The sequence below is a fragment of the Alteromonas australica genome (assembly GCF_000730385.1).
Lineage (GTDB): Bacteria > Pseudomonadota > Gammaproteobacteria > Enterobacterales > Alteromonadaceae > Alteromonas > Alteromonas australica.
On the sequence record NZ_CP008849.1, the window covers coordinates 403700 to 634385 of the forward strand.

The 230686-nt window shown below is 45.6% G+C and carries 208 protein-coding genes, 3 tRNA genes, 3 rRNA genes and 1 pseudogene (2 of these 215 cut by a window edge); 119 read left to right on the forward strand and 96 right to left on the reverse strand.

Annotated elements, in window-relative coordinates:
- Together EP13_RS01715 and EP13_RS01720 are read left to right on the forward strand one after the other, a co-directional pair.
- Positions 1 to 636: the end of a TonB-dependent receptor domain-containing protein gene (locus EP13_RS01715; RefSeq protein WP_044055692.1), read on the forward strand. It extends 1404 nt beyond the left edge of the window; only the last 636 of its 2040 coding nucleotides appear in the window; its start codon lies off the left edge, out of view; its stop codon occupies positions 634 to 636.
- 8 nt (positions 637 to 644) lie between these two features.
- Positions 645 to 1769 (forward strand): PepSY-associated TM helix domain-containing protein, encoded by a 1125-nt coding sequence (locus tag EP13_RS01720; RefSeq protein ID WP_044055693.1) that lies wholly within the window; start codon positions 645 to 647, stop codon positions 1767 to 1769.
- 18 nt (positions 1770 to 1787) lie between these two features.
- Here the strand turns inward: EP13_RS01720 and EP13_RS01725 are convergent, their stop codons facing one another.
- The 3 genes from EP13_RS01725 to EP13_RS01735 form a co-directional block, all read right to left on the reverse strand.
- Entirely contained in the window at positions 1788 to 3203 is a 1416-nt protein-coding gene (locus EP13_RS01725; RefSeq protein ID WP_044055694.1) for a sensor histidine kinase, read from the reverse strand.
- On the reverse strand, positions 3200 to 3889 hold the full coding sequence (locus EP13_RS01730) for a response regulator transcription factor (RefSeq protein ID WP_044055695.1): 690 nt from the start codon (positions 3887 to 3889) through the stop codon (positions 3200 to 3202). Before EP13_RS01730 ends, EP13_RS01725 begins: the two co-directional genes overlap by 4 nt.
- Before the next feature lie 138 nt (positions 3890 to 4027).
- Positions 4028 to 4933 (reverse strand): LysR family transcriptional regulator, encoded by a 906-nt coding sequence (locus EP13_RS01735; RefSeq protein ID WP_197035943.1) that lies wholly within the window; start codon positions 4931 to 4933, stop codon positions 4028 to 4030.
- Between the two features lie 128 nt (positions 4934 to 5061).
- On the opposite strand from EP13_RS01735, the gene EP13_RS01740 reads away from it, so the two are divergent.
- From EP13_RS01740 to EP13_RS01785, 10 genes are all read left to right on the forward strand, one after another.
- On the forward strand, positions 5062 to 6234 hold the full coding sequence (locus tag EP13_RS01740) for an MFS transporter (RefSeq protein WP_044058667.1): 1173 nt from the start codon (positions 5062 to 5064) through the stop codon (positions 6232 to 6234).
- A 229-nt stretch (positions 6235 to 6463) separates the two neighbouring features.
- Complete coding sequence (locus EP13_RS01745; RefSeq protein ID WP_044055696.1) at positions 6464 to 7648, forward strand: methyl-accepting chemotaxis protein; 1185 nt, start codon at positions 6464 to 6466, stop codon at positions 7646 to 7648.
- Between the two features lie 61 nt (positions 7649 to 7709).
- Positions 7710 to 8075 carry a response regulator gene (locus EP13_RS01750; protein ID WP_044055697.1) on the forward strand — a complete coding sequence of 122 codons (366 nt, stop codon included), beginning with the start codon at positions 7710 to 7712 and terminating at the stop codon, positions 8073 to 8075.
- A 28-nt stretch (positions 8076 to 8103) separates the two neighbouring features.
- Positions 8104 to 10116: a chemotaxis protein CheA gene (locus EP13_RS01755; RefSeq protein WP_044055698.1), complete on the forward strand. Its 2013-nt coding sequence runs from the start codon at positions 8104 to 8106 to the stop codon at positions 10114 to 10116.
- A complete protein-coding gene (locus tag EP13_RS01760) occupies positions 10113 to 10616 on the forward strand; it encodes a chemotaxis protein CheW (protein WP_044055699.1) in 504 nt (167 codons plus the stop codon). Before EP13_RS01755 ends, EP13_RS01760 begins: the two co-directional genes overlap by 4 nt.
- A gap of 48 nt (positions 10617 to 10664) precedes the next feature.
- Complete coding sequence (locus tag EP13_RS01765; protein WP_044055700.1) at positions 10665 to 12830, forward strand: methyl-accepting chemotaxis protein; 2166 nt, start codon at positions 10665 to 10667, stop codon at positions 12828 to 12830.
- A gap of 3 nt (positions 12831 to 12833) precedes the next feature.
- Positions 12834 to 13667, forward strand: coding sequence for a CheR family methyltransferase (locus EP13_RS01770; protein WP_044055701.1), 834 nt, complete (start codon positions 12834 to 12836; stop codon positions 13665 to 13667).
- A gap of 14 nt (positions 13668 to 13681) precedes the next feature.
- Positions 13682 to 14311: a chemoreceptor glutamine deamidase CheD gene (gene cheD / locus EP13_RS01775; protein WP_044055702.1), complete on the forward strand. Its 630-nt coding sequence runs from the start codon at positions 13682 to 13684 to the stop codon at positions 14309 to 14311.
- A complete protein-coding gene (locus tag EP13_RS01780; RefSeq protein ID WP_044055703.1) occupies positions 14286 to 15332 on the forward strand; it encodes a protein-glutamate methylesterase/protein-glutamine glutaminase in 1047 nt (348 codons plus the stop codon). The genes cheD and EP13_RS01780 overlap by 26 nt, the downstream gene beginning before the upstream one ends.
- Before the next feature lie 432 nt (positions 15333 to 15764).
- Positions 15765 to 16004, forward strand: a complete 240-nt coding sequence (locus EP13_RS01785; protein ID WP_044055704.1) for a hypothetical protein — start codon at positions 15765 to 15767, stop codon at positions 16002 to 16004.
- Here EP13_RS01785 and EP13_RS01790 read toward each other — a convergent pair.
- The 3 genes from EP13_RS01790 to EP13_RS01800 all read right to left on the reverse strand — a co-directional run bounded on the left by EP13_RS01790 (position 15991) and on the right by EP13_RS01800 (position 18124).
- Positions 15991 to 16671: a haloacid dehalogenase type II gene (locus EP13_RS01790; RefSeq protein WP_081869414.1), complete on the reverse strand. Its 681-nt coding sequence runs from the start codon at positions 16669 to 16671 to the stop codon at positions 15991 to 15993. The two genes, EP13_RS01785 and EP13_RS01790, sit on opposite strands and share 14 nt — an antisense overlap.
- A 137-nt stretch (positions 16672 to 16808) precedes the next feature.
- The gene (locus EP13_RS01795; protein WP_044055706.1) at positions 16809 to 17693 is read right to left on the reverse strand and encodes a DMT family transporter; all 885 of its coding nucleotides are present in this window, start codon (positions 17691 to 17693) and stop codon (positions 16809 to 16811) included.
- 233 nt (positions 17694 to 17926) lie between these two features.
- Complete coding sequence (locus tag EP13_RS01800) at positions 17927 to 18124, reverse strand: hypothetical protein (RefSeq protein ID WP_044055707.1); 198 nt, start codon at positions 18122 to 18124, stop codon at positions 17927 to 17929.
- 181 nt (positions 18125 to 18305) lie between these two features.
- On the opposite strand from EP13_RS01800, the gene EP13_RS01805 reads away from it, so the two are divergent.
- Positions 18306 to 22091, forward strand: coding sequence for an ATP-binding protein (locus tag EP13_RS01805; protein WP_197035944.1), 3786 nt, complete (start codon positions 18306 to 18308; stop codon positions 22089 to 22091).
- Positions 22092 to 22426: 335 nt separating this feature from the next.
- The gene (locus EP13_RS01810; protein ID WP_044055708.1) at positions 22427 to 22693 is read left to right on the forward strand and encodes a DksA/TraR family C4-type zinc finger protein; all 267 of its coding nucleotides are present in this window, start codon (positions 22427 to 22429) and stop codon (positions 22691 to 22693) included.
- A gap of 124 nt (positions 22694 to 22817) precedes the next feature.
- Here the strand turns inward: EP13_RS01810 and EP13_RS01815 are convergent, their stop codons facing one another.
- The 3 genes from EP13_RS01815 to EP13_RS01825 form a co-directional block, all read right to left on the reverse strand.
- Positions 22818 to 23141 (reverse strand): DUF3392 family protein, encoded by a 324-nt coding sequence (locus EP13_RS01815; RefSeq protein ID WP_044055709.1) that lies wholly within the window; start codon positions 23139 to 23141, stop codon positions 22818 to 22820.
- 105 nt (positions 23142 to 23246) lie between these two features.
- Positions 23247 to 24152 carry a sugar phosphate isomerase/epimerase family protein gene (locus EP13_RS01820; protein ID WP_044055710.1) on the reverse strand — a complete coding sequence of 302 codons (906 nt, stop codon included), beginning with the start codon at positions 24150 to 24152 and terminating at the stop codon, positions 23247 to 23249.
- Between the two features lie 10 nt (positions 24153 to 24162).
- A complete protein-coding gene (locus EP13_RS01825; RefSeq protein WP_044055712.1) occupies positions 24163 to 25176 on the reverse strand; it encodes a LacI family DNA-binding transcriptional regulator in 1014 nt (337 codons plus the stop codon).
- A 433-nt stretch (positions 25177 to 25609) separates the two neighbouring features.
- Here EP13_RS01825 and EP13_RS01830 point away from each other — a divergent pair, with 433 nt between their 5' ends.
- The 12 genes and pseudogenes from EP13_RS01830 to EP13_RS01885 all read left to right on the forward strand — a co-directional run bounded on the left by EP13_RS01830 (position 25610) and on the right by EP13_RS01885 (position 39480).
- On the forward strand, positions 25610 to 26764 hold the full coding sequence (locus EP13_RS01830; protein WP_081869548.1) for a Gfo/Idh/MocA family protein: 1155 nt from the start codon (positions 25610 to 25612) through the stop codon (positions 26762 to 26764).
- Positions 26765 to 26818: 54 nt separating this feature from the next.
- The gene (locus EP13_RS01835) at positions 26819 to 27901 is read left to right on the forward strand and encodes a sugar phosphate isomerase/epimerase family protein (protein WP_044446017.1); all 1083 of its coding nucleotides are present in this window, start codon (positions 26819 to 26821) and stop codon (positions 27899 to 27901) included.
- 29 nt (positions 27902 to 27930) lie between these two features.
- Positions 27931 to 29148 carry a nucleoside permease gene (locus tag EP13_RS01840; protein WP_044055715.1) on the forward strand — a complete coding sequence of 406 codons (1218 nt, stop codon included), beginning with the start codon at positions 27931 to 27933 and terminating at the stop codon, positions 29146 to 29148.
- Positions 29141 to 30049, forward strand: coding sequence for a hydroxypyruvate isomerase family protein (locus tag EP13_RS01845; RefSeq protein WP_044055716.1), 909 nt, complete (start codon positions 29141 to 29143; stop codon positions 30047 to 30049). Before EP13_RS01840 ends, EP13_RS01845 begins: the two co-directional genes overlap by 8 nt.
- Positions 30050 to 30099: 50 nt before the next feature.
- Positions 30100 to 31785, forward strand: a complete 1686-nt coding sequence (locus tag EP13_RS01850; protein WP_044055717.1) for a GMC oxidoreductase — start codon at positions 30100 to 30102, stop codon at positions 31783 to 31785.
- Positions 31785 to 32402: a gluconate 2-dehydrogenase subunit 3 family protein gene (locus EP13_RS01855; protein WP_044055719.1), complete on the forward strand. Its 618-nt coding sequence runs from the start codon at positions 31785 to 31787 to the stop codon at positions 32400 to 32402. The genes EP13_RS01850 and EP13_RS01855 overlap by 1 nt, the downstream gene beginning before the upstream one ends.
- Positions 32403 to 32471: 69 nt before the next feature.
- Positions 32472 to 33227, forward strand: coding sequence for a 3-keto-disaccharide hydrolase (locus tag EP13_RS01860; protein WP_044055720.1), 756 nt, complete (start codon positions 32472 to 32474; stop codon positions 33225 to 33227).
- A 16-nt stretch (positions 33228 to 33243) separates the two neighbouring features.
- A pseudogene (locus EP13_RS01865) lies at positions 33244 to 33867 on the forward strand (GTP-binding protein); the annotation flags it as partial.
- A gap of 150 nt (positions 33868 to 34017) precedes the next feature.
- Positions 34018 to 35549 (forward strand): 16S ribosomal RNA (locus tag EP13_RS01870).
- Positions 35550 to 35782: 233 nt separating this feature from the next.
- A 23S ribosomal RNA gene (locus EP13_RS01875) occupies positions 35783 to 38658 on the forward strand.
- 40 nt (positions 38659 to 38698) lie between these two features.
- Positions 38699 to 38814 (forward strand): 5S ribosomal RNA (rrf, locus tag EP13_RS01880).
- The 16S, 23S and 5S rRNA genes sit together here, the layout of an rRNA operon.
- A gap of 126 nt (positions 38815 to 38940) precedes the next feature.
- Positions 38941 to 39480 carry a PH domain-containing protein gene (locus tag EP13_RS01885; protein ID WP_044055721.1) on the forward strand — a complete coding sequence of 180 codons (540 nt, stop codon included), beginning with the start codon at positions 38941 to 38943 and terminating at the stop codon, positions 39478 to 39480.
- Between the two features lie 138 nt (positions 39481 to 39618).
- On the opposite strand, the gene gpmA is transcribed toward EP13_RS01885, so the two are convergent.
- Positions 39619 to 40365 (reverse strand): 2,3-diphosphoglycerate-dependent phosphoglycerate mutase, encoded by a 747-nt coding sequence (gene gpmA, locus EP13_RS01890; RefSeq protein ID WP_044055722.1) that lies wholly within the window; start codon positions 40363 to 40365, stop codon positions 39619 to 39621.
- A 313-nt stretch (positions 40366 to 40678) separates the two neighbouring features.
- Here gpmA and acnA point away from each other — a divergent pair, with 313 nt between their 5' ends.
- Complete coding sequence (acnA, locus tag EP13_RS01895) at positions 40679 to 43393, forward strand: aconitate hydratase AcnA (RefSeq protein ID WP_044055723.1); 2715 nt, start codon at positions 40679 to 40681, stop codon at positions 43391 to 43393.
- A gap of 39 nt (positions 43394 to 43432) precedes the next feature.
- Here acnA and EP13_RS01900 read toward each other — a convergent pair whose 3' ends face one another.
- Positions 43433 to 45649 (reverse strand): GspE/PulE family protein, encoded by a 2217-nt coding sequence (locus EP13_RS01900; RefSeq protein WP_081869416.1) that lies wholly within the window; start codon positions 45647 to 45649, stop codon positions 43433 to 43435.
- 440 nt (positions 45650 to 46089) lie between these two features.
- Between EP13_RS01900 and rpsJ the strand changes: the two genes are divergently transcribed.
- From rpsJ to rpsQ, 11 genes are read left to right on the forward strand one after another with little or no spacing between them, the layout of a single operon-like run.
- A complete protein-coding gene (rpsJ, locus tag EP13_RS01905) occupies positions 46090 to 46401 on the forward strand; it encodes a 30S ribosomal protein S10 (protein WP_006012796.1) in 312 nt (103 codons plus the stop codon).
- An 18-nt stretch (positions 46402 to 46419) separates the two neighbouring features.
- On the forward strand, positions 46420 to 47058 hold the full coding sequence (gene rplC, locus EP13_RS01910; RefSeq protein WP_044055725.1) for a 50S ribosomal protein L3: 639 nt from the start codon (positions 46420 to 46422) through the stop codon (positions 47056 to 47058).
- 18 nt (positions 47059 to 47076) lie between these two features.
- The gene (gene rplD, locus EP13_RS01915; RefSeq protein ID WP_044055726.1) at positions 47077 to 47682 is read left to right on the forward strand and encodes a 50S ribosomal protein L4; all 606 of its coding nucleotides are present in this window, start codon (positions 47077 to 47079) and stop codon (positions 47680 to 47682) included.
- Entirely contained in the window at positions 47679 to 47978 is a 300-nt protein-coding gene (rplW, locus tag EP13_RS01920) for a 50S ribosomal protein L23 (protein ID WP_012516959.1), read from the forward strand. The genes rplD and rplW overlap by 4 nt, the downstream gene beginning before the upstream one ends.
- Positions 47979 to 47992: 14 nt before the next feature.
- A complete protein-coding gene (gene rplB / locus EP13_RS01925) occupies positions 47993 to 48817 on the forward strand; it encodes a 50S ribosomal protein L2 (RefSeq protein WP_044055727.1) in 825 nt (274 codons plus the stop codon).
- A 15-nt stretch (positions 48818 to 48832) separates the two neighbouring features.
- Positions 48833 to 49108 carry a 30S ribosomal protein S19 gene (rpsS, locus tag EP13_RS01930; RefSeq protein WP_012516961.1) on the forward strand — a complete coding sequence of 92 codons (276 nt, stop codon included), beginning with the start codon at positions 48833 to 48835 and terminating at the stop codon, positions 49106 to 49108.
- Positions 49109 to 49119: 11 nt separating this feature from the next.
- The gene (rplV, locus tag EP13_RS01935; protein ID WP_012516962.1) at positions 49120 to 49452 is read left to right on the forward strand and encodes a 50S ribosomal protein L22; all 333 of its coding nucleotides are present in this window, start codon (positions 49120 to 49122) and stop codon (positions 49450 to 49452) included.
- Between the two features lie 9 nt (positions 49453 to 49461).
- Entirely contained in the window at positions 49462 to 50166 is a 705-nt protein-coding gene (rpsC, locus tag EP13_RS01940; protein ID WP_044055729.1) for a 30S ribosomal protein S3, read from the forward strand.
- 2 nt (positions 50167 to 50168) lie between these two features.
- Complete coding sequence (gene rplP / locus EP13_RS01945; protein ID WP_044055730.1) at positions 50169 to 50579, forward strand: 50S ribosomal protein L16; 411 nt, start codon at positions 50169 to 50171, stop codon at positions 50577 to 50579.
- Entirely contained in the window at positions 50579 to 50770 is a 192-nt protein-coding gene (gene rpmC / locus EP13_RS01950) for a 50S ribosomal protein L29 (RefSeq protein WP_012516965.1), read from the forward strand. The genes rplP and rpmC overlap by 1 nt, the downstream gene beginning before the upstream one ends.
- Positions 50770 to 51027, forward strand: coding sequence for a 30S ribosomal protein S17 (gene rpsQ / locus EP13_RS01955; RefSeq protein WP_044055731.1), 258 nt, complete (start codon positions 50770 to 50772; stop codon positions 51025 to 51027). Before rpmC ends, rpsQ begins: the two co-directional genes overlap by 1 nt.
- Before the next feature lie 51 nt (positions 51028 to 51078).
- Here the strand turns inward: rpsQ and EP13_RS01960 are convergent, their stop codons facing one another.
- Together EP13_RS01960 and EP13_RS01965 are read right to left on the reverse strand one after the other, a co-directional pair.
- Positions 51079 to 52173, reverse strand: coding sequence for a glycosyltransferase family 4 protein (locus EP13_RS01960; RefSeq protein WP_044055732.1), 1095 nt, complete (start codon positions 52171 to 52173; stop codon positions 51079 to 51081).
- Entirely contained in the window at positions 52170 to 53138 is a 969-nt protein-coding gene (locus EP13_RS01965; RefSeq protein ID WP_231497910.1) for a glycosyltransferase family 9 protein, read from the reverse strand. The genes EP13_RS01960 and EP13_RS01965 overlap by 4 nt, the downstream gene beginning before the upstream one ends.
- A 213-nt stretch (positions 53139 to 53351) precedes the next feature.
- Here EP13_RS01965 and EP13_RS01970 point away from each other — a divergent pair, with 213 nt between their 5' ends.
- Positions 53352 to 54665, forward strand: a complete 1314-nt coding sequence (locus EP13_RS01970; RefSeq protein WP_044055734.1) for a 3-deoxy-D-manno-octulosonic acid transferase — start codon at positions 53352 to 53354, stop codon at positions 54663 to 54665.
- 295 nt (positions 54666 to 54960) lie between these two features.
- Here the strand turns inward: EP13_RS01970 and EP13_RS01975 are convergent, their stop codons facing one another.
- Entirely contained in the window at positions 54961 to 56757 is a 1797-nt protein-coding gene (locus EP13_RS01975) for a cation:proton antiporter (protein WP_044055735.1), read from the reverse strand.
- A gap of 225 nt (positions 56758 to 56982) precedes the next feature.
- On the opposite strand from EP13_RS01975, the gene EP13_RS01980 reads away from it, so the two are divergent.
- Positions 56983 to 57828 carry a hypothetical protein gene (locus EP13_RS01980; protein ID WP_231497911.1) on the forward strand — a complete coding sequence of 282 codons (846 nt, stop codon included), beginning with the start codon at positions 56983 to 56985 and terminating at the stop codon, positions 57826 to 57828.
- Between the two features lie 73 nt (positions 57829 to 57901).
- Here EP13_RS01980 and EP13_RS01985 read toward each other — a convergent pair whose 3' ends face one another.
- Both EP13_RS01985 and EP13_RS01990 read right to left on the reverse strand, forming a co-directional pair.
- Positions 57902 to 59812, reverse strand: coding sequence for a methyl-accepting chemotaxis protein (locus EP13_RS01985; protein WP_044055736.1), 1911 nt, complete (start codon positions 59810 to 59812; stop codon positions 57902 to 57904).
- Positions 59813 to 60116: 304 nt separating this feature from the next.
- Positions 60117 to 62303, reverse strand: a complete 2187-nt coding sequence (locus EP13_RS01990; RefSeq protein ID WP_044055737.1) for a M3 family metallopeptidase — start codon at positions 62301 to 62303, stop codon at positions 60117 to 60119.
- 354 nt (positions 62304 to 62657) lie between these two features.
- On the opposite strand from EP13_RS01990, the gene EP13_RS01995 reads away from it, so the two are divergent.
- Both EP13_RS01995 and EP13_RS02000 read left to right on the forward strand, forming a co-directional pair.
- The gene (locus EP13_RS01995; RefSeq protein ID WP_044055738.1) at positions 62658 to 63176 is read left to right on the forward strand and encodes a YgjV family protein; all 519 of its coding nucleotides are present in this window, start codon (positions 62658 to 62660) and stop codon (positions 63174 to 63176) included.
- A 90-nt stretch (positions 63177 to 63266) separates the two neighbouring features.
- Positions 63267 to 63716, forward strand: coding sequence for a hypothetical protein (locus EP13_RS02000; RefSeq protein WP_044055739.1), 450 nt, complete (start codon positions 63267 to 63269; stop codon positions 63714 to 63716).
- A gap of 110 nt (positions 63717 to 63826) precedes the next feature.
- On the opposite strand, the gene purU is transcribed toward EP13_RS02000, so the two are convergent.
- Complete coding sequence (purU, locus tag EP13_RS02005) at positions 63827 to 64681, reverse strand: formyltetrahydrofolate deformylase (RefSeq protein ID WP_044058673.1); 855 nt, start codon at positions 64679 to 64681, stop codon at positions 63827 to 63829.
- A 150-nt stretch (positions 64682 to 64831) separates the two neighbouring features.
- Complete coding sequence (thpR, locus tag EP13_RS02010; RefSeq protein WP_044055740.1) at positions 64832 to 65500, reverse strand: RNA 2',3'-cyclic phosphodiesterase; 669 nt, start codon at positions 65498 to 65500, stop codon at positions 64832 to 64834.
- Between the two features lie 231 nt (positions 65501 to 65731).
- Between thpR and EP13_RS02015 the strand changes: the two genes are divergently transcribed.
- Positions 65732 to 66949 (forward strand): hypothetical protein, encoded by a 1218-nt coding sequence (locus EP13_RS02015; RefSeq protein ID WP_156026717.1) that lies wholly within the window; start codon positions 65732 to 65734, stop codon positions 66947 to 66949.
- Positions 66950 to 67062: 113 nt separating this feature from the next.
- On the forward strand, positions 67063 to 69624 hold the full coding sequence (hrpB, locus tag EP13_RS02020) for an ATP-dependent helicase HrpB (protein WP_044055743.1): 2562 nt from the start codon (positions 67063 to 67065) through the stop codon (positions 69622 to 69624).
- A gap of 67 nt (positions 69625 to 69691) precedes the next feature.
- Here hrpB and EP13_RS02025 read toward each other — a convergent pair whose 3' ends face one another.
- Together EP13_RS02025 and EP13_RS02030 are read right to left on the reverse strand one after the other, a co-directional pair.
- Positions 69692 to 70903: a lytic murein transglycosylase gene (locus tag EP13_RS02025; protein WP_044055744.1), complete on the reverse strand. Its 1212-nt coding sequence runs from the start codon at positions 70901 to 70903 to the stop codon at positions 69692 to 69694.
- 74 nt (positions 70904 to 70977) lie between these two features.
- Positions 70978 to 71181: a hypothetical protein gene (locus EP13_RS02030; RefSeq protein WP_044055745.1), complete on the reverse strand. Its 204-nt coding sequence runs from the start codon at positions 71179 to 71181 to the stop codon at positions 70978 to 70980.
- A 196-nt stretch (positions 71182 to 71377) separates the two neighbouring features.
- Between EP13_RS02030 and mrcB the strand changes: the two genes are divergently transcribed.
- Entirely contained in the window at positions 71378 to 73699 is a 2322-nt protein-coding gene (gene mrcB, locus EP13_RS02035) for a penicillin-binding protein 1B (RefSeq protein WP_081869549.1), read from the forward strand.
- A 207-nt stretch (positions 73700 to 73906) separates the two neighbouring features.
- On the opposite strand, the gene EP13_RS02040 is transcribed toward mrcB, so the two are convergent.
- Complete coding sequence (locus EP13_RS02040; RefSeq protein ID WP_044446035.1) at positions 73907 to 74206, reverse strand: hypothetical protein; 300 nt, start codon at positions 74204 to 74206, stop codon at positions 73907 to 73909.
- A gap of 414 nt (positions 74207 to 74620) precedes the next feature.
- The gene (locus tag EP13_RS02045; protein ID WP_044055748.1) at positions 74621 to 75535 is read right to left on the reverse strand and encodes a DUF808 domain-containing protein; all 915 of its coding nucleotides are present in this window, start codon (positions 75533 to 75535) and stop codon (positions 74621 to 74623) included.
- 152 nt (positions 75536 to 75687) lie between these two features.
- Here EP13_RS02045 and EP13_RS02050 point away from each other — a divergent pair, with 152 nt between their 5' ends.
- Positions 75688 to 76404: an AraC family transcriptional regulator gene (locus tag EP13_RS02050; protein ID WP_044055749.1), complete on the forward strand. Its 717-nt coding sequence runs from the start codon at positions 75688 to 75690 to the stop codon at positions 76402 to 76404.
- Between the two features lie 109 nt (positions 76405 to 76513).
- Entirely contained in the window at positions 76514 to 77389 is an 876-nt protein-coding gene (locus tag EP13_RS02055) for a DMT family transporter (protein ID WP_044055750.1), read from the forward strand.
- 65 nt (positions 77390 to 77454) lie between these two features.
- On the opposite strand, the gene EP13_RS02060 is transcribed toward EP13_RS02055, so the two are convergent.
- Complete coding sequence (locus tag EP13_RS02060; protein ID WP_044055751.1) at positions 77455 to 78264, reverse strand: hypothetical protein; 810 nt, start codon at positions 78262 to 78264, stop codon at positions 77455 to 77457.
- 262 nt (positions 78265 to 78526) lie between these two features.
- On the opposite strand from EP13_RS02060, the gene glnK reads away from it, so the two are divergent.
- The 4 genes from glnK (at position 78527) to EP13_RS02080 (ending at position 83065) form a co-directional block, all read left to right on the forward strand.
- A complete protein-coding gene (glnK, locus tag EP13_RS02065) occupies positions 78527 to 78865 on the forward strand; it encodes a P-II family nitrogen regulator (RefSeq protein ID WP_012516988.1) in 339 nt (112 codons plus the stop codon).
- Positions 78866 to 78897: 32 nt separating this feature from the next.
- Positions 78898 to 80136, forward strand: a complete 1239-nt coding sequence (locus EP13_RS02070; protein ID WP_044055752.1) for an ammonium transporter — start codon at positions 78898 to 78900, stop codon at positions 80134 to 80136.
- Between the two features lie 257 nt (positions 80137 to 80393).
- Complete coding sequence (gene ggt, locus EP13_RS02075; RefSeq protein WP_044055753.1) at positions 80394 to 82088, forward strand: gamma-glutamyltransferase; 1695 nt, start codon at positions 80394 to 80396, stop codon at positions 82086 to 82088.
- A 53-nt stretch (positions 82089 to 82141) separates the two neighbouring features.
- A complete protein-coding gene (locus EP13_RS02080; protein WP_044055754.1) occupies positions 82142 to 83065 on the forward strand; it encodes a Dyp-type peroxidase in 924 nt (307 codons plus the stop codon).
- A 37-nt stretch (positions 83066 to 83102) separates the two neighbouring features.
- On the opposite strand, the gene hemL is transcribed toward EP13_RS02080, so the two are convergent.
- The 3 genes from hemL to EP13_RS02095 form a co-directional block, all read right to left on the reverse strand.
- Entirely contained in the window at positions 83103 to 84383 is a 1281-nt protein-coding gene (gene hemL, locus EP13_RS02085; RefSeq protein WP_044055755.1) for a glutamate-1-semialdehyde 2,1-aminomutase, read from the reverse strand.
- Positions 84370 to 85401, reverse strand: a complete 1032-nt coding sequence (locus EP13_RS02090; protein WP_044055756.1) for an aspartate carbamoyltransferase — start codon at positions 85399 to 85401, stop codon at positions 84370 to 84372. Before EP13_RS02090 ends, hemL begins: the two co-directional genes overlap by 14 nt.
- 120 nt (positions 85402 to 85521) lie before the next feature.
- Positions 85522 to 86160, reverse strand: a complete 639-nt coding sequence (locus EP13_RS02095; RefSeq protein WP_156026718.1) for a TetR/AcrR family transcriptional regulator — start codon at positions 86158 to 86160, stop codon at positions 85522 to 85524.
- A 119-nt stretch (positions 86161 to 86279) separates the two neighbouring features.
- On the opposite strand from EP13_RS02095, the gene EP13_RS02100 reads away from it, so the two are divergent.
- The 3 genes from EP13_RS02100 to EP13_RS02110 all read left to right on the forward strand — a co-directional run bounded on the left by EP13_RS02100 (position 86280) and on the right by EP13_RS02110 (position 91442).
- Entirely contained in the window at positions 86280 to 87425 is a 1146-nt protein-coding gene (locus tag EP13_RS02100; protein WP_044055759.1) for an efflux RND transporter periplasmic adaptor subunit, read from the forward strand.
- On the forward strand, positions 87422 to 90550 hold the full coding sequence (locus tag EP13_RS02105; RefSeq protein ID WP_044055760.1) for an efflux RND transporter permease subunit: 3129 nt from the start codon (positions 87422 to 87424) through the stop codon (positions 90548 to 90550). The genes EP13_RS02100 and EP13_RS02105 overlap by 4 nt, the downstream gene beginning before the upstream one ends.
- Before the next feature lie 175 nt (positions 90551 to 90725).
- Entirely contained in the window at positions 90726 to 91442 is a 717-nt protein-coding gene (locus EP13_RS02110; RefSeq protein ID WP_044055761.1) for a DUF2982 domain-containing protein, read from the forward strand.
- On the opposite strand, the gene EP13_RS02115 is transcribed toward EP13_RS02110, so the two are convergent.
- The gene (locus tag EP13_RS02115; RefSeq protein WP_044055762.1) at positions 91432 to 94554 is read right to left on the reverse strand and encodes a hybrid sensor histidine kinase/response regulator; all 3123 of its coding nucleotides are present in this window, start codon (positions 94552 to 94554) and stop codon (positions 91432 to 91434) included. The two genes, EP13_RS02110 and EP13_RS02115, sit on opposite strands and share 11 nt — an antisense overlap.
- Before the next feature lie 257 nt (positions 94555 to 94811).
- Between EP13_RS02115 and parC the strand changes: the two genes are divergently transcribed.
- The 3 genes from parC (at position 94812) to EP13_RS02130 (ending at position 99890) form a co-directional block, all read left to right on the forward strand.
- Positions 94812 to 97097 (forward strand): DNA topoisomerase IV subunit A, encoded by a 2286-nt coding sequence (gene parC / locus EP13_RS02120; RefSeq protein WP_044055763.1) that lies wholly within the window; start codon positions 94812 to 94814, stop codon positions 97095 to 97097.
- A 92-nt stretch (positions 97098 to 97189) separates the two neighbouring features.
- Entirely contained in the window at positions 97190 to 97729 is a 540-nt protein-coding gene (locus EP13_RS02125) for a heme NO-binding domain-containing protein (RefSeq protein ID WP_044055765.1), read from the forward strand.
- Between the two features lie 7 nt (positions 97730 to 97736).
- Positions 97737 to 99890 carry a putative bifunctional diguanylate cyclase/phosphodiesterase gene (locus tag EP13_RS02130; protein ID WP_044055766.1) on the forward strand — a complete coding sequence of 718 codons (2154 nt, stop codon included), beginning with the start codon at positions 97737 to 97739 and terminating at the stop codon, positions 99888 to 99890.
- Between the two features lie 69 nt (positions 99891 to 99959).
- On the opposite strand, the gene EP13_RS02135 is transcribed toward EP13_RS02130, so the two are convergent.
- The 8 genes from EP13_RS02135 to rpe form a co-directional block, all read right to left on the reverse strand.
- Positions 99960 to 100766 carry a DUF1338 domain-containing protein gene (locus EP13_RS02135; RefSeq protein ID WP_044055767.1) on the reverse strand — a complete coding sequence of 269 codons (807 nt, stop codon included), beginning with the start codon at positions 100764 to 100766 and terminating at the stop codon, positions 99960 to 99962.
- A gap of 20 nt (positions 100767 to 100786) precedes the next feature.
- Complete coding sequence (astD, locus tag EP13_RS02140; protein ID WP_044055768.1) at positions 100787 to 102256, reverse strand: succinylglutamate-semialdehyde dehydrogenase; 1470 nt, start codon at positions 102254 to 102256, stop codon at positions 100787 to 100789.
- Positions 102257 to 102271: 15 nt separating this feature from the next.
- Positions 102272 to 103309 (reverse strand): arginine N-succinyltransferase, encoded by a 1038-nt coding sequence (gene astA, locus EP13_RS02145; protein WP_044055769.1) that lies wholly within the window; start codon positions 103307 to 103309, stop codon positions 102272 to 102274.
- A 25-nt stretch (positions 103310 to 103334) separates the two neighbouring features.
- On the reverse strand, positions 103335 to 104543 hold the full coding sequence (locus EP13_RS02150; RefSeq protein ID WP_044055770.1) for an aspartate aminotransferase family protein: 1209 nt from the start codon (positions 104541 to 104543) through the stop codon (positions 103335 to 103337).
- Positions 104544 to 104865: 322 nt separating this feature from the next.
- The gene (locus EP13_RS02155) at positions 104866 to 106029 is read right to left on the reverse strand and encodes an HDOD domain-containing protein (RefSeq protein ID WP_044055771.1); all 1164 of its coding nucleotides are present in this window, start codon (positions 106027 to 106029) and stop codon (positions 104866 to 104868) included.
- A gap of 266 nt (positions 106030 to 106295) precedes the next feature.
- Positions 106296 to 106874, reverse strand: coding sequence for an anthranilate synthase component II (locus EP13_RS02160; RefSeq protein ID WP_044055772.1), 579 nt, complete (start codon positions 106872 to 106874; stop codon positions 106296 to 106298).
- 38 nt (positions 106875 to 106912) lie between these two features.
- Positions 106913 to 107920, reverse strand: a complete 1008-nt coding sequence (gene trpS / locus EP13_RS02165) for a tryptophan--tRNA ligase (RefSeq protein WP_044055773.1) — start codon at positions 107918 to 107920, stop codon at positions 106913 to 106915.
- Between the two features lie 19 nt (positions 107921 to 107939).
- Positions 107940 to 108617: a ribulose-phosphate 3-epimerase gene (rpe, locus tag EP13_RS02170; protein WP_044055774.1), complete on the reverse strand. Its 678-nt coding sequence runs from the start codon at positions 108615 to 108617 to the stop codon at positions 107940 to 107942.
- 407 nt (positions 108618 to 109024) lie between these two features.
- On the opposite strand from rpe, the gene EP13_RS02175 reads away from it, so the two are divergent.
- The 3 genes from EP13_RS02175 (at position 109025) to EP13_RS02185 (ending at position 110398) form a co-directional block, all read left to right on the forward strand.
- Entirely contained in the window at positions 109025 to 109747 is a 723-nt protein-coding gene (locus tag EP13_RS02175; protein WP_044055775.1) for a TorF family putative porin, read from the forward strand.
- Positions 109748 to 109882: 135 nt separating this feature from the next.
- The gene (locus EP13_RS02180; protein WP_044055776.1) at positions 109883 to 110191 is read left to right on the forward strand and encodes a hypothetical protein; all 309 of its coding nucleotides are present in this window, start codon (positions 109883 to 109885) and stop codon (positions 110189 to 110191) included.
- Entirely contained in the window at positions 110192 to 110398 is a 207-nt protein-coding gene (locus EP13_RS02185; protein WP_044055777.1) for a DUF2970 domain-containing protein, read from the forward strand. It abuts the gene before it with no gap.
- A gap of 59 nt (positions 110399 to 110457) precedes the next feature.
- Here the strand turns inward: EP13_RS02185 and EP13_RS02190 are convergent, their stop codons facing one another.
- From EP13_RS02190 to pilM, 9 genes are all read right to left on the reverse strand, one after another.
- Positions 110458 to 111378 (reverse strand): Dam family site-specific DNA-(adenine-N6)-methyltransferase, encoded by a 921-nt coding sequence (locus tag EP13_RS02190; protein WP_081869417.1) that lies wholly within the window; start codon positions 111376 to 111378, stop codon positions 110458 to 110460.
- Positions 111379 to 111591: 213 nt separating this feature from the next.
- Positions 111592 to 112983, reverse strand: coding sequence for an SPOR domain-containing protein (locus tag EP13_RS02195; protein WP_044055778.1), 1392 nt, complete (start codon positions 112981 to 112983; stop codon positions 111592 to 111594).
- A 75-nt stretch (positions 112984 to 113058) separates the two neighbouring features.
- On the reverse strand, positions 113059 to 114123 hold the full coding sequence (gene aroB, locus EP13_RS02200) for a 3-dehydroquinate synthase (protein WP_044055779.1): 1065 nt from the start codon (positions 114121 to 114123) through the stop codon (positions 113059 to 113061).
- 37 nt (positions 114124 to 114160) lie between these two features.
- The gene (gene aroK / locus EP13_RS02205) at positions 114161 to 114676 is read right to left on the reverse strand and encodes a shikimate kinase AroK (protein ID WP_044055780.1); all 516 of its coding nucleotides are present in this window, start codon (positions 114674 to 114676) and stop codon (positions 114161 to 114163) included.
- 273 nt (positions 114677 to 114949) lie between these two features.
- Positions 114950 to 116719: a type IV pilus secretin PilQ gene (locus EP13_RS02210; RefSeq protein ID WP_044055781.1), complete on the reverse strand. Its 1770-nt coding sequence runs from the start codon at positions 116717 to 116719 to the stop codon at positions 114950 to 114952.
- Entirely contained in the window at positions 116719 to 117249 is a 531-nt protein-coding gene (locus tag EP13_RS02215) for a pilus assembly protein PilP (RefSeq protein WP_044055784.1), read from the reverse strand. The genes EP13_RS02210 and EP13_RS02215 overlap by 1 nt, the downstream gene beginning before the upstream one ends.
- Positions 117246 to 117857, reverse strand: a complete 612-nt coding sequence (locus EP13_RS02220; protein WP_044055785.1) for a type IV pilus inner membrane component PilO — start codon at positions 117855 to 117857, stop codon at positions 117246 to 117248. Before EP13_RS02220 ends, EP13_RS02215 begins: the two co-directional genes overlap by 4 nt.
- A complete protein-coding gene (locus EP13_RS02225; protein ID WP_044055786.1) occupies positions 117857 to 118438 on the reverse strand; it encodes a PilN domain-containing protein in 582 nt (193 codons plus the stop codon). Before EP13_RS02225 ends, EP13_RS02220 begins: the two co-directional genes overlap by 1 nt.
- Complete coding sequence (gene pilM, locus EP13_RS02230) at positions 118426 to 119493, reverse strand: type IV pilus assembly protein PilM (protein ID WP_044055788.1); 1068 nt, start codon at positions 119491 to 119493, stop codon at positions 118426 to 118428. The genes EP13_RS02225 and pilM overlap by 13 nt, the downstream gene beginning before the upstream one ends.
- Before the next feature lie 139 nt (positions 119494 to 119632).
- Here pilM and EP13_RS02235 point away from each other — a divergent pair, with 139 nt between their 5' ends.
- The 7 genes from EP13_RS02235 (at position 119633) to EP13_RS02260 (ending at position 131458) form a co-directional block, all read left to right on the forward strand.
- Positions 119633 to 122290 carry a penicillin-binding protein 1A gene (locus tag EP13_RS02235; protein WP_044055789.1) on the forward strand — a complete coding sequence of 886 codons (2658 nt, stop codon included), beginning with the start codon at positions 119633 to 119635 and terminating at the stop codon, positions 122288 to 122290.
- Between the two features lie 69 nt (positions 122291 to 122359).
- On the forward strand, positions 122360 to 124051 hold the full coding sequence (locus EP13_RS02240) for an NAD-dependent malic enzyme (RefSeq protein ID WP_044055790.1): 1692 nt from the start codon (positions 122360 to 122362) through the stop codon (positions 124049 to 124051).
- A 295-nt stretch (positions 124052 to 124346) separates the two neighbouring features.
- Positions 124347 to 124472, forward strand: a complete 126-nt coding sequence (locus EP13_RS19355; protein ID WP_269746480.1) for a hypothetical protein — start codon at positions 124347 to 124349, stop codon at positions 124470 to 124472.
- A gap of 223 nt (positions 124473 to 124695) precedes the next feature.
- The gene (gene yghU / locus EP13_RS02245; protein WP_044055791.1) at positions 124696 to 125556 is read left to right on the forward strand and encodes a glutathione-dependent disulfide-bond oxidoreductase; all 861 of its coding nucleotides are present in this window, start codon (positions 124696 to 124698) and stop codon (positions 125554 to 125556) included.
- Positions 125557 to 125879: 323 nt separating this feature from the next.
- Positions 125880 to 127355: a catalase gene (locus tag EP13_RS02250; protein ID WP_044055792.1), complete on the forward strand. Its 1476-nt coding sequence runs from the start codon at positions 125880 to 125882 to the stop codon at positions 127353 to 127355.
- Positions 127356 to 127672: 317 nt separating this feature from the next.
- The gene (locus EP13_RS02255) at positions 127673 to 128629 is read left to right on the forward strand and encodes a choice-of-anchor A family protein (protein WP_156026719.1); all 957 of its coding nucleotides are present in this window, start codon (positions 127673 to 127675) and stop codon (positions 128627 to 128629) included.
- Positions 128630 to 128632: 3 nt separating this feature from the next.
- Positions 128633 to 131458, forward strand: coding sequence for a tetratricopeptide repeat protein (locus tag EP13_RS02260; RefSeq protein ID WP_044055795.1), 2826 nt, complete (start codon positions 128633 to 128635; stop codon positions 131456 to 131458).
- On the opposite strand, the gene EP13_RS02265 is transcribed toward EP13_RS02260, so the two are convergent.
- The 8 genes from EP13_RS02265 to argC form a co-directional block, all read right to left on the reverse strand.
- A complete protein-coding gene (locus tag EP13_RS02265) occupies positions 131455 to 132315 on the reverse strand; it encodes an alpha/beta hydrolase family protein (protein ID WP_044055796.1) in 861 nt (286 codons plus the stop codon). The two genes, EP13_RS02260 and EP13_RS02265, sit on opposite strands and share 4 nt — an antisense overlap.
- 89 nt (positions 132316 to 132404) lie before the next feature.
- Positions 132405 to 134687 (reverse strand): GGDEF domain-containing phosphodiesterase, encoded by a 2283-nt coding sequence (locus EP13_RS02270; RefSeq protein WP_052364246.1) that lies wholly within the window; start codon positions 134685 to 134687, stop codon positions 132405 to 132407.
- A 93-nt stretch (positions 134688 to 134780) separates the two neighbouring features.
- A complete protein-coding gene (gene argA, locus EP13_RS02275) occupies positions 134781 to 136091 on the reverse strand; it encodes an amino-acid N-acetyltransferase (protein ID WP_044055798.1) in 1311 nt (436 codons plus the stop codon).
- A gap of 15 nt (positions 136092 to 136106) precedes the next feature.
- On the reverse strand, positions 136107 to 137489 hold the full coding sequence (gene argH, locus EP13_RS02280; RefSeq protein ID WP_044055801.1) for an argininosuccinate lyase: 1383 nt from the start codon (positions 137487 to 137489) through the stop codon (positions 136107 to 136109).
- 64 nt (positions 137490 to 137553) lie between these two features.
- Positions 137554 to 138759 (reverse strand): argininosuccinate synthase, encoded by a 1206-nt coding sequence (locus tag EP13_RS02285; RefSeq protein WP_044055802.1) that lies wholly within the window; start codon positions 138757 to 138759, stop codon positions 137554 to 137556.
- 37 nt (positions 138760 to 138796) lie between these two features.
- Positions 138797 to 139708 carry an ornithine carbamoyltransferase gene (locus tag EP13_RS02290; RefSeq protein WP_044055803.1) on the reverse strand — a complete coding sequence of 304 codons (912 nt, stop codon included), beginning with the start codon at positions 139706 to 139708 and terminating at the stop codon, positions 138797 to 138799.
- The gene (argB, locus tag EP13_RS02295; RefSeq protein WP_044055804.1) at positions 139705 to 140511 is read right to left on the reverse strand and encodes an acetylglutamate kinase; all 807 of its coding nucleotides are present in this window, start codon (positions 140509 to 140511) and stop codon (positions 139705 to 139707) included. Before argB ends, EP13_RS02290 begins: the two co-directional genes overlap by 4 nt.
- Positions 140508 to 141521, reverse strand: a complete 1014-nt coding sequence (gene argC, locus EP13_RS02300) for an N-acetyl-gamma-glutamyl-phosphate reductase (protein ID WP_044055806.1) — start codon at positions 141519 to 141521, stop codon at positions 140508 to 140510. Before argC ends, argB begins: the two co-directional genes overlap by 4 nt.
- A gap of 508 nt (positions 141522 to 142029) precedes the next feature.
- On the opposite strand from argC, the gene EP13_RS02305 reads away from it, so the two are divergent.
- A complete protein-coding gene (locus EP13_RS02305; protein WP_044055807.1) occupies positions 142030 to 142440 on the forward strand; it encodes a methylglyoxal synthase in 411 nt (136 codons plus the stop codon).
- A 75-nt stretch (positions 142441 to 142515) separates the two neighbouring features.
- Here the strand turns inward: EP13_RS02305 and EP13_RS02310 are convergent, their stop codons facing one another.
- Entirely contained in the window at positions 142516 to 143322 is an 807-nt protein-coding gene (locus tag EP13_RS02310) for a hypothetical protein (RefSeq protein ID WP_052364247.1), read from the reverse strand.
- Positions 143323 to 143483: 161 nt separating this feature from the next.
- Between EP13_RS02310 and EP13_RS02315 the strand changes: the two genes are divergently transcribed.
- Complete coding sequence (locus tag EP13_RS02315; RefSeq protein WP_044058678.1) at positions 143484 to 144233, forward strand: flagellar basal body L-ring protein FlgH; 750 nt, start codon at positions 143484 to 143486, stop codon at positions 144231 to 144233.
- 6 nt (positions 144234 to 144239) lie between these two features.
- Positions 144240 to 145439 (forward strand): flagellar assembly protein T N-terminal domain-containing protein, encoded by a 1200-nt coding sequence (locus tag EP13_RS02320; RefSeq protein ID WP_044055808.1) that lies wholly within the window; start codon positions 144240 to 144242, stop codon positions 145437 to 145439.
- 29 nt (positions 145440 to 145468) lie between these two features.
- On the opposite strand, the gene EP13_RS02325 is transcribed toward EP13_RS02320, so the two are convergent.
- A complete protein-coding gene (locus EP13_RS02325; protein ID WP_044055809.1) occupies positions 145469 to 146266 on the reverse strand; it encodes a Spy/CpxP family protein refolding chaperone in 798 nt (265 codons plus the stop codon).
- Positions 146267 to 146554: 288 nt separating this feature from the next.
- Between EP13_RS02325 and EP13_RS02330 the strand changes: the two genes are divergently transcribed.
- The 5 genes from EP13_RS02330 (at position 146555) to EP13_RS02350 (ending at position 150791) form a co-directional block, all read left to right on the forward strand.
- On the forward strand, positions 146555 to 147292 hold the full coding sequence (locus tag EP13_RS02330) for a response regulator transcription factor (RefSeq protein ID WP_044446062.1): 738 nt from the start codon (positions 146555 to 146557) through the stop codon (positions 147290 to 147292).
- Complete coding sequence (locus EP13_RS02335; RefSeq protein WP_044055811.1) at positions 147292 to 148656, forward strand: ATP-binding protein; 1365 nt, start codon at positions 147292 to 147294, stop codon at positions 148654 to 148656. Before EP13_RS02330 ends, EP13_RS02335 begins: the two co-directional genes overlap by 1 nt.
- Positions 148657 to 148707: 51 nt before the next feature.
- Positions 148708 to 149676, forward strand: a complete 969-nt coding sequence (locus EP13_RS02340) for an alpha/beta fold hydrolase (RefSeq protein WP_044055812.1) — start codon at positions 148708 to 148710, stop codon at positions 149674 to 149676.
- Between the two features lie 109 nt (positions 149677 to 149785).
- The gene (gene trmL / locus EP13_RS02345; protein WP_044055813.1) at positions 149786 to 150250 is read left to right on the forward strand and encodes a tRNA (uridine(34)/cytosine(34)/5-carboxymethylaminomethyluridine(34)-2'-O)-methyltransferase TrmL; all 465 of its coding nucleotides are present in this window, start codon (positions 149786 to 149788) and stop codon (positions 150248 to 150250) included.
- Positions 150251 to 150431: 181 nt separating this feature from the next.
- A complete protein-coding gene (locus EP13_RS02350) occupies positions 150432 to 150791 on the forward strand; it encodes a DUF6515 family protein (protein WP_044055814.1) in 360 nt (119 codons plus the stop codon).
- Between the two features lie 47 nt (positions 150792 to 150838).
- Here the strand turns inward: EP13_RS02350 and gpsA are convergent, their stop codons facing one another.
- The 4 genes from gpsA to EP13_RS02370 form a co-directional block, all read right to left on the reverse strand.
- Positions 150839 to 151843, reverse strand: coding sequence for an NAD(P)H-dependent glycerol-3-phosphate dehydrogenase (gpsA, locus tag EP13_RS02355; protein WP_044055815.1), 1005 nt, complete (start codon positions 151841 to 151843; stop codon positions 150839 to 150841).
- Between the two features lie 25 nt (positions 151844 to 151868).
- A complete protein-coding gene (gene secB / locus EP13_RS02360) occupies positions 151869 to 152375 on the reverse strand; it encodes a protein-export chaperone SecB (RefSeq protein WP_044055816.1) in 507 nt (168 codons plus the stop codon).
- 61 nt (positions 152376 to 152436) lie between these two features.
- Positions 152437 to 152697, reverse strand: a complete 261-nt coding sequence (gene grxC, locus EP13_RS02365; protein WP_044055817.1) for a glutaredoxin 3 — start codon at positions 152695 to 152697, stop codon at positions 152437 to 152439.
- A 12-nt stretch (positions 152698 to 152709) separates the two neighbouring features.
- Positions 152710 to 153135 carry a rhodanese-like domain-containing protein gene (locus tag EP13_RS02370; RefSeq protein ID WP_044055818.1) on the reverse strand — a complete coding sequence of 142 codons (426 nt, stop codon included), beginning with the start codon at positions 153133 to 153135 and terminating at the stop codon, positions 152710 to 152712.
- Positions 153136 to 153351: 216 nt separating this feature from the next.
- Here EP13_RS02370 and EP13_RS02375 point away from each other — a divergent pair, with 216 nt between their 5' ends.
- Positions 153352 to 154506, forward strand: a complete 1155-nt coding sequence (locus EP13_RS02375; protein ID WP_081869418.1) for a murein hydrolase activator EnvC family protein — start codon at positions 153352 to 153354, stop codon at positions 154504 to 154506.
- 18 nt (positions 154507 to 154524) lie between these two features.
- Here the strand turns inward: EP13_RS02375 and EP13_RS02380 are convergent, their stop codons facing one another.
- Positions 154525 to 154860, reverse strand: coding sequence for a hypothetical protein (locus EP13_RS02380; protein ID WP_052364248.1), 336 nt, complete (start codon positions 154858 to 154860; stop codon positions 154525 to 154527).
- A gap of 313 nt (positions 154861 to 155173) precedes the next feature.
- Here EP13_RS02380 and EP13_RS02385 point away from each other — a divergent pair, with 313 nt between their 5' ends.
- Positions 155174 to 155947 (forward strand): divergent polysaccharide deacetylase family protein, encoded by a 774-nt coding sequence (locus EP13_RS02385; RefSeq protein ID WP_052364249.1) that lies wholly within the window; start codon positions 155174 to 155176, stop codon positions 155945 to 155947.
- A 142-nt stretch (positions 155948 to 156089) separates the two neighbouring features.
- Complete coding sequence (locus EP13_RS02390) at positions 156090 to 156524, forward strand: MerC domain-containing protein (protein ID WP_044055819.1); 435 nt, start codon at positions 156090 to 156092, stop codon at positions 156522 to 156524.
- Between the two features lie 86 nt (positions 156525 to 156610).
- Here EP13_RS02390 and EP13_RS02395 read toward each other — a convergent pair whose 3' ends face one another.
- The 4 genes from EP13_RS02395 to rsgA all read right to left on the reverse strand — a co-directional run bounded on the left by EP13_RS02395 (position 156611) and on the right by rsgA (position 160316).
- Positions 156611 to 157309 carry a glycerophosphodiester phosphodiesterase gene (locus tag EP13_RS02395; protein ID WP_044055820.1) on the reverse strand — a complete coding sequence of 233 codons (699 nt, stop codon included), beginning with the start codon at positions 157307 to 157309 and terminating at the stop codon, positions 156611 to 156613.
- A complete protein-coding gene (locus EP13_RS02400; RefSeq protein WP_044055821.1) occupies positions 157310 to 158197 on the reverse strand; it encodes a DMT family transporter in 888 nt (295 codons plus the stop codon).
- A 3-nt stretch (positions 158198 to 158200) separates the two neighbouring features.
- Entirely contained in the window at positions 158201 to 159079 is an 879-nt protein-coding gene (gene asd, locus EP13_RS02405; RefSeq protein WP_044055822.1) for an archaetidylserine decarboxylase, read from the reverse strand.
- Positions 159080 to 159263: 184 nt separating this feature from the next.
- Positions 159264 to 160316 carry a small ribosomal subunit biogenesis GTPase RsgA gene (gene rsgA / locus EP13_RS02410; RefSeq protein WP_044055823.1) on the reverse strand — a complete coding sequence of 351 codons (1053 nt, stop codon included), beginning with the start codon at positions 160314 to 160316 and terminating at the stop codon, positions 159264 to 159266.
- A gap of 86 nt (positions 160317 to 160402) precedes the next feature.
- Between rsgA and orn the strand changes: the two genes are divergently transcribed.
- From orn to ilvN, 8 genes are all read left to right on the forward strand, one after another.
- Complete coding sequence (gene orn / locus EP13_RS02415) at positions 160403 to 160948, forward strand: oligoribonuclease (RefSeq protein ID WP_044055824.1); 546 nt, start codon at positions 160403 to 160405, stop codon at positions 160946 to 160948.
- Between the two features lie 101 nt (positions 160949 to 161049).
- Positions 161050 to 161125: transfer RNA gene (locus EP13_RS02420), tRNA-Gly, on the forward strand.
- 163 nt (positions 161126 to 161288) lie between these two features.
- Positions 161289 to 161364, forward strand: a tRNA-Gly gene (locus EP13_RS02425).
- An 822-nt stretch (positions 161365 to 162186) separates the two neighbouring features.
- On the forward strand, positions 162187 to 165558 hold the full coding sequence (locus EP13_RS02430) for a TonB-dependent receptor domain-containing protein (protein WP_044055826.1): 3372 nt from the start codon (positions 162187 to 162189) through the stop codon (positions 165556 to 165558).
- Between the two features lie 138 nt (positions 165559 to 165696).
- Positions 165697 to 166194 (forward strand): DUF4442 domain-containing protein, encoded by a 498-nt coding sequence (locus EP13_RS02435; RefSeq protein ID WP_044055827.1) that lies wholly within the window; start codon positions 165697 to 165699, stop codon positions 166192 to 166194.
- A 237-nt stretch (positions 166195 to 166431) separates the two neighbouring features.
- The gene (maoP, locus tag EP13_RS02440) at positions 166432 to 166812 is read left to right on the forward strand and encodes a DUF413 domain-containing protein (protein WP_044055828.1); all 381 of its coding nucleotides are present in this window, start codon (positions 166432 to 166434) and stop codon (positions 166810 to 166812) included.
- 203 nt (positions 166813 to 167015) lie between these two features.
- Positions 167016 to 168734 (forward strand): acetolactate synthase 3 large subunit, encoded by a 1719-nt coding sequence (locus EP13_RS02445; protein WP_044055829.1) that lies wholly within the window; start codon positions 167016 to 167018, stop codon positions 168732 to 168734.
- Complete coding sequence (gene ilvN / locus EP13_RS02450) at positions 168734 to 169231, forward strand: acetolactate synthase small subunit (RefSeq protein ID WP_044055830.1); 498 nt, start codon at positions 168734 to 168736, stop codon at positions 169229 to 169231. Before EP13_RS02445 ends, ilvN begins: the two co-directional genes overlap by 1 nt.
- 51 nt (positions 169232 to 169282) lie before the next feature.
- On the opposite strand, the gene EP13_RS02455 is transcribed toward ilvN, so the two are convergent.
- Positions 169283 to 170239, reverse strand: a complete 957-nt coding sequence (locus EP13_RS02455) for a hypothetical protein (protein WP_044055831.1) — start codon at positions 170237 to 170239, stop codon at positions 169283 to 169285.
- A 179-nt stretch (positions 170240 to 170418) separates the two neighbouring features.
- Between EP13_RS02455 and tatA the strand changes: the two genes are divergently transcribed.
- Genes tatA through hemB form a run of 7 tightly spaced genes read left to right on the forward strand, consistent with a single transcriptional unit; the run spans position 170419 to position 176013 of the window.
- A complete protein-coding gene (tatA, locus tag EP13_RS02460) occupies positions 170419 to 170658 on the forward strand; it encodes a Sec-independent protein translocase subunit TatA (protein WP_044055832.1) in 240 nt (79 codons plus the stop codon).
- Positions 170658 to 170957, forward strand: coding sequence for a Sec-independent protein translocase protein TatB (gene tatB, locus EP13_RS02465; protein ID WP_044055834.1), 300 nt, complete (start codon positions 170658 to 170660; stop codon positions 170955 to 170957). Before tatA ends, tatB begins: the two co-directional genes overlap by 1 nt.
- Positions 170958 to 171713 carry a twin-arginine translocase subunit TatC gene (gene tatC / locus EP13_RS02470; protein WP_044055836.1) on the forward strand — a complete coding sequence of 252 codons (756 nt, stop codon included), beginning with the start codon at positions 170958 to 170960 and terminating at the stop codon, positions 171711 to 171713.
- A gap of 22 nt (positions 171714 to 171735) precedes the next feature.
- Positions 171736 to 172314, forward strand: a complete 579-nt coding sequence (locus EP13_RS02475) for a hypothetical protein (protein ID WP_044058682.1) — start codon at positions 171736 to 171738, stop codon at positions 172312 to 172314.
- A 1-nt stretch (position 172315) separates the two neighbouring features.
- A complete protein-coding gene (locus EP13_RS02480) occupies positions 172316 to 173095 on the forward strand; it encodes a TatD family hydrolase (protein WP_044055837.1) in 780 nt (259 codons plus the stop codon).
- 7 nt (positions 173096 to 173102) lie between these two features.
- Entirely contained in the window at positions 173103 to 174995 is a 1893-nt protein-coding gene (locus tag EP13_RS02485) for a sensor domain-containing diguanylate cyclase (RefSeq protein WP_044055838.1), read from the forward strand.
- Between the two features lie 19 nt (positions 174996 to 175014).
- Entirely contained in the window at positions 175015 to 176013 is a 999-nt protein-coding gene (gene hemB / locus EP13_RS02490; RefSeq protein WP_044055840.1) for a porphobilinogen synthase, read from the forward strand.
- A 41-nt stretch (positions 176014 to 176054) separates the two neighbouring features.
- Here the strand turns inward: hemB and EP13_RS02495 are convergent, their stop codons facing one another.
- Positions 176055 to 177566, reverse strand: a complete 1512-nt coding sequence (locus EP13_RS02495; RefSeq protein ID WP_052364251.1) for a Ppx/GppA phosphatase family protein — start codon at positions 177564 to 177566, stop codon at positions 176055 to 176057.
- A 15-nt stretch (positions 177567 to 177581) separates the two neighbouring features.
- A complete protein-coding gene (gene rhlB, locus EP13_RS02500) occupies positions 177582 to 178889 on the reverse strand; it encodes an ATP-dependent RNA helicase RhlB (protein ID WP_044055841.1) in 1308 nt (435 codons plus the stop codon).
- A gap of 100 nt (positions 178890 to 178989) precedes the next feature.
- On the opposite strand from rhlB, the gene trxA (EP13_RS02505) reads away from it, so the two are divergent.
- The 4 genes from trxA (EP13_RS02505) to EP13_RS02520 all read left to right on the forward strand — a co-directional run bounded on the left by trxA (EP13_RS02505) (position 178990) and on the right by EP13_RS02520 (position 185185).
- Positions 178990 to 179316, forward strand: coding sequence for a thioredoxin TrxA (trxA, locus tag EP13_RS02505; RefSeq protein WP_044055842.1), 327 nt, complete (start codon positions 178990 to 178992; stop codon positions 179314 to 179316).
- Between the two features lie 265 nt (positions 179317 to 179581).
- Positions 179582 to 180847, forward strand: a complete 1266-nt coding sequence (gene rho / locus EP13_RS02510; protein WP_044055843.1) for a transcription termination factor Rho — start codon at positions 179582 to 179584, stop codon at positions 180845 to 180847.
- A gap of 213 nt (positions 180848 to 181060) precedes the next feature.
- Complete coding sequence (locus EP13_RS02515) at positions 181061 to 182350, forward strand: M20 metallopeptidase family protein (RefSeq protein ID WP_044055845.1); 1290 nt, start codon at positions 181061 to 181063, stop codon at positions 182348 to 182350.
- A 3-nt stretch (positions 182351 to 182353) separates the two neighbouring features.
- Entirely contained in the window at positions 182354 to 185185 is a 2832-nt protein-coding gene (locus EP13_RS02520) for an ATP-binding protein (RefSeq protein WP_081869419.1), read from the forward strand.
- Here EP13_RS02520 and nhaA read toward each other — a convergent pair.
- Entirely contained in the window at positions 185147 to 186424 is a 1278-nt protein-coding gene (nhaA, locus tag EP13_RS02525) for a Na+/H+ antiporter NhaA (protein WP_044055846.1), read from the reverse strand. The two genes, EP13_RS02520 and nhaA, sit on opposite strands and share 39 nt — an antisense overlap.
- 229 nt (positions 186425 to 186653) lie before the next feature.
- Here nhaA and purE point away from each other — a divergent pair, with 229 nt between their 5' ends.
- The 6 genes from purE to EP13_RS02555 all read left to right on the forward strand — a co-directional run bounded on the left by purE (position 186654) and on the right by EP13_RS02555 (position 190823).
- Positions 186654 to 187148, forward strand: a complete 495-nt coding sequence (purE, locus tag EP13_RS02530; protein WP_044055847.1) for a 5-(carboxyamino)imidazole ribonucleotide mutase — start codon at positions 186654 to 186656, stop codon at positions 187146 to 187148.
- The gene (locus tag EP13_RS02535; RefSeq protein ID WP_044055849.1) at positions 187145 to 188281 is read left to right on the forward strand and encodes a 5-(carboxyamino)imidazole ribonucleotide synthase; all 1137 of its coding nucleotides are present in this window, start codon (positions 187145 to 187147) and stop codon (positions 188279 to 188281) included. Before purE ends, EP13_RS02535 begins: the two co-directional genes overlap by 4 nt.
- Positions 188282 to 188344: 63 nt before the next feature.
- A tRNA-Thr gene (locus EP13_RS02540) sits at positions 188345 to 188420 on the forward strand.
- Between the two features lie 64 nt (positions 188421 to 188484).
- The gene (locus EP13_RS02545; protein WP_052364252.1) at positions 188485 to 188967 is read left to right on the forward strand and encodes a copper chaperone PCu(A)C; all 483 of its coding nucleotides are present in this window, start codon (positions 188485 to 188487) and stop codon (positions 188965 to 188967) included.
- 167 nt (positions 188968 to 189134) lie between these two features.
- Positions 189135 to 189608, forward strand: coding sequence for a Dps family protein (locus EP13_RS02550; protein ID WP_044055850.1), 474 nt, complete (start codon positions 189135 to 189137; stop codon positions 189606 to 189608).
- Between the two features lie 93 nt (positions 189609 to 189701).
- Positions 189702 to 190823, forward strand: coding sequence for a PQQ-dependent sugar dehydrogenase (locus EP13_RS02555; RefSeq protein WP_044055851.1), 1122 nt, complete (start codon positions 189702 to 189704; stop codon positions 190821 to 190823).
- Between the two features lie 138 nt (positions 190824 to 190961).
- On the opposite strand, the gene EP13_RS02560 is transcribed toward EP13_RS02555, so the two are convergent.
- Both EP13_RS02560 and EP13_RS02565 read right to left on the reverse strand, forming a co-directional pair.
- Positions 190962 to 192986 carry a S9 family peptidase gene (locus EP13_RS02560; protein WP_231497949.1) on the reverse strand — a complete coding sequence of 675 codons (2025 nt, stop codon included), beginning with the start codon at positions 192984 to 192986 and terminating at the stop codon, positions 190962 to 190964.
- A 114-nt stretch (positions 192987 to 193100) separates the two neighbouring features.
- Positions 193101 to 193436 carry a DUF962 domain-containing protein gene (locus EP13_RS02565; protein ID WP_044055855.1) on the reverse strand — a complete coding sequence of 112 codons (336 nt, stop codon included), beginning with the start codon at positions 193434 to 193436 and terminating at the stop codon, positions 193101 to 193103.
- Positions 193437 to 193581: 145 nt separating this feature from the next.
- Between EP13_RS02565 and trxA (EP13_RS02570) the strand changes: the two genes are divergently transcribed.
- From trxA (EP13_RS02570) to EP13_RS02580, 3 genes are all read left to right on the forward strand, one after another.
- On the forward strand, positions 193582 to 194451 hold the full coding sequence (trxA, locus tag EP13_RS02570; RefSeq protein ID WP_044055856.1) for a thioredoxin: 870 nt from the start codon (positions 193582 to 193584) through the stop codon (positions 194449 to 194451).
- Positions 194452 to 194676: 225 nt separating this feature from the next.
- The gene (locus EP13_RS02575) at positions 194677 to 195975 is read left to right on the forward strand and encodes an adenylosuccinate synthase (RefSeq protein WP_044055857.1); all 1299 of its coding nucleotides are present in this window, start codon (positions 194677 to 194679) and stop codon (positions 195973 to 195975) included.
- 200 nt (positions 195976 to 196175) lie between these two features.
- On the forward strand, positions 196176 to 197582 hold the full coding sequence (locus EP13_RS02580) for an aldehyde dehydrogenase family protein (RefSeq protein ID WP_044055858.1): 1407 nt from the start codon (positions 196176 to 196178) through the stop codon (positions 197580 to 197582).
- Positions 197583 to 197631: 49 nt separating this feature from the next.
- Here the strand turns inward: EP13_RS02580 and ggt (EP13_RS02585) are convergent, their stop codons facing one another.
- Complete coding sequence (ggt, locus tag EP13_RS02585; RefSeq protein ID WP_044055859.1) at positions 197632 to 199305, reverse strand: gamma-glutamyltransferase; 1674 nt, start codon at positions 199303 to 199305, stop codon at positions 197632 to 197634.
- Positions 199306 to 199333: 28 nt separating this feature from the next.
- A complete protein-coding gene (locus EP13_RS02590) occupies positions 199334 to 200710 on the reverse strand; it encodes a Na+/H+ antiporter NhaC family protein (protein ID WP_044055860.1) in 1377 nt (458 codons plus the stop codon).
- A 321-nt stretch (positions 200711 to 201031) separates the two neighbouring features.
- On the opposite strand from EP13_RS02590, the gene EP13_RS02595 reads away from it, so the two are divergent.
- Complete coding sequence (locus tag EP13_RS02595) at positions 201032 to 202852, forward strand: glycoside hydrolase family 3 N-terminal domain-containing protein (protein ID WP_081869420.1); 1821 nt, start codon at positions 201032 to 201034, stop codon at positions 202850 to 202852.
- Between the two features lie 63 nt (positions 202853 to 202915).
- Complete coding sequence (locus EP13_RS02600) at positions 202916 to 203953, forward strand: mechanosensitive ion channel domain-containing protein (protein ID WP_081869551.1); 1038 nt, start codon at positions 202916 to 202918, stop codon at positions 203951 to 203953.
- Between the two features lie 12 nt (positions 203954 to 203965).
- Here EP13_RS02600 and EP13_RS02605 read toward each other — a convergent pair whose 3' ends face one another.
- Together EP13_RS02605 and murQ are read right to left on the reverse strand one after the other, a co-directional pair.
- Complete coding sequence (locus EP13_RS02605) at positions 203966 to 205180, reverse strand: exo-beta-N-acetylmuramidase NamZ family protein (protein ID WP_231497912.1); 1215 nt, start codon at positions 205178 to 205180, stop codon at positions 203966 to 203968.
- Complete coding sequence (gene murQ, locus EP13_RS02610) at positions 205177 to 206130, reverse strand: N-acetylmuramic acid 6-phosphate etherase (RefSeq protein WP_052364253.1); 954 nt, start codon at positions 206128 to 206130, stop codon at positions 205177 to 205179. Before murQ ends, EP13_RS02605 begins: the two co-directional genes overlap by 4 nt.
- A 173-nt stretch (positions 206131 to 206303) precedes the next feature.
- Here murQ and alr point away from each other — a divergent pair, with 173 nt between their 5' ends.
- Positions 206304 to 207371 (forward strand): alanine racemase, encoded by a 1068-nt coding sequence (alr, locus tag EP13_RS02615; RefSeq protein WP_044055863.1) that lies wholly within the window; start codon positions 206304 to 206306, stop codon positions 207369 to 207371.
- 348 nt (positions 207372 to 207719) lie between these two features.
- Here alr and EP13_RS02620 read toward each other — a convergent pair whose 3' ends face one another.
- From EP13_RS02620 to EP13_RS02630, 3 genes are all read right to left on the reverse strand, one after another.
- Complete coding sequence (locus tag EP13_RS02620; RefSeq protein WP_044055864.1) at positions 207720 to 208409, reverse strand: YitT family protein; 690 nt, start codon at positions 208407 to 208409, stop codon at positions 207720 to 207722.
- Positions 208410 to 208654: 245 nt separating this feature from the next.
- Positions 208655 to 208957, reverse strand: coding sequence for a hypothetical protein (locus EP13_RS02625; RefSeq protein WP_231401185.1), 303 nt, complete (start codon positions 208955 to 208957; stop codon positions 208655 to 208657).
- A 58-nt stretch (positions 208958 to 209015) separates the two neighbouring features.
- The gene (locus EP13_RS02630) at positions 209016 to 209405 is read right to left on the reverse strand and encodes a VOC family protein (protein WP_044055866.1); all 390 of its coding nucleotides are present in this window, start codon (positions 209403 to 209405) and stop codon (positions 209016 to 209018) included.
- Between the two features lie 265 nt (positions 209406 to 209670).
- Between EP13_RS02630 and EP13_RS02635 the strand changes: the two genes are divergently transcribed.
- From EP13_RS02635 to EP13_RS02655, 5 genes are all read left to right on the forward strand, one after another.
- Positions 209671 to 210789 carry a porin family protein gene (locus EP13_RS02635; protein WP_044055867.1) on the forward strand — a complete coding sequence of 373 codons (1119 nt, stop codon included), beginning with the start codon at positions 209671 to 209673 and terminating at the stop codon, positions 210787 to 210789.
- 23 nt (positions 210790 to 210812) lie between these two features.
- Complete coding sequence (locus tag EP13_RS02640; RefSeq protein WP_044055868.1) at positions 210813 to 211610, forward strand: substrate-binding periplasmic protein; 798 nt, start codon at positions 210813 to 210815, stop codon at positions 211608 to 211610.
- 178 nt (positions 211611 to 211788) lie between these two features.
- Positions 211789 to 213105, forward strand: a complete 1317-nt coding sequence (locus EP13_RS02645) for an alginate export family protein (protein ID WP_052364254.1) — start codon at positions 211789 to 211791, stop codon at positions 213103 to 213105.
- Between the two features lie 115 nt (positions 213106 to 213220).
- Positions 213221 to 214486, forward strand: a complete 1266-nt coding sequence (locus EP13_RS02650) for an NRAMP family divalent metal transporter (protein WP_044055870.1) — start codon at positions 213221 to 213223, stop codon at positions 214484 to 214486.
- A 134-nt stretch (positions 214487 to 214620) separates the two neighbouring features.
- Complete coding sequence (locus tag EP13_RS02655; RefSeq protein ID WP_081869421.1) at positions 214621 to 215022, forward strand: hypothetical protein; 402 nt, start codon at positions 214621 to 214623, stop codon at positions 215020 to 215022.
- 26 nt (positions 215023 to 215048) lie between these two features.
- Here the strand turns inward: EP13_RS02655 and EP13_RS02660 are convergent, their stop codons facing one another.
- The 16 genes from EP13_RS02660 to EP13_RS02735 all read right to left on the reverse strand — a co-directional run bounded on the left by EP13_RS02660 (position 215049) and on the right by EP13_RS02735 (position 224991).
- Complete coding sequence (locus EP13_RS02660) at positions 215049 to 216098, reverse strand: M28 family metallopeptidase (RefSeq protein ID WP_044055872.1); 1050 nt, start codon at positions 216096 to 216098, stop codon at positions 215049 to 215051.
- Positions 216099 to 216176: 78 nt separating this feature from the next.
- A complete protein-coding gene (locus EP13_RS02665) occupies positions 216177 to 217328 on the reverse strand; it encodes a YHYH protein (protein ID WP_231497913.1) in 1152 nt (383 codons plus the stop codon).
- 115 nt (positions 217329 to 217443) lie between these two features.
- Positions 217444 to 218103, reverse strand: coding sequence for an NADPH-dependent FMN reductase (locus EP13_RS02670; protein ID WP_044055873.1), 660 nt, complete (start codon positions 218101 to 218103; stop codon positions 217444 to 217446).
- Between the two features lie 142 nt (positions 218104 to 218245).
- Positions 218246 to 218776: a GNAT family N-acetyltransferase gene (locus EP13_RS02675; protein WP_044055874.1), complete on the reverse strand. Its 531-nt coding sequence runs from the start codon at positions 218774 to 218776 to the stop codon at positions 218246 to 218248.
- A 42-nt stretch (positions 218777 to 218818) separates the two neighbouring features.
- A complete protein-coding gene (locus EP13_RS02680; protein WP_156026720.1) occupies positions 218819 to 219055 on the reverse strand; it encodes a hypothetical protein in 237 nt (78 codons plus the stop codon).
- 38 nt (positions 219056 to 219093) lie between these two features.
- On the reverse strand, positions 219094 to 219606 hold the full coding sequence (locus EP13_RS02685; protein WP_044055878.1) for a YybH family protein: 513 nt from the start codon (positions 219604 to 219606) through the stop codon (positions 219094 to 219096).
- A gap of 27 nt (positions 219607 to 219633) precedes the next feature.
- Entirely contained in the window at positions 219634 to 219816 is a 183-nt protein-coding gene (locus EP13_RS19205; protein ID WP_156026721.1) for a hypothetical protein, read from the reverse strand.
- A gap of 74 nt (positions 219817 to 219890) precedes the next feature.
- Positions 219891 to 220385, reverse strand: coding sequence for an arsinothricin resistance N-acetyltransferase ArsN1 family B (locus tag EP13_RS02695; protein WP_332309684.1), 495 nt, complete (start codon positions 220383 to 220385; stop codon positions 219891 to 219893).
- A 78-nt stretch (positions 220386 to 220463) separates the two neighbouring features.
- Entirely contained in the window at positions 220464 to 220982 is a 519-nt protein-coding gene (locus tag EP13_RS02700; protein ID WP_231497914.1) for a hypothetical protein, read from the reverse strand.
- 309 nt (positions 220983 to 221291) lie between these two features.
- On the reverse strand, positions 221292 to 221537 hold the full coding sequence (locus EP13_RS02705; protein ID WP_044055881.1) for a DUF2164 domain-containing protein: 246 nt from the start codon (positions 221535 to 221537) through the stop codon (positions 221292 to 221294).
- Positions 221538 to 221675: 138 nt separating this feature from the next.
- Positions 221676 to 222089: a GFA family protein gene (locus EP13_RS02710; RefSeq protein WP_197035956.1), complete on the reverse strand. Its 414-nt coding sequence runs from the start codon at positions 222087 to 222089 to the stop codon at positions 221676 to 221678.
- Between the two features lie 136 nt (positions 222090 to 222225).
- Positions 222226 to 222663: a GNAT family N-acetyltransferase gene (locus tag EP13_RS02715; protein ID WP_044055883.1), complete on the reverse strand. Its 438-nt coding sequence runs from the start codon at positions 222661 to 222663 to the stop codon at positions 222226 to 222228.
- Between the two features lie 289 nt (positions 222664 to 222952).
- Entirely contained in the window at positions 222953 to 223147 is a 195-nt protein-coding gene (locus tag EP13_RS02720; protein ID WP_044055885.1) for a hypothetical protein, read from the reverse strand.
- Between the two features lie 159 nt (positions 223148 to 223306).
- A complete protein-coding gene (locus tag EP13_RS02725; protein WP_044055887.1) occupies positions 223307 to 223606 on the reverse strand; it encodes a hypothetical protein in 300 nt (99 codons plus the stop codon).
- 119 nt (positions 223607 to 223725) lie between these two features.
- Positions 223726 to 224448: an SIMPL domain-containing protein gene (locus EP13_RS02730; protein ID WP_081869422.1), complete on the reverse strand. Its 723-nt coding sequence runs from the start codon at positions 224446 to 224448 to the stop codon at positions 223726 to 223728.
- Positions 224449 to 224577: 129 nt separating this feature from the next.
- A complete protein-coding gene (locus EP13_RS02735; RefSeq protein ID WP_044055888.1) occupies positions 224578 to 224991 on the reverse strand; it encodes a helix-turn-helix domain-containing protein in 414 nt (137 codons plus the stop codon).
- 243 nt (positions 224992 to 225234) lie between these two features.
- Here EP13_RS02735 and EP13_RS02740 point away from each other — a divergent pair, with 243 nt between their 5' ends.
- Both EP13_RS02740 and EP13_RS02745 read left to right on the forward strand, forming a co-directional pair.
- A complete protein-coding gene (locus tag EP13_RS02740; protein ID WP_044055889.1) occupies positions 225235 to 225477 on the forward strand; it encodes a type II toxin-antitoxin system ParD family antitoxin in 243 nt (80 codons plus the stop codon).
- On the forward strand, positions 225474 to 225776 hold the full coding sequence (locus tag EP13_RS02745) for a type II toxin-antitoxin system RelE/ParE family toxin (protein WP_044055890.1): 303 nt from the start codon (positions 225474 to 225476) through the stop codon (positions 225774 to 225776). Before EP13_RS02740 ends, EP13_RS02745 begins: the two co-directional genes overlap by 4 nt.
- A gap of 8 nt (positions 225777 to 225784) precedes the next feature.
- Here EP13_RS02745 and EP13_RS02750 read toward each other — a convergent pair whose 3' ends face one another.
- Positions 225785 to 227266: an amidohydrolase family protein gene (locus EP13_RS02750; RefSeq protein ID WP_044055892.1), complete on the reverse strand. Its 1482-nt coding sequence runs from the start codon at positions 227264 to 227266 to the stop codon at positions 225785 to 225787.
- Between the two features lie 162 nt (positions 227267 to 227428).
- Between EP13_RS02750 and EP13_RS02755 the strand changes: the two genes are divergently transcribed.
- Both EP13_RS02755 and EP13_RS02760 read left to right on the forward strand, forming a co-directional pair.
- Positions 227429 to 227650, forward strand: a complete 222-nt coding sequence (locus tag EP13_RS02755) for a TA system antitoxin ParD family protein (protein WP_012518669.1) — start codon at positions 227429 to 227431, stop codon at positions 227648 to 227650.
- Positions 227643 to 227933, forward strand: coding sequence for a type II toxin-antitoxin system RelE/ParE family toxin (locus tag EP13_RS02760; protein ID WP_044055894.1), 291 nt, complete (start codon positions 227643 to 227645; stop codon positions 227931 to 227933). The genes EP13_RS02755 and EP13_RS02760 overlap by 8 nt, the downstream gene beginning before the upstream one ends.
- Before the next feature lie 284 nt (positions 227934 to 228217).
- Here the strand turns inward: EP13_RS02760 and EP13_RS02770 are convergent, their stop codons facing one another.
- Positions 228218 to 228436, reverse strand: coding sequence for an Imm27 family immunity protein (locus EP13_RS02770; protein WP_044055896.1), 219 nt, complete (start codon positions 228434 to 228436; stop codon positions 228218 to 228220).
- 125 nt (positions 228437 to 228561) lie between these two features.
- On the reverse strand, positions 228562 to 228945 hold the full coding sequence (locus EP13_RS02775) for a hypothetical protein (RefSeq protein ID WP_044055897.1): 384 nt from the start codon (positions 228943 to 228945) through the stop codon (positions 228562 to 228564).
- 245 nt (positions 228946 to 229190) lie between these two features.
- Between EP13_RS02775 and EP13_RS02780 the strand changes: the two genes are divergently transcribed.
- Positions 229191 to 230159: an integron integrase gene (locus EP13_RS02780; RefSeq protein WP_044055898.1), complete on the forward strand. Its 969-nt coding sequence runs from the start codon at positions 229191 to 229193 to the stop codon at positions 230157 to 230159.
- A 106-nt stretch (positions 230160 to 230265) separates the two neighbouring features.
- On the opposite strand, the gene fadA is transcribed toward EP13_RS02780, so the two are convergent.
- Positions 230266 to 230686: the end of an acetyl-CoA C-acyltransferase FadA gene (fadA, locus tag EP13_RS02785; RefSeq protein WP_044055899.1), read on the reverse strand. Its footprint extends 743 nt past the window's final position; the window shows 421 of its 1164 coding nt (coding positions 744–1164); its start codon lies off the right edge, out of view — the gene reads right to left on this strand; its stop codon occupies positions 230266 to 230268.

The window sequence follows — 230686 nt, forward strand, 5'->3', positions numbered from 1 at the left end:
GAATATCAAGCTGATGACTTGCACGCGAGATTCACGGTATTTGAAAGCACAATCGATGATGTGATTTTTAGCGGCTTTGAAGGCGACTCGGTTTACAATAATATCGGCGACCTAGAATCAAGTGGTTTTGAATTTGATATTGCCTACGCATTGGGTGATGCAAACATATTCTTTGGTTACTCTAGCGTGGATACTGAGCTATCACCACGCGCTGATTTGTACAATGTTGAATACGATACCATCGACCTTAACGGCTATGAATTTGTTGGCCTAGGGAATAGTCGCGGCGATACATGGGTGTTGGGTGTTGACTATGATATTAACACCGACCTCAACGTAGGTATCAATATTACACGGGTCAATTCACTTACCATAGAAACCCTGCATCAGGCTTTGCAGAACGGTTGGACCGATTCTTTGTACGACCTAAATAAACCTAGCTACACCACGGTTGATGTGTATGGGCAATGGTTTGTCAGTAACAACTTCAAGGTCAACCTCGCGGTGACGAATCTGTTTGATGAAGCCTATATCGATCATTCAAGTGTCGGTGATTACAGTGAGGTGTTCGGGAGCGTCATTGGGCCAAAAGAAGCGGGTAGAGATATTCGAGTATCAGTAAGCTACGACTTCTAAACACTCTTATGGCAATAGCAAAAACAGTGAAAAGGTGGGTCTTCTGGACTCACCTTATTTTGGGTTTAGTGGCGGGGATTTTTATATTTCTTATGTCACTAACTGGGTTTCTATTAACTTACGAACGTCAGTTTATCGAACTTGACGAAATGCGATACCGTGTGGATGTACCCCAGAACCAGCAAAGGCTCTCCACCGATGATATTGTCGATAAGCTTCAAGCACTACACCCTGAAACCCCCCATATTTACGTACGTTGGGTAAACAGGGAAGGTGCGGCCGTGCCTGCCTGGGCAGGGCGTGACAGCTACTTATTCCACCCCTATACCGGTGAGATTTTAAGAGAAGGGGAGGGCAATGTGGCGCTGGTGTTTCATTGGCTTACTAACCTTCATCGATACTTACTGTTAGAAGGCGAGCTTAAAGGCATAGGGAAAACGGTGAATGGCTACGCTAATTTAGTGTTTATTTTCCTTATTGTCAGTGGAGCGTATCTTTGGTTGCCCAATAAATTGCGCCTTGCATCATTTAAGCAGCATCTTTGGTTTCGTCACCATTACACCAATCGCCATCATCGCCGCCGACAGTGGCATTTGGTGCTGGGCGTGTGGAGCATTCCTGTTCTTTTCATTATTGCCATTACCGCCACTTTGTTTCATTTCTCTTGGGCAAATACCGCGTTATATGGTTTCTTTGGTGAGCAGGTGCCGCCACGTGAACAGCATGAAGAAGTAACCTCGTTGTCCTTAGATGTGGTTGACTACGAAACTCTTTTTCTTGCCGCTCAAAATCATGCAAACAGCAACGATTACGACGATTGGTATTCAATGTGGATGGAAATAGGAGAGCACGAATACGAAGCACGCTTTTTTATTGATAAAAGCATAGGACATAGGCAGTCAATGTCGTACTCGCTTTACTTCGATACCCGCAGCCCCGAGGTCACAAAGGTGTTAAGGAAAGAAGATTGGAGCCGAGGTGGGCAAGCATGGGGCACGGCGCGTTTTCTGCATACCGGAGAACATTTTGGTTTCATTGGTCAAACTATCGCAGGGTTGTTTTCATTGCTGGCGTGTTACCTTGTGTACACCGGCTTTATGTTAGGCGTTAAACGCCTGAAAGCCTCTAAGTAGAGGCCATTAAACAGCCCGTTATACTGACGCTAGTGTAGTTGACGTAGCGTTGATAGGAAGGGCAATGGCTATGGTAAGGCCGGCGGTGTCATCGATACGATTATGCGCACTAATTTCCCCGCCAACGGCATGCACCTGACGTTGTGCGAGTGCTAGCCCCATACCATGGCCGTGGTTCTTCTGCGAATGTGCCGCCGCCTCACCTTCGCCTCGCATTTTGGTGGCTGTTCTAGACTTTTCAACACGGAAGAAAGGTTTGAATATATCGTCGCATAAGGCATCTGGCACGCCTGGCCCGTTATCAGAGATGGTTAACGTATAGGTGTTGTGCAATTTCTTCAGATGCACACTCACTGCTTTTTCCGGTGGTGTATAGCGAAGGGCGTTGCGAATAACGTTTTCTATAGCTTGGCCTAACGCTACTTGGCTACTGTTTTCTATCATGGCCTGCTCGGGCAATTCACAATGCAGCATATTGTGAGGGTATTCAAATTTTGCGTCGTCGCAAATAACATTGATAAGCTCGACTAAATCGAAGGTCTCGGTGTTAAGGCTAGGAAGCTCCGTTGACAGCCACGAAAAAGTTAAGGTGTCTTCTACTAAACTTCGCATAGTACTGGCTTCATAACGCAGCCGTTCCAGTGCTTGGGCCTGATTAAGGTTTTGCTCTACAAAGTCTACCGCCATATCAATTCGCGCCAAGGGGGTGCGTAATTCGTGGGAAAGGTCGGCTAAAAGTTGACGTTGATTTTGAATCAGGTTGCTGGTGCGATCAGCCATTTTATCAAAGGTAGCGGCGATATCCGTGAGTTCATCATGACGTTTAGGTAAGAGCGGTGTCACCCTAGCATCCAACTTCCCATCGCTGAATTCCTGTGTCGCTTTTTCAAGCCGTTTCAGGGGGCGCATCACATGTTGATACACCACATACGTAAGCAAACAAAGAAGAATAAGTGGCAGGGCTATTTGCAGTAACAGCCGAAACATCATTAAAAAGGCACCAGGGCGCATACGCTGGGGAAGCTGTATCAACAAGTGGGTGGCATCATCCACAAAGGGCACTTCCATAATGGGATTTTGGGCAAAATAGAGGTGAATTTTCCATTCCACCCCACGGCCTAATTGAAAGTAATCAGTGAACAAGGGCACTAATTCACTGTCAGCAAAAGGGGTTATCTTAGAGGTGACTACGCCAGCCCACGTCTGTTCCTGTAGTTGGATGTGCTTGATATATTCGGCTAAGGCGTCTTCACCTTGGGTAAGGTAAATATGCTCAGCCTGTTTGCCATAATTAAGCAGTGTTTGCTGGTGGTTATCGGCAATAAAGCTCATGCTGGTTTCGGTATGGTTTGTTAACCAATCTATGGCTAAAAACAGCACTACTGTGCCCAACCCAATGATGGCCCATAACCGCCATAAGAGTTTGTTTTTCATGAAAATCGATAACCTTTTCCGTGTACCGTCGCTAAACAATCGCAGGGCATACCGGCTTCTATCAGTTTTTTCCGCACACGGCTAAGGTGCATATCTAGGCTTCGGTCATATCGACTGAAAGGCCGGTCTAACACACATTGATAGAGAAACGCTTTGCTAAGGATCTCGCCTTGGTTTTCCGCAAGTGTCCATAGTAGCTTAAACTGTATTGGCGTGAGTTCGAGGGTGAGTTGCCCAATGTTCACGCCTTGATTTACTCTATTTAGCCGTAAATCACCAATCTGTAATTGACTGGGCTGTGAATGCGCCGCCACGTCTCGGCTGCTACGGCGCAATAATGCCTCTATGCGAAGCAACATTTCAGTGAAATTGAACGGTTTAGGAAGGTAGTCGTCTGCCCCTGTTCGATAGCCTTCTATCCTCTCTTGCTCGGCCCCTGAAGCAGTAATCATCATAACCGGGGTTTGCTTTGTCTTTCTGAGTTGATTAAGCACCGATAAGCCATCTAATGAGGGAATAAGAATATCGAGCAAAATGAGATCGAAACTTTGCTGCAGCGCGGCAAATAATCCCTTTTGTCCATCCTGACATTGACGGGTGGTAAAACCGCTATCTTCTAGCAAATGAGCAATCTGGTCACTCAAAGTAACGTCATCTTCTATGATCAGTATTCGTGCGGCTGACATGTGAGGGTCATAAATGAAAGAGATATAACACCAATGTTATTGATAATCATTCCTATTTTCAAGGTTAAATGTGAAATAGCGTTCCAGTTAATGCTAATGCTTGGGAAGGCAAGGTGCAATTAGCTCAACAATGGGGGGTTAACGAGAATAATGATCAATAATGTCCTGCCCGTATGCATCATACCAATTTAGCCAAGTAAGGGTGGTGGCATTGGGTTTCGCTTGCCACAACATCTTTAGTTCTGCATGCATGGGCGCTTGTAGAGGCACAAACGTACAACCTTTAGTATGCAGGTTTTGAATACATGCGGGCACCAATGCCACGCACTGAGAGCTGGCTATTTCCGTTAAGAGGGCTTGCATCGACTTAGGTTCACTCACCACATTCGGTTTCAATTGCTGATAGTGAAACGCCGTCATCAGGTTGTCGAATAAACTTGGCGCATGCGCACGTGCAAATAGAATGAGGGGATGCTTAGCAATATTGGCAAGTGATAACACGGTTTTTGTTGCAAGTGGGTGATCACTGGCCACAACCGCCACTATTGGGTCATCAAACAGGTGTTTTTCTTTTAATAAGCCTTCATGTGTTTTTTCTATAGGGCGAGAAAAACCAATATCTATAGCGCTCTCAGTAAAGGCTTGTAGCTGCTGCGATACTGTCATTTCATCAAGTTTCACGGTTACCCCACTATTCAAGGTAGAGAAGTTGCGTAATAAGTGAGGAAGAAAATGCACGCAGGCTGAACTTAAGTAACCTATGCGTAAAAGACCTTTTTCGCCGCGCTGTACTAACTGGGCATCCTCTTTCGCTAACCTACAATGCTTCAAAATAGCATCGGCGTGCTGTAAAAAGCGCTCACCCGCAGGCGTTAATTCTACCATTCGGGTATTTCTCTCGAATAAGGTGACGTGTATATCTCGCTCTAAAGCCGTGATATGTCGGCTTATTGCACTTTGCACCGTGTGCAATCGTGTGGCGGCATTTGAAAAACTTTTGCAATGTGCAACCTCAACAAAGGTCCGTAAATGTTTAAAATTCATGGTTATGCCAAAATAAGATAAATAGACCATATTTATATCATTTAATAAGTAAGGTAAATAGCGATACAGTTAAGCTTTCCCAAAAGCCAATGCTTTTCAATACAGGCAAGCTTGAATTCGAGGTTTTTATGACAGCGACTAATAACAAATCTTTTACCCTTACTCGTTATGGAGAATACTCACTCCTTATTTCCGCCATGTTAACCATTATGGTAGGTGCGGCCATTGCGCCTGGATTAACCACCATTTCTCAACAGCTAGGCGTTCAAGAATATGCGCCTTTGCTGATTACCCTGCCAGCATTAGGGGCCATTTTATTTGCCCCGGTCTTCGGCACACTTATTGACAAAATAGGCGCTCGGAAAACACTGTTAATCAGCTTGTGGGGATACTTTATTTTTGGCTGTGCTGGCGCATTCTTAGAAGGGCCCTTCCCGTTGGCGATAGACCGTATATTATTGGGGGCTTTCACCGCTGGGCAAATGGCGGCGGGCACTGCGGTGATTTCTTATTGGTTTCAAGGAGAAAAACGTCTTTCGATGATGGCTAAGCAAGGCATGGCCATAGAGCTGGGGGGCGTGATATTTTTATTCTTTGGTGGGCTATTAACTGAGCTTCATTGGCAAGCGCCGTTTATTATCTACGCGCTGGCGTTAGTTTGTGCGCTATTGGTTTCGGCTTTCGTTCCAAAACCTCGCACGTTATCGCAAGCAGAAGCCAAGGATGAAACATTACCAAATTTGGCTTGGCAGGCCACTCCACAAGACGAATCGGTTAAGCCTATTATTTTGTTAGCCGTTATGGCAATGAGCTTATTTTTCAGTATGTTCATTATGTTGCCTACACATTTAGCTGGCCTCGGTTTTGGTGAAGCAGAAACAGGGTACTTGTTGTCGTTTACTTCTTTTGTTGCTGTGTTATCAGCCATGTTAATGCCAAAAATTGTAAAGCAAGTTGGCAATAAAATGACACTTGTCATCGCCTTTGTAACCTACGGTTTAGCGCACAGTTTATTCGCTACTACCAGCACTTTAGCTTGGCTCATTGGTGCCGCTGTGGCGGCCGGTGTTGGGTTTGGTTTTTCTATCCCACTGCTAAACCATAGAACCGTAGAAGTCAGTAGTGAGGAAAAGCGCGGTAAACATTTATCGTATTTTGCTATGGCTGTGTTTTTGGGGCAGTTTCTAACCTCGGCGCTGGAGTTCATACCCGTTGCCCATTGGCAGCTATTCTTGGTGTGTTGTGTCCTCGCATTTACGTGCGCAATCGCGACTAAATTAAGTAGCTTCGGCACAAATTAGCGTTAAAAAGAGTTTTTTTTAAAAAAATCGTTGCGCTTCTTGCCTACTTTTGAAATTGGGTACTACGCTTACTCTCATATATTCACAGATGAACTTATCGCTTTACTACTTCGCTTTAAGTTGTGACTTTGGGCGGAATTGGTTCAACTAATACCTTCAATGTGGTTGCAGACTAACCGTGTTTTACCTTTCGGTTACCTAAAAAAGTAGTAAAGCTTGGGAGCGCGTTTTGCAACGGAGCAATGAGGTATTTTCCACGGGGGCGAGTTCGAAGGCTGGCCTCCTCATCACAGTTGTGGTTCTAGGGTTAGTTGCTGCTTGGGCAGTGTACTTTTTGGCTCAGCCAGTCATTGCCATGGCGGTGTTATCCTTGGCACTCATTGGTGTATGCGCAGTGTCGTTAAAGGCAGCCGTCATACCTGTTGAGGAAGCCTCTGTCGATATTACGGAAAACCTGTCTGCGTCTCGTGAAGATGTTGTTATGACAGGAAATAAAGTGGCTGATTCTCTGTTAGTGTGTGATGAAAACTTATCTTCCATCCGTTCTACGCAAGACGATGCGGTATCTACGCTCAGTGATGCATTTACCCATTTAACTCAACTGGTTAACCAACAAATAGCGTGTATTGGTTCATTGTTAACCGTAGGCGAAACGGAAAATATCTCCTATCCAGAAAAAATGCGTACCTTTGCAAAAGACACTGATAATACGCTAACGAGTTTTATCAGTTCCACCGAGCAAATGTCGTCATCAACCCAGCACTTAATGGAACAAGTGCAAACCATACAGCAAGCCATGCCTACTGTTATAGATGCCCTTAGCGGTATTGATGATATTTCTGCGCAAACAAATTTATTAGCATTGAATGCTGCCATAGAAGCGGCGAGAGCCGGAGAGGCAGGCCGAGGCTTTGCGGTGGTGGCAGACGAAGTTAGAGCACTCTCTACTCGCTCAACACAGTTTAGCGACGTGATTAAAAAGCAAGTGGAAAACATACGAAGCTTGGTGGATAAATTAACTGAAACCGCTGAATTTGTGGCATCGCAAGATATTTCTCACGTGGTAGAAGCAAAAGCGCATATTAGCGAGCAACTGGCATTTATCATTCAAAAAGCAGAGTCGGACGATTCAACCACTAAGCAAATAGAGGAAATTGGACAGTCACTTGATGTTGCCATAAGCACGGCCATTCGCGGAATGCAATTTGGTGATATTAACGGGCAACACCTTGCCTACACCCAAGACATTGTTCGCTTTATTATTGAGCAATTACAGCAGCTTAACGCCGACAATTTAGAACAATTTGTCGCAGACCTAGACGCCTATCAACAAGCACTAGCACAACGAGGTAAAACCGATCACAACCCTGTGTCTGCAACATCTATGAGCGCAGGTGACGTAGAGCTGTTTTAGCATCGTCTAAATGGAAAACGGAATTAAATAGTATCAACACACTATTGAGGAAATGTGAATCATGAGTAAGCAAGTTTTAGTGGTAGACGACTCTGTCTCTATCCGTCAAATGGTTGAAATGACGTTGAAAGGGGCGGGTTATGGCGTGACCACGGCACAAGATGGCCAAGATGCGCTAGATAAATGCAAATCGTCGAGCTTCGATTTTGTGTTAACCGACCAAAATATGCCTCGCATGGACGGGCTAACATTAATTGCCAAATTGCGAGGGCTGGGCAGTTATTCACGAACCCCTATTGTTATGTTAACTACCGAAGCGGGTGGAGACATGAAGGCGAAAGGGAAAGCGGCGGGCGCCACCGGTTGGATGGTTAAACCCTTTGACCCCAATAAGCTGCTTGATGTGACTAAGCGCGTTCTAGGTTAACCTGCCAACCGGTCTGGATGGATTCAGCATGAGCATTGATATAGAGCAGTTCCATGGGGTGTTTTTCGATGAAAGTGATGAACACCTTGATGCGATGGAACAATTACTTATGGCGTTGGACGTGGACGCTCCCGATGCTGAAGAGCTCAACAGTATATTTCGTGCTGCTCATTCTATAAAAGGGGGCAGTGGGATATTTGGGTTTGATGCGCTTATGAATCTTACCCATGTGATGGAAAACCTGCTAGACAAAGCACGTAACCACGAGTTGGTCGTGACTACGCGCATTGTGAATGTTCTGCTTGAAACCCTCGATGTGTTAAAAGCCACCCTCTATGCGTATCGCAATGACACCCCCGTACCCGAACAAGACATTTCCACCCGTATTGCACTGCTTAACGGCGTCATTAACGGTAAGTCAGCTCAACCGCAAGCCCTAAAGAGCCCTACTGACACGCAGATAGATGACGGTTTTGGCTTCTTTGACGATGACATCCTCTCGCCAGGTGAGGCCAATGCTGAGGATACTACCGATGAGGCATTCGGCTTTTTTGATGATGAGCCCAGTGATCTCACTACGGATGAGGAGGACCAAGGTTTTGGCTTTTTTGATGATTCGCCAGCCTCCTCAGCGCCTACTGACGAACATGATGATTTCGGTTTTTTTGAAGATATAGCGGCCCCTAAGCCGACAGCGCCTCTTCATACTGAGACGCTGAGTGCAGAAAGTGATCTTGCCGAAATAGCTAAGCTGTCTGGAGTGGGTCAAAGGCCGAAGGTCGACAGTCAACACAACGCCACCAGTGCAGCACCTAAAAAAGCAGCGAAAAAACAGGCGAAAAAGAGCAACTTGAAAGAGGCTTCTTCTATACGAGTAGATACCACCAAAATTGATTCTATGGTGAATTTAGTTGGGGAGTTGGTGATTACACAGTCGATGCTATCAATGATAGGACAAGAGGTAGAAGGGCAAGTCGGTGAACGCTTGCAATTGGCTATTGATGAACTTCAGCGCAATACCCGTGAAATTCAAGAGTCTGTGATGTCTATGCGCATGCTTCCCCTCACGGCGACCTTTAACCGCTTTCCACGGCTAGTGCGAGATCTCGCTGGCAAGCTGGGTAAAAAAGTAGAGTTAGTTCTACAAGGTGGCACTACAGAAATAGATAAAAGCCTAATTGAAAAAATCGTCGACCCTTTAACCCATTTAGTTCGAAACAGCATTGACCATGGCATTGAACTCCCCGAGAAACGTGTTGCCGCAGGCAAGCCAGAACAGGGCACGGTGATCCTAAGCGCCGAGCAAAAAGGCGGCAGTATCATTATTAGTATTATTGATGATGGCGGCGGTTTACACCGCGACAAAATAATGGAAAAAGCACGTTCAAATGGGTGGGTGGTTACCGATGACATGCCCGATGCACAAGTCTGGCAGTTAATTTTTCAAGCTGGCTTTTCTACCGCCGAGGCTATTACCGATGTGTCTGGCCGTGGTGTTGGCATGGATGTGGTTCGCCGAAATATTGAATCTATTGGTGGCCGAATTGACATAGAGTCTAGTGCGGGAGAAGGCTCAGGGTTCTTTATCCATTTACCCCTAACGTTAGCCATTGTTGACGGCATGTGTGTGTCGGTAGGCAATCAAATTTTTGTTATCCCCTTACTCAATATTATTGAATCCTTTCAACCGACAAAACAACAGTTAAAAACCTTAGGAAATGACACGGTTCTATATATTCGCGACCAGTATTGGCCCTTAGTTCCACTGTGCAACTTCATGGATGTTGAAAGTGGCACAAGCAACCCAACGGAGGGCGTAGTGGTACTTTTAGAAAGCAGTAAAAAGCGATTCGGCATCTTGGTAGACGCCTTAGTAGGGCAACAACAAGTGGTGATTAAAAGCCTTGAGGAACACTACCGAAAAGTCGCGGGAATTGCCGGGGCAACCATAATGGGCGATGGAAGAGTGGCACTCATTATTGATGCCGATTCTATCGCGACAACTTATACCTCAAGCCAATTAGAGGAATTGCTCTCATGACAGAGACAGCCTTACATCAAACGGTTGCAGGGGGCGATGGCCACGAATACCTCAGCTTTGTCTTAGGTGATGAGCACTACGCATTAGACATCACTATGGTGAAAGAAATTCGTGGTTACGAACCTGTGACCAAGATAGCGAACGCACCTAGCTTTATAAAAGGCGTGATCAATTTACGCGGCGACATTGTCCCCATTGTTGATTTAAGAATTAAATTTAACGTGGGGGAGGCAACTTACAACGACTTTACCATTGTGATTATGCTGAATATTCAATCGCGCATTGTTGGCATCGTTGTGGATGGCGTATCGGATGTTATTCGTTTATCTGATGACCAAATTTTATCACCGCCAGAGTTTGGCGTTGCTTTTGATAGCCGGTATTTACAGGGGCTCGCTGACGTTGACGACAACATGGTGATTCTTGTCAATATTGAAAGTTTAATGACTAGCGAAGAGCTAGGTTTAGTTGCACCTGAAAGCGTTGGAGATGACGCGTAGTTTTGCGGGCTACTGCTAAATGGAACACTTTACTTAGGATAAAGAGTTATGGGCGTATTTAATTTTTTAAGCGGCGATGAACTCAAAGCTGCAAAACAAGATGCGAGTTTTAAGGACGGCATTCTTAGTGCGTGTACTTCAAATATTGCGGTGGTCGACAGTGGGGGAGAAATCCACTACCACACTCCGGCTTTTCTCAACATGATTCAACAATATGATGATGACTTTCATTGCCATTTGATGGGAAGCTCATTGGTTGGGCAACGCATAGACAGTTTGGTTAAAACCCGTGATGGCAGCGCCTTTTCACTGGTTCCTGCTCAACCTAGCCAAGAAGTGATCACAAAAGGGCATACCTTTAAAGTGTTGTGTTCTCCATGCGCGAATACCACTCATGCTCTCTACGTGACGGAATGGCAGGACTACACGAAAGTGGTGAAACATGAAGGTATGGCAAATGCCATCATGCGTAGTCAGGCCGTTATCTCCTTCACCACTGACGGCGAAATACTCGAGGCAAATGATAACTTTCTATCTGCAATGGGGTATCAAGCCAGCGAAGTAGTAGGGAAGCACCACAGGATATTTGTAGACAGTGAATATGCGTCTAGCGACGAATATGTTCAGTTTTGGCAAAAGCTAAAAAGTGGAGACGTTCACAGCGGTGAATTCAGGCGCATCAGTAAAGAAGGGAAAGAAGTTTGGATACAAGCTAGCTATAACCCAGTATTTGATGCACAAGGAAAGGTGAAGTACATCATTAAGTTTGCATCAGATATTACGGCGCAAAAACAAAAAAATGCAGATTACGAAAGCCAAATTACCGCCATCAACAAGTCTCAAGCTGTTATCGAATTTGATCTTAAAGGCACGATACTCAATGCAAATAAAAACTTTTTAACCACCATGGGATACACCCTTGATGAGGTAAAAGGTCACCATCACAGCATGTTTGTTGAACCCAGCTTTAAATTAAGCCCAGACTATTCAGCATTTTGGCAACAGCTTCGCTCCGGGGAGCATAGTGAAGGCGAGTTTAAGCGTATTGGTAAGGAGGGAAAAGAAGTATGGATACGAGCGTCGTATAACCCCATTATGGACAGTACAGGTAAGCCCTTTAAAGTGGTTAAATATGCAACGGATGTTACGGGGCGAACATTGGCGATTGAACGTATTAAAAACGTGATTGCCAAGCTAACCGAAGGGGATTTATTACATACCATCGACGAACCTTTAGATGGTGATTTTCAGGTGCTAGGCGATTCTATTAATCACTTTATTGAAGAGCTTAAAGATACCATAGTGAAAATTCACACCGCCGTGGAAACGATTGATACGGCATCGAATGAAATTGCCACCGGTAATGCCGACCTTTCCAGTAGAACTGAACAGCAAGCCTCAAGTTTAGAAGAAACGGCGTCGGCCATGGAAGAACTAACCGGCACAGTTAAATTGAATGCAGAAAACGCCGAGCAGGCGAAAGGCTTAGCAAGCCAGGCTTCCGATGTTGCCTCTGAAGGCGGCAAAGTGATTGAGCAGGTGGTGCATACCATGGGTGAAATAAATGATTCAGCCCAGCGTATCTCAGACATTATTGGCGTTATTGATGGTATTGCATTTCAAACAAATATTCTTGCTCTCAACGCGGCGGTTGAAGCTGCGCGAGCCGGTGAACAAGGGCGCGGTTTTGCCGTTGTCGCGTCGGAAGTTAGAACACTCGCACAGCGTTCTGCAGAGGCCGCCAAAGACATAAAGGCATTAATTTCAGCGTCGGTGGATAAAATAGGCAATGGTAATTTACTTGCCAATAAGTCTGGCGAAACCATGGCCAATATAGTGACGGCAATTAAGCGAGTGAATGACATTATGTCTGAAATTGCCGCGGCGTCCTCTGAGCAGGCGACAGGTATTCAGGAAGTCAGTAATGCGGTAGTGCAAATGGATGAAATGACACAGCAAAATGCCGCCTTGGTAGAAGAAGCCGCCGCTGCATCTGACAGTATGCGTCAGCAGTCAGGTCAGTTAGCGCAACGGGTTTCGGTATTTAAAGTGGGAAATCAACAAGTCGGCAACGGTAGCCGTTCACCCCAATCGTCGATGCCGTTGGTATCCCCAAATGATGGAAAGCTACCAAAAGACAGAGACGCGCCCTCGCAATACACAAAGGCGTTAAGCCCTGCCGCGCCCGACGATTCTGAGTGGGAGGCGTTCTAATTCATGACGGCAGTCTTGCAAGCTTCACCGGTTCAACGCGAGTTTGCCTATAGTCGGCGGGATTTTGAACGTGTTAAAAAGCTTCTGTTTTCCCAGGCGGGAATAAACCTTGCTGATTCCAAAGATGCCATGGTTTACAGCCGTTTGGCGCGTCGCCTAAGGGTATTGAACATTTCAAGCTTCAAGGCGTATTTAACATTCGTGGCACAGAACGAAGAGGAAATGGAGCATTTTATTAATGCGCTCACCACGAATCTAACGGCGTTTTTCCGAGAGCCACATCATTTTGATGCGCTTTCAACCTATTTGAAGGCGAATCCGAACGTGAAGCGCATTTGGTGCGCGGCAAGCAGTACCGGTGAAGAACCCTATAGTATTGCAATGACAGTCGCATCCGTATTCGGTAGTTTTTCACCAAAGATCTCTATATTAGCCACAGATATCGACAGCAAAGTGCTTCATATTGCAAGGGAGGGGGTGTATTCCCAGTCGAGTATTGCGCAGCTTTCTTTGCAACATCGTCAGCAATTTTTCTACAAAGGAAAGGGCAAGTATAGAGGCAAAGTGAAAATTGCTAACGAGCTTAGGCAAATGGTTCGCTTTGAACCTTTAAACCTTATGTCACCAAGTTGGTGTGTTGAAGGGCCAGTCGATATCATATTTTGCCGCAATGTGATGATTTACTTTGACCGACAGACCCAACAAAAAATTCTCTCACGTATGGTGACATTAATGGCGCCCAACGGCATGTATGTCGCAGGGCACTCAGAAAACTTCACCATGTATCCAAATCTTGTGACGCCTATGGGTAAAACCATTTACCGACCAGTGACCTAATTGGAATTCGCCGTATGAGTCAGGATGACAAGCCCATTAGCTATTTTGATAATCGCTTACAAAAAGAGGCGGTAAAACTATTGCCCGGTCAATATTATGCCACCTCCAATGATAAAGCATTGGTGACGATTCTGGGCTCATGTGTGGCAGCTTGTGTTTATGATGAAGAGATGAAAATAGGTGGTATGAACCACTTTATGTTGCCCGACATTCATTTAACGAGTGAGTCTGAACATTGTTTGGCCACTAAGTACGGCGTACATGCCATGGACACGCTTATTCAAAAGTTAGTAAGTAAAGGGGCAAGACAAAGTAAATTGGTGGCAAAGGCTTTCGGCGGTGGAAAAGTACTTCCAGGATTTGTACAACAAGACATTGGAAGAATTAACGCCGAATTTGTTATTGAATATTTAAACAACGCTAATATCCCGCTTATTAATAGCGACCTCATGTCTACGTATGCGCGCAAAATTTACTTTTTTCCTCATGAAGGAAAGGTCTATATGAAGCGTATTCGCGACTTTAATAATGCGACCCTCTATGAGCGCGAGTCTACGCACCGTATATTGTTAGCACAACAAGCGAAAGAGGGTGTTACTTCATTTGCGGAACATATTCATGCCTATAAAAGTTCTCGTAGTTGATGATTCAGCTTTAATAAGAAAGGTACTTTCTGAGATTATCCAAAGCGACAGTAGTCTGCTGTTAGTGGGAGCTGCACCGGATGCTTACGTCGCCAAACGCATGGTGCAGGAATTCAGACCAGACGTGATTACGTTAGATATTGAAATGCCAAAAGTCGATGGTTTACGCTTTTTGGAAGTCATGATGAAGGCCGTTCCAACACCGGTAGTGATGATTTCAACGTTAACGGAAAGCGGCGCAAATGCGACCTTGAGAGCTTTGGAACTTGGCGCCGTAGATTTTATGGCGAAGCCGAAATTGGGGGTTGCCCAAGGCATGAACGACTATGCTCATACCATTATTCAGAAAGTCAAAGCCGCCGCCAAATCGAAATTGAGCCACCCTACTGAAACGCGCTGTTCAAAACATGCCGCCATGCGTTATACCGGTACAGAGAAGCTTATTGGTATTGGGGCTTCAACGGGGGGAACCGAAGCCATTAAAGACGTCATTATGCATTTTCCAAAAAACGCGCCTGCTACCGTTATTTCGCAGCATATGCCACCAGGTTTTACGACGACTTACGCTAAACGTCTCGATAGTTTGTGTGAAGTCACCGTTAGAGAAGCGAAAGGGGGAGAGCGGCTACTACCAGGTTATGCCTACTTAGCGCCCGGCCATCGGCATTTAAAAGTTGAACGCAGTGGCGCGGACTATAGGCTTGCCTTAGACGATGGGCCTAAAGTGTCGGGTCATAAGCCTTCGGTCGATGTTATGTTTAATTCGCTAGCAGAGCACGCGGGCGAAAATGCCGTAGGCGTGTTGCTAACAGGAATGGGAAGAGATGGCGCGATGGGTTTAAAAGCGATGAAAGAGAAAGGTGCCATAACCTTTTGCCAAGACGAAGAGAGTTGCCTTATATACGGCATGCCCAAGGCCGCTGTGGAAATAGACGCCGCCAGCTATGTATTATCACTGGCCGATATCTCGGATGCCATTTTAGATACGTTAGAGCGATTGGGGGCGGGAAGCCGCCTATAGCGATGATTTTCAAAAGGGGGTAGTGGTTTGAGCTTATTCTACTTTTGGGTATTTATAGCCCGTTTCCTTGAGCGGCGAATTATTAAGTGTTTTAATACCCGCGGTTAAGAAAGTATGTTGTTGCAGAAAGCTGTTACTGCAACCAATACGAAGGATAGATGCTTTTGAAACCCCCCATTGTTATAAATGGGAATACGCGATAACTATAAAGCATGTTGGTGACACTTTCCGTAGATGAAAGGTTACACAAGCGCCGTAGGCCAATGTAGTCAAATAATTAAGAATGCACTAAAGCATCACTACGTATAATTTTTGCTACCTGATAACAATAATTTAATTGCTATAGTTCTCGTACTGACTGAAGGCTCGCAGAAGCCCTAATCTTTAATCAGAATAAAAACGCTGTGTATGACACAGTCGTTGGGGACCACCATGAAACAGCAATTATTGTTAGCCGTATCGGCCGTCTTTTTTTCATCCTCTGCCTTTGCTAACGGAGGCTTTGAACCTAACCCTAAAGCCTGCGTCAACGTAGGAAAAGAAATTAACCGAGTCAGCACCGAAATGAAGGTGGCAAAATCGGGCATTCAAAAGTCGTGGTTAAAACGCCAGCTTGGTGCGTTAGAATCAAAACGTTCTCACTGTTCAACCAAAGGTTTTAGCACTCGCTAGTGAGTGTATTGGCTAATTCGGTTAGCGTACTTAACACGTAGTCGGGTGTCAGCCCTAATGGGTACATGGTTTTACCTGGACGCTCGATAAACGTCGTTTGCAAACCTGCCGCCTTCGCGCCGCTCACATCCCACCCGTGGGCGGCGACCATCATCACCTCGCTTGGCAATGCACTAACCTGGTTACATGCCCAATGATATACGCTGGCATGGGGCTTATAGGTATGAATAGTCTCGGTGCTAAGTATGTGATCAAAACAATCTTTAATGTTGGCAAAACGTAGCTGCTCAGCTAATCCATTAATTGACGAATTAGACAAAGCCACTAGCGTAAAGCCCTTGTCTTTTAGGGCGTTGAGTGCCGGCTTAACGTCGGCATGGGGCGGTAATGCAGTGATATATTTTTTAATGGTTTGTTTTGCGTCTGACTGGCTAATCTCAATGTCTTTACTGTGCGCCACCATGACCAAAGCGGCCGCACCTATATCGATAAAGTCATGAAACTGACCCGATGCAATGTCCACGAGAGAATGATGAAGTAAAGTGGCAAACCATAAATCAACTAAGGTTTCATCACCGTTTAACACCGGGGCTAGCCCCTGCTTCATTTCATCCATATCAAGTAATGTTTCGTTAATATCGAAAATAAGTACTTTGGGTAACGTCATATACCGCTCCATGTTTTTATCGGCCAGCTTAAGAGGTTAATACTTCTACCTTATCAATTTAGATGATTTAACATAACCATTAACACCTAAGTGTAGCCACAGTGCCATGAAACTTTCTTAGGGAGGAAGGCGCCAGCCTAGTGGCCTGCTGGGGCGCCAAAACTGACCAAAACCGCCACACCAATCAATGCCACAATAGACCACAAAATCGTGGCTTTAGTCGCTTTTTCTCCGAGTACCCAGGCCACACCCAATGACATAAGTGCGCTAGTGGCAATGAGTGTTTGTACTACGGCTGCCTTGGCATACGCAAAGGCAAACATTTGCAAATAAATGGCGGCGGTGGTGCCTAATAACGTGGCAAGGATGAATGCAGGCCAAATTCTCTGACCTTTGGATATTGCAGGGAGCCAACGAGTTTTACCGCAGGCAATTAAGGGGACAACAAAGAACATGCCGCCGATAAGTCGCAGAAACGCAGCGCTTGCTGCATCGACGTCACCACTACCGAGAATGTCTCGACTAACCACGGCGCCTACTGCTTGGCAAAGCGCCGCCGCAACGCCATATAAGTAGCCACTGGTGGCAAAGACATGCGTGGTACTTCGCTTTCTGGCTTTTATAACCATGTCGACAGAGAGCAACACAATGGCCACGCCCACCCATTGCTGCCAGGTTATCCATTCACCAATAAAGGCCATGGCAAATAAAGCGGTAAATAAAGGCGCGAGTGTCTCTGCCACCAACACGGCTTGGCTATCGCCAATACTTTTTAGCGCTTTAAAAAAACAGGTGTCACCAATGCCGATACCAATAAAGCCACTAATTAGTAGCCAACATATAATGGAAACGTTCAGGCCCATAGGCGGCACAAAAAGTAATACTAGGCCAAGCAAAAGAATGGAAATAAGGCCTTTCCAAAAATTCATCGTGAGGGGTGAAAAGGCATTGCCTGTGCCACTAAATAACCTAGCAGCAATAGCCCAACACAATGCTGTACCTAAGGCAGCAAATACGCCCATGAACTTCTACACTCCAGAAAACACCAAAAAATAAGCGGCTATGCTAATGCAAAAAGAGGGAGGTGTAACTAATAAAGCATGATCGCAAAATAAGAAATGTAGCGTTGTTGCATTCCAAGCTTTTTATAACGGCAACGGGAATATTAGAACTGGCATAACCCCGGTTAACGATAAAGGACAGTTGACGGCTTACGCCGCAAGAGCCGCCACTGTTTCTTTGCCCGCAATGTAGGCTATTTGCCAAAGGTATTAGACAAGGTTGGGTTTAGATCAGAAAAGCTGTAGTGAGGCCCATCGGGTAACGTTGGACTCTCAGGGTTAATCTTATAAATTCGCTTTTCAAATAAAAGTGATGAGCCTGTTCCTGCATATACTTTCGTATAATCTTCAGGCTTTAGTTCTTGCATGTTCGATTTATGTTCGATATTCATGGTTTTACTCCTTTAATTAGTTTTTTTAAGTTGTGCTTTCTAGAACGCTTAATAAATAAAACCTTTTGGCGAAAATATGGATATCAAAGGAAGGACAATCAGCGGAAATAGGACAATTTATTCCTCTTTTGTCTCAATTTTTGTGTTTTTGTTATCGATTTATCAGCATCAAGCATATGCCTTGGGCGTCACTTTAGAAGGAAAAAATAGGTTTGATGGTATTCCTTCCGGAGTCATCAGAGATATTGAGGCAGTAGGGAACGCAGTCTATATTGCTTCAGAAAATGGTGTTTTCGAATTAATTGGGGGAAAAGCGGAAAAACTAAATTTCAACGACGATCAACTAAATACTGGAATCATTTCAGACATCGAGTATGACAACGAAGGGAATTTGTGGATTGTTGAATATGGTGTTGGTGTTTTTAAGTTAAATATAGCTACCAGGGCTGTTGAGGAATTTGTTAAAAGTGAAGGTTGGAAAAGGTTCGCATGGTCACTGAGTATTAGTGAAAGCCACGTTGCCGTGTCCATTATATCCGGTGTTTATTTAGTTGATAAAGATACAGGCAAAACTGAAGACTGGGCGGGCGAACTAGAGTTAGGGAAAATTGATAAAGCGTATTCAATGACCTATGGCGAATCTCAGTTTTATGTGGCGGTAAATGACGAACTTATAATATTGGAGGTGGATAAAAGGCGAATTCAAAGATTACCTCTTCAGGAAAACTTTAAATTATTATCTTCATTGCATCATGTAACCAAAACTAGCGATACATTGTATTTAGGTGGAAAAGAGGGGATATACGCAGTAACTGATGACAAGCATGCGTTTATCCCATTTGATGTTGAAATCGCGAAAAACATCAATCGCGTATCCGACATTTATGTATCTGCGGGCAATGAAGTTTGGGTGGCGGCAGGTGGCATGTTTCAGGTCTATGGAGATAGACTTCAGAGCCCGAGTTTCATGAATCCTATTCTCAATTCAGATAGTATTCGAAGCATTACAAAAATCTCAGAATCAACAACGGGAGATTTATTGTTTGCCTCTTCTCAGCTCGGTTTGGTGACGTTATCAAATATTCATCGTGGCATTAATCTTCTTCATCATAACGGGCAAGTACTACGAAGTAACGTTTCTGATTCTGGAATCGACTTATCTGGTGAAGCGCTACTGCAAGTAGGATCAAACAATTACGTACTAAATACGGGTAATGGCGCAATAGAAGAAAGAGAAGCTGGAAATGCCTCAGCCTGTTTGGACAATGCTGCGCTGATTTTTGAAAAGGTAATGCGCCGCAGTGAGCCAACGTTTGAGTATTGTAAGAGCCATTCCTTTCACACCTTTTATTCACCGGCAGGTATTTTGTATGCGTACTTATGGAATGGGGACGACGCAAGTTACTTTTTGATTGATAACGATAGAGTTGTAGATCAAATAGAAGCGCCTTCTCACCTAGTTTTTGCGACACTTTCAAATGCAGGTGAAATTATTGCGTATGACTCTAAAGGGAATGTTCATATTCAACTTTCAAAAGTGAATTGGAAAATTGTTAACTTTAAAGGTGGGGATTGGTCGCACATCACATGTTTAGTCGAGCTGTCAGATTCATTCCTAGTGTGTACTTCTGGAATGGGTCTTAAGCAAATAAGCAAAACTACAGGTGAGGTGAGCTCTAGCCTCTTTATGTTGGATGAGCAACTACGATTTATTAGAGGAGGTATTATTAGTAGCAATGGACAGCTATGGATTGCGTCGAATATGGGGTTGTTTGTTCACGATATTGAACAAAAGTCGACTAACTTTCTTGGGAAACAAAATGGGATTTTAGATACAGATTTTGAATATGGAAGCCTCATTCAGTTTGGTAGCAAAATAGTGGTTTTAGGCGACCGATATTCTTATTTAATTGATGAAAAGAAAGTATTGGCCGCGCTTGAAAACGACCCAGAAAATAAACCTCAAGCTGTTTTTACAAAGCTTTCGTGGGATCGAAGTGATAGTGTAAACGTCTATTACATGCCTCCAAATAGCTCTGGTACCTATGACATTTATGACGGATACAGTGATATTTCTATTCACATAGGAACGAACAGCTTTCGTTCTTACGCCGACCAAAATATCGAGTTTCGTATAAAAGGAGTTTTTGATGAGTGGGTTCTTCATCACGACTCATATATGCTGCTTAAAATGTCGGATTTAGGGGCTGGTCAATATGAATTGGAAGCGAGAATACGAGGGAAGTACTCAAAAGGCGAAATATCTCGCTTAAACCTCACTATCCATCCTCCTTTTTACGCGTCGAATATGGCCTTTTCTTTTTATGCCATTGCGCTTGTTTTGTTATTTACGGTAGCCAAATTGGGGTATTTAAAACCAGCTGTTTCTTTCGTTAGAGACACACGAATTTATCAGTTTCTTACGCGCTATGAGTTAACCGACGGCCAGTCAAAATTTGAGAAGATGCTAAGAGCAAAAGAGCAGCATATCGGCGATATAGCCCATGAATTGAAAACGCCTTTGCAACTCATGTTCAATACTATCGAGAATAAAAAAGGGGTAAATGGGCTAGAGGATGCCACGCTGACCGCTATGCATGAGAATGCTAAACGCATTCAAAACCTAGTGGAACAAATTAGCTCTACTGCGCCATCTATATCTAGCGGCGTCGCCATTTATAAACTTTATGATGTTGAAAAGGTAAAGTATGTAGTAACCAGCTTAGCGCCTTTGGCGGATGTTAAAAAGCAACAGTTAGACGTAACTGTAAAAGGAAGTTCGGGAATATCACTTATCAACGATAGCCTAGAAAAAATTGTCACCAATTTAGTGGAAAATGCTATCAAATATACCCCTGAACGCGGTCATATAAAGGTGTCGGCGGTGCTTAACCAAGATAGTTTACGCATTGTTGTGAGTGATAATGGCGAGGGTATTGCCGAAAATGATCACGCTAAAGTGTTGAACCGATTTGCCAGAGCGCATAAGGGGAAAGAAAAGGGCGAGGGTGTTGGCTTGGCATTGGTGAACGATTTAGTGAAGCTTAACCAAGGCACGATGGTTTTAGACAGTGCGTTAAGTAAAGGAACAAAGTGGATAATTACGCTTCCCCTCGATGATGTTGATTTCATCAATGAAGAACAATCTAACGGGGCGAAAAGCAAAGCGTGGGGGGAGCGGAAAACTCTACTCTTGATTGATGATAACCGCGTGTTTAGAACCTATCTGTTTAATTATTTTTCAGATACCTACCGTTGCCTAATTGCTAAGAACGGTAAGCAAGCGTTAAGTATTCTGAAAAACTACCCTGTGGATCTTATTATTTCAGACCTGTTGATGGCGCCTACAAATGGTATCGAGTTCATCCAGAAATTGAGGCACAAGCCAGAATTAGCTAGCGTCCCTGTTATCATTCTTACGGCAAATACCGATGAAGATGCAAAGCGCAAAGCGCTTGAGGCAAAAGTCGACCACTACTTAACTAAGCCGGTCGATAACGACGAACTAAGATTACATGTAGAAAGGCTATTGTCCTTAAGGTCGATACCTCATATGCAGGGTAGAAAGTTACCTCAACTCGGAGAGTCACTGGATATTCCAGAGTTAACGTCAGAAAAGGACATGAACTTTTATTTAAACTTCATCGAAGTTTTAGAAAAAAACTATAAAAATGAATATTTCAGTCGAGATATGGCAGCTAGCATGCTTACCATGAGTTCACGTAGCTTAAATCGGCGTTTATCGGAGCTGTTTGAGTATAACTTCAGTGAATTCCTTACGCGTTTTAGGGTGGATAAGTCTATACCTCTCTTACTTAACGGCACCACAGTAATCGATGCCTGCATGGAAGTAGGTTTTGGTACGCCATCGTACTTTTCAACCAGCTTTAAGCGGGTAAAGGGCTTACCTCCACGTAAATTTGTAGATACGAAAAAGGTAGGGGAAAACGCGCCAAGCGCTTCTTAGCTCTTAAATTTTCACGTCAAGATTAGGCGGTCTTAGTTTTCTTGGACAACGGTGAAAGGGCTAAGCCATTACCTATCGATCCAAACGACTTATCATCCCTGGGTTCATTTCTGAACTTATAAGCACGTTTATTAAACTACAGGGCAAACCACTGCAATAGTTTCTTCGTTGTAAGTAAATCATGCAACAAAATGGCCACTCAACGCTGAGTCTAGCCACAGTAAATAACATAACCCCTTGTATTCATTATTAAACCCACTTTGCTAATACCTCCCGGCATTGCGTTTGCTTTACTTACTACCTTAATTGCTTAAGACGACGTTTTGGGAGGACACATGGCGGGTGGTTGGGCAAAAGATGGGGCGGTACAGGATCAAATAGACGCAAGTGTTGAAGATGCAGTTGCGCGGGCAAAGAGCAACATGTACCAAGGTGACAGTGCTGAGTTCTGTGTAGAGTGTGACGTGCGTATTCCCGAGCGTAGACGCGTGGCAGTGCCTGGCGTGCAACTATGCATAAACTGCCAAGCCGAGCTAGAAAAAGACGCGAAGGTCGAATCCTCGTTTAACCGCCGAGGTAGTAAAGACAGTCAATTACGGTAATCGCGATGCATTAACTATCGTTTTTAAGCGGTTTAATGAAGTGTGAAAAGCCAGGCAACATTTTGTAGGTTATTGGCCGCTTACCTAAAATAGGTCCGGCCATTCCACATTAAGCATACTCGCGCTAAATATATCGTCGCCTTTCAGCTAAAAAGCCAAGTAACAGAAATGACGCTACAAACCCCACGCCTTGATATTGCCAAGGCAAATAGGCAATCACATGGTTTAAGAAAGGGGCACCGTATAAGGTCAGTGCACCATAGCCAAAAGCGCACAACACCACGAAAAGACTCACCCGGATAACAAAATGATAAGGGGCTAAAAGCCGTTTAACATGGCCGTTGATAATGTCGCCGTACACCACCAATATAGTGGCCATCAGCATAATACTCATTTCTGTATAGTAGGGGCTAAGCGCGCGTGAAACGGCGCTAAATAATTCTGTCATTGTGTTTTTTCTAGTGGGTAAGTCAAAACCTACAACTTAACGGTGCCCTACAGTTTACCGGTTTGTAACCACTTGCAGAAGTGTTTTACTACACTATATCTTCGCTTAGCCTAGGGTGTGATTAAGTGCAGTCACCGCTTTATACCCTTGTTCAATGGTGGCTATTCTGTCATTGGTTTGGTCCCGCTCTACAAATTTATGCTCTATTCCAGCTAGCTTTCCGTGAGCGAAAATGTTTTCAAAATCTATTACCCCTGTGCCTACATCGGCAAAGCTACCATCTTTTGCCATATCTTTAACGTGCCATAACTTAAACCGGCCAGGGTAATTTTTGAAGTAGGCAATAGGGTCTTTATTGGCTTTAACAGCCCAATACAAATCTAATTCAATGGCGAGATTATTTGGGTCGGTGTTTTCGATAAGTACATCTAAAGGAATTTTCCCTTCGCGGTTTTCAAACTCAAAGTCATGGTTGTGATACGCAAGTGTAATCCCTTCTTTTTGGCATGCTTCACCTAGGGTGTTTAGTTTTTCAGCAAGCTTTTGGTAGGGAGATATACCCGTGCCACGTTGTGCTTCACTCAGCCAGGGCACGACCAAATATTTATGGCCAACAGTCTGAGCATCATCAAGAATTTTTGTCAGTTGGGTATCAAAATCGGTAAGCTGAATATGAGCAGAAGGCGCGGTTAATCCCTCTTCGTCTAGCATGCGCCTAATGTCTTTAGCGCGGTGCCCAAAGTAGCCCGCAAATTCCATCTCTTTGTAACCAATAGAAGAAACAAGTTTAAGCGTTGCCGGTACACTCACCTTCATAATGTCACGTAATGTATATAGCTGTAGGCCTATCGGTGCATCTTTCATTGTGTGTGGCTTATGGTTATGCCCCAACACCTGAGACGCAAAGGTTAACCCTGCTGCCGAAGATGCAAGCTTTATAAAATGCCGTCTGCTACATGCTCTGCTATTGAGCTTTAGATCTCGCTTAAAATGTGATGATGTGGGCAACATAGTTTATCCTTTACATTGTTTTTACGGGGCCTGTGCTTTGTCGAGTAATTAACTCAAAAGGCATAATAACTTTGGGTGCTTTGCGCGTTTTACCATTTAATACATCAACCAAAAGGGTGACTGCCGTTCGGCCAAATTCCTCTGCGGGTTGGGCGATAGTCGTAAGCGGTGGGTCGCAAAAAGCAGAGAAGGCAATATCGTCGAAGCCAGCAACTGAAATATCATCGGGTACACGCATGCCTACTTGTTTGAAGGCTTGTATGGTTCCTATGGCGGTTTCGTCATTTTCACAAAATACTGCGGTAGGGCGCAGCTTTTCATCAATTTTTGCAATGTCCGCACCAGCCTTATAGCCCGCTTGTAGTGTAAAGTCACCGGGGAACAACAAGTTCTCATTAAAAGGCAGGTTAGCTTCGCGTAAGGCATCTTTGTATCCAAGCAACCTGTCTTGCGTTAGCGGGCTAGAATCGGGGCCTTTGATCATGGCAATACGGGTGTGACCAAATTCTATCAAGTGGCGTGTCATTGCTTTTGCGGCTGCGCGATTATCCAGTGTCACAACGGGGTATTTACCGCAATCAATCACTTCACAGGCGTTTACCATTGGCAAAAGCCCGTTGTCATTCATCAAGCTGTCATCGAGCGGTATTTGCGCCCGTAACTGAATAAGACCATCAGCTTGAGAGGTACTTACCATTTTTGCGTATTGGGCTTCAGTGTCTGGATTGCCTAGCGTGTTGGCGAGTAAAATGGAATAGCCTAACTCTGCTGCCGCTTCTTGCATGCCGCTAATTACCCGGGCAAAAAACACGTTGGCCACAGTGGGTACAAGCACCACTAAATTGTGAGTTTTTCCAGAGCGAAATTTCACCGCCATTAAATTTGGCTTGTATCCTACCGCGTCTACCGCAGCCATAACTCTATTTCGGGTTTTCAAAGAAACCCGTTCAGGTTGTTGCAATGTGCGTGAAACCGTTGCAACCGACACGCCAGCGCTGTCAGCCACATCTCTTATATTCGCCATATTCCGCTAAATTTCCAGTGTGATACTTATTTGATCTTTATGATTTTCATGGGTTACGAAACAGAAATGTTTAAAAATGTAACCGTTATCATTTTTATAAGAGGATACGATTGTTTTAGAGAAAATCCAATAAATATTGTTGATCAAATGTAAATTATCGCATTAATTACGCTCAGCAATCCTGCTTTTGCTCAATTACCCCCCTCTAAAAGCGCGAATTTTTACTACGAATCAAACTTTAGTTTAATGATAATCGCCAAAATACATTGACATCGTAAAATGTAATCCGTTACATTTTAACGAAAGTTACAATTAAATAACATTGCGTAGCTGTTTGTGTGTGATACTGGCGCCGTTTTTCGGCGCGCCGTAAGCAAATGGGTATTCAACAAACAGCGAATTCAAGTGAAGGCGGGAGTTAAATATGGCGCAGATGCAACCCATTCGTATGGGAATGATTGGTGGTGGGGAAGGTGCGTTCATCGGGGCTGTGCATCGCCATGCGGCGGGATTAGATGGTCACTACACACTCGTGTGTGGTGCGTTTAGCCGCAACGAAGAAAACAACCTTCGCACCGCTGAAGCCTTAAATGTTGCCAAAGCCCGTACTTACGATAATTGGCAGTTTATGTTGGAAGAAGAGTCTCGTCTTCCTGAAGATGAACGTATGCAAGTGGTGGTTATCGTTACTCCTAATCATTTGCATGTGCCTATATCTATTGCCGCCATTAAGGCCGGTTTTCATGTGTTTTGTGAAAAGCCAGCTGGTGTGAATCTCCATGAAGTTATTACGCTACAAGATACGCTCAATGCGTCTCATTCCTTGTATGGACTGGCGCATACCTATCTAGGCTACCCCATGGTTTGGCAAGCAAAGCATATGGTGGAAAGTGGGCAGCTTGGCACAATCAGAAAAGTATTTGTGGAATACCCTCAAGGGTGGCTTTCAGCGAATGAAGAAAGTCATAACAAGCAAGCTGCATGGCGGACAGACCCAGAGCTCGCAGGGGGCAGCGGCTGTATGGGCGATATAGGCACACATGCTTTCGGCTTAGTTGAATTTGTTTTAAACGATTACGTGAACGCACTGAGTGGCGAATTATATACCCATGTTGAGGGTCGTCGCCTAGATGACGATGGTGCTGCGCTTATTAAAACGAAAAAGGGAGCAACAGGTGTGCTGATTGCTAGCCAGGTCTGTGCGGGAGAGGAAAATGCACTCAAAATTCGCGTTTATGGCGAGAAGGGCGGAATTGAGTGGAAGCAAATGGAGCCCAATTCTCTCGTGTATCGTCCTACTGATGCACCCTATCAAGTGCTACGCGCTGGCCTAGGTCAAGCCGGCTTGTGCGATCAAGCAATCAGCCGGTGCCGTATTCCAGGTGGTCACCCAGAAGGGTATTTAGAGGCCATGGCAAATCTATACACGGGTTTCGCCAACGCCATTAGAGAAGGCCAAACCGGGCAAGCTGATGGGGTGCCTGGTGTGAAGTCTGGTTTGCGAGGCATGGTCTTTATTGATGCCATGTTGGCCAGTGCCCAGAGCGAGCAAAAATGGCAAACCGTCAGCGACGTAGGCACGCAATAAAAAGCCTTTATGGGCTTTAATTCACAATTAATCACCGAATAAAGGTAACTTCCTATGGCGAGCGAAAGCACAACATCTTCTCTTGGCACAATAAAGGGGCCTGCAATCTTCTTAGCCCAATTTATGGGTCAAGAGGCACCTTTCGATACATTAGAAAATATGGCGAAGTGGGCTGCGTCTCAAGGGTATAAGGGTATCCAAGTACCTACCGACCCTAAATTGTTTGATTTAGAAAAAGCGGCAGAGAGCCAACAGTACTGCGACGACATTGCACAGGTGTGTCGTCAGGCCGGGGTAGAGATCACCGAGTTATCAACACATTTGCAAGGGCAGTTGGTGGCCGTTCATCCAGCCTACGACGAGCTATTTGATAACTTTGCGCCACCCCATCTGCATGGAAAACCAAAAGCAAGAACAGAATGGGCCGTCAATCAATTGAAGTGCGCAGCTATCGCCAGCCAGCGTTTAGGGCTTAAGGCACATGCCACTTTTTCTGGCGCGTTAATGTGGCATTTAGTGTATCCATGGCCGCAGCGCCCAGCAGGGCTAGTAGCGCAAGGCTTTGCTGAATTAGCAAAACGGTGGCTACCTATTCTAGATGCGTTTGATGCGGCAGGTGTAGATGTTTGTTACGAAATTCACCCCGGCGAAGATCTGCATGACGGCGCCTCCTTCGAGCAATTTTTAGCTGCGGTTAACGACCACCCCCGTGCGAATATTTTGTTCGACCCAAGCCACTTTGTGCTACAGCAATTGGATTATCTCGATTTCATCGACCGTTACCACGCTCGCATAAAAATGTTTCATGTGAAAGATGCAGAGTTTAACCCCAATGGGCGTAGCGGGGTGTACGGAGGGTATCAAGACTGGCAATCCCGCCCAGGGCGTTTTCGTTCCCTTGGCGATGGTCAAGTCGACTTCAAAGGCATTTTTAGCAAGCTCACGCAATATGGGTTTAACGGCTGGGCAGTACTGGAATGGGAATGCTGTCTGAAGGATTCAGCGCAAGGCGCTGCTGAAGGCGCGCCTTTTATTGCTCAACACATCATTCAGCCTACAGGGTATGCCTTTGATGACTTCGCCGGCGGGGAAGTCAGCACCGAAAAAAATAACCGCATTCTTGGTATTAACGACTAGCTGGCCACTGACAAAGGATAACAATAATCATGATAAACCTACGTCTGAGCATAATGATGTTTTTGCAGTTCTTTATTTGGGGTGGCTGGTTTGTCACTTTAGGGACTTACTTAGCCAATACGCTAGCCGCTAGCGGTGGGCAAATAGGCATGGCATTTTCGACCCAAAGCTGGGGCGCAATTATTGCCCCGTTTGTGGTAGGGCTAATTGCAGATAGGTTCTTTAACGCAGAACGTATTTTGGGTGTGCTTCATATTGTAGGCGCAATACTGATGTACTTTATGTATCAAGCCGACAATTTTGTTGCCTTTTACCCGTATGTGCTGGGCTACATGGTGGTGTATATGCCTACTCTGGCATTGGTGAATGCGGTGGCATTCGGCCAAATGCAAGACCCGTCGAAAGAGTTCGGCAAGGTACGGGTTTGGGGAACCATAGGCTGGATTGTGGCGGGGCTAATGATTAGCTACGTATTTTCCTGGGACTCAGCGGTAGCTATTGCTGATGGGCAACTGCGCTATACCTTCTTATTGTGTGCTGTCGCCTCATTATTACTAGGGGTGTTTAGTTTCAGCCTGCCAAACACGCCGCCCAAAGCCGTAGGGCAAAAAACAGGTATTCGCGAGCTACTCGGGTTAGATGCGCTGGTTTTGCTAAAAGATAAAAACTTCTTAGTGTTTTTTCTCTCCTCGGTTCTTATTTGTATTCCACTGGCCTTTTATTACCAGAACGCTAACCCATTTTTAACGGAAATTGGTGTTGAGAATGCCACTGGGAAAATGACGTTGGGGCAAGTCTCTGAAGTGCTTTTCATGCTTGCCTTGCCTATTTTTCTTAATCGGTTCGGCCTTAAAGTTACCCTGCTGATTGGCATGGCGGCATGGGTTCTCAGGTACGTGCTGTTTGCCTACGGGAACGCCGATGAAACCTTGTACATGCTGATCGTGGGTATAGCTCTTCACGGTATTTGTTACGATTTCTTTTTTGTGTCAGGGCAAATCTATACAGACGCCAAGGCAGGAGAATCTGCAAAAAGTGCAGCTCAAGGGCTTATCACCTTGGCTACCTATGGCGTAGGCATGCTGGTGGGGTTTGCAGTAGCAGGCATGATCACAGATCGCTACACCACGGAAGCCTCAGTTCACGAATGGCAACAAATTTGGCTATTCCCCGCTGCATTTGCTGCGGTGGTCTTCCTTATTTTTCTTTTCATGTTCAAAAGCGAGAAGGAAAAAATCAATGCTTAATCACAGCAGAAGGCACCTCATTAAAGCCATGACATACACAGGTGCGGGGATACTGGCAGGTTCTTCAGTACTCGCCCATGGGCAACCGCTAAATACCCAAAACGCGGAAGGAACAGGCATGCCAAAGTTAAAGGGAAATATAAATCATTCGGTGAGTCGATGGACGTACGGTAGCCTCACTATTGAAGAGTTATGCCAAACAGTGAAATCCCTCGGCTTTAACGCCATTGATTTAGTCGGGCCAGAAGATTGGCCCGTGCTCAAACAATATGGCATTGATTCGTCAATGTGTAATGGTGCGGAAATTGGGCTAGAAGATGGTTTTATCCACCCTCAGCATCACGATGAATTAGTGGAACGGTACTTAGCACATATCGACTTAGTCGCGGATGCCGGCTATCGCAACCTCATTTGTTTTAGCGGTAACGCTCGAGGAATGGGTCGGCAGGAAGGGCTCGAAAATGCAGTCAAAGGGCTGCAACGCATATTGCCTCACGCAGAAAAGCGAGGGGTGACTATTTTTATGGAATTGTTTAATAGTAAAGTCGATCACCCCGACTACATGGCCGACAATTCGGCCTGGGGAATTGAGTTATGCCAAGCGCTCAATAGCCCTCATTTTTCTCTGCTATATGACATTTACCATATGCAAATTAATGAAGGCGACATTATTCATACCATTCAACAGTATCACCACTATTTCGGCCACTATCACACCGCCGGTGTACCAGGGCGTCACGAAATAGATCACACCCAGGAATTAAATTATGCAGCCATAGCTCGGGCCATTAGAGAAACCGGGTTTGATGGCTATTTAGCACAGGAATTTATTCCAACACCGAAGAGTAGAGCAGGCAAGATAGCGTCGCTTCGCCAAGCGATTGAAATCTGCGATATATGATTTTTAATGCACAGCCGCAAGGGTCGGCAACAGTGCAAAAGGGGTAGGAAATGGCAAATAACGACTATGATGCAATTGTGGTTGGCTCAGGTATTAGTGGCGGATGGGCAGCAAAAGAGTTGTCTGAGAAAGGCCTAAAGGTATTAATGCTAGAGCGCGGAAAAAATATAGAGCACATAAAAGACTATAAAAATGCGCATAAAGAGGATTGGGATTTTCCTCATCGGGATTTAGCTACCCAAGCAATGAAAATTGAATATCCGGTACTGAAGCGCGATTACCCACTGAATGAAAAAACCTATGGCATGTGGGCGAATGAAAAAGAAAACCCTTACACAGAAGATAAGCGCTTCGATTGGTATCGCGGTTATCACGTGGGTGGCCGCTCTCTACTTTGGGGAAGACAAAGTTATCGTCTAAATAGAGAAGATTTTGAAGCCAATGGGAAAGAAGGCATTGCTGTTGATTGGCCCATTCGATATGAAGATATCGCCCCTTGGTACGACTATGTAGAAAAATTTGCAGGCATCAGTGGAAATCGGGATGGGTTAGATGTACTCCCTGATGGCATCTTTCAGCCAGCCATGGCACTAAATTGCGTAGAAAAAGACGTGGCAGCAAGAGTTAAAAAAGCATTTAAGGGCAGTCGCCATATTATTTCTGGGCGCACTTCTAACATGACAGAACCTAAGCCGGAACACGGTAGAGTGAATTGTCAGTACCGCAATAAATGTTGGCTAGGTTGTCCTTTCGGAGGCTATTTCAGTACGCAAAGTTCCACGTTGCCAGCTGCTATGAAAACTGGAAATTTGACGTTACGTCCTTTCTCCATTGTAAAAGAAATTTTATACGATAAAGATAAAAAGCGAGCCACTGGCGTTGAAGTGATCGATGCCGAAACAAACCAAACCTACGTCTTTAAAAGTAAGATAGTGTTTGTAAATGCGTCTGCCTTTAATTCTACCTGGCTATTGATGAACTCTGCCACTGATGTTTGGGATGGCGGACTAGGCAGTAGCAGCGGAGAGCTGGGTCACAACGTTATGGATCATCATTTCAGAGTGGGGGCTTCGGCGCCGGTGGAAGGATTTGAGGACAAATACACCTATGGCCGACGACCCAGTGGCTTTTACGTTCCTAGGTTTAGGAATTGGGGGAACGACAAACGTGATTACCTGCGTGGCTTTGGTTATCAAGGTGGAGCAGGACGTGGTGGTTGGAGTAAAGATGTGGCTGAACTTGGTGTGGGGGCAGGCTTAAAAGAAACGCTGTCAGAGCCAGGTGATTGGACAATTGGAATGACAGGGTTTGGGGAAATGCTTCCTGATCACGAGAACCGCATCTACCTGAATAAAAAGGTCACCGATAAATGGGGGCTTCCGGTACTTGCCATGGATGTAGAAATTAAAGAAAACGAACTCAAAATGCGCAAAGACATGCAGCAAGATGCTATGGAAATGTTTGAAGCGGCGGGGCTTAAAAACGTGCAAGGCTGGGATGCTGAGTATGCCCCGGGGATGGGTATTCATGAAATGGGTACGGCAAGAATGGGTAGAGATCCAAAAACCTCGGTACTCAACGGTCACAACCAAGTATGGGACGCCCCCAATGTGTTTGTCACTGACGGCGCTTGCATGACTTCAGCAAGCTGCGTTAATCCTTCGCTAACTTACATGGCACTTACTGCCAGAGCGGCCAGCTTTGCCGTAGAGGAACTCAAAAGAGGTAACCTTTAATGCAACGACGCGACTTACTAAAACTGATAGCCACTGCTACCGGAACTATGATGGTAGGCGGGCAGGCTTTGGCCTATGACTTAGTGCAACCTGTACCCTTGAGTGATACCGGGTTTAGCAAAGACGAGGTTGCTTTGCTTAACGAAATGGGGGAGGTCATTCTACCTAAAACGGATACGCCAGGGGCAAAAGAGGCCAATGTGGGGGCGACAATGGCGGTGTTGGTTGCCGATTGCTACACGCCTGTCTTACAGAAAACCTTTAAGCAGGGGTTACTCGATATCAACAAGCGCTGTAAAAAAGCGTATGGCAACGATTTTTTATTATTGTCTGCTGAACAACGAACTGCCCTTTTCAATACGCTAGACACAGAAGCGAAAGCTGCCAATCTTGCGAAAGGGTTGTCTGCAAATCTTGAAATGAGCCGCCCAAATCATTGGGAACCGGGTGATGCCGCCCCTGCGCCACATTACTTTACGTTACTAAAGCAATTAACCCTGTATTGCTTTTTTACCTCGAAAGTGGGAGCCACCAAGGTGCTTAGATACGTGGCAATTCCGGGGTACTACGATGGCGACTTCCCTTATAAAAAAGGCGACAAAGCATGGGCAACATAACGTCTGAACCAAATCGCTTTCAGACAAAATAGCCATCGTTCTTAAAGACACTATGAGATAGGAAATACCATGACCTTAAGAAAACAATGCCTAATCGCACTTTCACTGACGTGTGCTATGTCGGGCAGTGCAATAAGCCAAGAAGATAACGGGCTTACTCGGGCTCAGCAGGCGGCGAAAACAGAAGTATGGGAACCGGTTCCGGCAGCCGTCACGGCCAATAAAGGAGAGGTGCCTTCAGACGCTATTGCGCTATTTGGCGAGGGGCTTAATGCATGGACTGCCATGGATGAAACGCCAGCAGACTGGACGGTTAAGGGGAATGTGGTGACGGTGAAACCAGGGGCCGGGGACATTAAAACAAAACAAGCGTTTTGCGACATTCAGTTGCACCTAGAATGGAAAGTGCCAGCACCTGACGCCACCATGAAAGGTCAACAACGTAATAACAGCGGTCTATTCCTACAGCAACGTTATGAAATTCAAGTACTTGATTCATATAACAACCAAACCTACCCGAACGGACAAGCGGGAAGCGTCTACAAGCAGACTATTCCGCTGGTCAATGCCATGAGACCGCCTGAGACATGGCAGGAATACGATATTATCTATTCTGCCCCTGTGTTTGACGGCGAGCAGCTTGTGAAACCCGGATTTGTGACGGTGTTACATAACGGGGTTTTAGTACAAAACCATACTGAAATTCAGGGAACTACCGAGTGGATAGGCGCGCCTAAATACCGAGCTCACGGTTGCGCACCTCTGCAATTACAAGATCATGGCAATAAGGTTAGCTTTCGCAATATGTGGGTAAGAGAGCTGTAAATTGGCCACCTAGGTAATGGCAAAAGAAAAGTTTGAACGTACGAAACCCCACGTAAACGTGGGTACTATCGGCCACGTTGACCACGGTAAAACTACGCTAACTGCAGCTATCACTACAGTTCTTTCTAAAACTTACGGCGGTTCTGCTCAGGCTTTCGATCAAATCGATAACGCGCCTGAAGAGAAAGCACGTGGTATCACCATTTCTACTTCACACGTAGAGTATGACACTCCTACTCGTCACTACGCTCACGTAGACTGCCCAGGACACGCTGATTACGTTAAAAACATGATCACCGGTGCTGCTCAGATGGACGGTGGTATCCTAGTAGTTGCTGCGACTGATGGCCCTATGCCTCAGACTCGTGAGCACATCCTACTTGGTCGTCAGGTTGGTATTCCTTACATCATCGTATTCATGAACAAATGTGACATGGTTGATGATGAAGAGCTTCTAGAGCTAGTAGAAATGGAAGTTCGTGAACTTCTTAACGAATACGAATTCCCTGGTGATGACCTTCCAGTTATCCAAGGTTCTGCGCTTAAAGCCCTTGAAGGCGACGCAGAATGGGAAAAGAAAATCATCGAGCTTGGTGAAGCGCTTGATTCATACATCCCAGAGCCAGAGCGTGCAATCGAAATTGCCCGAGAGGCTTAACCATACAACGCCTAAAAGGCTTCGTGAGAAGTTGGCGTTGTAAGCAAAGACAAGCTAAAAGCAAGACAGAGTAAAAAGTAGTTACTCACTGATTGAATTAATATTATCTTTCCCGACGCCAGAAAGAATATTTAATTGAAGAGTTTGATCATGGCTCAGATTGAACGCTGGCGGCAGGCCTAACACATGCAAGTCGAACGGTAACATTTCTAGCTTGCTAGAAGATGACGAGTGGCGGACGGGTGAGTAATGCTTGGGAACTTGCCTTTGCGAGGGGGATAACAGTTGGAAACGACTGCTAATACCGCATAATGTCTACGGACCAAACGGGGCTTAGGCTCCGGCGCAAAGAGAGGCCCAAGTGAGATTAGCTAGTTGGTAAGGTAATGGCTTACCAAGGCAACGATCTCTAGCTGTTCTGAGAGGAAGATCAGCCACACTGGAACTGAGACACGGTCCAGACTCCTACGGGAGGCAGCAGTGGGGAATATTGCACAATGGGGGAAACCCTGATGCAGCCATGCCGCGTGTGTGAAGAAGGCCTTCGGGTTGTAAAGCACTTTCAGTTGTGAGGAAAAGTTAGTAGTTAATACCTGCTAGCCGTGACGTTAACAACAGAAGAAGCACCGGCTAACTCCGTGCCAGCAGCCGCGGTAATACGGAGGGTGCGAGCGTTAATCGGAATTACTGGGCGTAAAGCGCACGCAGGCGGTTTGTTAAGCTAGATGTGAAAGCCCCGGGCTCAACCTGGGATAGTCATTTAGAACTGGCAGACTAGAGTCTGGAGAGGGGAGTGGAATTCCAGGTGTAGCGGTGAAATGCGTAGATATCTGGAGGAACATCAGTGGCGAAGGCGACTCCCTGGCCAAAGACTGACGCTCATGTGCGAAAGTGTGGGTAGCGAACAGGATTAGATACCCTGGTAGTCCACACCGTAAACGCTGTCTACTAGCTGTTTGTGACTTTAAGTCGTGAGTAGCGAAGCTAACGCGCTAAGTAGACCGCCTGGGGAGTACGGCCGCAAGGTTAAAACTCAAATGAATTGACGGGGGCCCGCACAAGCGGTGGAGCATGTGGTTTAATTCGATGCAACGCGAAGAACCTTACCTACACTTGACATGCTGAGAACTTTCCAGAGATGGATTGGTGCCTTCGGGAACTCAGACACAGGTGCTGCATGGCTGTCGTCAGCTCGTGTCGTGAGATGTTGGGTTAAGTCCCGCAACGAGCGCAACCCTTGATCTTAGTTGCCAGCATTCAGTTGGGCACTCTAAGGTGACTGCCGGTGACAAACCGGAGGAAGGTGGGGATGACGTCAAATCATCATGCCCCTTATGACCTGGGCTACACACGTGCTACAATGGATAGAACAAAGGGTCGCGAAGCCGCGAGGTCGAGCCAATCCCATAAATCTATTCTCAGTTCGGATTGCAGGCTGCAACTCGCCTGCATGAAGCCGGAATCGCTAGTAATCGCGGATCAGCATGCCGCGGTGAATACGTTCCCGGGCCTTGTACACACCGCCCGTCACACCACGAGAGTTTGTAACACCCGAAGTCGGTGGGGTAACCTTTTGGAGCCAGCCGCCTAAGGTGGGACAGATGATTGGGGTGAAGTCGTAACAAGGTAGCCGTATCGGAAGGTGCGGCTGGATCACCTCCTTTCTAAGGAATCGTGAGCGCTCACGTCAACAAGTATTTTCAAAAAAGTGTCATATTCCTTTTGTTTGCTCAAAATACCCTCACTATGCATATATATCGTACTGCTTTTCACAGTTTTTATGGATACCAACCTTCTCTAGAGGCGGTTGCCTAAAATAATGGGGGTATTGGTACTACTTGCAGAAAGGTATACCATCGTTTCCACAAATAAAGGTTTAAAGGACAATAACATTTTTTGTTAAGTGACGAAGCGTATACGGTGGATGCCTTGGCAGTTAGAGGCGATGAAGGACGTGTAAGTCTGCGAAAAGCTGTGGTGAGCCGACAAAATGCATTTGAGCCACAGATGTCCGAATGGGGAAACCCACCTGTTTACCTAGGTATCGTGTACGTGAATACATAGCGTAACGAGGCGAACGAGGGGAACTGAAACATCTAAGTACCCTTAGGAAAAGAAATCAAACGAGATTCCCCTAGTAGCGGCGAGCGAACGGGGAAAGCCCTTAAGCTTCATTGATTTTAGCGGAACGCTCTGGAAAGTGCGGCCATAGTGGGTGATAGCCCCGTACGCGAAAGGATCTTTGAAGTGAAATCGAGTAGGACGGAGCACGAGAAACTTTGTCTGAACATGGGGGGACCATCCTCCAAGGCTAAATACTACTGACTGACCGATAGTGAACCAGTACCGTGAGGGAAAGGCGAAAAGAACCCCTGTGAGGGGAGTGAAATAGAACCTGAAACCGTATACGTACAAGCAGTGGGAGCCCTTCGGGGTGACTGCGTACCTTTTGTATAATGGGTCAGCGACTTATATTCAGTGGCAAGCTTAACCGTATAGGGTAGGCGTAGCGAAAGCGAGTCTTAATAGGGCGCTAGTCGCTGGGTATAGACCCGAAACCGGGGATCTACCATGAGCAGGTTGAAGGTTAGGTAACACTGACTGGAGGACCGAACCCACTCCCGTTGAAAAGGTAGGGGATGACTTGTGGATCGAGTGAAAGGCTAATCAAGCTCGGAGATAGCTGGTTCTCCTCGAAAGCTATTTAGGTAGCGCCTCAGACGAATTCCATTGGGGGTAGAGCACTGTTAAGGCTAGGGGGTCATCCCGACTTACCAACCCTTTGCAAACTCCGAATACCAATGAGAACTATCCGGGAGACACACGGCGGGTGCTAACGTCCGTCGTGGAGAGGGAAACAACCCAGACCGCCAGCTAAGGTCCCAAAATATTGCTAAGTGGGAAACGATGTGGGAAGGCACAGACAGCTAGGAGGTTGGCTGTATCACTGCCACCCTTTAAAGAAAGCGTAATAGCTCACTAGTCGAGTCGGCCTGCGCGGAAGATGTAACGGGGCTAAGCAATATACCGAAGCTGCGGCAGCAAGTTTACTTGCTGGGTAGGGGAGCGTTGTGTAAGTGGATGAAGGTGAGTTGTAAAGCTTGCTGGACATATCACAAGTGCGAATGCTGACATGAGTAACGATAATGGAGTGAAAAACTCCCACGCCGGAAGACCAAGGTTTCCTGTCCCATGCTAATCAGGGCAGGGTAAGTCGGCCCCTAAGCTTCCGATCTAATGCGTAGTCGATGGGAAACGGATTAATATTTCCGTACTTATATAATCAGTGATGGAGGGACGGAGAAGGCTAGGCAAGCTTGGCGTTGGTTGTCCAAGTGAAAGTGCGTAGACCGAGAACTTAGGTAAATCCGGGTTCTTAAAGTCGAGACACGAGACGAGCCACCTTTAAGGTGGTGAAGTTGTTGATGCCCTGCTTCCAGGAAAAGCTTCTAAACTTATGATTATATGAACCGTACCCCAAACCGACACAGGTGGTCAGGTAGAGAATACTAAGGCGCTTGAGAGAACTCGGGTGAAGGAACTCGGCAAAATTGTACCGTAACTTCGGGAGAAGGTACGCCTCTGTGTGTGAAGACTTCGCGTCGTAAGCACATGGAGGCCGCAGTGACCAGGTGGCTGGGACTGTTTATTAAAAACACAGCACTCTGCAAACTCGTAAGAGGACGTATAGGGTGTGACACCTGCCCGGTGCCGGAAGGTTAATTGATGGGGTTAGTCCTCGGACGAAGCTCTTGATCGAAGCCCCGGTAAACGGCGGCCGTAACTATAACGGTCCTAAGGTAGCGAAATTCCTTGTCGGGTAAGTTCCGACCTGCACGAATGGTGTAACCATGGCCACGCTGTCTCCACCCGAGACTCAGTGAAATTGAAATCGCAGTGAAGATGCTGTGTACCCGCACCTAGACGGAAAGACCCCGTGAACCTTTACTGTAGCTTTACACTGGACTTTGAGCCTGCTTGTGTAGGATAGGTGGGAGGCTTTGAAGCGTGGACGCCAGTTCGCGTGGAGCCATCCTTGAAATACCACCCTGGCATGCTTGAGGTTCTAACTCTGGTCCGTGATCCGGATCGAGGACAGTGTATGGTGGGCAGTTTGACTGGGGCGGTCTCCTCCTAAAGAGTAACGGAGGAGTACGAAGGTGCGCTCAGACCGGTCGGAAATCGGTCGCAGAGTATAAAGGCAAAAGCGCGCTTGACTGCGAGACAGACACGTCGAGCAGGTACGAAAGTAGGTCTTAGTGATCCGGTGGTTCTGTATGGAAGGGCCATCGCTCAACGGATAAAAGGTACTCCGGGGATAACAGGCTGATACCGCCCAAGAGTTCATATCGACGGCGGTGTTTGGCACCTCGATGTCGGCTCATCACATCCTGGGGCTGAAGTCGGTCCCAAGGGTATGGCTGTTCGCCATTTAAAGTGGTACGCGAGCTGGGTTTAGAACGTCGTGAGACAGTTCGGTCCCTATCTGGTGTGGGCGTTGGATGATTGATGGGAGCTGCTCCTAGTACGAGAGGACCGGAGTGGACGAACCGCTGGTGTTCGGGTTGTCATGCCAATGGCATTGCCCGGTAGCTACGTTCGGAACGGATAACCGCTGAAAGCATCTAAGCGGGAAGCCGGCCCAAAGATGAGTCATCCCTGACCTTTAAGGTCTGGAAGGGTTGTTATAGACGATGACGTTGATAGGCAGGGTGTGGAAGCGTTGTAAGGCGTTAAGCTAACCTGTACTAATTGCCCGAGAGGCTAACCATACAACGCCTACCCGCCATAAGGCGGGTTTTTCTAATAGGGACTTGGCGACCATAGCGTTTTGGACCCACCTGAACCCATTCCGAACTCAGAAGTGAAACGTATTAGCGCCGATGGTAGTGTGGGGTTTCCCCATGTGAGAGTAGGACACTGCCAAGCAAATTCTTAAAATTCGGAAAGCTGTTTGTTCTCTACACATTCAATTCGTTCTTGCTTTGAGTCCATCAAAACCCTTTCTTACTTTGGCATGCTTAGGATGACTTTCAGACACGGTGAGAATATTCGATGACCGAACCAGTTATATTAAACGCAGCCTTTAACCCAGCGGTTAAACGCTATTGGCTAGTTAGCTTTTTGTTGTTTTCAACCTTCACTGTTGTGGGTATTCCTTTACTGATTATTACCATACCCCTGTTTTTATTTTTCAGTTCCAAAATTATAAATGCAATGTCTGCGACGATTACCGAACGCAAGTTAGTTGTTAAACGCGGTATTTGGCATAAAGAAGAGAAGTCTATTCCGTTAGAAAAAATTACCGACGTAGCCATGATTCAGGGGCCCCTAATGCGTATGTTCGATCTATACCGGCTTAGCTTTGAAACTGCAGGTCAGTCAGCACAAGGTGCACTAGTTTCATTAATAGGAATTGATGATGCAGAGGGCTTTAGAGAAACAATACTTTCGCAAAAAGATAAGATGAATACGGCTGCAACGCCTAACTATGAAAACAAACGTACAAAAGATAGCGAAATGACAGAGCTACTATCGAGTGTAAAGCGAATTGAAGTGCTCTTAGAAGAAATGCTGAGAGAGAAAAAACACTAGTATTATCGCCACGTCGTTTTTATACACCTCTGGTTCGCCACGCATAAAAAAACCAGCTGAATAAAGTGCTCTAATTAGACCTACATCTATGTAGGCTCTTCACACAGCTGGCTTAGCTTAATCAAAACAAAACGTGTTTTACTTAGCTTGACCCTGTTTGGCTACAGCATCCATCATTGCTTTAATTGCGTCAGCATCACCTAAATACTCTTTAGAAATAGGCTTCAGGTTCTCATCTAGTTCATATACTAGCGGTACACCTGTAGGGATATTTAAGCCAAGCACTTCTTCATCAGACATGCCGTCTAAGTATTTAACTAGGGCACGTAAACTGTTCCCGTGGGCCGCAATAATAACGCGTTTGCCAGCTTGAATGTCTGGGCGAATAACATCGTGCCAGTAAGGTAACACGCGTTCTATCGTGAGTTTAAGGCTTTCACCGCGAGGAAGAATCTCTGCATCTACGTTGTTATAACGAGCATCGTGTCCAGGGAAATGTTCACTTTCCGTTTCTACCGCTGGCGGTGGAATATCAAAGCTACGGCGCCAAATTTTAACTTGCTCTTCACCGTGCTTAGCTGCAGTTTCAGCTTTATCTAGGCCAGTTAGCGCACCGTAGTGACGTTCATTTAAGCGCCAATGACGCTCAACGGGAAGGTAGTGTTGTCCCATTTCTTCAAGCGCAATATTAAGGGTTTTAATAGCGCGAAGTAATACTGAGGTGTAGGCCTGATCAAATTCAAAACCTGCATCCTTCATTAATTGACCAGCCGTCTTAGCTTGCGCTACGCCAGTGTCGGTCAAATCCACGTCATGCCAGCCTGTGAAACGGTTTTCAAGGTTCCACTGACTCTCTCCGTGACGAATAAGTACCAGTTTATACATAGTAAAGTTACCTGTGGCGTTAAAGTGAATATATCTGAATAACACCTAATCAAATAGACGTTCAGACGTATATAGAAAATCGTGCTGCTATCATCCTTGATTGGCAATAAAAAATCCAGTTTCCTTAACTGGAATTCTACAGGTCGGTGTTGATGAACTTTTTTTCACCTTTGTTGCGTATACATGGTAAGTCACGGTCAATCAGCATAAATAGGTTTGTGCTGATACGAAATAAAACAGGTAAGTGTACGCAGACACACTAGCTGCTCCGTGAATTTTATTTATTGAACAGGCAAATAAGGAAGGTGAGCGCGTGAAATACCAATCATTTACCACTATAGAAAGTAGTGGCAACGCTTATAAAGCAATTAGTTTCGACAATCTTAGTGAAAAATACGCACTAGACCGACTTCCATTTTGTATCAAAATCCTGTTAGAAAACTTGTTACGTCATGAAGACAAAGAGTTTGTCTCAAGCGACGATATAGAGCAAGTCGCTAAGTGGGATACCGAGAACCATGCGCAACATGAAATTTCTTTCGTTCCGGCAAGGGTAATCCTACAGGATTTCACTGGTGTTCCCGCCATTGTTGATTTAGCCGCCATGCGAGATGCCATTAACAAACTTGGTGGTGATGCCCAGGCAATTAATCCACTGAATCCAGTGGAATTAGTCATTGATCATTCTGTTATGGTTGACCACTTCGGTGAAGAAGATGCCCTTGAGAAGAACACAGATATTGAAATTCAGCGTAACAAAGAGCGCTACCAGTTCCTTAAGTGGGGGCAATCTAGCTTTGATAACTTCAAAGTGGTTCCTCCCGGCCGAGGTATTGTGCATCAGGTAAACCTTGAGTATTTAGCTCGATGTGCGTTTACTAAGCAGGACGGCAATGACACGCTAGTTTATCCAGATACGTTAGTTGGCACCGACTCCCACACCACCATGATCAATGGGTTAGGTGTATTGGGATGGGGGGTAGGTGGCATTGAAGCTGAAGCAGCAATGTTGGGGCAACCGGTGACTATGTTACTACCCAAAGTGGTCGGGTTTAGATTATCAGGTGAATTGCCTGCCGGCGTTACGGCTACCGACATGGTGCTCACTATTACCCAACAGTTACGACAACACGGCGTGGTGGGTAAGTTTGTTGAGTTTTATGGTCCAGGGTTAAAACATCTCACTACTGCAGACAGAGCGACCATCGCAAACATGGCTCCAGAATACGGCGCCACATGTGGTATTTTTCCTATTGATGATGTGGCGCTCGACTATTTAAGGCTGACAGGAAGAGACGAAGCGCAAATTACGCTAGTGGAAACTTACGCCAAATCTTCCAATCTGTGGCATGACGATTTCACTAAAGATGCACAGTACCACGAAACACTAGAACTCAATCTGAATGAAGTGGTTCCCTCCATTGCGGGGCCTAAGCGTCCACAAGACAAAATCGCGTTGGATAACGCGGCGGAGGCCTTCAATGAGTGGCATAAGTCTCTGATTGATGTACAAGTCATCGAAGAAGAGGCTAAATTTGTAGCGGAAGGCGGTGTTGCACCAGAAATTGATGAAGAACACGATTCCTATGTTGAATTTGGTGGCAAGAAGTTTAATTTGGAAGATGGGGCAATTGTTATTGCGGCTATCACCAGCTGTACCAATACGTCAAATGCTTCCGTGTTAATAGGGGCAGGTTTGCTGGCCCAGAAAGCGGTTGAAAAAGGCCTAGCGCGCAAGCCATGGGTGAAAACATCACTCGCGCCTGGTTCGCAAGTTGTCACTCAGTATCTTGAAGATGCGCAATTAATGGATCCCCTGAAAGCCCTTGGTTTTAATTTAGTGGGATACGGTTGTACCACGTGTATTGGAAATTCAGGTCCTCTGCCTGACGAAATTTCAAGCGCCATTAGAAAGGCCAAGCTGACGGTGACATCGGTTTTATCTGGTAACCGTAATTTCGAGGGTCGGATTCATGCAGATATTGCGGCTAACTACCTGGCTTCACCGCCGTTGGTTGTGGCTTACGCTATAGCGGGCAATATGAATATTGATATTACTCGAGAACCCTTGGGCACTGATGACAGTGGAAATCCAGTGTATTTGAAAGATATCTGGCCAACAAAAGAGGAAATTGATTCACGTATTGCGAAGTATGTATCTGGTGACTTGTTCAAAGAAAAGTATGCGGACGTTTTCAAAGGAAACGGCGTGTGGAATGATTTGCCTGTCAGCAAAACGTCTGTGTATGACTGGCCCGACTCTACCTATATTAAGCATCCCCCGTTTTTTCAAACCATGGGCAGTACACCGGAAGTTCTCACGTCTATTGAGAACGCCCGTTGTCTCGTTAAAGTGGGCGACTCCATTACCACCGACCACATTTCCCCGGCGGGCTCCATTGCGCCAAACAGTCCGGCAGGCTTGTATTTACAGGAAAATGGTATTGACGTAAAAGACTTCAATTCTTATGGCTCTCGTCGTGGTAACCATGAAGTGATGATGCGCGGCACCTTTGCTAACGTAAGGTTAAAAAACCATTTGGCACCAGGTACAACGGGCAGCGCTACTACTCACTTCCCGAGTGGCGATGCCATGTCTATCTTCGATGCGGCAATGCGTTATAAAGAAGAAGGTACCCCAGCCATTGTCATTGGCGGCAAGGAGTATGGTACAGGCTCAAGTCGAGATTGGGCGGCAAAAGGCCCCTCGTTGATGGGCGTCAAAGTCGTATTTGCTGAAAGCTATGAGCGAATTCACCGCTCAAACCTCATTGGGATGGGGATTTTACCTCTTCAGTTTAAATCTGGCGACAGCGCTGAAAGCTTAAACATTAAGGGGAATGAAACCTTCTCTATAGATGCTATTGAGCGAGGCCAAAAAGACGTGCAAGTGAAAATGACCTCTTTCGAAGGGGAAACCACAAAGTTCATGATGGATATTAGGATTGATACATCTAATGAGTTCACCTACTTCGAACATGGTGGCATTTTACATTACGTGATTCGTGAATATTTAAAACACGCTTAATTCGTAAGTCGATGTGAAAGGGAGCGTAAAGCTCCCTTTTTATTCACCACTGACAATCTGAACCTGGGCAATGTCAGTATCCCCTTTAAGTACTTTCAAAATGGCATCTTGCGCCAAGGTTCGCATACCATCTTTCGCAGCTTGCTGTTTCATCTGCGCGACACTGGCCTCTTTGTAGACTAACGAGCGTAGCTCTGGCGTCATCCCCAATAGTTCGTGTACACCGGTTCTTCCTTTATAGCCGGTATGGCCACACTCTTCACAGCCATTTGCTCTAAACAAAGAAAGAGACGCGGGAAGCTTGAGTTCTTCTATAAAGTCATTGCCATATTGACGTTTTATAAAAGCCACGTCACTTTCAGACGCCACGTACTTTTCTTTACACTGCTTACATAAGGTTCGAATAAGACGCTGAGCTAATATACCCACACAGGCATCAGAAAAGTTAACAGGGTCTAGGCCTAAATCTAATAACCGCGTAATGGTTTCGGGGGCGGAATTTGTATGCAGTGTTGACAGAACTAAGTGCCCTGTTAACGACGCTTCTATACCTGCATGGGCGGTTTCTTTATCGCGCATTTCGCCAATAAGAATGATATCGGGGTCTGCACGAAGGAATGCACGTAATGCGTTTGCAAAGGTAAAGCCAATTTTGGGGCTAACCTGAACCTGCTGTAAACCTGGCTGCGTTATTTCAACGGGGTCTTCTGCTGTCCATATTTTCTTTTCAGGTGTATTTAAGTAGCCGAGAATGGCATGCAACGTGGTGGTTTTACCGGAACCCGTAGGGCCAACGACCAATAGAATGCCGTGGGGCTTTTTAATCATGTCTTCTAATCGTGCACGATTGCTGGGGGCTAAATTCATTTTTTCTATTGGCATAGCGCCACCAGAAGCAAGAATACGCATAACAACGCCTTCGCCAGCCACCGTGGGAATGGTCGCAACCCGAACTTCCACAAGTTGCCCGTTCATGTTAAAGGCGAGCTTGCCATCTTGAGGCACCCGTTTTTCTGCGATATTCAGATTAGACATGATTTTAATCCGTGCGATTACCGCATTGTGATGAGAGTTAGGTACTTGGCTCATATCTCGACAAACACCATCTACTCGCATTCTCACCCTCGTGGGCGCATTCTTTTCGGGGTCTATGTGAATGTCAGAAGCACTCAAGCGTTTTGCATCATGCAGAATGCGACTTACCAGGCGAACCACCGCCGGGGCGTCATCAGAAAGTTCGTCAAGATGCTCTTCCTTTTCTTCCGCTGTAGTACCAATCTCATCAAGAATTTCGCTCATTTCTCCAGGCGTGCCACCGCCAGAACCTTCACCTAAATACTGTAATATTTGACTAGGTAGGCCAACCGCAATGTCGTAACTTTCTATGCCAAGGGCGCTTTCAATTTCCATTAATAACGCGGCATTATTCGGCTCAGCCATAAGCACAATTGGGTTGTCTCGTACATCGGCAATAACGGCAACGAAATTTCGCTTTAAATAGGAAAGATTAAGCTTACTTTCACCCTCATACCTTTGGTATTTATCCGGGAGATAACCAATATAGGGAACTTGGTAATGTGTCGACAAAGCATTGCCAATTTCCTGGTCTGCAATACGGTGTTCAGAGCTTAGGCGTTGAATGAGCGTTTTGGTGTCGCTGCTTGTCGCCTCTAACTCAGACAGAACTGCTTTTGACACTAACTGGCGGTGAATAAGCAAGTCGAAGGGATGGTGAGTGCCGCCAAGTTCGAAGCGAAACTTATCTCCTAATACTAAGGTTAAATCTTGAGCGCGCTTTAAATCAATCTGGGTAAACCCACCGGCCTTCTTATTAATGATTTGCATGACGCCCATCAGCACACCAGCATTCATGATAGGAATACAAAGGATATTATGGGTCTTAAAGTCGCTTGTTTTATCAAATTTATCGGCAAAGCGAAGGCGCGGATGAACCGCTTTCAACTCTTGTTGATCGTAAGGGTTGTCAATAAGCAATGGGGTTTGTGAAAGCGCCACATACCCAGCAATAGACATGGGACTGATGGGGACTTTAATTTCTAGCGTTTCTTTACCGGTTTTAAAACGCGCCACTAAGTCTTGATGTTGGCGTCGACGCTGGAAGATACTCATACGCTGAGCATTAAACAAATCAAGTATTATCGGCTCTAACAAACTGTATGCGTCTAATAATGACGAATGATTATCAAGAATGCGTTTTATATTTGCAAAAAGCGGTGGTTGAGGTGCTTCTACCATAATTACTGAGCGCGAGCTTAGGGCTGCGGTTTATCCAATTCATTAAATTCCATCACACAATATAACGCCGACTCCATTGCTGCAATAGCACTTAAGGCGGGGACACGTGTAAATGCAGAAGAAGGCGTTTATTTGAAAATATGACGTTGTGCAAAAAAGATGCACAAAAAGCAATCTTGTGGTTGCAATGATGGGTGGCTTCTGTATAATTCGCGCCCACTGCCTACATAAGGCATTGAATTTTTAGCCACGACCTCACTGTTTTTAGGGTGGTTGTCGAAGCAGCAGGTTCATCATTACTGATAAGACTGTCGCGGGCGTGCTGAGAATAAAGAACAGGGTTCCAATTGGGAACCATCGGTTTACGCACATCCTTTCTTTCCGAAATAAGTGGAAGAGAAAGGGTGAATTTTTTTGTTCTTTCGATTGGAGCTTAATCGATGCCAAATCAAAGAATTCGTATTCGTTTGAAAGCGTTTGATCACAAGTTGATCGATCAGTCTACGGCTGAAATCGTTGAAACGGCGAAACGTACTGGTGCTCAGGTCAGCGGTCCTATTCCTCTGCCTACTCGCAAAGAACGCTATACAGTATTGACATCTCCTCACGTAAATAAAGATGCACGTGACCAATATGAGATTCGTACTCACAAGCGTTTGGTAGACATCATCGAGCCAACTGATAAAACAGTTGACGCGTTGATGCGTTTGGACTTGGCTGCCGGCGTTGATGTTCAAATCAGCCTGGGCTAACAAGAGAGGGTAATAACAATGGCGATTGGTCTAGTCGGTCGTAAAGTGGGTATGACTCGCATCTTCACTGAAGATGGTACGTCTATCCCTGTGACTGTTATTGAAGCGACCCCAAACCGTGTTACTCAGTTACGCACTGAAGAAACAGATGGTTATCGCGCTCTTCAGGTTACTACTGGAACTAAGAAAGCTAACCGCGTCAACAAAGCTGAAGCAGGTCATTTTGCTAAAGCTGGTGTTGAAGCTGGTCGCACTCTAGTTGAGTTTCGCCTGGAAGAAAATGAAGGTGTTGATATTGAAGTAGGCGGTGAAATCACTGTTGAAATCTTTAACGACACTAAGAAAATTGATGTAACTGGTACATCAAAGGGTAAAGGTTTTGCTGGCGCAATCAAACGTTGGAACTTCAGTTCACAGCGTATGACTCACGGTAACTCTTTGTCTCACCGCGCACCTGGTTCGATTGGTCAAAACCAATCACCTGGTAAAGTTTTTAAAGGCAAGAAAATGGCCGGTCAGCTTGGTAACAAGCAAGTGACTACGCAGTCTTTAGAAGTTGTACGTGTAGACGTAGAAAACAGCCTTATCCTTGTTAAAGGTGCCGTACCTGGCGCAACTGGCGGCGATGTTATCGTTTTGCCAGCTGTTAAAGCGTAACGTCTGGGGAGTGAACTGATGGAATTAACATTGAAAGATGCGCAAAGCGCTCTTGAAGTATCCGAAGCGACCTTTGGACGTGAATTCAACGAAGCCCTGGTACACCAGGTCGTTGTAGCTTACGGTGCAGGTGCTCGTCAGGGTACAAAGGCGCAGAAAACTCGCGCTGAAGTACGTGGTGGTGGTAAGAAGCCATGGCGTCAAAAAGGCACAGGTCGTGCTCGTGCCGGTACTATCCGCAGCCCAATTTGGGTTGGTGGTGGCCGTGCATTCGCTGCTAAGCCTCGTGACTTTGATCAAAAAGTTAACAAGAAAATGTATCGCGGTGCAATTAAGAGCATCTTGTCTGAACTTATTCGTCAAGACCGTTTGGTTGTTGTTGAGAAGTTTGGTGTTGACGCACCTAAGACAAAAGCACTTATTTCAGCACTGAACGAATATGAACTAAATGATGTTCTTATCGTTACTCCTGAAGTTGATGAAAACTTGTTCCTAGCGGCACGCAACTTGTACAAAGTTGACGTACGTGACGTAGCAGGCATCGACCCAGTGAGCTTGATTGCATTTGAAAAAGTGCTAATCACTGCTGATGCGGTTAAACAACTTGAGGAGGCGTTAGCATGAAAGAAGAACGTCTACTGAAGGTGCTAGTAGCACCGCACGTTTCAGAAAAGTCTACTATGGCTGCTGAAGCGAATAACACAGTTGTATTTAAAGTAGCGAAAGACGCGAACAAAGCTGAAATCAAAGCAGCAGTTGAAAAACTGTTTGAAGTTGAGGTTGAAGGTGTTCGTACTGTGAACGTTAAGGGTAAAACCAAGCGTCACGGCATGTCATTCGGTAAACGCAGCGACTGGAAAAAGGCCTACGTGGTTCTTAAAGAAGGTCAGGACATCGACTTTGTCGGTGGCGCTGAGTAAGAAGGGGATTAGAAATGCCATTATTGAAAGCTAAGCCAACTTCTGCCGGTCGTCGTCACGTTGTTCAGGTTACTAACCCTGACCTGCACAAAGGTGCACCGTACGCACCTTTGCTTGAAAAGAACAGCAAATCTGGCGGTCGTAACAACAATGGTCGTATTACCACTCGTCACATTGGTGGTGGTCATAAGCAACACTACCGTGTAATCGACTTTAAACGCAACAAAGACGGCATTCCAGCTAAAGTTGAGCGTTTAGAATATGATCCAAACCGTTCTGCAAACATTGCTCTAGTATTGTACGCAGATGGTGAACGTCGTTACATTCTGGCTCCTAAAGGTATGAAAGCAGGTGATGCTATCCAGTCTGGTTCGGGTGCTCCGATCAAGTCTGGCAACACACTACCTATGCGTAACATTCCTGTAGGTACTGTTGTACACGCCATTGAAATGAAGCCTGGTAAGGGTGCACAAATTGCACGCTCTGCTGGCGCTTACGCTCAGATACTAGCACGTGATGGAAACTACGTTACCTTACGTCTACGTTCTGGCGAAATGCGTAAAGTTCTATCTGATTGCCGCGCCACCATTGGTGAAGTAGGTAATGCAGAACACATGCTTCGTTCACTAGGTAAAGCTGGTGCAACTCGCTGGCGTGGTATCCGTCCTACCGTTCGTGGTGTTGCCATGAACCCGGTTGATCACCCACACGGTGGTGGTGAAGGACGTACGTCAGGTGGTCGTCACCCAGTAACTCCTTGGGGTGTTCCTACCAAAGGTAAGAAAACCCGAAGCAACAAGCGTACTGATAAGCTTATCGTACGTCGTCGAAACAAGTAATAGCGAGGATTCACCATGCCACGTTCTCTCAAGAAAGGTCCATTTATTGACCTTCACTTGCTGAAGAAGGTAGAGGCTGCAGTGGAAAAGAACGAACGTAAACCAATTAAAACTTGGTCTCGTCGTTCTATGATCATCCCAGATATGATTGGGTTGACCATTGCGGTCCATAACGGTCGCCAACATGTACCTGTCATTATTAGTGACGAAATGGTCGGCCACAAGTTGGGCGAATTTGCGCCAACGCGTACTTACCGCGGCCATGTCGCGGACAAGAAAGCTAAACGTTAAGGGGTAGGAAGATGGAAGCATTAGCTAAACACCGTTTTGCCCGCACGTCGGCTCAAAAAGCACGCTTGGTTGCGGATCAAATTCGCGGTTTACACGTTGAGAAAGCTTTAGAAGTTCTTGCGTACAGCCCGAAGAAAAGCGCAGCGCTAGTAAAGAAAGTTTTGGAATCTGCAATTGCAAACGCAGAGCACAACGAAGGCGCGGATATCGACGAGCTAGTCGTTGCCAAAGTTTTTGTTGACGAAGGTCCAACTATGAAGCGTATCAAGCCACGTGCTAAAGGCCGTGCTGATCGTATCTTTAAGCGCAGCAGTCACATCACTGTGGTTGTAGCGGATAACTAGGAGTAGATAATGGGACAGAAGGTACATCCTACAGGTATACGCCTGGGTATCAGCAAACCATGGACTTCTACCTGGTACGCTAATACTGCAGATTATGCAGATAACCTGTATAACGATCATCAGGTACGTCAGTATCTGACTAAGCAACTTAAGAACGCTTCACTTTCTAAAATCGTGATCGAGCGTCCTGCTAAGAGCATCCGTGTGACTATTCACACTGCTCGTCCAGGCGTAGTAATCGGTAAGAAAGGTGAAGACGTAGAGAAGTTGCGTAATCACGTATCTAAGCTAGCCGGCGTGCCAGCTCAGATCAATATCGCTGAAGTACGTAAGCCAGAGCTAGATGGTCAGTTAGTCGCTGACAGCATCTCTAGCCAGCTAGAGCGTCGTGTTATGTTCCGTCGTGCTATGAAGCGCGCAGTACAAAACGCAATGCGTCTAGGCGCGAAAGGTATCAAAGTTGAAGTTAGCGGTCGTTTAGGCGGAGCAGAAATTGCACGTTCTGAATGGTACCGTGAAGGTCGCGTTCCTCTGCACACTTTCCGTGCGGACATCGATTACGCAACCTCAGAAGCTGCAACTACCTACGGTATCATCGGCGTTAAAGTATGGATCTTCAAAGGTGAGGTTCTAGGTGGACTACCTACAACTCAAGAGCAAGCACCAGCTGCTCAACCTAAGAAGAAAGGCCGCAACGCTAAGCGAGAGGGCTAATCATGTTACAACCAAAACGCATGAAGTTCCGTAAGATGCACAAAGGCCGCAACCGCGGCTATGCTGCAGGAAGCACTGTAGCCTTTGGTACTTACGGCCTTAAAGCGACTGGCCGCGGTCGAATGACTGCGCGTCAAATCGAAGCAGCGCGTCGTGCTATGACTCGTCACGTTAAGCGTCAAGGTAAAATTTGGATTCGAGTTTTTCCTGACAAACCAATTACTGAGAAGCCTCTTGAAGTGCGTCAAGGTAAAGGTAAAGGTAACGTTGAGTACTGGGTATGCCAAATTCAGCCTGGTCGTGTTTTATACGAGATGGAAGGTGTTCCTGAGTCTCTTGCACGCGAAGCGTTTGAATTGGCAGCGGCTAAACTGCCATTTAAAACAACCTTTGTAACTCGGACGGTGATGTAATGAAAGCGACTGAACTGAAAGACAAAAGCGTAGAAGAGCTGAACGCAGAGTTGATTAACCTGCTACGCGAACAGTTCAACCTGCGCATGCAGCACACAACCGGTCAGCTTGAAAAAACTGATCAGTTGAGAAAAGTACGTCGTAACATCGCGCGTGTTAAAACCATTCTGACTCAAAAGGCTGATGCGTAATGACTGAGCAAAAAATTCGTACAGTTCAAGGTCGTGTGGTTAGCAACAAAATGGATAAAACCATTACTGTTGTTGTTGAACGTTTTGTTAAGCACCCTATCTACGGGAAGTTCATCAAGCGTTCTACTAAGCTTCACGCCCACGACGAAAGCAACGTGTGCAACAAAGGTGACGTAGTAACTATTCGTGAATGTCGCCCATTGTCTAAGAGCAAAACTTGGACTCTAGTTGACGTTGTTGAAAAAGCTGGCGTTTAATCGCTAACTTTTCAAAAAGTCTTAAAAAGCCGCTCTATTGAGCGGCTTTTTTTATGCATTTTTCTCGCAGACCTGTTTATATAATGCAAGGTATCGTCTTGCCATTTCCTGAGGGCTAAATTCACTTTTAATATGTTGGAAAAGTCGCTCCCCTAATTGTGTAGTAAGTTCCTCGTCATTTAATAATCTTTCAATGGCTGCGCTCATGCCGTTAATATCGCCAGGCGACACCATTAAGCCGGTTTCTTCATGATGAATAATTTCTGGTATACCACCCACTGGACAGGCAATGACGGCGCGTTTAGCAGCGCCCGCTTGCAATAAAATAACGCCTAGACCCTCTGCGTAGGCTGGATGTAATACTATGTCTACGCAAGGCAATATTTTTGCTACTTTCTGAGTAAAGCCACACAGTTTCACATGCTCAGTTAACCGCATCTTTTCTATCAGTGCCAGATAGCTTTCTTGCAACTTGCCTTTTCCGAATAGTAAACAGGTGACGTCAGGGTGGGTCTGCACCACTTTTTTCATGGCCAAAACGATATCGGCTTGCCCTTTTCGAGAAATAAGCTGCGCAAAATTAGCCACCACCTTATGATGCTTTGGTATCGCAAAGCGCTCGTGCAGCCACTCTCTATCGGCGTAGTGGTGAAATTCACTTAAATCTACGCTTGAGTGAATAACAGGTTGATATTGAACATTATCACAATGCTGTTTGACCACCTCATGCACACCGTGGGATATACTCGCTACCGCGGCATATTTTCCATACTTGTACTTAGCAAACTTTGATTCCGTATTATCTACGCGCCGGGTGCAAATTGCCGGTATCTTAGTGAATTTCGTTAGTAGCGCGCCCCAAACATCCGCGCCTCTTCGACTGTGTATATGGATCAAGTCAGGTTTTACCGAGCGACAAATACGCATCATTTTACCCAGCGCGAAGAGGTCTGTTTCACCGTGGTAGGCAATAGTATGCAACTGGCATTTTGAAAGCGGAGCGATGCTAATTTCGCTATTTACCGGGCACAGCAAATGATTCTCGATGTCGTGGCTATCAGCTAAAGCATTAAGTAAATAGGTAACTTGTTTGGCTCCTCCGTAGAGGTGTCTGCCGAGTTCAATGTGCAATACGCGTAAGGTCACAGATACTTCCTAATGATAGCAGTGATGTCTTCAGGGGATATTTCCCACATACAATCGTAAGTGCCTGCACAGATAGGCTTTCGTTTACAGGGAGCGCAAGACAAATCTTTATAGATAACATGGGTGTCTGGGTTATCGGTTTTTGTATATGGGCAGGTTGAACCAAACATGGCAATGGTGGGTTTGTTGTATGCCGTCCCCATATGGGTAAGGCCAGTATCAACGCCAACCACAAGTGCACTGTGGGCAACCAAGGCAATTGACTCCGCCAAACTCGCATGACCCGCCAGTGTATGTACATTGTCTGCGGTGAACGAGAAGGCTTGGGCATCACACTCATCACCTGGCCCGCCCAGAATAACCATAGGCCAAGGCGTCATTTTTCTTATCTCTTTTATTAACCTTTGCCAATGCCCAACAGGCCAGTGTTTTTGTGGGCGTGTGGTAAAGGGCGCAAGTACGATATAAGGCTGAGTGACATTAAGTACGCCGAGTTTCGCGAGGGCGTCATTATCAACGGCCTGACTCACTTGCATATCTAAAGCGTAATGCGAAGCGCCAATAAAGGTAGCGAGTGCGCGGTACTCGCTGCTTATTTCATTGGATACAGGCTTTTGTATTGGGTCAGTTAACAACACATGGCTGTGTTCTTTACTGATAAAGCCAATGCGTTTTTCGGCGCCACTTAACCAAGCGAGAAAGGCACTTTTGAGTAGACCCTGTGCATCAATAGCATGAGTAAAGCCGTGTGACTTGAGTGTCTGACGAAAATGTAAGATGGCTTTTAATAAGGAGAAGTAGCGCTTTTTCTTTGCTAAGTTGCGCCACTCGTTTTTTGGCCAGCTTATCACGTCATCGACTTGTGAGTGATGACGCATCATTTCAGCGTATGCTGGCTCAACCAGCCATGTCACTTTCGCATTTGGCATAACGTGTTTTATGCTTGACGGCAGTCCTGAAGCCATGACAATGTCGCCTATTGCGCTTAGCCTTATGAGCAATACGTTGGGCGTAGGTGAAGTTGACGGCATAATACTTCGAAGTAGTTTAGAATATCCTTTTAGCTAATCATAAATTCGCGACACTTTAATGACGTTGTGATTTAGCTTCATATATTTGACGTTTCAGGCAGGTAGAGTCATCTACACAGTCGCCTTTCATTTGAGTAAACATGGGTCATGTCAGTGGTAAATAACAAGAGCTATCGTCCCACGCTAGTAGAAGACATCTGTCGATGGGGATATTCCTTTCTCTTAGTGCTAGCGATCCCCTTTGCGTTCGTCACATTAATGCGTAGAGGTCGAGCAAGGAATAAAGATTATAATCGTCGTCGATTCGAACGATTCGGGTTTGTCTCGCATGCCCCGAAAAAGCAAGGCTATCTTTTTCATTGTGTGTCTGTGGGTGAGGTTGTGGCAGCCTCGTGTTTGATTAAACGTATCATGCAAGAAGAGCCAGGCGTGCAAATTACTGTCACCACAACCACGCCCACCGGATCGGCTCGGGTAAGAGATATTTTTGGCCACGGGGTGCATCATTTCTATCTTCCTTATGATTTACATATGGCGATGGCAGGAATGATTAAGCGAATTAAGCCCAAAGCGGTATTTATCACTGAAGTGGAATTGTGGCCCAATCTTATTCATGCATGTTGGAAGCGTGATATACCTGTCATGGTGATAAATGCCAGAATGACAGATCGTTCTGCGAGACGGTACAAAAAAATAGGTAAGCTTTTCAGCCCCATGCTCAATAAGCTTAGCCATGTATGTGCACAAGGGCAGCGTGATTACAATAATTACCTATTTCTCGGTATGCCAAGCGATAAACTAACCCTCACTAACAATATAAAATTTGACCAAGTAGCGTCACTACCCCATGCCAGCGATACGTTTGTGGGAATCACCAAGGGAAGTCGCCCTGTCTTTGTTGCAGGCAGTACCCACGAACCTGAAGAACAGGCAGTGATAGATACCTGTATAAAGTTGTGGCGAGATCATCCTAATTTGACGCTTATTATTGTACCGCGCCACCCTGAGCGATTTGAGCAGGTAGCTAAGTTATTGAAGGAAAACGGACTTGCTTATTTGCGCACAAGTACTCTTAGGGATAATCAAGGAACCGAAGATAGTAAAGTCATTTTGTTAGATGAGATGGGGAAGCTTAATCACGCATACAGTATTGCTAGTATGGCATTTGTGGGTGGCTCCCTTGCCGATAAAGGAGGGCATAACGCTCTCGAGCCTGCCGCGTTCTCTGTGCCTATTCTTATGGGTCCAAATACCTATAACAACCCTGTAATCTGCGAATATTTAAACACCCGAGGGGCGCTGCATATTTGCGAAGGCGCAGACGACATTGCGGTACACTGTGGAGCCTGGTTAGCTGACGAAGCCTTACGCCTTAAAGTAGGCCAGTTAGGCAGGGATGTTCTGGATGAAAATAAAGGCGCATTGGACGTGACATTAGCCTGTGTTCACAACGTCATTTAGCCGTTTTTAAAGGCGTCGTTTGAAATTTGGTCACCACGGTGGTGCGCACTTTGCACCATAGCCTTACATTCTTTATATCATATTTACTATATATACTTTAGTTTAAATTTAAGTCGTTGTTTGCTAATGATTTTGCAGTATTGGCCTAGTGGTTGCTATTATATCGGCGACGGCGTAGTCATGGTAAAAATCAAACAATAAAACCCCGCTTACGAGGGTCACCAGATTACACGTTTTCCAGGGAGAGGCACCCTGCCGTTTGGCGGGGTGCTTTCTTACACAAATCTACTCTTCTTTACTTATCTTCTTCCGGCAATACCAAGCTTATAATTCGCCAACCAGATTTAGGTTCTATACTGTTACCGTTGATAAAGGTATAGCTTTTCCCTTCCTTATTGATTGCCAGCAACGGCGTCGCTCTGTCATTGTACTTGTCGTTATAATCCTCAAACGAAAACTCGTCGGTTAAACGTGTGGTTTTTACACTGGCTCCCTTACTAACTGCAGAAGCTAAGTAGCCATACGTTACGCCTTCGTCGAAAAGCGTGAGTTTTTTCGCGTATTGCTCACTCACTTGATGGCTTGGACGGGTAGCTTGTTCGTTGCTGGTTAGTGACCAAACTTTGTCCTTTCCTTGCGTGTATTCAAAATGATAGGAAATAAGCGGGTTAAGTTGCTTATAGGGCGACATAATTAATACAGTGCCAAAGGTGGCAATGTCTAAATGCCGAGCCGCATGGTCAGACATAGGATTACCAAAATACACGGGGATATCCATCATACGGGCTTCCCTGATGGCGTCCCAGTTTGTATCTGCGATAGTAACGGCAATATCTTGATTGAGCATTTCGCAAGCCAATAGGCGATTAAACTTACTGCCACCAAAAATAAGATAACCGGTGGGAGCGGGGGCACGTACCTTTAGTAAACTCGCCACACTTCGCGACGTGAGGCTTTGCACGACGACGGTGGCAATAATCACCAAAAATACCATGGGCACGATGATACCAGCGCCTTCATAACCTATTTCTTCTAGCTTTAATGAGAACAAGGCTGATACCGCAGCGGCCACAATACCTCGCGGTGCAATCCAGCTTAACAAGGCCAATTCATTCCACTTAAGCCCTGTACCAATGGAAGATGCGATAACGGCCAGTGGCCGGGCAACAAACATAATGGCAATTAAAATAATGATAGCCCCCCAGCCTACATCAATAACTGACTGAAGATTCAAGCGTGTGGCGAGCAAAATGAATAAACCTGAAATAAGTAACACGCTAAGGGTTTCTTTAAATTCAAGAATATCTTCTACATCTACGTTCTTCATGTTGGCCAGTACCATACCTGTAATGGTCACAGCTAATAACCCTGATTCATGGGCCACATAGTTTGAAGCCGCAAATACGCCAAGAATAATCGTTAGCACCGCGGTATTTAATAGGTAATGGGGTATCCAGTCTTTTCTGATAGATAGGCCCAATAGGTAACCAGAGCCGAGACCAAGCACCACACCGATACCGATGGTTTTGCCAAACATAATAAATGTGTGGCTGATAGCGTTTCCTTGCGATGCGACAATGAACTCAAACACCAAGACAGCTAATAGTGCGCCTATGGGGTCAATCACAATGCCTTCCCAGCGAAGAATATTGGCTAAGTTAGTCTTAGGTCGGACAGTGCGCAACATGGGGACAATAACGGTGGGACCGGTAACGGTGACAATAGCACCAAATAAAAAGGCGAGTTGCCAGGAAATATTTAAGCTGTAATGGGCGGCTACTGCTGCAATCCCCCAAGTCACTACCACCCCTATACTGCAGAGGTTTCTCACCATGTTGCCATGGCCAGCAATATCACGGAATTTCAGTGTTAGTGAGCCTTCAAACAAAATAATGGCCACCGATAATGAAACCACCGGAAATAATAAATTGCCAAATAATGCGTCGGCATCTAGCACACCCCAAACGGGCCCGACAAGAATACCTACAATAAGTAGGGGCAAAATTGCAGGCAGTCGCACTTTATATGCGAAGTATTGGCATCCTATTGAAAGTAAACCGACAGCGACTAACGACATCAACGGATCAGACAAGGTGCATTCCTTATGAGTAATTGTTGTATTTTTTGTTCCCTATTTCCTAGTATTTACGCTATGTGTTAGTTGGAAACGTCATGGGATTTGTTGCGCCTAATATAGTTAAAACTCAGTTTAGACGAAGGCAGATCAGAACGCAGACTATTTTACTATTGTTGTTCATCCCTAGGCATAGTATTTTTCTTGCTTACTTTTTCACTTTTTACATAGAGCGCATATATTTTGTTGAAGTTAGGCTTGTTTTCTATTTTTACCACCGCAGTAGCACTAATGAGTGGCTGTGCAGCCCAATATCCGCCTTCTACAAAGTCTCTTTTGCTAGCGCCACTGAGTGTGCTTTCTCAGCAGTTGGAGGAAACCTCAGGCCTTTATTGTACCGACGATGGGCTTTTTACTATCAATGATTCGGGTAATGAGGCGACGGTATTTGAGCTTGATTATGGTGCCAGAGTGAAACAAATCCATACACTGGCATTGCAAAATTTAGATTGGGAAGCGATTACCGGTGATGATAATTTTTTGTATATTGCGGATATTGGAAACAATAAGGGAAAGCGGGAAAATCTAGCGATACACAAAGTAAGCCGACGTCACTACGATGAAATTTCTTCCGTGTCCGTTCAATACCAAGGGAATACACCAAGCGACAATTTTCCGTATGCCCATGATTTTGATGCTGAGGCAATGGTGTTGGCCGAAGGAAAGTTGCTCATTTTTTCGAAAAGTTGGCGCACAGGCATTGCGAATGTTTATGAAGTCGGCAGCGAAACGCTGCAAATACTGACGCCCATCGCACAAATAGCCGGATTGCCCGGTGTGATTACTGGAGCAGACTTTGATGAAATGCGAAATCTGTATGTGGTGGTTGGTTATAAGTCAGATCCTTTTGGAAATTTCTCCACGTTTTTAGCTCAACTCGACACCAGCTTTACCCCAATTGAAGTGTGGCCGCTTGATGAATACAAACAGGTGGAAGGTATCTGTGTGGACAAGCAGGGTGACTATTGGTTTTCTGAAGAAGCCACTGACTTAAGAAAAGCTTCTTTAACCCGCGCAACAATTAAGTAAGCGCAAAGAAAAAGCGGTGAAGGCTAACACAACCTTACCGCTTTTTTATTGTTTTCCTGTAATAGCGTAACGCTTAAAGCTTGAACTGATCAACCTGTGAGGATAATCCCAAGGCAAGTTCATCAAGCTTTTCACTTACTGCCACCAATGCGGCAGTTGCCCTTAGTGTATGGTCACCTGAAATACTGATCTCATTGATATTTCTGCTGATATCTTCTACCACGGTGGCTTGTTCTTCAGTGGCCGCTGCCACTTGTGTATTCATGTCGTTGATGAGTGATATTTCTTGTGTAATCTGTACTAAAAGGTTATCTATATCATCCGTTGCCGAGACCACTTTTTGGGTTTGCGACTTACTATCTAACATTTGACTTACGGCGTCTTTAGAGTCCTGTTGGAACTTATCAATTTTAACCTGAATTTCATCTGTAGCTTCAGCTGCGCGTTGGGCGAGGGTTCTCACTTCATCAGCAACCACGGAAAAGCCGCGGCCATGATCGCCTGCTCGGGCGGCTTCAATCGCCGCATTAAGCGCCAGCAAATTGGTTTGCTCTGAAATACCTCTGATAGTCTCCAATATGCCGCCAATGGCTGAGGTATGGTCATCTAGCGATTGAATGACCGTAGATACGGTTTCTATTTGCATATTCAGATGGTTAATCGCCTGCACGGCATTTTGAGTAACCTTTCGTCCTTCCAATGAGTTTGTTGCGGCTTGATTGGCATTTTTTGCTGCTTTTGATGCAGATTGAGCGACTTCTGATACCGTGCTTCCCATCTCGGTCAGTGCAGTGGCTACCTGAATAGTTTGATCTTGTTGCTGACTGGTAGAGTTCTTTGTGTTGTGAGATTGCTTGGCTACATCAGAGGCAGACAACTTAAGCGCCTCACTACTTTGGGCCACCGAGGAAATGGTATTGTGTAAGTGGCCAATAAATCCATTGAAGCCTTCAACTAGCCGCGCTGTTTCTTTTTGTTCTGGAACGTGAATACGGGTACGCAAATCACCTTCACCTTTCCCTAGCTGTTGGAAAATGTCAGCGAGTGATTCGATGGGCTTAGTTAAGGAGGCCGCTAACCAAATACCTAGCACAGCAAATATGCCGGCAATAATGAGCGCCCAAATAATAATTTGTTGGCTACCTTCATTTAACGATGCGTATAGCTCATGTTCTGGTACTTGCGCGACTACGTACCAGCCGGCCTTATCTACATAGGTGCTGGCGTAAAGCATACTGCCATCGTCGTTTTCATTACTTGCCATGGCAAACTCACGTTCAACCAACAAGCGGTTAGCAGCGTTACTGCCGCTAATTGACGACAAGTGTGCGCTCCCTAATAGTGATGTATCGGGGTGAGCAATGATGGTGCCCGAGCCATCCACAAGATAAACAAAACCGGTTTCAGCAATTTTTACGTCGTTAATAATGCTCAGTAGTTCGTCCACAGACTTAGCCACACCCGACATGCCGCGGCCGCTAACTTGCTGGTAATTCGCGAATAAGCGATAGCCCTGTCCTGGCTCGTTGTACAAACTTAATGATATGGGTTCACCACTGTCTTTATAAGCGAAAAACCAGCCATCGAACTCGTCATTTTTGAGGGTTCTCAAAAAGCCGTCTTGATTCCAGTATTTATGGGTTTGCCTATCAACAAATGATGCAACGGTAAGGTCGTTAAAGCGCACTAAATCGTTAAGGTAGTTGATGAGTTTTCGTTCGCCATCGGCATTGGCGCCTGCGTCGGACCAAGCAAGAATGTTGGGATCTGATGCCACACCATGGGCAACCGTCAGCATGACGCTGGCTTCTCTGTCTACTTGATTGCCGATTTGTTTGAGCAATGCCGGCAATTGCAGTTGCTCCATATTGTCTTTAACTAAGTCTCTAGCAATCCATTGGCTTATTGATCCTACAAGCACTGCGGCAGCGAGAACAGCAAACATCAATGCTAGGATTATTTTTTGTTTAATACTGAAAGTCATGACTTTCGACCACGTAAGTTGATTCTAAGAGTATGACGTGGCATTGCAGGCACAGCAACGTCCGGAATAAACGTGTACATCACGCAGAGTCACTCGATATTAATATTGGTATGAGAGGAACGCTGGTGCTTATAAGCACATTTATTATTATCGGCAAACCTAACTAATTACTTATACTTTTGTTTAGGTTTACAGCGAAAATTAATAGTGAGGCAATTTTGACTAAAAGGTCAAGAAAAAGCTGAGCAGACGTGTAAATCTGCCCAGCTCATGTTAATTAATGTGTTAAAAGTTATCTAAGTCGTTAATTTTTGTTTTCCGGAAGGGGGAATCCTCTGTCGCGCATAAGCGCGTCAACTTTTGCATCGCGCCCTCGGAATTTACGGTAGGCTTCAGCAGGGTCCATGGCATTTCGAACTGAGAATAAGTACTTCACTAAACGCTCTCCCACTTCTTCATCATAAAAGCCGCCGGGTGCCTCCATAAACGCTTCTGCGGCGTCAGCAGTAAGCACTTCCGCCCACATGTAGCCGTAATACGCTGCAGCATAACCTTCGCTAGAAAATACATGGCCAAAATGTGGTGAGCGGTGGCGCATCACAATTTCTTCGGGCATATCTAACTGCTCCAGTTGCTCACGCTCAAACGTGTCTGGGTCGATTTTGCTAGGATCTGTGGTGTGATACTTCAGGTCCATAATCGCTGAAGCCATGTATTCTGTGGTCTTAAAGCCTTCATTAAAGGTTGAAGCCTTTTTGATCTTTTCAACCAGTTGTGCAGGAATGGGCTCTCCCGTTTCGTGGTGCACCAAAAATTGATTGATCACCTCGTCAGTGGTTAACCAGCGCTCTAGCAGCTGTGATTGAAATTCAGTGTAATCTCGCACACCAGAATGTGATGACGGATATTTTACATTGGCAGAAAGGAAGTGAAGCGCATGGCCAAACTCGTGAAAGTAAGTTTCAGCATCATCCCAAGAAATGAGGGTTGCCTCTCCCTCTGCACCTTTAACAAAGTTTGAGTTGTTTGACGATAACACGGTTTTCTTACCGTCGAAGGTGGTATAAGAACGGTAAGTGGTCGCCCAAGCGCCAGAGCGCTTACCTTTGCGCGCGAAGGGGTCAAGATACCAAAGGCCTATATGTTCGCCCGTGGTTTTGTCTGTCACTTCCCACACTTTTACGTCTTCATGGAAGACCGGGACTTTGCCCGCTTCAACCGGAGTGAAGTTAAAGTTGAACAAGCGACCGGCCACGTAAAACATCGCTTCACGTAATTTACCCAGCTGCAAGTATTGCTTAACTTCGTTAGAGTCTAAGTCGTATTTTGCTTGTCTTACTTTTTCAGCGTAAAAACGGTAGTCCCAAGGTGCAATAGTTATGTCGGCACCTTCAGCGTCTGCAATGGCTTGCATATCCGCCACTTCTTCTTCCACTCGAGCAATAGCGGCAGGCCAGACTTTCATCATGAGATCCATGGCATTTTCAGGGTTTTTAGCCATACGATCTTCAAGTCGCCACTGGGCATAATTGTCATAGCCAAGTAGCGCCACACGTTCATCACGCAGGGTTAATATACGTTTAATGATGTCATTATTATCAAAGGTATCGCCATTATCCCCACGGTTGTAGTAGGTACGCCATACTTTTTCTCTTAGTTCCCGGTTTGTAGAGTAAGTGAGGAATGGATCCATAGAAGAACGGGTGTTAGTAATTGCATACTTCCCACTTTCGCCCCGAGCGTCGGCTGCGGCTTTCGCTGCGGTGACAAAAGAAGCCGGTAATCCGTCGAGCTGATCTTCAGTAATGTAAGTGACATAATTTTCTTCATCCGCCAGCACGTTATTTGAAAATTGCGTGTGTAAGGTAGCCAATTCTTGGTTAATTTCTGCATAGCGTTTTTTCGCTTCGCCATCAAGGGTAGCCCCATTGCGTGCAAAGCGGTTGTAGCGCATCCAGGTTACGCGCTGCTCTTCTGGCGTAAGCTGCTTCATCTCGTCAGATTCATACACGGCTTTTACGCGGGCAAATAACTTTTCATTTTGAATGATTTTTGTGCTAAATGCTGACAGCTTAGGCGACAATTTACCTTGAATTTCGCGAAATTCAGGGCTTGATTTGTTTGAGCGCCAAATACCATAGTAAGTGTATACACGGCTAAGCTCTGCCCCTGCTTTTTCTAATGCCACAATCACATTTTCAAATGTCGGCGGTGCGGGGTTATTCGCAATGGCCTCAATTTCTTTTAAATTGATTGCCATGGCTTTTTCAAAGGCTGGCTCTAAGTCTGACAGCGACATTTTATCGAATGCCGGTACGCCGCCATAGGGGCCCTTAAACGCTTGCAGTAAAATATTGTTTTCGCCTGCTTGTGACGTTGATGACGCATTTTCTGATTCTGCGCTAGGTGACGATGTTGTTTTTTGTTCTGAACACGCACTTAATGCAACCACCACGGCTAAGGCGGTAAGTGACGTTTTGAGTTTACCCATATTATTTCCTGTCTTTTCTTGTTATGAATACTTTTTATTGCAATAAAAGAACGCAATAAAAAGGTGTAATACATTCACCTAAATGATACGGCTTAGATTACAAGATGCTTAGGTATCTTATTAGAATGTAAATTCAAGTGAAATGCCCTTTACCGTAATTTGCAGTAACGTGACCCTATACAAAGGCGCAGCGCGTTGCATCTAGCTTGTATGCATTTCATCGAAAATCCACAACTTTGAGTTGGCATATCCTGTATCCAAACTTACACTTCGACGCCATGGGGTATGGCTTAAATGTCGTCACTGTTTTTTCCTATGCTTTTGAGCATTTTTCTTATTATTAAGTGAAGTTTCATGTTTGAATTTTTACTCAACGCCTTTCCGGTTTTTTGTGCTTTAGCCTCTTTTTGGTCGAATACCGAACGTAAATTATTGTTCCTCAATTTGGCGCTGTGTTTAGCCGTGGCATCGTTACTGATGTTCGAGCAAGCATGGGGAGGCGCCATCGTGGTTACCGTAGCAGGACTAAGTACAAGTTACCGACTCATTACTCAAAAGCTGCTTTCCCGCGTCGCCACCTACGTGACGCTTATCTTAATGATGTGCTTAGTGTTAACTGTGAATCACTTTACAGGGAAGACCTCTTTGCTTGAAACCATGCCAGCGTTTACGTTTATGGCCTATCGTTTTGGGGAACTTCACTGTAAAGAAGCGGGCTTGCGTGTATGTATGATCGTGGGGTCGTTTAATTTTACTGTTTATGGCTTGATTACCCAAACTTGGGGCTTAGCAATAACCGAAGCGTTATTTGCTGCCTCTAACCTATGGTATTACGTAAAACTTAGACGTGCTATGCAGGTAAGCCATGTATAGCGTTTTGTAATAAAACGTTGTTTGAAAAGCCCTTTTGTGGTGTATTGAGAGTCAACTAAGGGATCGATAATCAAACCACAGGGAACGCTAATGCGTAAAAGCAAATTTGATAAAGCCTTATTTATTGCTGTGCCGACACTGCTATTGATTCTTTTCTTCGCCAATATGGCCACCAGTGACGAGTTGTCGACGGCCACAGCCATCGCGAGTGTTGGCATTTTATTTGGCTTTATTTCTTACATGAGAAGTCGAGGATTTAGCAAAAAATACCCCATTGATGCCCTCATTGAGAAGGATGGGGACACGCTAGTGTTTCATTATCTTCACGGCGTTCAAAAAAAGCCTTTGCAGGTGAACATCGACGCTATCTATGCCCTTAATTTTTCACATCACTATTTAGGGGTCATATTGGATAACAACGGTCAGGGCTTTGACTTTCAATACCCACATAAAACCAGTGTAGTTAAAGCACGGCTGCACGAACTTTTAGGTGAGGACACCTTTGCCAAAATACAAAGCAATGTAGCGGCCACGGCTTAAAGGCAATCCCAAGACAAAAAAGAAAACCCGAAGGGAAAGGTTACCTTCGGGTTTTTATTTAAGCTAATTTATCGCTTAAATCATTCAGCAAGCCTGTGCCCGTTTTTACGTTAGGCAAACACGACGGTTTTATTGCGATGAATAATCACGCGATCTTCTAAGTGGTAACGAACGCCATGGGCGAGGGCTGTCACTTCACAATCTTTACCTTTGCGAACCATATCGGCAGCACTGTCGCTGTGGCTAATACGTTTTACACTTTGCTCAATAATAGGGCCTTCATCTAAATCTTTGGTGACATAGTGACAGGTGGCACCTATTAACTTCACGCCGCGGTCATAGGCTTGTTGATACGGCTTAGCACCCGCAAAACTGGGTAAGAAACTGTGGTGAATATTAATCGCTTTGCCGGCAAGTTGCTGGCATAGCGAGTCTGGCAAAATTTGCATAAAGCGAGCAAGTACGGTGAGATCAATCTTGTACTCATCTAACAAGGTAGAAATTTGCGCGAAGGCGGCGTCTTTACCTAACGCTTTAAAGTCGACCCAATGGAAAGGCACTTTGTACCAATCAGCAAATTGCTTCATTTGCGGGTGGTTACCAATAATCACTGGAATATCGCAGTGTAGCTCGCCCGTGTGCCAGCGATGTAATAAATCAACTAAACAGTGGGATTCAAGGCTAGCGAGAAGAGCAACTCGCTGCTTTTTCGAGGACGCGGTAAACTTCCAGTTCATCTGGTATTCGCTGGCCAGTGGCGTAAAGGCTTCTACAAAGCTTTCATGGTCTAGCTTCAGTGAATCAGCGCCTATTTCATGGCGCATAAAAAAGCGACCAGTTTGTAAATCGGTGTGGTGGCTTGCTTCCACAATACTGGCATTGTGGCTAGCTAAAAACTGAGAAACACTGGCGACCAAGCCCACTTGATCTGGGCAGTCGATAACTAATCTATAGGTTTGTTGCATGAATATGAGCAGGTTCAAAAAACAGGCACCCTTTTTACCCATCCCCGCCCGCTAAGTAAAGGGCTTTAGCGTAAAAATACGGTAATCCCGTAGTTCGCTTTGCTATATCTAATAGCGTGGCTTTTTAGTGGATTACGCCCTGCTTCGAATTTATTCGTCGGTGATGCCCCTACGTAACTTTTCGCGCACGGTCATGGCATGCTTCAATGGCCAACTTTGTCGGATGGGGTAACGCACACCTTGTGGGGTAGACACTGACTCAAACAAGTGAAACGCCGAGGCCTGCACATCAACATGGGGCGCGTACAAAGGCATGGGCAGTGCCGTAGTGGCTTTACGTACTACAGTCACATGAGGTTTGTATTCGCGACTGTCCACCTCTATCGCTGCACGACGTGCCGCTTTTCTAGCACTGCGAGCAAGCTGCATGAGTTCATTGGGAGGCGACGATGGCGCGGCAAATAAAATTTTGGGGCCATTCCAAATGCCACTGCTATCAAGGTCAACAGAAAACGGTGAATGTGCTAGGTTATCCAACTCATTCATTAATGCTTCGTGCTGCCTTGGGGTAATTTGCCCTAAAAAGCACAGAGTAATATGATAATTCGCTGGGTCTACCGCATAAGGTGCTGTATTGGTAAATTCTCGGCTTCCCGTTTTTTGTTTGCCCTTTTTGCCTGCGAGTTTTCCGTTTCCGAGCTTCCTGTCCCCGTGATAGCAGGACATTCTAGATGTTATTTCTGGTAAAGCTTGTTGCCGCCAGCTGTCCAGCGCGAGTTTTTCACTTACCGCTAAATCTAACCCGAGAAAACAGCGCATAAACTGGCTCCCTATACGTTCGAAGAGTGTATTATTTTGGCATAAAAGCGCGTAAGGAAACAGAGAACAAATAAACAGCTACAAGGGTGTCGTGATAACAAAAAAAATAGCGTCAAAATGGCATCAAGGAAAAACGTTTTACAAAAAAAAACGATGTGCTACGTTTTTTGAACAGCACATGTAGGGTAGTGGCTGTGGACTTGATAATTTTGTTTGCTTTATAAGGGATTTATGATGATGAGAGAGAAAAGGAAAAATAACAATAATGGTAACAAAGGGCCAATATTGGCATTGGTGCTTATAAGTGCGCTTTTTAGTACGCTTTTTGTCGGAAGCAATGCTGTTGCAGACGACAACTATGTTGAAACGAAAGTATGCGAGTGGTGTGATTACGATGACGCCGTTGCGTTGGCTAAGCAAGATTACCTATTGCCCGATTGTGGATGGCAAGGCAACGGAGGAAGTGGCACTTTCGCTTCTGAGGCTAGCAATTCGTGCCAAGCGGCGCCTAAAGACGTTATTGTTGCAAACCCTTCTACCCATCGCTCTTACAAATTTAAAGTGACTGCGACCAATCAAAATAATCACGGTGATACCCTGCAAATAGAGGCGCAAGAGCAACCATTAAGCCTTGTTGAAATAGAATTATTACAGCGCTTGTATGAAATTCATAATGACTTTTACGCATTGGCGGCCAATACCTCGCTTTCCCATAACACATCGAACGTCTCTACGCTTGTGGGGGCACCTTCAGCGGTTCAGGCTAGTAATAAGGGCGTGGCAACGTCAACGACAACATCGTCTCTCGATACCTGTGATGCCCATCCATCTAATTATTTTAAGAGCTCGGCGGCAGGAGAGTCAGTAAAACGAGAAATAAGGCATTACATAACACAAGAACTCGGCAACAAAAGCTGGGCAGATTTTATTGAAGAAACTGATTTTACCAGTCTAGGTTTTCAATTTGTTCAGGACTCTAGTGTTATATCTGTAACTTGGAGCCACTCGAACGAAAAGGTTTATGCCACCGTTAGTTACCCAAGCCAAACACTAGGTGATAATAAGTTAGTTTTTGAGGTCAGGTTAGAAGGTAGATCGGTCATTAACGGGGAATCAGATTTAAATTTAGCGACTATCCTTCGGTTAGGTGGCTCTCGCATGGATGGTTTCGATCTTGGTGAGTTTTTTACCAATGGTAGTACAACAGACTTTAGGGCAGCAGCTTTGTCAGAGTGCTTGATAAAGAACCTAACTGAAATGGGGAGCGCAGAAGTGATCACAACGGGTGGTGGCAGTGATGTCGGTGACGGCATTCCGCCAGATTCTAGCTACCCTGGCACGGGAGGGCTAGGAAGCAGTTGCGCGGTGCGCCTTACTTACGAAATCTGCATAACGCCCAAAGATGAAGGCACTTATTGCAGAGATAGTTCTATTCTCGTGTCTTGCTAGCCACTGGCTTAAGCAAAAAGAGATCAAAAAAAGGGGCCAGAGTACTTTACTCGTGGCCCTGTTATCGACTTAAGGTACAATAGCATGACAGATTTTCTTATTGTGCTGTAAGTATGTTGCAACCCTTATCTCATTTACCCGCGTTTTCCTTGGTTGAGCCCCTTCTGCAAGCCATTGTTAATCAGAATATGATTATTGGTGCGCCGCCGGGGGCGGGTAAATCCACGGTGCTGCCCTTATCCTTATTAAATACCCACATCAAAGGCAAAATTTTACTGATGCAGCCACGGCGTGTGGTGGTGCGTAACTTGGCGCAATACATGGCTGGTGTATTAGGTGAACAAGTGGGTGACACCGTTGGTTATCGCATACGGGGGGAAAATAAGGTGTCGGCCAGTACCCGACTGGAAATTATTACCGAAGGGATTTTATCTCGCATGATCCAAAGCGACCCTGAGCTTGATGGGGTGGCGGTGATTATTTTCGATGAATTTCACGAACGCAGTATTCACAGCGACTTTGGTTTAGCCTTAGCGTTAGAAGTGCAAGCCGGATTGCGTGACGACTTACGTTTAATGATTATGTCTGCCACATTAGACACCGCGCCTATTGCGTCGCTGCTTGCCCAGCATAGCCCAGTTCCTACTGCACAATTGGCTAGCGAAGGCCGCAGTTTTCCAGTCACGGTGAACTACACCAAAGACGTGTTGGCGCACGAGGTGATCCCTCATTGTGTTGAAGTCATTATGAACGCTGTGACAAATCATCAGGGGGATATCTTGGTGTTTCTGGCCGGTGCCGGTGCTATACACGCCGTCGCGTCTCGCTTATCGGCGCATCAGCAGCAAAACGACTATATTATTCATACCCTTTACGGCGCCATGGGTAAACAAGCCCAACAAGCGGCTATTGCTCCCGACCCTGAAGGACTGCGTAAAGTGATTCTGGCTACCAATATTGCCGAAACCAGCTTAACCATTGAAGGTGTAAAGGTAGTGATAGACAGCTTATGGGAGAATTCGGCAGAATTTCACCCCAGCAGCGGTTTAACCCAGTTAACCCAAACACGTATTTCAAAAGCCTCTGCCATTCAAAGAACCGGCCGCGCTGGACGTGTAAGTGAAGGGGTGTGCTACAGGTTAAGTGCAAAGGAAAGCTTTGAGCGCTTTGCCGAGCATAGTGCGCCGCAAATTTTACGTGAAGACGTAGCGCCGTTATTATTAGAAACGCTGAATTGGGGTACCCATTTTTCAAACCTCGCCATGCTAACTCAGCCTTCAAAGGCGCAAAGTGCCATTGCCATAAAGGCGCTAGAGGAAATTGGCGCAGTGAATGAAAAAGGGGATTTAACGGCTTATGGACGAGTGCTAGCGCAGATACCTTGCCACCCCCAGCTAGCCCATTTATTGCTGTTCACAAAACAAAATATCAGTGCTGTAGCACAATTCAGCGATGCACAAAAACGCGCAATAAAAACTGCCGCGCCTTTTATCGTGGCATTAGCCCAAGCGCAGCTTCAAAGTGAACATGTGTTGATTAGCGATGCGTTGTTGCACCTCACGCCCGCTCAGCGCAACGACATCACCAAACAAGCCAAACGCTATGCGCAATCCGTGGGGCTCAGTGAGCAGGCATTAGACTTAAGCGCGTTAGATGATGAGGCGTTGGGGCTGTGTATTGCCATAGCCTTTCCCAGGCAGGTGGCGTTTAAAACGTCTGCCTCGTATAAATTAGCGGGGGGGAAAGGCGCCGATATAAGCCTTGTTAACCCGCCGCAATGGATAGCGGTATTGCAAGGGCAGCATATCGGTAACAGCGTAAAAATTCGATTGGCGCAGCCCATTGCAGAGGCGCACCTAAAAGCGCTTTACCCTAATCAATTTACCTCATCGCCCAAGGTGCAATTTAATAAAGAGTCCCAGGTGATGGAAGCAAGGAAGGTGACCTCTTTTTATGCCATAGAATTAGCCTCGTCGCCCTTATCGAAAAGTGAAAGAGCGGATGACCCCCAGTTTTACTTACAGGAAACCGCCTCGGCATGGTTGCGTTACTTAGATGCATTGCCGTTGAAGCAATGGCCTTTATCACAGGCCAATTGGCGCTGGTGGTATAGAGTGAAGCTGGCGGCACAGCTAAATTTGCCGCAGCCTCAAGCCTACGATACGCCTGACCCGTGGCCTACATCCTTAAGCGAATTACTTACTCAGGCACGAGAGCAATTGGCACAGTCTCTGGGCACCTGCAAGAACTTACAGTCGTTACATGGGCTGGGATGGAGCAAAATATTAACCAGTGCGTTAAGCTGGCCTCAGCAAGATGCCCTTAGCCAAAGCTTGCCTGACAGCGTAGTTATTCCCACGGGGCGCAAAGCAAACTTAGATTACCGCGAAAATGGGGATGTGGTGCTATCCGTCAAAATGCAGGAGCTATACGGGCTATCTAGCCCTTATGTGGTTGCCGATGGCAAGGTGAAAATTACCTATGAATTATTGTCACCTGCGGGCAGGCCACTGCAAACCACGAAAGACATTGTGGGTTTTTGGCAGGGCAGTTATAAAGAAGTGCAAAAAGAAATGAAAGGGCGATATCCAAAACATTTTTGGCCGGATGACCCTGCCAACGCCATACCCACCACTAAAACGAAAAAGGCAATGGATAGACAAGCCGCAAAGTAATTAGGCTTACACGAAGTTACGCGTGCAAGTAATCAGGCTTAGCGGCTAAGTATTTAAACTAATGTGTTTAACTGGCGTTTTGGCTTGGCGTGACCTTTAATGCAGCCATAACATCTAAGCCAGGGAATCCATCAGCAATCATCTTATTTGCAATTTGATAATTGCGAATGCCTTCGCGAGTGGCGGGGCCAATAATGCCATCAGGCTTACCCACATCGTAACCCAGTTGGTTTAATTTGCGTTGTAAGGCAATAATGTCTGTTCTGCTATACGCGGGCAAATCTGGCAGGGTGGCTTTAATGCCCGGTGCGCCGGCAATTCTGTCGGCCAATACGCCCACGGCAATAGCGTAGAACTCAGAATTATTCCACCGCATGATCACGCGAAAATTAGGATAGGCAATAAACGCCGGGCCAGCGTGCCCTGCCGGTACAATCACATAGGCGGTCGTGTCGTCTTCACCTAGGGGGCTGCCATCGGCTTTCGTCACACCTAGTTCATGCCACTCACTGAGGCTACGCCGATTTTTATAGCCGGAGAGCTGAAAGTTGAAGCCCTCTGGTAATGTAATTTCACGGCCCCAGCGGAAACCCGGTTTCCAACCCAAGCTTTTGAGAAAGTTTGCCGCCGAGGTTAACGCGTCTTCTTCACTGTTCCACAGATTAATCTGCCCGTCGTTGTCACCATCAACGGCATAATGGGTGTAGGCAGAAGGCATAAATTGGGTATGCCCCATGGCGCCAGCCCACGAACCTACCATTTCGTCTTTGGTTAACGATTCGCGCTCTAATAGCTTAACTGCCACCAAAAGCTCCTGCGTAAAGTAGGTGCTTCTGCGTGGGTCACAGGCCAAGGTTGCCAACGAATCGAGCACTGACATTTTACCTTTATATCCGCCAAAATTCGTTTCTAGCCCCCAAAAGGCCAGTAAATAATGGGGAGGAATTCCGTACTTATCATTTAGTGCATCGAGTAATTTTTCATGCTTTGCTAACATCTCTTGGCCCTTAGTGGTGCGCCAATCGGTGACGCGTTTACTAAAATAGCCCGGAAACGTTTGCACAAATTCAGGTTGAGAACGGTCAAGTTCAATGACTCTGGCTTGATACTCAAGTTTGGGGAAGATAGCGTCGACGGTGGTTTGGCTCACGCCCTGTTCTAGTGCTTGTTCAGCCAATTCTGCCGTACATACGGAAAAGGTGTCCGATGCTGATACATGACATGCACTTAGCAACGATAAAGCGGCAACCCACTGCGTGCCTCTACTCATAAAACCCATAGTATAATTCCTGTATTGTCCGACTACATGCTATCGCATACTGACTGGCTAACGCGAGTAAAATTGTCAGCCTATTATTTGGTTGGGGCTTGCTTAATAACCTTTATGACCTCGGCATTACCATTGAGTTCGGCAAGTTCCAGCAAGTAGCTTTTTTGCAGTTCATCGAGTTTTTGGCTACCAAGCAATTCCACCACGCGGTCAGCCTCGCCGCGAACAATTGATGACTGTAGCCCTTCCATATTGGCAATACTATGTGGAACGGATTGAGAAGACATAAACTTACCCCATTTGTTGATAAAGCTATTCTTGCTACGGCATAATCCTCATTATCGATTTATCAAAGGGCGAAGAATTATTCTTGTTGTTGCTTGTCTATAGCAGTGATAGGGTTCGCAAACGAAAGGTGCATCGTTGGCGCAAAAGCGCTGGTGACTGCAAGAATCAATACTCATCATCTAAGTGGCGTCTCCCGTGGCAAAAAAGCAAAGTAATCCCAAAAAGAAGTCTTCTTTCTTATTTAAATTATTCTGGCGACTTTTCTTCGTTGGTTTAGTGGTGCTAGGTGCTTATGCCTTTTATCTTGATGCGCAAATAAAGCACGAATTTTCGGGCAACAAGTGGGAAGTGCCCGCGCAGATTTTTGCCCGCCCATTACGACTTAGCAAAGGGGAAGAAATCACCGTTCAAGAAGTCCTCGATGAGCTATCTTTACTCGGTTATCGAAAGGTGACTGATGCAGACAGTAGTGGTGAATACAGTTACCGAAATGGTGTTTTAACCGTTCAGCGACGGGCGTTTCACTTCCCAGAAGGCGCTGAGCCACAGCGACATTTAGTGATCAGTTGGCAAGGTAGCAGAATTAAAGAGATACAAGATGTTAGTCAGGGACGCGCTTTCGGCTCAGTGAAATTAGAACCTTGGCTTGTGACTCGCATGGTGAGCGGTAGCCACGAAGACCGCATGCTAGTGAGTATAGATACCACGCCTGACATGCTACCAAAGGCACTGACACTAGTTGAAGATAGAAATTTTTATAATCACCACGGGGTAGCGCCCTTATCTATTCTTCGTGCATTAATGGCAAATATAGCGGCAGGGCGAACCGTTCAGGGGGGAAGTACGCTTACCCAACAATTGGTTAAGAACATGTTCTTAACCCGCGAACGCTCTATCGTACGCAAAGCAAAAGAAGCCATTATGGCGGTAATTATTGATGCGCGTTACAGTAAATCGGAAATATTGGAAGCCTACTTAAATGAAGTGTTTTTAGGGCAAAATGGCGATATGGCCGTGCACGGATTCGGCCTTGCCAGCTATTTCTATTTTGACCGCCCCGCCAATGAATTAAGTGTACCTGAGATTGCCACCTTGGTCGCTATGATCAAAGGCCCATCCTATTACAACCCAAGGCGTTACCCCGAGCGCGTTAAAGAACGTAGAGATTTAGTCTTACGCATGTTGTTTGACGAAAACGAAATTGATCGCTCTCAGTATGAACGGTATGTATCTATGCCTTTAGGGTTAGCATCGGGTGCCAGTTTAGCCAGCGGTAAACACCCCGCATTCATGGAGCAGGTAAGGCGTGAATTAAATGAAATATTAGCCGAACCGAGCTTACGTGATTCAGGGGTAAAGGTTTTTACAACCCTTGATATTGTGGCGCAGCGCAGAGCAGAAAAAGCACTTTCAAGCACGTTAAATGCGCTGCAAAAAAATCGAACCGTGCCATTAGAAGGCGCGATGATAGTCACTGACAGTGCAAAGGGTGAAGTCCGCGCGATTGTGGGGGGTAAAGACGTGTCATTTAAAGGCTTTAACCGTGCACTTGACGCCAAAAGACCCATAGGCTCCTTGGTGAAACCTGCGGTCTATTTGACCGCGCTCGAGGATCCTACCGAGTTTAACTTGGCCACGCCTTTAGCTGATGAACCTATTACCTTGGAAAGCAAAGGGGGGAAAACCTGGTCACCACAAAACTATGACAAAACGTTCAGAGGCCAAGTGTCTTTGCTACAAGGACTCACGGAATCTCTCAATATCCCTACTGTTAACTTAGGCATGCAGGTGGGTTTAGATGCGGTAGTGAATACGCTAGAAAAGTTAGGGGTAGGGGCAGCTATTGAACAAGTGCCATCGCTCACGTTAGGCGCTTTTGAGCTTACGCCTTTTAATACTAACCAAATGTATCAAACCTTATCAAATGGGGGGCGCTACATCCCACTGCACACAGTGTCAGCGGTGGTAACGGCAGACAATGGCTTATTATGGCAAAAGGCAGAATTCTTCTCACAACGTACCGATGAAGCTGCCACTTATTTGTTGAATTACGCGCTCTATAAAGTCACCACGCAGGGTACAGCGAAACGTGTTGGCGCCACCTTTGGCACCACAAATATGGCGGGTAAAACAGGCACAACTGACGATTATCGTGATAGTTGGTTTAGCGGGTTCGATCGCAACAATGTGGTGACTGTATGGGTGGGGAATGACGACAACCAACCTGTGGGATTAACCGGTGCATCAGGTGCATTACCTGTGTTCGTTAACTATATGAAATCCCAAGCGCCTAAATCCTTATCTAGGCGTTTTCCCGAAGGGCTTGGCATTGCGCATTTTGATGCGAAGACTGGCGCTGTGGTGGTGGCAGGCTGTGCGGGAAGCTTAAGTGTGCCAGCCATACTTGATGTGCTTCCTCCGCCGCAACAAGATTGCGCGGGCAAACCTGTTCGCAGTAAACAAGAGCAGGAAAAAGGCGATAAAAAGAGCTGGTGGGAACGTTGGTTTGGAGAATAAAAAAGCCAGCTGAGCACTAGAAAACACCTAGTAGGGAGCTTTCTAGTGCCTCGCTGGAAAAACGCCCAGGGAGTAGGCTTACATCTAAGTTTAAGTCTGATTCAAAACATACCGTGCGGTAGAAAATATCAGCGCACTAATGGCAAAGGCGAATACCGGGCCTAATACGAGCATGAACAAAGCACTTGTCGTTAACATGGTAGCCTCTCAAACATCGTCTTTTTTGGTCACACTATCTTGCGTCATTGGCGTGATAGTGATGTCGGCCATTAATGAATTGTCTTCTTCAATGGTTGGCTCGAAAATATGGCTCGCCGTGAGGACCTCGTGGGTAATATCCAACGATATTTCTTGCTTCACTTGGGCGACCGCCGAGCTTACAAGGTAGTCTGTGTATCGGCCCAGCTCGTTTTCTGGCTCATTGGCTTGCGCGCCGAACGCGCTCGTGGCTAGCAAGGTTAATGCAGTCATTGAAATAGCAGTGCGGTTTGTGAAATTCGTAAACATAGTTAGCTCCTTTAATTAAACGCTACAAACTGCATATCTTCAGTACTGCATTGCAGTTATTAGTTAAGTCGTGGTCTAAGTACAAATGGTTTAAACATGAATAATGAAGATATTCGTTATTTTTGTACTTGGTACCTTAGCTATAGCGAGGGGCGTGCCATTCTTGATTGTTTTTATAAGCATCTGAATTTATTGAGTTATATTTTTATGGAGAACAAGGTGCCTGCCATGACGTGTTTATTGATTACTAAAAATTGGTGATATTCACAACTGAAGTGGTCAATAACGCTAATGCGGTTTTGGAGGGCAATTGGTGGGAGCACCTGAGGGGAGTCAGAAGCCAAACATAGGGTGTAAAAATACTGAGTAAAAAGCGAGGCGGTGCTGGCTACGCCTCGCTATGTATTCGTGCGCTTACTGTTTCAATTTAGTGATTAGCGTAACCGTAACGGTGAGAATACTACCTGCAACGAACCCGACAATGCCATCAACAATAATCGCTGCTACAGGCTCAATCTGAGGAATTAAGTTGCTGGCAACTATTGCACTATGATGCACAAACTCAATGTTATGAGTGAGGATTCCACCACCGACTAAAAACATGGCAATGGTGCCCACTATAGCTAGGGTTTTCATCAATAACGGTGCCGCAATAAGTAGACCGCGACCGAAGAAACGCTGGGTAGTATTCATAGAGCCAGTTAGCGACTTTCTCAGTAAATACAAGCCCACATCATCCATTTTCACAATAGCGGCGACAATACCGTAAACGCCCAATGTAATTGCAATGCTAAGTGCGACTAACACGCCAACTTGTGTTGTAAAGCTAGCGGTACTAACACTGCCTAACGCGATGACAATGATTTCGGCTGACAAGATGAAATCGGTGCGAATAGCGCCCTTTATCTTATCTTTTTCGAACGCCACCATATCGGTTTCACTGTGACTAATTGCTGCGAGTCTTTCTTCTCTACTGTGGGTTTCGTCTTCATGAGGCAGGTATTTATGAAGCAGCTTTTCAGCGCCTTCAAAACACAGGTAAAGGCCACCAATAATCAGTAACACCGTAATTAGCGCTGGCACAAACGCACTGATCAACAATGCGGCTGGCACCAAAATAACCTTATTGAGCAAAGAGCCTTTGGCGACGGCCCATACAACCGGAAGCTCTCGATCCGCTTTCACGCCACTGACTTGGTTAGCATTAAGGGCAAGATCATCGCCTAAAACGCCGGCAGTTTTCTTGGCGGCGACTTTAGACATAACGGCGATGTCGTCCATTAGTGTTGCGATATCATCAAGCAATGCGAGTAAATTTGCAGCTGCCACCTGTGTATGTCCTTATTAAATTGAAAAATGCAGCATACGTTGCGAATACCTCAATTGGCAACGGTAACCTGCTATATTTGCGATGTTATTATGATTCAAACTAGTCTATTTACGGTAACTACTCTTGGTCATTGGCTCTACGAAGGATAATTATGTTAGCTGCACTCTCTGTCCGCTCATACACCAAGGCGATGCAACAGCATTCCCACAATTTCTATCAATTAGTGCTCCCCCTTAACGGGCATATCGCCATTCAGGTGGCGCAATTCAATGGCAATGTGGGAGTGGGGGAGGGCATTTGCATTGGGCCTAACATGCTACATCAGTTTAATGCAGAACAAGCAGCAAGATTTGTGGTGGCAGATTTAACTGAAGTTCCTCACAACATAGAAACCGCGCCAAGCCCGGTATTTCGAATTACCCCGCCTTTACAGTCGTTACTCAATTATATTGAGGTGCAATTAACCCACAGTTACAGCGATGATCTGCAGTCTTCCATGGTAGCCTTATTCACCCAACTGTTGGCCACTCAGCCCACGGGGAAGCAACTAGATAGGCGTATTACACCTATTTTAAGTCGCGTTCATCAAAACATTGCGGCGAAACACACGGTTAACGACCTCGCAAAAGCGGCCTGTATGGGCGTGACACAGTTTAAAGGGAAATTTACTGACGCTACAGGGATGGGGCTTAGGCGTTATTTGATAAAGCTGAGAATGGAAAAAGCGCGGGCACTATTAAGCCAAACCGATACGCCTATTATTGAAGTGGCAGCCCAAGTGGGTTATGACGATGTGTCAGCGTTCACCCGCCGGTTTACCCATTATTTTGGGAAGCCGCCAAAGTATTACCATCGAAAGTCGGTTTAACGACGCCTAACCAAACAAAAAATTCGGCTAATCTGCAAAGAATGTGCGTGTAAAATCACTTACTGTTTATTTTGAATATTTTATATGAATAACCCAGTTGGAGGCGTAAGTGGCAACATTTTGCGGAATAATTGCAATCTTGATGTGGGGATTGCTTGCAGTGCTAAGCGTCTATTCAGCCGACATTCCTCCATTCCAACTACTGTTTGTTTGTTTTGCCGTTTCGTGCTCTTTGGTGGTTATCAAACGGCTGGTTAAAAAAGAGCCGGTCTTGCGGAAGCCGCATTTAACGCCACGCCAGTGGGCTGTTGCCATAGGAGGGTTATTCGGGTTTCATTTTTGCTACTTTTTGGCATTGCGGTTTGCTCCGCCCATTGAGGCCAGTCTTATTGGTTACTTATGGCCGCTTTTATTAGGTGTTGCTGTGGCCAATGCCCATCAGCGTTATTTCGCCTTTGCTGGCGGCATATTCGGTTTTATCGGCTGCGGAATTTTAGTCACTGGCGGTGAAGGTGTTAACTTTAAAAGTGAGTTCGTTTTAGGCTACAGCCTTGCCCTGGCATGTGCGTTTATTTGGTCGGGATATTCTTGGTTTATGTCGCGCACCAATAGCCATGTCGAAGATATTGGCTGGATTTCTGGTGCGGTGGCGGTGTTAGCACTTGTTGCTCACCTATTGCTTGAAGAAAGCCACTGGCAATTTTCTTACCAGGCATGGGTAAGTGCGATCATGCTTGGCTTAGGGCCCGTGGGAGGGGCATTTTATTTGTGGGATGCAGGGCTGAAATTTGGGAATAAGGCTTTGTTAGCAAGCTTAAGTTTTGCTACGCCTGTTATTTCCAGTATTGCGCTGTATGTTTTTGGAATGAGCGCCCTTTCTGCCGCGGTAGGCCTGGCTATTGCTTTTATTCTGGTGGGGGCGCTAATGAGTAATGCATTGCCTGCGTTGTTCATGCGATTTGTTGTTTTAAAGAGAAATATATAGTGTCAAAAGAACGCGCGCGTCACGGTGGGCGGTGGGTGTCACTATTTGAATTCGTCATTATAAATTTAGTTAACTTTCTCTTTATTGATACGGGCTTCAATAAACTTGTCGTGTTCGCCGGTATTGGTACATTCAAGTGTACCCCCAGTCCACGTCGCAACGATAGCAAAGGACTTATTCATCGTTGAAGAGCAGTTAATTCGTTTTTTAGGGCGTTCATGATAACTTCTATCTTCTTTGCCTTTCCGCGTGTCCACGATATCTGGGCTATTCTTTTTTTCTCTAAATTCTTTTGCTGCTCGACGACTTTCTTCTTCAATCGCTTGTTCGTGCTGACTAGATAAATAATCAAGTGCACCCACCCGAGGTGACAGGTTTAACTTGCCCGCTCGTTGATTTTGGGCGCTTACTGAGGGTTTGGAGGGCTGCTCTGCATTTTGTGTCATTGTATCAGTAGATACCGGCTTTTTTGCTTCATTTAGGGGCAAAGTTTCCGGTGGCTCAGCAGCCTTCTCTTGTGAAGCTGGTGCGCTTTCATCCTCGATGTGGGCTGGTAACGTGTCTGCCGTTTTGTTTGGCGTTACTGGTGTATGGCGCGCGCTTACGGGCGGCATTTCCGGCGCATCTTCAATGGTGGGAGCGGGTGGTTCCACCTTTGTGGGCGCCTTGACTAACGGGAAGTATAGCTGGGCTTTTATTGTTGGTTTTAAAACGGTTTCTCGAGTTTCAATGATATGCGGGTGAGCCAATATTATCACCAGCACCACCATCGCGTGCAATAAGCCAGACACAACAAGGGCGCGTCCCCAAGGCTTGCGCTTAGGAACGTAAATATGTGCCGGTGTATCTTGGATAAAATGGGTTATCGCTGTCATCAACAGATACAGACCGCACTATACATACAAAAGTTCCGTCCTATATTTATCGTATTAATTAGTTTATCTACCTCATATTGCTCCAATTGTGGGCAGCGCAATGCGGTTGCACAGAAATAGTGCATTAAATGTTGCGTTTTTGTTTACCGTTTTGCCTAAGTGGTTGTTTTTTATAGATAAGAATTTGTGGCACATCTCTTGGTTTAACAATCCCATAAGACACACTATGTGCCATATAACCATTACATACTGGGAGCAACTCATGAAACTAGTCACAGCTATCATCAAGCCTTTCAAGCTAGATGATGTTCGTGAAGCCATTTCAGAAATCGGAATTGACGGGTTAACCGTTACCGAAGTGAAAGGTTTCGGACGTCAAAAAGGACACACTGAACTTTACCGCGGGGCGGAATATCAGGTGGATTTTCTACCTAAGGTTAAACTGGAAATTGCAGTTCAGGATGATCAAGTAGAACGCCTGGTTGAAGCCATCGTTGGCGCAGCCAAAACAGGCAAGATTGGGGACGGCAAGGTGTTTGTTTACGACCTTGAACACGCTGTTCGTATTCGAACTGGTGAGTCGGATAGCGACGCGCTGTAAGCCACTACGATATATTTGCGGAGAAAACCATAATGGAAATCACTTTTGAACTTGGGTATGCGCTAGATACCTTTTACTTCTTAATCTGCGGTGCACTAGTCATGTGGATGGCTGCAGGTTTTGCAATGCTAGAAGCCGGTTTGGTTCGAGCGAAAAATACCACAGAAATTCTAACTAAAAACGTGTCACTTTTTGCTATTGCTTGCACAATGTATATGATTTGCGGTTATGACATCATGTACGGCGGCGGTATCTTCCTAGACGGCATCATGGGCGACGGTGCGACTGGTGTTGCTGAAGACGCAGCAACCTATGCGCCATCTGCTGACTTCTTCTTCCAAGTTGTGTTCGTTGCAACGGCAATGTCAATTGTATCAGGTGCTGTCGCTGAACGTATGAAGCTATGGGCATTCCTTGCTTTTGCAGTGGTAATGACAGGCCTTATCTATCCAATGGAAGGTGCTTGGACATGGGGCGGCGAAGCGGTCTTCGGCATGTACACGCTTGGCGACGAAGGTTTCTCTGACTTCGCGGGTTCAGGTATCGTGCACATGGCAGGCGCAGCGGCTGCATTGGCTGGCGTACTTGTACTTGGTGCTCGTAAAGGTAAGTACACTGCTGACGGTAAAGTTAACGCAATCCCCGGTGCAAACTTACCTCTAGCTACACTAGGTACATTCATTCTTTGGATGGGTTGGTTTGGCTTCAACGGTGGTTCTGTACTTGCTACGGCTACTGTAGAAAGCGCAAACTCAGTGGCTATCGTATTTATGAATACAAACGCAGCTGCAGCTGGCGGTACTATCGCAGCGCTTATCGTCGCACGTATCATGTTCGGTAAAGCCGACCTAACAATGGCATTAAACGGCGCACTTGCAGGTCTAGTTGCTATTACTGCTGAGCCTTCAACACCAACCCCCCTTGAAGCAACTTTATTCGGTGGCCTAGGTGGTATCCTTGTTGTACTAAGCATTGTAACCCTTGATAAGCTTAAGATTGATGATCCAGTAGGCGCTATCTCTGTTCACGGTGTGGTAGGTCTTTTAGGTCTAATCCTAGTGCCTTTCACTAACGATGGTTCAAGCATTACCGGTCAGCTTTTAGGTGCAGTGACCATCTTCGTATGGGTATTTGTAACCAGCTTGGTTGTTTGGTTAGCGCTTAAAGCAATCATGGGTATCCGTGTAAGCGAAGAAGAAGAATTCGACGGCGTAGATATGAGTGAATGTGGATTGGAAGCTTATCCTGATTTCACTGGCGGTCGTTCGTAAGAAAGTCCGAGAGGCAAATTAAAATACAATAATAATGCCTTCATCACCAAGTTTAAGCCCTGCAATTGCAGGGCTTTTTTCGTTTTTCACCTTGACCAAATAAGTCTACACTAGGAGAGACCGTGGCGACTTGCTAGTGTAGGATGCAAAGCACCTAGTGTGTATGGACTCTGACGTTAGTCTTGGTGCGTTGCGCATAATATAAAAATATCTTTACCTCTTAATCGCTGAAAGAGGTTGATAACAGGGAATAGAAAATGTTGTTTCGAGTGTGCTTAGTTGTGAGTGTGTTCTTCCTGTTTGTCAGTCATTTTGCAAATGGCTACGACAGAATTACTGGAAAGCCCTTTGCAAGTCGGTCTGAGGTGATTGCGCAAAATGGTATGGTGGCGACCAGCCAGCCACTCGCCACCCAAGTGGCGTTGGACATTTTGAAGCAAGGCGGCAATGCCATAGATGCGGCCATTGCTGCTAACGCCATGTTGGGCCTGGTAGAGCCCACGGGTTCAGGTGTGGGCGGCGATCTCTTTGCTATGGTTTGGTATGCTGAAGAAAATAAGCTGTACGGGCTAAATGCATCAGGCCGCTCTCCTCGACAACTCACCGCTGACGTATTTACTGAAAAAGGACTGACACAGATTCCCAAATTTGGCCCCTTGCCGGTCTCTGTGCCAGGTGCGGTGGACGGTTGGTTTGAATTGCACAACAAATTTGGCACGTTACCTATGTCGACCCTGCTCACGCCTGCCATCCGGTACGCGCGAAATGGTTTTCCTGTTTCTGAACTCATTGCTTACTATTGGCAAGTCAATGCAGAGCGCATTGGGCACTACGAAGGGTTCGCTGAAACCTTTTTGATTAATGGTAAGTTGCCTCAAAAGGGCGATATATTTAAAAACCCCGGCCTCGCCGTCACCTATGAGAAAATTGCGACTGGCGGCCGCGATGCTTTCTACAAAGGGGATATCGCCAGAATTATTGACGCATATATGAAAAGCCAAGGGGGATACCTTTCGTATCAAGATTTATCATCTCATACGTCAGAGTGGGTTGAGCCCGTGTCTGCAAATTATCGTGGCTACGACGTGTGGGAGCTCCCACCCAATGGGCAAGGCATAGCGGCACTGCAAATACTCAATATATTGGAACGTTATGATATTGAAGGCATGGGGTTTGATTCGGCAGACTACATTCACACCTTTGTTGAGGCAAAGAAACTGGCATTTGAAGATAGAGCCAAGTTTTACGCCGACCCTGAATTTAACGCCATTCCTGTGGACTGGCTTATATCAAAGGACTATGCCCGAGAGCGTCAGGCCCTTATTGACAACGAGAAAGCGGCTACGCGGGTGGATGCTGGCCGCTATGAAGGCGATACTGTCTACCTGACTGTGGCCGACAAAGAGGGCAATATGGTCTCGCTTATCCAAAGTAATTACCGAGGAATGGGGTCGGGTATGACACCGCCGGGTTTGGGCTTTGTGCTTCAAAACCGAGGTGAGTTATTTACGTTAGAAAAGGGCCACTTTAATGAATTTCGACCCGGTAAACGGCCCTTTCACACGATTATTCCTGCGTTTGTAACCCGTAACGGTGAACCGATTCTAAGCTTTGGCGTGATGGGCGGTGGCACTCAACCCCAAATGCATGCACAAATCATTGTGAATTTGCTCGATTTTGGCATGAATTTACAGGAAGCGGGCGATGCACCCCGTATTCTTCATAGCGGCTCGAGCAGCCCTACCGGCGCGTTAATGAGGGATGGTGGCTATGTGAGCTTGGAGTCAGGTTTTTCCGAAGAGGTGCAGCGTGAACTGATGAAGCGTGGCCATACTTTACAACGGGAAGTTGGGGTGTTTGGTGGCTACCAAGCCATTGCTTGGGATAAACAAAAAAAGGTGTATATTGGTGCGTCTGAGAGCCGAAAAGATGGACAAGCCGCAGGGTATTAATACACACTTGCAAATGACTACGACATGGTGAAATAAAACAATAAAGTACGCCCATGACTCAACCACAAAAAGGCATATGTGCAGAGCCTAATTTGCATGCGCAATATCTATTACTGAATGTTATCGATGATGATAGTGAAGCCGTACGCGCCAAACTGTCACGGGTACTTGATGTATTCGAACATTTTGAGAATGAGCACTACGAGGCTATGGTAACGGGGGTTGTGGCAATAGGTACGGGTTATTGGATGGAAATATACCCCGGCTTGATCCCCGTTGAACTTGCCCCGTTTCCCGACATGCAAAGCGAAGACCGCAGTGCGCCTACCATGCCCTGTGATCTGTTCATACAAATTCGCGCAGACCGGCTAGATATATGCCATGCCATTGGCATTGAGGTGATGAACTTGTTGCGTTTGCACGTGGAGCTTGTGGAGCAAGTGCGTGGTTTTCGTTATTTAGATGGCCGAGACCTTAATGGCTACTTGTATGGTGCAGATAACCCCAGAGGCATGAAGCGAAGGAAAGTGGCTATTGTTGGTGACAACGACCCTGACTTTGTGGGGGGCAGTTATTTGCACGTTCAGCGCTATCGTCATGATTTAAGACGCTGGGATTCCTTGTCCACTCGGCAAAAAGAGCAGGTGATGGGCACAACCCAAGAGCATAACCTAGTAAGCCCAGAACAGTCTGAATCATCCCACAGTATTCGCGCAAGCATCGCCACCACTGAAAGTGGTGAGCCTAGTTTAATAAAGCAAGGCATGCCTTATGGGGACATGGCGTCTCAAGGGATGTTTTTTGTTTCGTGTTCGGCCACCGCGAGGGCGTTTAAGGCCATGCTTCATAGCCAAATTTACGGCAACGGGGAAGGCGATTACGACAGGTGGCTAGATTTTACGAGTGCTGAAACAGGCGCTGCGTTTTTTGCGCCTTCTATTCAATTTATACGCGAACAAGCCAAAATCATTGAATGAGCGGCTAAGCCGCCCAAACAATGCGTCAGCCTGCGACCTACAAAGTAGCAAATACTTTATCTGCTGCTTGTAAGGTTTTTTCAATAATGTCTTTATCGTGAAGTTTAGACACGAAGCCGGCCTCGTAAGACGCAGGTGCTAAATATACTCCCTCATTAAGCATTCCGTGATAAAACGTTTTAAAACGTTCGGTATCGCAGTTAATAGCTTGCTGGTAGTTGGTCACCTTTTTTACATCGGTGAAAAACAGTCCAAACATACTGCCCGCCACGTTTGTCGTAAATGGTATACCGTGTTTATCAGCTAACGCTTGCATCCCCTCAACCAAAGCTTTCGTGTTGTCGAATATGCTGTCATAAAGATCATCTTGCTCAATTTGGGTTAGTGCAGCAAGACCCGCTGCCATGGCGACAGGGTTACCCGACAAGGTACCTGCTTGATAAACGGGGCCGGTAGGGGCTATATGCGTAAGAATATCTCGCTTACCACCGAAACAGCCCACAGGCATACCGCCACCAATCACTTTGCCTAGGCAGGTTAAGTCGGGAGTAATGCTATATCGCTCTTGTGCGCCGCCCCGAGACACTCGAAAGCCAGTCATCACTTCATCAAATATCAGCAAGCTGCCATAGTGGTTACAAACGTCTCTAAGGCCTTGTAAAAAACCGTCAACCGGCGGGATGCAATTCATGTTTCCCGCAACAGGTTCTACAATAATACAGGCAATATCGTCACCGTGAGCGGCAAACACTTCTTTGACACTATCAAGATTATTAAATTCTACCGTGAGGGTATGCTCCGCTACATTCTCAGGGACACCTGGTGAGCTAGGCACCCCTAATGTCAGCGCGCCCGACCCAGCTTTAACTAACAGAGAATCTGCGTGGCCGTGGTAACAGCCTTCAAATTTAACAATTTTATTGCGCCCAGTGTAACCTCTCGATAACCGAATGGCTGACATCGTGGCTTCTGTGCCAGAGTTAACCATACGTACCATTTCCATAGAAGGCACCAATTTACTGACTTTCTCAGCCATGATGACTTCGGCTTCTGTAGGCGCGCCGAAAGAAAGACCATTGTATGAGGCGTCGATAACCGCTTGGCGTATTTTCTCATTGTTGTGGCCAAGGACCATAGGGCCCCACGACTGAACATAATCGATGTATTGTTTACCGTCGGCGTCCCAAATGTACGGGCCGTCAGCTTTAGTAATAAAGCGCGGCGTGCCACCTACGGCTTTAAAAGCACGCACAGGAGAGTTAACACCGCCAGGGATAGTTTGCTGTGCGCGAGAAAAAAGGGCTTCAGATTTTTGCATTTAATTCTTTACTCTTATTGCTGTACCAAATCACTTCACGTTCGTGTTTACTGACCACGTTTTCTACCCCTAACGTAAGGGCAAACAGCGCCATTCTAACTAACACGCCGTTATCGGTTTGACGGAAAATGGCAAGGTTGGGGTTTAAATTTAAATCGTTATCGAGTTCGTTAGCTTCAATACGCGAGTCGCGAGGAAGTGGATGCATGATCACTGTTTTTGATTGAAAGTGACGGGTATAAATAGACTGATTTAAACGAAACTTACCGCGATATTTATTGGCTTCTTCTTGCGACGGGAAGCGCTCTTCTTGAATACGGGTTTGGTAGCAAATGTCTGCATCCATGTTCCCTTCCAGTGTGTCTGTAATGGTGAGTCGGTGTCCCGCATTGTCAATAGCATCAATCACGGGTTGGGGCATAGCCAACTCTTTAGGTGAAATAAGGGTAAAATGAATATCCTTAAACAAACACAACAGGCGAGACAGTGAATGTACCGTTCGCCCGTAACGTAAATCTCCAATCATGGCGATATGTAAGCCATCAATGCTACCACCATTGTATTCCCGTTCACGTTTTATAGTGAATAAGTCCAACAGGGCTTGGGTAGGGTGCTCATTGGCTCCGTCACCGCCATTGATGACGGGGACACGGCTGCCTTCGGCGAACTCTGCCACTGAACCTGCGGCAGGGTGACGCATGGCAATAATGTCAGAATAGCCGCTTAATACTCGGGCTGTATCGTAAAGTGATTCCCCTTTGGCTAATGCCGAACTCGACATGCCGGTGGTTTCACGTACTTCCCCGCCCAATAAGTTAAAAGCCGTACCAAAGCTTACACGGGTACGGGTACTAGGTTCAAAAAATAAGTTACCTAAAATAGCGCCTTCTAGCACGGTGGTGCGTTTTTGACGTTTAGCGTAAGGCTGCATGGAATGAGCGACGGAGAAGACTTTCTCAATAGCATCGCGATCGAATTGATTAACCGAAAGAATATGGTTACCAGTAAAGTCTGACATAGGGCACTCAATCATCAACGAAAACGTGCGTAGTGTATAACAAAGCTAAGGCTATGTAATCCTTCTCGGTCATATATTGGCAGTGTAATTTAGGCTAAATGCCATACCACTACGTGGGGTTTATTTCGTACAATATGCCCTAAACAGGGTGGTAATTTTTTCTACTGCTGGCGCTACATGAGCGCTAATTTCTGAATCTGTCATGGGTTGACGAAGGCCACATAAAAGCATGGTGTGAAATTCACCTTTCAGCAATGCACAAAAATCAAAGGCTAACTTATGGGCTAACTCAGTGCTGAGAGTAGGGCTGCCGTAGCGCTTAAAAGCTGCGCCAAGTGTATCTAATGTGGCTAAAGGACCGGCTTGATAAAACAGCTCGGCAGCACGCGGGTTATTTCCACCCTCTGCAATAATGACGCGAAACAGTGCTATAGCGTCAGGGTCTTGCAAAAGTTTAATAAATTGCGTGCCAACCTTGGTGAGATACTTGGGCATAGGTTGGGCTTTAGCGTCGTCTTCAATCTGCAACGCATCGAGTTGGTACGAGCGGCATTTAGAACCAATTGCCGCTTTAAAAAGGCTATCTTTACTGGAAAAGTGAGAATAAACCGTTTGTTTCGACACCCCAGAGGCTTTAGCTACCGAATCCATGGAGGTATTGGCAAAGCCTTCCTTCAGGAAGAGGGTTGATGCGGCTCTAAGAATATCTTGTCGCTTCTCTTCACTCTTTGGACGCCCTTGGCGACGGGGTTCTGTCACAGGCAAATTAACCTCTCATTAAAAAAATATTAATATCAAACTGGACGGTCTAGTATTTATAAATTAGCATATCAGCACTAGAATGCCAAATTGGACGGCGATTGCTAAGGATGTCAGTCATGAATAGTACCTCTCACTACCCTATAAAAGGGACGCTATCGCTTTACTCTGCTATCGGGTTATTTGCCTTAGTATTAGTCATGTTAATGTTTGCAGCTGGCCTTAATGGTGCGCCTCAACAGGCCAGTGATGCTCCAGCTACCCGAGTTGAGACTGATACTCTCTATATTCAAGAAGGTTTTGTGACCTCTGTCTATGTGTACGGTCTCGTTGAGTCACCGAATGCATCAGATTTATCTTTTGATAGTGCAGGGCAAGTCACGGCTATTTTCAACGAGGAAGGTGATTGGGTTGAAAAAGGCGCGGTAATGGCCACCCTTGATGCTGAGCGTTTGCGAGCAAGGCAAGTTGAACTAGAAGCCTCATTAGCACGGGCAAATGCGGACTTAGCGCTTGCGAATATGACTTTGTCTCGGGTGAAAACCTTGGTGGATAAAAAGCTCATCTCTTCACAACAGCTCGATGAAGCTAATGCCTCTCAAGCATCCGCACAGGCGCAAGTTGAAGAAATCAACGCTACGCTAGCCAGCCTTGCCGTGGACAGTGACAAAACCCGATTGCTGGCTCCCTTCTCAGGTACTGTCAGTGCTCGCTATGTCGATGAGGGGGGTGTGCTGGCAGCAGGGGCTCCTCTGTTTACTTTAACCAGCAAACAGGCATATCAAATTCGCTTAGCCGTTCCCGCCGACATGCTGTCTATATTTGCGCTGGGTGAAATGGTCTCTGTTGAGTTTGAAAATGGTCAGTTAAATGGAAAGGTACTGCAACATCTCCCTATACGGAATCGACAAACCCGCACCATTGATGTTTTGGTCTCCGTGAACGCTGACGATGGCTTGCGGCCCGGTGATATGGCAAAAGTACGTGGCGAAAAAAGACATGCCGAAACTGGCGCTTGGCTGCCAGTGGGGGCGCTCAGTAACGGCTTGAGAGGTTTGTGGCGTGTTTTTGTGGTTAATCCACAAACGCAGACGTTAGAAGGGCGGGCTGTGGAAGTACTCTACACCAATGGAGAGCGAGCATTTGTGCGCGGCGCCATACGTGATCAGCAGCAATTTGTCATCAGTGGTACCCACAAATTATCGCCGGGGCAAACCGTGCGGGTGTCCTCTTCTTCGCCCATTACCACAGGTGCTGGGCAATGAAATTTATCCCTGTCGAAGAAAGTAAAGATTACCCCTGGTACACCCTGTTTTACCGTAATGGACACCTACTTATTTTAAGTTTGGTGATCCTCATGGTGGCAGGCCTCTCTGCATTGTCTGCGCTACCTCGACTAGAAGACCCAAGAATTGATACCCGCAATGCGCTCGTTATTACCGCTTATCCGGGCGCATCGGCGGCCCGAGTAGAGGCCTTGGTGAGCGACGTGATTGAAGATGAGTTACGGGAAATCTACGAAATTAAAGAGGTGAAATCTACGTCTCGTGCGGGTATCTCTGTTATCAATATTGAAACCCAAGATTGGATTGATAATAGCAGTAACGAACAGCTATTTAGCGAGATAAGAGACAGCATTAACGCCGTTGCAGAAACATTTCCTGAAGGGGTTGCTGCCCCAGTTTTTGATGAAAAGCGGGGCGCCACCGCGTTTACTCTATTACTCAGTCTTTCCGCTGAGTACCCTGAAAACACACCGCTCACATTGGTGGGTCGACTTGCAGAAGAACTCACCGATCGCCTGCGCAATGTTAACGGTACAGAACTGGTTCGCATTTATGGTGCGCCTGAGGAGGAAATTAGTGTCAGTATTTCTCCACAAAAGCTGGCGGCTACAGGGCTTACCCTGCAACAAGTGAGTCGTGTTATTCAAGCTGCTGATCCAAAGCTTCCTGCGGGGGTGTTAGATACAAAGCGCAATAACTTACGTTTTAGCGTGGCAGAAGGGTTGGATGGTATCGCCACTATTGCAGCCATCCCCCTCATTAACCAGCAAGGCCGTTATCTACGGGTGGACGATATAGCGGATGTCACGCGCGGCTATACCACCCCTCGTGCCGACATTGCCCTGGTTGACGGCGAGGAAGTCATATTTGTAGCAGCGCGTATGCAGACCTCCCTGAGGGCTGATGTGTGGACGCAAAACGCCCTTGCGGTGGTAGACCAATTCAATCAAGATTTTAAAGGTACGGTGACCGCACATACCACCTTCGAACAGAATAAATATACCGGAAAACGACTGGCTGATTTATCAGAAAATTTGGTGATGGGTTGTGCCGTGGTGATGCTGGTTATCTTTTTATTCATGGGGTTTAGAGCGTCGTGGATTGTGGGTCTAGCTTTACCCCTATGCGCCGCCTTCGCCTTGTTTTCGTTAAACTTCTATAACGAGCAAATTCATCAAATGTCGATTTTCGGCATGATTATCGCCATCGGATTATTAATAGACAATGCCATTGTCATTACAGATGAAATACGAATCAATCTGCAAGACCCAGCCCTTACCAGAGTAGGGGCTATGGCGAAAAGCGTGTCTCATTTATTTGCCCCTTTATTGGCCTCTACGTTGACCACAGTATTAGGCTTCATGCCGATATTCTTGCTTAACGGTAATATTGGAGATTTTGTTGGGCCCATTGCCATCAGCGTGGTCATGGCGTTAATTGGCTCGTTATTCATTTCATTAACTATCATTGCTGCACTTGCTGCGCGCTTTTTACCAAAAGGTGCACAGAGTGGCAGTGTTGCCGTGAAATCCTGGTGGCAAGTTGGCTTACAAGCCCCTAATTTGTCACACAGTTTTAGTCTGCAGCTAGGACGCTGGATTAGGCAGCCATGGTGGGTCATTCCTATCGTGCTGGTGTTTTGCCTTTCTGGCTTTATTTTGTCGGGTACATTGGCCAATGTGTTCTTTCCCAGTGCCGATAGAGACCAGTTTGAAGTGTACCTTTGGACCAAAGACGGCAGCAGTATTACTCATACCCAAGCGGCGGCTATAGAAGCAGATGCTATTATCCGCCAGCGCTCTGGTGTAGAGCAAGTTAGCTGGTTAGTGGGCGGGTCTGCTCCCTCGGTGTATTACAACCAAATTATGACTCGCGATAATTTGCCTAATTTCGCCAATGCCGTAGTAACCACTGAAACCGTTGCTCATGCTTCACAGCTTATTGCTACTTTACAATCAACGCTTGATGAACAAATGCCTAATGTACAAGTGGTCGTCAGGGCCTTTGGTCAAGGCCCCCCCATTGCCGCCCCTGTAGAAGTGGAAATATTTGGCCCCGATTTAGAGGTACTAAACGAACTGGGGCAGCAAGTACGCTATTTGATTTCTGAAGTGCCGGGCGTTTCCCAGTCGATTGCCAGTATTACCATTGGCGAGCCAGAACTCAAAGTAAAAGCCGACAGCGATACCTTGTCTTATTTAGGTATGTCGTTGTCCGATCTCGCCACTCAGATGCAAGTGAATTTTTCAGGTCTTGCGGGCGGCTCGGTGCTAGAAAGCACCGAAGAAATCCCCGTGAAAGTAAGGTTATCTGCCGATTTCAGAGAAGATGTGTCAGGCCTTGGTGCAATGCCCTTGCCCGTTGAAAATGCGCAAATGTGGTCCACGTTAAGTGCAATATCTTCGTTAACGTTAGCACCTGCCATTAGCAGTATCACGCGGCAGGACGGAGAAAGGGTTAATCGCGTACAAGCGTTTTTATTGCCTGGTGTTCCCGCCGTAGACGCCAGTAATGCCCTTAGGGAAAAGCTGGCTCAGCAATTATCCTTACCTCAAGGGTATCGTATCCATTTAGCCGGGGATGCCGATGAGCAGCAGCAAGCCTTAGGCCAGTTAGGAACCTATGCGCCCGTCCTGCTTGTGCTCATGATCACCACGCTTATTCTCACATTTAGTAGCTTACGTATGGCAGGTGTTATCGCGCTTGTGGCAATACTTTCAGTGGGTTTGGGTATGTTTAGCCTTTGGTTATCAGGTTTGCCCGTTGGTTTTAATCCGTTACTCGGGTGCGCCGGGCTTATTGGCGTTGCTATCAATGGCTCCATCGTGGTTATCGCCGCAATTAATGCAAACCCCAAAGCTAAACAGGGGGATACTCGGGAAATTGTTAAGGAAACCATGGGGTGTAGCCGACATATTTTATCAACTACATTCACCACCGTGGGCGGCTTGGTTCCACTATTACTATTCAGCGAAGGTAGCTTTTGGCCACCCCTGGCGGTCGTACTAGCGGGTGGGGTAGGCTTTTCTGTTATATTGTCTTTGGTTTTCACGCCTACTGTGGTGGCAGCATTTCAACGCTATCGTTATCGTGTTAGCCGTTAACAAAACACCCATTTACAGGGTAAACTATTGCTTTAACACGCACGTATTGGTTTTATGAACAAAAAGCTTCAGCAGCATTCATCGCCTCGGCGCTGGTGGCAAACACATTGCCCTGTCTGTTTTCGGCTTCGCCTTTACGTGGTCTGGGGCCTCATCATGATGGTTGTGTATTTTTATGTCTGGCGATAACGCTGAACCCATTTATATTCGTGCTGCGTCTAAAAGTAACGGCATTACCTCTATTGTCATTGGCTTGGTCGGGCTATTTGTTTCTGCACTTTGGTTTGTATTGTTGCCATCTTGGTTGGTATTGGCGGGTATCTTTATTACTAGCGCATCTTTAATCGCCCTGTTGATAGGCTACTTCAAAGTTCGTGAGCCCGAATTTAGTTTAGAGATGACTCCAGAGCATATTATTTATCGCCATAGATTAGGGCGTTGGCAAATCGATTGGGACAACCTGCAGCGGGCTGATTGCCCAAAGGTGAGAGCGGGTCTCACCCACGTAGAGTTAGAAACGGTGGGGTTTAAGCTTAAAGACTACCGCAATTTTTTGCATTCTATTTCGCCCCGGTTAGCCACCCACTTACTGATGGAGCAACGGCCTCTTTTATTGCAAAACTCAGAGGATAATTGCGCCACGGGCAGTTGTTATGAGCAGTCTATGTTCGACGACAAGCACTTTACGCTAAGTGACGGCACAGTCCTCACTGGGGTGAAAGCTATGCTGGCAAACCGCATGGTTGAACTTAGGCGTAGGCTTGGTTTTGATGTGTATATTGCCACGTCCGATATAGATCGCACCCCAACCGAATTTGCTGCGTTAATTGCACAGTGCCAGCAAGCACGTGCACAATTAAAGCTAGAGACACAATCATCTATCAATGAATAATTGATTTTTTACTGTCTATCACCATTTGCTGAGCTTCATTCAGGAAGGTAGGAATGTGCTCTTCAACAATAAAGTGCTGGCCCAGCTTTAGGGCCGTTTCTAGTTCGTCTGCCAGGTTTTGCAGGCGAGGTACCCCAGTATAGCAACAGGCACCATGAAGCTTGTGTATCTCCGCTTTTAAACCATTGAAATCGCGTTTTTCCCACAGTGTTCTTATAGTGACGATAGCGTCGGGCAGGAGTTCGATAAAGTCCGTCAGCAATTCCTTCGCGGCGTCGTGATTTTGGTTTGCCCGCTTGAGGGCAAGCTGCCAATCTATACTTGGTAGCGTAATGTGTGCCGGTTCAACTTGGTGGCACCAAGAACGAATTAAGTCGATGAGCTGCGCGAGTTCAATGGGCTTAGGTAAGTAGTCGTCCATTCCTGAGGCGAGAAGCCGCTCTTGCTCTTCTTTAAAGGCGTGAGCAGTAACCGCAATAATGGGGGTGCCTAAGTTCAATGGCGTTTGTCTAATCCCTCTAGATGCTTGTAAACCGTCCATGCCTGGCATTTGAACATCCATTAGAATTAGGTCGAACTCTTGGGTTTGACAGCGGCTTACCGCATCCTGCCCACTGTTGGTAGTAATAAGGGTGACAGGAGAACCGTCTAACCAGGTATGGAGCAGTTTTAAATTCATGTCCATGTCGTCCACTGCTAATATGCGCGCTTTGGGAAGGGCATTAATTTTCTGCTGCAACGGGTTACGCGTCTGCGTTTTCTTGCTGTGTACTAAGCCATCTAATTTAGTGGCGGTCATCGGCATTCTAAGTTGCGTATTAAAATGCTGAGTTAAGCTTGGATACTGTGTGAAAGGTTCTGGACCTGAATACCATAAAATGCGTTTTTTCGCTGGAAACTGTACAAACCGGCTAAGCAAGGTATCTCGCTGGTTCAATTTACTCACAGGAGCGGTAGCCATGAAAAAGTCAGGGCATATCGTTAGGTTGGAAAGATAGTCTAACGACTCTACACTGGTAACTTTTGCGCCCAAGCGAGTCAACATAGCTGCACTTGCTCGTCGTGTGGCGGGTATGGGGTCATAGATAACCACATGTTTGTTCTGCCAGTCAGGGTCGGTACTCAGTGCATATTTTTGGCTTAAATGGTTTGTTCTTAACGTCACATTAAAGGTTGAGCCTAAGCCGGGTATACTTTTTAGGGTTAAATCTCCCCGCATCAAGCGCACGAGCTCTCGGCTGATCACTAAACCTAAGCCGGTGCCTTGATAATTTCGGTTGAGCGCATCGTCTACCTGTGAAAAGGCACTAAAGAGTTTTTTGCGATCTTGGCGGCTTATACCAATGCCAGTATCTTCTACCACAATATTGATTTCATGTATGCCATGGGGCAAAGAGCGACCCGATACCGCCAAGGTGATAGTACCTGATGAAGTAAACTTAAGGGCGTTACTCAGCAAGTTATTAAGGATTTGTTTTATTCTAAATACATCGCCAATCAGCTTTTCTGGTAACGGCGCTACATCAAGGACAAACTCTAATTTTTTGCTGTGCGCAGACTTTGCCATGAGAGTGACCATCTCTTCTAACAGCTTGTTAGGTGAAAATGGCTGGTTGTTAATTTGTAGCTTGCCAGCTTCAATTTTAGAAAAGTCTAAAACGTCATTCACTATAGTGAGTAGGTTGTCTGCTGCGGTATCGATGATACGCACCTGTTCTTGTTGCTCGGTAGGTAAAGCGGCATTAGTTAACTCACGGCTAAACCCTAAAATAGCATTCAGCGGAGTTCTGATTTCATGGCTCATATTGGCAAGAAACTGTGATTTAACATTGCTGGCTTTTATGGCGTCTTTGCGGGCAATATCCAGCCTGGCGTTTTGCTCTTCTATTAGCTCCATATTGTTGCGTAAATCGTCAGTGGCTTGCGCAACTTCGAGCTCCAATTGGCTTCGGCTTTTCTCCATAAGCGCCAATGAAAACAAGCCAGATTCAAAAAATACGCCGGCCTGAAAGCAATAGGTGGTGAAGTCATTAGATGGCAATACGCCAATCAAACTTAGCATGCCAATAATGGCACCCAGCGCCAGCATAGACCATGCAATCATGAAATAACGTGCGGGCTTAAAGTGATTGAAAAAAGCCTCAAAGCCCGCGTAGATATAGCTACATATGGCGATTAACCCCACACCATAAACTAAGTTGTTTTTCCATATGGACGGCAGTACATCAGTAAAGCAAATTACACCAACAGCTACCTGCACGAAAAGAAGCAGCATAATTATGGGGTGTGCCATGGTCGCGTTTTGTTTGGTTTCTAGGAAGCTAACCGTAAACAAACCAGAGCATATGCCTATAATCACAAAAATAAGTTCAGTATGCCCCACCAACCAGGTAGGTATACCTGAGGGAAAGAAAAAGTGGATATGTCCACCCCATACAAATTGCCAGAGGATAACGGCCAAGATATAGCCGATGTAGGCAATTAGGCTCTTTTCCTTCACGCCAAAGAAAAGCACCAAGTTGTAAACGGCTAAGATAAGTAACCCACCATAAAATAGCCCCCAAAGCAGGCTGTCCCACTGAAAATAGGTACTATGTAATGGCTCCGGTTGGATTTTGAGGGGAGTAATCAGGCTAGATGACTGGCTTTCTATACGGATATACACGTCAACCCGCTCGGGGTTGGGTAAGTGTACTCTGAAGGTGGGGACGCGAAAGCGTTGCTCTTGCTGGGATTTACCTTGATGGCTTTGGCTAAGGACCTTGCCATCTTGAACGAGGTAAAAATCCACTTTATCGAGTTGGCTGAAATTGATGGTGAGCACCCAATCTTCTTCGTTGGTGATATTTGCAAAAGAAGTAAGTAACCACATACCTTGTGAGCGGAAGCCAAAGTTAGGGTTGTCATGGGGGTGCATACGAAAATCGCTGCGTCTGTTGCTTACATCACCAATGGTAAGAGGCAGGTCTGTCTCATGCAGATAATAGAGAGACTTAGATAACTCGATACTGGTATCTTCTTCAAACAGCTGCTGAGTATGCTGGGCAAAAGCAGGACACAGCAGCACAGAGTACAGCGAAAAGAGTATAAATAACGATTGGCAAACGCGCATGAGATTACTATTTCTTGATATTCTCAGGGTATTAAACCACTTCATTACAGAATGTACAAAGGGTGCGCAAAATCATGGCGTACACGCGCATCACGGGTGAGTGTTATTGCACAAGTCTTCGCTTTACCTCACAATACAAAAGCAGTACCGCGATGAAGGGGTGCTTGCAGTGTGCTAATTTGGCTTCTTCTCATTACACCGCTCGTTAACTAGACGGTTAACGTTCGATAGTACAAATAACAAAACGAAAAATTATCATGAGCGACGAGATCATAATAAACCGCGACGGTGTTGAACAGCTTCCCTTGAGGCGGTTCACCGAAGATGCGTACCTGAATTATTCCATGTATGTCATTATGGACAGAGCCCTGCCACATATCGCAGATGGCTTAAAGCCGGTGCAACGACGTATTATTTACGCCATGTCCGATTTAGGATTAAGCGCAAACGCGAAATACAAAAAATCGGCTCGTACCGTGGGTGATGTCCTCGGTAAGTTTCACCCTCATGGTGACTCTGCCTGTTATGAAGCGATGGTGCTCATGGCTCAGCCATTTTCCTACCGTTACCCGCTGGTGGATGGGCAAGGGAACTGGGGCGCGCCTGACGACCCAAAATCGTTTGCGGCCATGCGATATACGGAAGCAAAGTTATCACGCTTCTCAGAAGTACTACTTAATGAGTTAGGGCAAGGCACAGTCGACTGGGTCCCAAACTTTGATGGCACCCTGCAAGAACCTAGCATGCTCCCTGCACGCCTACCGCACATTTTATTAAATGGCGTTACTGGCATTGCAGTGGGAATGGCAACCGATATCCCGCCGCATAATGTGAGAGAATTAGCGAACGCCTGTGCTTTATTGCTAGATAACAGTAAAGCGGATTTACAGGATGTGCTCGAACACGTAAACGGGCCCGATTACCCCACAGAAGCTGAGGTGATTACCCCTAAATCTGATATTCGCAAATTGTACGAGACCGGACGAGGGTCTATCAAAATGCGCGCGGTCTTTCATGAAGAAAGCGGCGATATCATTGTAACTGCTTTACCTCACCAAGCGTCCGGCGCCAAAATACTTGAACAAATTGCTGCGCAAATGCAGGCTAAAAAGCTTCCCATGGTGAGCGATTTACGGGATGAATCAGACCATGAAAACCCCACACGTTTGGTGATAACGCCACGCTCTAATCGGGTCGACACTGCGCAACTCATGCAGCACTTGTTTGCTACCACAGATCTTGAAAAGAATTATCGTGTGAATTTAAACATGATAGGCCTAGATGGACGGCCTAAGGTTAAAGATTTACGTACTATTTTAAGTGAATGGCTGCAATACCGAAAAGAAACGGTCACCCGCCGCCTACAGTATCGATTAGACAAAGTGCTGGCACGACTACATATTTTAGAAGGTTTACTCATTGCCTTTTTGAATATCGATGAAGTAATTGAGATTATTCGCACTTACGATAAGCCCAAACCTGAATTGATGCAGCGTTTTTCGTTAAGCGACAAACAAGCGGAAGCCATTTTAGAGTTAAAGCTACGTCATTTAGCCAAGCTGGAAGAAATTAAAATTCGTGGTGAGCAAGATGAACTTGCCGCAGAGCGGGATAAGTTACAAACCTTATTAGGGTCTGATCGCCGATTAAAAACCTTGATCAAAAAAGAAATTCTAGCCGATGCCGAGAATTATGGTGACGATAGGCGCTCGCCTATTGTAGAACGTAGCGAAGCCAAAGCGCTTTCAGAAAAAGAGTTGGTACCTGCCGAATCTGTAACTGTGGTGCTGTCGGAAAAAGGGTGGGCACGATGTGCGAAAGGCCATGATATTGATGCCGAAGGATTAAGCTATAAAGCCGGAGATGGCTTTCTTTCCAGTGCCGAAGGGAAAAGTAATCAGCCCGCCGTATTTATGGATACGTCAGGGCGAACTTTTGCGTGTGATGCCCATGGGTTGCCCTCTGCTAGAAGTCAGGGAGAACCTTTGACTGGTCGCTTTGCTATTGTAGGAGGCGAGTCGTTTGAGCATGTGATTATGGCCGCAGATGACGACAAGTTCCTGCTGGGCTCAGATGCAGGTTATGGTTTTGTGGGTACCTTCAAAGACATGATAAGTAAGAACAAAGCGGGTAAAGCCTACTTGTCATTGCCTTCAGGGGCAAAGGTGATGAAACCACAACCGGTCACAAATTTAGAAAAAGACTGGTGTTTGACCATTTCAAATGAAGGCCGCATGTTGTTATTCCCATTAAAAGACCTGCCGAGTCTAGGCAAAGGGAAGGGTAATAAACTAATGAGTATTCCTTCAGCAAAAGCGCAAAGCCGCGAAGAGTATGTAAAGGTACTGTCTATTGTTCCTGACGGCGCATCACTGAAAATTTCAGCGGGTAAGCGCAATATGACGCTAACGTTTGATGATCTTACCCATTATCAAGGAGAGCGAGGACGAAGAGGTAATAAACTCCCTCGGGGTTTGCAACGGGTAGACAGCATTGAAATTGAAAACAGCACAGGTACGTCAGACAGTGAGCCATTAAGTTAAGTTTGGCTTAGCCTTTCGGCGAATAAGCTCACTTTTAAGTTGTTGTTGCGCTTACCTGAACTACACTTTCTACTCAGCCATAAGGAGTTGATATGTTAGGGATCGTTTTTACTTCGTTAATTGATATGCTTGAAGACAAGGTGTCGCCAGAATTTGCTGACGAAGTTATTGTAGAAGCCAATCTCACTAATGACGGTGCCTACACCGCGGTGGGCTACTACCCGTTTGAAGAAATGCAAAAAATAGTCGGTATTTTGGTACAGAAAACCGGTAAGTCGGCCAATGACTTACTTAGGGATTTCGGTTACTACTTGTTCGGGAAACTGTCTACTGTGCATGGTGATGTGCTAGCCGGTGCAGATGATGTGCTGCATATGCTTGAGTATTTAGATGGTGATATTCACGTTCAGGTAAGAAAGCTTTACCCTGACGCTGATTTGCCTCGTTTTACCGTTATATCCCGTACCGACTCTACAATGCGCCTGCGTTATTATTCAGAACGTGAGCTTTATCCTCTGGCTGAAGGCCTTATGGATGGAGCTGCCCATTATTTTGATTGCGAGCTTGAGCGGGAGACTCATCAACTCGACACACCACACACCTATGAATTTAGTCTAAAGGTTATTTCGTAGGTGCGTGGTGACTCATTCCCCTCAAGATTGGCAAGCACAACTCGCGCTACTTGAACGGCGGTTAAAGCGAGAAAAAGCTGGGCGCATTAACGCAGAGCAATTACTTTCTGAAAAATCGTCACGGCTTTATCGTGCGCTAAAGCAAAGCCAACAGGAACAAAAAAATCTAGAGCTTGCATTATGGGCGTCTCAAGAGTCATTTTGGCAATGGCAAGCAGATACCGACATGATGGATATCCGCGCGTTTTCATTGCATGCCGATTCAGTGTCGACATGGTCTGGCACTCTCATCGACTTAATGTCCCGAGTTCACGAGGACGACTTAGAGAGTTTACAGTTTCATTGGTCAATGGCACTGCATGGGAATAGAGATAAAATTGAGTTGTCTTTTCGGCTCAACGTTCAACAAGGCTATCAATGGGTCCGTCTAAGAGGGAGAGTGCTTGATAGAGGAAGCGCAGGAGAGGCGTTGCGCATTGTTGGCACAACAAAAGACATTACTCAGCAACGTAAAGCCGAACAATCTTTCCATTTAATGGCCTCTGCGTTTGCCAGCTCCAGAGAACCCATGCTGGTTTTGTCATCCGCCTTGCTGATTACCGAATGTAATGAAGCCTTTATTCGGCTGATAGAAGCCCCTGTTAAAGACGCCTGCCTGGGCCTAAATTTTAACGAGCTTCTAAGTGCGAAAAGGGTGGAGCAAAAAAATTTAGCAGCGCATAAGCAGTTGCGGTTCGAATCTCAAGTGACCACCCTCGCGAAACAGGAAATTCCCGTCGATGTCTCTATCGCCCTTTTTGAAACTTACATGCAAACGTCTTCATACCTCATTGCAACTATGCGAGATATAAGTGATAGAAAGCAAAACGAGGATAGACTAAAGCAGTTAGCGCTATATGACGACCTTACAGGCTTAAGCAATCGTAACGCCCTTCGTGGGTATATAGAAGACATTTACGAAGGGCAATCGTCATTCATATTGGTATTCATTGACCTCGATGGGTTTAAGGCAATTAATGACACCGCTGGGCATGAAAAGGGTGACAATGAATTACAGCGTGTTGCCAGCTTACTGATACATTCATTCGGTCAAACCGGTAAAGTGGGACGGTGGGGAGGCGATGAATTTATTGCAGTATTGCCAGATACTGACATTGCCCAAGCAATACAAATTGCCAATTCGTTAATACAGAAGATTGAAGCGAAAGTCATACCTGTTCATCAAACTGAGTTGATACTCTCGGCGAGTATTGGTGTGGCGCACTCTTTAGAGCATGGAGACAGTGTGGAAAGCTTGATACAGTGCGCTGATGCAGCCATGTATCAAGCGAAAAAGCTGGGGAAAGGTCAAGTTTTCATTTATAAAGAAGGCCTCTATGAAAGCATGACGCAGCAAGTGAGCATGGTCAACGATTTGCGTCGGGCCACAGAAAACCACCTGCTAGATTACTATGTCCAAGGAAAATACGACCTTAACGGCAAGCTTAAAGGAGGGGAAGTATTATGCAGGTGGATATCTGGGCTTCATGGCATTATTTCGCCCGCGGTATTTATCCCTCTTGCTGAGGAGCATAATTTAGATCATCTCATTGGACTGCAAGCATTGGAAGCTGCGTGCGACTATATCTCAATGATGGAATCGCAACAGGGGACGGCGGTCCCCTTATCCATCAATATCAGCGTAAACCAGATGCTTGACCCCGATTTCCCTCCACAAGCGAAAGCCATATGCAAAGCCAGTGACGTTTACCCTTCCATGATTGAATTAGAATTAACAGAGTCGATATTTATACGAGATGAGCGCGCCGCTGTTCAGTCGCTTAACAGTTTGCGGGACGCTGGCTTTAGGTTGTCACTAGACGACTTCGGCAGTGGATTTTCATCACTGAGTTACTTGCGAAGCTTCCAATTTGAAGTGGTCAAAGTGGACAGAAGTTTAGTAAAAGATATCCATCAAAACAGTAAAGCTCATGCGCTTTTCACTGGGCTAGTGGCCATGCTAAGCAGCTTAGAGATTGAAATTGTGGTTGAAGGTGTTGAGCAAGAATCTTACCTTCCTTTTATGAAAGAAGCTGACATAGGTTTAATGCAGGGGTTTTACTTTGACAAGCCAATGCCCTACGACCAATTTCTTGCCAAACATAATGTGGAATTTGCTTAGGCATCTACGGCAGAAAACGGCGTCATTCAATGATAATCCAAAGCGCGATTACGCGCTTTGGATTTTGGCTTATTTCGTGTTGGTACTTTCGAAAATTTTGTCTGCGGAGGCGGCGACAAAACCTTGGTAGCGTTCACCATTGGGCATGGTGTAACGCTGAGCAAACTCATAAAAACAGCTGGGAATGACGGCCGCTGCATCACTGAAGGCCACTTCAGCTTTGTCTGCCATTGTTGAGGATTGCGCTAAATATACCTCAGGGCCGCCCTTTATTTCACCGCCAGCACTGTTTAACACAAAGCCCGCCGACTTAAGCTGTTCATTCACGTCGCTCAAGGTGTCGATGTGATTCAAGTGGTTAACACTCACGGTAAAGTGATTGGCTCTAAATCCCCATGCAGCAAGCCACGCGGCATATTCCGACTCGTCCAATAAGATATCATAGTCTTCTTTGCTGATTGCCCAGTGGCGACCAGAATAGAGAAAATTATCGGCATGTACGGCATCCGCGTCCATAGCGTCAACGAGACGTTCAATAATGGTTTGTGCTTTTTCTGAAAGCTCATTAACTCTCAGCTCGCTGATAAAAACCTTAGGCTGGGTGTCATCAGGATGCTCAAAATGTTTGGCGCTAAGCTTTTTCGCCTCAAAGTTGTAGTCGCCTTTTTCTTCGTAACCTAATGCGAGAAAGTGTGCAGCTAACGTATTTAAACGGGTTTTATCCAGCGCAAAAGTTCGAAAGGCGACATGGTCGTTAACAATCTCTCGCGCTTCTTTTTCACCCGCTAACAGGGCATGAATCTTATGCGCAGATGGCGTAATAGATACGTAGTCTTGCCACAAATGCGCAAACAAGCTATCAATATTAGTGTGCATTGGCGCTTCTCCTTCTCCGTTTACAAAGATAAACCTGGGCTAAGTTTGCCGGGTAACGTCACTTTATCTAATTCAACAGACGCCACAGGGTAAGCACAGTAGTCTGCTGCATAGAAAGCGCTAGCACGATGATTGCCGCTGTCTCCCACGCCGCCGAAAGGTGCGGCACTGCTGGCGCCGGTAATAGGGCGATTCCAATTGACAATTCCTGCTCGAATTCGAGCAAAGAAATAGTGGTAATCTTCTTCACTGTCAGCAAGCAAACCTGCTGATAAGCCAAAGCTGGTATTATTTGCTTCGCGAATAGCGTCATCAAAGTCGGTATAGCGAATCACTTTTAGCAGCGGGCCAAAATGCTCTTCATCCGGTAATGACGCCAATATATCTGTGACATCAATAATGCCTGGGGTAGCAAAGCCTTTTTCTTCATCTGGCTGAGTAAGCTCTAGCAGCACGTTGGCGCCAAGGCCAACCAATTGAGACTGGGCATTTACCATGCCTTTTGCTGCATTCGCCGAAATCATGGCACCCATGAAAGGTTGCTCTTGAGCATCATAGTCACCCATTTTAATGTTTTTGGTAACATCAATAAGGCGGGCTAACAATGCGTCACCTTGCTGCCCCGCAGGGATAAACAATCGTCGTGCACAGGTACAGCGCTGACCTGAGGTAATAAAAGCAGACTGCACGATGTCATGAACTGCCGCATCTGTATCGGCAACACCCTTAACGATGAGTGGATTGTTCCCTCCCATTTCGAGGGCGAGAATTTTGCCGGGGTGCCCAGCAAATTGCTCGTGCAGTATTTTTCCTGTACGTGAACTCCCCGTAAAGAACAATCCATCTATGTCATTGTGAGAGGCCAAAGCCTTGCCAGTCTCAACTTCACCCTGAACCAAATTCAAAACGCCAGCAGGCAGGTTAGCTGCCGCCCATAACTTAACCATCTCTTGTGCCACCATAGGTGTGAGATCGCTAGGCTTAAACACCACGGTGTTGCCTGCAATTAATGCCGGTACTATGTGGCCATTAGGAAGATGCCCAGGGAAGTTGTATGGACCGAATACTGCCACAACGCCGTGGGGTTTATGGCGAATAAAGGCTTTACCTACAGGCATGGGGTTCTCAACATTTCCAGTACGCTCAAAATAAGCCTTCTCGGAAATACCAATTTTACCCATCATGGCGCCTACTTCTGTGGCAGTTTCCCATTCAGGCTTACCGGTTTCTTGTGCCATCACTTTTGCGAGGTATTCTTTGTTTTCGGCGAGTTTTTCACCATAAGCTTTAATAATGGTAAGGCGGGCTTCTACCGACATCATGCTCCACTGAGGTAACGCATTGCGAGCTGCGTTAATCGCTGCATCAATTTGCGCTGATGTGGCGGATTTACCCTGCCAAATCGAGACGTTTTTTGCTGGGTCTATAGATGAAAGTTCGTGACCTTCACCGGCTACCCATTCGCCATTAATAAAATGTGTGTGAAGCATGAGGGTGTCCTTTGATTAGTCTCTGAATTTTACTGGGGCAAAGCGAATATACTCGCCTTCGCTTACATTAAGCGCTGCCGCGGCCTGGCGGGTCAATACTGCCACTTGCTGTTCTTCGCTTACGGCCATTTCGGTGGCAACCGCGCGAAAATCAGCAACAGAGGTGTTTATAATATAGTGGGTTTGCCCTTGTGCCGCCGTGGCGTCATCAATCACTATGGGCAACTTAAGGCTTGATTGGGCCGTTCTAATGTGGCTTAAATTAGCTTCTACCGTTGGGCCTGCATCGAAAATGTCCACATAGCCTCTACAGCTAAAGCCTTCTTCTTCCAATAACTGCAATGCCGGGCGGGTTTTGGTATGTACTTGACCAATAACTGCCTGCGCTTCTTTGCTCAACAGATTGACGTATATCGGGTATTTCGGCATAAGCTCAGCAATAAATACCTTATTTCCGATACCAGTTAAGTAGTCTGCGGTGGGAAAATCCATGGAGAAAAAATGGGTTTCTAGCCATTCCCAAAAGGGAGAACGCCCTTTTTCATCGCTGACGCCTCGCATTTCAGCAATGACGGTTTCAGAAAATCTTGTTCTGTGTTCCATCATAAACAGAAAGCGAACTTTAGATAAAAATCGCCCATTAATCCCGCCGCGCGCTTTTTCCCGTAAAAACAGTGTGCAAATTTCTGTAACGCCAGTGTAGTCGTTACAGAAAGTAAGAATTTCCACGGTATTGTGGATATTCAATTCCCGCGAAGCGTGCACCACTTTACTTAAATGATAATGGTAAAACGCGTCCTCAATACCCACAGCGGCTTCAATGCCGGTAGTGCCAACCACTTCTTGAGTGGCGCTGTCTTCCATAACAAAAAGGTACGATTCGTCACCAGGTGCAGTAACACTTTTTTTATTAAATGCGTGCTCTGCTCTGGTAATTTTGCGTTGTAACAGTTCCTCGTTCACTGGGAGCGAGGTAAAGCCGATACCCGACTCTACCGCGATATCGTGGAGAGCCTGGTAGTCGGTTTGTTTGATTGGGCGAATGACATTCATGTTCGCTTGCTCGCTAGTGATGGCGTTATTCAGCGTTTACAACCGCTGCTACTGCACGCTCGAAGCGCGCTAAACCTTCTTTGATATCTTCATCTGGGATAACAAGAGAAGGCGCGAAACGGATGACGTTAGCACCTGCCACTAAACACATGAGGTGCTCCTGAGTGGCGGCCATCATGAAGTCGCGTGCTCGGCCTTGATATTTCTCATTAAGCGCGCAGCCCAATAACATACCTTGACCTCGAACTTCCTCAAAAACAGCGTATTTTTCGTTAATCGCACTAATATATTCTCTAAACAGCGCCTCTTTTTTCACTACGCCTTCAAGTACTTCTGGCTGATTAACAATGTCTAATGCGCGCTCTGCTACAGCACATGCCAAAGGGTTTCCGCCATAGGTACTGCCATGGGTGCCTGCTTTCAGGTGCGCGGCGATGTCAGTGGTGGTTAACATGGCACCAATAGGGAAGCCGCCACCAAGGGATTTGGCTGTGGTTAGAATATCCGGCGTCACGCCTAACCCCATGTATGCGTATAAGTGCCCCGTACGGCCAACGCCCGATTGCACTTCATCAAAAATGAGCAACGCGTTATGTTTGTCACATAGTGCACGTACGCCTTTAACGAAGTCGGCATCGGGTAATATAATGCCCCCTTCACCTTGTAGCGGTTCCATCATTACAGCGCAGGTATCGTCTGAAATTAATGCTTCAAAAGCGGCCAAATCATTATAGTCGCAATGATCTACAGCACCGGGCTTAGGACCAAATCCATCAGAGTAGGCGGCTTGTCCACCTACGGTAACAGTAAAGAATGTGCGTCCGTGGAAGCCTTTGTTAAATGCGATAATCTGGTTTTTATTTTCACCATGTTTATCGAGTGCCCAACGGCGAGCCAGTTTCAAGGCAGCTTCATTGGCTTCTGCGCCAGAGTTGGCGAAATACACCTTATCGGCAAACGTGGCGTTAACCAATTTGCTGGCTAAACGAAGTGACGGCTCGTTGGTGAATACGTTGCTTAGGTGCCAAAGTTTTTCACCTTGTTCCTTAAGTGCACTCACCAGTTCTGGATGACAGTGGCCTAGCACGTTGACTGCAATGCCGCCTGCAAAGTCGATATACTCCGCACCATCCTGATCCCAGACGCGAGAGCCTTCACCGCGAACAGGCACCATACCAGCGGGGTTATAATTGGGCACCATCACATCATCAAACGTTGCGCGAGTTACTTTCATCTGTGTTACCTCTGCATTAGGCGCCTTTAGTCAAGAGTAGGAAAAGGCGCAAAAAATAATCGGAATTGCGGGTTAGTATGACATTTATTGTACCAAATGTCTTGTTTGAAAAGGGCTGCAGCCCTTTATTTATAAGGACTGTGGCTTATTTTGCAGGAAAAGTGAATAACTATTTAATGCTAAACCATACTCTTTAGGAATAGCTTGGTACCGCCGGTGAACACGCCGTTATGCGAGGGGATAATAAGGGAGAAAAGAGGGCGGCATGCATCTAGTCAGGGTTAAAAGTTTGCTGCTCAGATGCATGAATATCCAATAAAATTTAACTAAATTCTTCTTCTTTTGACATCGGAAGGGTGAAAATATCAACAGATTTTAGTTTTTCCAGCGCGCGCTCTGGGTAATTCTGCGCCTTAAATACCGGTTTTACATCGGCAATACTAACGAGCTTAGTGGAATGGAGCATTCTCACCTTTGTATAGGTACGTGCTTGTTCCAGTATATTGTGCAGGCTGCCCTGTTCTGCGGGTAAATTATCAGCACAGTTGCGCATAGCGTTACCTAAAAACAAACGTTTCAGCATCATGTGCTCAAGCATATCAGCAGCGACTTTGTCAGCGAACTCTTCCTGTAAAGCAATGAGATAGTTTGCTGAGGGCGCTATTTTTAATAATGCTTCATGGCGCTGGCGTTCTTTGTCTCTTTGGCTTTCTTGCAGTAGATGTAGGTGCACCTTGTCGAACAACTTGAAATACAAACGTATGATAGCGCAGCGGCCGAGTTGGCTTAGCATGCCGAAGGCAAAGGCATCATGGGCGCGCACTTTGTATAAGGGGGCGATATGTTTTGCAGTGACTGCTGTTCCCTGACTGTATTGCGTCAATTTCAATTTAATACAAGGAAAGGGATCGGTAATTTGCGGCATGGCTCGCTTAACCACTAGCGAGGGAATAAGAAGCCGAAGGTTTTCGATACCGAGAAAACTTAATGCGGTACGAAGGGTTTCAACCACAATGGTGCGCCCTTTTGAATCGCGACGTCTAAATTGTGGTGTATTCACCACTTGAATAAGCTCGTCGTAAAGCCAAGGTTGGCTGGCTGCTAAGGGCTCTAATTTCGAGATGGAAGCCGCTCGAACAGAAAGCGCATCTAACAAGGTGCCTGTGTCGTCACCTAAATTAAGCACATTCGAAAATAATTCATCCGGAAAACTTAGCTGCTCGGTTAATTCGCTAAGCACTACCTCGTGTAAGTAGTGGCTCACGCTATCAATATAAGATGCTTCAGACAACGCCTGTAAGCGCTTGTTTTCGATAGCAACCTTTTCAACATGTAAAAGTTGGCGCCGCGCGTCGCCCTGTTCTGATTGTTCAAAACTAATTTCGCCGGGCATCCGTTTACCCAGCAGTTTTATTGCGCGCTCTGGAGAAATGAGAAGGTTCTCGAACCGTTCCTCGACGGAAATCGGCGCTGACGGCATCGTCATATTGAAAAAGCTCCTGCTTCGATGTTGCTCATGCGTCTGTGCACGGTTGACGTACATTCAACTCACCTTTGTCTCATTATAGGTTCACGAAAATAGGCGGTTAATGCACTGGTTTCGATATCAACACTGATATCTATAAAAAGTAAACAAAAACAACCGGAAATGCGAATTTAGCGCGTAATTTTTTATCGGCAGGATAGCGCACAACTTAATGCATTAATTTATCGGAAATGACACCAGGGTATGTTCAGCTAATACGAATACACCTAGGTGGCCTCAAGAAAGTGCTTTAGCACGGCGTGACCATATTCGGTTAATAAGGACTCTGGGTGATATTGTACCCCCCAGATTGGCAGCGTCTTATGGGATAAGGCCATAATTTCTCGTTCACCATCTTCCGTTAAGCACCACGCATCTACCGATAAACAATCAGGGAATGTCCCGGGGGCTAAGACCAATGAGTGGTAGCGGGTGACAGAGAAATCGCCTGGCAGGCCTTTAAATAACCCCGTTTGCCTGTGATATAAGCGAGACACCTTGCCATGCTTAATTTCCTTCGCCCCCGTGACCGTTGCGCCAAACACCTGGCCAATCGCTTGATGCCCCAAACACACCCCTAAAATAGGCGTACGCCCCTGAAAGTGTGCAATCACATCTAAGCTAATTCCAGATTCGTTGGGCGTACAGGGGCCAGGAGAGATAACAATATGGCTAGGCGATAAGGCTTCTATATCAGCAAGGTTGAGGGCATTGTTGCGCTCAACCTTGACGTCAATGCCAAGTTCTCGAAAGTACCTGGCTAGGTTATGTGTAAATGAATCGAAGTTATCTATTAAAAGCAACAAGAGCGTCTAGCCTACAACGAGCTTTATGAATCAGCGTATTAAGGTTTAGGAATAAAGCCTACTGCTTCGTAAACCCGCTTTAAGGTATTTTCTGCACGGGCAGATGCTTTCTCAGCGCCACTTCGCATCACCTCGTTTAGGTAATCGCGGTTGTTTCGTAAATCGGCATAAGCTTCTTGAATTGGGGTAATAAGAGAAACCACCGCCTCAGCAACATCGCCTTTTAAGTGCCCATACATTTTATCTTCGTACTCTGGCACCAAACTATCGATAGATTTACCCGTCGATAGAGAGAGCAAGGTTAATAGGTTTGAAACACCGGCTTTTTCTTTTGGATCAAAGTAAATGTTAGCGTGTTCATCTGAGTCAGTCACCGCACGTTTAATCTTCTTGGTGATTTTCTTAGGATCTTCAAGCAAACCAATAAAGTTATTGGGATTATTGTCCGACTTAGACATTTTACGCTCTGGCTCTTGAAGGCTCATGATGCGCGCACCAAATTCTGGGATGTAAGGCTCAGGCAAGGTAAACACGTCGCCATAAAGGTTATTCATGCGCGTGGCGATGTCCCGGGTGAGTTCTAAATGCTGTTTTTGGTCTTCACCCACAGGCACCTTGTTCGCTTGGTATATTAAGATATCTGCGGCTTGCAATACGGGGTAGCTGTATAGCCCCACATTAATGTTATTTTCGTTTTTGGCTGATTTATCTTTAAACTGCGTCATGCGGTTAAGTTCGCCCATTTGCGCGTAGCAATTTAATACCCATGACAACTGTGCATGCTCGGGCACGTGAGATTGGACAAACAGGGTACTTTTCTGTGGGTCGATACCACAAGCGAGGTAAAGCGCGAGGCCATCTAAACACGCATCGTATAACTGCTTAGGATCTTGTCTTACTGTAATCGCGTGTAAATCAACGAGCATGTAAAGGCATTCATGGTCGTCTTGCATGGAAACCCACTGTTTAAGTGCACCCATGTAATTGCCCAGGGTTAATTGTCCAGAAGGCTGACAGCCACTCAATACAACGGGTTTATTACTCATAACATTTACCTGTAAAAAATTAGGCCTTATTAAGGCAAGATAATTCTGCGCGCATGTCATCAATCACGCGGCGATAATCGGGTTGGGAAAAAATGGCAGAGCCTGCCACAAACATATCTGCACCCGCTTCAGCTATGGCACGAATGTTATCGACTTTTACGCCACCGTCAATTTCTATTCGAATGTCTCTGCCACTTTCGTTAATTCGCTGCTTAACGGCTCTCACTTTGTCTAGGGTACTGGGAATAAATGCTTGCCCACCAAACCCCGGATTCACAGACATAATGAGAATGTGATGCAGTTTATCCATGACGTGATCTAAATAATGAAGGGGGGTAGCGGGGTTAAAGACTAACCCAGGTTGACACCCAGCATCTAAAATAAGTTGTAAAGAACGGTCTATATGTTCTGAAGCTTCTGGATGGAAGCTAATAAAACTGGCCCCGGCATCAGCAAATTTGCTAATAAGATCATCAACGGGTTTTACCATAAGGTGAACATCGATAGGGGCTTTAATGCCGTAGTTACGTAGTGCTTCACAAATCATAGGGCCAAAAGTGAGGTTTGGCACATAGTGGTTATCCATTACATCAAAGTGCACAACATCTGCACCAGCGTTAAGCACATTTTCTACCTCTTCGCCCAAGCGAGCAAAGTCAGCAGATAAAATAGAAGGCGCTATCCAATAGGGTTTCATTCTTATTCCTTAGTGCATGGTGCACACGACGATGTAACAAGAATGGGGAGTTTACCCAATTACCTGCAGTGAAAAAAGTAAACGAGAGGCTTTTATTCCTTTCCTTTGTTTTGCCACGCATCATTCCTACAGCTCTAGGTTTACTTTGTGGCACAGAGAAAGTCTGCCCTAAGATGGTGAGTGCGCTCATTTATGGTGCATTTTTATGCACTCATTTTGCGTCTTATTTCCGAAGTCTCTAATTGACCGATAATAATAATGCCGTAAATTCAATTGTTTAACATTATTTTTAACAAACTGGTCTAAGCGCCATAAATGGGCATCAGATTTGCTCTTCTCTAGCTAAATATAAGAAAAACAAGACAGAAAAACGTCAACAACAAGTTTAAATAGACTGGAGAACACACATGAAAGGGTCATTCAAAAAAGCCTTAATCGCAGTAGCATTAACAACAGCAGGCTTAACGGCTGCTGCACCTTCGTATGCAGAAATTACGGCTAACGCAAGTGTAACAAGCAACTATATCTGGCGTGGTCTTACACAAACAACAAACGATGCAGCGGTTCAAGGCGGTATCGACTACGCAAACGAAAGCGGCTTTTACGCAGGTACTTGGGTATCAAACGTAAACTATGGTGCCGACGATGTTTACTCTTACGAGCACGACCTCTATTTTGGTTTCTCAGGTGAGTCTGGCGATATCAGCTATGACGTGGGTTACCTATACTATAACTACGATGCTGAAGCAGAGTTCGATTTCGCGGAAGTCTATGGCTCAGTCGGCTTTGGCGGCTTAAGCGTCACACTTTCATTGCTTGCACACACAGAAGCTGATGAAGGCGAAGGGCGTGACTATGGTTTCGGTCAAGCGTCTTACATCTCTGTAGATTATGGCTTCCCAGTGCTTAATGGTGCAGAAGTGGGTATTCACGCTGGTTACCATCAAGGTGATTTCGCTGAAGACTTCAACGGTGTACCAGATGGCTATGTAGATTACGGTGTATCACTATCGAAAGACGGTTTCAGCTTCGCGATTACAGGTACAGACTTAGATGACTCTGGTGCTGATGCTTACGACAACGATTCAATCAAGTTTACCGTGGGTTACGCAGTAGACTTCGAACTGTAAGGGTTTTATTACCTTTAACCATTAACGTTGAGTAAAATGCCTAAGGTGAACGTCACCTTAGGCATTTTTTACTTGTTACTCATGTTTCTTTGGTTATAATAAGATTAAATTTTAAACGGGTTTAGAGATTTCAGGATGAAAGTTATCCCTTTTTTCGCACTATGTGGCGTGGTTGCTTTATTAAGTGTCGCCTTGTCGCCTCGCGGCAGCGTCAATGCTTCTGTGTGTGAATTTCAGCCTGTTACCGAATTTAACCCCAAGTTGCCTGCTAGTCACATTCAAAACCAATGCGCCCGGGCTAGAGAAGGCGTTACAGAAGTCAGTTGGTTCTCTTGGGTAGCGGGTAAATCTCCCTCTTTTCAATTTCATTTTTTGGATTTGCTAGAACTTCTTCATAATGATGATGGTGCTGGCGACTTCTCTTCCTCGTCTAGCGACAACTAAATGGCGAACCTGACCAAGTCATCTACAGGGTATGTGAATACGTTTGTCAGTGTACTTGCGAGTTTATTCGGTGTACAGAGTAGTGCGAACTACCAACGAGACTTCTCTCAGGGGCGGTTCATTCATTTTGTTGTGATAGGCGTAATACTCGTTGCGCTTTTTGTTGTAGGTTTACTTGCCTTGGTTAAGTGGCTGGTTGGCGCCTAGATTCCCTTGTTTTTAGCGGCTAGTTTTTTATTAGCACACGTATCCCAAGCTTGACTCGGTTACGGCTTAACGCTTTGTTCTTTTTTGTGATGTCCCATCACTTTTATCGCATTTTTTGATTTTACTTTTCCTACGGGGTTACCGCCGGTTTTCATTGCGCTTGGCGGGAAAAATGCGAGTATTTCATCTACCGGCTTACGGGTAGCACCGTTTTGACTGATTGAGCGCTTTACCGACAACATACTGAAGTCTGCCCCTTTATAGAGGTGGCGAGTAAAAGGTAAGTCGTGGTTTGAAATAAGTACGGGAATGCCACGCTTTTTCGATGTTTGCAACGCCAGTTCAGCTAATTTTTCTTGCGATGGCTGCCCAAAACTTCGTGCGGCATAGCTGGTAAAAGCGGCCGTTTTACTAATAGGCGCATAAGGAGGGTCGCAATAAATAACATTTCCTTTGCGGGCACGGCTAAATACTTTTTCGAAAGGCAGGCAGGTAAACGTGGCCTTTTGAGATTTTTCTGCAAAGAAAAACATCTCGTGTTCGGGAAAATAAGGTTTTTTATATCGCCCGAAGGGAACATTAAACTTGCCAGCAAGACTGTAGCGACACAAGCCGTTATAACCATGTCGGTTCAAATAAACAAACAAAATAGCGCGGTAATATTCGTCTTGAGTGGCGTTGAATTCTTCACGCAAGCTGTAATACATGGCCTCTTCGTTGTAACGGGGAGAGAAAAACGTGCTTATGTCGTTAATTAACGCGTCAGGCTGCGCTTTTAATAAATTGTACAGGTTGATGAGATCTGGGTTGATGTCATTTAGCAAATAGCGCGAAAATTGCGTATTTAGAAACACGGATCCCGCGCCCACAAACGGTTCAATGAGTTTGTTAGCTTGCGGTAACCTGGCCTGAATATGCTCTACCAGGCTGTACTTGCCACCGGCCCACTTTAAAAATGCCCGGTTTTTCTTCTGCATCATGCTAAAACGTTACTACCTGCACGGAAATCGACGAAAGGTCTCTCCGTTTCATGCCTAGATTGGCGAATTTCTGAGGAATGGCGCCAAATCTGGCAGTGCCACGCTAAACATAGATTGTATCTTCCCGCGCTACTAGGGACAACCTAGAATAGCGTTCGAGAGGGGTTTTCTTTTATCTAAGGCGGGTTCTAAAGTCGATGACATCGAGTGCAATTATGGCGTATTGCTACCTTGAGTGCTTTTAGCAACTTCTTCTAGCACTTGTGCGCCACCCTTAATGAAGGCGTCACTTTTGGTAGGGTAATCAGGCAGGTTTCTCATGGATTCTCTGGCTTCAGCAAGGCTATTCAATGGCCGATTAAAAATCATCACATACCAGTTGCCACCGTAGCGTTGTGTGGTGTAGACATGGGTAATGTCAGTAAGTTGGTGCGCGTCAATAAAGTTTTCTATGGCCGCTTTGTCAGCCATTCCCATCATTTGTACCACGTAGTGTTCGGGCTTAAGCCATTGGGCTATCGACGGGTACTGAGCGCTATGGGTAGCGCTATTATCATTGTCGCCAGCGACAATGTCTGATGGTTCTTCAAAAGAGGTAACCTTTGGCGTCTTTGGAGCGCTAGCCGCAGAGGCTGGGTTTTCTTGCGTATCCGAGGTAACTTGCTCGTCACCTTTTATTTCTGTGGTTGAGCTTTCAGTTTGAGCATTTAGGTTGCCAAGCGCTTGCTGCCAGTCAGTAATTAACGGTGATGCCGGCTGTGAAGGTGAACCGTCTGTGGTTTCCGATGCTTGGGGATTGACTTCATCGAGCTCATCATTCGCAAGGGGGGCTAATTTATCATAAGCGGAACCGGGAGCCACCATAGGAGCTTCAGGCGACGACGTGGTTTCGATGGGCTCAAACAAAGAGGAAATTGCACCGCCATATTGCCAGGCCACTAGCCCGCCAAAAGTGAGTAAAAAAACAATGCCCAACGCAATATATAGCCAAGGGGATGACAGAGGAATTTTGGTTGCTGCGGCCAAGGGGATCTTGCGTTTATCTAAATGCGCTTGAAAGGCCGCTCGTCGCTCAGCCATCATTTGATCGAGTTCAGACGCGGGTTTTTCTAACGAAATGGATTGGCTGCTAATTAACAAGGGTGTTTGGGTGTTTTTGGCGGGTAGCCATTGCTTTGCTTTTTCTGCCCACTGGGTTTGGGCAAATAGCAGAACATTCAAATGCTGTTTGTTGCCCGCAAAGCGGCTTTGCAAGACCAGGTCCCATAGCTCTTGCAGCAATTTGTCAGGGATGTGCTGTGCTTGTGTAATGGCAATCAATATGGGGCCGTCGAAATCATTGAGTGACGAAAGCAATTCATTCAATGGACGAACAAAGCTTCCAACCACCTGGCCGAGTAGTTGACGGCACAGTTGGCGACGATAGTCAGAAATGTCCATGTCTGCGTCGGCGGTGAGGTAGGCAATTTCTGTATCGTCGTGTTGTTGAAAAACGAAGGCTTCTAAGGTTTTCTGCTGTTCAGCAATAGAATCACCACTGATAAAAATCAGTTGTGATGAATAGTTAACCAGATATTCAAGACGTTCATGCAGTTCACTTTGCATGTCGTAAAGCCCCGTTGTTCGTTAGCCAAGTGCTAACCTTAGAAAAAGTGCGCTAATTCAAGCGCTAGGCTTGAATTAGAGAATGTTGGCCAGTATGTCGTTGGTCACGTCTTTTGTGACTATGGCAGTGCCCATGCCTTTAGGAAGTACAAAGCGAATATTTCCCGCCTCTACTTTCTTATCCCGTTTCATGTGCTTAACATAGTCGTCCATGCCCATACTGGATGGCCCTTCAACAGGTAACGAAAATGCACTCATCAAGGTACGTACGCGACGGGTTTCTGACGATGTAAACCAACCTAACTGCTCAGCAGCTAAACAAGCAAGGATAGTACCAGCTGCTACCGCTTCGCCATGAAGCCAGTTGCCATAGCCCTGTTCAGCTTCAATGGCGTGACCAAAAGTGTGACCTAAGTTTAGAATTGCGCGCAGCCCACCTTCTTTTTCATCTTTGGCTACCACTTCTGCTTTTATCTCGCAGCAACGTTTAATGGTGTCGCTTAATACATGGGTGTCTAGCGCTTTTAATGCGTCGATGTGCGTTTCTAACCATGCAAAGAATGGGGCATCGTAAATAATTCCGTATTTAATCACCTCAGCCATGCCGGCGGCAAACTCTCGCTCGGGTAAGGTCGTTAAAGAGTCTGTGTCAATTGCCACAAACACCGGCTGATAAAAGGCGCCAATCATGTTTTTGCCTAACGGGTGATTGACCGCGGTTTTCCCGCCTACAGAGGAGTCGACCTGGGATAGCAAGGTGGTGGGAACTTGGATGAAAGGCACGCCGCGTTGATAGGTCGCTGCCACAAAACCGCAAAGATCCCCTATAACACCGCCGCCAAGGGCTATAAGCGTGGTGTCGCGGGCAGCGTTGAGTTCTAGTAATCGCGTCATGACCACTTCAAACTGAGCGAGGTTTTTGTGCTGTTCGCCATCAGGAAGCACGATGGTTTCAACCCGAACGTCACCGCAAGCGCGTTTGGCTTTTTCTAAATAGAGAGGCGCAACCGTTTCGTTTGTGACGATGACGGCTAAAGGCCCTTTGATGTACGACGCAAAAAGGCCGGATTGCGATAACAACCCAGCCTCAATATGTATAGGATAGCTACGTTCTCCAAGTTCCACAGTTAAGGTTGACATGGGCGCAGCACCTCCTAAAAATATTTTTGTTAGCTAATTAAAGACCAATTTTACTGATGATTTGGTTCGCAACAGCGCGAGCGGATTGGTCATCGGTATCCACGACATAATCTGCTACTTCTTCGTACAAAGGGTTACGAAGGTCTGCAAGATCGCGAAGTACTTGTTCAGGATCGTTATTTTGCAGTAATGGACGACGCTTATCACGCTGTGTACGAGCAACTTGTTTGTCGATAGTCGTTTGAAGGTAAACCACAATACCACGAGCAGACAAGCGATTGCGCACGGCTTTCGTTACAATCGAGCCACCACCAGTAGCAAGCACAATACCTTGCTTATCGGTTAGGTCATTGATAACGGTTTCTTCACGTTTGCGGAACCCGTCTTCACCTTCTAGATCAAAAATCCAGGCAATATCAGCCCCAGTACGGCGCTCTATTTCCTGATCGGAATCATAAAAGTCTAGGTGAAGTTCGTCTGCTAGGTGTCTACCAATGGTGCTTTTACCAGCGCCCATAGGCCCAACCAAAAAGATATTACGTTTTTCAGCCATATTTGCTTATATCACAACTTAATCATGTTAGGGGCAGTGCACTGTTGCCTTACCAGCCTACCCATTGACTCGTGCCTATTTAGTGTCCAATAAGCACCACTCCTTAAACCTCGCTTAAATTTCGAGAGCGCGATTATCTCAGTTTCTCGCAAGGGGTTGCAAGTATTGTTGAAAACTATTAGCCCTAATATGGGAAAAACACCCGCTGAGTTCGCAAATTAGCCGTGAGGAAGTTGCCGTAGAATGTTGTTTATTTCTATGATTTTCAATTTGTTACGGTCTTTCCATGACAATTTTCGGTGTCACGAAAATAAGTAATTCTCGTTTTTCTTGAAGGACAGAAGTATTGCGAAATAATGCGCCGACCAGAGGCAAATCGCCAAAAACAGGCACTTTCGTCACGCCATCTGAGCTGGTTTGCTGAAATATACCCCCTAAAACGATGGTCTCACCATTCTCTACCAGCACTTGAGTTTTGATCTCTTGCGTATCAATGGCGACTGCTTCGCCGGTGGAGGTAGAGACGGTTTCACCGCGGGTATCTTGGGTGACTACTAAATCTAAAATAATACGGTTGTCCGGGGTGATATGCGGCGTAACTTTGAGTGATAACACGGCTTTTTTGAACTCTACTGAGGTGGCACCACTCGATGTGGCTTGAACATAGGGAATTTCAGTACCTTGTTCAATGTACGCTTCCTGCTGATTGGCCACAGTAATTCGTGGGCTAGCGATAATTTCGCCTTTGTTCTCAGATTCCAATGCAGATAACTCTAAATCCAAAATAGTGCCATCAATTAAGCTGGCTATTTGAAAGCCGATGGTACCTGCCGCTCCCGAAACAGGTAAATTGACGTTGAGTCTATCATCAATACTCGGCACCACACCGCTCGCAATGGTGTCCGCCCCTTCTAAACTACCTGAAACGCCATTGTCGTCTTGTCTATCACTGAACCCCCATCTAACACCGAGTTGCTCGTCGACATTATCAAGTACAGTGACCATACGGCTTTCTATGAGCACTTGTTTCACTGGGATATCAAGAGCATCAATCATCTTCCGTGCTTGATCAATGGATAATAGGGTATCGCGAATTAATAGCGTATTGGTTCTTTCATCTACAGTAACCGCGCCTCGGTCAGATAAAATCCCGCCTTCGGGAGATTTCAATATGCTGGCGAGGGAAGCCGCTTTAGCGTAGTTAACCGAGATGTTGACCGTGTGCAAGGGCGCTAAATCAGAGACTTGCTTTTTAGATTGCAGCGCTTGCGTTTCTCTGGCCATTAATTCTTCGGTAGGGGCAATCAGTAAAATGTTTCCTTCTAGGCGTTTATCTAAGCCTCTTACACGAAGGATCATATCTAGCGCTTGATCCCAAGGCACGCCTGATAGACTAATAGTGACGTTTCCATTTACCGTGTCAGTGGTCACTAAATTGAAGTTATTGACCTGAGCTATTATTTGAAGCACTTGGCGTACGGGGACATCTTGGAAGTCTAATGAGATAGGCTTGCCGGTATATTTGGCTTCGTTTTCTAGTAGGTCTTGTTGCGCCTGCGACATAGGCTGCACTTCCACACGCAATAATCCGTCATTTACCGTATGACGTGCCAAAACGGCACCTTGGTAGCGAATTTCGATACGGGTATTTTCACCGTCTTGAAACGTCTCTATGGCAGTCACCGGCGTAGCAAACTCAACCACGTTAAGTTCCACTAATTGATCGTCATCTAATTGAGTATTGGCAAGGGTGACGGTTACTTTGCCCTGCGACTCAATTAATTGCGCAGAAGTTGATGATTCAGAGAGAGATACCAAGATAACCCCGGTACTGTCGGCATCGCGAGTAAAATCTATCTGTGTCACTCGACCCTGCGACGATAAATCAAGGCGTTGTTGCGGATCAAGGAGGCGCTGCTGTGCCGCCAGAGTTAGGCCACTGAAAAGAGAAAATAGACACAGAGTAAAAGCCACAATAGCCAGCCAGTACCATGGATTTTTTCGACGGTTTAAGGATTTATTAAAAATATAACGCTCAGCCATTATTGTTCTCCTGCCATTGACGCTAAGGTCAATGTCGCTTCTTTTTTCTGCCAGCAGCCGGCTCCATCTGGCAGTAACTGCTCTATTATTAGTGTCGTTTTATTAATGTGCTTTAATGTGCCGTAAAATAATCCAATTCGGCTGCCCCGTTGGGCTTTGTGTAAAACACCGTCATTGCTTTGTATCAGCGCCCAATCTACGCCGTTAGCGGAAAATTGCCCGGAAAAGCTCAATGCATCTAACCCATAAGCTTCTAGTGCTTGTTTAGAGCGCGAAAAATCAGGCTGCAAACAACTGCCTTGTGGAACCTTTAGTGTAGGCGCGGTTTTATCTTTTGGGCGTACAAAGGGGCTGCGAAGGGAGTGCGCGTCGTAACTAAACGACGGGTGCGACTTAAACTCTGGATAGGGTTCAATGTGCACAACGGCTGACGCTTTTACCTGCGCAGTATAGGCTTTGAGGTCGTCAAGCTGAGGTGAGCACCCACCCAGCAAAATACACACTACCAACGCATACTTTTGTAGGTTCATGGCGTCACTCCACGATTAGGCGAGCTATTTTCAGAGCGATACGTTTTGGCTTGTAGTTGTAGGCTTAAACCCGATGATGTTTGGGTCATTGAAAAGTCGTGAAGGGTGACAATACGAGGCAAATCAGCCACTTTGGAAACAAATTCACCAAAGTTGTGATAGCCACCAGAAACTTCCATTTCTATGGGAAGTTCAGTGTAAAACTCTTTGGGCACTTCTTTTTGCCAGTTTAGCAACTCAAAGGTCAGTCCTGACGTGGTGCCCGCAAACGTAATATCATCAAGCAGACCCGGAGTTTCATTGTTGGTGGGCAAACTTTTTAGCATCGATGAGAAGTCTTTTTCTATTCGCGCCAGTTGCGCCTTGTACGCTGATAAATTCACTGCGATGCGATACTTAGCTTCAAATTGCAATTTCAGTTGCTCTTCTTTTAATTCTGCCGCATCCAATATGGGAAGTTTTGGACTGACAATTAAAAAATAGCAGAGGGTGGCTACCAATAGGGCCACAAACAAGCCAACAACAATTCGAATTTCTTTTGGCCAGATGGCCACCTGATCAAATTCTAGTTCGTTGAGCTCTTTTAATTTACTAAAATCAAACGCCATTATTTCTGTCCTTCATTGATGGCCACTTTGGGTGGTGCGACAGTGGGACTTATCATAAACGTCAGGGTGAAGTGATTGATGGCTCTTGATGTGGCAGAGTCAGCTTTAATAGAAGAGAGTTCTGGATTGATAAACACGGAAGACATTTCTAGTCTTCTCATAAAATCTGACAAATGGTTGTTCGAGTCACTGGTGCCTTCAATTTTTATATGATTCCCGGTGCGCTGCATTACACGAAATGACACACCAGCGGGAACCAGTCGCGCTAATTCATCAAAAACAATAGGTGATACATTTCGGCTGGCTTGCAGTTGCTCGATGAGCACCATACGTTGCTCGATGGCGTTTTTGCTTTCTTTTATTTTTTGAATTTCAGCAATTTGCGCGTCAAGCAGGGATATTTCTCGCTGTAAGTACTGATTTCGCGTGTTTTGGTGGCTAACCGCTTGGTCGATGGCTTGCCCTATAAACCAAAACACAAGCCCAACGATAGCTGCGGTAGCGACCAGCCCCGCCAGATATTGCTGCTTCTGATATTGGCGTTGCTTCTCACGCCAAGGGAGTAAGTTTACATATGCCATGTAGTAAAACTCCGGCTTGCTAGGCCAGCGGCAATGGCGAGTTGGGGGGCAATACGAGTCAAGCGCGCTGCATCTAATTTGTCACTGATTTTCATGGTTGAAAAAGGGTTGAAGGCTTCAATGTCCAGTGCCAAATCTTGTTGCAGAATATCAATAAGGGGAGTGATGGTTGCTGCCCCACCTGTCATTAGCAGTTTGGCGGGGCGTTCAGCATGCAGCGTTGACATATACATTTGCAACGCGCGATTGATATTTTGTTGTAAGTTGGCAGCAAAGAGGGGCAGAGTGTCGTCTTTCCACTGTTCAGAAAGGGTACCTTCTAAGAGTTGCCTTTCAACGTCGTCTCTCTCAATCATATGAATGGCACTAATGTCGTTAATTAGCTGGTTGAGCCCGAATCCATGCTCTTTGTTGTAAACCACTTCGCCGTGATGGACAACACACACTTGCAGTAAAGACGCGCCAATATTTATACAGCAAATGGGTTGGTCTTGCGCGCCACTTGTATAAAAATAGTCAATTGCGTTGCCAAGCGCGAAATTTTCGACATCCACGACCTTGGGTTCGAAGTTCGCTTCTCTTGCTAATAGCAAACGACTGTCCACAAGCTCTTTATGTGCTGCAGTTAACAGAACATTGATTTTTCCAGCGTATGCTTCGCTTGGGCCGAGCTCTTCGAAATCCAAATAAACCTCTTCTATCGGATAAGGAATCAGGCTGTCGGCCTCTATTTCAATTTGGCTTTCCAGTTCATGGTCGTTCTGTTCGGGTGACATATGCACCACTTTATTAATGACAGAACTACCTGCTACCGCCACACACGCATGCTTCAACTTAGTTTTCAGGCTACTTCTTACTTTTTTCAACGCTAAACTAACCGCTTCGTAATCCTTAATATCACGTTCAGAAAATGCGGTTTTACTGATAGACTCACAGGCATAACCTTGTAAAACGAAACCGTCACTAGATTGTTCTATCCACACTGCTTTTATTTGACGCGTACCTATATCTAGACCCACGATGGGAGGTAGCTTTTTCTTGAACAGTGATTTCATTAACAAGTGTCCGGTTTCAAAGGTAGTTGCTCTAAAGTACAATATTACTTAATTTTTTTTCTAAGTATGGTTCTATAGAAAACACATACGTATGAAAATATACGTCATATCCACAAAAATGCCTTGGTAATCGTAAACAGTGAAGTTCATTAAACCGCTTTTGTTATTCGTTTTTCTTTCTGGCCTACTTGGTTGTGCTGCACTTGTGGGTATCTACTTTTATATCAAACCAGACCTACCTAGTGTCACTGTACTGAAGGACGTTCGTCTCCAAACCCCCATGCAAATTTACACCAACGATGGAAAATTGATTTCCCAATACGGTGTGAAACGACGGATCCCCGTTAAACTTGATGAAGTGCCCGAACAATTAATCCACGCTATTTTGGCCACTGAAGATAGCCGTTTTTACGAACACCACGGAATAGACCCTATAGGTATCGCCCGAGCCGCGGTGAGTTTGTTGCTAACGGGAGAAAAAAAGCAGGGCGCAAGTACGCTGACTATGCAGCTAGCGAGAGGGTTCTTTTTAACTAGAGAAAAAACCTACATCCGTAAAGTTAAAGAGATCTTTATCGCTTGGCACATGGAGCAGGTACTTACAAAAGAAGAAATATTAGAGCTGTACCTTAATAAAGTAGAGCTAGGCCATCGTTCTTTTGGATTTGGTGCCGCCGCACAGGTCTATTACGGCAAGCCGCTGACAGAGTTAACGTTAGCGCAAATTGCTACTATTGCGGGTTTGCCTAAAGCGCCTTCGGTACTGAACCCTATTAGCGGCCCTGAACGTTCTGTTGAGCGTCGACGTGTTGTGCTGTTACGTATGCTTGATGAAAACTATATTACACAGCAAGAGTTTGAAGAGGCTGCGAGTATGCCGGTAACGGCAAAAAAGCATGGCGCAGAAATAGAAGTAGACGCGCCCTATCTTGCTGACATTATTTATAACGAGATGGTGGAAATATACGGCAAGGAAGAGGCTGAAACGGGGGGGTATCAGGTGTACGCTACTGCCACATCAGATATGCAATTAGCTGCACAAAAAGCGGTAGTAAGAAACCTCCATGATTACGATGAACGTCACGGTTATAAAGGGCCTCTAGGTTACCTCTTCAATGCGCCAGAGGTTAACGAAGGTGATGATCCACTACCGACTTTAAATTTAAGTTTTGATATTAGCGATAAGCAGACACCAAGCGACTGGACAGAGGACGGGTTCTTACGGGTACTAAGAGAAGTGCCTTATATTAAGCCCTTAGTGCCAGCTGTGGTGACAGGAATGAGCGAGCAATCCATTACTGTTTTTGATGTTAATGGCAACACCCGTACCATTGAATGGGCCGGGTTAGATTGGGCAAGACGCTACATAACAGACTTTAGGCAAAGTAACGAACCAGAAGTCGCCGCAGATATCACCCAGCCCGGTGCCGTTATTTATATTCGTGAGCAAGAAGGCCAATGGCGAATTTCTCAGTTACCCGAAGTCAGTGGTGCTTTTATTGCGTTAAACCCTAAAAATGGCGCGGTTGAAGCAGTTGTGGGCGGCTACAGCTTTTATCAAAGTCAATTTAATCGAGCAACACAAGCAAAACGGCAAGTGGGTTCAAACATCAAGCCTTTTGTTTATTCCGCAGCCATCGACAGTGGCTATACCCTTGCTAGTATTATTAATGATGCCCCTATCAATCAGTGGAACGCCGCCACCGGAGTGGCGTGGCGACCGCAAAATTCACCCGCGGAATATGATGGCCCTATTCGCATGCGCAAAGCACTGGGTAAATCTAAAAACGTGGTGTCGGTACGCTTGCTCAGAGGCGTGGGTTTACGTAATACCGTTGATTACCTAACACGATTTGGTTTTGATGCCGATGACATTCCTTTAGATGAAACCGTGTCTTTGGGCTCGAGCTCGCATACACCGCTCGAAGTGGTGAGAGGGATGGCTGTTATTGCAAATGGTGGCTACCTTGTGAACCCGCACTTTATTAGCAAAGTGTTGGATGAAAATGGCACCGAACTGTGGAAAGCAAACCCTGTTTGGGCTTGTGAGGCCTGCACTAAAGGTGTAGCGCCTGATAATACGTTGGATGAGAACGAAGAAGCTGATATTGAAGCGCTTCTTGAAGCCCAGCTAAATCAAGATGTGACCTTGGCCGAAGGGCCGCAAGAGGATAAGCCCATTGCGCCTCAAGTTATTACGCCACAAAATGCCTTTTTAGTGGCGGAAATGATGCGTACAGCGGTTCGAGCCAATGGTAACTGGAACAAGAAAACTTACTGGTTAGGCACCGGATGGCGTGCACGTAATATTTTGCAGCGTACGGATATTGCGGGAAAAACCGGTACGACTAACGATTCTCGAGATACTTGGTTTAGTGGCTTTCATAAAGACATCGTTGCAACCGCCTGGGTGGGTTTCGATAACATGGGCCGTCAACTGGGCAGAGCCACCCGTAATCAGAATTTAGTCAACCGCAACCCTGAGAAGTTTAACTGGATAGGTAACGCATTAATTGGCACCGAAGATGGGGCGAAAGCAGCCGGCCCAGCGTGGATCCGCTTTATGCAGTATGCCCTGGCGGATAAACCGCATTCGCCAATGCCGGTACCGGAAAAAATTGTGCGAATTCGGATTGATCGTACCAGTGGGAAGTTGACCCGCAGGACAGACCATACGACACTATTCGAATATTTTCTGCAAGGCACTGAACCCAAGTCGTACGTGAGAGATGACGAGGTTATTGACCCTGCTGAAAAGAACACTGTCACTCGGCCTGAGCCGGAAGAAATATTTTAGTACAGCGTGTGTGATAAACACGCGCTAGAGGCTCGGGCAAAATTGCCTAAATACTCAGTCGGATTACCCATGTCAGAAGATACACAGCGATATCTCTATATTCCCCACTCGGGGCCTTCACTACTTGAAACGCCTTTGCTTAATAAAGGCAGCGCGTTTACCGCCCGAGAAAGGGCGGCTTTCAACCTAACAGGTTTGGTTCCCCCTCGTTACGAAACTATTGAGGAGCAAGTGGAACGCGCCTACATGCAATACAGTAGTTTTGATGAAACCCTTAATAAACATATTTATCTTCGGGCTATTCAAGATAATAACGAAACTTTGTTTTACCGTCTTATTCAGAAGCATATAGATGAAATGATGCCAATTATCTATACGCCTACCGTTGGTGACGCGTGCGAGCAGTTTTCTGATATCTATCGCAGTTCGCGAGGTTTGTTTGTGTCGTGGGAAGAGCGCCACCAACTCGACGATATTGTACGAAATGCCACAAAACGTAAGGTGAAAGTGATTGTCGTGACCGATGGGGAACGCATACTCGGGCTTGGCGATCAGGGTATTGGGGGTATGGGCATCCCTATCGGAAAGCTTTCTTTGTATACCGCATGCGGTGGCATCAGCCCAGCGTATACGCTGCCGGTTATGTTAGACGTGGGCACAAATAATGAAAAGCTCTTGAATGATCCCATGTACATGGGCGCACGTCATCCAAGAATTGGGCAAGAAGACTACGACGAATTCGTTGACATGTTTATTAACGCGGTTAAACGTCGTTGGCCAGATGTCATGATTCAGTTTGAAGACTTTGCACAGCCCAATGCAATGCCGCTACTCAATCGCTATCGTAACAAAGTGTGCTGCTTCAACGATGACATACAAGGTACTGCAGCCGTAACCCTTGGTACTATTTTGGCGGCGTGCCGAATGAAGAAGCAGCGCCTGAGTGAAATGAATGTGGCCTTTGTTGGCGCAGGTTCAGCAGGCTGTGGCATAGCGGAAATGCTAATACAGCAAATGGTGTATGAAGGTATTAGCGATAGTCAGGCACGCAAACAAGTGTTCATGGTGGATAGGTTCGGTTTGTTAACTGAAGGCATGGAGGGATTAAGAGACTTTCAGCAGCGCCTTCAACAGAGCTCGTCAGATTTAGCGGACTGGACGTTTAGCGGCGATTACCCGTCTCTGCTTGATGTCATGAACTGTGCTAAACCAGATGTACTTATCGGGGTTTCGGGTCAGCCTGGGCTCTTTACCGAGCAAGTGATTCGAGCTATGAAGCAAAATTGTGAATTGCCCATCATATTCCCATTAAGTAATCCATCCCGTCAGGTTGAAGCCCGACCAGAGCAAGTGATTGAATGGACAGATGGTGAGGTAGTTATTGCCACAGGTAGCCCTTTCAAGCCGGTTGAATATAAAGGAAGAGTTTTTGCCATAGCGCAATGCAACAATGCGTATATTTTCCCGGGCATTGGATTGGGTGTGGTTGCAGCAAAAGCGAAGCTGATTAGCGACGAAATGTTAATGGCTGCAAGTAATGCGTTAGCCGATGCATCCCCTATGGTTAATACAGGGGAGGGCGCGTTGTTGCCGCCACTGGAAGCCATTGCTCAAATTAGTCGAGATATTGCTTTTGCAGTGGCCAAAGTAGCCATGGCACAAGGGCTAGCACTAGAGCTTTCAGATGAGGCGCTCAAGCAAAGTATTGAACGAAATTTTTGGAAAGCGGAGTATCGCCCTTACAAGCGGGTTAGCATTTAAGCCTACGTTCCCCATAACCTCGAAAAAGCAGCTTTACGCTGCTTTTTTTGTGTCTATTGTGGCCCACCACTTTTTACATTTATTTGTAGTTTTTACTATGCTGCGTAAATAAGTGTTACCTACAGGCTACGGATATCTCACTTCCTCCCTGATTATAGCATCCGTTTTTCTATAAGATATTGTTTTATATTGTTAATTTGATTTTGGCCTAGGCTTTGCTTCAGTATAGTCAGTCAGTGACTTAAAACGTGACCTAACCTCTGCTGTTAGGTTTTATCTGCGAAGGAGATGCGCCATGTTTACCAAGCTTTTTATTTCACCATTTTCACACTTTCTTTTTGAAGCGAATAATCACAGCAAGGTGAACGATTACAACACCAGTATGTTGCTAAACGCCCTCTCTTCTATTTCAGAAAAGTAATTGACTGCCCGATACCTTGTCGGGCAGTACTCCCAGTTTGCGGGCAATGGACTGCTCGCCTTTTATTTTTTCATCACTTACCGTGTGCGATTTAACCAGTGCGCAGTTTGCCCCAAATACACGTTATTCAACGTATTCGTACTATGCTAAGGCTAGTATTTAGTCAATGTTAATCCCATGTCTTCGCTATCAATTCAATGAAAACGATGTTTAGGAGTTTGTTATGAGCAATGCACATTCTTACACGCCACCAAAGGTGTGGACCCAAGATACCGATGACGGTAACAAGTGGGCCAGTATTAATCGCCCTGTGTCTGGGGCGACTCATGAAAAAGAGCGCCCGGTTGGTGAGCACCCGCTACAACTTTACTCACTAGCCACCCCCAACGGTCAAAAAGTCACTATCATGTTAGAAGAGTTGCTTGCCGCGGGTAAGGTTGAAGCAGAATACGACGCTTGGTTGATAAATATCGGGGAAGGGGAGCAGTTTTCATCCGGCTTTGTTGATGTGAACCCCAATTCTAAAATTCCTGCACTGGTCGATACCACCACGTCTCCTGAAACTAAATTATTCGAGTCGGGCTCTATTCTTCATTACTTAGCAGAAAAGTTTGATGCCTTTATTCCGAAGGCGCCTGCTCAACGCGTCGCCTGTTATAATTGGCTGTTTTGGCAAGTTGGATCTGGCCCCTTTGTAGGAGGTGGATTTGGGCACTTTTATAGCTATGCGCCTTACCCAATGGAATACCCGATTAATCGCTTTACCATGGAAACGAAACGTCAACTTGATGTGTTGGATAAACATTTAGCGAACCATCGTTACTTGGCGGGTGATGAATATTCCATTGCTGATATGGCAATTTGGCCATGGTACGGAAATTTAGTGCTAGGTAACTTGTACGATGCGGCCACCTTTTTGCAAGTGCATGAATACGAGCACCTTTTACGTTGGGCAAAAGAGATTGAGTCGCGACCGGCGGTGAAACGTGGTCGAATTGTCAATAAAACATGGGGCGACGATGGGCAGTTAAGCCACCGTCATAGTGCAGCTGATATTGATGAAGCTTTACGGGCAGTGGAATAGCCTTACGCGGATGCAAATAGCCTTAAGCGAACGCAAATGGCCTTAAGCGATTAAAGCGACCTCCCGCTCTTGCACGCAATAGGCTTCCAAACACAGGTGAACAATCCACGTGAACCTAACCCTAAAAGCCCGATTGAATCGGGCTTTTCAATTAACTTTCTTAATACTGGATTGTAAAAATCAATCATTCAGATTGATATAGTTCGTTAGATTCGCTTTTTCCTATTAGGTAGGATGGATTCATCGGTAACGAATGGCGTTACCCCCCAGTTTAATCCTCAGTGGTTGACTGGAAAGGTAGATGAATTAAAAGGAAGCGAAAGATGAGTAAATGTCCATTTTCAGGCGCATCAAGCACCCCCTTAACCGCGAGCAATGGCGCGCCAGTTGCTAACGATAATCAAAGCCGCACAGCGGGGGCCCGTGGCCCAGTTACCTTCGATAACCACTATCTATTTGAAAAGCTTGCGCACTTTAATCGTGAGCGAATTCCAGAGCGTGTCGTTCATGCGCGAGGCAGTGCGGCGTATGGCACATTCACGCTGACCAAAAGCTTAGCTGACTATACGATTGCCGATTTTTTGCAAACACCCAGCCAGCAGACCGACATTTTTTTGCGCTTCTCAACCGTCGGTGGTGGGCAGGACTCTAGTGACTACGCGAGAGACCCAAGGGGCTTTGCCGTTAAGTTTTATACTAAGCAGGGCAACTGGGATATGGTGGGTAATAACACGCCGGTATTTTTCCTACGCGATGGAATTAAATTCCCCGACTTTATCCATAGCCAAAAAAAGAACCCAAGAACTAACTTGCCTGACCCACAAGCTATTTATGAGTTCTGGGCGAACAACCCACAATCGTTACATCAATCCACCATTTTAATGTCTGATCGAGGTATTCCACTTTCATACCGCTTCGTTAATGGCTATAGCTCACACACGTTGAGTTTCTGGAACAAAGATGGCGAACGCTTTTGGGTGAAATGGCACTTTAAAACAAACCAAGGAATTAAAACCTTAACCAATGAGCAAGCGGCCACCATGCCTGCCTTTGGCGCTCAGCAAGATCTTGTGGAAAGTATCGACAAAGAAGACTTCCCATCATGGACCGTTAACGTGCAAATTATGACGGAAGAAGAAGGACGAAATTATAAAATTAACCCTTTCGATCTGACTAAAGTTTGGCCTCACAGTGACTTCCCTCTTATTGAAGTCGGGCAGCTTGAACTAAATCGCAATGTGGATAATTACTTTGCTGAAACAGAGCAGGCCGCATTTGCACCAAGCAATCTTGTGCCCGGCATTGGCGCGTCGCCTGACAGAATGCTGCAGGCACGTTTATTGGCGTATCAAGACGCACATAGATACCGCGTGGGGGCCAATTATAATCAGGTACCAGTGAATGCTCCGCGATGCCCTGTTAACAACTATCAGCGTGATGGGGCATTTGCAGGACTCAATCCAGCATTGGCAGGGGCAGGCGCTAATTTCTACCCTAACAATCGGGCTCAAGAAGGCGAACCGGCTGAAGTTCCCGCAGTGGCGGAGCCGCCAATGCCCCTTGAGCAAGATGCTTGGTTAGATATCTACGACAATCGTGATGATGATAATTTCTCTCAAGCGGGAGACCTATATCGCATTATGAATGAAGATCAAAAATGCCAATTGGTGAGCAATATCGCCGACGGTTTAAGTCAAGCAAGTCAAGATGTGCAAGAGGCAATGTTTGCACAATACGATCAAGCGGATGAAGACTACGGGAAGCGAGTGAGGCAAGCGGTGGCAGCGAGGATCTCGTAGCCATTGCGATAAAGGGCACATTTAGCCCGCTGCTCTGAAAAAGGAGGCGCTTGCGCCTCCTTTTTGTTTGACCTCCAACTAAAGTCGCGCTTTTAGGTGCTAGGCTGTCAAAAAAATATACAAAAACGACATGTTAAAGTTATGTAAACCGTTGAAGTGTATGAGTTTGTTATAATTTTAAAACTGGTGCGTTTATTGCTTATAGCTATCCATTAATGGCGGGCCGACTCAGTCATGGCCATTGCCGTGTATTTTAGGCAGTGTCCTTGAAGGGCCAATGCTCTTTTACTTTCGCTAACACGTTGGGTAGTCGTTTTATGCGCTTTGCACTTTTTTTTATTTTTTGCGTTGTTCAGCTCACCGCTGTAGCGGCTGAAACCGCCAGCACGAGCACATCGAATGTGCTTGGGACGTATAATCTTATTTTGTTAGAAGATTACAACTTCCAAGGCGGAGATGTTGAAGGGCAGGCATTTATTGGCGGCGATTTAAATGCGCAAGGGCGCACTGCTGAGTTTGGTAGTCGATTAGCCAATACCGACACCGCTATTGATGCGGTGACCATTGTGGGTGATGTTAACGCGAATGGGATTAGGGTGCTGAGAGACAATAACCTTGTTTACGGCGGCGCCTTAAACGCATCGACGGTAGAATTGAACGACGGAGATGACGGCCAGGCTATCTATAACCCCGACGTGTCAATTACCGACATTGCCAGTTCCCTTTATGCAGATACCGCTTACTACGCAAGCCTTACCGAAAATGGCACTTACAGCAATGGCACGTTTAATTATTCGGGGTCCGATGAAGTTGCTGTATTCAACGTTTCTGCCAGCGAAGTGTTTGCCCAAAACAGCGCGTTAAACCTAATTGCAGGCAGTGCGGAAACCATCATTATCAATGTGTCCGCAAGCGACTTACCAGGTAACGACATTGTGATTGGTGGTGGCGTTAACAGTACAGGTGATTTCACCCAGCAAAGTTATTATTCAAATATTCTGTGGAATTTTTATGATGCTGAAAGCATTGATTTCAATAACCTGAACGTAAAAGGGTCTGTACTTGCGCCTTTTGCAGACACTACGGGCGGTTCATCATTTGATGGATCTTTTGCCGCGGAATCGTACACCGGGGCTCGCGAGTTCCACAACTTTGTATTTAACTATGAACGTGAAGCGAGTGTTGTTGAAGTCCCAGCACCCCACTCAAGCTTGTTCTTGATACTTTTCGCCAGTATATTGATGGTTACACGCAGGCTTAAAGTTACCCGTTAAATAATGAAAAATCGAATTTGTGTAAGTGTTGTTAGCCTCTTTTTACTTACACTTTCATTCACGGCGTTCGCCAATGCTGACCAAGATAGTGCTGCGAACGCTGATTATGAATCTGCTATCGTTAGTTATGAAGCAAAAGCCTATAAAGAAGCGTTCATTCATATAAAGAATGTTTTACAAGCCAACCCTGACTATCTCCCCGCACATCTGCTTCTAGCCAACCTTTATTTTGAAACTGGGTTGTGGGAACAAGCCCATAAAACTTATTTACATGCCTATGAAAAAGGCGCTGATCCTAATTTAGTGTTGCCTAATTGGTCCAGAGTATTGGTGCGTCTGCGAAAGTCAGAGCAAATATTAGCCATAGACGTATCTGCCGGCTTATCTAAGGCCCATTTGGCACAATGGCGGGCTACCCGCGCTGAAGCATGCCTACTTGAATCAAGGCCGCTATGTGCCCAAAGGGAATACGATGAACTACTTACCCAATTACCAGACCACCCCCTGGGATTAAACGGTTTGGCCTTATTGGCCATTAAGGATGGTCAGTATAAGCAGGCCGATACCCTGCTTCAACGCTCGCTGGCTGTGGATGACAGTCAAGCCTTAACATGGTGGACGCTTGGCCGTCTTGCCAGTGCAAAAGGGGATGTGCTGCTGGCACAGCGCCATTTCAATAACGCCTACCTTATTTCGCCCAATAACGCGAAAATTGCACGAAGTCTGATTGATGCTTATGTGGCCGTAGCCGATTTGGACGCTGCGCTATTAGTCACCGAAGACTTGTTATTGGAAACGGAAGACGATTTATATGTGATGTTTGTTAATAGCTGGCTAACTAGCCAGATAGATGCCCTATCTAACATTCGGCCTCAACTAGAGCAAATCGATCAGCGCTTATCTACCGTGCCAGAAGAAATGATGATAGCCGAACCTTCCTTGTTCTATTTGCGGGGTATGGTGGCCTTGATGCAGGGCAATTTTGAACAAGCCAGAGATAATTTTACGCTATTTACAACCTACAGCGAACCAGACCTACAAACCGCGATTCTGTTAGCCACTACCAATATGGCGTTGGGTGATAAAAAAGCCGCCATGTTAGGCCTACAAAACCACGAGGCGGAATTGATACAACAGCATCTTCAGCAAGCAATTTTGCTAGGAAGTTTGTATTTAGAAAACGCCCGTAATTTTAAAGCAGTGAGATTACTATCCTCCTTATCAGAGCGATATTCCCATAGTGTAGACGTTGCCTTGTTTGCGGTACGGGTAGAATTCTCCCGAGGTAAATTTAAAGAAGCCGCAGAACAGCTAAATAACTTACTTGAGCAATTCCCAAACAACAGACAAGTGTTAGTGGCCTACTCTCTTTACTTCCTCGATATCGGCGAAACTCAAAAAGCAGCGAAAGCCATCGCGACATTAAGAGCGCAGTTTGCTGATGATATCGCGATTCAGAATATGTACGCTGCACAATTGCTGATTGAAAAAAAATACGCAGAGGCTGACGTTATATTATCGGAAGTGCTCAAGCAAGCTCCTGAGCTTTTCGCCGCGCGGTACAATCAAGCAACAATGTTAATCAATAAAGGTTTGTTAGACGATGCTGAAGCTATTTTACTGGCGCTAGAAAATGAAAAAGGTAACCACCTTCAAGTGGTATTTCAATTGGCGAATATTGATATGCGTCGAGGAGATTTTGAATCGGCTGATAGACGGTATAGATACCTTTTACAAAAATTTGGGCCAATAGGAAAAATTACTTTCTCCGCCGTGGCTGCAATGAATCAGCAACGAGACTACCGTAGCGCAATTGCTGTTTTACGTAAATTGGAAGTGAAGGAACCAGGCAATCCATTGGCGTTAGTGCAATTGGCTACGTTTTATATCAAAGCAAACGATGCAGAAAATGCTAAATCCACGCTTCTTAAACTAGAGCTAATATTTGACAGGCCGGTTAACGTACTGGTCAGCGAATCGCAAAATTGGTTGGCAATGGGTGATAAAGAGAAAGCCCTGAACAGCATGGATAGAGCCCGTTTATTGCAACCAGAAAACCTAAATTTACAACTTCAGTGGGTGAAGCTTTTATTAGCCTTAAATAAACTCGAACGTGCAGAATCTAGCTTGTCAGCACTAATAAAAAGTTACCCTAATCACCCTCAGGTGCTATTCAAATTTGGTGAATTAGCACAGCAAAAAGGTCGCCCCAACCAAGCGATGACATTTTATCAAAAGGTGCTGAATGAAGACGAAAACTTCGATTTAGCCTACGCCAAACTGTACGCCCTAAGTGTGAAAATAGCTGATTTTTCGGCGCTGATTACGCGACTAACCGCAACCGTAGAACGACAGCCAGATAGATATTTCACCCGTAATTTACTGGCGCAATATCACTATTATTATGGCGACGCTAACACCGCAATTAACCACTACCTTTACATGCTAGAGTTAGCACCTGAGGCCAACCGTTTTGCATTGTACAATCGATTAGCGAAGCTGCATTTGCCGGTAAATAAAGCAAAAAGCTTACACTTTGCAGAACAAGCTTACCGGTTGCAACCTAAAGACGCCGATGTGCTTCATACTTACGGTTGGGCACTCACCATTAATGACCAACCCGAAGCCTCGCTGCCCCTGCTTCGTGAGGCGTCAGTGCGAAACGCCACATCTTTATCACTGCAATATCATCTGGCTTATACCCTGGTAGAATTGGAAAACGATTCAGAAGCAAAGCGTATTTTAAGGCGCTTGGTAAAGTTATCAGCGCCTTTTGAACAACGAGAGCAAGCAAACGCACTATTGTCACGTATTGAACAAGCCCGCTAGGTGTCTATAAATTGCGCTAAATAGTGGGAGGCTTGGGGCCAAATGTGCTGACATTTGCGGGAGAAAAACTTCATATGGCCTATTTCTTTCACCTTAAAATCGTCAGGGTGAAGTATCTCTATTTGTGCGCTAGCGTTAGGGAATACACGCACCATATCCTCTACATTTTTTAAATTGGCAATGTCATCGTCAGCGGCCAATAGCCATTTTGATGGTAGTATAATGTCATCGTAAAAATGGGTGTGAATATCTCGTTTAAATGCGGTTTCGACATAGCCTTGCCCATTACACCATTGTTGCCATTGTTTGGCCACCTGCTTAGGTAAGGGTTCGCCCATGCCCACCCACTGTGACTTAGTATGCCCAAAGAACAAATTGCTAAGTGGGATAAACAGGTTCATAAAAAAGTGCGCTTTGAACAAATAACGCTTTCGCATGTTTCTCAGGCTGCCAGAAGAACTTCCAAAATTGCAGAACGCTGTCAGGTCATGGACGTTGGGCATAAGGCCGAGCAGTTGCCCTCCAGCACTGTGACCGATGAGAAAGTATTTCGTATGCGGGAAATGAAGCTTGAGGGTTTCCAGTACGGCAGGCATATCCAATGTGCCCCATTTAATAAGTGAAGCATCACTGTCTTGAACTTTTCCTTTTAGCGAGTCTGCAATGCCACGATTGTCATAGGTAATGACACCAAAACCGAGTTCGCATAAATAGGTAGCAAAAGCCGCATAAAATTGCCGTTTAATACCGGTGGCTGGGGCAATCATTATCGCGCCTTTCAAGGGAGCCGATGGCGAATATAAGGTAGCCGTTAGGTGAGTACGATCTTCACAAGTTACACTAATGTCTTTTTTCATTATTTGTGTGTCTTTAGCGCAGCTTTATCTGGTCTTACCAGTAAAGCCTGTCCAGATGAAGAAATCAAGTCATCCGTTATTTTTTCGCGTTATGACAGTGTATTTTCTTGCACTAACGTAGGCTCGGCTGGGGAAGCTTGGTTCTGCCATTGCTCAATAGGGCCTGGCTTTCCATAAAGGTAGCCTTGAAATAAAGTGAACCCCATGCCTTTTAACACCAACAACTGAGCCTGCGTTTCTACCCCCTCAGCGATGGTTTGCATATTTAAACTGCGGGCAAGCTCTAGCGTCATTTTTACAATTTTTCGGTGACGTTCTGAGGTTTCAATTTTGTCCACAAACTCGCGGTCAACTTTTAGCACCGATGCGGAGATATCAATCAGTTGGGCAAGGGACGCGTGACCTGTACCGAAATCATCAATGATGATGGTAGCGCCAATATTGGCTAATGTGGTCAGGCGCCGTTTTGTATCTAGATGGCTTGCCAGTACAGACGTTTCCGTCAGCTCTAACTTTAAGTAAGCGCATAACGTGGGGCTTTCTGAATAGCGACGTAGTAGTTTTTCGTAGAAAACGTCATTAAGTAACTCAGGGCCCGAGAGGTTAATGGCGAGAGGCACTTTAGGCATGGCGCTCGGCCAGTGTTCTAATAGGTGAATAGCGCCTTCAACCACCTTTTGGGTAAGCAACACATGCCAGTTATTCTCCTCCACAATAGGAATGAATTGGTAGGGCTGTAATATATTGCCGGTATTGGGTTCTTTTAGCCTGGCTAGGCACTCGAAGCCAATGATAGTTTCCTCCATCGACACTTGGGGCTGCAAGTGGAGAGATAAGTGGCCGTCTTCTAATAATTGTTTAATTCTGTCTTTACGCTGTGTGTGTTCACGAATGCTTTTAACGGTATTTGAGTCAAAGGTGAAAATAGGCAGGTCACTGCTGGTTTGGGTGAGCGCAATTGAGCACGACTCTATAATACTTTCAATGGCCTTGATGCGTGTAACTTTGGTGTGTCCGCCTCGCCATATCAGTGGCAAAAAGCGAGAGCTAGAGGCCATGGATTGTTGCATATATTGCGGCAGCTCTTGCCATAACCAGGTACAAAAATCCGCCCTGTTTGATTTGCTACAAAGCAGAAACTTAGCCCCTGGGAAATGGTAAATCTGCACATCGCTAGGTAACGTAGATTCAAGCAGCGTCGCGGCTTGTGCAAGTACTTTATCACCCTGAGCATGACCATACTGTAAGTTTATTTCTTTTAAATTGGCTAGTTTGAGTAAGACGCAATTGCTAAAGCTTAAACTTTCTGCTGATTCTGAGTATTTCCAAAAATGATGGTTTTTCAGTCCCGTAAGGCTATCAATATAATGCTTTTCATACTGTTGACGCTTGAAAGCATCGAATTTTTTCACTTTGGCCGTTGTAGAAGATACGTCAAAACAATGTATAAGTTGCTTTTTGTGATGCAGCAAACTGGCCAGTTGAATTTCGAACACGCAGTTGTCGTTATTGACGATGTGGGCTTGCTGTTTCACCCCTGCTGAAAGTGGGGCTTTTATCTCAAATAAGTGTTGAATGTATTGGCATGACGGCGCGTAGCTTTTTATAAGTTGTCGAGCACTGCGATTAGCTTGCAGTATTTTCCCCTGTTGATCGCAGAAAAATGAAGGTGTGCCGCCGTTATTGAATATTTCTTGATAGCGATTGACCAGCTTGTTTAATTTCTGACTTTGTTGTTGATTTAGCGTCGCTTGTCGTTCCAGAGAAGACATCACACGGATAACCGCAAAGGGTAAGCAGATATTAAAAAACAGAAAGACCAAGGAGCTTAAATACGTATGGGTTTCCGGCAATGTAATATCGATGCCAAATAATGGCGCGACGGGTTGGTTTCTGACCAATAAAAAGTAGGGCACAAGGTTCAGGACAATCCCAATAATGGCAACACGGTTACCATAGAACAAACGCAACACAATGGGTAAGGTGAAAAAGAATAAGAGGCCATAGCGTGCGGATGCAATATCGAGAGTAAAAAATAGAATACATAGGCCCGCTAATACAATGGTTAGCACCAAGCTTGCTGACGCTGCCCTAAGCTGCTTCTTTCGTAAACTTAAGGTGCTCCAAAGTAGCAGTGAGAATCCTGCTGTTAGTACAATAACGTAGTATAGGCCTTGCTGATACGCTTGGTAAGAAGAGTGCAGCACAATGGCTGAGGTCAAGAGTAACCCACTGGCTAATATGATGCGTAAAACGCTCATTTTCCAAATGGTAGGTTCAGCGGCTTGTAAATTTAATTCATCGATAAGCAGAAAACGCTTGAGTCGAGATACTACATTAGAGAACACGCAATTGACCGAATTAATTATCATTATTTTTATACAGATAAATTATAGGAAAGCGTTTGTTTTGTCGAGGGGGTAGAGGGGGCGATATGGCTAATATGCGCGCGGAACGCGCATATATTACACCGGTAAAGTAAAGACTTTTGAATTTCTCTGAAAATTGTAAAGTTCCTTCTTTACTTCAGGTAATGCGCTGATATCAGCAGGTTCAAAGCCTTGCTCTAAAAACCAATGCGCAGTCACTGTAGTCAGTACGAAAATACGGTTGATCCCCGCTTCCTTTGCGCGCACACGCACTTCATCTAATATACGTTCGCCGCGGTTTTTACCGCGATAATCCTGGTGGGTTGCCACGCAAGCTAACTCTGCACAACCGTCTTCAGGGTACAGGTAAAGCGCGGCACAGGCGATGATCATGCCGTCTCGAACAATCACGATGAATTGGTTAATTTCGTTTTCTAAGCGTTCACGAGAGCGCTTCACTAACACACCACTTTCTTCCAATGGTTTGATTAGCTTAAGAATGCCGCCCACATCATCAATCGTGGCCGCACGTAGCTGCTCGTAATGGTGCTCCATAACTAACGAGCCTGTACCATCGCGGGTGAACAGTTCTTGAAGTAAGGCACCATCTTTTTCAAAACTGATACAATGAGCACGGGGCACACCTGCGGCTACGCTGGTGGTCAACGCACTGAGCACGGTGTCTTCAGTGGTAATGTCACCGTTGAGAATAAGCTGTTCCAACTGCGGGCGCTCAATGGTACGCAGCAATCTTCCATCCCGATTGAAGATGCCATCAAAATTTGAAAACACAATAAGCTTATCGGCCTTCAGCGCAATAGCTGCTTGTGTCGCCACATCTTCGTGAGAAAGGTTGAATACTTCGCCAGTAGAGGAATAGCCCATAGGCGATAGCAATACAATAGAGCCGTCGTTCAGGTGGTCGTTAATACCCGTAATATCAATTCGGCGCACTAAACCTGTGTTTTCAAAATCTACACCACCGCGTACGCCCATGGGTTTGGCCACCACCAAGTTGCCAGAACACACGCGAATTTGCGAGCCGTGCATAGGTGAGTTCGGCAAGCCCATGGTCAGCAATGCTTCTACCTGAGAGCGTACCGAGCCAGCGGCATCTTTTACGCATTCTAGGGTTTGCTTGTCGGTAATGCGCACGCCATTTTCAAAGCGGCCTTCAATGTTGCGAAGGGCGACGCGCTGATCTATTTGCGGTCTGGCGCCGTGCACCACCACCACGCGTACGCCCAAGCTGTTTAACAGGGCAATGTCGTGGATAATATTAGGAAAGTTGGGATGTTCAATGGCTTCACCACCGAACATCAGTATAAAAGTTTTTCCCTGATGAGCATTAATGTAAGGCAGTGAACTGCGAAACAGTTTTATGCCATCATGATGCGCTAATACCATCCTAGTGTTCCTTAACTACCCTTGCTTGTCTAAATTTTCCAGCTCTTGATACAAAGCTTTCGTCACGGTTTCTTTGCTGGTGCCCCCTAGAATATTGCGCTGGTTCACGCCGTACTCTAGTTGTAAGACAGGGTATACGTCGTCTTCAATTTTATCGCTAATAGCTTGCAGGTCGCTAAGCGGCAAATCTTCAATGGCGCAGCCTTTGTCGATGGCCTGAAGCACTACGCGCCCGGCAATGTCGTGGCCTGTTCTAAACGGCACGCCTTTACCCACTAAGTAGTCGGCCAATTCAGTGGCATTCGAAAAACCTTGGGCCGCGGCTTCGCGACAGCGTTCTTCGTTAAGCTGAAGTGAATCCAGTACTTCACTGGCAATACACAAACAAATGTGCCACTGATTAACCGTGTCGATAGCGCCTTCTTTGTCTTCCTGCATGTCTTTGTTGTACGCAAGAGGAAGGCCCTTCATGGTTACAAGCAGTGCCTGTAGTGAACCAAATACGCGGCCACATTTTCCGCGCATAAGCTCAAGGGCATCAGGGTTTTTCTTTTGCGGCATCAGTGACGAGCCTGAGGTCACACTGTCACCGAGTTGTAGGAAGCCTGCTTCGCCCGAGTTATAGAAGATCATGTCTTCGGCAAGACGGGATAAGTGCATCATGCTGGTACTAGCAACAAACAGCAGTTCAAGTACAAAGTCTCTGTCAGACACAGCATCCAAGCTGTTTAAGCAAGGAGAGTCAAACCCCAACTCTTCTGCAATGGCGTGGCGGTCCACCGGAAACGTGGTGCCTGCGAGTGCACCCGAGCCCAGCGGGCACTGGTTCATGCGTACTTTTAAGTCGTCTAAACGGCTTAAATCACGCTTTAGCATTTCCACATACGCTAAGCACCAGTGTGCAAAGTGAATGGGCTGAGCACGCTGCAGGTGGGTGTAACCTGGAATAATCGCTTCTTGATGACGGCTTGCGGCATTAAGAAGTGATTTGATTACGCCCAATACATCAGCGCGAAGTGAGGCAATATGTTCACGAACCCACAAGCGGAAGTCGGTGGCTACTTGGTCGTTACGGCTACGGCCTGTGTGAAGCTTACGGCCAATATCGCCCAACTTCTCGATAAGCGCGGCTTCAACAAAGCTGTGAATGTCTTCTTCGCTAGAGGCGTTAAAGTCTAATTCACCGGCGTCTGCTTGCGCTTTTAGCTCACTAAGCGCGCCTTCTAGCTGCGCTTGTTCATCAGCGGTAAGTACACCTGCTTTTTGCAAAGCACGCGACCAGCTAATAGAGCCTTGAATGTCTTGGCTTGCCATAACTTGGTCAAACGGCAATGAGTCGTTAACCTGTTTAAACATACTACTTGCACCGGATTCAAACCGGCCACCCCACAACGCCATGTGATGCTCCTTAAATGCTGTTTATTGCGTTCGCTACCCGCGCGCAAATACGCGCGGTATGCGATTAACCTTGGTTTTTTAGTGCTTCGATACGACTTGAAAGGCTGAATAGGCGGATAAAGCCTTCAGCGTGCTTTTGGTCGTATACGTCATCGGCACCAAAGGTGGCAAAATCTTCAGAGTAAAGACTGTTTGGCGAACGGCGTTGTGTCACCGTAGCTTGGCCTTTGTAAAGCTTAACTACGATATCGCCAGTCACTTTCTTAGCGAAAGACGCCGCACCAGCAAGCAGTGCATCGTTAAGGGCAGTAAACCAACGGCCATCGTACATGACGTGCGAGAACTCAAGGCCAATTTGTTCACGGTATTTAAGGGCAGCTTTATCAAGCACCATGGTTTCAAGGGCTTTGTAAGCTTTTAGCAGTACAGTGCCTCCTGGCGTTTCATAACAACCACGAGATTTCATCCCCACAAGACGGTTCTCAACAATGTCGATTCGTCCCACACCGTGAGCCGCCGCCACTGTGTTCAACTTAACTAGCGCTTGATACGGAGACAGCGCTTCGCCATCAACATGAGTAAGCTTGCCTTCGTTGAAAGACAGCGTGACACGCTCTGGGGCGTCTGGCGCATCTTCAGGGTCTACCGTCATGGTCCACACTTGCTTGGTAGGCTCTTGCCATGGGTCTTCAAGCTCACCACCTTCATGCGAAATGTGCCATGCGTTTGCATCGCGGCTGTAAATTTTAGTGGCCGACGCTGTGGTGGCAATATTGCGCTCTGCAAGATAGGCAAGTAAGTCTTCACGGCTTACCATGTCCCACTCACGCCATGGCGCGATAACGGTTAGATCTGGGGCAAGGGCTGCAAAGGTGCTTTCAAAACGAACTTGGTCGTTACCTTTACCCGTACATCCATGACATAGGGCATCAGCACCAACTTTACGTGCAATTTCAACTTGCGCTTTAGCGATAACTGGGCGCGCCATAGACGTACCTAGCAAGTATTCGCCTTCGTACACGGCACCTGTAGTAATTGTTGGGAAGATATATTCGCTAACGAACTCTTCTTTCAAATCAACAATGTGGCACTCGCTTGCACCAGACGCGATAGCCTTTTCGTGAAGACCTTCTAGCTCTTCATCACCCTGGCCCACATCTGCTGCAAATGCGACAACTTCACAGCCGTAATTTTCTTTTAGCCATGGAATGATGGCTGATGTATCAAGCCCGCCTGAATAGGCCAGCACGATTTTTTTAACGTTTTGCATCTAAGTAATCCTTTTAAGCGACTTTTTAGGCGTCTTTTTAAGCGTTAAGTAATTGAGTAAGGATGGCATTTTGGCCATGCATTCTATTTTCGGCTTGTTGCATTAATAGCGACTTGTCGCTGTCAATTAACGAGCCTGTGATTTCTAAATCGCGATGGGCAGGCTGGCAGTGCATCACATAGCTTGCACCTGTGGCCTCCATCAGCGCTTCATTGACCTGATAAGGCATGAATTTTTCTTTGATAACGTCAAGTGGTGTGTCGTCGCCCATTGAAAGCCACGTATCAGCATAGATAACATCTGCGCCGTTTGCAGCACTAAGCTCGGTGCTTTCTACAATAGTTACGCCGGTTTTCTCGGCAATAGCTTTAGCTTGCGCCACAATTTCAGGGCTGGCTTCGTGACCTTCTGGCGTCACAACCACTTGGTTACAACCGAGTAGTGCCCCCACAATTAACAGTGAGTGGGTCACGTTGTTGCCGTCGCCTACGTAGGCCATCGTCAGACCTTCGGTTTTACCGAAGCGTTCAAACATAGTAAGATAGTCGGCAAGACCTTGGCACGGATGATATTTATCGCAAAGTGCATTGACTACAGGCACGTTGGCCGCTTTCGAAAAGGTTTCTAGCGTTGTGTGCGAGAACACACGGGCCACAATAGCATCGGCCCAACACGCGAGGTTGGCCGCAGTATCTACTGCATCTTCACGGCCAGCTAGCTTGCCAGACTGCACGTCGAGATAAACCATGTGGCCGCCAAGCTTGTTAATGCCAATATCAAAACTGACGCGAGTACGCAGAGACGGTTTTTCAAACAGGGCAACGATTGACTTACCCGCAAGCACATTGCTGTAGCTAGCTGGGGCTTGTTTAATTTCTACTGCTAATTGCAGCAAGTTTTGCATTGCTTCTGGTGTCCAGTTAGCAAAGGTTAATAAATCCTGTTTCATTCAGTGTCTCCTGCGTCGCCTTCTCTTGGCGCGATCTTTTCGGGAAGAATTTGAGTTCCCGTATTTTTATTTAATATATCAGCAATGTCGGCACTCCAACTTGCGATAAATACGGCGCGCTTCAAGGTTTCAGCAGATTGCAAGGCGGCATCTACCTTAACCTTCATACCATCTGTAATGACGCCATCATCGGCGTATTGTTTAATGCTATTTGCTGTTAACTCAACAATGAGTGCCTTGTTTGCATCTAAAACGCCGTCGACGTTAGATAATAGTAAAAGCTCCCCATCAAGGAGTTCTGCGATGACGGTGGCCGCTTGATCGGCGTTCACATTTAACAAACGCCCCTGTGGGCTTGAACCAATGGAGCTAATGACAGGCAAGACGCCTTGCGCCAATACATTTTTCAAAAACGTAGATTCAGCCGTTGCTGGCACCCCCACCGCACCGTATTTTTCCGCGAGGGGTTCACACACTACCATATTTCCGTCTAATAGCGACAACCCTACCGGTGTTACACCTGTGGCGAGCGCAGCAGCGCAAAGCTGTTTATTGGCGGCACCCGCCAGTGCGCCACAAATATAAGGCATATGATCGTCAGGCGTCACCCGTAGGCCATCAATTTTCGTGCTTTGAAGCCCTAAGCTCGCCATCAGTGTTTCAACTAACGGGCCACCACCATGAACAACCACAACAGGACGGGTGGCTTTTACGTCTTTAATGCTTAGGAATAAGCGGGTCATTGCGGCTGCATCATCGAGTAATGCGCCACCCACTTTTATAACAATAGGGGAACGGTTCATAGTACTAATCCCGTTTCAACTGGCTGTTTAGTCATGATATTGAGGCACTGGATGGCTTGTGATGCTGCCCCTTTCATGACGTTGTCTATGGCGGCTGTTACCACCGCATAACCAGAGGCTTCATCAAGTTTCCAATGAAGATCGACAAAAGGTGTATGTGCCACATCATCAATTTTTGGGAAGCTATCGCGCAGCCTCACAATGGGTTTGCCGTTATAAGCGTCTTGGTACACGGCATCAAGTTGGCTTTGCGACACATTAGGCGCAAGCTTGACTGTAATTGTGGCAAGAATACCCCGTTTGAAATTGCCTAAATGCGGCGTAAAAATAACAGGTGTGCCAAGATAGGCTTCTATTTCAGGGGTGTGACGATGGCCTAATACGCCGTAAGCATGCAAGCTGACTTCAAAGAAACTTGTGGTTAGGCTTGCTTTTCTACCTGCGCCAGAAACTCCAGACACTGCGTTTATCACCGGGCGTACATTTGCATCGAGAAGTCCATTTTCGGCTAAGGGTTTTAATGCGGTTAGGCTAGCGGTGGGATAACAACCCGGCACCGCAATAACACTGGCATTGGCAATTTTGTCTTCGTGCCATTCTGCTAAGCCGTAGACTGATACATCAAGGCTGTTTTTTTGTGTATGGGCGAAACCGTAAAATTGCTCGAATACCGCCGTGTCTTTTAGTCTGAATGCGCCGGATAAATCAAGTACCTTCGCACGCCCTGAAGATAGGGTGGGCATCCAGTCGTGACTTGCCTCATGAGGTGTGGCGAGAAAAATAAAGTCTACCTGCGAGGTAAGTGCGACTAATATCTCGTTAGAAATTGGGGTTAAGGTGGCATCAACGTGGGCTAAGTTTCCATGCAGGGCACCTATGTTCTTGCCTGCGTCAGCACTATTTTCCGACACATAAGTGCCGGCAAGCGTAAGGCTTGGGTGCTGCTGAACTAATTGAACGAGTTGTGCTCCGGTGTAACCACTGGCACCAATAATTGCAACTTTGTACATAATTAACTATTCAATGAAAGAGGGAAAAAAATCACTTTTTACCTTTGTAAACTGGTTTGGCGTATGTCCATGCCTAACCGCGACCACATTACAAAGGTAAAAAGTGTGCTACCGCAAAAGCAAACCTGCAAGCATGCATCGTCGCAGGCTCTGCAATGTGTAGCCAGCCAGGGGAGAGGTAAACTCTGTGACGTTCAAAGCCATGATGCTGTGAACGCGAGTTGGTTGTGTCATCGTTGTATCCTGTTTCTGTATCAACCCAATCTGGGGTAGATGCCTTAACCGCTGACTAGTTTACTAAAAAAGAATATTTATGCAATATTAATGTATAAATATTTTTATTTGTTTTTCCTGGTCGCACCACTTTTATTTTCTACATTCTAACAAACTGCCGATGACAGTTAGTTGACAATAAAAGGTATAAAACTGAATATTTATACTGGTTGTCGTAATTCGCTTAGCGGTTTGCTATAAATTAGCCAAGGTTTCTGAAAGGAAGAATAATAAGATGAGTAAACTAACCGTGGCGCTGGTCGCTCACGATCATAAAAAACCAGAGTTATTAGTATGGGTTAAGCAGCATATAAAAATACTAGAGCAATGTAATCTTGTTGCCACTGGCACAACAGGCGGTTTAATTAACAAGGAAACCGGCCTTGAAGTGACCCGCTATAAAAGTGGCCCACTTGGGGGCGATCAGCAAATAGGCGCTCTTATTGCTGAAAATAAATTGGATGCGCTTTTTTTCTTTTGGGATCCGTTAAACGCCGCTCCTCACGACCCTGACGTTAAAGCTTTACTTCGATTATGTTCAGTGTGGAATGTACCAGTAGCTTGTACGCCCGCTACGGCTGATTTAGTGGTGACTTCACCTTGGTTTTTATCTTCAGAATATAAGCCAATCAAACCCACGTTTTAATCGCGTCACCTAGGTAGCCGAGTCACAAAAAGCGATGATCACATCGCTTTTTGTAAGAGATGCCTAGGGCGGCGGTTAGCCACCGATATTTCTTTTCACAAATTGATACGCATCATCACCGGTGGAAGCCAGTTCGGTTTCAGCCACAACCCCGGAAATTTCAGCCTCTGTGCTCGATGAGCCAAAAACTTGCTTGCCTACATCCCACAAATTGGAAGAGATACTTTTACCTGTCATTCCCTCAACAGCTAAATCCGCCACGTTGTATAGCATGCCAGCCATTCCGCCATATAAAAAGCTTCCCGCCAGACTTGCAGCGGCATCAACGTGGCTGGATGTTGTGGCCTCATAAATATCCGACACTATGGGTAAGTGATTCACAATGTTGAGGGTGTCAAAACCGTCATTTAAGTTTAAACCATCTTCCCCGAAAGCGGATGTATATAAGCTATCAAAAATGGCCCCCGCCGAACTTGTATTTTCATCCAGCGCGGTTTCTTCAACAGTGGTATTGGTTGTCGTGCCGCTGTCACTTTCGCTTGATGATGCCATAGCGGCACTGGTTAACCCTGAAAATACATTATTTTGTAATGCACTTAATAGGGAGTTTTGCATCGTGCCAATGGCGTCATCTGAGGTTAGCGCAGATAACATGCCTGTACTTAAGCTTGGTTCTGCGTCATCTGACGTACTGGTGTCCTCTTCATCAGAGGAGGTCGGCAACTGTGAAAGCAAAGCGGCAAACATAGACGGCAAACCTTGGCTATCATTTGCCGCTTTATCGGTTTGAGTAGACTCAGTTTGCGTTGCATTTACGCTGGTCGACGGTATTGATGAAAGCAATGAATTAATGCTTCCTTGTGTTGACATTTCTAAGGCCATAACATCCCCTTACCCGCAGGCATCTCATTGTTTTGTAAAGGTTTTGCAAATTTAATCAGTCGGCTATTTCGCGCTATAAATTATTGGTTAAACTTGCTCCCGTTCAACGGTCATGGATGGCACCTAAACTTGGTTTTAATCTCTTAATGTCAGAAAGAACTATGAAAAAACGATGCCATATATTCTCTATTTGCTTCATCTTTACATTGGGCGGGTGCGCACAAACGGTATCGGAAGAAGAGGCTGTGGTGGCCAGCAGCCCGACCAATCCACAAGTGGTGCAGCGAGCCGTTACGCAAACAGAAGAAGAGCCTAGGCCGGGGCACCCAGATTATACGCCTGTTCGTTCCTACCCAGTGGAAGATGTGCGCCTGCCTAGCGGTTCTTTGTTTAATCCCGATCTCGCTATGGGATTGTATGAACGCCACACCCATTACAAGGTGGGCGATATGATTCTCGTTAAGCTTGATGAAGAGACATCATCTGAAAAGTCGCTAGATTTCAATACCGATAAAGACAGCAGCTTTGATATAGACCCGTTGACGTTAAAGGTGGGGGGGATCCAAATTGAAGGTGATGATTTTACAGTAGAGCATGCACAAGACAGCGAGTTTAATAGCTCAGCACAAACTAAGCAATCTAACTCAATGCAAGGGAGTATCACTGTGTATGTTACGGGTATTACCCCTGCGGGCAATTTGCTGGTGACCGGTGAAAAATGGATAACCATGAATCGAGGTAAAGAATACATACGCTTTTCTGGTGAAGTGCGAAAAGAGGACGTTGATGAAAGTAACTCGGTACTGTCTTCAAAAGTAGGTAATGCGCTAATTGAATACAGCGGTACGGGAGAATTACAAGATACGCAGAAGCGCTCGGTGATAGACAAGCTCTTTGCGATCTTCGGTTAACGCACAATGGCATCTTTATTTCGATGTACACTACGCCTCTTGCTGGTATTAGCTTGTTGCCCTTTTGCGGCTTACGGAGAATGGGTGCAAGGTGAGGCTAGCTTAAACTTTACAGGTGCTGATCTTGCGTCTGTGCGTGCCACCGTGATTAAAAATGCCATCGCTGACGCCTCTTATAAGAGTGGATCCGTTATTGCCGCTGAAGACGTGCTCATTGACGGTTTGGTACTGAGTAGTAAAGCGGAATTATCTACCGCAGGCAGAATACAGCGCGTAGAAATTTTGAGTGAAACGGTAAAAGATAACGTTCTGACTGTGGTGGTCAATGTAAACTTAACACCACTTTTCGATTGTAAACCACAGCGTTTTCAGAAGCGTTTATTGGTAACCCATTTCGCGCTGCTTGACCCAAGGCAAGCCGCGACTGGGGCTCTTTACAATTTGGGTACTCACATTACACAGCGTTTTGCTCAACAATTTAAAGGGTCGCCGGAGTTTCCGGATGTGATACAAATAGCCGAATCACTGACACAACCTAATATGTGGGCCGCAGATGCATTAAGTGGTGCCGACTTGCAAACCAAAGCCACCTATTTAAGAGACACCTATGGCCAGCAGTTTGCGCTGTTCGGTTATATTAGAGACATTAGCCTGTTTGAACAGGTTTCAGAAAGTGACGCTTTATTCAGTAGCGATGAAGTGGCCTTACGGCGCAATTTCACCCTTCAAGTATTTGTACTCGATACCTTTCGGCAGCGGGTCATCTTCGATGAAAGTTATCACAGCGAAGCCGATTGGCCCTACGATAGCCATTATCGTGTAGATACCAGCAACAGCTTATTTTGGCGCAGCGACTTTGGCCGAATGGTGCTAAACACAGTGAACGCAGCGGTGTCTGATGTTTCTTCTGCTATTGCTTGTGAGCCAACTTTTGCCCGTATCGTGAATATTTACAATCAGCAGTATGTGGTAGATATGGGCGCATCGCATGGCATCACTACTCAGGACAGCTTTCAATTGTACAAACAGCAATCTTTGCCTGTGCTTATGGCTCCGACGAAAAGTGTCATGCTGCCGGTTGAAGAAGGCAGACTGTCTGTCACCCATATAGGGGATGAAGTGAGCATAATTTCTAACGAAGGCATTGAAGGGGCATTGCAATTGTTTGACATCGTAGCTCCTATAGCACGAAAAAGCGCCCAATAGGGCGCTCTATATACGAGAGCGAAGCAGAACTACTCGTTTGGCCGAGGTGGAGCAAAAAGTTCTCTAAGTGAGCGAACTTCTTCTCGGTTCGCGTCTAATTGTTCACGTTGTTGTTGTGTAAATATAGCGAGTCGCATTTGCTGGTGAGTCATTCTGGCTTCTTCTAACGACACCATGTCTTCGTAATAGCGTTGCATAAGCGTATTCCAGGTATCAATAGAAAAGTTATCACTATGCACTAAGGTTAATGATTCCATCATAAAGCGCTGCATTAATTCTCGGTCTAGCTGGCCACTGTCTTTTTGGCTTTCATCTAGCGTTTTCAGCGCTTCTTTTTGCTCGTCAGTCAACATGATACCCATTGCCATAGAAGGCATTCGTTTAGGGCCCTTCATGTTTTTGCCTTTGCGAGACCGAGGCTTATTACTTGATAAGCGCGTCAATCTATCGACTATTTTTGCTTGCTGCTCTTCGTTAAGGCTTTCGAAAACCTGATGACGAAATGTCGCGAGCGCAAACCCGTGTTCATGACGCGTTTTTACCCGCTCTTCAGCCCAGTTGCGTATTGTTTCAGCTGAGGCCTCAGCAAGGGTCTCGCTATCGATCATTTTCGGTCTATCAGGTTTTTCCTGAGCCTCACGAAAACCCTCAAATAGGGCTTTTATTTGTGCCTTCTGCGTTGAATTAAGCGATAGGCCGCGTAGGGAATTAATCCATTCCTCAACCTGCATATGCGCTCCTTGATGCGAAGGTTGAGGGTTTGCATACGTGTTTTGGCTTAAGGCAAGGGTGCCTGCTAACACGGATGCAATCACAATCATCTTCATGCTCGTCTCCTTTTGATATTGACGAGTAAATAGTAGCGTGAAGTCGTGTTAACGCCGTCAAGTCACTGTAAAGCTTGTGTAAAGGTTGAACCCGATAAAGATTCCGGTGGTCGAAGGCTTTATAGTAGCGCTAATTACTGTATTAACCTTAAAGAAAGCCCGAATATGCGCGACTAATAAGCAATAAAAGTATCCAACGGGCGTATCTTTACTACTTTATATCGATAAGCCTGCAAAGCATATTTTGTGTATTGCCAGCTCGGTGTAACATATCAGAGTAAATAACCAATGAACCAAGTAATAGTAGAGTCAAAGACCATGGATTCAGAAATCCACTTACAGTCTATCTTAATCATTGATGATGATACTGAATTAACCGATATGCTTGCCACTTACCTTGGTACTTCTGGGTATAAGGTGAAAGTATGTAATGATGGTCAGTCGGGGTTAGCGGAAGCGACCTCCGGCGGCCATTATGATCTCATTTTGCTTGATGTCATGATGCCCATGATGGATGGATTTGACGTACTCAAGAAACTACGTGTTAGTCATGCTACCCCAGTACTTATGTTAACGGCGAGAGGGGATGATTACGACCGCATTTTAGGGCTTGAACTGGGTGCAGATGATTACCTACCTAAACCCTTTAATCACCGAGAGCTCGTTGCCCGCATTAAAGCGATTTTTCGCCGTTTGGCGCTAAACAGTAACGGCGGTACCATAGAACAAGATTTATTAGTAAATGATATCTTCTTAAGCCCAAGTAGTCAGCTGGCCAAAATCGAAAACACGGAAATGGCGCTGACCAGTACCGAGTTTTCAACCCTTCGACTGCTTATGCTAAATGCGGGTAACCGCGTGACGAAAGAAGAGATTAGTTTGAAAGTGTTGGGCAAACCCCTCCAGGCTTTTGACCGCAGTATTGATATGCACGTGAGTAACCTCCGTAAAAAAATGGCGAAAGTTACCGCACAAGAGAAAATTAAGACCATCCGTGGGGTGGGTTATATGTTGATGCCTAATTAATGAAATTTTTACGCCGTATTAATCCTACTCGCGCCATTATGGGGCGCTTATTCTTCTGGTTTTGGGCGACGTTTATTGTCACAGCAGTGTTGGCAGTATGGGGGAGTCGATTATTATTTGAAGATTTACAGGTTAACGCGGCGTTACCTGAAGAACTTGCTGATTTGGAGCAAGTGGCTGAACGCATTAGTAGCCCAAGAGCTGCGAGAGGGCCACTTATGATGGCGCTTGAGCGAAATTCACGTCCCTTCCATGGGCGTGCTATTGCGGTTGACTTGGATACAAAGCGTTTTGTTTCTCCTGGCGGCCCGCCTTTGCGAGAGAAGGAAAGAACAGACATTTTGCGGATTGTCGATCAACAGGTGCCTATTTCACTTGTGCGTGGTGCTTTTCGTGTGGTTGGCCCTATGCAATTTGAGCGAGGCGACAAGCGTTATGCATTGTTTTTACTGCGCTTTGAAGGGCCCTCGGGCAATAGCATGCCGTTTTTCTTGATTTTATTTATCGCTATTGCCACTACGTCTTTGCTGTCCTGGCTTTTTGCAAAATCCCTGACTCGTCCTATTTTGCGCATCCAAAAGTCCGCGCGCTCCCTTGCGGCGGGAGAATGGCAAAGTCGTGTAGAAAATGCCGATTCTCGACAAGATGAATTGGGGCAATTAGCCCGCGATTTTAATAAAATGGCGAATCAGCTAAATAGTATGTGGACGGGGCAAAAACGACTTTTAGCCGATATTTCACATGAATTGCGTTCACCTTTGGCGCGCTTACAAATGGCACTGGGTTTAGCTCATCAACAAAATGTCGATCCTGCCAGTCTTGTTCGTATAGAGCGCGAAGCTGAACGTATGGAAACCTTAGTCGCGCAATTACTTGCCCTTAGCAAAGCGGAAGCAGGAATGCATGACTTCTCTTCTTTCACTCTTTCTTTACTGTTGAAAGACGTATTTACCGACGGACAGTTCGAGGCTGCCAATAGCAATAAAATGCTCGATATTGAGCCTATCCCAAAACTTACGGTAACGGCAGATCAAACCATGTTATGCCGAGCGGTGGAGAATGTATTACGCAACGCGCTTAGGCATGCAAACTACCTTGTAGAAGTGAGTTTTGCTGTTACTGATAAACAGTGGTCTATTATCATTAGTGACGATGGAAGTGGATTATCAAAAGAAGAGTGTAAACGTATTTTTGCGCCCTTTTATCGCGCATCATTGGCAAGAGAAAGGGAGTCTGGCGGTGTTGGTCTTGGTCTGTCCATTGCAAAAGCGTCTGTAGAGTTGCATGATGGCACCATTCAAGCCGAGCCAGGTGAGAAGCATGGTCTAGTGGTAACCTTGTCGTTCCCGAAAAAAACCGGTTAGTTTCTTTATCTAAACACCTGCTCATAGCGTTTATTTTTGTAGGATGTGTTGATGGATTGGAAATTTACGTCGGAAAAGGATCTAGCAAATACCTTTAACAATACCATAGATCCATTTTGGGAAGAGCAGGTGTCTCGCGGGCATTTTGCTGGCAAAGGTGACGTTGATGTTCACTATGCGTGGTGTATTCCAGACACGCCTCGCTCAACCATTGTTATCAGTTCTGGCCGTATCGAATCTTATCTGAAGTACAAAGAGTTGGTATTCGACTTGTACCAGAATGGCTTCGCTGTATTTATTCTCGATCACAGAGGCCAAGGGTTGTCGGGGCGTATGACACACGACCCTCAGCATGGTTACGTCGCGCATTTTGACGATTACGTAGATGACTTGGTTTATTTCACCCAAAATATTGTCGTCCCTAAACAGCAAGGTCGCTTACAGTTGCTTTGCCACTCTATGGGCGGGGCAATTGGTGCATTGACGCTGTTGCGCTTACCCACCTTATTTTCTAAAGCCGTACTGGCTTCTCCTATGTTTGGAATAAAGCCTGCACTGCCCAATTGGCTTGCTAATAGCCTTATTACTGCTGGGCTTGCCGTTAACAAGCTTAGGAAGCAACAGTCTGGGTATTTTTTTGGTCAAACGCCTTATATTGCATACCCATATTCATTAAATAAACTCACTCACAGTAAAACACGTTATGGGCTGTTTCGTGCACTGTATGATGAGGAGCGTCGCATTCAACTTGGTGGCGTCACAACTGAATGGTTGTGCGCAGCACATGGGGCAATGAATACCATAGAAAAAAGCGCCGGGGCAATTACCACCCCTTCATTAGTACTCAGTGCAGATAATGACGCTATTATCGACAATAAACGCCAGCGGCGAGTGGTTGGGCAAATGCCGAATGCACGGCTGGTGGTGATAGAAAAAGCGTATCATGAAATCTTTACTGAATCTGATGACTTACGGGAAGAGGCGATGACAAAGGTGCTGGATTTTCTCGCCGCAACTTAGCGTTTTAATCTCTTGCTCAGTCACTACTTTAAATTTAAGCTGCCCCCGTTTTGGGAGTGAGTACGAACACGCTCACCATCACCTTAATTGACTTAAAAGAAATATCACTATGTTAGACATTGTGCTTTATCAGCCAGAAATCCCGCCGAATACCGGGAACATTATTCGCCTATGTGCAAACAGTGGGTTCAGTTTGCATTTAATTGAACCGTTAGGCTTTGAGTGGGACGACAAGCGTGTGCGCAGAGCAGGGCTAGATTATCATGAATTTGCGCACGTGAAGCGTCATCCTAACCTAGAGGCCTATATCAATGGGGCTAAGCCTAAACGTATATTTGCATGTACAACAAAAGGAAAAGCCTTTCACAGCGATGTGTCATATCAAAAAGGTGACGCGCTTATTTTTGGCCCAGAAACGCGAGGGTTGCCTGATGATTTCATTCAATCGTTACCACCAGAGCAACGGGTTCGCATTCCTATGTTACCGGACAGCCGTAGCATGAACCTATCAAACGCGGTCTCTGTGTTTGTGTATGAAAGCTGGCGTCAATTAGGCTACGATGGAGCACGATGATCCAGTTTGACATTGGTGCATAGCGCTAGTTTGACATAGCGCTATACACCACACGCAAATGCAAAGAATATGTAAAGGCGTGGGCGGTTACCCATGCAGTCAGGTTTGGTTCAGTTTCACCCAGTAATATTGGCCTTGTGTTCGCACCAATGCGAAGTGTTGTAACCCAAGGAGATTGATTATGAAACGTATTACACTGACTTTACTGGCGGGTATTGCACTCCTCACCGCAGGCACCGCTAACGCCCATTCTTCTCATCAAGCCCACTCTGCGACTCATCAGGTGCTTAAAAAAGTCACCACAGTGGTCTCACAGACACTTGCACCATCATCACGTGCAACGGGGGCTAAGGTGAATGTCTTCGTGAACGTATTGCCGAAAAACCACAAGGTAAAGACGGTAGGAAACACCCACTACTATGTGGTGAACAATGTTTACTACAAAAAGAGCGGAAAGCGCTATGTGATGGTTGAGGCGCCGCATGGGGTTAAACACGCCCCAAAAAATAAGAAAGTTGTGGTGGTGAGAGAAAGCCGTTAACGCTACGTATGAGTCATCACAAGCAATAATGAAACAAGAAGCGTAGGTTACGCTTCTTGTTTTAGATCTCGGCCTAACAGCGCTAAAGCCGCTTCTTTTGGCGATTTTCCATGATATAGCACAGCGTAAATTTGCTCACAGATAGGCATTTCAACCCCCACTTTTTGTGACAGTACATGAACTTCTTCTGTATTACGGTACCCTTCAACTACCTGTCCAATTTCTTCAATGGCGACATCGACGCTTTTGCCTTGGCCTAATGCCAAACCAAAACGTCGATTACGAGACTGATTGTCGGTACAGGTGAGTACGAGATCGCCTAGCCCTGCCATACCCATAAAGGTTTCAGGGTTAGCGCCAAGCTTTACGCCTAAGCGAGTCAGTTCTGCCAAACCGCGGGTGATGAGTGCAGTTCTGGCGTTAGCGCCAAAACCTAGTCCATCAGCTAATCCTGCACCAATGGCAATCACGTTTTTCACCGCTCCACCTAATTGCACGCCAGTGAAATCAGAGTTTTTGTACACACGGAATGACTTCGCGCAATGGAGTTTTGCTGCAAACTCGTCACTCAAGGTATCATCAGTAGACGATAATGAAATAGCGGTAGGCAAGCCGGCGACCATTTCTTTGGCAAAAGTGGGGCCTGACAATACGGCCAGAGGATAATCTGTACCCAGTGTTTCTTCTGCTACATCGCGCAATAAACGGCCCGTTTTAGGTTCCAGCCCCTTGGTTGCCCAAATAATTCGATGGTGTGGCTTTAGCAAAGGCTTTAGGCTTTTTAGCATAGCGCCAAAGGCATGGCTGGGTACCACAACGAGAATGTCTTGGCTGGCCGCAACAACATCGTCTAGATTTGCGTTGAGTTCCAAGCTATCTGGGAATCGTGCACCAGGCAAATACCGAGTGTTTTCGCGGTGGGTGGCCATTTGTGCTATGTGCTTTTCATCCCGGCCCCACAATAGTGTGGGGTTGCCATTTCTGGCAAGACAAAAAGCAAGGGCGGTGCCATACGACCCCGCCCCCAATACTGAAACCGAATTCGACTTCATATCCACGTGCTTCCTGGTCACCTAATTAGGCGTCCATTTTAGGCGCATCGCCTTGTGCTTCTTGCACACGCTTTTGCATGTATGCAGCAAAGATAGCATCAAAGTTTACTGGCGCTAGGTTAAGTGGAGGGAATGTGCCTCGGTTAACCAAGTTAGAAATGGTTTCACGCGCATAAGGGAACAGGAGGTTTGGACAATATGAACCCAACATATGCGCTTTATTCTGATCTGGCATTTCGCCAATGGCAAAAATACCGGCTTGCTGTACTTCACATAAGAACGCGGTTTCTTCACCTAGTGATGCTGTTACCGTCACGGAAAGCACAACCTCAAAAACACTTTCATCGAGCTTGTTGGTGCTAGTGTCAATATCTAGCTTTATCTCAGGCTTCCATTCTTTCGTGAAAATGGCAGGGGCATTTGGAGATTCAAAAGAAATATCTTTTGTGAAAATGCGCTGAATATTAAATTGAGGCGCTTGAGCTTGTTCACCTGCGGCTTGGTTGTCGGTTGTCTGATTTTCGTCAGCCATGGTATTTCCTATTTATTTGTCGTTTTATTTAATCTAGTGCGTTGCTACATGCGCTGACGCGTTACGCTAAACCTAGCATTGGGTTTAGTTTGTTTTGTGCTTCTAAAGCCATTAAATCGTCGCAGCCACCAACGTGTTCGTCATTGATGAAAATTTGCGGAACTGTCCAACCGCCATTCGCCCTTTCTATCATGGTATCGCGTAGCTCAGGCTGAACATCAATAGGGTACTCTTGGAACTCCACACCTTTCTCATTTAAAAGTGCTTTTGCGCGATGACAATAGGGACAGTGGCCCTTTGTGTATAATTCGACTTTGCTCATGAAGTTCACCTATTACTTTGATATTGGTAGACTGGCACTTTGCCAAGCGTTCATGCCGCCTTTAAGTACGCTAACTTTTGAAAAGCCAGCTTTAGACATAGCGTTCGCTGTTCCACGCGCCTGATTTCCCATCGCGCATACTACGATAATGGGTTTATCTTTACTGTTTTCAAGCGTATTAAAATTTTTCTCTCTTAATGCTTCGGGTTTTATCTGCCTTGCGCCAAGAATATGCCCAGCTTTAAACTCTTTCTGTGCACGAATATCTAACACCACAGCATCTTCTTTATTTATCATTAACGTGGCGTCGTGTGTGCTTACCTCTTTGATTGAAGAGGTGAGTGAAGATACATAACTGAATATCAACATAGCCACAAGCGCAACCCACACGCCGGCGAGTACAATATTATTTCCGGCAAACTCGATTACCTGATCCATTACCTCAAACCTTGTCTATAGACCAAAAAAGAGTGCAAAGTATATAGAAAAACTGGCGAGAAACCAGCCTGCTATTTCTTGATGCCCCTTCCTCGCTGAGAGAATATTTTAGATGCTTGATATTACGAATAAATTGCACTGGGATTTGCTACCTCCCTCGGATACACTGATAGCGCGTACTTCTTCTTTATATTTTGGTTTAAGGCTTTTTCTTTAATGAATGAATTTGAGCGCGCGTATAATGTAGGTAAAACCCTATGCATTATTGCGCTTGCGTTGATAAGCGGCCAAGTGTTTGGTCAAGACAATGAGCAAGAAAAGCTCGCAGAACTGCAAGCTGAACTTCGTGCTCGTCAACAGGTGCTCGACAATAGCAAAGCCAGCGCAAAAGAGCTGGCTGATGTGCTTAAAGCTTCTGAACTAGACATTGCAAAAGTGGCTAAAAAACTAACGCAAACCAATGACAATTTACGTCAGCTGCAAGCGGAGCAACAAAGTCTACAGCAAGAACAAAGCTCGCTAAAAGCCGCCATTCGCCAACAGCAATCTTTATTGTCTAGCCAATTGAAAAGCGCATTCATGGCAGGGCATTATGATTACGCAAAAATGATGTTCTACCAAGAAGATGCGAAAACCTTCGAGCGGGTAATCACTTATTATCAATATCTCGCTAAAGCACGCCAATCTGAAATTACTAAATTTAAAGACAATGTTGCGCGCCTTGAAACCGTGACTGTCTCATTAGCTGAAAAAGCGGCCTCTTTGCTTGCGTTACTCGATGAGCAGAAAAACCAACGAGCGGTATTACTCACTCGCCAAAACGACCGTAAAAAGACCCTTGCTAAGCTTAATCAAACCATTGCGAGTGAAAGTGAGCGAATAGCGGCGCTGCAGGAAGACGAAAAAGCCTTAAGGGAGGCGATTGAAGCAGCAAGAATAGCCGCCCAGCGCGCGGCAGAAGCTGCCCAGATATCCTTAGATGGTTTGGCCAAGTTAAAAGGCAAGTTGTCAGCACCCGTGGAGGGAAGGGTACGTAAATTGTTTGGCAATCGTAGGCAAGGGCAAGTCCGTTGGAAAGGGATTATTATCGACGGAGAAGAAGGAGATGCAGTGAAAAGCATTGCTTCTGGTAAAGTACTCTATGCCGATTGGCTACGAGGGTTTGGGTTAGTTGCCATTGTAGATCATGGTGAAGGATATATGAGTGTATATGGTCATAACCAAGCCTTGCTAAAGCAAGCGGGTGACGATGTTCGACGCGGTGAAAATCTCGCCCTAGTGGGGCGCAGCGGTGGGCAGGCGTCGCCAAACTTATATTTTGAAATTCGCCATAAAGGCAAGGCGTTAAATCCCACCGCTTGGTTTAACTAATTGCGTTTTATTCGCGCCTTACGCTGTTACAGAGAACGTCGCCGTATCAGGAAGATTCTGCGCAGTTTGATCTGATGGTGGTGGCGGGGGTGGTTTTCCAAGCCCTGCCAACTCAGCAATATTTTTGCTATCAAAGCCTGCCTCATTCATGACTGAACTTAACGACTTACTTGGGTTTATCCCTGCTTCTTTTAACTGTTCAGCAATTTCTTGAGCGTCACTCTCAGTTAAATTGTCCGCATCGTAAGAGGATAAAATGCTATTTACCGTATCGGTTTGATCGTCGGTTAACGTTGCACCTTCGCTACGAGGTGGCGGGGGAGGCATAGCGCCGCTATTGACTGATGAAATCATAATGTACCCTTTAACACTAAGTGAAGTTTCGACATCAATAGTATCGGCTAAGCGCTGAAAATTTGAGCGCTACTGAAGGTCTTTACGCAAGCTTTACACTACAATGTGCTTGCCACTCTGTTGGCGTGTCCGAAATAAAATGGCTTGGAAAAAAGCGCAGCCAAATTTAGAAGGTAATGACTTGTAGATTGCCATCAGGTTGATATGCTTAACCCCGCTTTAAAGAAAGTCATTTCAGTGTAATACGGTAACGGTACTACACTGACAATGTGCGCGTATAAAAAATAATAATCACAAAGAATGGACAGTGAAGATGCAGTGGCGTCTATTAGTGTGTTGCTTACTTATGCTGGCAGGCAACGTCAATGCGAAAATTGAAAATAACAAACCGGAAATCATCATTATTCTTGATGATCTTGGTTATCGTCCCACCGATATAGCCGCCTTTTCCCTCCCTACGGAGGTAACCTTCGCTATTTTGCCGCAAACGCCGCTAGCCTCGACTATTGCAGAGCGCGCCCATGCAGAAGGGCGTAACGTTATGTTACATATGCCCATGCAAGCGTCCAATGGTAAGAAAATGGGGCCCTTGGGATTAACTACCGACATGTATCCTGCCGCTATTACTCATACACTTCGCCGTGCGCTAAAAAGCGTGCCTTATGCGGTAGGTGTGAATAATCACATGGGGAGTGCCTTTACCGGTGAAAAAGATGCCATGATGACAATCATGGAAGAAATAAAGCGCCAAGGGTTATTCTTTGTAGATAGTCGCACTAGCGTCTACACCCGAGGTGAAGAAGTCGCTCAGGCGCTTGGGGTGCCTAGTGTTAGTCGCCACGTTTTTTTAGATCATCAGCGTACACCCTCATTTTTAACGCAGCAGTTTGAACGTACAAAAACGCTAGCAAAAAAACGAGGAAGCGTGGTGGTCATTGCCCATCCATACCCTGAAACGTTAGCGTTCCTTGCCGAGGCGTTACCTCATTTGAGCGATGAAGGGCTACAATTGGTTTCCATAACAGAACACTTAAAACCTCATCAGCCCCTTCGCCATGTCGCGATGGCTCAACATGCCAAAGAATAATTAGCGCGGTGCGTCGCGGTGGTATGCTCGTAGAGCCGATGCATTTTGGCTATAACTCATACTAAATATTTAGCGAAGAAAAATTTCAATTTTGCTGTATCTGTTATATTATAACGTCTCTATAGTGAGGTGATATAAAGTAATGGCAATAAATCCGGTAAACGATAATCCAACAAAATTAGACAGGCTTGGCATTTGGGTGTCTGGGCTATGTGCGTTGCATTGTTTAGCGTTACCCGTGGTAGTGCCTCTGCTGCCATTAATTGGCTCATCATTTTTTGCGCAACTATGGTTTGAACGCACCATTCTGACTATCTCGCTTATCATCGGCGCGGTTGCCCTCATTAGTGGCGCAACCCGTTTTCATGGCAAATGGTATCCTCTTCTCCTGTTGTTTTCTGGTGGAGCCATCTACTGGAATAAAAATATGTTTGGCGAGGCGTACGAACCCTTCACTATTGCCGTTGGGGCATTGCTGATTGTGGCCGGACATTGGATTAATATGCGTTTATGTCGTCAGTGCAAGTGCTGTAAAGACAGTGTTTTTTCTACGCATTTGTCAACGCAAGCGAAATAAATTCAGCGCAAACAGATACATGCAAAATGAGCAGGTGTCGCTTCAACTCAACGGCTAAAGGCCGCCGGCGAAACATGAAATTTCACTCATTGATTGCTTGCTAATATTTGGCTAGCGCGTTGCGGTACATTCGTAAATATGCCGGTAACACCCCATGCCTTCAGCATTTTCATGTCTTCGTCATTATCCACGGTATACACAAACACCTTAAAGCCCGCTTCTAAAGCCGCATCAACGAACTCGCGATTAGCAATATCCAAGGCGATATTCACAGAATATGCGCGCAGTATTTTCGCGCTAGTGAAGGGTAACAGCTCATAACTTGCCGTCAGCGCGCCTATTTTCACTTCTGGCCATTGTGCACTGATAGCCTTTAACCAATGATGATTAAATGAAGAGATCAATAAGCGCTGAGGGTTAATGCCTTGTGCAGTTAAAGCCTGTTTTACCTCGCGAACCCACTTTGTCACGTTATCTAGGTGTTTAATTTCAATATTACACCAGCGGTCGCGGGGAAGCGTTGCTAAGGTTTCCGTTAACGTGGGAATTTTTTGCCCTTGGCCGGCATCAAGTAAGCGCAAGTGGTCAAAAGGCGTGTCTAGCAATGCCCCAGTACCATTTGTTGTGCGAGACAAGGTTTTATCGTGAAAAACCACAATGCCGCCAGCATGTTGATAGGTGTCGAACTCTATGCCTTGAGCGCCCTGTTCGAAGGCAAGATTAAAGGCTAAAAGGGTATTTTCGGGTGCAGTTGCGCTGGCACCTCTGTGAGCAAAAACTAACATTTAGTCGCCCTTATCATCCTGATTGTTGCTGTGCAGCTTATGGGTATTGAGTGTTTCATACACTGAGGCAGATGTAATGAGTAGGCCACCTACCAGTGTATGCCATGTAGGATTTTCATCAAGGAGCAACACGGCAAGCACCACCCCGTAAAACGGTTGCATACAGGCAACGAGAGAGAATGTTTTTGCCCGCAAGTGGCGCAGGCTCGCGGCGATGAGCGCGTGAGGAAGGGCGGTAAATACGGTACCTAATAGCAATAAGAGTAACCATGCACTCAGCGGTGCTGAAACGATGTCCTCGCCCCCAGTGGGAAGTAAGAAAAAGGCAATAACAAGGGTCTGCCATGCCATGGCTTTAGCGCCACTATACTGCTTAAAGTACTTTCTATGGATAAGGTTTCGAAACGCATAGGTGACGGCGGAAGCAATACCGATTAGCACCCCAAGGGTTATATCGTTATCAAGAGACGTTTCCGGAACAATGAAATACACCCCTGCAATGACGGTTAACGTAGACGCAATGTCTTGCCATACCAACCGCGTTTTTTCGAAAAAGGGCTCGATAAGCACAGTAATAACGGGGAAAGTAAACAAAGCAATCATGCCAACAGATACGCTAGAGTACTGCATGGCGGCGAAGTAAGACACCCAGTGAAGTGCCATCAGCACCCCAAGCCCTATCGCAATAATATAGTCGCGTTTATTGGCTAAACGTAAACCTTGTTTTGATATTGCCAAAAAAATAAACAGGGCGATACACGCAAATACTGACCGCATTAACGTGATATCGCTAGCGCTAAGTGGTACTACACGTGAAAAGAGCGCCGTACCACCTAAAAGGACAATCGTTAAATGAAGAGAGATAAGGCTTTTTTTTACAGCATCCATAAACTAGCTAGAAAGCTCTTTGCTTCCAGCAACATAGGCCATGGGTTCACCCAATCGTGTTACTTGTCCTGGCGCTAATGGCTCAAAATCAATGGCTTGGTTTTCGAAGCAGGCTACAATGGTCGAGCCAAGTTTGAAACGGCCCAATTCATCGCCTTTTTTCAATTTCACGCTGGCTTCGCTGTCTTTGTCATATTGCCAATGTTGAACATTTTTGCCTGCTGGTGGCGTCACGGTTCCTGCCCAAACGGTTTCTATGCTCGCTACTATGGTTGCTCCAACCAGAACCATCGCCATTTTACCTACTGGGGTATCGAAAATAGCCACAACGCGCTCATTACGGGCAAACAGGCCAGGAATATTTTGTGCCGTTAGTGGGTTGACAGAAAAAAGCTCACCCGGCACGTAAATCATGTCGGTAAGCGTGCCATCAATAGGCATGTGAATACGGTGATAATCTCGAGGCGCTAAGTAAACCGTAGCGAATGTTCCGTCTTTAAACGGCTGGGCGATGTCAGGTTTACCACCTAATAGACTGGTGAGGCTATAGTCATGCCCCTTCGCTTGAAAAATACTGTCATCACGAATATCGCCAAATTGACTCACAGCGCCGTCTACGGCGTGAATGAGCGCGGAAGGGTTTTCGTCAATCGTGCGCGCTTCGGGTTTTAATGGCCGAGTAAAAAAGGCATTAAAACTGCGGTAATAACCAGGATCTGAGTGCAGCGCCTCATCCATATTGACATTATATTGCTTAATAAAAAGTTTGATAATGAATGTGGTAAAGCCGCCCAACTCTGCCGCTGCCAACTTGCCGACAAGGCGAGACAACAAATGTTTAGGGGTAATGTATTGTAGATTTACTTTAAGCCAGTCCAGCACAAAAACGCTCCAATCATGTTAACCAGTTAATTGTACCTTAAGTTGTATGTTCACAAGTAACTTTAAGATTATGTATGCAACCAACTTGGTATAAGGAAATAAATAAAAGTTGTGCTTGTTGGACGCCAATGACGGGGTGTTCAACAAGCATAAAAATGATAATTACACAGGGTAGAAGAGGTGACTAACCGCCAGGAGGCTGACTATGACTAGGGCGCTGTTCATCCATTGTGACCAATATTTTGTGATAGCTGGCAAACCGCTCGGCGTTAATTTTGCCTTCTTCAACGGCTGCTCTTAATAAACAACCAGGGTCGTTCAAATGCTTGCAGTCTCTAAACTTGCAGCCACCCAAATAATCGCGAAATTCAATAAACCCCCAAGTGATGCGCTCGGTGGGAATATGCCATAAGCCGAATTCACGTACGCCCGGTGAATCGATAAGATCGCCGCCTGCTGGCAGATGCAATAGCTTAGCCGCAGTGGTGGTATGTTGACCTAAGCCAGAATTATCTGAAATTTCCCCGGTTAACTCATCTGCATCAGGCAGCACCTGGTTAATAAGGCTAGACTTACCTACACCAGATTGGCCCACAAATACGCTGACGCTGTCTTTAAGCAGGTCGTTTAAAGCTTGAATACCTTCACCGGTTTTACAACTTGTAAAGAGTAAGCGATAACCTAATTGACGATAAACTTCGAGTTGCTTATCCACTAGGGTGCGAGCGTCGTCATCCAGCAATTCAACTTTGTTGAGTACAATAACAGGCGTAATGCCAATATCTTCACAGGCCACAAGATAGCGGTCGATGATATTGGTTGAAAGCGAGGGTAAAATTGCACTAACCACAATAATATTATCGATATTGGCCGCAATGGGCTTTATGCCATCGTAGAAATCGGGTCGGGTGAGTACCGAGTGCCTATCATTAACTATCTCGATGACCCCTTTTACACCGGACTCTGCGTCATCGCCTTTGCTAAACAACACGTTGTCGCCACAGACCACCGAATCCACCGTGCGTCTTATATGACATCGAGACACATTGCCGTGGCTATCCTCTACATCGGCATGTTTTCCAAACCGCCCGATAACGGTGCCTTTAACCAATTGACTTTCATCAACATGGGCTTGTTGCTGACCATCTTGCCCGCCGTGTTTACCTTGCAGGCGTTTACTTCGGTTAGCGGCCACTTGGCGTTTCTGTCTTTGTGTGAGTTTTGGTTTTTTCGCCACGATTCTTTTCTAGTTTCACGTATACTATGCCAATAATACCGTTTGTCAGGCATGGTTGCCATGTCTGAAGTGCGATGAGGAATGATATGAGCAAACATGATAGCAACTTAGTCTGGATAGACATGGAAATGACAGGGCTTGATCCTGAAACCTGTGTGGTAATGGAAATTGCCACAATTGTGACGGATGCACAGTTAAATATTCTTGCCGAGGGGCCTGTTATTGCGGTGCATCAGCCGGACAGTGTGTTAGACAATATGGATGAATGGTGTACGCGGGTACATGGAGAAACGGGCTTAACTGCCCGTTGTCGTGAAAGTACTGTGAGCGAACAAGAGGCGGCTGCTCAAACGATTGCTTTCTTAGCGCAGTGGGTTGATGCAGGTAAATCACCCCTGTGTGGTAATACGATAGGTCAAGATAGACGCTTCATGGTGAAATACATGCCAGAATTAGAAGCCTACTTTCATTACCGTAGTATTGATGTAAGTACGATTAAAGAACTGGCCCGGCGTTGGAAACCAGAAATTCTCGATGGGTTTGAGAAAAAGGGCGTGCACCTTGCCTTAGACGATATTCGCGAATCCATCGCGGAAATGCAGTATTATCGCGAAAAAGTGTTTACGATTTAATCGTTCGCTTCAATGGGTGCGAAAAAAACAGAATTAATGGTTGCGTTACTGAAATATTTTTGTAAAATGCGCACCACTTCAAACGAAGTGCCCATTTTGTTGCGGGAATAGCTCAGTTGGTAGAGCACGACCTTGCCAAGGTCGGGGTCGCGAGTTCGAATCTCGTTTCCCGCTCCAAATTTTAAAGCTGATAGTAAATGTTACTTTCAGTGAGCGTGAAAAGCGCGCCCCCTTGTGGGCCCGCGACCGAGTGTCGGCCAGTTGGCGAATCTCGTTTCCCGCTTTAAATTTCCAATCTAAACTCTAGATTGCCTTTAAAGATGCACAGCATCGACTCTATGCGGGAATAGCTCAGTTGGTAGAGCACGACCTTGCCAAGGTCGGGGTCGCGAGTTCGAATCTCGTTTCCCGCTCCAAATTTTCACACATCAAGAAAATCCAAAATAATGTAGTTGTATCTATGCGACCCCTTAGTGGTGCCGCGACCGAGTGTCGGCCAGTTAGCGAATCTCGTTTCCCGCTCCAAATTTTCACACATCAAGAAAATCCAAAATAATGTAGTTGTATCTATGCGACCCTTAGTGGTGCCGCGACCGAGTGTCGGCCAGTTAGCGAATCTCGTTTCCCGCTCCAAATTTTCACACATCGAATATTAAATCTAAATGATGAGATATGTTCACGCGAACCCTCTGTGGCGCGGGAGCCGTTAGTGAAGTCCCGTGCGCTTATAAAGGGGAATTCAATGCGGATCGCGTGTTTTGACGAAATTTCCTTCATTATTTGCAAATTTATACTAAAGAATAAGTAGACGGGGGCTGTAAAGGCTAAGTCCCTAAAAAATCACCCTTTCCTGAAAGTATGTGAATGGTTATTCACCATTCGTCGTGCATTTTCGGCATTTCATGGTGCGCAATGCGCTTGATTTTGGTGCAAACCTCGATAATTCTCTGTTTTGACACCAAAATTGCCCTATTTTTGAGCATTCAAATGTTGAAAGCTCACTAAAATCGCATATTAAATGGATTTTTATAAATACTTATGCATAATTCGCCCCCTTTTTCGCAACTGACAAAGTTGACAGGGTATTTACATGGGCACGGTGTTTGCTAAACCAAGCTAGTAAAACAAAGTAAAACTACGGCAGAGGAATCCTTTATTCACCTTTAGCCGTCACTACACAATAAAAACAATCACTGTAGTAAACAAAAATAAATAAAAATCCAGTCGGAGAAACACACATGGCTTTTGATTCATCAAAGCGTTACCACGTTACGGCGCTAGCTTGTGCCGTCGCATCTGCGTTGTCATTAAATGCAAGCGTAGTGCAGGCACAGGAAGAGGCCGAAATAAAAGAAGAAGATGTAGAAAAGGTGGTTGTCACAGGGTCGCGTATTGCCCGTGATCCCAACCTTGCTTCGCCGTCGCCTGTTCAAGCTATCTCTGAAGAAGATATTCAGCTATCTGGTGAATTCTCCGTCACTGATGTTATTAATGATATCCCGGCTCTGTTTTCATCTACCACGGCTGAGAGCTCAATTGACTCAGCCAGTTTTTCCGATGGTGCAAACATTCTAAACTTACGTGGTTTGGGTGCAAACCGTACCCTAACCTTGGTTAATGGACGACGTCATGTAGGTGGATCTGCAGGTTCTGCTGCCGTGGATGTAGGTTCAATCCCCGTTAAGTTAATCAAATCGGTAGAAGTGCTTACCGGTGGTGCATCAGCCGTATACGGTGCTGATGCGGTAACAGGGGTTGTTAACTTCATTTTGCGAGATGACTACGAAGGCTTCGAAGTCGACGTTAATACCGGCATTTCTTCCGAAGGCGACGGCGAACAGTTAAGTATCTCAGCACTGTATGGGACTAACTTTGACGACGATAAAGGTAACTTTGCTATCAATGTTGAGTTCCAGCGTGACGAAGGTGTACGGGTAAGCGAGCGCGATAACGGCCTTCTTATTGGCTCTGGTGGTGACTGGACAAACCCAGCGCTTCGTTTCCAACAAGGTGATATTGGTAGTAGTACACCTAACCTTGCTGAGTACTATAACTACGATAACACAGGCTTGTTTAATTTCGGTTTAAGCATTCCAAGCCTTGAAGCCTTCACTCAAAACTATACTGACACATTTGGTAGTGCGCCTAATTTGACTGATGCTGAATTAGCCTTGTTTGACCGCGCAGCAACCTCTGCGCCACGGGCTGTATTACCGTATCGGACTTTCCCTTTTACTTCTGGTTACGGCTATATCGTACCGGGTAATCCATATAGCTTTGCTGGTTTCGATCCATCTACTAACATCGATTTAGATGGCAATGGAACCCCAGATTGTCTTGATTCATTTTCTGGCTATAACAGTGTGTTCGGTGCTGCCTCGTTTGGTGTATTGGGTGGTTGTTGGAATGTGACAGAAGACGGCAGTTATCGCCCAGTTCAAGATGGTTTAGTGTCGGGGAACTTCGAAGGGTTTGGTGGTGATTCATACAACACTATTCAGCAAGAGCGAGGCTACCTCATCACGCCAAATGACAAAATTGCTGTTAATTTACTAGGCCATTACGACCTTAGTGACAGTATGACGGTATTTGGTGAATTGAAATACGTTGTTCAAGGTACTGAAAACGAAAGTCAGCCTACGTCATATTGGGATTTGCTTTTCGGCGCCCCTGATAACCCATACCTACCTGAGTTTATTCAACCATTGGCCAGTGAACTTGGCGGTGTGGCTATTACTGTAGACCCTATTGGTATTGGCCAAGGTAAAACGGAAAACGAGCGTAGAACGCTACGTGGTGTTATCGGTCTTGAAGGTTTCTTCGAAAACGACTGGGAATACAATGTATCGGTTAACTACGGTAAGTTTGAGTACGAACAAAACGGAACAGAAAACTTAATTATTGTTGACCGCTTCTTCTCTGCTATTGATGCAGTGACCGACCCCTCAACAGGCGAAGCGAACTGTCGTGTAAACTTGGATGCAGATACCCCACAAGTTACTACAGCATTTAACATTCCATCCTATGACCCAGGGTATTTCTCGTTCACGCCGGGTGATGGCAGCTGTGTACCACTCAATATATGGGCGGGTTCCACTGGCATTACTCAAGAAGCCGTGGATTGGGTAACGGAAGACAGTCATAGTCAAACGACTATCGAACAGTTAGTTATTAGCGCGTCGATTGCCGGTGATTCAAGTGAATACTTCGAATTGCCCTATGGCCCTCTTTATTTCGCGCTAGGTGGCGAATACCGTAAAGAAGAATCAGAAGCGACCTTTGATGCGTGGCGCTTAGGTGTTATACCAGAGGGATCTCAGTATACCGCAGGCACGCAGGTATCAGACTACTCAACCAACAACTCGTTGGTCTTCCAGCCATCAATTAGAACGGCGAATGAAACCGGTGACTTTGACGTAAGCGAAGTATTCTTGGAAGTATCTGTTCCGCTTATTCAAGGCGAAACCTTAATTGAAGAGTTAACCTTAGATTTAGCTGCACGTTACTCTGATTATTCTACGGTTGGTGATACCACGACATGGCGTGCAAACCTCATGTACTCACCTCATGAAGATTTAATGGTGCGTTTATCAAAGTCTCAAGCCATTCGTGCGCCTAATATCAGTGAATTATTTGGTCCTGAAGTGGGTGCCACTTTCCGTCCAACAGATCCTTGTAACGCCAGCGTTATCGCGGGTATTCGAAGCAACGATGAAGCCGCGGCTAACCAGTTGCAAGCTAACTGTGTGGCCGACTTGCAGTCTATCGGTTACAACCCATTCGATGATAGCGGTGAATACGTTTATACCGACCCACTATCAGCGGCATTCCCTGGTGTAACTGGGGGGAATGCTGAGTTGCAAGAAGAAACCGCCGACACCATTACCGCTGGCTTCGTTTATAACTCGAGTTGGTTAGAAGGTTTCTCAGTCACGGCGGATTATTGGAGTATCGAAATTGATGACGCCATTAGCGCAGTAAGTTCTGATGACATTGTCAATGGTTGCTATGTAGGCGAATCATTGAATGAAAACTTCTGTTCACTGTTTACCCGTAATACAGATGCGTCATCACCGCAATTTGGTGGCTTGAACTTCTTACGCTCTACACAGGTTAACTTCGCTCGTCTTGAAACATCGGGTGTCGATTTCAGCGTAGGTTACGATTTTGAAGTTGGTGCGCATACTTTCTATACGAAAGTGTCTGGTACTAAAGTCAATGAGATTGATCAGTACACTAATCCGAATGATCTTACCGAAGTTAACCCTGAATTAGGTGAAGTGAACCGTCCTGAGTGGGCAGGTAACATCAATCTAACGTGGAAGTGGGAAGAACTTCAGGTAGGCTGGCAGACGCAGTACATGGACGAGCAACTTCTAGCGGGTGTCGAAGTTGAGGAATACGAACGAGGTGACTTTGATGATACTGCCATGATGGATGAGTTCTGGCAGCACGATATTAACTTCTCATACATGGTGAAAGAAAACTTGAAAATGTATGGCGGTATCAAAAATATTACTGATGAACAACCATTCATCACTAACTTCGCTTATCCAGCAAGTCCTCGAGGTCGCTTCTACTTCGTTGGTTTCGACATGCAGTTTAAGTAAATAGGTTTATCAGCAAGGACAAAAAGCAGCGCTTAGCGCTGCTTTTTTTATGGAAAAAGAAAAATCCAGTTGCAAGGGTGAAACGTTACCTTTATGTTAACTGGTCTAACCAGAAGTCAGTAATACAGAGAGAGAACCATGTCTGCACCTAATCCGCTTCGCGCCTTCGCTAAAAAAGCCAATACCTATCCTGATTGGCTTCGTCAAAAAATGCTCACATGGATGTTCCGCTATAAAGTGAAACTCACGGGTACCGTCAGCATTGATATTTTAGAAACAGACTTGAAATCGGTCACCTTTCGTCAAAAGAATTATAAAAAAGTACAAAATCACATTGGTAGTGTACACGCTGCAGGTATGGCGCTTCTCGCCGAATCTTCTACGGGCTTTGTGGTTGGCGTCAACCTACCCGGTGATAAGTTGCCCCTTATTAAAGAAATGAATCTAAAATATGTAAAGCGAGCACAAGGGGATATGCATGCGGTAGCGCATTTGACTGACGAGCAAATATCACTCATGCAAACACAAGATAAAGGTGAAGTGTCGGTAGCCGTGAAAGTCACCGATGCACAGGGTATAGAACCCGTTATATGCGAAATGATTTGGGCTTGGGTGCCGAAACAGAAAAAAGCATAAAGCCAGTACATATACCCAACTGACGCAATCGTTGAATTTGCCGAAAATGGCAAGCGGTTGCGCGCTTCCTCTTTACAGTTTTATTAAGTTTTCTCACCTCGCCCGAATGAGTTTGACAGCCGTTTATATCCCTACTATTAAATAATTAACTGGCCAGATATGCGATATGTTTCGTCTTTAAAGCATGGCTAAAAGTAGCATAAATAAAACGTCATTCGAGCAGCGTTAGAGGTAGATATGGCAGAGCTATCGAGAGAGCAACTGACTAAACGTCCTTTTTCAGATAAAAAACATTACCCTTATGGTTTTGGTCGCTCTGGTGACTTTTCTATCTCGGAGAGCAAGCTGCTACAGTCTCATGGTTCTCTCTTTGCCGCTCTGGTGGACGGTAAATTAACGCCGCAAACCGATGAAGAGCAGCAGTACCTAGAATCAGCGCTTGGTCATAGGCCGCCACAGACGCCTCAGGAAAAAGCATGGCTTAAGTATCAAGCACGAATAAACCGCCCCAAAGCCGCCAGTATTTACGGTTCTAAACGTTCAATGACGGAAGAAGTTGACGAGGACGAGGATATAGGGGATAACAGTGACATTGATATCGAACTCGATACAGAATAGCTGTTAACTAAATGTAAATAGCCATCCTAAATACAGCCTATTTATTCCCCCTTGCGAAATATTTATCCTAATTATCCCGAATATTGGGATATATATCTCACTTTTGTGCAATTTGCTGTTTTATCTTCCTACATCCTTCGTTATAGTCCGGTCATCGTCAACGTACGCTAACAACCCGTTAAACCATTACAGGAGAAAGTACTGTGAAAATGATGTCGGGCGCAGCCATGGTGGTAGAAGCGCTAAAAGATGTAGGAGTGACACACGTGTTCGGTTACCCAGGTGGTGCCGTTCTGGACATTTATGATGCGTTATTTGCGCAAGATGATGTCAAACACGTCCTCGTACGTCATGAACAGGCAGCCGCTCACATGGCGGATGGTTATGCACGTTCAACAGGCAAAACCGGCACAGTACTTGTCACGTCAGGCCCAGGTGCAACCAATACCATTACCGGAATTGCAACCGCCTATATGGACTCTATCCCTATGGTGGTGTTATCAGGGCAAGTACCCTCTATGCATATCGGTGAAGATGCCTTTCAGGAAACCGATATGGTGGGCTGTTCCCGTCCCATCGTTAAGCATAGTTTCTTGGTTAAGCGTGCGGTAGATATTCCAGAAGCCATTGCAAAAGCTTATTACATTGCAAATACAGGTCGCCCCGGCCCTGTGGTTGTGGATTTGCCCAAAGATTTAGTCAACGTTGCAGATGAACACCCTTATGTGTTCCCTACAGACGTAACAATGCGTTCTTATAACCCAACCGAAAAGGGTCATCCGAAACAGGTGAAGAAAGCGGTTGAAGCGTTACTTAAAGCTGAACGACCAGTGTTATACGTTGGCGGCGGCGCGGTTGCGTCTGAAGCCTCTTCACGAGTGATTGAATTAGCTGAGAAGTTGCACGCCCCAGTAACCTGTACCTTAATGGGCTTAGGTGCGATGCCTGGCACTCACAAACAATTTGTGGGTATGTTAGGGATGCATGGCACGTTAGAAGCGAATAAGACCATGCATAATGCCGATTGCATTATTGCCCTAGGTGCGCGTTTTGATGACAGGGTAACGAACAACGTAGACAAGTTTTGTCCTCATGCAGACATTATTCATGTTGATATTGACCCCGCATCTATCTCAAAAACCGTCAATGCGCATATTCCTGTCGTTGGCTCGGTAGATAAAGTGCTTGATCAAATTCATGAACATATGGTGAATAAAGACTTATCCAACCAAGAAGCGAAATTGGCCGATTGGTGGCAGCAAATAGAGCAGTGGCGCGGGCGACAGTGTCTTAATTACGAGCAAGGTGATGAGGTTATTAAGCCGCAGAAAGTCATTGAAGCTTTGTATAAGCACACTGACGGTAAAGCTTACGTAAGTTCAGATGTAGGCCAGCACCAAATGTTTGCGGCACTTTATTATCAGTACGATAAGCCGCGTCAGTGGATAAACTCAGGTGGCTTAGGCACCATGGGCTTTGGTTTACCGGCGGCAATGGGGGTGCAGTTTGCTCATCCTAACGCCACTTCAGTGGTTGTGACGGGTGATGGCAGTATTCAAATGAATATTCAGGAACTGTCTACCTGTTTACAGTACAACTTGCCGATTAAAATCATTTCATTGAATAACCGTGCTTTGGGTATGGTTCGTCAGTGGCAAGATATGATTTATAAGGGGCGTCACTCTCATTCATATATGGATTCAATGCCAGACTTTGTGAAGTTAGCGGAAGCTTACGGCCATGTTGGCATCAAAGTAGATAAATTAGACGACCTCGACGCAGCAATGGAGAAATGTTTCAGTTACACAGATCGCCTCGTGTTTATGGACATTGCTATCGACCAAAACGAACACGTATACCCAATGCAAATTAAGTATGGCGCAATGGACGACATGCGCTTAAGCAAGACGGAGCGAACCTGATGAAACGCATTATTTCTGTATTAATGGAAAACGCCCCTGGCGCACTATCTCGAATCGTAGGTGTATTTTCACAACGGGGTTACAACGTCGACTCTTTATGTGTGGCACCGACCGACGATGAAAGTTTATCTCGTTTAACCATCATCACCCATGGCGACGACAAAGTGATTGAGCAGATCACAAAACAAGTGAATAAGCTTGTTGATGTATTGAAAGTGGTCGATCTTACTGAAGGTGCCCATATTGAGCGTGAACTGATGCTTATCAAAGTGGCGACACGGACAGAATCAGTGCGCGCCGAAGTAAAGCGAAATGCGGATATTTTCCGTGGTACCATTTTGGATGTAAACGCGAATAACTACACCATTGAATTGACAGGTACTACCGATAAACTGGATGCTTTTGCAACGACCATGGGGCAGTGTGCGGAGATCATTGAATCATCTCGCACTGGTGTTTGTGGTCTAGCTCGAGGGGATCGCGCGTTGCGCCCCTAGTCGAGTTTGATTGAATTGGCAAGCCGGCGCTATTTTGTAGCGCCGGCTTTTTTAATGCGCTTTACCGTAATAGGCTTCAATGCGAAACGCCATGCCATATGAAGGCTTAAAGCCTTCATCTCGTCGCCACAACACGAAGGGCTCGACGTCAAAGTACAACCATTCACGTAACGGGTTAGAGCGCCAACGTAGCCCTGTGTAAACCTCTTCCACCTTGTATTGCGGGCGATCTAATCCTTCTACCATTAGTCGATACATCAATGCATTGTGAGTATCAATAGGATACAAATGTTGAAGCTCGTGACGCCAAAGCCAATCGTTGGAGTCATCCCTGAAATAAAAGCGATTATTTAATCGAGTCACGTTATTATTTTCAGCCACATGCTGAATCGCCGCGCCCAATTCAGCACCCAGCCTGTCTCGGGTGTAGTAATACAATTCAGCATCATACAACATGGCCCAATGAGCATTGAACTCCATGGCGTCGCGATATCGGCTTTTTACGTAAAGCTGGTCACGTCGGCCTGCGCCTATGCGATATGAATAGTGCGAATTCTGTTCGGGCCGGAAACGAAGGGCAATGGTGGTGTTATCACGTCGCCCTAGTGAATCGTTTCGAGCCGCTTTCAGCGTGTCACTTTGCGTCTCATCTTCATTGTCGCTAAGCAATAGATCCACCCTATCTTCTAGATGGGGAAGCGACACCCGTATACGAAAACGAAGGTCGGTTTCTGCAAGGTCGCGACTTCGAGGTTCCCAACTGAGTTGAATGCGGCCTTCTGCTTTGGCTTGCTTATTTCTATGGGGGCCGTTTTCTTGGGAAAACATGCCGTCAAACTGACGAACGGTAAAATCGATGGAGTCTGTAAAACTGCGCTGCCACACATCAAACCAAGCACTATCGTCGACACTATCTTGCGGGCTTTGTATCGCGGTCACAGGCTGTGAGTTGAGAAGGGTCGATGATGGTGACAATAAATGGCAAAGCGTTACTGCAACGCACAACATCCTTTTTAAACCTCCTTTTTTTAGGTGAAATACCTATCAAAACCTTACCTTTATGCTAGGTATCAGCATGCGACTTGTGGTAACAAACGTCAATGATTAATGTGCCGTGCAAATATTCAGGTGAAAGCTGAGTCAGGGGGTGGCATACTGTTAGCATTGAAGTAAGGGAGAAAAATATTATGGGTGGTATTAGTATTTGGCAATTGCTAATTATACTGGTTATCGTTGTTTTATTATTTGGTACAAAGCGTCTAAAAGGCATGGGGTCTGATTTAGGTAGCGCTATTAAAGGTTTCAAAAAAGCGGTTAACGAAAACGAACAAGACGCAGATTTCGAGCAGAAAAAGCACGTGGAAGAAAAAGACACGGCCGACCCTGTGGCCACGAAAACCCAGAGCGATGTTAAAGAAAAGTCCTAATGTTTGATATAGGTTTTTGGGAGCTTTTGGTTATTGGTGTCCTGGCCCTACTTGTATTAGGGCCAGAGCGTTTGCCTGGCGCCATGCGTTCTACCATAAATACCATTCGAAGTGTGCGTAATGTTGCTACCGGCTTTAAGCAGGAAGTAGAGCATCAGTTGCGAGTACATGAATTACACGAAAACCTGAAAAAAGCTGAGCAGCAAGGCTTAAAAGACTTATCGCCTGAGTTAGAACAGAGTGTTGATGAGTTAAAGAAAGCCGCTGAGTCCGTTCAGGAACCATATAAAAAACAGTAAATGTCTGACGCTAATAGTTTAATTTCTCACTTAATCGAGCTTCGTAGTCGAATATTGAAAGCGCTTTTAAGTGTGCTTGTCGTGTTTTTGTGCCTGGCTTACTTTGCACAAGATCTTTATCAATTGTTGGCGCTACCATTGCTTGAATCGCTGCCTGAAAATGCCAGCATGATAGCAACGGACGTAGCCTCTCCGTTTTTCGCCCCGTTTAAGTTAACCTTGGTGCTGTCGTTTTTTATCGCCATTCCCTACGTACTCTATCAAGTATGGGGTTTTGTCGCGCCAGGCCTCTATCGCAACGAGAAAAAGCTGGTTGCCCCCTTGTTACTGTCTAGTACGCTCCTTTTTTATGCAGGCATGGCCTTCGCGTATTTTGTTGTTTTTCCTATCGCCTTTGCATTTTTTAATAGCGTGGCACCAGAAGGGGTAACGGTAAGCACGGATATTTCAAGTTACTTGAATTTTGTGCTGAAATTGTTCTTTGCTTTTGGGGTGTCATTTGAAATTCCCATAGCCATTATCTTACTGTGCTGGACCGGAGTGACAGACGCAAAATCACTAAGAGCAAAACGCCCTTATGTTGTGGTGGGCGCATTTATTCTAGGCATGCTACTAACACCGCCAGATATTATTTCGCAAACCTTGCTGGCTATTCCGATGTGGTTTTTGTTTGAAGTTGGCGTCATTGTGGGTGGTTTATATGCGGGTAAGACAAAACAAAGTGATGATGAATCCGTTGAAAATGTGAGTGAATAACAAAAAAGAAAAAGGGGAACACATGAAGGCAACCGCAACCACGCTACTTTTAGGTATCGTCTCTTCGTTAGCATTTTCTGTTCAGGCAGAAACCGTCACGCAAGCATTAGAAAAGTGCCGAGGCGTGGACAACAGTTTACAGCGTTTGGTCTGTTACGATCGGGTCGCGAAGAATGTTAACCAATACGCGGGTGGACAAGAATCCATTAGCGCGGTGCCTCGCCCTCAATTAGCGCCTGCCAATGCACCTGAAGCAACAATGCCACCACCGCCGGCGAAACCGTCTGTATCCTCAACGCCTTCCGCTAAGCCAACAGTGGATAACAACGCAACAGAAGATATCGCGTTTGGCATGGAACAAAAACGGGTACGCGAACAAAAAGAAGCGTCTATGGTAGCAACCGTAGCGGCGTTATCGTCTACCGTTAGAGGCAGCCTTATTGTCACTTTCGACAATGGTACTGTGTGGCAACAATCGGATGACACCGACCTCAATTTAAAAGAAGGGCAAAAAGTGGTGGTTGAACGTGGTATGTTCGGCGCTTTTTACGCTAAAGTTGAGGGTATAAAACGAAAAATGAAGGTAAAACGAATTAAATAATATGCCTTGGTTTGATGCCGGTGTGAACTTGCTGGATCGCAGGTTCGATGCCCACGAAGTAGTAACGCGAGCAGTGGACGCCGGTGTTGAAAAATTATGTGTGATTACCACTCACCCCAATGAGTGGGCGGCAGCAGAGCAGCTTTATTCGGCTTTTCCACAGCATATCTGCTATACCATTGGGGTTCATCCTCACTACGCTAAAGTAGTGCGCGAGGAAGACCTCCGCCAGCTAAAAATTCATGCAGCGAAACCCGGTGTGGTTGCCATCGGGGAATGTGGTCTAGATTTTAACCGTGATTTTTCTCCCCGGCCGACGCAAATTGCTGTTTTCGAAGCGCAACTGGCCATTGCTAAGGCTATGCAATTACCGGTGTATTTGCATGAGCGAGATGCCTTTGACGCACAACGTCACAGTTTAAATAAGTTCATATCACACATTCCAGGCGGTATTGCTCATTGTTTCACTGGAGACAGCGAACAGCTAATTGAGTATTTGGCTATGGATTTATACATAGGCATTACGGGCTGGGCGTGTGATGAAAAGCGTGGTGAAGCACTTCGACAAGCGATACCGCATATTCCTCTTGAGAATATTATTCTTGAAACTGATGCGCCTTACTTGTTTCCCAAAACGTTAAGACCCCGAAAGAAAAACAACGAGCCGGCTTTTTTGCCTCATATCGGCGAAAAAGTCAGTGAATTGATGCAACTCAGCCCTGATAAATTGCGTATTTGCAGTTATGCTAATACTTGTCGATTATTTTCTTTGATGTCTTGAGCAGTCTATGCTGATAAACACAGATAAAGTGCGCAGTTATGATGTGGGCTTAATTTTAACTACCCTAGTCGCTGTATCACTTTTTTTATTAGTGGCCTTTCATCTCTCCCCAAGCGCCGTTACCGAAGAGCGTTTCTCACAGTTAGCCTATTTGGTGGAAGATGGGAATGGAAGTAAAGAGGGGCCGTCACTCGATTTTTCAACCATTCTCGACGTGTCTGACAGTCGTTGGACACCCACCACGTCACCAGTAAACTTGGGCATGAGTGAAAATGTTCATTGGTTTAGGCTGACTGTTTCACCCACACAACATACGCAAGGTCGCTTTCTTTTACAGTTAGACTACCCCTTGTTAGATGAGTTGGATGTGGCTGTCTACAGTCACTTAGGCGCCCTACCTACGAGCCGATATACTGCCGGCGATACCATAGAATTTGATCGTCGCCCCATTCATTATCCCACCCCTTTAGTCCCTTTACCGGTAAGCCAGTTTTCCCAGCATGTGTATATCCGTATTAAAACCTCGGGCACGATCAGGCTTCCTTTAAGAGTGTGGGAAGAGCGGGAATTTGTAGAATATTCATCGTCTCGAAATCTTGCCTTAGGCTTATTTTTCGGGTTTCTTTGCGCCATGGGGTTAAGTAATGTATTTCTCTTTTTAACCACTAAACGCCCTGCGTTTCTTTTTTACTCTGGTTACGTCTTCAGTTTGGGGCTAACGTTGGCGTCGCTCCAAGGAATAGGCTATGCCTATTTGTGGCACGATTTCATTTGGTTCCAAGGCGTAGCTGTGGTGGTATTTGCCAACGCTACTATTTTCTTCGCGGCCGTATTTACGCGCACAATATTGCAAGTAAAAGAGCACAGTGTTTGGCTAGATAACGCCATTAAAGCACTGGCTTTATTTTTTGGACTCAGTGCCCTTGCCAGCTTTTTAGTGCCCTATAGCTTGGTGATTAAAGTGTACCTTGTGGCCTTGGGTCTAACCGTGCTCTTTACGATTAGTTTAGGGGTGTGGATGTCGGTGAAGGGGGTAATCATTGCCCGTTATTTCACCATTGCATGGGCATCTTTATTAGTCAGCGGCCTGGCAGCCAGCTTAGACAACGTTAATCTTATTGATATTCCGCTTTCATCGAACAATTTACTGATTATTGGCGGTGCCGTTGAAACCCTAATGCTAGCCTTTATTTTGGCAATCAGTTATAGCCATAGCAGAGATGACCTTATTGAAGCGCAGCAGTTTGCATTGGACAAAGAAATACAGGCAAATAATGCCAAGGAAGATTTGCTGGCTGTTCAGCAACGCTATCAAGATGATTTAGAATATAAAGTACAAGAGCGTACCCTAGAGCTAGAAATTACGTTGCGCGAGCTTTCAGAGGTGAATGAAGAGCTAGAAAGGCTTACCGGGGTAGACCCTTTAACAGGGATTAATAATCGCCGGCATTTCGATAAGCGGCTTAAATCGGAAGGGCGCCGTAGCCGTCGAGAACAAACCCCTTTGTCACTCATCATTATCGATGTCGACCACTTTAAAACCGTTAACGATAAATTCGGTCATGCAGGAGGTGACGCTTGCCTTATGCATGTTTCGTCCCTATTTAAACAATTATTACACCGGCCAACAGATGATCTTTGTCGTATAGGTGGAGAAGAGTTCGCTATCATTTTACCGAACACCAACAGTGAAGGAGCATGCCACGTGGCTGAGTTACTTAGGCAAAGCACGGAGCAGCAGCCAGTAGACTTTGAAGGGCAACAGATTGCACTTACTATAAGCGCCGGCGTGGCAACTGCGGTCATTGAAAGTGAAGAGCATGCTCTTGCGCTATTCCGTGATGCCGACGAAAAACTCTATGCGGCAAAAGACGCAGGCCGAAATCGCGTTTCTCATTAATAACAGTTAGGATCCTCTTATGAACCCCTCTTCATTTCCTGCTCGCAGGCTACGCCGCTTACGAGCGCAAGGCGCACTAAGAAGTTTAGTGGCTGAACATGCCTTAACCACAGATGACCTTATTTACCCCGTGTTCGTTTTACCTGGCAGCCAGCAGCGTGAGGCTGTGCCTTCCATGCCAGGTGTAGAGCGTTTGTCAATCGACTTGCTACTTGAAGAGATGAAGACGTGGTACGACCTTGGCATTAAAGCATTGGCCTTGTTTCCCGTTACGCCCATGTCACAAAAAAGCGAGTGTGCGAAAGAAGCCTTTAATCCTGACGGGTTAGCACAACAGGCGCTACGCGCACTGAAATCTGCATTCCCTGATGTTTTATTAATGTCGGATGTCGCCCTCGACCCCTTTACCTCTCATGGACAAGATGGCTTAGTCAATGAGAATGGCTATGTGATGAATGACGAAACCGTTGAAGTGCTGGTGAAACAAGCCTTATCTCACGCACAAGCTGGCGCAGATATCGTGGCCCCTTCAGATATGATGGACGGGCGAATTGGCGCTATTCGTCACGCTTTAGAGCAAGGTGGCTTTATCAACACCTGTATTATGGCTTATTCGGCGAAGTATGCGTCTTCTTACTATGGGCCATTTCGAGACGCGGTGGGATCTGCGGCTAATATTAAAGGTGGCGACAAAAAAACCTACCAGATGGACCCTGCAAATTCTGATGAAGCCTTGCATGAAATCGCTTTAGATATTCAAGAAGGGGCAGATATGGTGATGGTGAAGCCAGGTATGCCGTATCTGGACATTGTAAGGCGCTGCAAAGCAGAATTTAAAGTACCTACCTTTGCGTATCAGGTCAGTGGAGAATACGCTATGCACCAAGCTGCCTTTGCAAATGGGTGGCTAAATGAGGAGGCGGTGATCCTAGAATCATTACTTGCATTTAAACGTGCAGGGGCTGACGGTATTTTAACCTATTTTGCACCGCAAGCTGCGCGCCTACTTCAACGCTAGGCCAGTACGAATAAAAAAGCCGCCCTGTTTTGCGGCTTTTTTTATTCGCAAATGAGCTCCCAGCCAGCTTTATGCTGGAGCCAGATCTCATTGGCTAACTCTGCATTGATGAGTGGGTGGGCTTTCAGCCAACCTTCAGGAAAATGCAGCGTCCAACTTTCGCCATGACATTCAAGTTCAATGTTAGGAATATGTTTGTTTTGGCGGCGTAGGCACAACACCACCGAAATCCTCAAAATACGTAACAGACCCAATAGCATAGGTTGATACTCTGCATGATAGTGAGAAAACGGTGACGGCGCTATAACCAGACGATGCAAGGACACCAGGTCTCGTACCGCGGCGCGTTGCAAGCGGGTAAAGCCAGGTAAATCAATATGGCTTAAAATATAGGCACCGTGCTCGTGGTGTTTTTTGTATTCAATGTGCAAGCCTGTTTCGTGCAAAATAGCCGCCGCGCTCAAAATGGCTTCCGTGTCTAAATGACAAATATCTTGCTGTGAGCACAGTTGATGACATAAAGATAAGGCAACGCCCTTCACCGCATGAGCATGGGACTTATCAATATGATAACGGGCCATGGTTTGGTTTAAGGTTTGTTCGCGACGGTCGTTTTCCTGCACGTTGTCTAACATGCCGTAAATCAAACCTTCCCTTAGTGCCCCACCAGAAATGTTCATGTGCTTAATGTTCAGGCATTCAAACAAACTAATTAGGATGGCAAGCCCAGACGGGAAAATCGCTTTGCGGTTATCTTCTAGGCCCTCAATGTCCAGGTTTTCAATTCGCCCGCACTCAATGCACTGCAATTCTAGATGACGAAGGTAATCTAGACGAATAGCATCGCTAATACCTTGTGCGACTAAAATCTCTGTAATGGCTTGTGGCGTACCGGATGCACCTAAGCAGTTTTCCCAATCAAAACATAAAAAGGCATCGGCTTGAGGTGTAATTAACGCTTTAGCGGCTGCTTTAGCGCGGCGAAAGTTTTCTTCGCCAATCATGCCATTCTCGAAATAGCGTTCCATGAAGGTAACGCAACCCATGTCCAAGCTTTTTAAATGGATGGGTTGCATGTCGTTGCCAATAATAATTTCAGTGCTGGCACCACCAATGTCAATGACCAAGCTATTGCCTTGGTTGGCCGAAGTGTAGGCTACGCCTAAATATATCTGGCGGGCTTCTTCTTCACCGCTAATGACATCGAGCTTGTGCTTTAAAATTTCTTCGGCTTTGCGAATGAAAATGTGAGCATTGGTCGCTAATCTGAGGGTGGCTGTTGCCACCACTTTGATATTGGATGCTGGAATATCTTGCAGGCGTTCTGAGAAAGTTTGCAGGCATTGCCATCCTCGTTCCATACTGATGTCGTCTAAGGCCAAATCATCGTCTAAGCCCGACGCTAACCGTACTTTTTGTTTCACTTTGCCAATAATTTGTACGCTGCCATTGACGACATGCACAATGACCATGTGAAAGCTATTGGAACCCAAATCTACGGCGGCGTAATACTCGCCGTAGCTTTGTGTATCATGTTGAATCTCTGCCTGCATATGTTCTTTTAAACGTTAATTGTTGTTCCCGCGGTGGGAGGGCTTGCCTCTTCCGCGCCCTTTGTTACTTCCTCTACGAGAAGAGTTTCTAGTATTTGGTGTCCGTTTACGACGGGGTTTCGGTGCTGTCACGTCATCAAGTAAAGCACTGCTGTCGTAGTCGGTAACGGGAATAGGGTGCTGAATATACTTTTCGATATCCGGTAAATTCAAGGCATACTTTTCACAAGCGAAACTAATAGCAATACCACTTTGTCCAGCCCGACCTGTACGGCCAATGCGGTGAACGTAGTCTTCAGCATCGTCAGGTAAGTCATAGTTGAACACGTGGGTGACAGCATCAATATGAAGACCCCGTGCCGCGACATCAGTGGCAACTAAAATATCCAGTTTGCCATTCGTGAAGTCTTCCAATATACCCAAGCGTTTCTTTTGCGGAACATCGCCACTCAGCAAGCCTACACGGTGACCATCGGCGGTTAACCAGTCAGTCACTTTTTCGCAGCTGTGCTTTGTATTTGCGAAGACAATGGCCTTGTCTGGCCACTCTTCCTCAAGCAAAGTGAGAAGAAGCAACATTTTATCGTCATCAGACGGATAAAAGAGCTCTTGGCTTACACGGCTTGCGGTGGTTTGCTCAGGGGCAACTTGCACATGGGTAGGGTTGTTCATGTGCTCATACGCCAGTTCTTGTACGCGGTAGCTAAGAGTGGCTGAGAACAACATACTAAGACGTTCGCTAGCGGCAGGCATGCGGCGGAACAAAAACCGGATGTCTTTAATGAAGCCTAAATCGAACATTCTGTCAGCTTCATCAAGCACGGCAACTTGAATATTATTCAGTGAAAATACATTCTGTTTATAATAATCGAGTATGCGCCCTGTCGTACCAATTATAATATCCACCCCTTCTTGAAGGGTTTCTCGTTGACTTTCGTATCCTTCGCCCCCATAAATCAAACCAAGTGACAATCCGGTATGCTCACTGAGCAATTTGGCGTCATTATAGATTTGAACAGCGAGTTCACGGGTGGGGGCCATAATGATGGCTCGAGGGCCTGCAGAATGTGCATCATTGGATTTGCTGTTATCTACATTTTCTGCTTTGCTTAGCAAATGGTGAAATGTAGCGACCAGAAACGCAATGGTTTTACCCGTTCCTGTTTGGGCCTGTCCTGCAATGTCTAAGCCTTCAAGTAAAGGCGGCAGAGCGAGAGCTTGGATAGGCGTACAGTTGTTAAAATTAGCTGCCGTCAAGGCGTCAACCACCTTGCTATTAATCGGCAGGTCGGAAAAATGAGTATCAGTTAAGTGAGTAGGCATAGCTTATAGCTTATCAGTGCTTGCATTAAAAAACAGTTTCTATATAACACTTATGGTTGAGCTGATACAAATCAGCGACAGACCAAAAATGGAGAAAAGAATGAGCGACAAAATTATCCAGTTATCTGACGATAAATTCGAGGCAGATGTTATCAATGCTGAAGGTCCTGTGCTGGTTGACTTCTGGGCCGAGTGGTGTGGCCCCTGTAAAATGATCGCACCTATCTTAGAAGAAGTTGCGAACGAGTTTGAAGGCAAGTTAACAGTTGGCAAGTTGAATGTCGATGAAAATAACGAAACTCCGCCTAAATATGGTATTCGTGGCATCCCAACGTTACTTCTGTTTAAAAACGGTAACGTGGCCGCAACTAAGGTGGGCGCACTTTCAAAAGCGCAACTCACAGAGTTCCTAAACGAAAACCTATAATTTTCGTAATGAGTAAAACCGGTGACGGGTTCACCGGTTTTTTATTTAAATTGCGCAGTTGGGCCTTGGCGCGTAAAAGAAGTTTTCTCTTATTTTTCCCAAGCAAGCTAAAAAAGCTGGACGTTGGTTAAATATAGTGCTAACTTTTCCTCAGCGCTCACCCGAGCAGCATTCTGCTTAGCCCATATCCGGGCGTAATCAATTCTAAACCAGACAGAGTGACTATATAGTCCTGTAACAAGTCCAAGCACAAAGACCCACCAGTATGAATTTAACCGAATTAAAGAATAAACCGATTAGCGAGTTGGTTGCCCTGGCCGAAGAAATGGGCCTCGAGAATATGGCTCGCGCTAGAAAACAAGATATTATTTTCTCGATACTGAAAACTCACGCCAAAGGCGGTGAAGACATTTTCGGTGACGGGGTGTTAGAAATACTGCAGGATGGGTTTGGCTTTCTTCGCTCTGCTGACTCATCCTATTTGGCCGGGCCAGATGATATTTACGTATCACCAAGCCAGATCAGACGCTTTAACCTACGCACGGGTGATACCATTGCTGGGAAAATACGTCCGCCAAAAGACAGTGAACGATATTTTGCGTTGCTAAAAATTCGCGAAGTAAACTTCGACAAGCCAGAAAACTCGCGTAATAAAATCCTTTTTGAGAACCTGACACCGCTTCATGCAGCAGATCGCTTGCGTATGGAACGTGGTAATGGTTCAACCGAAGATATTACTGCTCGCGTATTAGACTTGGCCTCACCTATTGGTCGTGGTCAACGTGGTCTTATCGTAGCGCCACCTAAAGCGGGTAAAACCCTTCTTCTGCAAAACATTGCTCAATCTATTGCTGCTAATCACCCTGAGTGTGAATTAATGGTATTGCTGATTGATGAGCGACCTGAAGAAGTGACAGAGATGCACCGCCTTGTTCAAGGTGAGGTGGTAGCCTCAACCTTTGATGAACCAGCAAGCCGACACGTACAAGTGGCTGAAATGGTGATTGAAAAGGCGAAGCGCCTAGTGGAGCATAAGAAAGACGTTGTTATCTTGCTTGATTCCATTACCCGTTTAGCCCGCGCTTACAACACCGTAATTCCTTCATCAGGGAAGGTGCTTACCGGTGGTGTTGATGCCAATGCATTGCATAAGCCTAAGCGTTTCTTTGGTGCTGCACGTAACGTGGAAGAAGGCGGTAGCTTAACAATTATTGCCACCGCGCTTATCGACACTGGCTCTAAAATGGATGAAGTTATCTACGAAGAGTTTAAAGGTACAGGTAACATGGAACTTCACCTTAATCGCAAAATTGCGGAAAAGCGTGTATTCCCTGCAATTGACTTTAACCGTTCGGGCACCCGTCGAGAAGAACTACTTACCGCTCAAGATGAGCTTCAGAAAATGTGGATACTACGTAAAATTGTCCATGAAATGTCTGAAATTGACGCCATGGAGTTCCTTATTAGTAAGCTCTCTATGACCAAAACGAATGATGAATTCTTCGATGCGATGCGTCGTCAAAAAAGCTAAGAATTTCAAAGTATTGAAAAAGGCGCTTAGGCGCCTTTTTTTGTGCCTGTGGATCAGGTGTCGCGTATCAAAAATCATTTTCATTATACTTCTGTCTAATACTAACTCTCAGTCGAATGGGGTATTTTCAACGTTTAGTTTTGCTTTGACAGTGATGTTTTTCTATACGGGATAGTTTAATCTGAATGTTCCACGTATTTGACGGAATTAGGTATGCATAAAAAAATTATATCACTGACTTTATTAGCTTTTTCTACGCTTTCATTCGCTCAAGATAAGGTCGAAGACCTTGTTTCTCATGTTGAGCCTGACGTCATTAAGTGGCGACACCACTTTCATGAATTTCCTGAATTATCTAATCGAGAATTCAATACAGCCAAGTATATCGCTGACTACCTAAACTCACTGGGTTTTGACGTTCAAACCGGCGTCGCCAAAACTGGTGTTATTGCTATTTTAGACAGCGGAAAACCTGGCCCGGTGGTGGCCTTAAGAGCTGATATGGATGGCTTGCCGGTAAAAGAGCAAAGCAATTTGCCTTACCGCTCTGAGCAAATGGGCGAATACAATGGCAACGAAGTCCCTGTTATGCATGCCTGCGGGCATGATACGCACATGGCCATGCTAATGGGAGCGGCAAAAGTGTTAAGCGAATTGAAGGGTGAGCTCAAAGGTAAAGTGAAGTTTATTTTTCAGCCAGCTGAAGAAGGTGCACCAGCGGGAGAAGCGGGTGGGGCAGAGTTGATGGTAAAAGAAGGGGTGCTTAAGAACCCTGACGTGGATGCGATATTCGGTCTTCACATTAGCTCTAATGCCGATGTGGGCACAATTCGCTATAATTCAGGCGGTACCATGGCGGCGGTAGATCCATTTAAAATCGTGATTCATGGCAAGCAAGCGCACGGGGCCTATCCGTGGAAGAGCGTCGACCCTGTGGTCACTGCAGCCCAAATGATCATGTCGTTACAAACCATTGTTAGTCGTGAAATAAAGCTCATCGATGATGCCGCGGTTGTCACAGTGGGTTCCATTCACGGCGGCAACCGCTCAAATATCATTCCTGATTCTGTGGAGCTTGTAGGCACCATTCGTACACTAAACAGTGCTGCGAGAGAGCATATCTATGACGCCATGGCGCGCAAAGTGAAGGGTATTGCCGACAGTATGGGCGCAAAAGCAACGCTGACGCTGCCATTAGATTTTTCATACCCCATTACCTATAACGACCCTGATTTAACACAGTCGATGCTGCCTACCATGCAACGCACAGCCGGTGTTGAAAACACCATTTTGTCGAAGCCTGTGACAGGAGCCGAAGATTTTTCTTTTTTCCAAGAAAAGGTACCTGGGCTATACGTATGGGTAGGCGGCAAGCCTCTTGATGTGCCTGAAGAAGAAAGTCCTGCTCATCATACGCCAGAGTTTTATGTGGATGATGAAGGGTTGAAGTTAGGCGTGGAACTACTCACCAACTTCACCCTTGATTACATGGCGATGCACTAAATAATGGCATCAGATGCAGTCTCTCGATTTCGTTCCTTCCAGCACAGACTGCCTCTGGCGTTTCACCTTTTCTTCGTTTCGGTTCTGGGCGCAGGTTTAAATGCATTACCTGCCCCGTTTGATAGTACCGGAACCTCTGTATTTGGCGTAGGGGCTGGCGTATATGCCGCCCTTCGTTTTGCGCCAAAACTCGCTATTCCCGTCATTTTATTGATTAGCTTACCCCTGTGGCTAAGCGACGGCAGTATTGTAGGCAAGGAAAGTCTCACCTTATTGCCTATTGTGGTCAGTTTATTTGGCTATCAAAAATCCTTAAAGCAGGTCACCAAGGTAGGCGCTGGGTTTTGGTCGATTGTCTTTTTGCCAATATTGATATTAGAGCACGCGCTATTTGAATCGACTCAGTTTCCCATCATGTTTTCGGGGGCGTTAGTCACTTGGGTTAGTGGCGTATTTGGTTTGGTGTCTGGCCATTTTGCTTACGTAGCAATTAACGGTTTTAGCCTTCAAAAAGACCCCAGTGTAGAGAAAATAAGCCTTCATTTTTTGTTCAGCTACTTTTTCTCAGGTAGCTTTTTTGTTGCCTCAATGGCGGTTATCTATTTGTCTGTTTCGCTTTATCAAAATCAGCAAGAGCAGCAAATAGCCACATACATGAATCAGCGTGTCAGCGTGATGGAGCAGCAAATTGCCCATTTTATATCGTTGCACGAAAACGCCATTAACGTGTCGGCACAAACACTGTCTTCACCAGCGGTGGGCACGAACCGGACTCAGTATTACGCGCAACAACTGACAATACTCGCGTCACATTACCCTGATTTTCTCACTTTCTTAATTGCCGATAAGCAGGGCGATATTTCACACGCTCACCCGCCAAATTTGCTCAACAAAGCGAAAGCGTTAGGGGCGGGCAACGTAGCCTATCGCCCCTACTTCTATGAGGTGATGGAAAGCGGGGCGCCTTTCATTTCCAACGTGTTCCAAGGGCGAGGGTTTGGAAACGACCCCATTATCGCGATTTCTGCGCCCATCTTTGATAGCGAAGGTCAGCCCGTAGGAATTTTGGAAGGCTCTTTGTCGTTAAAGAGCTTTTCTGCGGTAGATAAGTTAAATCTAGGCGGCTTTGGTTTATTGGTTGAAGATCAAAATGGCGATGTTATTTATGCCTCTGACAATTTAGGGCTGGCCCCCTTATCTAAAGCGCCCGTGTATAAGTGTGAGCCACAATGTGACATTAAAATCTCTCAGGGGCCATTAGCTAAATCCTGGTTTGTAGTGAACGGGCAATTAGCCAATGTACCGTGGAAAATCAGCTTCTATTTTGAACACCGATTAATGCTTAATGGCATGAGCGAGTACTTGTTGAAAGACTTGTTTTTGCTGTTGGTATTGTCCTTGTTTGGCACCTTTACCGGTTACCATGTATCAAGAATGCTTGAGTCACCTATTCGACGGTTAATTCGCTACATTGCACAATTTAATCCCACGGCGCAAGAAAATGCCAAATCGTTACCCAATTCTGCGTTGCACATCCAAGAGCTGGCATCCTTAAGCGATGAATTTAGTAGTCTAGAAAGCCGCTTAGTGAGTGCGTTTGATGCGCTAGCCGATGCGACAGCGAAGGAGCAAACACTAAATAAAGCGTTAGCAAAATTAAATCACTCACTTGAGTCGCGTATTCTCGAAAAAACCCAGCACTTAGCGTCTGCACTAGATGAAGCGAAAGCGGCCAGTGTGGCTAAAACCCAATTTTTAGCCAATATGAGCCATGAAATTCGAACGCCAATGAATGGGATCATCGGCTCATGTGAATTGCTGCTTGAAGAGGCGCTGTCAGAAAGTGCTCAGCAGCGTGCGCAAACCATTGCCCAATCAGCCGGTAACCTATTAATGATCTTGGACGCCATTTTGGATTGGTCAAAAATAGAGTCGGGTAAAATGCTTTTCGATGCCCAAGACACCGATGTGGCCACGTTACTTGAAGCCAGTACTACGTTGTATGAATATCAAGCCAGTCAAAAAGGGCTATTTATTCATCTTCAGGTGCACAAAGACTTACCGCGTTCCCTCAAGCTTGATGCAGGGAAACTCAGCCAGGTGGTTAACAATTTAGTCAGTAACGCTATCAAGTTTACCCACAGAGGTAGCATTGAAGTGACGGCTTGGTACGAAGAAGACGCGTTGCATGTTTCAGTTAGCGACACGGGTATTGGTATTCCTCCAGCAAAACTGGCTACCATTTTCGGCCAATTCGAACAAGCTGATGCCTCCACCACCCGAGACTACGGCGGCACCGGCTTAGGCCTAGCTATAAGTCGAGGTTTGGTTGAATTAATGGGTGGCGCTATTGAAGTTGACAGCTTGGAAGGAGAGGGCACACGGTTTAGTTTTTATTTGCCAACGTCGTTGGGTGAACTCGCGGCGTATGAAGATACGAAAGTCACAGCCACACTATCGCCTTCGTTGAAAATTCTCTTAGCAGAAGACAATGACATCAATGCTGAAATAGTCATGAGCATGCTTACCCCATCAAAGGTGAAATGTATCAGGGTTAAAAATGGCGTAGAGGCAGTCGAAGCAGCAGCCAAATACAGTTTCGATGTTATTTTAATGGACTGTCAGATGCCAATAATGGACGGGCTGGAAGCCGCAAGAATCATTCGCCAAAAGGGCAAAAACAAAGATGCGGTAAGGATTATCGCCCTTACCGCCAATGCTTTTTTGGAAGATCGTCAAGCTTGCTTAGCCGCGGGTATGGATGCGCACCTAAGCAAGCCTATTAAAAAGAAAGTGTTATTCGACTGTATTGCCAGTGAGCTTGCTGGCGTTTGACGCCACCGCTTTGGTGTCTTTGTCGTTAGGGTTGCCCATGATATACAGGGCAATGTAACCAAGAATAGCAGACACCAGGGAACCGGCTAAAATCCCCACTCTTTCATCAAACATTTGATTAATCCCCGTTTCCTCGAAGGCTAAGCCGCCAATAAACAGGCTCATAGTAAAACCTACACCACACAACAAGGCGCAACCATAGATATGTTTCATCGATAAATCTCGGGGCAGACTAGCAAGTTTAAGCTTTATCATTAAATAGCAAAAACCGAAGACACCAATTTGCTTGCCCACCACTAAGCCTAAGAAAATACCAAAGGTGACTGGGTGAAAAATGCCTTCTGGGCTGATATTGCCAAAACTGATGCCCGCATTCGCGAAGGCAAAAAGAGGAAGAATGGCAAAACTTACCGTACCATTAAGGCTGTGCTCTAAGCGCGTAACCGGAGAGTATGTTTCATCTTTAGCGTCCCGCATGGGAATAAATGCCGCCAGTACTACCCCGGCCAAGGTAGCGTGCACACCACTTTTAAGCATGGCAACCCAAAGTACAGTGCCGACCAACATGTAAGCGGGAATGTCGACCACGTCCCGGCGGTTCATCTGCCAAAGTAGAACAAGGCAACCCGCCGCTACCAACAATGCCCCTTCCGTAATGTTGTTGGTATAAAAAAGCGCAATAATGACAATAGCGCCAATATCATCAATGATGGCAAGGGTAACCAAAAACACTTTTAAGCTTGCGGGGACTCGGCTACCCAACAACGCCAAAATACCCAATGCAAATGCAATGTCTGTGGCGGCGGGTATAGCCCAGCCGGCAATAGCCACGGGATTATCCCAATTGATGCCTACGTAAATAAGCGCAGGCAATAGCATACCTCCAATGGCACCCGCAGCGGGGAGCACAATATCTTTTGGGTTAGAGAGTTCTCCCTCACAGACTTCCCGCTTCAGTTCTAATCCGACATGGAAAAAGAAAACGGCCATAAAGCCGTCGTTTATCCATAACAATAGAGGTTTGTCTATGGCCCAACTGCCCGCCGAAATTTGCACCGGAAGGCTAACAAGTTGGTCGTACAACGTATCAAGAGGGGAATTGGCAATAATGAGGGCGAGTATCGTTGCTGCCATTAGCAGTATGCCGGGCGCTGCCTCTCTATTGAGAAAATCAGAAACTACCACTTGGACTTCTTCAATGACTTCATCTATCGCATCAGGCTTATGTTCTTTTGACATGGTTTCGCACTCCTTTTTACTTACCCTACCGCCATGCAATCACCTTTACATTCCGCCGCTAAGAGGAAAAAGATAGTGGGTATTTACATTTTTATTAATTATGGTTAATACGGTGCGCCTAATCGTCAAAGATCACTCACGGGGAATCAGTGGGATTTGCTTTTAAATTAGGCTACAATCGCCAGCTTTTCCAAGTTATCCAATTTACCTACCCCTAGAGGATGTCTAGATGGCAAAAGTCGCGATAGTCATGGGTTCAACTTCAGACTGGCCTACCATGCAGCAGGCCGCAAAAATGCTGAAGTCGTTTGGTGTTGAATTTGAAGCAAAAGTGGTGTCTGCGCACAGAACACCAAATTTGTTGGTTGAGTTTGCTGAAGCAGCCGCCGACGAAGGCTTTAGTGCAATTATTGCTGGGGCAGGGGGCGCCGCTCACCTTCCAGGTATGATAGCGGCACACACGCATTTGCCGGTATTTGGTTGCCCGGTTAAATCTAAAGCGCTTAATGGTTTAGACTCCTTACTTTCCATTGTTCAAATGCCAAAAGGGGTTGCTGTGGGGACACTCGCTATTGGTGAAGCGGGGGCGGCCAACGCGGGTCTGTTAGCGGCGCAAGTGGTCGCGTTACAAGAAGAACGTGTTCGCGACGCTGTTATCGCCTTTCGTCAACAGCAAACTGAGACTGTTCTGGCATCAAGTAATAGCTTGGAGTTGGACGAATGAGAGTTGTTGTTTACGGCGCAGGACAATTAGCGCAAATGATGTACCTAGCGGGCTCGCCCTTAGGTATTGAAGTTCAGGCTGTCGACGTAAACAACGATTCAGTTGTTCATCCAGTAAGTAAAACCCCTCTTGATACCACATTAGCGCAAGCATTAGAAAGCGCAGATGCACTTACTGTTGAGTTTGAGCACGTCCCAGAACGCTTACTCGACGAAGCGGCGAAAACCGGTAAGCTTATGCCAGATATCGCCAGTATTTTGGTGGGGGCAGACAGAGTACGAGAGAAAAAATTACTAGACTCAATGCAGGTGCCCAATTGTGAACACCGCATCGTTACACACCCTGACCAGCTAGCTGATTGCGTTGACGCTTTAGGTGATAAACTCATTCTCAAAGCAAGCCGCGATGGTTACGACGGGTATGGTCAGTGGCGTCTTACCGATAAAGCAGATTTACCAAAACTAACCCAAGCCATGAGTCAATTAAACCTCGCTGAGGTTCCCCTTGTGGTTGAAAAAATGATGGCGTTTGACAGAGAACTTTCCCTCATCGGTGTGCGCAATAAGCAAGGTGATATCCGCACGTATCCCTTGGCGGAGAACCTTCATCACCAAGGCCAACTGCACGTTTCAGTAGCGCCTGCGACTCAAGTTGATGATGAGTTACAACGCAAAGCACACGACATCTTTGTAAAGCTTGCTGAAGGGATGGATTACGTGGGTGTGTTAGCCGTGGAGTTATTTCAGTGCGGCGATACATTGCTGGTTAACGAACTGGCACCCCGTGTGCACAACTCAGGGCACTGGACACAATCTGGTGCGGTGACCAGCCAATTTGAAAACCACCTCAGGGCGGTATGCGGTCTTCCTCTTGGAGACACTAGCGCAATTGGGCCAAGTGCCATGGTGAACATCATTGGTTGCAGCAGCTTTTCCAGAGAACTGCTTAGTATTGATGGTAGTCATTTGCATTGGTACGGTAAATCGGTAAGAGAAAAACGCAAAATGGGGCACATTAATGTGACCGCCAAAAGCTATGTTGAATTGGGCGAAAAACTCGAACAACTGGGGCAGTTTTTACCCTTGTCGTTTTTTCCAAAATTAGTTGACGAAGCACAGCGTTTAAAGGCTTGACAATCAAGGTTATCACTATAGAATACGCGTCCGCTGCTTAGGCAGCGGTCATACTTTTAGTGTGCCGACTTAGCTCAGTTGGTAGAGCAACTGACTTGTAATCAGTAGGTCGCCAGTTCGATTCCGGCAGTCGGCACCATTTTTCTTTTTTCTTTCCTATTCCTGTCTTACACTTACTCTCAATTCTTGCTGGGAGTAACGCTATGTTCGTATTTCGCTTTTTTCTTTCGTTTATTGCTATTGGTGCAGCACTACTGATGTTGTTCGGTTGCAACGCTGATGCGAATGAAGACCTAAAAATAACCCAAGGCTATGCCCGTGCCACCTTCCCGATGGCAAAAACGGCGGCAGTTTACTTTACGTTAGAAAACACCACCGAAAAGCCGGTAACATTAACCCGCGTTACAGTGAGTAAAGCCATTGCCTCAGAAGCACAGATTCACACCACGACCATGCAAGGTGACATGATGAAGATGCAGCAACTACAGGATGGCATAAAATTAAATGCTGGCGAAACGGTTGAATTTAGCTCTGGTAGCTATCATGTCATGTTAATGGGGTTAACACAGGGCCTTGAGGAAGGCAGTGAAATAACAATGACATTTCACTTTGATAGTCTTGGTTCACAAACGGTTACGCTGCCTGTGAAAAAGCAGACAATGAAAAATGAGCATCACCATCATTAAAATGTCCGCACGCTCGGCGTTTTATAGCTTGAACCGTTAATCATTATTTTCTATGGGGTTAATTAGTTAATACACTAATCCATCCTCACCTTAATGTAGTATCATAATTATAGATTGTTAATTTATATTTTAATCTGATTTCGGACATCCGAACGAAGGAGTGACTCATGAGTAAGATTGATATTGGTATTTCAGAAAGCGATCGTAATGCGGTAGCGCACGGGCTTAAAAAGCTACTTGCAGACTCATACACGCTTTATCTTCAGACCCATAACTTTCACTGGAATGTGGAAGGGCCACAATTTCGTGAGCTTCATTTGATGTTTGAAGAGCATTACACTGAACTGGCTGAAGCGGTTGATGAAATCGCTGAACGTATTCGTACCCTTGGCGTTGCTGCGCCTGGCACCTATAAATCGTTCGCTGAACTAAGTTCTATCGATGAGGTTGAAGGCGTGCCAGAAGCGTCTGAAATGGTTGGACTACTTACTCATGGTCATGAGCAAGTGGTGAAAACATGCCGTGATTCTCTGAAGTTGGCTCAAGATGCTGACGATGAGTCATCAGCTGCACTTATTGGTGATCGCATGCGTGTGCACGAAAAGACCGCGTGGATGCTTCGTGCTATGCTTCCAAGATAATACACCGCACTTCTGCGTGCCTCGATAAGTGAACCTGAACAGGGTAACATAGCGTAAGATCAACAACGCTTAATAACCACAGGTTCAAATAGTATGGCGCGTACATTTAGACACTTGCTATTAGTTGCAAGCACAGCGCTGGCTGGGACATCCCTGCCAGCGCATTCACACCAAGACTCCGATCATGTTCACCTTGAAAGCACCACGTTAGCCGAAGGGCTAGTGCACCCATGGGGGATGGCATTCTTGCCAAGCGGTGACCTCGTGGTGACAGAACGTGCTGGTGGGATCCGTGTTCTCAAAAAAGACGCTACGCTAACGCCGCGTCTCAGCAATGTGCCAGAGGTGGCCGCCGTGAATCAAGGGGGGATGCTAGACATTACCCTAGATCCTGATTTCGAAGACAATAACACCCTCTATTTTTGTTTCAGTCAGCCCGGTGAAGGTGGCAGTAGCAGCAGTGTAGCTCGCGCAACCTATGCCGATAATGGCCTTTCTGATGTTTCTGTTATCTTTAGTGCTGCCCCGCTTATCGACAATGGTTTTCACTTTGGTTGTCGCCTTACATTTGATAATGAAGGGAAGTTATTTGTTACTCTTGGCGACAGATACAAGTACATGGACGAAGCGCAAAATACCAATAACCACTTTGGTACCATAGTGCGTATCAATAGCGATGGCACAGTACCTACAGACAATCCATTCACAGAGGGCGACGCGCCTGAAGTTTTCAGCTATGGCCATAGAAATGTGCAGGGCGTCACTGTGCACCCGCAAACCGGTAAAGTGTGGGCAATGGAGCATGGTCCTAAAGGTGGCGATGAAGTTAATCTGATTAACAAAGGCGCCAATTACGGTTGGCCGGTCATTACCTATGGTATTGACTACAGTGGGGAGGTCATTAGTGATAAAACTCACAAAGAAGGAATGGCACAGCCGTGGTTATATTGGGACCCTTCTATCGCACCAAGTGGCATGGCGTTTTACACCGGAGATATGTTTCCAGAATGGGAAGGGGACTTATTAGTAGGCTCATTGAAATTTACCCATTTAAGACGGGTAGAAGTAAACAATGGTCAGCCTGCTGACCAGCATGAATATCTGCGCGATAACGGTGAACGAATTCGAGATGTCGAGATTGCACCTGACGGCGCAATCTATTTGCTAACCGATGCCCCTAATGGGAAAGTGATCAAACTGACTCGGGCAAAATAAGCGTACACGTTGAAAGCGTGCTACAAAATAGAAGGGGCAAGGAGTTGTTATCATCCTCGCCCCTTTTTCTATCCTGCTTTTCATGCGTATAGTGAAAGCAGACGGCGATGTTTACACGTTGCTGTGTCTAGGAAAACCTTAACTTTCGGGTTTATCCTCCGTGCGATAGCGTTCAAACCATGCCAAAATATTGCCTACCTTTTGTATAAGCCTAGAAGGCTTACTCGCAATACCGTGAGACGCACCAGGAATACGAACCATAGCCGCATCAACCCCGCGTAGCTTTAGCGCTTGATAATACTGCTCTGACTCACTTATTGGCGTACGATAATCCGCTTCCCCTGTAAGCAGAAGTGTTGGAGTTTCTACATTCCCCACTAAAGATAAGGGGCTTCTTTTCCATAACTTGTCAGCAATTTTCCACGGCATATCTGCCATCCAGTACTGGCTGAAAAAAGGGTACGCATCAGCCGTGAGGGCAAAGCTCATCCAATTAATCACAGGTTTAGCGACAACGGCCGCGGCAAAACGATTTGTTTTGCCAATGGACCAGGCTGTTAATACACCACCGCCGGAGCCCCCAGTAATAAAGAGTTGCTTACTATCTATATAATTGTTTGCCACCATGGTGTCTACCACGTCCATTAAGTCGTCGTAGTCTTGAGAAGGGTAATTGTGGTGAATTAAGTTACCAAATTCGCTGCCATAGGATGAACTACCCCTAGGGTTAGACCATACCACCACGTAGCCTTTCGCAGCCATAAGCTGTATCTCAAGTGAGAAATGCGGTCCGTACGCGGCATGGGGGCCACCGTGGATCTCCAGTATTAGTGGGTATTTTTTACTGCTATCGAAGTTAGGTGGGTACGCCACCCAGGCATCAATTTCGCGCTCGTCATAAGAGGATACCACCGAGAGGTCTTCCACCTTGGCCATGGTTAAATGGTTAAGGGCATCGTCGTTTAATGTGGTCAGTTGACTGTCTTGCTTGCCTTTGCGATACAGCATTAAATCGGCGGGGCGAGTGCGAGACGCTTGGGTATATACAATTGACCCGTTACGGCTTAATGCAAAATCCCCTGATGTATAGGGACGTCCAAACGATTGGCCGCCTAGGCTCACGTCAATGGGCTTTATATCCCCTTTTAAGTTCACAGCAGCAAGGGTATTTTCACCCTGATCTAAATAAGAAAAAATAATCCCTTTGCTATCGTGTCGCCACACAAACTTACCCAAGGTTCTGTCTAAGGATTCCGTTAAGCGAACCATTTCTTTCGTCTTAAGGTTCATTACCATGAGGTCATCGATTTGATAGGCCATCTTGTTGTCAATAACATGGCTAAATGCTAACCATTTCCCGTCAGGGCTAATAGCTGGGCCATACTCTGGGCCTTCAAGGTCAGTAACCTGTTCCACGTCGCCACTATTAATTGAAACTTTATAGATAGCACTGCGCAATGGGTGCAGGGCGAAATCTTCAGCTCTGTCGGCCGCAAAATAGAGGGCTTGGTTGTCATGGCTAAAGGCTAGCGTCCCCCCATTTGAAAAAGCACCTTGGGTGAGTTGTCTTGGTGTGCCACCCTCAACCGGTAAAATATAAATTTGCTCAAAGCCTGCTTTTGCATACCCTTGGCCGTCTGAACGATATTGCACATTCTCAATATACGTGGCTTGTTCTGCCCATGATGCGCCCTTCGGCTTTTTGGGCATATCACTGAACAGGGGTTTCGATGTGTGAGGGGTAAATAAGGTGAAGGCTAGCTGCTTACCATCATGAGACCAAGTCAGGTTGCGTGGAGTTTCAGAAACATTCGTTAACGGGATGCTTTGTTGCGTATCTATATAATATAAAAATAACTGAGTGCGCCCATTGACGCTTTGAGTAAAAGCAATTTTATCTTTTGTGGGTGCCAGCGTCGCTTGAGATACCGAGCTTTTATTTGCAAGAAATGGGCGGTGAGTGCCGTCTTTTATATTAACTTGCCATAATGCAGAGCGCCGACTATCTCGCATAATGTCCATGCTTTGCCTAGCGTAAACCAGCGTATGATCATCAATGAAAAAAGGCGATGCTGGGAATTCTAGATTAAAGGTGTCTTCGAGCGAAAGTGTGGTGGGAAGTTGTGCATTGGATTGTGTCGGTAGGCTTAATAAAAATACCATAGCCCCTATTACCCATGCAAAGCGTGAGTTTGCCATGTCGCTTTCCTTTTTATTTAAATGATGTTGACTGTTACCTTCACCAGGACAGCTTTTTATCTCATTCGTCGCTACGCATTAATCATGACGAGATAAACTTACCTTACCAAAAAGAATGTCTTTAAACATAACCCAGTCACCCAATAAGCTGTAAAGCGGGTGGCGGAAGGTAGCCGGTCTGTTTTTCTCATAGAAGAAGTGCCCAACCCACGCGAAGCCGTAACCTACCACGGGAATCAACCACAGAAGGGCGAGGTTTCCTTCTGCTATGCTAGTAACAATCACTGCGATGACGAGCCAAGAGCCGACAAAATGCAGACGCCGACATATAGGATTAGCATGTTCGTTTAAATAGTAGGGGTAAAACTCGGCGAAGGTTTCAAACTGTTTGCGTGTTTGTGAGGTTGCAGACATGGTGATCTCCAGTAGTTGAAGTTTGAATTTAACACTAATTTTACAACTTTAGCTAGGCAAAGTCCCTTTTCTGCATAAAGGTTGTTTTTTGTGTATATTCGCCCCATATTCTTTTTAAAAATTTAATCGGTTAAAAGGTCTGTTTATGGATAACCTTGTTGCAAATCCCGCTGCAACCATCGTCGACATCACGATAGAAAATTTTCAGCAAATTATCGTTGAAGCCTCGCAAGAAAAGCTGGTTCTTATAGATTTTTGGGCAGATTGGTGTGAACCCTGTAAAGATCTCATGCCAATTTTAGAAAAATTGGCAGGTGAATATGCACAGCACATGATTCTTGCAAAAGTAGATTGTGAGGCACAACAGGAGGTTGCTGGACAATTTGGCATCCGTAGCCTGCCCACAGTGATGGTGGTTCAAAATGGGCAACCGGTAGATGGGTTCGCCGGGGTTCAGCCTGAAGCACAAATTCGTGAAATGCTAGCAAAGTATTTACCTAGCCCAGAAACAGAGCACCTCGCGGCAGCAGGAAAGGCTATTCAAGCTGGCGATTATGCCTCAGCATTACCTGAGGCAAAACAAGCACTGGAAATTAACGCCGATAATATCGACGCGAAATATATGCTTATTGATTGCTACATTGAGACGGGCTCAGTATCGCAGGCGAAAACAGCGCTAGAAGAAATTAAGCTGGTGGACCAAGATGCACGTTATCAAACCTTAGTGGGCAAAGTAGAATTAGCGGAACAAGCCGCAGATACACCGGAAATTAGAAACTTGCAGGCGGCGGTTAAAGAAAACCCAGACGATTTGCAGCTCAAAGTGGATTTAGCCATTCAATTGCATCAGGCTAACAAAGCCGATGAAGCGTTGCCTTTATTATTTGGCGTATTGAAACAAGAGCTCAGTTTTGGTGATGCCCGTAAGGTTATGCTAGACATGATTGGTGCATTAGCCGATGGCGACCCATTAAAATCTGAGTTTAGACGTAAAGTGTATGGATTACTGTACTAATCACACACTAGGAAAGGCGCGAAAGCGCCTTTTTTGTTCCAACTAGATTTAATTTACTCGTCCTAAAAGCCTCCTTAAAAAGTGCCCCTATTGTTTATTTTTACAGCGATGAAAAATAAATCATTTGAGTAAACAAACAATTGCTGTATTTTTGTGCGAAAAACAGATGATCCTTTGCGCATAATTTTGTAGAATCCTCGCCTAATTTTTTTACACATATGATTCATGGCAAAGAACGTTGTGGTACTCGGCACCCAATGGGGTGACGAGGGTAAAGGCAAGGTCGTAGACCTACTCACTGATCGTGCAAAATACGTAGTTCGCTATCAAGGCGGGCATAATGCAGGTCACACTCTAGTCATTGACGGTGAAAAAACTGTCCTTCACTTAATCCCTTCTGGCATTTTACGCAGTAACGTTACCTGTATTATTGGTAATGGCGTGGTATTAAGCCCAGACGCACTAATGAAAGAAATCACTATGCTTGAAGAGCGTGGGGTTCCAGTGCGTGAGCGCCTAAAAATTAGTGAAGCCTGCCCGTTAATTCTTCCTTATCACATTGCCCTTGATGTTGCTCGGGAAAAAGCCCGTGGCGCTAAGGCGATTGGTACAACGGGGCGCGGAATTGGGCCAGCGTACGAAGACAAAGTAGCCCGCCGTGGTTTACGTGTTGGTGATTTGTTCAACGCAGAAGATTTTGCGGCCAAGCTGAAAGAAGTGCTCGATGTGCATAACTTTACGCTTACTCAATACTACGGTGAAGACGCTGTAGACTTCGATGAAACCCTTAAAGGCGCTATGGCCGTAGCAGATATCCTCAAAGCAATGGTCGTGGATGTAACAGACGAACTAGATAAAGCCCATAAAGCGGGCCTTCCTATTATGTTTGAAGGCGCACAGGGCACGTTACTTGATATCGACCACGGTACCTATCCATATGTAACCTCATCGAACACAACGGTAGGTGGTGTTGCTACAGGCGCGGGTTTTGGCCCTCTTAAGCTTGATTATGTTCTGGGTATTGTTAAAGCCTACACTACGCGAGTAGGTTCTGGCCCATTCCCTACGGAATTAGATTGTGATGTAGGTCAACACCTTGGTGTGAAAGGGCATGAATTTGGTGCGACTACCGGCCGTAAACGCCGAACTGGTTGGTTTGACGCGGTTGCAATGAAGCGTGCAGTGCAAATCAACTCTATTACCGGTTTCTGCCTAACGAAGCTCGATGTACTTGATGGTCTAGACGCATTGCAAATTTGTGTGGGCTATAAAGATGCTGATGGCAACGTGAAAGACGTACCTCCCATGGCCGCAGACGGTTACGATAAAGTGACTCCTGTGTATGAAGAAATGCCGGGTTGGAGTGAAACCACTTATGGTGTGACTTCCTATGATGCGCTACCAAAAGCAGCAAAGAATTATATTCAGCGTTTAGAGCACCTAACCGGTGTACCAGTTGATATTGTATCGACAGGGCCTGATCGAAACGAAACTATCGTTTTGCGACATCCTTACGACGCTTAATCAATCATTACGCAATTAAAAGCCCAGCCGTTAAACGCTGGGCTTTTTTGTTTCTTCCCTTTTTATCCTCGCTCTAATATCAATGCTGTTGTTAAATCATTATTAACATTTTTATTGTGATGTTCTTTATTACCCATATTAAGATAAGATGCGTATAAGGTTTTACTCGTTTTACCTATTGACGATTGATGGAGCAAATTATGCCAATGAGACCATCCTTACAAGCTGTGCATGCAGGCGTGTGCTACCTTGATAAAGTAGAAAAGTTAAAGGCCAGTTTTGAAACGGGTAAAACGCGCTCTATTGAATGGCGGCGTAATCAACTCTTAGCCCTTAAACGGTTGTTGGAAGAAAACCAACACGATCTACTTGCCGCGCTAAAGTCTGATTTAGGCAAATGTGAAACAGAAGCCGTGGTATCTGAGCAAGGCTTCCTCCTTTCCGATATAGACCATACTCTCAAGCACCTTGCTAAATGGATGCAGGTACGTAAAGTGTCTACCCCTTTGGTGGCTTGGCCAGGTAAAAGCTTTCAACAACCAGAGCCTCTCGGAACAGTACTCATCATGGGGGCATGGAACTATCCGCTACAATTACTCTTAGCGCCTTATGTGGCCGCATTAGCTGCCGGTAATTGTGCGGTTCTGAAGCCCTCAGAGCTAGCAGAAGATACTTCAGCGCTAATTGCGCGCCTGATACCGCAATATATGGATACCACCTGTGTCGAGGTCGTAGAGGGGGGGAAAGATGAAAGTACGGCCCTGTTAGCGTGCCAATGGGATCATATTTTCTATACTGGCGGCGAGGCCGTGGGCAAGATTGTGATGACAGCAGCCGCCCGTCACTTGACACCTGTAACCCTAGAGCTTGGTGGCAAGAGCCCTTGCTATGTTGATAAAAATACCAACCTCAAAACCACCGCACGTAGGCTGGTATGGGGGAAATGGATGAATGCAGGGCAAACCTGTATTGCACCCGATTACGTCTTGGTTGAAAGTGGATTTGAGCACAAATTAATAGATGCCATTAAAAAGGAACTTAAATCCCAATATTCTAAGGATCCGTTGAATTCGAGAGACTACGGGAACATTATTAATCACCGTCATTTCTCTCGCCTTCAACGTTATTTAGAAGACGTTAATGTCATTTATGGGGGGCAAGTAGACCCTGAACGTCCCGCCATGGCACCCACATTAGTGTTAGAGCCTGCTGAAAACTCCGCCCTTATGAGCGACGAAATTTTTGGGCCTATTCTGCCGATTATCACGGTGGCGTCTGTTGACCATGCTATTCGTTTTATCAATGCACGACCTAAACCGCTAGCGCTCTATGCATTTAGTGACGACGATAACGTGCTAGACCATATAATTGCTAATACGAGCTCGGGGAGTGTATGTACCAATGACACCATGTTATTCATGACAAACCCCGAACTTCCCTTTGGCGGCGTGGGGAATAGCGGCATGGGGCAGTATCACGGGCAGGCAGGCTTCGATACATTTAGCCATATTAAGACCGTTATGAAACGTGGCTTCGCCCTTGATGTACCTTTTCGATATGCGCCTTTCTCAAAACTAAAATTAGCCTTGCTAAAACGCTTTCTTTAATGGTGACTTCCCCGCCGCTACAGTCAGCGGGGAGAGGGAAGCTAACCGGCTAACGAACCATGCTTTTGCCACGGCCACTGGCCTCTGATGCTGCTTCTAGGCCTTGGTGTGTTCGCTTAATAAGATGTAGATCACCAAAACGCCGTTGGTCTATTACGTAACCTCGTTGCTTAAGCTGCTGAACGTCACTGTCTAAAAAGCCGTCGTGCATTCTTATCGTATCCTTGGGCAGTAGTTGGTGATGAAAGCGCGGAGCATTCACGGCGTCTTCTGCTGTCATATCAAACAAAAGCGCGTTTAACAAAGATTGTGTCACCGAAGAGATAATTGTGGTTCCACCTGGCGAGCCGGTGACTAATACCACGTCGTTGCCTTCTTTCACCAAAGTGGGTGTCATAGAAGAAAGCATACGCTTATAGGGAGCAATGGCATTTGCTTCACCGCCTACTGCGCCAAAAAAGTTGGGTACGCCGGGTTTTGCGCTAAAGTCGTCCATTTCATCATTAAGTAAGAAGCCTGCTCCAGACACCACAACCCCACTGCCAAAGGTAAGGTTAATGGTGGTGGTGTTGGCGACCGCGTTGCCCCAGCGGTCTAAAATAGAGAAATGGGTGGTATCTTCACTTTCCTTTAGACCCGGCTTAATATCTTCTGTCACTGAAATTTCGTGGAGATTGATTGCTTTTGCGCGGGCGTCAATATAGTCAGGTGCTATAAGCGCGTTGACGGGGACGTTCACAAAATCAGGATCACCCATATATTGTGCTCTATCCGCAAAAACCCGCTTACCAATTTCAGACATAACATGAATGTAGTCTAGGCTATTATGCTTCAGGCTTGTTGAAGGCGTTGCCATCGTGGTGTAGGCGTCGAGCATGCCAATCCATTGCGCCACTGCAACCCCACCAGAACTGGGCGGGGGCGCAGTCACTAAGGTGTAATCTTGCCATTGATAGGTGAGGGGAGCGCGCCACACTGCGTGATAGGCTTGTAAGTCGTCATGGGTGATAAGCCCCCCATTATTTTGCATAAAAGAAACGATTTTCTCGGCCACCTCACCTCGGTAAAAACCGTCTTTTCCCTGTGCTTGAATATGTTTTAGGGTGGTGGCTAGCTCAGGTTGGGTAAAGCGTGTATTCGCTTTGGCTTGTGAAAAATAATGCGCAAAATTCCCTTTTAGTCCCTGTTCTTCGGTTTTCTCTATATACCATGCGATGTTATCTGATAGCTTTTTAGGTACGATAAAGCCCTCTTCAGCAAGGGAAACCGCAGGTTCAAGCAACCGTTCCCAGGGTAAGCTGCCGTACTTTTTGTGTGCTGCCCACATTCCCGCAACCGTTCCAGGTATGCCTGAGGCTTTAGCACCGAATAATGACTCGTAAGGCTTTACGTTACCCTCATTGTCTAGATACATGTCTCTATGCGCGTTAGCCGGTGCCATTTCGCGGTAGTCAAGGAAGTCGTTTTCGCCTTCAAATGCGATGGTCATGAACCCGCCGCCGCCGATATTGCCCGCTTCTGGTAGCGTCACGGCCAAGACGAACTGCGCTGCAATTGCTGCATCTACCGCGTTTCCGCCTTCCTCTAATACCGCCATTGCCGCGTCTGCACTGAAAGAGTCAGGCATCGCAACGGCCTGCTGATACACCTGTGTAGTCGCTTGGTTATGACTACAGGCGGTGACCACGATTACCGTTAATATTAATGCAAAGATACGTGCCATTAAGACTGCTCCTTTAAATAGGTTTACCTTAACCAATCATAACTAGGCTGGCGATAAAATAGGCCACTAAGGTTAATCCCCCCGCTAACAAGGCATAAGGGAACTGTGTTTTTACATGGGTGAGAACGTCACATCCTGCGGCTAACGAGGAAACGGCAGTAGTATCTGAAATTGGCGAACAGTGGTCGCCAAATATTCCACCCCCCAATATAGCCGCCACGACTAACGAGGGGGGAAGCCCTAATGTTTGAATAAGAGGAACGCCAATAGGAATCAAAATGGCGAACGTGCCCCATGAGGTTCCTGTCGTAAATGACATGACGGCACCTGCGACAAAAAGCATGGGTACAATAAACACAACCGGGAGATATTCGCCGACGACGCCAGCCACAAACACGCCGGTACCGAGATCTTTTAAGCTATTACCTAACGTTAGCGACAAAAGCACAATTGTGACTAGCGGCAGCAGTTCACCCATACCTTTAAAACCAATTTCTACCGCTTGCTGGTGGGTAAAACGCTTGTGAATAAGCAAAAGGCCATAAGCCACTGCAGTCGCTAGGCCCGTTGCAAACAATACTGACTTACTGCCACTGCCTTGGGATAACGTGCCATTGCCCGTCCATAGCATAAAGCCAATCATACTGAGTACCATGACCAGTAAAGGAACAAGCATAAATCGTGCTTTTGTGGCTGGTACTGTATGTTGAATAGCGTCTGAAGTGGTCAGGGCTTTTTCTTCTTGCGCCATTGGCCCATGCACCTTGTCGGTAGCAATGGTAAACGCCACAATAACAAGGGTGAAAATGGCGTAGAAGTTAAAGATAACACTGCCCCACAAAATAGACGCTGATGACTCGGGAAGTTCATAGGTATCGAGTAAACTCAGTATAAACGCTCCCCATCCGTTGAGTAATATTAGGATACAAACCGGTGCGCTAGTGGAATCAATAATATAGGCCAGTCTAGCGCGGCTCATATTGAAGCGGTCAAACAAGCCTCGGGCAAAAATACCAGCGGTTAAAACAGATAAATTGGACTCAATGAACACCGCTATGCCGGTAAACATGGTAAGTGCGCCCACTTGCTTTTTACTCTTAGCGACGCCTTTGTTAACCAAATAATTGACTGTTGCCGTGACGCCACCAGAGTCGCGAATAAAGGCCAATAAGGCGCCAACCAATACGGAAAATAAAATAACCCGGGTATTGCCAGGGCTAGATGCAGTGCTCACTACCCGTTCAATGGCGTTAATCGGTGCTAAAAAACTAATCTCAGGCGTTGAAGTCAATAGAATGAGAGCTTCGGCACATAGCACCGCAAGCAATAATGCTAAAATAACTTCTTTTTTCCAGAAAACGACAAAAATGGCCACGAGTGGCGGGATGATTGACACCCAATCCATACATCTTTCCAATAGGTTTTAATTAATGAACATTGGCCAGAACACGACAGAAGGTAAGGTTTCGGCCTATTGACGTTTTTTTGCGGCTGTACTTAGTTTACATAGGCTCAGCGACAACTTAATGTGTAAGCGTACCGTAATCGACGCGGTAATTACCAGCGCCTTAGTATTTTTTGTTAGTGTTATTTATTGAATACTCACGGAGTTTTATCATACTAACCTAACTTTCCAACGCGACTTATGCTTTTTTATTAGGACACTTTGTTGAATCACCTTGCCTCTTTTCTTTTATGTGTTGTATGCGTTGCCACGATAGGTTCAATGGATTCAATGAGCCATGCAGCGCAAACGAAATCCCATGTTGTTGAAACAACGGACCGTTCGTTGGGTCAGCGCCTCATTCTCGATTTACGATACTTTTGTGACGATGGCACGCCAGCGTCGGCCTGTCGCACACCGGTTACCCATTTACCCGAAGCACTAAAACGGTTATTGGTTGATTACAATATTGGTGGCGTCATTTTGTTTTCGGAAAATATTGTCAGTGCACAGCAACTGTTAACCCTCAATTATACTATGCAGGCTGCAATGGCTGAGGCGCACAAGCCGCCCTTGTTTATCGCGGTAGACCAAGAAGGAGGGCGGGTGGCGAGATTACCAAGCCATATGCTTACACCGTTTGCAGGCAACTTAGCCATTGGCGCCAGTTATCATGAGCACGGTACTGCATTTGCAAAGAATGTCGCGCAGGGAATTGGCGGAGTACTTCGACCTCTTGGAATTAACACAAATTTTGCGCCTTCAATTGATATAAACAGCGAGCCTAAAAACCCTGTTATTAACGTAAGAAGTTTCGGTGAAAAGCCAGAGCGGGTAGCGGAATTAGGCGAGTCGTTTGTTGCTGCATTACAAGCCGAGGGGGTAATGAGTGCGGTTAAACACTTTCCCGGGCACGGCGATACCCACGTTGACAGCCACTCTGGATTACCGCGAGTCAACCACAGTGAAACGAAAGCGCGAGAGGGCGATCTTCTTCCTTTCCAGCACATTATAAGCAGTGCCACGCCGCCCGCGTTTGTCATGAGTGCCCACATCCAATATCCAGCGTTAGATGCAACCACTTTGCCTAACAAGCATGGCCAATCTCAAATAGTGCCAGCAACCCTCTCAAGAAAAATTTTACATGATATTTTGCGTAACCAGATGGGCTACAAGGGGCTTGTGATCACAGATGCCCTAGATATGGCGGGAATTGCCTCTTTCTTTACGAAGGAGGATGCGGTGGTTCGCGCATTTCAGGCTGGCGCCGATATTGCGCTCATGCCTTATACTATTCGCACACCGTCAGATATACAGGCGTTCAGTGACTTTTTCGACAAATTGCAAACCCAGCTAAAGAAGGGAACCATAAAGCGCCAGGAACATCTTATGTCGTTGCAAAGGGTGTCCAATGCTAAGTCTTCGTTTTCCTTAAGAAATTTTCATGAGAAAGGGCTTTCTTGGTGGCGTGAGGAAGTGGCAGAAAACCCTTGGAATACAAAGAATAAAGCTGTCGAGAAAGCGCTTGCTGACGCGGCTATTACACTTCTTTATGGGGCGGAAGCGCTTCCGTTGCGTACAACCACATGGTTAGCCATGATGCCTGACACTGCACGTTGCCGAGCATTTAGCCACAGTGTGGCTGTGCTAGCACCCGACATATCGCTGGCTTGCATTCCATTAACGACTAAACCCAGTAAGCAAGTCCTTACACGCTTGCTTCCACACGCAGAAACCATCATTGTAGGTGACATTAGTCCCCAACACGCTGTATACGAGCTTGCGGGGTTAGAGTCACCAGAAAATATACAAAACCGAATGGATGAAGGTACCCGACACGATTTTCTGATTCAGTTAATGCAGTCGTCGAAACAGCAAAACAAACAAATTGTGTTTGTGCCTATGCGTATGCCCTATGTCGCAAATACATTCATGCCGTATAGTGATATCGGTATTGCCACCTTTAGCTATTCTGTGACGTTAAATCAAGAAGAGGAATCCCCGGTGAGCAGTGCCATTACCGATGCATTAGTTGAGGTGTTATTGGGGAAATCTCAGGCGCATTCATACGCCCCTTTAAGCTGGCGTTTTAATCAGCATTAATACCGTTACCCTAGAGAGGGTAGGGTTAAAACTAGAATATCAATGAGAGTGGCGAAGCTATTTATGGATACAATGTTTCACGGAATTACCCCTTTTTTCCCCCTATTGGCCTCCCTCACGCTCGTTATTGTGATACTGGCCGGGTTACACTTTTTTTTGCTAGCGAAACCGGTTCATTTAACACAACAGCAGAAGTTACCCCGTCAGTTAAGTATGTTAGTACTTACTTTAATAGGGCTGGTGGTGATTGCAATGTCTCTGCCTGTCAGTGAGAGTACGCGAAATCAGGTGATAGCGCTCATAGGTGTACTTGCGTCTGGAGTTATCGCTTTTTCATCCACCACCATGGTTGGGAACCTTATGGCGGGCTTAGTTCTGCGTGTAAACAAACCCTTCAAAGTGGGGGATTTCATTCGCGTAGAGCAGTTTAGTGGTCGAGTGGCAGAAATGGGGTTACTTGACACCGAAATACAAACCGACACAAGAGAGCTAGTGGCGCTTTCCAATACCTTCATGGTGAATACACCGATTACAGTTACGCGGGGTTCTGGCGCCGTAATATCGGTAGACCTTAGTTTGGGTTACGAATTACACCACAGTTTTGTAGAGAAGCACTTACTTACTGCAGCAGCCAATGCAGGTCTGGATGAAGCTTTCGTTCAGGTAACTTCGCTAGGCGATTTTTCGGTAAGCTATCGGGTAGCGGGGCTATTAACAGACGTGAAAAGTATGCTAAGTGCGCGCTCCCGTCTTCACAAAGCGGTGCTAGACAGTTTGCATCATGCAGGCATTGAAATTGTTTCCCCCTCGTTTATGAATCAACGGGTGCAACCGGTGGGGAGTACGATGATCCCGCAGATGTCTACCCCCGATAAGGGGGCAGTAGATGATCAAGAAAGTTCTCCAGAAGCCATCGTTTATGACAAAGCGGAGCAGGCTGCGGAGCAAGAAAAAAGCAAAGCGCAATTACAAGAGCAGATAGCTGAGTGCGACGCACAATTAGCGATGGCAGAAGGGGAAAATAAAAAGCGCCTTAAGGAAAAGAAAATGGCACTAGAAAGGCAATTAGAAGGTGTCATGACCACAGCCCCGCCAAGCTAATTCGCGCTTCGCTCAATAGAGTAAGTAAGGGGCTCTTTGCTTTTTAAACGCCGCTAAATCGGCTTGCCAACTTGCCTTAATCTGTTCCCCTGTAAACCCATCTTTTATTTGTTGCCGCAATAACGATGTACCTGCCAGTTTGTCGAAAAACTGAGGTCGCGTAAAAAACGGTGTATGCGTTTGTTGAAACGCATTGTAGGAGCGAACCCACCATGTAGGCGATAAACCTAAAGCATCTTCAGCGCTCAATTTTTGAATCCGTAGTGTGGCATTATTATGTTTCGGGTTTAATGCCGCTGTTGAACTACTGACGTTAATCGAGTCTTTTCCTAACGCAACGTCTGGGTGGCCAATAATTTGGAAGGGAAGCGGCGTTCCTCTGCCAATACTGACGTCAGTACCTTCAAATAAGCAAAGGGTGGGGTATAAAGACACGGCGGTATCATTAGGCAAATTTGGGCTAGGCGGCACTGGGAGGCGATAAGCTTTTTGTTTATGGTAATGACGTACGGGAATAATGGTTAACTGTAATTGATCAGCGTTTTCAATCCACCCTTCACCCTTAATCATGAGGGCCAATTCGCCTAGGGTCATACCATGTAATACAGGGATAGGGTGCATACCTACAAAAGAGCGGTAGTTTAGGTCAAGTACTGGGCCATCAACATATTGCCCATTAGGGTTGGGCCGGTCTAAAACCATTACCGGTATATCATGCTCAGCGGCGGCTTCCATCACGTAGTGCAGGGTGCTTAAGTAGGTGTAAAAACGTACTCCAACATCTTGTAAATCAAAAACGATCAGGTCGACGTTTTTCAGCATGGCAGACGTGGGCTTCTTGTTGTGCCCATACAGTGAGTAAATAGGAATATGAGTGATGGGGTCGCGCTCATCACTAATTGTTACACCTGCGCCTTTGTCACCTCTAAAACCATGCTCAGGAGACATGATGCTAATAATATTGACTTGCTTATTGAGTAGAGTGTCCACCAAATGCACGTATTCTTCTGCGTTTTCTGAATCGGGCACAACCGCACTTTGATTCACAACCATGGCGACCTTTTTACCTTTCAATTGCGAAAGGTAACGTGGGAATTGTGCCGCACCAACGTCTTGTAATGTGACCCGTTCATTTCCGCTAGCCACACCAGTAAACACGAGCTGTAAAAGCAAGACTAAAGTTAACGCTATTGCAGGTAGCCGCAGTGTTTTAATGGGTGTCCTCACGGTATTTCCCGGTGACCTATTGCGCCGCGCAAATAACCCTGGCTTTCGGCGAGGTGTTTTCGGGCGGTATCAACATCTGTATTCGTCAATATCATTAAAATAGCTAATTTGGCGTTATTGTCTGCCTCGCTGAGAGTTTCAGCTGCGACCTCTTCTGTGCATTGAGTTGCTTGCATCACAATGCGTTTCGCCCTTGCTTTTAACTTGGCGTTGGTGGCGTTGACGTCCACCATCAAATTCTCATAGGTTTTCCCAAGCTTTACCATGGTGGCGGTGCTAATCATATTCAGAATCATTTTCTGCGCAGTACCCGACTTCATACGAGTTGAACCGGTTAGCGCTTCAGGCCCTACCAATGGGCAAATGGCAATATCAGCATGGCTAAACATGACGGCATTAGGGCTACATGCAATCGCAGCAGTGCTGCAACCAAGTTGGCGTGCGTATCGTAGTCCGCCGCACACATAAGGCGTTCGGCCACTTGCAGATAGCCCGATGACGGTGTCGTCTTTGGTCAAGGTCAGTGAGGCCAGGTCCTCTTCCCCGGCAAGCTGATTATCTTCTGCGCCTTCTACTGCATGTTGAATAGCAGGTTCGCCTCCAGCAATAACGCCAATAACCATAGAGTCTGGCACGCTAAAGGTAGGCCTGCATTCTACGGCATCTAAAATCCCCAATCGGCCACTGGTTCCAGCCCCTAAATAAATTAAACGGCCACCCTTTTTGAGGCTAGAAGTGGCAGCGTCTACTGCTTTTGCAATGGCGGGGATTGCTTGTTTAACCGCCTCTGCTACTTTGGCATCTTCACGATTAATACAGGCGAGCATTTCTTCAGTAGAGAGCGTGTCCATATGTGTGGTCTCTGGATTTCTCCCTTCAGACACGATACGTGATAACTCCTCAGCTAAAATAGACGTTGAGGTCGTTTGAGAAGACGGCGTGGATGACATAGCAGATCCTAAATAGGTTTGAAAAATAGCGCATTGTTATTGTAAGCCGCTTTATTAATAAAAATAACCACCACCAAGGCCATTGGTGAAAATAATTACGCCAGCGAATTTGATCTTGCCCTAGTCATGGTACACTGCGCGTCTGCGCTGTACTGAAGGAATACTTTGCACACGTGAGTCGACAAACACAAGCTATCATCCACGCCGATGCCATTATTCACAATTTTAAATTGCTATCGGCTATGGCCCCTCAAAGCACATCTATGGCGGTGATTAAAGCTGATGCTTATGGTCATGGGGCCGTTAATGTTGCGCGCATTCTACAACATGTTTCACCTCACTTTGCCGTGGCAATAATTGAAGAAGCTATAGTGTTGCGTGAAGCCGGTGTCACCGTACCGATTGTCATTCTGGAAGGCGCGCATCAACCCAAAGAATGTGAAATGGCGTTTGCGCATAACTGCATTTTGGTCACCCACAATGAAGAGCAATTACGATGGCTAGAAACATGTGCTGAGGATAGATTGCCCCAGGTTTGGTTGAAAGTTGACAGTGGTATGCATAGGCTAGGTTTTGCTGTGAATCAGGTGCCAGGTATTTTGTCGAACTATCCTCGTGTATTGAAACAAGATACTGTATTGGTGACCCACTTAGCTTGCGCTGATGACACCAGCAATACGTTTACTCAAACCCAACTAGACACCTTTTACCGCATGGCGACGCAAACCGGGCTGGCGGTAAGTGTGGCCAATTCTCCCGCTACTATTCAGTGGCCAGCAAGTAGAAACAATTGGAACCGGCTTGGCATTGCTGTGTATGGTGGTTTTAAAGATGAATCTGCACTTTCTCTTCTTCCCGCTATGACGTTACGCAGTAGCGTTATTGCATTACGAAACGTACCTCAAGGAGAGTCGGTGGGTTACGGTCAAACATGGACGGCAACACAAGACAGCGTTATTGCGACAGTGGGCATCGGCTACGCCGATGGTTACCCTAGGCATTGCCCTAATGGCACGCCTGTGTTTGTTAACAATGCACGAGCCTTTCTTGCGGGACGGGTCTCAATGGATATGATCACAATCGATGTTACCCATATTCCTGACGTTGCTATTGGCGATTCGGTAGAACTGTGGGGGGAAAACGTTGCCATTGGAGAAGTGGCGAAGGCCGCAGGAACCATTGATTATGAATTGATGACACGGGTGTCTGCGCGAGTGCCGAGAATCGTTAAGTATCGTTAATCTTATCAAGGGGTTAACAATATTTGTATGAAAAGTTAAAAAGTATTCATCAAAAGAATGAGACTTTACCCCCCGTGTTAGGCATATACTAGTTGAACTTAGTGATGAGACTGGCGTGAACTTTTCATGACCTACTGCACTAAGTATTAACTTGTCAGAGAGGTTTTTATGCGCACTTCGTATTCTCGCCCAAGGGTGAACCGTGGAGTTGTAAGTAGACCGTCAAGGCCTGTGCAGAAGAAGCAGTAAGGTAGAGGCAAGAACACTACGCTGGTAAGCGAGTGATTTAGCAGTAAGAGATACAAAGCGAACCCGGTACATCAGTAAAATGAGGTGCCGGGTTTTTTGTTAGCTATTTTGAGGGTGTAACTCAGACGCCACATTCGCTTCTTGTTGTGTGCCCTTAGCGTTTCTCTTTTTATTTTTAGTCTTCGCATCCGCAGTGGGGAAATAGCGCTCGGGTCTATGATTTAGCGAGATTACCATGTTTAAACAGATCGCCGCTAAAATAGAAATGAGTACCAGATGCCATTCAATAAAGAAAAGGGCGGTGAGCAAAATTGTGCTATCTACGGCCAATTGAAATGATCCTGCGCGAATATTGAATTTACTTTGGAGGTAAAAAGCTAAAATACCAACGCCGCCTAAGCTGGAGCTATGCCTGAACATGATTAGCATGCCCACACCAATGAGTATGCCGCCGAAAATCGCAGCAAAAAACGGGTTAATATGGCTTATATCCACAAAAGCTGGAATTTGCTCTGTCAAAATAGATACTGTGGTAACGGAAATGAAGGTATTGAACGTAAACCGCTTACTAATTTGCGTCCACGCCAACGTATAAAAGGGCAAATTGATTAAAAAGAATAACAAGCCAAAATCCATGTCCACTGCGTAGGTGCCTAGTAATGCTAAGCCTGCAGCCCCGCCTACCATGAGATCTTGAGATTGAAATAAAAATACCCCAAACGCGACAAATAAGCCTGCGCTAACAAGAGCAAAGATATCCTCAATGACACTGTGAGTTGTGTTATGCATAGGAAGAAGATCGGATTAAGAAGACACAGTGTAATTATACGTTTACATAGTAAATGGATACAGGGAAGAGGATGAATCAAAGAGGGTAAACCTAAGGCGAGGGGTACCTAAGCCTTTACGACTCTTAAAGATTTGGTAATTATAATGTGGTTTAAATGTAAAATTTAACCTAATGCTTCCATTGATACGAGGTTATAAAGCATGCCTAGCCAATAGGTCGGCGCCTGACCAGCTTGGCCTACAGGCTATTGCGCAATAGAAAACACCACAATATCTTGCTTATTAAAATCAATGCGACATGACATCATACCCAGATGAAGGGGGCTATAAGCCACGATACGACTTCCGTTAGCGATAAATGTTGTATCGTACGTCGATAGTTCTGCGGTATTTAATTGTCTTATTACGCTGCTTTTCGATACGCCAGGATAGAAGTTATCACACAGATAAAACACCTCTTTCTTCGCTTCAATCCAGAAAAAGGTAAGTGAAATCAAAACAGCGATAGCGGCAATTGCAATAATATCAATGAGTATAGAGCGCTTCATTGCGTGCAATTTATTCTCCTTCTACCTTTTCATGTCAGCCGGGATATCAAATAGGAAACTAAACAGTGGGTTGAATGAGATCCCATTTATTACCGTATTTATCCCTAAAAATAGCCACAGTGCCATAAGGCTCTTCTCGGGGAGATTCTAAAAATTCAACGCCTTTTTGTTTAAAGGTGTCGTAATCCCGCCAAAAATCTTCGGAAGCTAAAATCATAAATACACGATCTGCTGCTTGTTTTCCAATGAGCGCACGCTCCTCTTCGTTTGAGGCGCGCATTAACAATATGCTTGCACTGCTGCCTCTAGGCGTGACTAATACGAAGCGACTGTCCTTGCCCGTCGACTTATCTTCACTCAACGTAAACCCTAACGTGTGTGTGAAATAATCGATTGCGGAATCATAGTCATCTACAAAATAGCTAATGGCGGAAAGGTTGTGGGGCATGCGTGGTCTTATACTTTAGAAAATAAGGCATCAGTGTAACCAACCAGGGCAACGAAGCAAACCCAGCACTCGATAAGTTAACCGCATTTCATGGTTATTAACCCTTGGCTCTTAAGTGTCTGTAGGTGGCGAAATAGGGGGGCATATGTGATCTTTTTACCGCACTGGCTGAGTATAGTGGTAGTGATGGAATTAATTTGGTACGTCGTTGACAGAAGGTTTATCCTTACAAGGATACGCGTACCACAAGCATGCAGGAAGAGGAATGAAAAAACTATTACCCGTGCTTCCCTTAACTCTTTTAGGCGTGAGTGAAATGAATCATGCTTATGCCGATGAACTCCCTTTTACACTGTCTGGCCATGTGCGGGTTAATTACGGGCATCAAGACTGGCAGCTGCCTGAGTTTCGCGATGGATTTGAATTTGAGTCCATTAAGCTAGGGGTGTCAGGCAGTTCTGACCAATTCAGTTATAAAGCAGAGTATCGGTGGTATGAGAATACCGACTTCGACACGATTCGCTTCGCCGACCTAACCTACCATTATGACGAGCAAACCGAGATAACTGCCGGTATCACTCAAACCCCTTTTGGCTTGCAACCCTTCGCCAGTAATAACTTTTGGTTTTCGGTGAATTATTATTTGGGATTTGAGGACGACTACGACGCAGGGGTTAAAATTAACCATCAGCGCGGGGCGTGGGATTTCCAAGCAGCCTACTTTATGAACGATGAATATAATGACGCCGCCGAATTTGGCCGATATTCATTTGATGTAGCTGACGACGGAGAGTATCGAAATCAGGAAGATGGCCAATACAACCTTCGTGCGAACTACACAGGAAATTTCATTCAAGGGGGAACGACCGAAATAGGTGTGTCTTATCAATACGGGGAAATTCTCAATCTCGACACACTTGATGATGGCGATATGAGTGCGTATGCCGCACACCTAAGGCATACCCAAGGGAATTTCAAAGTAGAACTGCAATATATTGATTACGACTATGATCTGGCCGTGCCTGACGAGCAAGCAGATGATCGCATTGCGCTATCTTCATTTACCTTTCCGTTTCTTGCTGCGGCAGATGGTGAGACCTACTCAGCCAACCTGGTTTACTCGGTCCCTTATCAATTTTCTCATATCGAATCTCTCACCTGTTACTCTGAGTACAGTGAAGCGAAAGGCGAGGATACTTCTGGTATGCGCTCATCCCAATGGATCAACGGGTGCAGTTTCGGATGGGATAAATTATTTGTATATGTCGACAGCATCCAAGGCAAAAACATGTGGTTTTCTGGTGGCCCAGGGGTAGGCTTAGACTTGGGCGGCAGGCAAGAAACTACGCACAGGTTGAATATCAATTTGGGTATTTATTTTTAATTCATAAAGGATAAGGAATGACTATGCGGTTTTTAATAACGCTAACTTTACTGTGCGCACTGGTCCCTTTACCGAGCTTTGGGCACGCATGGTTAAAGCTTAAAATTGCGACAACGGAATACGCGCCTTACACGTCTACCGAGATGCAGCATGATGGATACATTAATCATATTATTGCTGATGCATTTTTGGAAACAGGTGTGGTAGTTGAGTTTGTTTCCATGTCTTGGGAAGACGCGCTAGAAGCTGCTAAAAGCGGAGAATACGATGCGGTCTCTTATGGCAACTTTGTAAGGGCCAGAGAAGATGAGTTCTTTCACAGCGAGCCTATAACGGCCGAAAGTTTGGTGTTCTACGTTAATAAAAATGCCGGGCCGGAGAATTGGCGTGAACTCTCTGACCTATCAGAACATAAAATGGGTGTCACTGACGGCTACCTTTATAATGATGAACTCGCTTCCTATATTCAGGCTGGTAGCAACATTGTTAAGAACAGTGACGACGACACCAATTTGCGAGCACTCATTCAAGGTGATATTGATGTTTTTCCCATCGATGAACTCACAGGCTGGTACTTACTTGAACGGGATTATTCGAACGCTGAACGCAATAAGGTAATGGCCATAAAGCCATTTATCTCTACAGTAACCACGCATTTGCTGATACCTAAGGGGCAAAGTGACAGCCAACTTATTCTCGCTTTATTTAATAAAGGACTAGAATCGTTAACGTTAGAGGGTAAGTTAACGCGCTTCAAGCGCCTATTAAAAGAGGGGTATTACCAGCATCCGCAAAAGAAAGTAAATTTCGATAGGCGCTAATGGAATAGTGGAACATACGGTGTGATTGATGATTAAAGGTGAGTTTCTCTCACCTTTTTTTCACCCCTAATGACAAAACATTTGCCTCGCTCGCTATACCAAAGAAGCAATGCATTTTTTGCCCTACCGCCTATACTGCGCACTAACTTAAAGCATGCGCGTTCCCACAGGTTGATAGATGTTAAAGAAGTATAAGCGTCTGACGAGTTTGTTGTATTCTCGAAAACTCTCTTTTTCAGCGCCACTACTATTTATAGTGGTTTCAGCAGTTGCTAACGCCTCTTCAATAGAATATGACATCAGTGGCTCATATCGGTTGCGTTATGAAACTCTACATAACCCTATTTTCCCTACTACCCGTGACGAGCGCGATAAATCCAATGAACGCATCTCCTCTCAGCTGCTTGTTAAAGGGCAAGTGGCATGGAACAACTTTCAGGTTACCGCAGAGCTCGCTGACTCGCGGGTGTTCCTCGATGACAACGACCCCACATTAACGTCTTCGCAGGTTAATACTTTAGAGCCCATCCAGTTTTTTATGCGCTACACGTTACCGCGTAATGGCGGGCTTAAAGCCGTTTCTATTGGCCGTATGACCATTGATCATGGCAGCCGTCGCTTACTTGCTCAAGCAGTCTATCGGAATACCAAAAATAGCTTCGATGGCGTATTGCTCGATTGGGTTTGGAATAAATGGGATATCAGAGGCTTTTATTTATTGCCGGTGAGCCGTAATCCTTCTACAAGCCAAGCACTGGATAACAATGAGCGAGCCTTTGATAAAAGCGTTAGTGAACGTAAAATCTTTGGCCTATATTCAACCTCGCCAGATGACAATGTGAAGCTTCAAAGCTATTGGTTCAAAGAGGATGACTCTGCACGTTTATCTACAAAAAACCGCGACTTATTCACGCTTTCTGTTGACTATACGTGGTCAATTGCCAACACCTGGAAAGCCAACGTTGAAGTAATAGGGCAAACAGGCACATCCCATGAAACCACAAGTGCCACGGATCTCACTGAAAAAGAGGTGCGCGGTTTTATGATGCATGGTGCAATTGAAAAACAGCTCAAACTTGGCACGCTTTTGCGTGCCGAACTTGATTACATCAGTGGTGACAATGACGCGTCTGATGACACTATAACGAATTTCGATAGCCTGTATGGTGTTCGTCGCTTCGACTTCGGGCCAACGGATGTTTATCAAGCTATGCCGAGAAGAAATCTGGTTGCGATAGGGGCAAGAAGTGTGAACACAGCATTTGATCATCACAACCTTATGGTGAGCTATAAAGCCATGTGGTATGAAGAAGCGCCCGAGTCAGTGGATAGCTTTATTGGGAATCAAATTGAATTCCGTTGGCGTTGGCAAGTTAAGCCCAATCTCAGGCTTGCTCTTGGCGGCGCATATCTTAAAAAAGGCAAGGGATTTGAGCGTGGTGATTACAGTGGCGACAGCCGCTTTCTATTCACCGGTGCGCGCTACACGTTCTAAGCGTTGCTTCATTGCAGGTTGGAATGCAGCACATAGACTAATCTTCTTCCGCCAAAAACTATTACCTGATAAGGTTGCCGTTTGAATTTCTTTATATCTACATTAAGAGGTTAGCTTGTCGGAATTATCACAGCCTACACCATGGGCCAAGTGTGCAGCTTTTTTACGATTGTTAGGGCCAGGCGTACTCATGGCAACCGCGGCCGTCGGCGGGAGTCACTTGGTTGCTTCTACCCAAGCTGGGGCCAAATTTGGTTGGCAACTTATTGTCCTTATTCTGGCTGTTAATGTTTTGAAGTACCCCTTTTTTCGCGCAGGGGTAAGCTACACAATTAGTACCAAAGAAACCTTACAGCAAGGTTATCGAAAAATGGGAAAGGGTTACTTAGGGTTAGCGCTTGCCCTAAATATTGTAGCTTCAGTTGTGAATGCAGCGGCATTATTGTTATTCGCGGCTAGCTTACTGGCTTATTTTATACCCTTTGATGTCTCAGTCGCAGTGACCGGCGCAGCCGTACTTTGCGCTATCCTTTTTATTTTACTGGCAGGGCACTTTGCGGCTCTGGATGGCGTCGCAAAAGGAATTATGGCGGTACTCGTGATAGCTACCTTTGCCGCGTTTCTTATGGCTTTATTTAACGGCCCCGTGCAACCCAGTGGCTATGTTTCACCTTCACCTTGGACAATGGCCACCCTAGGGTTTCTAGTGATTACTATGGGGTGGATGCCCGCCCCCATTGAAATATCCAGCATCACATCATTGTGGCTAAAGCGACAATGCAAAGTTCAGCCTGTGTCGGCAAGAAGTGCATTGTTCGATTTTAATTTAGGCTATGCCGTAACGACGCTTTTAGCACTGATGTTCTTGGCGCTAGGGGCGTTAGTTTTGCACGGTAGTGGCGAAACATTAGCAACAAGCGGCATTGGTTTCTCACAGCAGCTGGTCAGTTTATACGCCAACACCATTGGTCCGTGGTCACATTGGCTTATCGCGCTGGTGGCATTTTTATGTATATTTGGTTCTGCATTGACGGTATATGACGGTTACGCACGTGTTATTGCGGAGGCGATAGCGTTGCTTGCACCTACAAAACTAAGCACCACAGCTGTTTTTACCCCAGTTCTCATAACTATGGCGATATGTAGTTTCAGCATAGTGTTGTTCTTCAAGTCTGCGCTTTTAGCCATGTTAGGTTTTGCGATGACATTAGCGTTCCTGACAACACCTATTTTTGCTTGGCTGAATCACGGTCTTGTGAAACGTTTTGCACTGCACCCAGATGTGAAAGCAAATAAATTGGTTCAAATCCTCAGTTATGCAGGTCTTCTCTATTTGTTTGGGTTCTTACTTTTATTTGTAGGTTGGAAATGGTTCGGTTAGGTATTACGTTATCGAACCCTTCTTCATCAATTAGTTGTAACCTTCCCTAGAGTGGCAGATCATCGCCTATACTTATTCAATGTAAATGAATAGGAAGAGAGCCAGTATTTATGCTGTTTCCGATGAGTCATTCAATGACAAAAGTGACGCTGTTAGGCATTGCTATGCTTTTTTGTTCTGCGTGCACAGAGGAACAAACAACATGGCATAATGCTTACGACATAGAAAATGAACTTCACTTGCTAACACAAGAAAGTGACAGGCAGGTTATTTTCGCAAGATTGCAGGAAATTCATCAAACTCTTCCGTTATATATACAACGGGAACAGCAAATTGCCTCGCTAGAAGGTGAAATGGCCAAGTGGCTTGTAACGCTAAATACCAGTTTAAGAAATGCGCCACTCCATCACGCCACTATTGAAAACTGCGAATCATGGCGACGTGCCATGGAAGTATCTTGGCAACAAGAACTCAGCCTTTTAAATGAACGTGCGAAGGAAGTGTGGCGTGTTATGTTAGCCACTTGTAAGGCTTAGCTATCATTGCACGCCCACCTTAGTTTTTACCCGTTGGGTTCGAGTAGAACAAATGCTTTCAACAACGCAACGTTCGAATGAAACTGCGCTTTCATGTGTTTCTCGTGTGTTGGAATTAAATAGGCTTGTTGGTCAAACTTGGTATGCCAAAGCTTACCCCAAAACTTTTCTTCTTCCCGATTACACGCCGACAGCGTTTTGTCGTCGAAGCAAGTCCAAAATTCTGAGTTTGCTGTTTGCGAATATCCATCCCGTCCAGATTCACCATCAATAGCAAAGTTTGTTGCTTCTATGTACGCTATAGGAAAGCCAGCACATGCAAATGGCGCATGATCTGACCATCCCCCAGTCACGCCTTCGGGGTAATCTTCAGTCGTAGGGTGAACTAAATACTCAAGGGTATTGCTTACGGTTGTGGAGGTGGTCAGTAAGGCATCCCGCAGAACGGGGTTAGAATTAAAGTTATTGGCCTGCGAATCAGCACATTTATAAGGCAAAGCGTGCGCGCTGTGAACATACAGCATATCACCGCCAATTACTGTATCTAAGTTTATCATGCCAACAATATCTGTATACGCTATTTCTTGTGACTCTATTAATGATGACACATAGTGTCGCGCGCCAAATAGGCCAACTTCTTCAGCACCAAAAAGCACTATGCGTACATTGTAATATGGCGTTTTTCCTTGAAGTTGTTTAGCGAGTGCTAACAGGGTTATTGCGCCAGAGGCGTTATCTGTCAGTCCATGAGAGCCTTTTTTGTAACCAATGGCATCGTAGTGTGCACCAATGATGAGTGTTTTATCCGACTGGCCTTCTATAACCACTTCAATATTCTGAGAGGGGAGATTTTTGCCATAATGGAAAAACGTAAAGGGTTGAATATTGACGGGTACATCTTGCGCTTCAAACTGCGCAGTAAGCCATTGCGCTGCCTTCTGCTCACCGGGTTTTCCTGCTAGCCTTTCGCCGTAGGTAGAAGAAAAATGCACAAGCGAATCCCAATCCGACTGTGATGCCGATGCAGTCAGGCAAGAAAAAATAAAGGTTACAGCGAACAAGTAGGCTTTTTTCATAGTGAATGTTTTCAATGTTATATAAGCTAATGCTTGGCTAAGTAAGTCGCCTTACTTAGCCGTAAGCGTGGTTTCTACCTACCGAGCATGTTGAGGCGGTTGAGGTAGTGCAGAGCGCAATGCTTTCTCAGTTACGCCGAGTTTCTCTGCAGCGGCAGCAATGTTGGGGCGTTGCCCATTACCTTTTAACGCATTCATCAGGTCTTCTGTAGAGACCCCTAATATTTGCGCAGCTTCCTCAAAGCCAGGGGGCATGCCCTGTCCAGGGCCTCTTCGTGCATTCCCCTGAGACCCAATGCCGGTGGATGATGTGGTTGAAAAGTTATTTTCAGCAACCACACCAGAAAGACAGGTAGGTAGATTAGGAAATTCAGTGGATGCGTGGTAATGATAGGTTTTACCTAACCGTGTTTCACCCATGTGCCCGTGACATTTATCTAAGCCTTCAGGTTTCGAGCCATCTGCTTCAAGGCTACCAAACATGGGGAAGCCATCAAATGCAAAGCCAAATGCAGCGGTAGCATCTTGCGCTAGTGCGCAGTTAACCGCGACACCTTCTGTTTTTTCTACAGTTGCTATGTCTGTCGAAGTAGCATGCCAGTGATACCAACCACCAGGGTCGATATGCCCCCCACATACATCTAGTGCAGGTAAGTGGCCGGTATCGAGTACCGAGGGGGCATCTGCGAATATAGGTACACCGTCTAATGCCACCCCAACTTTTGCGACCGTGCCTAGAGAGAGGGCTTTTTCGGCCATTCTAGGCTCAATGGGTAATAGCATCGTAATGGTAACGTCTTTATCTGGCGTTGCCATTAGACAGGTATGATCGGCCTCCGGGGGTTGGCCTGAGCCTGGATCCGAAATAACAATGCGCCCATCTTTGTCATAAAAACGGTAGCCCTGGTCAGCCAACATCTCAAAAAAATCGCGGTCAAGACGATAAAGACCCGCCTTTTCGCCATCCCAATCCCATATGCCTCCTTTTTCATCAATATTAGAAGGGCAAAAGGGGCCAATCTCAAGACCTTCGGGCTGGTAGGCAACGGTGAATTTGTAACACTGCGCTGAACTTCCATCTTCCAAGTTACACTCAACAACAGCCGGCTTTTCAACAAACGCAGACGGTGTAAATTTTGTTGGATCTACATGGGCGCTAACGAGCATTGGTATCGTTGCCATACTTAAAATAGGCAACAGGATTAACCGGCCGACTGGTCGCTGGGACATACTTAAACCCTTGGAGTTAAAAAACGTTTAAAGATTGACGATGTAATGGATAAGCATAAAGGTATTACTATAAACATTGTGATGAACAGGGTAAAAGGATTATCTGCGAACTACCTTATGGTGCGTTACGTTGCGAGGGATTACGCTTAAAATCTTTTACTAGCTGGTGAGGGTTCACCTGGTCTCGATGTTCTTTTGCAGCCTGCGCCCACCAAATCATTTGGTTGATGGTTCTACCAAAGTAATCAAACCACGCCTCTTGCTTTTCACCTGCTTTTACTGAACCATCCGCCTCGAAAATATCTTGCGCCTTCGGCACATGTATCATGGCAGACACAGGCAGGCAGCCAAGTTCCGAAAGAAAAGTTCGCATTCCAACTGCAGCTCGCATCCCGCCCCATTGCCCTGCTGAGTAGGTCACAATGGCACTGGGTTTGTAGGAATACAAAGAGCTGCCAAAATGGTTGAGTAAATTGGCTAAGGCTGGGCTCATGGAATGGTTGTATTCTGGGCTTATCATGACAAATCCATCAGCGGCTTCTATTTTTTCAGCTAATTGATTAAGTGCCGAAGGCGCTTTCCCTTCAGGGTAAGCAAAGTGAGGTTTGAAAACAGGGCTGGGCGAAAAATCCATAGCATCTACCAACTCAACGTCATGCTCGCCGTAACGGCGTTGTAAACAGGTTACCAGTGCATCTGACACTCTAGCCCCTAATCTGGCCGGGCTAGGCGGCGTACTATCTCGCACCGTGCCCAAAAAAACTAGAAATTTCATTGTAAACTCCGTGAAAGGGTAAGGTGTCATACCCATTGTTCATTTTCGTTTAGTTTTTCACTTATCATGTGTCGCCGCTACGTCTTGCGCCGCATATCTTTGCTTGTTCGCGATGCCCCAGGAGAAAATGTTTACGATAGCGTTATAGTGGGCGTGTTGCACCCAAAGACGGTTTAATCTTCGCAAATATATGATTGTTATAAAAGCGCCCGTTTTTATAAATGGCATTTTCCAATACCGCTTCCTGATTGAAGTCAGACTTTAACAAAAGCTGCATTGAGGCTTCGTTATCTGAAAATACCGAGGCGAATACACGGACAATGTCAGTATTAGAAAAGACGAAATTTGTAATTCTCTGAATGGCACAAGAAGCAATGCCTTGTCGCCAATATTCTCTTGCAAGCCAGTATCCTATTTCGCCCGACCTGTTGTATTCGAATTCACCTCTATTAACGCCAATACAGCCAACCAAACAATTATCTACCGTAATTGCTTTAATAAGCTCACCTTTACTCCCTTCATTTACCCACCATACAGCATCGTCAGTGGTATACGGAGAAGGGATTTTTGTGGATAAAAAGCGTGTCACAGAATCATCGTTGAGAATGCGCTTCATACTTTCTACGTCACTATCTAAGAAATCTCGCAGCAAAACCGCGTTATGCTTTCCCATACATCAAAGCTCTCTTATCATTGTCTTTTTGATTTAGGAAAACTATTTATTGCTGCATGAACAACCGACGCTACCATCGTCGCTTTTCCACTGAGAATAGTGGCGATAGTCGCTTGGATTATTTCGATTGTGAATGCTGCAACTGGTTTTAATTTGATTACACGACGCGGCATTTCGTCCGATATCACTTTGAGTGACATTTTCCAAAAGATGATGGGTTACATCGTTAACAGAACAACTAGCAAGTAAAAGTGTTGTCGAAATGATAAATATTTTCATACATGTCCTTTGTATATAGAGGCGTATTGAAAAGACGCCTATTCATATGTCACTGCCAGAAACAGCTTTGGCTTTTGTTTGTTGGCAGACGGTGTAATACTAGCTGATACACTAACTAACTTCCATTGCCCGCTGCGTTTAGACCAGACCTGTGTACCCCCACCTGAAAAAGTATAGGTAGCGCCACTTTTTAGCAATACAGATTGCGAAAACTCGTTGACCAAAATCGCAGTGAAATCATCAATGATCGACACCTTAACGTTTGGGAATTCCAGAGAGTTAAGCTTTTGTATTGCGCTAAAGCCAGTGTTTATCACTGGAACCAGCTCATCCATAGAGTTCCAGTTTGTTCCGTCACTATTCAAACCGACAAACTTGTCTGCATCAAAATGTTGAAAATAAGCTTCTGTATCCAGCCTCTTTGATGCTTCTACGAGACTTTGAAACGAGTTCAATACTTCTTCCTCTAAATCACTGTGGTTTGGGTTGGCCTGTGCCAAACAACACAGTGATAAAGCAAAAATAACCATAACAACTTTACTTTTAAACAATCATTAATTCCTTTTTTCTTTGATATTTCACAGCCCACCAAAGGGCGTAGCTACAGAGGGGCGTAATGCTAAGTCGTTTTGAATGGCATTGGGTGACTGTGTTGCAGTCCATAATGAAAGGTATTTCTTAGCAAACTCAGATAAATCGGTCTCTGCGAGAGAGACAAAAGACCAGAGTAAAGTAAAAGAAGCAAGCATCCATCTTTTCATAATCACCTCTGTTGTTAAAATTAGGTTTAACGCAGCGTTCTTCGTTACCCCGTAACGGGCGACTTCATTTTTTGTTAGGTATGAAGTTTCAATTGCCAATACCCAACATCTAACCATTCATCAAATTTAAAGCCTACTTTGGAAAAATGAGCAACTTTTTCCATACCCATTTTTTCGTGTAGACCAACACTCGCTGGATTAGGTAAGGCTATGCCCCCAATTACATTGTTGATCCCTTTCAGTTTAAGTTTGTTAAACAGTGCTTTATACAAAATGGAACCTACACCTTTTCCTTCTGTTCCATTTGCAAGGTAGATAGTTGACTCTACGGAAAACCGATAAGCACTTCTTTCTTTCCATTTAGTGGCATAAGCGTATCCAACCACTGCTTCATCGACTACAGCGACAAGCCATGGCAAATCTGAGTCTACGACTTTTTTAAGCCTTATCGACATCTCTTTTTCTGAAACCTTGCGCTCTTCAAAAGTTGTGCGTGTATTTACAACATAAAAATTGTAGATGTCGGCAATTTCTGATGCATCTTCTAATGCGGCATCTCTAATAATCATCAACAATTCCTTGTGGTTGTAACTGCGCTTAGTATCTGACTTTAAGCTAAGCAAACCTATAACCCTATTTCCCCGCGTTTAAAACTCTTGGCGCGAAAACGCCTTTAACTCGTAGTGGTCCGCGTGAGCGTTTTGTAAGGTATATTCACCTACTACCTTGATTTGTGATATATCGGTAACCCTAATGTGCGTTTGGTAATAATATTTGCCAGTAGGCTTTCCCTGAGAAATGAAGTTGATTCTTATCCTTTTAGCCTCACCGGCTACAGCAATTGTTTTCCCAACAAAATATTCCTGTGGAGGAACACTATATCTTTGAATGAATAAAGGCGTAACACGAGGATGAATTGCTATGGTGACTGCACGTTGGTCACGGTAGTCTAATTCAGAGTTGAGATAAATAAATGGGCCTTGGTTACCTGCCGCTTTGATTTCTAAAATAAAATCTCCCTGCACACCACTAGGCGCTGATTCTGCGGCACTTCTGATAATTTCCATAGTGTCAGAGTGAACGATATCTGTTTTTAACGAAGAAACAGGCTGTTTTGCAGCACAGCCGGCTAAGACTAAAACGATACTTAATAAAACGATTTTCATTTTGAATTTCCTTATAAATGCCTAAATTTTCAATAACGGGCGCATAAATATTCTCGTTATAATTAGCCACGAATGAGCGCAAGCCAAGCATTTTGCGTCCGTTTGAATGACTTGCTAGGCAATTTTGCTAACTTGACGTTCATCTTCAACCAAAGTTAGCTTTAATTTAAGAGGTGGCTCCTTGCTCTACTCTAGAATCGACTGGGTTAAAAGTTCTATATCCACCACTATATGCTCCCTTTGTTGTTCTGTATTAATTATGCGTGCAATTCTTCAAAGTAATGGATATCCATAGCTTCTTCAATATGCCTAACGAACTTCCTTTTCGATAGCATAGAGGTCATCATCAATGGTTTGAACACGTTCTTCGAAAATCAATCTCGCATCATGCAACCCGCGATTGTAATAATACGCCCCTAACTCTTTAGAAACGAAATCTAAAAGAAACTCTGCATCAAATTGCCCCAATTCTTGAGCCAACGATTTTTCAAAATAAGATTGAAGTTTAACTACCATTGCTTCTTTTTCTTGATTCGTGAATTTAATATCAGACATTTACAAATAGGTTCCTAGGCATCTATTGTTTCTAACAACGGGCGCAGACAGGTGTGCAATAATGGCGAAGACGCCCCGCGTGTATGCGTCCGACGAAGAGAGGGAGTGATTTTTTGCACTTTGTTGGGCTTGTGCATATTATTTCCTCGCTCTGCTTGGTTCGAAACTATCATATCTTGGTAGCTCTGCATCGATATTATCCCAGTTAGCCCTGGATGAATAAAAATTGTGAGATATCGGTCTTTCTTCGATGTCTGTGTCTAGAATACCAAGACGAATTCTAAGTTTTGTTGGGTTATCCGTGTTTGAGCTAAAAATCGGAGAGGCGCACACAGAGCAGAAATGCCTTAACTTCCCTTCTTTGAACTTGAAGTGGGTAAGCTTTTTTTCCGGATCTAAGACGCTGAAATCTTCTGTCTTTATGAATCCATTTGTAGCGTATGCCGTGCCACTATTTTTACGACACAGTGAACAGTGACAGTGAATAATGCTATCAATTGAACCCTTGAGTTCAACTTTAATTGCACCACATAAACAAGAGCCCTTGTACATCAATAAATCCTTTATATTATTTCCAAGCAAAGACGTGCCTAACTTGTAAACAAGGGGCTCAAACGCGCAAGCTATAATGCGAAGATGCCCCGCGCGTATGCGCCCCAAGAACGCAGTAAGTATCTTGGTTGGGTTGTTATATTCCTTTGCGTACCATGTGTATTAGTGGGAAAGGGTTGCCTTGACCGTCTAGCTCAGACCTCCCCACTTTTTTGAAACCTACTTTTTCATAGAACCCTATAGCATTTGGGTTTTGCTCGTTGACATCAACTTTTGATGCATTCAAATTATCTACTGCATGTTTTACTAAATTACGACCAATACCTTCACCAAAATGCTGTGGTTTAATAAAGAGCATTTCAATATTTGAATCTGCAACACCTATAAAGCCGCTTATTTCTTCACCTTGCTTAGTGCAGCGGAGCGCTACCGCATCAAAATAATGCTGAAGAATAAGAGGCTTTAGTTCAAGAATACTTTCCTCTGGTAAAAAGTCATGAGTTGCACGAACTGACGCCTCCCAGATTTCGATAAGCTCTTGGTAATTATCCTTTGTGACTTCTAATACGTCCATTGAGGCTTCCTTGGAATATAACGTCTAAATAACGCCGCGCTCTGCGGAAAATTTATCTGGCAGCAGGGGCTTGGGCGATTTGTTAGCCGCGGTCGTGCCAATACTCAGGTTTTCGTTGGTTATGCATAAAAGCTACCACACTAATTTCCCTATTTTCGATAACTTTATAAATAATAGAATATGGGAATATGCTTAAGCAAAGCGCCTCGTTAAGAGGCAAAAAATTGTTAGCTAAAATTAGCGACGAAAGAGCAAAAGCCAACGGCTTTTTGTCCTTTTAAACCACTCGTTAGCTGTCGGTTCTGCTATTGGACTTTAACTTTTTAGCAATTAGGTCAACAAGTAGAAAAGCTATTCCTGCAAAAACACCAAATACTATTGCTTCATTTTGTTTTGATATATACCCCGAAAAGACATATAGAAACAAAGCGCCTGCTACACCAACAAACGCTCCGATAACAATAGATTTCAATAATGATTCCATGTATTGATTCTCCTTTAGACTGCTAACACCCAACTTTGGGGCACAAATACATGGGCTAAAATAGCGAGTGAAGCGAGGGAGCCCACGTGTATGCGTCCAGCGAACGGAGGGAAAGAGTTTATTGAGTTGTTAGGCCGTGCTGATAAGTTAGTCATGCTATTAATAAAACTCCGTAAATCTCTCTGAGAAACCATTGATCTGCTTAGCTTCTAGAAGGCCATCTGATTTCATTAATGCAAGTTGTAGCATAGCTTTGGACTTTGCATTGTAATTGAATATGTTCGCTATACGTTTGTCACTATTTTCCATCAACTTATACAGGTAAAGATATTTTGCATGAGCTGAAAGTTCGGGATTATCGATTCCTTTACGCACATCGTCAAAAACTTGCTGGCAGCATTTATCTAATGCATCTGCCTTAACTCGTTTGAAGTGATTCCAATCTGCCTCTGAAATCATGTTTTACCTCTTTAGGCCTAACTTTTCAATAACGGGCGCAGACATGTGGGACATAATGGCGAAGCCGCCCCGCGTATAGGCGTCCCAGCTAACGAAGTGAGTGACTTAATTTTTTATATTCACTTTACTTCAAGATCAAATACAACATCTACGGAGGCGGAAAAAACGATATTTTTTTGAAGATATCGACCTGATTCAAACTCTTCTGCTTCAATTCGTGACCCAGTGACTTCTACCCTTTCTATATTGTCATTAAAACCATATCTATTACGTTGATTTTGGTTAGCAGAATTTATGCTATAGACTTTGCCTAATCTGGCATCAAATGCTGAGGCCATAGTTCGCCCTTTTCTTTTTGCATTCTCGACTGCATTTGCAAAAACTTCTTCTTTTAATGCTTCCTTACGAGAAGATTGAAACTCAATATTTTGAATTTCATTCACCTTTGCCTCTAGTGCAAAGTTTAATAATTCGTTGAGATGTTGAATTTTATGGAGGGTTACTTTGATAGTGCGGCTCGCAATGTATCCGTCTAATACTTTCTTATCTTCCTCCGTATAATAATAGTTTGGACTTGTAACAATACTTGACGCACTAACATTCTTTTCATCAATTTCAAATCTATTTAGCCCATTTAGAAAGTCATTAATTCTCTTATCAACATCTTTCTTAGCCGCTAAGCTTGAATCATTTTTTGATTCTGTTTCAAAAGTGAGTACCGCCAGATCTGGCGCGGCAGTTATTTGAGCTTTACCTTCTACAACAATATGCCTGTCATTTGGTACGCTTGCAGAAAGATTAAAAGGGTAAATAAGAATCAGGATTATAGGTAAAAACTTCATGTGACCTCCTTGTGAATATAACTTTAAGCTAAAGGGCGCAGGCACGTAGGGCATAATGGCGAAGCCGCCCTGCGTGTATGCGTCCCAGCGAACGAAGTGAGTGGGTTTATTGAATTGCTATATCGCCGTTCACCAATATTTCTTCGTATCAATATAGTGCTTCATGTTAGAAAAGATGTAAGCTAGAAGAAAAAATGCCGGCGTCGCAATTACGTCGGGTTTTATGAACCAAGTTAGTAGGCCCAAAAGCACCGTCGTCATTTCTAACATAATAATTTGCTTTCTTGCTTTTACTCCCCAAAACGAAAACCTGACCCATAACGGCTCTTTTTTCCATTCATTAGATGTTTTGTCTATCACGATAATTTCCTCTTGAAGTTTAGAAATGTCAATTTCAAACACAGAGGCAAGGGCTTTAAGAGATTCTATGCTGGCCTTGTTTCCACTTTCTATTCGTTGAATAGTTCTCGTACTCAAGCCGCTTAACGTGGCAAGTTGTTCTTGTGACCAGTTTCGTTTTTCTCTAAGACGTTTGACTATCATTTGGGCTCCTTACCAATGCGAGAGGAAACTATCCATGTTTTAATCGATTGTCGGTTACGAAATCCACACGACAGTGGGGCGACAGACGATGTTTACAGCGATACAACTTTGACTTAAGGCGCGCCATGTCATTGGCCCAGTGAGCCCGCTTTTTGGCGAACGACTTAAGCGTTTGTTATGCACTATTGACTTACAGTGCTCAAATACCATAATTAGGTATATATTGGTACTTGGAGAAAACAAATGGCTAAAAATACCAGCATTACCCTTGGTGACCATTTTGATGGCTTTATTGCTCGCCAAATTCAAACTGGTCGATATGGTTCAGCGAGCGAAGTAATTCGGTCTGCTCTTCGCTTGCTAGAAACACAGGAGACCAAATTAAACACTTTGCGTCAATTACTTGTAGCAGGTGAAGAAAGCGGCGAGGCTGAATACGACCTTGAGAACTTGATATCAGAACTAGATGGTGAATTAAAAGAGTGAAACCATTTAAGTTAACTGTACTCGCAAAATCCGATTTAAAAGATATCGCGTTATTTACGCAACGGAAATGGGGGAGGGAACAGCGTAATGTGTACCTAAAACAGTTCGACGATTCATTTTGGATGTTGTCTGAAAATCCTGTTATCGGTAAAAGCTGCGACGAAATAAGAGACGGATACAGAAAGTTTCCGCAAGGTAGTCACGTTATTTTCTACAAGCAAACTGGTAGCCAGGAAATTCTGATTATAAGAATTCTTCATAAAAGTATGGATGTAAACCCTTTACGCTTTGGCGCATAACGCCGCATTCAGCGGCTTGTCCGCTGCAATGCTTTGTTAGCCATAGTATCTGCAGCAAAATCTGTTCGATCAAAAACTTCCCCATGTAAGATGACTTGGTGGATATTGCTCCAAGCGTCCACGGTAGTTAAAGGGTTTTGTTTTAGTAAAAGTAAATTTGCAACCTTGCCAACTTCAACCGTTCCGTAATCTTCATCAATATTAAATTGTCGCGCATTATTAATGGTTGCAGCTGCAAGTATTGCAACTAAAGATACTCCGGCGTCTGCCATTGCTTTCATCTCAAGGAAAGTTGTTAAACCAGGCTGGTTGGAAAAACTAGGACTTCCCGGAAAATCAGAACCTAATAACAGCGGATAGCCTGCCTCGGTGAGGGTTTGTAGAATTTTGTTACCTTTCCCCATCCGATCTTTTAAAAAGATTCGAGCAATAACCTCGTCGGGTAGTTCGTCAAATCCTGCGCGTAATTCTTCTTTAAACCATTGTGCCGAAGGTTGCTTATACCACTCAAGTAATTCTTTGGGCGTGACCTTACTAAATTCAGGAATACCATGTGAGTTATGCAACATGAGTTCACCTAGTCCGGCAATTACCCTTTGGGTTGGCATGTAACCAATGCTTTTGCTCATTAACTGGTTAATCACGCCATGCATTGGTTTGGATACTTCAGTTTCACGCCAAAACTCCCCCCAATTCCAAAGCCCGTGTGCAATTACATCTACCTCTGCATCAATAGCTCTTTGATACATATCCAATGCATTGGCATGCGCTACAAGAGGTAGTTTATGTGGTAATGCAGATTTTCGAATACGTTTCAGGGTATCGTCAGACAACAACGGCCACTGACTTTCATCCCCATAGCCATCTTCAAAGTATACTTTTATGCAAGATGCGCCGGATTCAGCAATACGTTTAACAATTTGCTCAGGAGAGTTCAGTGCTGTTTCAGCAACGTCCTGTTCAACAATATAGGAAAACATGGATTTCGAAAGCTCATCATTTTTCTCTACCAAAGGAAACGTTGAGCGTGCGGTGATGACTTCACAACGATAGTAATCAGGATGTACTTTAGAAGAAGTGAATTTTGTCCATTCAAGCCCAGGATTTGGGTCGACAACCTGCGTGATACCGTAATACAAAAAGCTATAGGGTTGTTGTTTATAGTAATCTTCAGCAAGTGCGCCATTCTTTTGTGCCACAGGCTCCACGCCAAACCCCATACCAGGAATAGATGAAACATGAACATGGCTATCCATGATTCCGGGTGCTAGATATAAAGTAGTTCCGTCTATGACCTGAGTATCAACTGTTTTTTTAATATTAGATGACGATACCGTTTTTATCCGTCCATCAGCAATAAGAACATGCGCCTTTTGTAATGGCCTCTGAAGGTGCGATGATACGACGGTCACATTTTCAATCAGCACACTCTCTTTTGCGAAAGTAGGATAATGTAGAAACAGAATCGCAATGAGGATATGTTTACGCATAACTTTCCTTGTTGTTGTGATCTGGCTAACACCCGCATTACGGGCAAAAACACGTAGGCTACAATACCAAGCGAAGCGAGTGTTAATGCTTTTGTTATATGCAATTTGCTACATCTGTAGCGCATTGCTACAATGTAACGGCTAACTATTGGGAGACATATTATGGCAACCGCGAGCGTAAGACTAGACCAAGATCTAGTTGAGAAAGCTACCATTATGGGCAAAGCACTAAACCGAACGATGCCAAAACAGATTGAGCATTGGGCAAAGATAGGTGAAATGATGGAAGATAATCCCGATTTGCCATACGAATTTGTGAAACAGGCAATTATTTCTAAAGCTGAAAAAGAGGCTGGAAAATTGGAGCCTTACGATTTTGGCTAAGATTACCAATGTTTTACAGACAGCTAATTTTAAGAGAGCAGTAAAGAAGTTACATCAGAATCAGAAAAAAGACTTGGATAAAGCCGTTAAGGAACTAATGGCCGATCCTCCTCTAGGTGAGCAGAAAAAAGGCGACCTAGCCTTTCTTCGCGTGTACAAATTCAAGATGGTCAAGCAGTTAACCTTACTAGGTTACAGCTACGAGGATGGCACTGTAATACTTGAATTGATAGCTCTTGGTTCTCATGAAAATTTTTACCGCGATGTTAAAAAGTTGTTCTGACCAATTGCGTATAACACTAAGCTAAGGGGCAAAAGCACAATGCGAGAATAGCGAAGCCGCATTGTGTTTTTGTCCCAGCGCGATATAAATCAAAAACTTTTGAGGCAGCTTCAATTTTAGTTTTATCAGCCCTATAAATTTCCATTTTACTGTAATTTCCTTTTAGGTATAACACTAAGCTTTGGGGCGCAGGCACGTAGGGCATAATGGCGAAGCCGCCCTGCGTGTATGCGTCCCAGCCCGCGAAGCGGGCGTGCTTGATTTTTTTGTTATGTGCAATTGCTTCAAACATCAAATTGCTCTTTTACTACTGTTTTGTCTATTTTGGAGAGAACTGGCTGACCTCCTCCATGTAACGCACCATCTGGGTAACTTTTAATCCAGTAACAGCCATTCTCTTTTTCTATATACAGACTGTCCCAACCGCTTTTACTAACAGCGACCTTTTTACACTTGGTACTGACAAAATCTTCAATCTCTATTTGCGAAGAGATGACATCCATATTTAACAACCTTGCACATAACACCCCACTAAGGGGCGATAACACATGGGCTAAAATTAGGAACGAAGTGACGCAGCCCATGTGTTAGCGTCCCAGCGAGCGAAGCGAGAGCCTTGAGTGGTTTGTTATGTGCCACTGACTGATTTAGCCACAACAAACCCACTGAAACCGATGGCTGACTCGATATACCAGCCCTTGTAACCATTACTATCAAGATAATTTACTGTAGTTTCAATATCGCCTTTCCATATATCGACGCCGTAATATAGATTCCATTTTTGGAGATTTTCCTTTTCTTCTTCGAAAAGAGAACTAAGCGGTATGTTTTCAATGTCAGTGATAATCGAATGCGCAGTATGCACAAAGTGATATATCGCAACTTCTGTGAAGGTGATTTCCGAAAAATCAGTTTCTTTACCTGGATAGCCAAATCCTAAAAATAATTTTACAGTTTTCCCATGGTCGGCAACTTCGTATTTTTGAAGATGATAATCGTGAAATTTCAACATAGTCAGTTGAGCTTCCTTGGCACATAACAACTTAATGTACGGAAAAAATCCTTTATGCAACGTGGATAAAATCCGCATATAACTTTAATAATTTACTCACTTTCGCATGTAATGTCATTTACATCAATATCCTATACTTTGTATCTGAAAACACTGTACTGAAGTACGGAAAGTTTCCTTTTTATTTTACGGCGCACTAAAAAGTCGTAATGCTGTGCTTATATACAGATAAAAAGTACTAACAAATGAAATCAATGTTTATGCAAATGGTGGTTGAGCATATGCGTAATCGTCGCTATGCCAAACGCACGATAGAGCTTTATAGCAAATGGATAATTAGCTTTATTCGCTTCAATGATAATAGGCATCCATCAGAGATGGGAGATAAAGACGTAGAGTTATTTCTGTCTTATTTGGTGAACAAGAAAAATGTCGCTCCCGCAACACAAGCGAGTGCGCTTAATGCATTGGCGTTTCTTTATCGCGATATATTGGAATGTCCATTGTCGTTAGAGTTAGACTTTGTTTCAAGTCGAAGGCAGGCCAAGTTACCTGTCGTACTAACGCAAGACGAGGTAGTTGCGCTATTTGAACAAATTCCTGCCAACCTAAAACTCCCTATATCCCTACTATATGGCAGTGGTTTGCGTTTAATGGAGGCCGTAAGGCTACGTGTTAAAGATATTGATTTCGACTACAACGCCATTCGTATATGGGATGGTAAAGGCGGAAAGCATCGTATCGTTACACTTGCGGCAGAATTGAAGCCGGGTCTTACTCGGCAAATAGCCATGGTGGAAAATTACCTATCAGCTGATTTAGAAAACCCGAAATATGCGGGCGTTTATTTGCCGCATAGACTGCGGGTGAAATACAAAAATGCGCCAAGAGAATTAGGCTGGCATTATTTATTTCCGTCTTCTCGGTTATCTATAGATCCGGAGGATAAGAAAGTACGCCGGCATCATATTGATGAATCGAGTATTCAGAAGGCCATACGAAATACGGCAAAAGCTTGCGACATTAAAAAGAAAGTGACGCCTCATACATTGCGCCATTCTTTTGCAACGCATTTGCTACAAGCGGGCGCCGACATAAGAACTGTGCAAACACAGCTTGGTCACTCAGATGTGAAAACTACACAAATTTACACTCACGTGCTTCAGCAAGGCGCTCAGGGTGTGGTAAGTCCTTTATCTCGCGTATTAAAGTAATGTGCACATCAAGTTAACGTCAATAAAAAAGGGCCCGAAGGCCCTTTTCAATACTTAGCTATTTAAGCGCTCAGTTAAGCGCTAATTCAAATGCTTCATCAAACGCTTATACACGCTCGAATACAGTAGCAATACCTTGGCCTAAACCAATACACATAGTCGCTAAGCCTAGGCTTACGTCTTGTGATTCCATTAGGTTGATAAGCGTACCTGAGATACGTGAACCAGAACAACCTAGTGGGTGACCTAGTGCAATAGCACCACCGTTAAGGTTAATCTTCGTATCTAGGTGGTCCATCCAACCTAGTTGCTTAATGCACGATAGCGCTTGTGCCGCGAATGCTTCGTTAAACTCGGCAAGTTCAATATCGTCCATCGTCAGGCCAGCGCGCTTAAGGGCTTTTTGTGTGGCTGGAACTGGGCCATAACCCATAATTGCCGCATCACAACCAGCCACTGCCATTGAGCGAATTTTCGCACGTGGCGTAAGGCCAAGCTCTTTCGCACGGTCTGCCGACATAAGCAGC

Bases quoted from the DNA above. Each gene is read 5' to 3' on its own strand.
- EP13_RS01720 (WP_044055693.1), top strand. From the start codon at position 645: ATGGCAATAGCAAAAACAGTGAAAAGGTGGGTCTTCTGGACTCACCTT.
- EP13_RS01725 (WP_044055694.1), bottom strand. From the start codon at position 3,203: ATGAAAAACAAACTCTTATGGCGGTTATGGGCCATCATTGGGTTGGGC.
- EP13_RS01730 (WP_044055695.1), bottom strand. From the start codon at position 3,889: ATGTCAGCCGCACGAATACTGATCATAGAAGATGACGTTACTTTGAGT.
- EP13_RS01735 (WP_197035943.1), bottom strand. From the start codon at position 4,933: ATGAATTTTAAACATTTACGGACCTTTGTTGAGGTTGCACATTGCAAA.
- EP13_RS01740 (WP_044058667.1), top strand. From the start codon at position 5,062: ATGACAGCGACTAATAACAAATCTTTTACCCTTACTCGTTATGGAGAA.
- EP13_RS01750 (WP_044055697.1), top strand. From the start codon at position 7,710: ATGAGTAAGCAAGTTTTAGTGGTAGACGACTCTGTCTCTATCCGTCAA.
- EP13_RS01755 (WP_044055698.1), top strand. From the start codon at position 8,104: ATGAGCATTGATATAGAGCAGTTCCATGGGGTGTTTTTCGATGAAAGT.
- EP13_RS01760 (WP_044055699.1), top strand. From the start codon at position 10,113: ATGACAGAGACAGCCTTACATCAAACGGTTGCAGGGGGCGATGGCCAC.
- EP13_RS01765 (WP_044055700.1), top strand. From the start codon at position 10,665: ATGGGCGTATTTAATTTTTTAAGCGGCGATGAACTCAAAGCTGCAAAA.
- EP13_RS01770 (WP_044055701.1), top strand. From the start codon at position 12,834: ATGACGGCAGTCTTGCAAGCTTCACCGGTTCAACGCGAGTTTGCCTAT.
- cheD (WP_044055702.1), top strand. From the start codon at position 13,682: ATGAGTCAGGATGACAAGCCCATTAGCTATTTTGATAATCGCTTACAA.
- EP13_RS01780 (WP_044055703.1), top strand. From the start codon at position 14,286: ATGCCTATAAAAGTTCTCGTAGTTGATGATTCAGCTTTAATAAGAAAG.
- EP13_RS01785 (WP_044055704.1), top strand. From the start codon at position 15,765: ATGAAACAGCAATTATTGTTAGCCGTATCGGCCGTCTTTTTTTCATCC.
- EP13_RS01790 (WP_081869414.1), bottom strand. From the start codon at position 16,671: ATGACGTTACCCAAAGTACTTATTTTCGATATTAACGAAACATTACTT.
- EP13_RS01795 (WP_044055706.1), bottom strand. From the start codon at position 17,693: ATGGGCGTATTTGCTGCCTTAGGTACAGCATTGTGTTGGGCTATTGCT.
- EP13_RS01800 (WP_044055707.1), bottom strand. From the start codon at position 18,124: ATGAATATCGAACATAAATCGAACATGCAAGAACTAAAGCCTGAAGAT.
- EP13_RS01810 (WP_044055708.1), top strand. From the start codon at position 22,427: ATGGCGGGTGGTTGGGCAAAAGATGGGGCGGTACAGGATCAAATAGAC.
- EP13_RS01815 (WP_044055709.1), bottom strand. From the start codon at position 23,141: ATGACAGAATTATTTAGCGCCGTTTCACGCGCGCTTAGCCCCTACTAT.
- EP13_RS01820 (WP_044055710.1), bottom strand. From the start codon at position 24,152: ATGTTGCCCACATCATCACATTTTAAGCGAGATCTAAAGCTCAATAGC.
- EP13_RS01825 (WP_044055712.1), bottom strand. From the start codon at position 25,176: ATGGCGAATATAAGAGATGTGGCTGACAGCGCTGGCGTGTCGGTTGCA.
- EP13_RS01830 (WP_081869548.1), top strand. From the start codon at position 25,610: ATGCAACCCATTCGTATGGGAATGATTGGTGGTGGGGAAGGTGCGTTC.
- EP13_RS01835 (WP_044446017.1), top strand. From the start codon at position 26,819: ATGGCGAGCGAAAGCACAACATCTTCTCTTGGCACAATAAAGGGGCCT.
- EP13_RS01840 (WP_044055715.1), top strand. From the start codon at position 27,931: ATGATAAACCTACGTCTGAGCATAATGATGTTTTTGCAGTTCTTTATT.
- EP13_RS01845 (WP_044055716.1), top strand. From the start codon at position 29,141: ATGCTTAATCACAGCAGAAGGCACCTCATTAAAGCCATGACATACACA.
- EP13_RS01850 (WP_044055717.1), top strand. From the start codon at position 30,100: ATGGCAAATAACGACTATGATGCAATTGTGGTTGGCTCAGGTATTAGT.
- EP13_RS01855 (WP_044055719.1), top strand. From the start codon at position 31,785: ATGCAACGACGCGACTTACTAAAACTGATAGCCACTGCTACCGGAACT.
- EP13_RS01860 (WP_044055720.1), top strand. From the start codon at position 32,472: ATGACCTTAAGAAAACAATGCCTAATCGCACTTTCACTGACGTGTGCT.
- EP13_RS01885 (WP_044055721.1), top strand. From the start codon at position 38,941: ATGACCGAACCAGTTATATTAAACGCAGCCTTTAACCCAGCGGTTAAA.
- gpmA (WP_044055722.1), bottom strand. From the start codon at position 40,365: ATGTATAAACTGGTACTTATTCGTCACGGAGAGAGTCAGTGGAACCTT.
- EP13_RS01900 (WP_081869416.1), bottom strand. From the start codon at position 45,649: ATGGTAGAAGCACCTCAACCACCGCTTTTTGCAAATATAAAACGCATT.
- rpsJ (WP_006012796.1), top strand. From the start codon at position 46,090: ATGCCAAATCAAAGAATTCGTATTCGTTTGAAAGCGTTTGATCACAAG.
- rplC (WP_044055725.1), top strand. From the start codon at position 46,420: ATGGCGATTGGTCTAGTCGGTCGTAAAGTGGGTATGACTCGCATCTTC.
- rplD (WP_044055726.1), top strand. From the start codon at position 47,077: ATGGAATTAACATTGAAAGATGCGCAAAGCGCTCTTGAAGTATCCGAA.
- rplW (WP_012516959.1), top strand. From the start codon at position 47,679: ATGAAAGAAGAACGTCTACTGAAGGTGCTAGTAGCACCGCACGTTTCA.
- rplB (WP_044055727.1), top strand. From the start codon at position 47,993: ATGCCATTATTGAAAGCTAAGCCAACTTCTGCCGGTCGTCGTCACGTT.
- rpsS (WP_012516961.1), top strand. From the start codon at position 48,833: ATGCCACGTTCTCTCAAGAAAGGTCCATTTATTGACCTTCACTTGCTG.
- rplV (WP_012516962.1), top strand. From the start codon at position 49,120: ATGGAAGCATTAGCTAAACACCGTTTTGCCCGCACGTCGGCTCAAAAA.
- rpsC (WP_044055729.1), top strand. From the start codon at position 49,462: ATGGGACAGAAGGTACATCCTACAGGTATACGCCTGGGTATCAGCAAA.
- rplP (WP_044055730.1), top strand. From the start codon at position 50,169: ATGTTACAACCAAAACGCATGAAGTTCCGTAAGATGCACAAAGGCCGC.
- rpmC (WP_012516965.1), top strand. From the start codon at position 50,579: ATGAAAGCGACTGAACTGAAAGACAAAAGCGTAGAAGAGCTGAACGCA.
- rpsQ (WP_044055731.1), top strand. From the start codon at position 50,770: ATGACTGAGCAAAAAATTCGTACAGTTCAAGGTCGTGTGGTTAGCAAC.
- EP13_RS01965 (WP_231497910.1), bottom strand. From the start codon at position 53,138: ATGGCTTCAGGACTGCCGTCAAGCATAAAACACGTTATGCCAAATGCG.
- EP13_RS01970 (WP_044055734.1), top strand. From the start codon at position 53,352: ATGTCAGTGGTAAATAACAAGAGCTATCGTCCCACGCTAGTAGAAGAC.
- EP13_RS01985 (WP_044055736.1), bottom strand. From the start codon at position 59,812: ATGACTTTCAGTATTAAACAAAAAATAATCCTAGCATTGATGTTTGCT.
- EP13_RS01990 (WP_044055737.1), bottom strand. From the start codon at position 62,303: ATGGGTAAACTCAAAACGTCACTTACCGCCTTAGCCGTGGTGGTTGCA.
- EP13_RS01995 (WP_044055738.1), top strand. From the start codon at position 62,658: ATGTTTGAATTTTTACTCAACGCCTTTCCGGTTTTTTGTGCTTTAGCC.
- EP13_RS02000 (WP_044055739.1), top strand. From the start codon at position 63,267: ATGCGTAAAAGCAAATTTGATAAAGCCTTATTTATTGCTGTGCCGACA.
- purU (WP_044058673.1), bottom strand. From the start codon at position 64,681: ATGCAACAAACCTATAGATTAGTTATCGACTGCCCAGATCAAGTGGGC.
- thpR (WP_044055740.1), bottom strand. From the start codon at position 65,500: ATGCGCTGTTTTCTCGGGTTAGATTTAGCGGTAAGTGAAAAACTCGCG.
- EP13_RS02015 (WP_156026717.1), top strand. From the start codon at position 65,732: ATGATGATGAGAGAGAAAAGGAAAAATAACAATAATGGTAACAAAGGG.
- hrpB (WP_044055743.1), top strand. From the start codon at position 67,063: ATGTTGCAACCCTTATCTCATTTACCCGCGTTTTCCTTGGTTGAGCCC.
- EP13_RS02025 (WP_044055744.1), bottom strand. From the start codon at position 70,903: ATGGGTTTTATGAGTAGAGGCACGCAGTGGGTTGCCGCTTTATCGTTG.
- EP13_RS02030 (WP_044055745.1), bottom strand. From the start codon at position 71,181: ATGTCTTCTCAATCCGTTCCACATAGTATTGCCAATATGGAAGGGCTA.
- EP13_RS02040 (WP_044446035.1), bottom strand. From the start codon at position 74,206: ATGTTTACGAATTTCACAAACCGCACTGCTATTTCAATGACTGCATTA.
- EP13_RS02050 (WP_044055749.1), top strand. From the start codon at position 75,688: ATGTTAGCTGCACTCTCTGTCCGCTCATACACCAAGGCGATGCAACAG.
- EP13_RS02060 (WP_044055751.1), bottom strand. From the start codon at position 78,264: ATGACAGCGATAACCCATTTTATCCAAGATACACCGGCACATATTTAC.
- glnK (WP_012516988.1), top strand. From the start codon at position 78,527: ATGAAACTAGTCACAGCTATCATCAAGCCTTTCAAGCTAGATGATGTT.
- EP13_RS02070 (WP_044055752.1), top strand. From the start codon at position 78,898: ATGGAAATCACTTTTGAACTTGGGTATGCGCTAGATACCTTTTACTTC.
- ggt (WP_044055753.1), top strand. From the start codon at position 80,394: ATGTTGTTTCGAGTGTGCTTAGTTGTGAGTGTGTTCTTCCTGTTTGTC.
- EP13_RS02080 (WP_044055754.1), top strand. From the start codon at position 82,142: ATGACTCAACCACAAAAAGGCATATGTGCAGAGCCTAATTTGCATGCG.
- hemL (WP_044055755.1), bottom strand. From the start codon at position 84,383: ATGCAAAAATCTGAAGCCCTTTTTTCTCGCGCACAGCAAACTATCCCT.
- EP13_RS02090 (WP_044055756.1), bottom strand. From the start codon at position 85,401: ATGTCAGACTTTACTGGTAACCATATTCTTTCGGTTAATCAATTCGAT.
- EP13_RS02100 (WP_044055759.1), top strand. From the start codon at position 86,280: ATGAATAGTACCTCTCACTACCCTATAAAAGGGACGCTATCGCTTTAC.
- EP13_RS02105 (WP_044055760.1), top strand. From the start codon at position 87,422: ATGAAATTTATCCCTGTCGAAGAAAGTAAAGATTACCCCTGGTACACC.
- EP13_RS02110 (WP_044055761.1), top strand. From the start codon at position 90,726: ATGTCTGGCGATAACGCTGAACCCATTTATATTCGTGCTGCGTCTAAA.
- EP13_RS02115 (WP_044055762.1), bottom strand. From the start codon at position 94,554: ATGCGCGTTTGCCAATCGTTATTTATACTCTTTTCGCTGTACTCTGTG.
- parC (WP_044055763.1), top strand. From the start codon at position 94,812: ATGAGCGACGAGATCATAATAAACCGCGACGGTGTTGAACAGCTTCCC.
- EP13_RS02125 (WP_044055765.1), top strand. From the start codon at position 97,190: ATGTTAGGGATCGTTTTTACTTCGTTAATTGATATGCTTGAAGACAAG.
- EP13_RS02135 (WP_044055767.1), bottom strand. From the start codon at position 100,766: ATGCACACTAATATTGATAGCTTGTTTGCGCATTTGTGGCAAGACTAC.
- astD (WP_044055768.1), bottom strand. From the start codon at position 102,256: ATGCTTCACACACATTTTATTAATGGCGAATGGGTAGCCGGTGAAGGT.
- astA (WP_044055769.1), bottom strand. From the start codon at position 103,309: ATGAATGTCATTCGCCCAATCAAACAAACCGACTACCAGGCTCTCCAC.
- EP13_RS02150 (WP_044055770.1), bottom strand. From the start codon at position 104,543: ATGAAAGTAACTCGCGCAACGTTTGATGATGTGATGGTGCCCAATTAT.
- EP13_RS02155 (WP_044055771.1), bottom strand. From the start codon at position 106,029: ATGACGATGCCGTCAGCGCCGATTTCCGTCGAGGAACGGTTCGAGAAC.
- trpS (WP_044055773.1), bottom strand. From the start codon at position 107,920: ATGAGTAATAAACCCGTTGTATTGAGTGGCTGTCAGCCTTCTGGACAA.
- rpe (WP_044055774.1), bottom strand. From the start codon at position 108,617: ATGAAACCCTATTGGATAGCGCCTTCTATTTTATCTGCTGACTTTGCT.
- EP13_RS02175 (WP_044055775.1), top strand. From the start codon at position 109,025: ATGAAAGGGTCATTCAAAAAAGCCTTAATCGCAGTAGCATTAACAACA.
- EP13_RS02180 (WP_044055776.1), top strand. From the start codon at position 109,883: ATGAAAGTTATCCCTTTTTTCGCACTATGTGGCGTGGTTGCTTTATTA.
- EP13_RS02185 (WP_044055777.1), top strand. From the start codon at position 110,192: ATGGCGAACCTGACCAAGTCATCTACAGGGTATGTGAATACGTTTGTC.
- EP13_RS02190 (WP_081869417.1), bottom strand. From the start codon at position 111,378: ATGATGCAGAAGAAAAACCGGGCATTTTTAAAGTGGGCCGGTGGCAAG.
- EP13_RS02195 (WP_044055778.1), bottom strand. From the start codon at position 112,983: ATGCAAAGTGAACTGCATGAACGTCTTGAATATCTGGTTAACTATTCA.
- aroB (WP_044055779.1), bottom strand. From the start codon at position 114,123: ATGTCAACCTTAACTGTGGAACTTGGAGAACGTAGCTATCCTATACAT.
- aroK (WP_044055780.1), bottom strand. From the start codon at position 114,676: ATGGCTGAAAAACGTAATATCTTTTTGGTTGGGCCTATGGGCGCTGGT.
- EP13_RS02210 (WP_044055781.1), bottom strand. From the start codon at position 116,719: ATGGCTGAGCGTTATATTTTTAATAAATCCTTAAACCGTCGAAAAAAT.
- EP13_RS02215 (WP_044055784.1), bottom strand. From the start codon at position 117,249: ATGAACCTACAAAAGTATGCGTTGGTAGTGTGTATTTTGCTGGGTGGG.
- EP13_RS02220 (WP_044055785.1), bottom strand. From the start codon at position 117,857: ATGGCGTTTGATTTTAGTAAATTAAAAGAGCTCAACGAACTAGAATTT.
- EP13_RS02225 (WP_044055786.1), bottom strand. From the start codon at position 118,438: ATGGCATATGTAAACTTACTCCCTTGGCGTGAGAAGCAACGCCAATAT.
- pilM (WP_044055788.1), bottom strand. From the start codon at position 119,493: ATGAAATCACTGTTCAAGAAAAAGCTACCTCCCATCGTGGGTCTAGAT.
- EP13_RS02240 (WP_044055790.1), top strand. From the start codon at position 122,360: ATGTCAGAAGATACACAGCGATATCTCTATATTCCCCACTCGGGGCCT.
- EP13_RS19355 (WP_269746480.1), top strand. From the start codon at position 124,347: ATGTTTACCAAGCTTTTTATTTCACCATTTTCACACTTTCTTTTTGAA.
- yghU (WP_044055791.1), top strand. From the start codon at position 124,696: ATGAGCAATGCACATTCTTACACGCCACCAAAGGTGTGGACCCAAGAT.
- EP13_RS02250 (WP_044055792.1), top strand. From the start codon at position 125,880: ATGAGTAAATGTCCATTTTCAGGCGCATCAAGCACCCCCTTAACCGCG.
- EP13_RS02255 (WP_156026719.1), top strand. From the start codon at position 127,673: ATGCGCTTTGCACTTTTTTTTATTTTTTGCGTTGTTCAGCTCACCGCT.
- EP13_RS02260 (WP_044055795.1), top strand. From the start codon at position 128,633: ATGAAAAATCGAATTTGTGTAAGTGTTGTTAGCCTCTTTTTACTTACA.
- EP13_RS02265 (WP_044055796.1), bottom strand. From the start codon at position 132,315: ATGAAAAAAGACATTAGTGTAACTTGTGAAGATCGTACTCACCTAACG.
- EP13_RS02270 (WP_052364246.1), bottom strand. From the start codon at position 134,687: ATGATAATTAATTCGGTCAATTGCGTGTTCTCTAATGTAGTATCTCGA.
- argA (WP_044055798.1), bottom strand. From the start codon at position 136,091: ATGGTATTAGCGCATCATGATGGCATAAAACTGTTTCGCAGTTCACTG.
- argH (WP_044055801.1), bottom strand. From the start codon at position 137,489: ATGGCGTTGTGGGGTGGCCGGTTTGAATCCGGTGCAAGTAGTATGTTT.
- EP13_RS02285 (WP_044055802.1), bottom strand. From the start codon at position 138,759: ATGCAAAACGTTAAAAAAATCGTGCTGGCCTATTCAGGCGGGCTTGAT.
- EP13_RS02290 (WP_044055803.1), bottom strand. From the start codon at position 139,708: ATGAAACAGGATTTATTAACCTTTGCTAACTGGACACCAGAAGCAATG.
- argB (WP_044055804.1), bottom strand. From the start codon at position 140,511: ATGAACCGTTCCCCTATTGTTATAAAAGTGGGTGGCGCATTACTCGAT.
- argC (WP_044055806.1), bottom strand. From the start codon at position 141,521: ATGTACAAAGTTGCAATTATTGGTGCCAGTGGTTACACCGGAGCACAA.
- EP13_RS02305 (WP_044055807.1), top strand. From the start codon at position 142,030: ATGAGTAAACTAACCGTGGCGCTGGTCGCTCACGATCATAAAAAACCA.
- EP13_RS02310 (WP_052364247.1), bottom strand. From the start codon at position 143,322: ATGGCCTTAGAAATGTCAACACAAGGAAGCATTAATTCATTGCTTTCA.
- EP13_RS02315 (WP_044058678.1), top strand. From the start codon at position 143,484: ATGAAAAAACGATGCCATATATTCTCTATTTGCTTCATCTTTACATTG.
- EP13_RS02320 (WP_044055808.1), top strand. From the start codon at position 144,240: ATGGCATCTTTATTTCGATGTACACTACGCCTCTTGCTGGTATTAGCT.
- EP13_RS02325 (WP_044055809.1), bottom strand. From the start codon at position 146,266: ATGAAGATGATTGTGATTGCATCCGTGTTAGCAGGCACCCTTGCCTTA.
- EP13_RS02330 (WP_044446062.1), top strand. From the start codon at position 146,555: ATGAACCAAGTAATAGTAGAGTCAAAGACCATGGATTCAGAAATCCAC.
- EP13_RS02335 (WP_044055811.1), top strand. From the start codon at position 147,292: ATGAAATTTTTACGCCGTATTAATCCTACTCGCGCCATTATGGGGCGC.
- EP13_RS02340 (WP_044055812.1), top strand. From the start codon at position 148,708: ATGGATTGGAAATTTACGTCGGAAAAGGATCTAGCAAATACCTTTAAC.
- trmL (WP_044055813.1), top strand. From the start codon at position 149,786: ATGTTAGACATTGTGCTTTATCAGCCAGAAATCCCGCCGAATACCGGG.
- EP13_RS02350 (WP_044055814.1), top strand. From the start codon at position 150,432: ATGAAACGTATTACACTGACTTTACTGGCGGGTATTGCACTCCTCACC.
- gpsA (WP_044055815.1), bottom strand. From the start codon at position 151,843: ATGAAGTCGAATTCGGTTTCAGTATTGGGGGCGGGGTCGTATGGCACC.
- secB (WP_044055816.1), bottom strand. From the start codon at position 152,375: ATGGCTGACGAAAATCAGACAACCGACAACCAAGCCGCAGGTGAACAA.
- grxC (WP_044055817.1), bottom strand. From the start codon at position 152,697: ATGAGCAAAGTCGAATTATACACAAAGGGCCACTGTCCCTATTGTCAT.
- EP13_RS02370 (WP_044055818.1), bottom strand. From the start codon at position 153,135: ATGGATCAGGTAATCGAGTTTGCCGGAAATAATATTGTACTCGCCGGC.
- EP13_RS02375 (WP_081869418.1), top strand. From the start codon at position 153,352: ATGAATGAATTTGAGCGCGCGTATAATGTAGGTAAAACCCTATGCATT.
- EP13_RS02380 (WP_052364248.1), bottom strand. From the start codon at position 154,860: ATGATTTCATCAGTCAATAGCGGCGCTATGCCTCCCCCGCCACCTCGT.
- EP13_RS02385 (WP_052364249.1), top strand. From the start codon at position 155,174: ATGCAGTGGCGTCTATTAGTGTGTTGCTTACTTATGCTGGCAGGCAAC.
- EP13_RS02390 (WP_044055819.1), top strand. From the start codon at position 156,090: ATGGCAATAAATCCGGTAAACGATAATCCAACAAAATTAGACAGGCTT.
- EP13_RS02395 (WP_044055820.1), bottom strand. From the start codon at position 157,309: ATGTTAGTTTTTGCTCACAGAGGTGCCAGCGCAACTGCACCCGAAAAT.
- EP13_RS02400 (WP_044055821.1), bottom strand. From the start codon at position 158,197: ATGGATGCTGTAAAAAAAAGCCTTATCTCTCTTCATTTAACGATTGTC.
- orn (WP_044055824.1), top strand. From the start codon at position 160,403: ATGAGCAAACATGATAGCAACTTAGTCTGGATAGACATGGAAATGACA.
- EP13_RS02430 (WP_044055826.1), top strand. From the start codon at position 162,187: ATGGCTTTTGATTCATCAAAGCGTTACCACGTTACGGCGCTAGCTTGT.
- EP13_RS02435 (WP_044055827.1), top strand. From the start codon at position 165,697: ATGTCTGCACCTAATCCGCTTCGCGCCTTCGCTAAAAAAGCCAATACC.
- maoP (WP_044055828.1), top strand. From the start codon at position 166,432: ATGGCAGAGCTATCGAGAGAGCAACTGACTAAACGTCCTTTTTCAGAT.
- ilvN (WP_044055830.1), top strand. From the start codon at position 168,734: ATGAAACGCATTATTTCTGTATTAATGGAAAACGCCCCTGGCGCACTA.
- EP13_RS02455 (WP_044055831.1), bottom strand. From the start codon at position 170,239: ATGTTGTGCGTTGCAGTAACGCTTTGCCATTTATTGTCACCATCATCG.
- tatA (WP_044055832.1), top strand. From the start codon at position 170,419: ATGGGTGGTATTAGTATTTGGCAATTGCTAATTATACTGGTTATCGTT.
- tatB (WP_044055834.1), top strand. From the start codon at position 170,658: ATGTTTGATATAGGTTTTTGGGAGCTTTTGGTTATTGGTGTCCTGGCC.
- tatC (WP_044055836.1), top strand. From the start codon at position 170,958: ATGTCTGACGCTAATAGTTTAATTTCTCACTTAATCGAGCTTCGTAGT.
- EP13_RS02475 (WP_044058682.1), top strand. From the start codon at position 171,736: ATGAAGGCAACCGCAACCACGCTACTTTTAGGTATCGTCTCTTCGTTA.
- EP13_RS02480 (WP_044055837.1), top strand. From the start codon at position 172,316: ATGCCTTGGTTTGATGCCGGTGTGAACTTGCTGGATCGCAGGTTCGAT.
- EP13_RS02485 (WP_044055838.1), top strand. From the start codon at position 173,103: ATGCTGATAAACACAGATAAAGTGCGCAGTTATGATGTGGGCTTAATT.
- hemB (WP_044055840.1), top strand. From the start codon at position 175,015: ATGAACCCCTCTTCATTTCCTGCTCGCAGGCTACGCCGCTTACGAGCG.
- EP13_RS02495 (WP_052364251.1), bottom strand. From the start codon at position 177,566: ATGCAGGCAGAGATTCAACATGATACACAAAGCTACGGCGAGTATTAC.
- rhlB (WP_044055841.1), bottom strand. From the start codon at position 178,889: ATGCCTACTCACTTAACTGATACTCATTTTTCCGACCTGCCGATTAAT.
- trxA (WP_044055842.1), top strand. From the start codon at position 178,990: ATGAGCGACAAAATTATCCAGTTATCTGACGATAAATTCGAGGCAGAT.
- rho (WP_044055843.1), top strand. From the start codon at position 179,582: ATGAATTTAACCGAATTAAAGAATAAACCGATTAGCGAGTTGGTTGCC.
- EP13_RS02515 (WP_044055845.1), top strand. From the start codon at position 181,061: ATGCATAAAAAAATTATATCACTGACTTTATTAGCTTTTTCTACGCTT.
- EP13_RS02520 (WP_081869419.1), top strand. From the start codon at position 182,354: ATGGCATCAGATGCAGTCTCTCGATTTCGTTCCTTCCAGCACAGACTG.
- nhaA (WP_044055846.1), bottom strand. From the start codon at position 186,424: ATGTCAAAAGAACATAAGCCTGATGCGATAGATGAAGTCATTGAAGAA.
- purE (WP_044055847.1), top strand. From the start codon at position 186,654: ATGGCAAAAGTCGCGATAGTCATGGGTTCAACTTCAGACTGGCCTACC.
- EP13_RS02535 (WP_044055849.1), top strand. From the start codon at position 187,145: ATGAGAGTTGTTGTTTACGGCGCAGGACAATTAGCGCAAATGATGTAC.
- EP13_RS02545 (WP_052364252.1), top strand. From the start codon at position 188,485: ATGTTCGTATTTCGCTTTTTTCTTTCGTTTATTGCTATTGGTGCAGCA.
- EP13_RS02550 (WP_044055850.1), top strand. From the start codon at position 189,135: ATGAGTAAGATTGATATTGGTATTTCAGAAAGCGATCGTAATGCGGTA.
- EP13_RS02555 (WP_044055851.1), top strand. From the start codon at position 189,702: ATGGCGCGTACATTTAGACACTTGCTATTAGTTGCAAGCACAGCGCTG.
- EP13_RS02560 (WP_231497949.1), bottom strand. From the start codon at position 192,986: ATGGTATTTTTATTAAGCCTACCGACACAATCCAATGCACAACTTCCC.
- EP13_RS02565 (WP_044055855.1), bottom strand. From the start codon at position 193,436: ATGTCTGCAACCTCACAAACACGCAAACAGTTTGAAACCTTCGCCGAG.
- trxA (WP_044055856.1), top strand. From the start codon at position 193,582: ATGGATAACCTTGTTGCAAATCCCGCTGCAACCATCGTCGACATCACG.
- EP13_RS02575 (WP_044055857.1), top strand. From the start codon at position 194,677: ATGGCAAAGAACGTTGTGGTACTCGGCACCCAATGGGGTGACGAGGGT.
- EP13_RS02580 (WP_044055858.1), top strand. From the start codon at position 196,176: ATGCCAATGAGACCATCCTTACAAGCTGTGCATGCAGGCGTGTGCTAC.
- ggt (WP_044055859.1), bottom strand. From the start codon at position 199,305: ATGGCACGTATCTTTGCATTAATATTAACGGTAATCGTGGTCACCGCC.
- EP13_RS02590 (WP_044055860.1), bottom strand. From the start codon at position 200,710: ATGGATTGGGTGTCAATCATCCCGCCACTCGTGGCCATTTTTGTCGTT.
- EP13_RS02595 (WP_081869420.1), top strand. From the start codon at position 201,032: ATGGATTCAATGAGCCATGCAGCGCAAACGAAATCCCATGTTGTTGAA.
- EP13_RS02600 (WP_081869551.1), top strand. From the start codon at position 202,916: ATGGATACAATGTTTCACGGAATTACCCCTTTTTTCCCCCTATTGGCC.
- murQ (WP_052364253.1), bottom strand. From the start codon at position 206,130: ATGTCATCCACGCCGTCTTCTCAAACGACCTCAACGTCTATTTTAGCT.
- EP13_RS02620 (WP_044055864.1), bottom strand. From the start codon at position 208,409: ATGCATAACACAACTCACAGTGTCATTGAGGATATCTTTGCTCTTGTT.
- EP13_RS02625 (WP_231401185.1), bottom strand. From the start codon at position 208,957: ATGAAGCGCTCTATACTCATTGATATTATTGCAATTGCCGCTATCGCT.
- EP13_RS02630 (WP_044055866.1), bottom strand. From the start codon at position 209,405: ATGCCCCACAACCTTTCCGCCATTAGCTATTTTGTAGATGACTATGAT.
- EP13_RS02635 (WP_044055867.1), top strand. From the start codon at position 209,671: ATGAAAAAACTATTACCCGTGCTTCCCTTAACTCTTTTAGGCGTGAGT.
- EP13_RS02640 (WP_044055868.1), top strand. From the start codon at position 210,813: ATGCGGTTTTTAATAACGCTAACTTTACTGTGCGCACTGGTCCCTTTA.
- EP13_RS02645 (WP_052364254.1), top strand. From the start codon at position 211,789: ATGTTAAAGAAGTATAAGCGTCTGACGAGTTTGTTGTATTCTCGAAAA.
- EP13_RS02655 (WP_081869421.1), top strand. From the start codon at position 214,621: ATGACAAAAGTGACGCTGTTAGGCATTGCTATGCTTTTTTGTTCTGCG.
- EP13_RS02660 (WP_044055872.1), bottom strand. From the start codon at position 216,098: ATGAAAAAAGCCTACTTGTTCGCTGTAACCTTTATTTTTTCTTGCCTG.
- EP13_RS02665 (WP_231497913.1), bottom strand. From the start codon at position 217,328: ATGTCCCAGCGACCAGTCGGCCGGTTAATCCTGTTGCCTATTTTAAGT.
- EP13_RS02670 (WP_044055873.1), bottom strand. From the start codon at position 218,103: ATGAAATTTCTAGTTTTTTTGGGCACGGTGCGAGATAGTACGCCGCCT.
- EP13_RS02675 (WP_044055874.1), bottom strand. From the start codon at position 218,776: ATGGGAAAGCATAACGCGGTTTTGCTGCGAGATTTCTTAGATAGTGAC.
- EP13_RS02680 (WP_156026720.1), bottom strand. From the start codon at position 219,055: ATGAAAATATTTATCATTTCGACAACACTTTTACTTGCTAGTTGTTCT.
- EP13_RS19205 (WP_156026721.1), bottom strand. From the start codon at position 219,816: ATGAAAAGATGGATGCTTGCTTCTTTTACTTTACTCTGGTCTTTTGTC.
- EP13_RS02695 (WP_332309684.1), bottom strand. From the start codon at position 220,385: ATGATTATTAGAGATGCCGCATTAGAAGATGCATCAGAAATTGCCGAC.
- EP13_RS02700 (WP_231497914.1), bottom strand. From the start codon at position 220,982: ATGAAAATCGTTTTATTAAGTATCGTTTTAGTCTTAGCCGGCTGTGCT.
- EP13_RS02705 (WP_044055881.1), bottom strand. From the start codon at position 221,537: ATGTCTGATATTAAATTCACGAATCAAGAAAAAGAAGCAATGGTAGTT.
- EP13_RS02710 (WP_197035956.1), bottom strand. From the start codon at position 222,089: ATGTACAAGGGCTCTTGTTTATGTGGTGCAATTAAAGTTGAACTCAAG.
- EP13_RS02715 (WP_044055883.1), bottom strand. From the start codon at position 222,663: ATGGACGTATTAGAAGTCACAAAGGATAATTACCAAGAGCTTATCGAA.
- EP13_RS02720 (WP_044055885.1), bottom strand. From the start codon at position 223,147: ATGGAATCATTATTGAAATCTATTGTTATCGGAGCGTTTGTTGGTGTA.
- EP13_RS02725 (WP_044055887.1), bottom strand. From the start codon at position 223,606: ATGATTTCAGAGGCAGATTGGAATCACTTCAAACGAGTTAAGGCAGAT.
- EP13_RS02730 (WP_081869422.1), bottom strand. From the start codon at position 224,448: ATGAAGTTTTTACCTATAATCCTGATTCTTATTTACCCTTTTAATCTT.
- EP13_RS02735 (WP_044055888.1), bottom strand. From the start codon at position 224,991: ATGATAGTCAAACGTCTTAGAGAAAAACGAAACTGGTCACAAGAACAA.
- EP13_RS02740 (WP_044055889.1), top strand. From the start codon at position 225,235: ATGGCTAAAAATACCAGCATTACCCTTGGTGACCATTTTGATGGCTTT.
- EP13_RS02750 (WP_044055892.1), bottom strand. From the start codon at position 227,266: ATGCGTAAACATATCCTCATTGCGATTCTGTTTCTACATTATCCTACT.
- EP13_RS02755 (WP_012518669.1), top strand. From the start codon at position 227,429: ATGGCAACCGCGAGCGTAAGACTAGACCAAGATCTAGTTGAGAAAGCT.
- EP13_RS02770 (WP_044055896.1), bottom strand. From the start codon at position 228,436: ATGGATGTCATCTCTTCGCAAATAGAGATTGAAGATTTTGTCAGTACC.
- EP13_RS02775 (WP_044055897.1), bottom strand. From the start codon at position 228,945: ATGTTGAAATTTCACGATTATCATCTTCAAAAATACGAAGTTGCCGAC.
- EP13_RS02780 (WP_044055898.1), top strand. From the start codon at position 229,191: ATGAAATCAATGTTTATGCAAATGGTGGTTGAGCATATGCGTAATCGT.